Source organism: Allorhodopirellula solitaria, from assembly GCF_007859855.1.
GTDB classification, from domain to species: Bacteria; Planctomycetota; Planctomycetia; order Pirellulales; family Pirellulaceae; genus Rhodopirellula; species Rhodopirellula solitaria.
The window spans coordinates 287,664-518,349 of record NZ_SJPK01000001.1 but is presented as its reverse complement, the minus strand read 5'-3'; the positions used below and the strand labels follow the sequence as shown (position 1 = coordinate 518,349).

Annotated in this window: 169 protein-coding genes and 1 tRNA gene; 98 read left to right on the top strand and 72 right to left on the bottom strand. The window is 57.9% G+C overall.

The genetic code is table 11. The annotated features are described in order from the left end of the window. Positions 1-52 precede the first annotated feature (52 nt). The 5 genes from CA85_RS02000 (at position 53) to CA85_RS01980 (ending at position 3,237) form a co-directional block, all read left to right on the top strand. Entirely contained in the window at positions 53-928 is an 876-nt protein-coding gene (locus CA85_RS02000) for an SgcJ/EcaC family oxidoreductase (protein ID WP_146389603.1), read from the top strand. Positions 929-1,272: 344 nt separating this feature from the next. Beyond that, positions 1,273-1,503, top strand: a complete 231-nt coding sequence (locus CA85_RS01995; protein ID WP_146389602.1) for a VOC family protein — start codon at positions 1,273-1,275, stop codon at positions 1,501-1,503. After that, positions 1,500-2,240, top strand: a complete 741-nt coding sequence (locus CA85_RS01990; protein WP_146389601.1) for a YciI family protein — start codon at positions 1,500-1,502, stop codon at positions 2,238-2,240. Before CA85_RS01995 ends, CA85_RS01990 begins: the two co-directional genes overlap by 4 nt. A gap of 65 nt (positions 2,241-2,305) precedes the next feature. Then, complete coding sequence (locus CA85_RS01985) at positions 2,306-2,746, top strand: VOC family protein (protein WP_146389600.1); 441 nt, start codon at positions 2,306-2,308, stop codon at positions 2,744-2,746. 26 nt (positions 2,747-2,772) lie between these two features. Further along, positions 2,773-3,237, top strand: a complete 465-nt coding sequence (locus CA85_RS01980; RefSeq protein WP_146389599.1) for a VOC family protein — start codon at positions 2,773-2,775, stop codon at positions 3,235-3,237. A 129-nt stretch (positions 3,238-3,366) separates the two neighbouring features. Here CA85_RS01980 and CA85_RS01975 read toward each other — a convergent pair whose 3' ends face one another. Then, positions 3,367-4,614 (bottom strand): tagaturonate epimerase family protein, encoded by a 1,248-nt coding sequence (locus tag CA85_RS01975; RefSeq protein ID WP_146389598.1) that lies wholly within the window; start codon positions 4,612-4,614, stop codon positions 3,367-3,369. Between the two features lie 147 nt (positions 4,615-4,761). Between CA85_RS01975 and CA85_RS01970 the strand changes: the two genes are divergently transcribed. The 10 genes from CA85_RS01970 (at position 4,762) to CA85_RS01925 (ending at position 13,064) form a co-directional block, all read left to right on the top strand. After that, positions 4,762-5,934: a DUF1559 family PulG-like putative transporter gene (locus CA85_RS01970; RefSeq protein ID WP_146389597.1), complete on the top strand. Its 1,173-nt coding sequence runs from the start codon at positions 4,762-4,764 to the stop codon at positions 5,932-5,934. 269 nt (positions 5,935-6,203) lie between these two features. Further along, the gene (locus CA85_RS01965) at positions 6,204-6,464 is read left to right on the top strand and encodes a hypothetical protein (protein ID WP_146389596.1); all 261 of its coding nucleotides are present in this window, start codon (positions 6,204-6,206) and stop codon (positions 6,462-6,464) included. 41 nt (positions 6,465-6,505) lie between these two features. Further along, on the top strand, positions 6,506-6,865 hold the full coding sequence (locus CA85_RS01960; RefSeq protein ID WP_246112411.1) for a hypothetical protein: 360 nt from the start codon (positions 6,506-6,508) through the stop codon (positions 6,863-6,865). A 49-nt stretch (positions 6,866-6,914) separates the two neighbouring features. Further along, positions 6,915-6,998, top strand: a tRNA-Leu gene (locus tag CA85_RS01955). A gap of 276 nt (positions 6,999-7,274) precedes the next feature. Further along, positions 7,275-7,817: an acetolactate synthase small subunit gene (gene ilvN, locus CA85_RS01950; protein ID WP_146389595.1), complete on the top strand. Its 543-nt coding sequence runs from the start codon at positions 7,275-7,277 to the stop codon at positions 7,815-7,817. Between the two features lie 105 nt (positions 7,818-7,922). Next, positions 7,923-8,927 carry a ketol-acid reductoisomerase gene (gene ilvC / locus CA85_RS01945; protein ID WP_146389594.1) on the top strand — a complete coding sequence of 335 codons (1,005 nt, stop codon included), beginning with the start codon at positions 7,923-7,925 and terminating at the stop codon, positions 8,925-8,927. A gap of 4 nt (positions 8,928-8,931) precedes the next feature. Further along, positions 8,932-9,534, top strand: a complete 603-nt coding sequence (locus tag CA85_RS01940; protein ID WP_146389593.1) for a DUF4254 domain-containing protein — start codon at positions 8,932-8,934, stop codon at positions 9,532-9,534. Between the two features lie 111 nt (positions 9,535-9,645). Continuing rightward, positions 9,646-11,487, top strand: coding sequence for a SpoIIE family protein phosphatase (locus CA85_RS01935; protein ID WP_146389592.1), 1,842 nt, complete (start codon positions 9,646-9,648; stop codon positions 11,485-11,487). Next, complete coding sequence (locus CA85_RS01930; RefSeq protein ID WP_146389591.1) at positions 11,465-12,604, top strand: Gfo/Idh/MocA family protein; 1,140 nt, start codon at positions 11,465-11,467, stop codon at positions 12,602-12,604. Before CA85_RS01935 ends, CA85_RS01930 begins: the two co-directional genes overlap by 23 nt. 85 nt (positions 12,605-12,689) lie before the next feature. Next, a complete protein-coding gene (locus CA85_RS01925; protein ID WP_146389590.1) occupies positions 12,690-13,064 on the top strand; it encodes a DUF2237 family protein in 375 nt (124 codons plus the stop codon). Positions 13,065-13,129: 65 nt separating this feature from the next. On the opposite strand, the gene CA85_RS01920 is transcribed toward CA85_RS01925, so the two are convergent. From CA85_RS01920 to CA85_RS01900, 5 genes are all read right to left on the bottom strand, one after another. Further along, positions 13,130-13,657 (bottom strand): M41 family metallopeptidase, encoded by a 528-nt coding sequence (locus tag CA85_RS01920; RefSeq protein WP_146389589.1) that lies wholly within the window; start codon positions 13,655-13,657, stop codon positions 13,130-13,132. 2 nt (positions 13,658-13,659) lie between these two features. Further along, positions 13,660-14,601: an aldo/keto reductase gene (locus CA85_RS01915; RefSeq protein ID WP_146389588.1), complete on the bottom strand. Its 942-nt coding sequence runs from the start codon at positions 14,599-14,601 to the stop codon at positions 13,660-13,662. 246 nt (positions 14,602-14,847) lie between these two features. Beyond that, complete coding sequence (locus tag CA85_RS01910; protein WP_246112410.1) at positions 14,848-15,834, bottom strand: ABC transporter permease subunit; 987 nt, start codon at positions 15,832-15,834, stop codon at positions 14,848-14,850. Further along, positions 15,831-16,853: an ABC transporter ATP-binding protein gene (locus tag CA85_RS01905; RefSeq protein ID WP_246112409.1), complete on the bottom strand. Its 1,023-nt coding sequence runs from the start codon at positions 16,851-16,853 to the stop codon at positions 15,831-15,833. Before CA85_RS01905 ends, CA85_RS01910 begins: the two co-directional genes overlap by 4 nt. Before the next feature lie 45 nt (positions 16,854-16,898). Beyond that, entirely contained in the window at positions 16,899-18,368 is a 1,470-nt protein-coding gene (locus tag CA85_RS01900) for a sulfatase (RefSeq protein ID WP_246112408.1), read from the bottom strand. Positions 18,369-18,701: 333 nt separating this feature from the next. Here CA85_RS01900 and CA85_RS01895 point away from each other — a divergent pair, with 333 nt between their 5' ends. The 4 genes from CA85_RS01895 (at position 18,702) to CA85_RS25540 (ending at position 25,382) form a co-directional block, all read left to right on the top strand. Beyond that, the gene (locus tag CA85_RS01895; protein ID WP_146389587.1) at positions 18,702-22,154 is read left to right on the top strand and encodes a mechanosensitive ion channel domain-containing protein; all 3,453 of its coding nucleotides are present in this window, start codon (positions 18,702-18,704) and stop codon (positions 22,152-22,154) included. A 1,138-nt stretch (positions 22,155-23,292) separates the two neighbouring features. Beyond that, entirely contained in the window at positions 23,293-23,730 is a 438-nt protein-coding gene (locus tag CA85_RS25550) for a hypothetical protein (RefSeq protein WP_186774688.1), read from the top strand. Positions 23,731-24,301: 571 nt separating this feature from the next. Beyond that, complete coding sequence (locus CA85_RS25545) at positions 24,302-24,898, top strand: hypothetical protein (protein WP_246112407.1); 597 nt, start codon at positions 24,302-24,304, stop codon at positions 24,896-24,898. Then, complete coding sequence (locus tag CA85_RS25540; protein ID WP_246112406.1) at positions 24,873-25,382, top strand: hypothetical protein; 510 nt, start codon at positions 24,873-24,875, stop codon at positions 25,380-25,382. Before CA85_RS25545 ends, CA85_RS25540 begins: the two co-directional genes overlap by 26 nt. A 1,007-nt stretch (positions 25,383-26,389) precedes the next feature. Here CA85_RS25540 and CA85_RS01875 read toward each other — a convergent pair. The 5 genes from CA85_RS01875 to CA85_RS01855 all read right to left on the bottom strand — a co-directional run bounded on the left by CA85_RS01875 (position 26,390) and on the right by CA85_RS01855 (position 31,370). Next, the gene (locus CA85_RS01875) at positions 26,390-28,174 is read right to left on the bottom strand and encodes an RHS repeat-associated core domain-containing protein (protein ID WP_146389585.1); all 1,785 of its coding nucleotides are present in this window, start codon (positions 28,172-28,174) and stop codon (positions 26,390-26,392) included. A gap of 366 nt (positions 28,175-28,540) precedes the next feature. After that, the gene (locus tag CA85_RS01870) at positions 28,541-29,290 is read right to left on the bottom strand and encodes a transposase (protein WP_315852688.1); all 750 of its coding nucleotides are present in this window, start codon (positions 29,288-29,290) and stop codon (positions 28,541-28,543) included. Between the two features lie 233 nt (positions 29,291-29,523). Further along, entirely contained in the window at positions 29,524-30,168 is a 645-nt protein-coding gene (locus CA85_RS01865) for a hypothetical protein (protein WP_146389584.1), read from the bottom strand. A gap of 823 nt (positions 30,169-30,991) precedes the next feature. Continuing rightward, positions 30,992-31,207, bottom strand: a complete 216-nt coding sequence (locus CA85_RS25535; protein ID WP_246112405.1) for a transposase — start codon at positions 31,205-31,207, stop codon at positions 30,992-30,994. Continuing rightward, positions 31,185-31,370: a hypothetical protein gene (locus tag CA85_RS01855; protein ID WP_146389583.1), complete on the bottom strand. Its 186-nt coding sequence runs from the start codon at positions 31,368-31,370 to the stop codon at positions 31,185-31,187. The genes CA85_RS25535 and CA85_RS01855 overlap by 23 nt, the downstream gene beginning before the upstream one ends. A 3-nt stretch (positions 31,371-31,373) precedes the next feature. Here CA85_RS01855 and CA85_RS01850 point away from each other — a divergent pair, with 3 nt between their 5' ends. From CA85_RS01850 to CA85_RS01840, 3 genes are all read left to right on the top strand, one after another. Further along, positions 31,374-31,796 carry a hypothetical protein gene (locus CA85_RS01850; protein ID WP_146389582.1) on the top strand — a complete coding sequence of 141 codons (423 nt, stop codon included), beginning with the start codon at positions 31,374-31,376 and terminating at the stop codon, positions 31,794-31,796. 48 nt (positions 31,797-31,844) lie between these two features. Beyond that, positions 31,845-32,165 carry a hypothetical protein gene (locus CA85_RS01845; RefSeq protein WP_146389581.1) on the top strand — a complete coding sequence of 107 codons (321 nt, stop codon included), beginning with the start codon at positions 31,845-31,847 and terminating at the stop codon, positions 32,163-32,165. Positions 32,166-32,677: 512 nt separating this feature from the next. Continuing rightward, on the top strand, positions 32,678-33,178 hold the full coding sequence (locus tag CA85_RS01840) for a hypothetical protein (RefSeq protein WP_146389580.1): 501 nt from the start codon (positions 32,678-32,680) through the stop codon (positions 33,176-33,178). Between the two features lie 394 nt (positions 33,179-33,572). On the opposite strand, the gene CA85_RS01835 is transcribed toward CA85_RS01840, so the two are convergent. Beyond that, positions 33,573-34,091 (bottom strand): hypothetical protein, encoded by a 519-nt coding sequence (locus CA85_RS01835; protein ID WP_146389579.1) that lies wholly within the window; start codon positions 34,089-34,091, stop codon positions 33,573-33,575. A gap of 7 nt (positions 34,092-34,098) precedes the next feature. After that, on the bottom strand, positions 34,099-36,081 hold the full coding sequence (locus CA85_RS01830) for an RHS repeat-associated core domain-containing protein (protein WP_146389578.1): 1,983 nt from the start codon (positions 36,079-36,081) through the stop codon (positions 34,099-34,101). A gap of 495 nt (positions 36,082-36,576) precedes the next feature. Between CA85_RS01830 and corA the strand changes: the two genes are divergently transcribed. The 9 genes from corA to CA85_RS01785 all read left to right on the top strand — a co-directional run bounded on the left by corA (position 36,577) and on the right by CA85_RS01785 (position 47,584). After that, the gene (gene corA / locus CA85_RS01825) at positions 36,577-37,563 is read left to right on the top strand and encodes a magnesium/cobalt transporter CorA (RefSeq protein ID WP_146389577.1); all 987 of its coding nucleotides are present in this window, start codon (positions 36,577-36,579) and stop codon (positions 37,561-37,563) included. A 239-nt stretch (positions 37,564-37,802) separates the two neighbouring features. Beyond that, complete coding sequence (locus CA85_RS01820) at positions 37,803-38,810, top strand: AAA family ATPase (protein WP_146389576.1); 1,008 nt, start codon at positions 37,803-37,805, stop codon at positions 38,808-38,810. A 62-nt stretch (positions 38,811-38,872) separates the two neighbouring features. Next, positions 38,873-39,748 carry a DUF58 domain-containing protein gene (locus CA85_RS01815; RefSeq protein WP_146389575.1) on the top strand — a complete coding sequence of 292 codons (876 nt, stop codon included), beginning with the start codon at positions 38,873-38,875 and terminating at the stop codon, positions 39,746-39,748. Next, entirely contained in the window at positions 39,745-40,749 is a 1,005-nt protein-coding gene (locus CA85_RS01810; protein WP_146389574.1) for a hypothetical protein, read from the top strand. The genes CA85_RS01815 and CA85_RS01810 overlap by 4 nt, the downstream gene beginning before the upstream one ends. Positions 40,750-40,764: 15 nt before the next feature. Further along, the gene (locus tag CA85_RS01805) at positions 40,765-41,838 is read left to right on the top strand and encodes a vWA domain-containing protein (protein ID WP_146389573.1); all 1,074 of its coding nucleotides are present in this window, start codon (positions 40,765-40,767) and stop codon (positions 41,836-41,838) included. Between the two features lie 32 nt (positions 41,839-41,870). Beyond that, positions 41,871-42,938 carry a vWA domain-containing protein gene (locus tag CA85_RS01800; protein ID WP_146389572.1) on the top strand — a complete coding sequence of 356 codons (1,068 nt, stop codon included), beginning with the start codon at positions 41,871-41,873 and terminating at the stop codon, positions 42,936-42,938. 63 nt (positions 42,939-43,001) lie between these two features. Beyond that, positions 43,002-44,123: a hypothetical protein gene (locus tag CA85_RS24690; RefSeq protein ID WP_186774687.1), complete on the top strand. Its 1,122-nt coding sequence runs from the start codon at positions 43,002-43,004 to the stop codon at positions 44,121-44,123. 101 nt (positions 44,124-44,224) lie between these two features. Beyond that, on the top strand, positions 44,225-47,032 hold the full coding sequence (locus CA85_RS01790; RefSeq protein WP_146389571.1) for a BatD family protein: 2,808 nt from the start codon (positions 44,225-44,227) through the stop codon (positions 47,030-47,032). Positions 47,033-47,092: 60 nt separating this feature from the next. Next, positions 47,093-47,584 (top strand): hypothetical protein, encoded by a 492-nt coding sequence (locus CA85_RS01785; RefSeq protein WP_246112404.1) that lies wholly within the window; start codon positions 47,093-47,095, stop codon positions 47,582-47,584. 768 nt (positions 47,585-48,352) lie between these two features. Here the strand turns inward: CA85_RS01785 and CA85_RS01780 are convergent. The 3 genes from CA85_RS01780 to CA85_RS01770 all read right to left on the bottom strand — a co-directional run bounded on the left by CA85_RS01780 (position 48,353) and on the right by CA85_RS01770 (position 53,639). Next, on the bottom strand, positions 48,353-51,463 hold the full coding sequence (locus CA85_RS01780; RefSeq protein ID WP_146389570.1) for an efflux RND transporter permease subunit: 3,111 nt from the start codon (positions 51,461-51,463) through the stop codon (positions 48,353-48,355). Between the two features lie 2 nt (positions 51,464-51,465). Then, positions 51,466-52,938, bottom strand: coding sequence for an efflux RND transporter periplasmic adaptor subunit (locus CA85_RS01775; protein WP_146389569.1), 1,473 nt, complete (start codon positions 52,936-52,938; stop codon positions 51,466-51,468). A 191-nt stretch (positions 52,939-53,129) separates the two neighbouring features. Continuing rightward, the gene (locus CA85_RS01770) at positions 53,130-53,639 is read right to left on the bottom strand and encodes a hypothetical protein (protein ID WP_146389568.1); all 510 of its coding nucleotides are present in this window, start codon (positions 53,637-53,639) and stop codon (positions 53,130-53,132) included. A 266-nt stretch (positions 53,640-53,905) separates the two neighbouring features. On the opposite strand from CA85_RS01770, the gene CA85_RS01765 reads away from it, so the two are divergent. Both CA85_RS01765 and CA85_RS01760 read left to right on the top strand, forming a co-directional pair. After that, entirely contained in the window at positions 53,906-55,573 is a 1,668-nt protein-coding gene (locus CA85_RS01765; protein WP_246112403.1) for a TolC family protein, read from the top strand. A gap of 137 nt (positions 55,574-55,710) precedes the next feature. Beyond that, positions 55,711-57,873 (top strand): tetratricopeptide repeat protein, encoded by a 2,163-nt coding sequence (locus CA85_RS01760; protein WP_146389567.1) that lies wholly within the window; start codon positions 55,711-55,713, stop codon positions 57,871-57,873. 59 nt (positions 57,874-57,932) lie between these two features. Here CA85_RS01760 and lptE read toward each other — a convergent pair whose 3' ends face one another. Genes lptE through CA85_RS01740 form a run of 4 tightly spaced genes read right to left on the bottom strand, consistent with a single transcriptional unit; the run spans position 57,933 to position 61,009 of the window. Then, a complete protein-coding gene (gene lptE / locus CA85_RS01755) occupies positions 57,933-58,472 on the bottom strand; it encodes an LPS assembly lipoprotein LptE (protein ID WP_146389899.1) in 540 nt (179 codons plus the stop codon). A 47-nt stretch (positions 58,473-58,519) separates the two neighbouring features. Then, entirely contained in the window at positions 58,520-59,755 is a 1,236-nt protein-coding gene (locus CA85_RS01750; RefSeq protein WP_246112402.1) for a tetratricopeptide repeat protein, read from the bottom strand. 40 nt (positions 59,756-59,795) lie between these two features. Beyond that, the gene (recO, locus tag CA85_RS01745; RefSeq protein ID WP_146389566.1) at positions 59,796-60,647 is read right to left on the bottom strand and encodes a DNA repair protein RecO; all 852 of its coding nucleotides are present in this window, start codon (positions 60,645-60,647) and stop codon (positions 59,796-59,798) included. Further along, positions 60,644-61,009 carry a hypothetical protein gene (locus tag CA85_RS01740; RefSeq protein ID WP_246112401.1) on the bottom strand — a complete coding sequence of 122 codons (366 nt, stop codon included), beginning with the start codon at positions 61,007-61,009 and terminating at the stop codon, positions 60,644-60,646. The genes recO and CA85_RS01740 overlap by 4 nt, the downstream gene beginning before the upstream one ends. Before the next feature lie 173 nt (positions 61,010-61,182). Between CA85_RS01740 and CA85_RS01735 the strand changes: the two genes are divergently transcribed. The 5 genes from CA85_RS01735 to ruvC all read left to right on the top strand — a co-directional run bounded on the left by CA85_RS01735 (position 61,183) and on the right by ruvC (position 70,397). Continuing rightward, on the top strand, positions 61,183-64,224 hold the full coding sequence (locus CA85_RS01735; protein ID WP_146389564.1) for a COG1361 family protein: 3,042 nt from the start codon (positions 61,183-61,185) through the stop codon (positions 64,222-64,224). A 686-nt stretch (positions 64,225-64,910) separates the two neighbouring features. Further along, positions 64,911-66,344, top strand: a complete 1,434-nt coding sequence (locus tag CA85_RS01730) for a sulfatase family protein (protein ID WP_146389563.1) — start codon at positions 64,911-64,913, stop codon at positions 66,342-66,344. 191 nt (positions 66,345-66,535) lie between these two features. Then, a complete protein-coding gene (locus CA85_RS01725; RefSeq protein ID WP_146389562.1) occupies positions 66,536-68,062 on the top strand; it encodes a DUF58 domain-containing protein in 1,527 nt (508 codons plus the stop codon). 215 nt (positions 68,063-68,277) lie between these two features. After that, positions 68,278-69,888, top strand: coding sequence for a cysteine--tRNA ligase (gene cysS, locus CA85_RS01720; RefSeq protein WP_146389561.1), 1,611 nt, complete (start codon positions 68,278-68,280; stop codon positions 69,886-69,888). Beyond that, on the top strand, positions 69,870-70,397 hold the full coding sequence (ruvC, locus tag CA85_RS01715; RefSeq protein WP_146389560.1) for a crossover junction endodeoxyribonuclease RuvC: 528 nt from the start codon (positions 69,870-69,872) through the stop codon (positions 70,395-70,397). Before cysS ends, ruvC begins: the two co-directional genes overlap by 19 nt. On the opposite strand, the gene CA85_RS01710 is transcribed toward ruvC, so the two are convergent. Genes CA85_RS01710 through CA85_RS01700 form a run of 3 tightly spaced genes read right to left on the bottom strand, consistent with a single transcriptional unit; the run spans position 70,394 to position 75,852 of the window. Then, positions 70,394-71,155, bottom strand: coding sequence for an SGNH/GDSL hydrolase family protein (locus CA85_RS01710; protein WP_146389559.1), 762 nt, complete (start codon positions 71,153-71,155; stop codon positions 70,394-70,396). The genes ruvC and CA85_RS01710 overlap by 4 nt on opposite strands. 45 nt (positions 71,156-71,200) lie before the next feature. Then, positions 71,201-72,682, bottom strand: coding sequence for a serine/threonine protein kinase (locus tag CA85_RS01705; protein ID WP_146389558.1), 1,482 nt, complete (start codon positions 72,680-72,682; stop codon positions 71,201-71,203). Further along, positions 72,679-75,852, bottom strand: coding sequence for a hypothetical protein (locus tag CA85_RS01700; protein WP_146389557.1), 3,174 nt, complete (start codon positions 75,850-75,852; stop codon positions 72,679-72,681). The genes CA85_RS01705 and CA85_RS01700 overlap by 4 nt, the downstream gene beginning before the upstream one ends. A gap of 246 nt (positions 75,853-76,098) precedes the next feature. Here CA85_RS01700 and pilM point away from each other — a divergent pair, with 246 nt between their 5' ends. From pilM to CA85_RS01660, 6 genes are all read left to right on the top strand, one after another. Next, positions 76,099-78,327, top strand: coding sequence for a type IV pilus assembly protein PilM (gene pilM / locus CA85_RS01695; RefSeq protein WP_146389556.1), 2,229 nt, complete (start codon positions 76,099-76,101; stop codon positions 78,325-78,327). A gap of 70 nt (positions 78,328-78,397) precedes the next feature. Next, on the top strand, positions 78,398-80,179 hold the full coding sequence (locus CA85_RS01690) for a hypothetical protein (protein WP_146389555.1): 1,782 nt from the start codon (positions 78,398-78,400) through the stop codon (positions 80,177-80,179). Positions 80,180-80,245: 66 nt separating this feature from the next. Continuing rightward, the gene (locus CA85_RS01675; protein ID WP_186774686.1) at positions 80,246-82,345 is read left to right on the top strand and encodes a hypothetical protein; all 2,100 of its coding nucleotides are present in this window, start codon (positions 80,246-80,248) and stop codon (positions 82,343-82,345) included. A 5-nt stretch (positions 82,346-82,350) separates the two neighbouring features. Beyond that, positions 82,351-83,400 (top strand): DNA polymerase III subunit delta, encoded by a 1,050-nt coding sequence (gene holA, locus CA85_RS01670; RefSeq protein WP_146389552.1) that lies wholly within the window; start codon positions 82,351-82,353, stop codon positions 83,398-83,400. A gap of 33 nt (positions 83,401-83,433) precedes the next feature. Beyond that, positions 83,434-84,330, top strand: a complete 897-nt coding sequence (locus tag CA85_RS01665) for a metallophosphoesterase (protein WP_146389551.1) — start codon at positions 83,434-83,436, stop codon at positions 84,328-84,330. Positions 84,331-84,525: 195 nt separating this feature from the next. Continuing rightward, positions 84,526-85,650, top strand: a complete 1,125-nt coding sequence (locus CA85_RS01660) for a hypothetical protein (protein ID WP_146389550.1) — start codon at positions 84,526-84,528, stop codon at positions 85,648-85,650. Positions 85,651-85,656: 6 nt separating this feature from the next. Here CA85_RS01660 and CA85_RS01655 read toward each other — a convergent pair whose 3' ends face one another. Then, positions 85,657-85,962 carry a VF530 family protein gene (locus CA85_RS01655; protein WP_146389549.1) on the bottom strand — a complete coding sequence of 102 codons (306 nt, stop codon included), beginning with the start codon at positions 85,960-85,962 and terminating at the stop codon, positions 85,657-85,659. 795 nt (positions 85,963-86,757) lie between these two features. Here CA85_RS01655 and CA85_RS01645 point away from each other — a divergent pair. The 4 genes from CA85_RS01645 to CA85_RS01630 all read left to right on the top strand — a co-directional run bounded on the left by CA85_RS01645 (position 86,758) and on the right by CA85_RS01630 (position 93,182). Then, on the top strand, positions 86,758-86,970 hold the full coding sequence (locus CA85_RS01645; protein ID WP_146389547.1) for a c-type cytochrome domain-containing protein: 213 nt from the start codon (positions 86,758-86,760) through the stop codon (positions 86,968-86,970). Positions 86,971-87,373: 403 nt separating this feature from the next. Continuing rightward, complete coding sequence (locus CA85_RS01640; RefSeq protein WP_146389546.1) at positions 87,374-88,738, top strand: arylsulfatase; 1,365 nt, start codon at positions 87,374-87,376, stop codon at positions 88,736-88,738. 60 nt (positions 88,739-88,798) lie between these two features. Further along, complete coding sequence (locus CA85_RS01635; protein ID WP_146389545.1) at positions 88,799-90,361, top strand: arylsulfatase; 1,563 nt, start codon at positions 88,799-88,801, stop codon at positions 90,359-90,361. A gap of 331 nt (positions 90,362-90,692) precedes the next feature. Continuing rightward, positions 90,693-93,182, top strand: a complete 2,490-nt coding sequence (locus CA85_RS01630; RefSeq protein WP_186774685.1) for a right-handed parallel beta-helix repeat-containing protein — start codon at positions 90,693-90,695, stop codon at positions 93,180-93,182. A 115-nt stretch (positions 93,183-93,297) separates the two neighbouring features. Here the strand turns inward: CA85_RS01630 and CA85_RS01625 are convergent, their stop codons facing one another. Together CA85_RS01625 and CA85_RS01620 are read right to left on the bottom strand one after the other, a co-directional pair. Further along, entirely contained in the window at positions 93,298-94,188 is an 891-nt protein-coding gene (locus tag CA85_RS01625) for a hypothetical protein (protein ID WP_146389543.1), read from the bottom strand. 9 nt (positions 94,189-94,197) lie between these two features. Next, positions 94,198-94,419, bottom strand: a complete 222-nt coding sequence (locus CA85_RS01620) for a hypothetical protein (RefSeq protein WP_146389542.1) — start codon at positions 94,417-94,419, stop codon at positions 94,198-94,200. 35 nt (positions 94,420-94,454) lie between these two features. On the opposite strand from CA85_RS01620, the gene CA85_RS01615 reads away from it, so the two are divergent. Further along, on the top strand, positions 94,455-95,426 hold the full coding sequence (locus CA85_RS01615; protein ID WP_146389541.1) for a 3'-5' exoribonuclease YhaM family protein: 972 nt from the start codon (positions 94,455-94,457) through the stop codon (positions 95,424-95,426). After that, the gene (gene queC / locus CA85_RS01610) at positions 95,416-96,186 is read left to right on the top strand and encodes a 7-cyano-7-deazaguanine synthase QueC (protein WP_146389540.1); all 771 of its coding nucleotides are present in this window, start codon (positions 95,416-95,418) and stop codon (positions 96,184-96,186) included. Before CA85_RS01615 ends, queC begins: the two co-directional genes overlap by 11 nt. Before the next feature lie 84 nt (positions 96,187-96,270). Here queC and CA85_RS01605 read toward each other — a convergent pair whose 3' ends face one another. Continuing rightward, the gene (locus CA85_RS01605) at positions 96,271-98,259 is read right to left on the bottom strand and encodes a membrane or secreted protein (protein ID WP_146389897.1); all 1,989 of its coding nucleotides are present in this window, start codon (positions 98,257-98,259) and stop codon (positions 96,271-96,273) included. A 363-nt stretch (positions 98,260-98,622) separates the two neighbouring features. Beyond that, positions 98,623-100,023, bottom strand: coding sequence for an outer membrane beta-barrel protein (locus tag CA85_RS01600; protein ID WP_146389539.1), 1,401 nt, complete (start codon positions 100,021-100,023; stop codon positions 98,623-98,625). Between the two features lie 604 nt (positions 100,024-100,627). On the opposite strand from CA85_RS01600, the gene CA85_RS01595 reads away from it, so the two are divergent. Together CA85_RS01595 and CA85_RS01590 are read left to right on the top strand one after the other, a co-directional pair. Further along, positions 100,628-101,881: a mechanosensitive ion channel domain-containing protein gene (locus CA85_RS01595; RefSeq protein ID WP_146389538.1), complete on the top strand. Its 1,254-nt coding sequence runs from the start codon at positions 100,628-100,630 to the stop codon at positions 101,879-101,881. After that, on the top strand, positions 101,878-104,778 hold the full coding sequence (locus CA85_RS01590) for a hypothetical protein (protein ID WP_146389537.1): 2,901 nt from the start codon (positions 101,878-101,880) through the stop codon (positions 104,776-104,778). The genes CA85_RS01595 and CA85_RS01590 overlap by 4 nt, the downstream gene beginning before the upstream one ends. Positions 104,779-105,070: 292 nt before the next feature. On the opposite strand, the gene CA85_RS01585 is transcribed toward CA85_RS01590, so the two are convergent. Beyond that, positions 105,071-107,128 carry an alpha/beta hydrolase fold domain-containing protein gene (locus CA85_RS01585; protein WP_146389536.1) on the bottom strand — a complete coding sequence of 686 codons (2,058 nt, stop codon included), beginning with the start codon at positions 107,126-107,128 and terminating at the stop codon, positions 105,071-105,073. A gap of 389 nt (positions 107,129-107,517) precedes the next feature. Here CA85_RS01585 and CA85_RS01580 point away from each other — a divergent pair, with 389 nt between their 5' ends. The 3 genes from CA85_RS01580 to CA85_RS01570 all read left to right on the top strand — a co-directional run bounded on the left by CA85_RS01580 (position 107,518) and on the right by CA85_RS01570 (position 112,593). Continuing rightward, positions 107,518-110,178, top strand: a complete 2,661-nt coding sequence (locus tag CA85_RS01580; protein WP_146389535.1) for a right-handed parallel beta-helix repeat-containing protein — start codon at positions 107,518-107,520, stop codon at positions 110,176-110,178. A 403-nt stretch (positions 110,179-110,581) separates the two neighbouring features. Next, positions 110,582-111,145, top strand: coding sequence for a sigma-70 family RNA polymerase sigma factor (locus tag CA85_RS01575; RefSeq protein WP_146389896.1), 564 nt, complete (start codon positions 110,582-110,584; stop codon positions 111,143-111,145). Further along, positions 111,142-112,593, top strand: a complete 1,452-nt coding sequence (locus CA85_RS01570; RefSeq protein WP_146389534.1) for a FecR domain-containing protein — start codon at positions 111,142-111,144, stop codon at positions 112,591-112,593. The genes CA85_RS01575 and CA85_RS01570 overlap by 4 nt, the downstream gene beginning before the upstream one ends. A 45-nt stretch (positions 112,594-112,638) precedes the next feature. On the opposite strand, the gene CA85_RS24685 is transcribed toward CA85_RS01570, so the two are convergent. Further along, positions 112,639-112,806, bottom strand: a complete 168-nt coding sequence (locus tag CA85_RS24685; protein WP_186774684.1) for a hypothetical protein — start codon at positions 112,804-112,806, stop codon at positions 112,639-112,641. 50 nt (positions 112,807-112,856) lie between these two features. Here CA85_RS24685 and CA85_RS01565 point away from each other — a divergent pair, with 50 nt between their 5' ends. From CA85_RS01565 to CA85_RS01520, 10 genes are all read left to right on the top strand, one after another. Further along, positions 112,857-114,398: a sulfatase family protein gene (locus tag CA85_RS01565; RefSeq protein WP_186774720.1), complete on the top strand. Its 1,542-nt coding sequence runs from the start codon at positions 112,857-112,859 to the stop codon at positions 114,396-114,398. A 74-nt stretch (positions 114,399-114,472) separates the two neighbouring features. After that, positions 114,473-117,139 (top strand): DUF1592 domain-containing protein, encoded by a 2,667-nt coding sequence (locus CA85_RS01560; RefSeq protein WP_146389533.1) that lies wholly within the window; start codon positions 114,473-114,475, stop codon positions 117,137-117,139. Between the two features lie 63 nt (positions 117,140-117,202). Continuing rightward, a complete protein-coding gene (locus tag CA85_RS01555) occupies positions 117,203-118,492 on the top strand; it encodes a DUF1552 domain-containing protein (RefSeq protein ID WP_146389532.1) in 1,290 nt (429 codons plus the stop codon). Positions 118,493-118,690: 198 nt separating this feature from the next. Further along, complete coding sequence (locus tag CA85_RS01550) at positions 118,691-120,955, top strand: right-handed parallel beta-helix repeat-containing protein (RefSeq protein WP_246112400.1); 2,265 nt, start codon at positions 118,691-118,693, stop codon at positions 120,953-120,955. Between the two features lie 128 nt (positions 120,956-121,083). Beyond that, complete coding sequence (locus tag CA85_RS01545; RefSeq protein WP_146389531.1) at positions 121,084-121,275, top strand: hypothetical protein; 192 nt, start codon at positions 121,084-121,086, stop codon at positions 121,273-121,275. Positions 121,276-122,598: 1,323 nt separating this feature from the next. Continuing rightward, positions 122,599-123,138: a sigma-70 family RNA polymerase sigma factor gene (locus CA85_RS01540; protein ID WP_146389530.1), complete on the top strand. Its 540-nt coding sequence runs from the start codon at positions 122,599-122,601 to the stop codon at positions 123,136-123,138. Beyond that, the gene (locus CA85_RS01535; protein ID WP_146389529.1) at positions 123,135-124,856 is read left to right on the top strand and encodes a LamG-like jellyroll fold domain-containing protein; all 1,722 of its coding nucleotides are present in this window, start codon (positions 123,135-123,137) and stop codon (positions 124,854-124,856) included. Before CA85_RS01540 ends, CA85_RS01535 begins: the two co-directional genes overlap by 4 nt. Positions 124,857-125,273: 417 nt before the next feature. Then, a complete protein-coding gene (locus CA85_RS01530; RefSeq protein ID WP_246112399.1) occupies positions 125,274-126,872 on the top strand; it encodes a sulfatase in 1,599 nt (532 codons plus the stop codon). Continuing rightward, positions 126,869-129,613 (top strand): PSD1 and planctomycete cytochrome C domain-containing protein, encoded by a 2,745-nt coding sequence (locus CA85_RS01525; protein ID WP_146389528.1) that lies wholly within the window; start codon positions 126,869-126,871, stop codon positions 129,611-129,613. Before CA85_RS01530 ends, CA85_RS01525 begins: the two co-directional genes overlap by 4 nt. A gap of 53 nt (positions 129,614-129,666) precedes the next feature. After that, positions 129,667-131,154, top strand: a complete 1,488-nt coding sequence (locus CA85_RS01520; protein WP_146389526.1) for a DUF1501 domain-containing protein — start codon at positions 129,667-129,669, stop codon at positions 131,152-131,154. A gap of 58 nt (positions 131,155-131,212) precedes the next feature. On the opposite strand, the gene CA85_RS01515 is transcribed toward CA85_RS01520, so the two are convergent. Further along, positions 131,213-132,472, bottom strand: coding sequence for an alginate lyase family protein (locus CA85_RS01515; protein ID WP_146389524.1), 1,260 nt, complete (start codon positions 132,470-132,472; stop codon positions 131,213-131,215). A 467-nt stretch (positions 132,473-132,939) separates the two neighbouring features. Between CA85_RS01515 and CA85_RS01510 the strand changes: the two genes are divergently transcribed. Both CA85_RS01510 and CA85_RS01505 read left to right on the top strand, forming a co-directional pair. Further along, positions 132,940-135,129, top strand: a complete 2,190-nt coding sequence (locus CA85_RS01510) for an FdhF/YdeP family oxidoreductase (RefSeq protein WP_146389522.1) — start codon at positions 132,940-132,942, stop codon at positions 135,127-135,129. Next, complete coding sequence (locus tag CA85_RS01505; protein ID WP_146389520.1) at positions 135,126-136,394, top strand: adenosylmethionine--8-amino-7-oxononanoate transaminase; 1,269 nt, start codon at positions 135,126-135,128, stop codon at positions 136,392-136,394. The genes CA85_RS01510 and CA85_RS01505 overlap by 4 nt, the downstream gene beginning before the upstream one ends. A gap of 798 nt (positions 136,395-137,192) precedes the next feature. On the opposite strand, the gene lptB is transcribed toward CA85_RS01505, so the two are convergent. Further along, the gene (gene lptB / locus CA85_RS01500) at positions 137,193-138,101 is read right to left on the bottom strand and encodes an LPS export ABC transporter ATP-binding protein (protein WP_146389518.1); all 909 of its coding nucleotides are present in this window, start codon (positions 138,099-138,101) and stop codon (positions 137,193-137,195) included. A gap of 100 nt (positions 138,102-138,201) precedes the next feature. Further along, positions 138,202-140,247 carry a signal peptidase I gene (gene lepB, locus CA85_RS01495; RefSeq protein ID WP_146389515.1) on the bottom strand — a complete coding sequence of 682 codons (2,046 nt, stop codon included), beginning with the start codon at positions 140,245-140,247 and terminating at the stop codon, positions 138,202-138,204. 145 nt (positions 140,248-140,392) lie between these two features. On the opposite strand from lepB, the gene CA85_RS01490 reads away from it, so the two are divergent. After that, positions 140,393-141,223: an alpha/beta hydrolase gene (locus tag CA85_RS01490; protein WP_186774683.1), complete on the top strand. Its 831-nt coding sequence runs from the start codon at positions 140,393-140,395 to the stop codon at positions 141,221-141,223. Here the strand turns inward: CA85_RS01490 and CA85_RS01485 are convergent. The 9 genes from CA85_RS01485 to CA85_RS01445 form a co-directional block, all read right to left on the bottom strand. Further along, on the bottom strand, positions 141,190-142,008 hold the full coding sequence (locus CA85_RS01485) for a lipoate--protein ligase family protein (RefSeq protein WP_391564836.1): 819 nt from the start codon (positions 142,006-142,008) through the stop codon (positions 141,190-141,192). The two genes, CA85_RS01490 and CA85_RS01485, sit on opposite strands and share 34 nt — an antisense overlap. Beyond that, the gene (gene gcvPB / locus CA85_RS01480; RefSeq protein ID WP_146389510.1) at positions 142,005-143,507 is read right to left on the bottom strand and encodes an aminomethyl-transferring glycine dehydrogenase subunit GcvPB; all 1,503 of its coding nucleotides are present in this window, start codon (positions 143,505-143,507) and stop codon (positions 142,005-142,007) included. Before gcvPB ends, CA85_RS01485 begins: the two co-directional genes overlap by 4 nt. A 105-nt stretch (positions 143,508-143,612) precedes the next feature. Further along, the gene (gcvPA, locus tag CA85_RS01475; protein ID WP_146389508.1) at positions 143,613-145,010 is read right to left on the bottom strand and encodes an aminomethyl-transferring glycine dehydrogenase subunit GcvPA; all 1,398 of its coding nucleotides are present in this window, start codon (positions 145,008-145,010) and stop codon (positions 143,613-143,615) included. Between the two features lie 108 nt (positions 145,011-145,118). Further along, complete coding sequence (gene gcvH / locus CA85_RS01470) at positions 145,119-145,517, bottom strand: glycine cleavage system protein GcvH (protein WP_146389506.1); 399 nt, start codon at positions 145,515-145,517, stop codon at positions 145,119-145,121. Positions 145,518-145,593: 76 nt separating this feature from the next. Beyond that, complete coding sequence (gcvT, locus tag CA85_RS01465; RefSeq protein WP_146389504.1) at positions 145,594-146,754, bottom strand: glycine cleavage system aminomethyltransferase GcvT; 1,161 nt, start codon at positions 146,752-146,754, stop codon at positions 145,594-145,596. A 218-nt stretch (positions 146,755-146,972) separates the two neighbouring features. Further along, entirely contained in the window at positions 146,973-147,404 is a 432-nt protein-coding gene (locus CA85_RS01460; RefSeq protein ID WP_146389502.1) for a peptidylprolyl isomerase, read from the bottom strand. Between the two features lie 77 nt (positions 147,405-147,481). Next, on the bottom strand, positions 147,482-148,174 hold the full coding sequence (locus CA85_RS01455; RefSeq protein WP_146389500.1) for a hypothetical protein: 693 nt from the start codon (positions 148,172-148,174) through the stop codon (positions 147,482-147,484). 90 nt (positions 148,175-148,264) lie between these two features. Further along, the gene (locus CA85_RS01450; protein WP_246112398.1) at positions 148,265-149,608 is read right to left on the bottom strand and encodes a hypothetical protein; all 1,344 of its coding nucleotides are present in this window, start codon (positions 149,606-149,608) and stop codon (positions 148,265-148,267) included. Positions 149,609-149,829: 221 nt separating this feature from the next. Beyond that, positions 149,830-150,720: a cysteine hydrolase family protein gene (locus CA85_RS01445; RefSeq protein WP_146389498.1), complete on the bottom strand. Its 891-nt coding sequence runs from the start codon at positions 150,718-150,720 to the stop codon at positions 149,830-149,832. A 697-nt stretch (positions 150,721-151,417) separates the two neighbouring features. Between CA85_RS01445 and CA85_RS01440 the strand changes: the two genes are divergently transcribed. Continuing rightward, positions 151,418-152,983, top strand: a complete 1,566-nt coding sequence (locus tag CA85_RS01440) for an IS110 family transposase (RefSeq protein ID WP_146389496.1) — start codon at positions 151,418-151,420, stop codon at positions 152,981-152,983. 428 nt (positions 152,984-153,411) lie between these two features. Beyond that, positions 153,412-153,642 carry a hypothetical protein gene (locus CA85_RS01435; RefSeq protein ID WP_146389495.1) on the top strand — a complete coding sequence of 77 codons (231 nt, stop codon included), beginning with the start codon at positions 153,412-153,414 and terminating at the stop codon, positions 153,640-153,642. Positions 153,643-153,859: 217 nt separating this feature from the next. On the opposite strand, the gene CA85_RS01430 is transcribed toward CA85_RS01435, so the two are convergent. Together CA85_RS01430 and CA85_RS01425 are read right to left on the bottom strand one after the other, a co-directional pair. Further along, positions 153,860-154,039, bottom strand: coding sequence for a hypothetical protein (locus CA85_RS01430; RefSeq protein ID WP_146389493.1), 180 nt, complete (start codon positions 154,037-154,039; stop codon positions 153,860-153,862). Positions 154,040-154,191: 152 nt separating this feature from the next. Beyond that, on the bottom strand, positions 154,192-155,622 hold the full coding sequence (locus CA85_RS01425) for a DUF1598 domain-containing protein (protein WP_146389491.1): 1,431 nt from the start codon (positions 155,620-155,622) through the stop codon (positions 154,192-154,194). A gap of 75 nt (positions 155,623-155,697) precedes the next feature. Here CA85_RS01425 and CA85_RS01420 point away from each other — a divergent pair, with 75 nt between their 5' ends. The 3 genes from CA85_RS01420 to CA85_RS01410 all read left to right on the top strand — a co-directional run bounded on the left by CA85_RS01420 (position 155,698) and on the right by CA85_RS01410 (position 157,891). Next, complete coding sequence (locus CA85_RS01420) at positions 155,698-155,988, top strand: hypothetical protein (protein ID WP_146389489.1); 291 nt, start codon at positions 155,698-155,700, stop codon at positions 155,986-155,988. Further along, positions 155,958-156,641, top strand: a complete 684-nt coding sequence (locus CA85_RS01415) for a TraX family protein (protein WP_146389487.1) — start codon at positions 155,958-155,960, stop codon at positions 156,639-156,641. The genes CA85_RS01420 and CA85_RS01415 overlap by 31 nt, the downstream gene beginning before the upstream one ends. A gap of 185 nt (positions 156,642-156,826) precedes the next feature. Continuing rightward, complete coding sequence (locus CA85_RS01410; protein WP_146389485.1) at positions 156,827-157,891, top strand: hypothetical protein; 1,065 nt, start codon at positions 156,827-156,829, stop codon at positions 157,889-157,891. Positions 157,892-158,248: 357 nt separating this feature from the next. Here CA85_RS01410 and CA85_RS01405 read toward each other — a convergent pair whose 3' ends face one another. The 8 genes from CA85_RS01405 to CA85_RS01370 all read right to left on the bottom strand — a co-directional run bounded on the left by CA85_RS01405 (position 158,249) and on the right by CA85_RS01370 (position 169,038). Further along, positions 158,249-158,800, bottom strand: a complete 552-nt coding sequence (locus CA85_RS01405; RefSeq protein ID WP_146389483.1) for a DMP19 family protein — start codon at positions 158,798-158,800, stop codon at positions 158,249-158,251. 992 nt (positions 158,801-159,792) lie between these two features. Then, positions 159,793-161,127: a DUF1570 domain-containing protein gene (locus tag CA85_RS01400; protein ID WP_246112397.1), complete on the bottom strand. Its 1,335-nt coding sequence runs from the start codon at positions 161,125-161,127 to the stop codon at positions 159,793-159,795. 299 nt (positions 161,128-161,426) lie between these two features. Next, positions 161,427-162,434 (bottom strand): ABC transporter ATP-binding protein, encoded by a 1,008-nt coding sequence (locus tag CA85_RS01395; RefSeq protein WP_146389479.1) that lies wholly within the window; start codon positions 162,432-162,434, stop codon positions 161,427-161,429. After that, complete coding sequence (locus CA85_RS01390) at positions 162,431-163,501, bottom strand: ABC transporter ATP-binding protein (RefSeq protein WP_246112396.1); 1,071 nt, start codon at positions 163,499-163,501, stop codon at positions 162,431-162,433. The genes CA85_RS01395 and CA85_RS01390 overlap by 4 nt, the downstream gene beginning before the upstream one ends. After that, positions 163,498-164,772, bottom strand: coding sequence for an ABC transporter permease (locus CA85_RS01385; protein WP_146389477.1), 1,275 nt, complete (start codon positions 164,770-164,772; stop codon positions 163,498-163,500). The genes CA85_RS01390 and CA85_RS01385 overlap by 4 nt, the downstream gene beginning before the upstream one ends. Further along, positions 164,769-165,698, bottom strand: a complete 930-nt coding sequence (locus CA85_RS01380) for an ABC transporter permease (protein WP_146389475.1) — start codon at positions 165,696-165,698, stop codon at positions 164,769-164,771. Before CA85_RS01380 ends, CA85_RS01385 begins: the two co-directional genes overlap by 4 nt. Beyond that, complete coding sequence (locus CA85_RS01375) at positions 165,695-167,704, bottom strand: peptide ABC transporter substrate-binding protein (protein ID WP_146389473.1); 2,010 nt, start codon at positions 167,702-167,704, stop codon at positions 165,695-165,697. The genes CA85_RS01380 and CA85_RS01375 overlap by 4 nt, the downstream gene beginning before the upstream one ends. A 113-nt stretch (positions 167,705-167,817) precedes the next feature. Then, entirely contained in the window at positions 167,818-169,038 is a 1,221-nt protein-coding gene (locus CA85_RS01370; protein WP_146389471.1) for an amino acid aminotransferase, read from the bottom strand. 211 nt (positions 169,039-169,249) lie between these two features. Here CA85_RS01370 and CA85_RS01365 point away from each other — a divergent pair, with 211 nt between their 5' ends. Genes CA85_RS01365 through CA85_RS01350 form a run of 4 tightly spaced genes read left to right on the top strand, consistent with a single transcriptional unit; the run spans position 169,250 to position 173,612 of the window. After that, on the top strand, positions 169,250-170,341 hold the full coding sequence (locus CA85_RS01365; RefSeq protein ID WP_146389469.1) for a 4-(cytidine 5'-diphospho)-2-C-methyl-D-erythritol kinase: 1,092 nt from the start codon (positions 169,250-169,252) through the stop codon (positions 170,339-170,341). A 9-nt stretch (positions 170,342-170,350) separates the two neighbouring features. Continuing rightward, positions 170,351-171,295, top strand: a complete 945-nt coding sequence (locus CA85_RS01360) for a SpoVG family protein (protein ID WP_246112395.1) — start codon at positions 170,351-170,353, stop codon at positions 171,293-171,295. After that, positions 171,288-171,653: a hypothetical protein gene (locus CA85_RS01355; RefSeq protein WP_146389463.1), complete on the top strand. Its 366-nt coding sequence runs from the start codon at positions 171,288-171,290 to the stop codon at positions 171,651-171,653. Before CA85_RS01360 ends, CA85_RS01355 begins: the two co-directional genes overlap by 8 nt. A 30-nt stretch (positions 171,654-171,683) precedes the next feature. Beyond that, positions 171,684-173,612 carry a hypothetical protein gene (locus CA85_RS01350; protein ID WP_146389461.1) on the top strand — a complete coding sequence of 643 codons (1,929 nt, stop codon included), beginning with the start codon at positions 171,684-171,686 and terminating at the stop codon, positions 173,610-173,612. Between the two features lie 138 nt (positions 173,613-173,750). Here the strand turns inward: CA85_RS01350 and CA85_RS01345 are convergent, their stop codons facing one another. The 4 genes from CA85_RS01345 to CA85_RS01330 form a co-directional block, all read right to left on the bottom strand. Next, positions 173,751-175,199: a type II and III secretion system protein family protein gene (locus tag CA85_RS01345; RefSeq protein ID WP_186774682.1), complete on the bottom strand. Its 1,449-nt coding sequence runs from the start codon at positions 175,197-175,199 to the stop codon at positions 173,751-173,753. Between the two features lie 19 nt (positions 175,200-175,218). Then, a complete protein-coding gene (gene cpaB / locus CA85_RS01340) occupies positions 175,219-176,277 on the bottom strand; it encodes a Flp pilus assembly protein CpaB (RefSeq protein WP_146389457.1) in 1,059 nt (352 codons plus the stop codon). 158 nt (positions 176,278-176,435) lie between these two features. Continuing rightward, positions 176,436-176,993 carry an A24 family peptidase gene (locus CA85_RS01335; protein WP_146389455.1) on the bottom strand — a complete coding sequence of 186 codons (558 nt, stop codon included), beginning with the start codon at positions 176,991-176,993 and terminating at the stop codon, positions 176,436-176,438. 2 nt (positions 176,994-176,995) lie between these two features. Further along, positions 176,996-177,172, bottom strand: coding sequence for a Flp family type IVb pilin (locus CA85_RS01330; RefSeq protein WP_146389453.1), 177 nt, complete (start codon positions 177,170-177,172; stop codon positions 176,996-176,998). A 205-nt stretch (positions 177,173-177,377) separates the two neighbouring features. On the opposite strand from CA85_RS01330, the gene CA85_RS01325 reads away from it, so the two are divergent. The 5 genes from CA85_RS01325 (at position 177,378) to CA85_RS01305 (ending at position 182,409) form a co-directional block, all read left to right on the top strand. Beyond that, positions 177,378-177,719, top strand: coding sequence for a hypothetical protein (locus CA85_RS01325; protein ID WP_146389451.1), 342 nt, complete (start codon positions 177,378-177,380; stop codon positions 177,717-177,719). 102 nt (positions 177,720-177,821) lie between these two features. Beyond that, complete coding sequence (locus CA85_RS01320) at positions 177,822-178,376, top strand: transcription termination/antitermination NusG family protein (protein ID WP_146389449.1); 555 nt, start codon at positions 177,822-177,824, stop codon at positions 178,374-178,376. A 283-nt stretch (positions 178,377-178,659) separates the two neighbouring features. Next, on the top strand, positions 178,660-179,322 hold the full coding sequence (locus tag CA85_RS01315; protein ID WP_146389890.1) for an FKBP-type peptidyl-prolyl cis-trans isomerase: 663 nt from the start codon (positions 178,660-178,662) through the stop codon (positions 179,320-179,322). A gap of 57 nt (positions 179,323-179,379) precedes the next feature. Beyond that, complete coding sequence (locus CA85_RS01310) at positions 179,380-180,585, top strand: hypothetical protein (protein ID WP_246112394.1); 1,206 nt, start codon at positions 179,380-179,382, stop codon at positions 180,583-180,585. A 642-nt stretch (positions 180,586-181,227) separates the two neighbouring features. Then, complete coding sequence (locus CA85_RS01305; RefSeq protein WP_246112393.1) at positions 181,228-182,409, top strand: alpha/beta hydrolase; 1,182 nt, start codon at positions 181,228-181,230, stop codon at positions 182,407-182,409. Positions 182,410-182,546: 137 nt separating this feature from the next. Here the strand turns inward: CA85_RS01305 and CA85_RS01300 are convergent, their stop codons facing one another. After that, a complete protein-coding gene (locus CA85_RS01300; RefSeq protein ID WP_146389445.1) occupies positions 182,547-183,497 on the bottom strand; it encodes a phosphoribosylaminoimidazolesuccinocarboxamide synthase in 951 nt (316 codons plus the stop codon). Between the two features lie 174 nt (positions 183,498-183,671). Between CA85_RS01300 and CA85_RS01295 the strand changes: the two genes are divergently transcribed. Further along, entirely contained in the window at positions 183,672-185,450 is a 1,779-nt protein-coding gene (locus CA85_RS01295; RefSeq protein ID WP_146389443.1) for an endo-1,4-beta-xylanase, read from the top strand. A 280-nt stretch (positions 185,451-185,730) separates the two neighbouring features. Next, the gene (locus CA85_RS01290; protein WP_146389441.1) at positions 185,731-186,324 is read left to right on the top strand and encodes a hypothetical protein; all 594 of its coding nucleotides are present in this window, start codon (positions 185,731-185,733) and stop codon (positions 186,322-186,324) included. A 315-nt stretch (positions 186,325-186,639) separates the two neighbouring features. Here CA85_RS01290 and CA85_RS01285 read toward each other — a convergent pair whose 3' ends face one another. The 3 genes from CA85_RS01285 to surE all read right to left on the bottom strand — a co-directional run bounded on the left by CA85_RS01285 (position 186,640) and on the right by surE (position 193,394). Beyond that, a complete protein-coding gene (locus tag CA85_RS01285; RefSeq protein ID WP_146389888.1) occupies positions 186,640-187,737 on the bottom strand; it encodes a DUF1559 domain-containing protein in 1,098 nt (365 codons plus the stop codon). Between the two features lie 302 nt (positions 187,738-188,039). Beyond that, positions 188,040-192,176 (bottom strand): chemotaxis protein CheB, encoded by a 4,137-nt coding sequence (locus CA85_RS01280; RefSeq protein WP_146389439.1) that lies wholly within the window; start codon positions 192,174-192,176, stop codon positions 188,040-188,042. Between the two features lie 456 nt (positions 192,177-192,632). Next, positions 192,633-193,394: a 5'/3'-nucleotidase SurE gene (gene surE, locus CA85_RS01275; protein ID WP_146389437.1), complete on the bottom strand. Its 762-nt coding sequence runs from the start codon at positions 193,392-193,394 to the stop codon at positions 192,633-192,635. Positions 193,395-193,650: 256 nt separating this feature from the next. Between surE and CA85_RS01270 the strand changes: the two genes are divergently transcribed. From CA85_RS01270 to CA85_RS01260, 3 genes are all read left to right on the top strand, one after another. Further along, on the top strand, positions 193,651-194,949 hold the full coding sequence (locus CA85_RS01270) for a metallophosphoesterase family protein (protein WP_146389435.1): 1,299 nt from the start codon (positions 193,651-193,653) through the stop codon (positions 194,947-194,949). Continuing rightward, positions 194,946-198,863, top strand: a complete 3,918-nt coding sequence (locus CA85_RS01265; RefSeq protein ID WP_146389433.1) for an AAA family ATPase — start codon at positions 194,946-194,948, stop codon at positions 198,861-198,863. Before CA85_RS01270 ends, CA85_RS01265 begins: the two co-directional genes overlap by 4 nt. Before the next feature lie 130 nt (positions 198,864-198,993). Next, positions 198,994-199,599, top strand: coding sequence for a leucine-rich repeat domain-containing protein (locus CA85_RS01260; RefSeq protein ID WP_146389431.1), 606 nt, complete (start codon positions 198,994-198,996; stop codon positions 199,597-199,599). A gap of 899 nt (positions 199,600-200,498) precedes the next feature. Here the strand turns inward: CA85_RS01260 and CA85_RS24680 are convergent. Beyond that, the gene (locus tag CA85_RS24680; RefSeq protein ID WP_186774681.1) at positions 200,499-200,744 is read right to left on the bottom strand and encodes a hypothetical protein; all 246 of its coding nucleotides are present in this window, start codon (positions 200,742-200,744) and stop codon (positions 200,499-200,501) included. 757 nt (positions 200,745-201,501) lie between these two features. On the opposite strand from CA85_RS24680, the gene CA85_RS01250 reads away from it, so the two are divergent. Beyond that, a complete protein-coding gene (locus CA85_RS01250; protein ID WP_146389429.1) occupies positions 201,502-201,711 on the top strand; it encodes a hypothetical protein in 210 nt (69 codons plus the stop codon). Between the two features lie 95 nt (positions 201,712-201,806). On the opposite strand, the gene CA85_RS01245 is transcribed toward CA85_RS01250, so the two are convergent. Together CA85_RS01245 and CA85_RS01240 are read right to left on the bottom strand one after the other, a co-directional pair. Beyond that, complete coding sequence (locus tag CA85_RS01245) at positions 201,807-202,640, bottom strand: ParA family protein (RefSeq protein ID WP_146389427.1); 834 nt, start codon at positions 202,638-202,640, stop codon at positions 201,807-201,809. 68 nt (positions 202,641-202,708) lie between these two features. Continuing rightward, complete coding sequence (locus tag CA85_RS01240; protein WP_146389425.1) at positions 202,709-202,957, bottom strand: hypothetical protein; 249 nt, start codon at positions 202,955-202,957, stop codon at positions 202,709-202,711. Positions 202,958-203,334: 377 nt separating this feature from the next. On the opposite strand from CA85_RS01240, the gene CA85_RS01235 reads away from it, so the two are divergent. Further along, positions 203,335-205,665, top strand: a complete 2,331-nt coding sequence (locus tag CA85_RS01235; protein WP_186774680.1) for a hypothetical protein — start codon at positions 203,335-203,337, stop codon at positions 205,663-205,665. Positions 205,666-205,686: 21 nt separating this feature from the next. Here CA85_RS01235 and CA85_RS01230 read toward each other — a convergent pair whose 3' ends face one another. From CA85_RS01230 to murQ, 4 genes are all read right to left on the bottom strand, one after another. After that, a complete protein-coding gene (locus CA85_RS01230; protein WP_146389421.1) occupies positions 205,687-207,198 on the bottom strand; it encodes an HTTM domain-containing protein in 1,512 nt (503 codons plus the stop codon). 6 nt (positions 207,199-207,204) lie between these two features. Then, positions 207,205-207,372 (bottom strand): hypothetical protein, encoded by a 168-nt coding sequence (locus CA85_RS24675; RefSeq protein ID WP_186774678.1) that lies wholly within the window; start codon positions 207,370-207,372, stop codon positions 207,205-207,207. A 189-nt stretch (positions 207,373-207,561) separates the two neighbouring features. Beyond that, positions 207,562-208,491, bottom strand: coding sequence for an N-acetylglucosamine kinase (locus CA85_RS01225; RefSeq protein WP_186774677.1), 930 nt, complete (start codon positions 208,489-208,491; stop codon positions 207,562-207,564). Continuing rightward, the gene (gene murQ, locus CA85_RS01220) at positions 208,488-209,384 is read right to left on the bottom strand and encodes an N-acetylmuramic acid 6-phosphate etherase (protein ID WP_146389417.1); all 897 of its coding nucleotides are present in this window, start codon (positions 209,382-209,384) and stop codon (positions 208,488-208,490) included. The genes CA85_RS01225 and murQ overlap by 4 nt, the downstream gene beginning before the upstream one ends. A gap of 45 nt (positions 209,385-209,429) precedes the next feature. Here murQ and CA85_RS01215 point away from each other — a divergent pair, with 45 nt between their 5' ends. The 3 genes from CA85_RS01215 to uvrA all read left to right on the top strand — a co-directional run bounded on the left by CA85_RS01215 (position 209,430) and on the right by uvrA (position 215,687). Further along, a complete protein-coding gene (locus tag CA85_RS01215) occupies positions 209,430-210,977 on the top strand; it encodes a sodium:solute symporter family transporter (RefSeq protein WP_246112392.1) in 1,548 nt (515 codons plus the stop codon). Between the two features lie 257 nt (positions 210,978-211,234). Continuing rightward, the gene (locus tag CA85_RS01210; protein ID WP_146389415.1) at positions 211,235-212,989 is read left to right on the top strand and encodes an SHD1 domain-containing protein; all 1,755 of its coding nucleotides are present in this window, start codon (positions 211,235-211,237) and stop codon (positions 212,987-212,989) included. Positions 212,990-213,212: 223 nt separating this feature from the next. Beyond that, the gene (gene uvrA / locus CA85_RS01205) at positions 213,213-215,687 is read left to right on the top strand and encodes an excinuclease ABC subunit UvrA (protein WP_146389413.1); all 2,475 of its coding nucleotides are present in this window, start codon (positions 213,213-213,215) and stop codon (positions 215,685-215,687) included. Positions 215,688-215,836: 149 nt separating this feature from the next. Here uvrA and CA85_RS01200 read toward each other — a convergent pair whose 3' ends face one another. Both CA85_RS01200 and CA85_RS01195 read right to left on the bottom strand, forming a co-directional pair. Then, entirely contained in the window at positions 215,837-216,220 is a 384-nt protein-coding gene (locus CA85_RS01200; RefSeq protein WP_146389411.1) for a hypothetical protein, read from the bottom strand. Positions 216,221-216,264: 44 nt separating this feature from the next. Beyond that, entirely contained in the window at positions 216,265-216,861 is a 597-nt protein-coding gene (locus CA85_RS01195; RefSeq protein WP_146389409.1) for a hypothetical protein, read from the bottom strand. Positions 216,862-217,561: 700 nt separating this feature from the next. Here CA85_RS01195 and CA85_RS01190 point away from each other — a divergent pair. The 4 genes from CA85_RS01190 (at position 217,562) to gatB (ending at position 225,100) form a co-directional block, all read left to right on the top strand. Further along, positions 217,562-220,000: a DNA gyrase/topoisomerase IV subunit A gene (locus CA85_RS01190; RefSeq protein WP_146389407.1), complete on the top strand. Its 2,439-nt coding sequence runs from the start codon at positions 217,562-217,564 to the stop codon at positions 219,998-220,000. Positions 220,001-220,059: 59 nt separating this feature from the next. After that, complete coding sequence (locus CA85_RS01185; protein WP_146389405.1) at positions 220,060-221,979, top strand: DNA gyrase/topoisomerase IV subunit B; 1,920 nt, start codon at positions 220,060-220,062, stop codon at positions 221,977-221,979. Positions 221,980-222,158: 179 nt separating this feature from the next. Next, a complete protein-coding gene (locus tag CA85_RS01180; RefSeq protein ID WP_146389403.1) occupies positions 222,159-223,457 on the top strand; it encodes a Gfo/Idh/MocA family protein in 1,299 nt (432 codons plus the stop codon). Between the two features lie 146 nt (positions 223,458-223,603). Beyond that, positions 223,604-225,100, top strand: a complete 1,497-nt coding sequence (gene gatB / locus CA85_RS01175) for an Asp-tRNA(Asn)/Glu-tRNA(Gln) amidotransferase subunit GatB (protein ID WP_146389401.1) — start codon at positions 223,604-223,606, stop codon at positions 225,098-225,100. 24 nt (positions 225,101-225,124) lie between these two features. Here the strand turns inward: gatB and CA85_RS01170 are convergent, their stop codons facing one another. Then, positions 225,125-226,747: a sulfatase family protein gene (locus tag CA85_RS01170; protein ID WP_246112390.1), complete on the bottom strand. Its 1,623-nt coding sequence runs from the start codon at positions 226,745-226,747 to the stop codon at positions 225,125-225,127. Positions 226,748-226,828: 81 nt separating this feature from the next. On the opposite strand from CA85_RS01170, the gene CA85_RS01165 reads away from it, so the two are divergent. Continuing rightward, on the top strand, positions 226,829-229,138 hold the full coding sequence (locus tag CA85_RS01165; RefSeq protein WP_146389397.1) for an acetylxylan esterase: 2,310 nt from the start codon (positions 226,829-226,831) through the stop codon (positions 229,136-229,138). 403 nt (positions 229,139-229,541) lie between these two features. Beyond that, a complete protein-coding gene (locus CA85_RS26065; RefSeq protein ID WP_222435383.1) occupies positions 229,542-229,829 on the top strand; it encodes a transposase in 288 nt (95 codons plus the stop codon). Between the two features lie 20 nt (positions 229,830-229,849). Here the strand turns inward: CA85_RS26065 and CA85_RS01155 are convergent, their stop codons facing one another. Together CA85_RS01155 and CA85_RS01150 are read right to left on the bottom strand one after the other, a co-directional pair. Continuing rightward, positions 229,850-230,278, bottom strand: a complete 429-nt coding sequence (locus tag CA85_RS01155) for a hypothetical protein (protein ID WP_146389395.1) — start codon at positions 230,276-230,278, stop codon at positions 229,850-229,852. Positions 230,279-230,399: 121 nt separating this feature from the next. Next, positions 230,400-230,686: ISAs1 family transposase (locus CA85_RS01150; protein ID WP_146389886.1), on the bottom strand; the 287-nt coding region annotated here is incomplete at its 5' end.

Genomic DNA, 230,686 nt, shown 5'->3' with positions numbered 1-230,686 from the left:
CGACAACGATACGAACAACCGATCCGAACCACTTTTATGCAGGAATTTTCAAATGCGAGTGATGGTCATGATCAAGGCCTCCCCCAGCTCCGAGGCTGGGCAGATGCCCTCCGAACAATTGCTAACCGAGATGGGCAATTTCAATGAATCACTGGTCAAAGCGGGAATCATGCGGGGCGGAGAAGGCCTCAAACCGAGTGGGGAAGGCGTCCGCGTGCACTTCAGCGGCTCGAACCGGACAGTGATCGACGGGCCGTTTGCCGAAACCAAAGAAATCATCGCCGGCTACTGGATGTGGGAAGTCGATTCCATGGATCAGGCCATCGAGTGGGTGCGGCGTTGCCCGAATCCGATGGCAGAAGATTCCGACATCGAGATTCGGCCTGTTTTTGAAGCGGAGGATTTCGGCGATGAGTTCACTCCGGAACTGCAGGAGCAGGAAGACGCGGTCCGCGAGCTCGCGGGCGATCGCGACGAAGCCGAGATCCGCCGGCTGATCGCGAGGTGGTCGCGGGCTCTCGAAGCCAAAGATGTCGATGGTCTCACCGGCGACTACGCGCCCGACGCCGTGCTCTACGACGCCATCCCGCCTTACAAAGCCGAGGGGGTCGACAGCATTCGGAAATCGTGGGAGTGCTGCATGCCCTACCTTCCTGAGGTGCAGTCGGTTCATCGTGATCTGAAATTCCATATCGCCGGCGACATGGCCATGGTCCATGGCCTGCACAACTTCCAAACCGAAGGGGACCATCCCTGCAGTCAATCCTGGATTCGCGTCACGCTCTGCTATCGACGCATCGATGGTAAGTGGAAAGTCATTCACGAACACGTGTCGGTGCCTTTCAATCCTGTCGACAATCAGGCGTGGGAGATCAAGGACCCGGACTCGCTAGAGTCACCGGACTACGATCAGCCAGCGAACAAGTAGTCACGCAACCTCGGCGGCCAGGGATCGCTTATCCAGTTTGCCAAGCTGGTCGAAACGGAATATCCCGATAATGTCTGGTCTACCGATGAACCTAGAATCAACTGGAACGTTGTCCAAACGAGGAGATTCAAAATGTCAAAATATGATTTTCGTGAACTAAGCAACGCACGATCAATTTCGGTCGTAGAGGACGAGGCGACGAGTCCAAAGCCCCAGGGCTTGTCGCCTCGTCCACCACTAAAACCGACACGTATTCATCGTGTGTTGCTTGCCCGTTGCTGATGCATGATAAGTGGAAGTGTTTTGCCAGCTGTCCGATTCCACCAGCTACATCGAGTGAGGCCATGTTGTGTCTTTCATGCGACGATCAGGACGCCGTCGACAGAATGAGTGACATCGCATCACAGAATGGTGGGACAGTGGACATCAATCCAAAACAGGATCACGACTTCATGTACAGTCGCAGTCAGGCAGACTTCGACGGGCACGTTTGGGTAATGATGTGGATGTCCCCGAGTGCGATAGACGTCCCCGAGTGCGATGTTGTCACCAAAAGAACCGAGGAACTGAGATGAAATATATGCTGCTGATTTACGGAGCGGAAGATTGTTGGAGCGAGGAAGAACGCCAGGAGTGCATGATCGAGTCGATGAGGATTTGCGACCAACTCGACGCAGAAGGCAAGTGGATCGCCTCGGCGCCTTTGCATTGCGTCACCACGGCAACGTGTGTGCGTGTTCGTGAAGGCAAGCGACAAATCATGGACGGGCCCTTTGCCGAGACTACCGAGCAGCTTGGCGGCTATTACGTCGTCGACGTGGACAATCGGGATGAGGCGATCGCAATCGCCAGCAGATTGCCACCGGCCGCCAAGGGAACCGTCGAAATCCGGCCGCTCCTCCCGCTTCCCGATCCATTGTCGCTGCCTGATACGGGGGCCGCCGATGAGAACGCTATCGCGAGAGGCAGTGACTACATTGTGCTGTTGTATGCGGAGGAGGGCGTTTGGCCGCCCGACGAACATGCTCCTGCCTTGGCCGAATCTGTTGAGCTTTGTCATCAACTGCATGCCGATGGCCAGTTTCTCGCCGCAGCTCCGCTTGAGCCGCCCGAGCAGGCGACTTGTGTTCGCGTTCGCAATGGAGATCGCGCAGTGGTCGATGGCCCGTTTCCTGAAACGAAGGAGCAACTCGGCGGCTATTTCCTGATCCGCGTTGCCAACCTGGATGAAGCGATTGCCGTGGCGACCCGGATCCCCGGTTCACGCCGTGGAACCGCCGAGATTCGGCCCTTGTTTCCGCTGCCGGAATAATCATCCAATGAGAATGAAATCCCCCTTCGCCCCCACACGCAAGTTTCCGTAGGATGAACCAAATTATGTCTGTTTCCCAATCGAATTCACTCATTGAACCGTACCTATTCTTCGGCGGCCGCTGCGAAGAGGCACTCAATTTCTATCAACAGGCCATCGGGGCTGAGATCGAGATGGTCATGCGGTTTTGCGAAAGTCCCGAACCACCGCCGCCCGGAACGATACCTGAGGGATTTGAGAACAAGGTGATGCACGCATCGCTTCGCATCGGTCAATCTCGCGTGATGGCCTCTGACGGTTGTGGAGAGGTAGCCGGATTCCAAGGTTTCTCGCTCTCCGTCACTGTTGAGTCCGAAGCCGAGGCGGAACAGGTATTCCAGGCCTTGGCCGATCGCGGTGAAGTCACCATGCCGCTGGCCAAAACGTTTTGGTCACCCTGTTTCGGCATGCTCACCGATCGCTTCGGCGTGAGCTGGATCGTGACAATCGTGGCCGAGCAATCCTAGCTTCCCAATCCCGAGGAGATAAAACAATGCACTTTAAAAACAAGATCACCCCGTTTCTCGGTTTCCAATCCGAAGCCGAAGAAGCCGTTAACTTCTACGTCTCCGTGCTGCCTGATTCGCGGATTCTCAAAACAGTCCGGAACCCCGATTCAGGAGCCGTCATGACTGTTGAATTTGAGCTGGCGGGGATGACGTTTGTCGCGTTGAACTCTGGGCAGCGATGGGAGTTTACTGAGGCATTCTCACTAGCGATTGCCTGCGAATCCCAAGAGGAAATCGACGACCTGTGGGGCAAGTTGCTCGATGGTGGTGAAACGTTGGCCTGCGGATGGCTGAAGGACAAATTCGGTGTCCGTTGGCAGATCGTCCCGTCGACGATCGGCCAGATGATCGGCGACTCTGACCCGGTCCGTGCCAAGCGTGTCTTCGATGCCATGTGCGAAATGATCAAGTTGGACGTCGCGAAATTGCAGGACGCCTACGACGGCTGAGAGGCTCGGCACACTGCCCGATTAGCTGTGCTCGGGCAATCCCTCGCTGTGCCCGCTGTTTTCAACCGGTTCGAAGATTTCCTCAACGTCATTGAGATCGGTTGCAAAGACGGCTATCTAACGAAACCGCTAGCCAAGAAACAACGGCCGCATGTGCCGTTGATAGATATTCTCGGTAACCTGCTTGCCCACGATCTCTTCGTTAGCAACCAGCATGTCGGTATACCGATCGCCCGCCTTGGCAGCGACCTTGAACGACACGTGCAACAGTTGCCGCATGCTGGGGTTGAACAAGGGATTGGTGGGGATATGCCGGATTGCGGAGGCGAACTCGCCGCCGCTGTAACCCTGAACGGTCGCGAGATCAGGCAGTTTGCTGGCGTCGACATCGATCACGCTGGCGTAGGGAGCCGACAATTCGTCCACGTGATCGAGAGCGTAAAGGTAGATCTCTTTGGCGAGTTTCAAGCCATCGCCTCCCGCCTCCGCCAATCCGATCAGTTCTTCCAGCCAAGTTGTCCCAGCGGTCTTGATGTGCAATCCCGCACCGGTGCGTTGCAGCGATTCGCGGATGATGGGGTAAAGGCTGAATTTGTCGCTGCCGCTGTGCACGCTCAGTTTCAGCACCTCCGGCAATCCATATTGTTTGACCGCATGAGCGATCACGGCCAAGTCATCGTTGAACTCGCGTTCGAACTGGGCCAGGTCACCGACGTAGTCGACGCCCTTGTTAAACCTGCCGGTGAATTTGGGGGCGATGGTTTGCACTGGGATTTTCTCATCCGCCATGGCCGCCAAGATAATCAGCAGTTCCGGCGGAGTCTGCGGCGAGTCGGTTTCGTCCATCGACACCTCCGCAATCAGGTTATCGCTGCCCTTGACCGAAGCGATGTGTTGATAGATGACGGACGCTTCTTTGACCGCGAGCAGGTACTGCTGGGCGACGCGCCGCACATCGTCGCGAGAGATCTCCAGCGGCGCTGACAGGCCCGCGAGTTCGAGCGTACCGATCAGCTCGCTATGTCGATCGACGAAATCATTGATATCATTTTCCGATGCCGCTTTACCGATCCAATCGGCGACATCGATCGTGAAAAAATCGCTGCAAGGCAGAAACGGTTCTACCGTCGCGAGCTGAACATGGTCGGCATCAACATGCCACGGCTTCTCCCAGCCGAGTTTGTCGACAGCGACCTTCGCGGCGTCGAAGACGCTCTGGGGATCGGAACCCACGAAGGTGTGCTCCCGATTGGATTTATTCCATACCGGCGCAACATCCACCCCATCGTTGGCGATCATCTCAAAGGCCCGCAGCTGCGCAGCGGCTTGATGGGCAAAGCGATCACCCACTCCGAAGGAATATTTTTCGATGTTCAACGTAGATCCTCAAGTGTAGGTGGTGCAAAGAGCCTGTTTTCTAATCGATGGCAACGAAAGCAGCTACCCGGGCCCACAATGGACATTCGCTGTCCGTTAGGATGAAAAGTGGAAACTGACATTTGTCCCGCTCAGAGAACGACCGCTATGAAATCCCATCACAACCAACGGGCCTTCACGAAGCTCGAGGTCGTCGTCGTGATCGCCTGCGTCGTCATCCTGCTCGGGCTGCTGCTACCAAATATGGGTGGGAACGGCCGCATTTACGCGCGCCGCAACCAATGCTCCACGCAGCTCAAGAATCTGTCGCTCGCCGTGATTCAGCATGAAGTGACCAAGAAACGGATTCCCTCATGGGCGGAGGACTTCGGTACGTTTGGTCTCGATGGTGCGATGAGCGATCCGTCGGATTCGCAGGTCGCCCCCAGCAGCTTGGTCAAGCATCGCAAGATCGGAACCTGGGCCGTCGCCATCTTGCCATGGCTCGATGGCCAGCCGACCTATGAAGTTTGGAGTGAGGATCGCAACCCAGTCGTCAGCGGTGGAAGCCGAGAGAACCCGCTGTCGAGCGGCGTCAGCGGTGAAGGCTATTGTCACAATGCCGCGCCAAGCCTGGCAATCTTTCGTTGCCCCAGTACCGATAGGAGCGACATCGAGCACGGATTCAACAGCTACATCGCCAATACGGGCATGGCCTTCCCGATAAATGCGGATTCCAACCAAACCCGGTTGATGCACACGCCGGGTGGGCAATCGCAAAGCGTGTCCTTCGTCGATTCTCTCCTGCCGCGGTACGGAGTATTCAATAGCAGGCTCGACGCCCGCGTGCCCGGGGCAGTCGACGCGGCCAAACGCAGTCCCGTGGGGCCCGTCATCCGTCTCGATGATTTCACCGACGGGTATGGAAATACGGTGTTGTTCTCGGAATCACTCAGTGCCCTGCCCTGGCACCGTAGTGGGTTCACCGATCAATCGGATCTGGAATTTCAAGACGCCCCGAAAGAGGTCGCGTATCCCAAATTCAGCCGATTCACCAATGGTCTGGTTTGGCACAGTGTCGACTGGGAAAACGGCGGCAAAGATCGACCCGTTCACCGAATCAACGGTCCTCTCGTGGGCGTAAGCCTGAGTGCGAGAATGGTCACCTCCGCTAATGCAGCAAATCTCGCGCGGCCGTCTTCGAATCATCCCAGTGGTGTCAACGTGGCGTTTGCCGACGGTGGAACACGGTACATCAGTGACACGATCGACATGCAGGTTTGGCAGGCGTTGCTAACACCTGCCGGTGACGAGCCGATCGACGAAGACCGCGTGCCGTAGGTGCAGCGTTCGATCAGGCCCGCCGCATCTTGCTGTACACCGGAGGCGTCTCTCGAAGCGTCGTCGCTGTGACCCATCGAACGACAATGTTCTGGCCGCCTTCGATCGGCAAGCTAGCCGGCTACCCAGTGCGTGCAACGAGGTGTTGTTGTACGGGCTGTAGCGGTGATTGCGAGGCAGGTTGATCGGCAGGATTCGTCGGCCTGGAAACGACGATGTCAGTCTGTAGTGCAATAGGCGTGTGTTTGTGTTTTGGTAGGAGCGTAGCAATGTTGCGAAGTCTGTTTTTAGCCATCGGGATCATGCTCGTCGTGATCGGCGTGGAGTCGATGTTCATCGAATCCGCCAATCTGCACGCGGCAGCGAACACGCAGGCTGCGGATTTGATCAGTTCGGGCAACTCTGCCGCAGCGAGTCCCAAGGCGTGGAAGCCAGGCGAGATCTTTCCATTTGCGATGGTCGCGGGCGGCGCCATCGTGATGGTCTACTCGAACACATTGCCCAAACGTTTCGGCCGCGGCGAAGGCTGAAATCCTGCCGGATTCCCCCATTCATTTCTGAGGAGATCGAGATGACCCAAAAAAACACCTATCGAGTTGTTGCGCGCGGTCGAGACGGCGCGCTGCAAATGCGAGACTATCCGTCGGTCGACCCGCTCATGGATCATTACGAACAGATTGGCGTCGATGATTGCAGCACCGATTTGGCGCTGCGTGGCATGCCCGTCTTCCGCGGCCTGATCGGTCCAATGCCCGAAGGAAAAGACGTTGTCCGCTATGAGACCGCCGACGTCTTTGAAACGCTGACGAAGGAATGGGGAATGAGTAAGCCGAAAAAACGGCGTGTGCGAACCCGCAAACCCGAGCGTCCCAACGCTGCTCAGCCGGCCGCAGTAACCGGCCATGAAGAGGACGCTTCTATTTTAAGCTGATGGGGGTTTGCCGAAACTCGTCGGAGACGATATTTTGGCGTGCTCACGAGCCGAAGTGGCGGAATTGGCAGACGCGCTGGATTCAAAATCCAGTTCTCGCAAGGGAGTGAGGGTTCGAGTCCCTCCTTCGGTACTCAGGTAAATCTACAAAAGGTCTGGAGTGGATTCGTCCGCTCGAGGCCTTTTTTCGTTTCTCGTTGCAGCCCCGTGGTTGGTATGGAGTCGTCGCTCCCGGACGGATCCGTCGCTCATTCAGGAGTCACGCGAGTCGGTTGGCGAGAAATAGACCGGTCGGCCGGCCCATCTGCGCCGCCCTTGGCAGCGACCGGTCCCGAATTTATCATGCCGCACTTCGTCGTCGCGACCCACTTCCTCTTTAACACCCCTCGCGGGGGTGTATTTTTGCGTCATGACTCAATCGAACTACCGTCACCTGCTCTCGGCGCTCGTACAGAACGTGCCGGGAGTGCTGGCCCACATCTCTGGAATGCTTGCCTCACGCGGTTTCAACATCGATTCGCTGGCTGTCGGCGAAACCGAAGATCCGAAACTATCACGGATGACGGTCGTCGTTGTCGGCGATAACAGCGTCCTGGAACAGGTTCGCAAACAGCTAGAAAAGATCGTCACGGTAGTTCGCGTCTTTGACATCAGCTCGAACGATTTCGTGGAGCGGGACCTGTTGTTGGTCAAAATCAGCGCCCCGGCAGGCGGAGTCCGAACTGAGATTCGCGAGCTCGTGGATATCTTTCGCGGCAAAGTCGTCGATGTCGGTCCCGATGAGGTGATGATCGAGATCAGCGGCCGAGAGGGCAAAGTGCAGGCATTTATTGAGCGTGTGCGTCCCTATGGCATCCGCGAACTCGTCCGCACCGGGCGGATTGCGATGGTTCGCAGTGGAGAAATCAAAGGGGGATCGGACCGATTCGCCACGGATACTGCGACCGGCTAGCCGCCGAACGAAGATCGTGCGAGGCGACTCTGAGTTGCCTCGGAACTCATGGAACATTTAACAACTCAAAATTTTCACTCGAAACCTTGGAAGGCCCCCACACCGATGGCTGCAACGATTTACTACGACAACGACGCTGATCTTTCTCATTTGAAGGGCAAGACGGTCGCGATTTTGGGTTACGGATCCCAAGGTCATGCTCAGGCGCAAAACCTTCGTGACAGCGGCTGTGACGTCATCATCGGACAGCGTCCAGGGTCGGCGAACTACGACCTCGCTGTCGAGCACGGTTTCAAGCCAATGTCGATCGCCGAAGCGACCCAAGCCGCAGACGTGATCAACATTCTGCTTCCCGATGAGGTTCAAGGCGACATCTTCCGCGACCACATTCGCGACAACCTGTCTCCAGGCAACGTGCTGATGTGCTCGCACGGCTTCAACATCCACTTTGGCCAAATCGAGCCGCCCAAGGGCATCGACACGCTGCTGGTCGCCCCCAAGGGCCCCGGCCACCTCGTTCGTAGTGAATACGAAAAAGGTGGTGGCGTTCCGAGTTTGATCGCGTTGGGCGAGGGAGCCTCGGAGTCGACCAAGCAGATCGGTTTGGCGTACGCCAAGGGGATCGGTGGGACACGCGGCGGCGTCATCGAGACCACTTTTGCTGAGGAAACCGAAACGGACTTGTTCGGCGAACAAGTTGTTCTGTGTGGCGGCGTTAGCGAATTGGTCAAGGCTGGGTTCGAAACCCTCGTCGAAGCTGGCTACCAGCCCGAGATGGCGTACTTTGAGTGCATGCACGAACTGAAGTTGATCGTGGACCTGCTCTACCAAGGCGGCCTGAGCTACATGCGATACAGCATCAGCAATACTGCGGAGTATGGTGACTATGTCTCCGGTCCACGGATCATCACACCCGAAACGAAGTTGGAAATGAAGCGGGTGCTCGACGAGATCCAAAATGGCGAGTTCGCTCGGAAATGGATCAGCGAGAACCGAGCCGGTGCTCCGTTCTTCAAAGCCACACGCCGTCGCGAACGCCTCCATGAAGTCGAGCAAATCGGCATGGGACTGCGTCGCATGATGAGCTGGATCGACGAGAAAGAGGTTTAATCCAGTGAGTAACGTTCCTCCGGTTTCTGAAATCACGCAGTTGCAGATCGACTGCGTAGAAAGATGGCACAACGAGCCAATCGCCAATCCCTATGAAGGATTCCAGCAGCTCGTCTGTCGCCAGCATGAGTTCAACTATCGATTGTGGCACGAAGAAGATGTCGCCCGCAGTCCTGAGGCAGATGATGAACGCATCGCCGGAGTGAAACGGTCCATCGACAAACTGAACCAGCAGCGTAACGACATGATCGAGAAAATCGATGATGCGATCACGCTGCTGTTGGCCGAAGGAGGAGTCGGTGACACCTCATCGCTGCCGATCAATACCGAAACGGCCGGTAGCGCTATCGATCGCCTGTCGATCATGTCGCTGCGTCTGTACCACTATGCCGAACAGCGTGACCGTGCCGATGCCGATGACGAGCATCGTGCCAAGGTCGCCGCGCGGGTCGATCTCTGCCAGGTGCAGCATGCCGACTTGTCTCATAGCCTGCAGACGCTCATCGATGATTTGTTTGCTGGTCGAAAACAGCACAAAACCTACCGACAGATGAAGATGTATAATGACCCGTCGCTGAACCCGGAAATCTACGGGTCCAAAAAATAGTCTCCGGTAGCGGAAGGCCTCCATTCTTTCGCTATCCCAAGTTGACTGGAACTTTTGGTGAGTTCCAGTGCCTTCCTGTTTGGTTCTGCGATACGAAGCGAGGGATCTGTCATGGCCTATGTAACGTCTACGATCAACGGGAAGCCCTCGGATCGATTCGATCTCACGCAAGATGAGATGCAGGTGGGACGGCATCCCGAGTGCGATATTGTCGTCGATGCGGGGGCCGTCAGTCGCTACCATGCCAAATTGGTTCGGTCGGGATCTGATTGGGCGGTAGAAGACCTCGGCAGCCGCAATGGAACCTTCGTCAACGGCCAGTTGCTCAATCGCCCGCATGTGCTCGCAGAGGGGGATCGGATTCGGATCAGCGAGGTGGAATTGCAATTTCATCTCGATGATGTTCCCGAGTTCGCACGCGATGCCACCAACCAGATGACTTTTGATGGTGCCAATTTCGGCATTCAAATGGTTGAGGACTCCGATACCCACGTGGCGTCGGGATCGAAAGTTGAGTTTCGAAGTAGCGATCAAGGTCTGAAAATGACCGCGACGCCCGAGGCCAAATTGGGGGCGTTGATCGCGATCAATCGGAACCTCACCGGCGCGATCGCGCTCGACGATGTCTTGCCAAAGGTGCTCGCGAGTTTGTTCGAAGTCTTTCCCTCAGCCGATCGAGGTTTCGTTGTCATGGAGACGCCTGATGGCGCCCTCTTGCCCCGTTGGGTGAAGACACGATCGAAGGTCGACGAATCCGAGACGCTGCGGATTAGCCGCACGATCATCCGCAAGACGATGGAGAGTGGTGAGACGATTCTCTCACTCGATGCCATGGATGATAGCCGGTTCGATAGCAGTGAATCGATCGCTGATTTTTCAATCCGATCGATGATGTGTGCGCCGCTGCATGATGGCGATGGGAAAGCGATCGGAGCATTGCAGATGGACTCGACCCAAGGCCGCGGACAGTTCCGCGATGAAGACATCGATCTTCTTACCGGAGTCGCCGCCCAAGCAAGCGTCGTGATCAATAACGCTCGCCTGCATGAGCAATCATTGCGTCAACTGGAGGTCGAGACCGATCTGAAGCTCGCCACCGAGGTTCAGCAGGCGTTCTTGCCCGCCAAGGCGCCCGCGGTGCCGACCTATCGATTGGAGAGCTACTATCAAGCCGCCAATCACATCGGTGGTGACTATTTTGACTACATTGAGTTGCCCAAAGGACGGGTCGGGATCGTTGTCGCCGATGTCGTTGGACATGGTGTCGCGGCGGCCATGTACATGGCGAAACTCGCTGCGGAGACCCGCTTCTGTCTCGCTAGTGAACCGAACCTTGCTCGTGCAATCGAACGACTCAACGATTCGATGAGCGGACTCCATGTGGAGCGATTCGTTACCTACCTGCTCGTTGTTATCGACCCGCATGCCGAAACGATTTCCATCGTCAACGCCGGCCACATGCCCCCGATCATCCGCTCTGCCGCCGATGGATCGATCAGTGAACCCGGTGACGAGGATTCGGGGCTACCGATCGCGATTGACGAGGGTATGGATTACGCTGTCACCACCTATCCGTTCGCTCGCGGCGATCTCGCGGTGATGTACACCGACGGGATCAATGAAGCGATGGACATTGATGATGAAGAGTGGGGTACCGATCCGCTGCGAGAGCTCATTCGGTCCGCTGCGGTGACCCCGGCCAACGGTGAGCCGGCCGTGGCCGAGGTGAAATCGCAGATCATTAAGAGCGTTTTCGACCATATGGGCAACGCGGTTCAGTTTGACGACATGTGCATGGTGATCATCGAACGCACCGACGACCCGCTGGCGCCGGCCGCTGAAAACCAGGCCTCAGCAAGCACCGTGTCAACGGCCACGAACGACCGCGCTGACGACAAGGACATTCTCACCGACACTAACGAAGATCTTCATGACACAGACGCAAAATTCTAATCGTACCGTCCGTTGGGGTATCATTGGTGCTGCCCAAATCGCTCGCAAAAACTGGAAAGCGATTCGGATGAGCGGCAACAGTGTTGTCGCCGCGGTCGCGAGCCGGGATGTGACACGGGCTGAAGCGTTCATTCACGATTGCTCCATCGAGGTGCCACCGGTGGTCGTCGGTGAAGATGGCACAGCGACTCTGATGCGGCCTGAGGCACTCGGCGACTACCAAGAACTGCTTGATCGCGACGATATTGATGCCGTTTACATCGCTCTGCCAACCACCGTTCGCAAGCAATGGGTGATCGCCGCTGCGAAGGCGGGCAAGCATGTTCTCTGCGAAAAGCCAATCGCGGTGCATGCCGATGACGCCACCGAAATGATCGCCGCCTGTGACGAGGCCGGTGTGACATTCATGGACGGTGTGATGTTCGATCACTCGGCTCGTTTGCCAGCGATGAAACACTCACTCGCAGACACGCAGCAGTTTGGCAAGCTGCGACGCATTCAGAGCCATTTTTCATTCTGTGCCGACGATTCATTTGAATCAGGAAATATTCGCGCCAACGCGGACCTCGAACCTCACGGCTGTCTCGGTGATCTCGGGTGGTACTGCATCCGTTTGAGCTTGTGGGCCGCCGACGACCGGATGCCGGTTGCCGTCTCAGGACGTTCGATTTCTCAGTATGATGGCGGCAGTGTCCCCTCGGAGTTCCAGGCCGAACTGAAATTTGACGATGATCTGACGGCAGGATTCTTCTGCTCATTTCGCTGCGTCAATCAACAGACCGCGACGTTCAGCGGTGATCTTGGCTACATCACACTCGATGACTTCGTGTTGCCTTTCGTCGACGCGGAAGCAAAATGGCAATGCCACACGCACGATCTCCAGATCGACAACTGCCGCTGGAACTTCGGGCGTCACACCCAGGCTCAATCGGTATGGGAACACGCCGCTGGTGAACCGGATTCCCAGGAAGTTCAAATGATTCGAAGCTTCTCGGAATGCGTTCTGAACGGATCGCCTGACCGGCGCGCCAGCGAGATTGCGATGAAAACGCAGCGCGTGCTTGATGCTTTACGCCGTAGTGATGTCGAAGACGGAAAATGGACGTCCGTTTCCTAGCTGTTCGTGTACCGCCTGCCGCGATCGTCAACGTGGCATTCCATCAGTTCTCCGCCGTCGTCCTGTTTCCTATCGGGTAGCCATCATGCCTCACAGTCCCTCCGGTGCCAAGAACGTGTTGGGCACCGACCTCGAAGTATGCAGTACCGATCCCATGACGGGTTTCTATCGAGATGGGTGCTGCAATACCGGCGGCCAGGACGTGGGATTGCACGTCGTTTGTATCAAGGCGACCGCCGATTTTTTGGAATTCAGCCAAGCTCGCGGGAACGACCTCAGCACGCCCATGCCGATGTACCAGTTCCCTGGTCTTCAGCCCGGTGACCGATGGTGCCTCTGTGCGGCGAGATGGAAGGAAGCTTACGATGCGGGCAAAGCCCCTCAGGTCCATCTCGAGGCCACTCATATTTCGGCGCTGGAATTTGCCAGCCTCGAGGAACTGCAACAACACAGCTTGTAGGTCGCCTCGGCCACCATGGTGTGCTCAAGCGATCCGAAGGAGTATCGCGTAGCGATCGAGACGACTCAGTTTTGCCACCAGAACCTGACCAGTTCGTCAACGCGTTCGGCGCCGACCGGATCGCCGATCATCAATTCGTCCGCCAGGGCCGCCACGGCCGACCAGACGGGTTCCTCAGCAATGATTTTTTGTAGTCGGCCGACGACACTACGCAGCAATTGAGCCTGCTTGTCGCGGCCAGCAACCATCCCGGCGGCGCATTGCCTGGCATGGTCCCAATCCAGCGCCCAGCTTTCGGCATCGAGTTCCGAGGTATCGTTCCCTCGATAAACCCATTCGGCGACCGGACCGGCCAAGATCGTGAGCAGTTCTCGCTGTTGCTGCCAGGGATGTTGAGGATCCACCCGTCCCCAATCGACAACGCAGTCACCGAAGCGACGCGGCAGTGCATCGTCGAGGTCATCATAGGCCGAGGCCTGCGAGAGAGAAACCGAATCGACCTCTCCGCCCAACGCGCAGCCGATGATCGCGTGTCCGGCCTCGTGGTAGGCGGTGAAGGTCTCCTCGTCGTCGGAATCCCATTCCCAATCCATCGTTACGCCTCGGTCTCGACGAGAGCGTGATCGATACGGTGGAGGAGAGCCGGTTCGAGTGGTCGCGCCGAAGCCAAGTCGCGAATCTGATCCGGGCGCCGGGCTCCAACGAGTGCGGCCGTCACACCACTTTGGGAAAGCGCCCACGAAACGGCCAATTCAGCAACGCTGCGTTCGACCTCCGTGCTGATCCGCTTGAGTTCATCGATCAGCCGGTGGGCGCGGTCGCGCTGCTGGCCCTGGAAAACGGCGTAGCCCGGCCGACTATCGCCTGCTGGAAACACATGAACTGGGGAAATCTTTCCTGCCAGCAGGCCCTTCATCAACGTCCAGTACACCAGGACATCACAAGCGGCCTCGGACGCATCCGCGATCACGGTGCCAAGGTTTTCCTGCTGCAGCAGGTTCAATGGGCACTGGATCGCACGGCAGTCGCAGACCGCATCGAAACGCTTTCGCTGCGATTCGCTGGCGTTGCATAAACCGATCCGCCGCGCCAGCCCCGCGTCGCGCACCTGCAAGAGAGCCTCGGCACTGCGTTCAATCTCAACATCTTCATCGATGCTGTGCAGCATCAGTGTTCCGAAGCAGTCGATCCGGAGGCGTCGCAGCGACTCTTCGGCGTCCTTTCGTAGCGTCGCGGGACGGCTGTCGACGATGCGTTCGCCGTTGGAGAGATATCGTTGCCCCACTTTGCTGATCACATGAAAACGATCCGTATCGCCATTCATGGCAGACGCCAGGTATCGATCGGCCTCCCCTTCCATGCCGTAGCTGTACGCGGTGTCAAAGGTACGTATCCCACGCTCGATGGCCGTGGCAATCGTGGCTTCGGCGTCCTCGGCCGTCACACCCATCGTGGTCACACCAGAGATCGGCCACAAACCCAGGACGACTTCGGAGGCGAACAGCGGGGCGGGGGAGTTCGAAGCACAGTCAGGCATCTCAAGTCTTCTATGAGAGTGAATTTGGTTGCCAACACGCCAGGCAATCGCCGAATGGCACATACTCTAGTTTGCGAAGCCGCCTTGGTAACCCGACGCGTCAGCGAGGATCGTCTAGTGACCACGCAAAGCACTGGATTGTCCTCGCTGACGCATCGGGTTTCCTACGTCATTCTGTCCCCTCCGGAGGCCAAATGAGTACCAATCGGCGATCGCCCTGCCTGCCACCAGTGCGGCCAGGGCAGCCTACAGCGGTGCCGGCAAGTCACGGCGTTCGAACCGCACGACCGCGATGAGGTAACAAGCTGTCCCCAAGGCTAGCAGGAGCAGCGGGTAGTACAGTGGCGGGTACCATCCCGGCTCGATCGGCTGGCTGAAACTCCATGGTGAGCTGAGGCCTCCCTCCCGGACGAGCGTCGTCATCTTCTGCGGTTGATAACAACGGAAAAATGTCAGCGACTGCAGCCACGCTAAAGACTCAGCCGCTTTTCCAAGCCCAAACATCACCAGTTGGACCACATAGACGGTCATCACGGCTCCAATCGTACGCCAGCGGTATCGGTCGAAACTACTGATACAACTACTCAGTCCCAACAAGAAGTAGCCAAACGCAAAGAGATGAAATACCGAGGCGGTGTAGATCCCCGGCGCTACCCGCTCGCCCAACGAGAAGGATACCTCGGCGGGCGGATCGCTCGACAAAGGCAGTTCTAGACCGAGCAGCGGTACGCGAATCGAAGGGGGCGCAATCGTTTCGGTCACCGTCGTCGTCTCGATGCCAACAGTCATTCCAGCCCAGAGGAGCAAACACAACCCGAGCAGCCCCGCGGCACTGACGAAGGCGTGCGACATCAAAAACCGTGTGCGACTAATTGGTTGACTGAGCAACATTTCCAAAGTTCCTCGCCCCAATTCGCCACTGATAACATCGCTGCCGCGGGCCACGCACCAAATCACTGTGCAGAGAATGACGATCGGTTCATCGAATGTCATGCCGACGCGTCCGGCATAGGTGAATAGTGCGTCAAAGGGAACGGGCGCGAAGCGTTCGTAGTCACGGAATTGCTCGATCACATTTTGGAACTTGCCCATCTCGAGGAGCTTGACCACCCACACACGGACCCACCCAAAGGAGAACATCGCGATCCCAAGAAATAGGAATAGCAACGATGATTGGCCAATGTTCTTCCGGATCATCATCCGGTCCACACCCACATCTCGCAGCGGAATCATGTTGCCACCTCACTGACTGCGGCATCGGCATCCCGGGCTTGTCCGGGCTCGGGCTGCGTATCGGCTACGCCTAAATGGACGGCTCGGTAGACCGAATGCAATCCAAGCGGTTCGATCCGCATTTGCTCCAGAGGCAGTGACGCGAGCCAAGTGAGGGTCGGTGCGAGATCACCTGCAGTGTCGATCTGCACTCGCCGTCCATGCGGACCGGCCGGCAGTACGACCGAGCGCTCAATTCGTTCGCTCAGGTTATCTGGAATCTTGCCCAGCGCGCTGGAGTCATTATCAGGTGTGAGGCTCGCACTGGGACGCAGAATCGCGGTCACCCGGTGTCGTTGAAAGAGATCCTCCATCACGAGTTCTCTCGCCAACTCGCCTCTGCGAAGAAAAGCCACTCGGTCGCACGTCTGTTCAATCTCCGAGAGAACGTGAGAGGAAAACATGACAGTGCGGCCTGTATCTCTTTCCTTCTCGACCAAGCGGAGAACCTCAGCACGCACGCTGGGATCGAGGTTAGCGGTCGGTTCGTCGAGAATAAGGAGCGGGGTGCGGGGGCCGAAAACGACCGCCAATGCGAGCTTCTGTCTCATTCCGGTCGACATGAACGCCACCCGCCTTGAGAGATCCAGTTCGAGTCGTTCGGCCACGTCGAAAGACCGCGACGCATCGCCGCTGGGATGCATCTGGGAAAAGAATTCCAGCACACCGCGGCCCCGCATGTGACGTGGCAGACGCGCATCGCCTGGCAAATACGCCACCCGCCGGCGCACCTCGACACTGTCACTTTCCGGATCGAACCCCACGACTCGCGCCGCCCCCGAGGTCACGTGCAGATACCCCAGCAACAATCGGATCAGGGTGGTCTTCCCCGCCCCGTTGGGACCGAGCAGTCCAAAGATTTCGCCCGGTTGCACCGCCAGGCTGCAATCGTGCAAAGCTGTAAAACCGCCGTAGCGTTTCGTCAGATTCGTCGTCAGAACGATGCTATTGATGTCGTCAGGAATGATGAGTGAGCCCAATTAGTCGTGAGAAGGAATGTCCGGAGCGATTGATCTTGGCGTTCGTTACAAATCATTACGACGAACATCGGCGAGTTTGCGAGCCAACGCGGCCTCCAAACGTGCAACAACACTGGCATGCTGCGGCACGTCGGCAAGGTTATGATACTGTTGCGGATCAGCGTCCATGTCGTAAAGTTCTCGGCCACCCGCCGCGTCTTCACGATATTGAATGTATGCCCAGCGGGGTTCGCGGATTAAGAAGCCACGACGCGACGGTGCAACGCTGAAGGCGGCATCACGAACCTTCCAATTGCCGCCGTCAAGCAGCCCAGAAATGTCGATTCCCTGGATCTGCTCCGGCACTTCGAGACCACAAAGGCTGGCGGTGGTCGGGTAGAGATCGAGTAGCTCAACGATGCTCTCACAAACGGCCGGCGGTTTACCGGGGACGCAGACGATCAACGGCACCGCAGCGGATTCTTCATGCAGCGACACCTTTGCCCAGAAGTTATGTTCGCCGAGATGGTAACCATGGTCGCTTGTGAAAATCACGATCGTTTTTTCTTCGAGCCCCGCCCGTCGCAGAGCGTCGAGAACCTTGCCCACCTGTGCGTCCATGAACGCGACGGAAGCATAGTATCCGCCGAGCGCTTTTTTCTGGCGGCGGATATCCATTTGCATGTTGACGCTCGTTTTATAGTTAATGCCAGCTTGCGGGATATCGTCCCAGTCGCCGGCGAGTTGCCGGGGCAGAATATTATTTGCATACGGCTTGAACGCTCCAAAGTAGCGGCGTGGGGCTACGAAGGGGACGTGCGGCCGGACGAATCCCACGCCCAGCCAAAAGGGCTTGCCAGAGTGATCGCGAATCAATTCGCACGCCTTGTCCGCCGTCTTTCCATCGGAATGGACGCCTTCTGTACCGTCGGCTTCCACCACCACAAACGTATTGCCACCGACGACGGGTTGGGTCCCATTGGGATTGTTCTCGAGCGTCTCGCCATCGCCGGGTGCCTGCCATTCCGGCCCCGGACTGTTGAACCGCTGCGTCCACGAACGGGCGTCGTCAGCACCGTTGCCGCCGCCTTCGATGCCACCGGGGACACCCATGTGAAAAATCTTGCTCACCCGCGCCGAGTAATATCCGTTCTCTTTGAAGTACTGCGGCCACGTAGGGCGATCGCCGATCTGAGGTCGCGGGTTGCTGTATCCCAATACACCCGTGGCGTGCGGGTAATATCCCGACAGGAACGAAGCACGTGAGGGCCCGCAATAGGTGCCCTGGCAGTAGGCGCGGGTGAACCTCGTTCCACGCGCCGCCAGAGAATCGATATTCGGCGTCTGACACACGGGATTGCCGTAGCAGGAGAGTGCCGTTGCCGTGAGGTCGTCCGAAATAATGAACAGGACGTTGTACCTTTCAGCAGCCGAACTGACCAACGCGGGAAAACACGACAGAGCTATCAACACATACCATCTCATCTTGGCTACCGCCTGATCGTTGGGAGTGAAACTGGTTCGACGTGCCATCATAACCGCCAACCATACAGACTGACCAACGGCCCATCTTCGGTTTTCCTCGGAGGTTCGTACTACCAGCTTGCGCGCTCGCCAGTCCCCAAGGAATTGAGCCGATCGGCCGTGCGCACCGACCACTCCAGGGAGATGCCGGTGCAGATCCATTCGAACGTGATGTTTGTAGCCAGTTCAGTGCACGTGACCAACCCAGTGCAAGGCCAGCAGGACGAACGATCGCTCGACAACGCAACCTCCGAAGCAGTGGGGTGGTCGGAGCACTGCTACGGAGCGCAAAATGGGCCGCGTGTGGCCACCGACGGCCTGTGACTGACAACGACGGAATACGAAATGATGCCCTTGCGATTGACCGCCCTATTCTGCCTCGCTCTTTGGGGAGCCACCTGTATTGCCAGTCCCCAAGGCGATGAAGCCGGGGGTGCGGTGGACGCGGCGAGCGACAACGGAACCGATGCGGGGGAATCCAAGGAGAAATCGGAAGACGAGATTGCCACAGCGATCCGCAGTGGTCAGGCCGAGGTTGGCGCCGACTCCGCTCTCGATGAAACCCTCAAATCTTCCCTAGAGGAGGTCTATCAATCCGCCCAGCAGAGCCTGCAAGCGGCAGATACCAGTCATCGAAACACGAGTCGTTACAAGGCGATGACCCGTGACGCCGATCAGGATTTAGCGAAACTCAGCTCCGAATTGCAGGAGCCCGCTGGAGCGGCCCTGGAGATTCCGGCCGACGAGAAATCAGACACGATCTCACAGCGACTGGCCAAGGCCAAGGCAGACCTCGTCTCGGCAACCGACGCCGCGGAGTCTTTCGCGGGCGAGCCGCTGCGACGCCAGGAACGACTCGCCGAAATCCCTGGTGAAATGACTGCGGTGCAGCAGGAACTCACCGATGTTACCGAGCAGCTTGACCTGCCCGCCCCGGCGAATGAAGCCCCCTTCGAAACGCGAGCTCGCGTGACCTCGTTGCAAGCTCGTTTTCTCGCCGCGAATGCTCGCTTGGCAGAACTGCAGAACGAGCAGGCGGCCTACGCGGCGACCGTTGACGTGCTGCCGCTTCGCCGAAATCTCGCCGACGAGCGAGTGTCCGAGCTCCAAACTCAGATCGATGCACTCCAAGCGGCGCTCTTGAAGCGACAGCAAGCCGAGGTACAGAACACGACCGATGATCTGCGGGAGGACTTAGCGAAAGTCAGCGGCCCGCTCAAATCGCTTGCCGAACAGAATATCCGACTCAGTGAACTGCACCAACAGTTGATCGTCGAAGCCGGAGAGGCCTCGCAATCACTCGACGAGATTCGTCAAGCGACCCAGACCGCCGAAGCGGAACGCAAGACTTCGCAGGAACGCGTCAAAGCTGTGGGGCTGACCGATGCCCTCGGTCTGATGTTGAGAAACCGGCGCAGCGAATACAAACGTCTGCGCCAAAAATACCTACCCAGTGACGATCAGCAGGACCGAATTCAGACGCTTCAGGTGATGGCGTTTCAGCTCGACGACGAATTGCGAGATATCGATGACCAAATCGCTGCGGCGAGACCGGCCCACAAAGCCAGAGCGGCTAATTCATCATCTGCATCGACAGACACTTCGGCTGAGAATCAAGCGCCCGATCGATTCACGCTGCTGAAAAAACGGAAGAAACTGCTCAGTGCAACGCTGAAGAGTCAGAACTCTTTGTTGCAAGCTCTGGTCAATGGCGATACGCAGCGCCGACTGTTTTCGCAGGAGGCCGATCGCTACATCCACTATATTAACGAACAAGTGTTTTGGGTTCGCAGTGCCGAGTCTTTCTCGATGGTCGAATTGAGACACGCTTCGAAATCGCTGCACTGGCTCGTCGACCCAGCGAATTGGCGTGAAGTCGCTCAACATGCCAAGGCAACGCTGGGGCGGCATCCGCTCAACGGCGTGATCGGGCTGGTCATTGTGATCGCTCTCTTCCTGGCGCGGCCTCGTCTTCACCAGTTCATTGAGCACGCCTCCGTCGACGCCCGCCGCTACATGGCGACAATCCGTCCGACAGTCAAGACGCTGGTCGCGACGTGGTTGCTAGCCGCGGCTTGGCCGGCCGTTTTTCTATGGGGCGGCATCGTACTGGCGAGCCGAACGAGCGCGCATCCCTTTGTCAATGGTTTGGGGGCTGCCTTGATTGCTGCGGGTATCTTCATCGCCCCGCGCGCCTTGCTGTTGGAGACTTGCCGAAAGGATGGATTGGGCGACGCTCATTTGGGTTGGAATGCCGCGGTGCGAGCATTGCTGCGATTTCACCTACGGTGGTACCTCCTATTGGGCTGCGGGCTGAATTTCCTGCTGGTTCTCTGGCATGCGATTCCCGACAAGGAAGCACGCGCGATGACCGATCGGTGGCTTTCGGTGGCCATCTTCGCGATGTTCGCGGTCTTCAGTCATTTTATCTTCCGGCCACAGAGCGCACTCTTTATTCAGCTTCGTAATAATCGGCCCGACTCAGCGTCCTATCGGATCCGCTATGCGATCTGGGCGATCACCCTCGGGATGCCAGCGATCCTTATCTGCATGTCGTTGGCGGGATACCTCGACACCGCATTTCGACTGGGATACTCGTTCCAGTTCTCGCTGGCACTACTGGTGATGGTCGTCATTCTGGTCGCGCTGGTCTTTCGTTGGTTGACGCTCCGCTATCGTGACATCGCGATCAAGCAAGCTCGTGAGAAGCGAGAGAAGCAACGCGCGACGGCGGAAGCATCCAAGAGCGAGTTGTTGTCCGATGAGGTGGGCATCCAGCTCGTTGAAGAGGATTCCACTGACCTGCCCGCGCTCGATCGCCAAACGCGTCAAACGGTTTCCACCCTCGCCACGGTGCTGTCCCTCATCGGCCTGGCCTTCATTTGGAGTGATGTGCTGCCCGCTCTCGATGTTCTCGAACGCGTCCAGATAGGAAGTGTTGGCACGGGTTCGGAGATTCGCATCTTTACGCTCAAGGATGTCGTCGGCATCGCCATCGTCACCGCAGCGACAATCTACGCAGTGCAGACCTTTCCCGGGCTCTTGGAGATGATCATTCTACAGCGTTCGTCCATGGACAGCGGTGCGCGTTACGCCTGGACCACGATTCTTCGCTACCTCCTGATCGTTGCCGGAATACTGCTTGTGATGAACATGCTCAGTGTGCCGTACCAACAACTTGGTTGGCTCTTAGCTGCGGCATCGGTGGGACTCGGTTTCGGTATGCAGGAGATTTTTGCAAACTTCGTTTCCGGAATCATCCTGCTACTCGAACGTCCCGTCCGCGTCGGGGATGTGGTCACGATCGACGACACCACCGGTGTGGTCAGCCGGATCAAGATGCGCGCAACCACCGTGACGAGTTGGGATCGAAAGGAACTCGTCGTGCCCAACAAGGACTTGATTACTGAAAAACTCCTCAATTGGTCGCTGTCCAATGTCATCAACCGAATCACGATCGACGTCGGCGTTGAATATGGTGCCGATCCCGACGAGGTGCGCAAGCTCCTAGAACGCGTCGTCAGCATGCATCCCGATGTGATGGCCGATCCAGCCCCCTTGGTGAACCTCGAAGAGTTTGGTGACAACTCCCTCAACTACTCCGTACGCTTCTTCTTGGCAACGCTCGATCGTCGAGTCGGCGTGACGCATGAAATCAATGCTGCGGTGCTGCGAGCACTTCGCGAGGCGCAGATCAGTATTCCGTTTCCACAACGTGACCTGCATATCAAGGTGGAGGGCGATCCCCGAGACGCGTCTAAAAATTCGCCCGACCTTGATCAGGGTCAGTCTCCCTAGAGAACTTCCAGGCTATCGGTTTCATCGATACCGGCTGCGCAATAGTGAGCCAAGTGTGCCGCAAGGCACCGGGTAGCAACGCTCTACCCGGCCGCTCACGACGCGGGAGTAATCAATGTCGTCTATGACGAGGCAGGCGGGCTGTTGATTCCCCACAAAACCAGATCCCCTGTCAGCTTGTCTGACAGGCATCGCCGTTTTGAGGTTAGAACAATGGAGTGTTCACCCCGCTCCCATGGGGGCTTGCCCTGGGCTGTTCAATCTTTGGGGTTGCGACCCCTTTCGGTTGATTTTCATGGAGGTGATTTCTGTCCTGATTTCACCCTCCCGAGCGAAGCTGGGGAGGGTCGAGAAACGAGCCTTCAGCGAGTTTCTCGGGGAGGGCTCGGTCAGGGTTTTGCAGCGATTGAGGGGTTTTCCCAGTGCTGGGCCCCTCCCCGACGAGGCTTCGCCCGTCGACCCTCCCCAAACTTCGTTTGGAGAGGGTGAAGTCAAGAAATTGCGCAAGACCTATCGAGCGTCAACCCCAAAGATTGAACAGCCCAGGCTTGCCCCGCATGAGAGCAAAGTTTGTCGGCTTGGTTTCCTGTCAGACAAGCTGACAGGGGAACGCATGTCGATGACGCGGTTTTCTAATTTCAAAACGTCGCTTCGGCGTGTGGCAGGCACACGGGGGAGCCAACCTGTGGGTAATCCAAAAGCGGCACCACCTCACGTCGCCTCGTGTCAATTACCCACAAGTTTGCCCACGCCGAAGGCGTTTTAGACAATAGCCGGTGGTTTGAGCGCAAGCGAACACCACCGGATACAACGCGAAACGCAAGAGCCAACCCCGAATGGGGTGGAAGATCATTCATGACGAGGTCTGCGACCCACTTCGGGGTCGACGTTCGGTGACCAACGAATCACCGTAGGTGGCGCTGCGGCTATTCTCTCGAATCCCTAACGGGATACTTGTGGGTAACTGACAGCTCGTCGCCTCGTCCACGACAGAAAAGATCTCGCAAAAATTCGCGACTTATTCATCAAGCGATACTTGCGCGTCTCGGCTCAATCAATCGACAACCCGCAATCGAAGATGCTCGAAATCTTTCGGCAACGTCAGTTTTCTGCGCGCAATGGTATACCGCTTGCTAAAATGAATTTTCGTTTTGTGTTCAATACCCGGTTGATTGGAGAAGAGATCATGGTCCGCATTTTCGTCATCACGGCAGCTGCCGCACTGTTCACCTGGGCGGTTTCCGACAGTGCTGAGGCATTTCACGGGCATCGTCATGGATGTGGGTATCGGGCACCGGTGACCGCCTACTACGCGCCCGCGCCGAACGTGAATGTCTACCGCTCGGCAACGGTCTACTCGTCGGGCTACCGTGGCTATGTCGATCCGGGCTACGGCTATGGCTATGGACCGGGAGGGTACGGCTATGGACCCTATGGCGGGTCGGCCTACCGAGCCGGACGCGTTTCGGTCGGAGTCGGTTCGGGAGTCGGCTACGGAGGTTATGGATATCGGGGATACGGGTACCGGGGATACTCCGATGGATATCCCGGTTTCGGTTACCGCTACGGTTGGTGAACTTGGCCGCGGAGAGCGTGCATTGCGGTCCAGGGCGCGATGATCCACGTGAGTGTTCAACGCCCCCCGTAGGGCTGTAGAATAGGGGCATGTAGAATAGGGACAGGCAATGAATAGTTACCTTCGATGGCGGCTTGCATACCATAAGCCTGGGCTGTTCAATCTTTGGGGTTGCGACCCCTTTCGGTTGATTTTCATGGAGGTGATTTCTGTCCTGATTTCACCCTCCCGAGCGAAGCTGGGGAGGGTCGAGAAACGAGCCTTCAGCGAGTTTCTCGGGGAGGGCTCGGTCAGGGTTTTGCAGCGATTGAGGGGTTTTCCCAGTGCTGGGCCCCTCCCCGACGAGGCTTCGCCCGTCGACCCTCCCCAAACTTCGTTTGGAGAGGGTGAAGTCAAGAAATTGCGCAAGACCTATCGAGCGTCAACCCCAAAGATTGAACAGCCCACCATAAGCCAGAGGAGAGGGACACAGCACCTTGCTAGGGAGCGTGACTTGGCTTAGCAGAGGGGGCAGGTTGAATTTGACGCTTGCGGCAAATTTCCTGAGAATGCGAGGTGAGTGATGAGTCGGATGGCACGTTGTGAGGTCTTTGACCCCGAGGAAGTGGCGATCGCCCACGTTTACACCCGCGTCTGTCGCCGATGTTTCCTTCTCGGCGATGATCCGGTCTCTGGGAAGAACTTCGACCACCGGAAAGTCTGGATTGAAGAATATTTGCAGCAATTCGCAGCCTATTTTGGGATCGACCTGGTCGGCTTTGCGATTCTCTCAAATCACTTCCATTTAATCCTCCGATCGCGCCCGGACGTCGTGGCGACGTGGACGGATGAGGAAGTGGCGCGGCGATGGTTGATGTTGTGCCCCCATCGCCGCCAGGCGGATGGATCGCCCATGACTCCGACCCAACCTGAGATCCAGTCCATCGCAGGGTGTCCCATCAAACGCGAGGTAATCCGCAAACGGCTGAGTAGTTTCAGTTGGTGGATGCGGTTGCTGTGCCAGCGCGTGGCGATGCGAGCCAATCGCGAAGATGAGCAAACAGGTCGCTTTATCCAAGATCGATATCACGACGCGTTTAGCGGACGAAGCCTCGTTGCTGGCCTGTGCTGCCTACGTCGACCTGAATCCAATTCGGGCGGCGATGGCCGAAACCCTAGAGGGCAGTGATCATACGTCGGTACAAAGACGGATCGAGGGATTGGTCGATGAAGCCTGCGTATCGAACGATGTGGGCGGTGATGCAAACGACGGCGGTGGGGAGGCTCACGACGGGCGGAGCCATCGGTCGACAATTGTAGCCAGACGGCTCCGTCCGTCTGAGCTGATACGCGTTGGTTGCTTACGACGGGCCGAGCCCATTTGCGACAAAGGATTCTTGGCGATGCCGATTGAGGATTACTTGGAACTGCTGGATTGGACGGCCCGCCAGACCGCGTCTGGGAAGCGTGACCGCACGCCTGCGGAGATCCCACCGATACTGGTTCGGCTGGGACTGGACCGGGCGACTTGGTGTGAATTGGTGAGCGACTTTGGGCGACTGTTCTGCTGCGTGGCGGGACGTCCTGCATGTGTCGACGCGATGCGCTGTCATCGAACGCATCGTCGCTATCACCTTCGCCGCCGCGCCCGTGAACTGCTGACAGCCGATTAGCGACTCTCACCCTTCTTCGAATGCAGAAATTGGCGGTAGGGAACCGAAGATCGAGAAGGTGCGCGCTGAAGTAGGCAAGGCAAGTTGATCCGAGGGGCACTTGTTGCACTCGCAAGCTGACAAATCGTCGCCTCGGCCGCCAATGGCCATTAATCCAATCAAGCCAATATTGACTCGGTTGACAAAGTGCTATGTCCCTCTGGATTTCCTTCCTGAACGGCTGAATCAGCCAAAACTACCCCCGTCACCTTTTTCTTCCTCGTCACCTTTTTCTTCCTCATGCGGCGACTTCCATGTCGCCGTCGTTCAGCGATCTATCCACGCCTGGCGGCATCCAGCCGAAACAGCCGCGACGCACTTCGTGTGCGTCGCTTCGCTCCAGTGCGTTTCATGCTCGATCCAGTGCGGGCGGCTTCGTGCCGCAAGTATGGCGGACTTCGTGTCCGCCAATAAGAAAGGCCACCTTGCGGTGACCTGTAAAGGTGTCGTTTTACTCCGGTGCAGTAGGTGGATTACTCGTTATTGAGTCCTGACACCTTACTCTTCGTCGCTCGCGAAACTATTTTCCTCCCGTTTGATTACTCTCAACGCGGTTTGGCAACAGCTCTTCGAGCTGCCGTGTTCTTCCATGGGTGTACTCGCTTGCAAATTCACCAGCGCCAGCAATCTGGTTCCATACTTTACGAAGACCACCCCACGTCGGCGGGTTCTGCGTTAGTAGCGCTATGGAGTCCGCCAGTTCCTGGGCATTTGAGACCGTGATGGTTTCGTCGTTGTAACAGACGTTTCCGCTTCCATTGTAAACGATCAACCACGCAGCATCCCAGCGATGCGGGGCCACGTCGTGTGGTCCGACTCTCCAGCGATCGAGATTTTGCTGAATAGCTATTCTGTTTCTATCTATCGAATCTGGAGTCGTGACCAGGACGACACCCACGGTCAAAATGGTCCCAAGGCAGCATGCCACCAACAAAAGTATGGCTCTTCTTTTCATAGAATCCGACCGTTCAGTCCCGTCTTGACTGCTGCTTAGGAAGGGTCCCATCCTTGGTCGCAGTCTCACGTTCCGTGTTGAATACGTAACAGGTGCCATGGCGATCAGCCCACATTCCTGGCGAGTTGTAGAGCCCGCGAATCTTGATGCCTCGCGCTTTTAAGTCCGCTATAATCGCATCAATCAATGCAGGGCTACTCTCCGTCCGATCATCACCCCCAAAGATTATGCCTTCGCTGCCCGTCGGCAGGTCATGGAGATCAATTGAGTTGTTTGGGTGATCGTCTGCTTCGAAATGATAGACCCAAATATCACGCATTCCTCCACCCGGAGTTTTGTCACCCGGTGAAACGATAATGAGCCCCACGCACGGGCCAGCCCCCGTTGTGCCAACGTAGTGACCGAACGGGATGTTCGAGAAATGTGAGTTCTTGCCTTGAGGGACACCATGAGTGCGTCTATATCCGGGATACGGCACTACCTTTACCGGAGGAATACCTAAAGTCTGCTGAGCTTTTTTCTTGCCTCCCGGAGTTCCGGTATAGGGCCAGACATTGACGTCATCATTCTCTTGCTCGACTTCGTCAGGCTTCTTCGGTTTAGGAGGCTGTAACCCACTCGGATCAGTCTTCGTCGTAGGCCCATTCCCCACGTACCGATACAAGTTGGCATCCCCCGCAGCGAACCCTATCGGGTCATTGCTCAGCCAACGGCCTGTAGCTGGGTCGTACCAGCGGGCGCGGTTGTTCTGTAACCCCGCATCCGCGTCCCAGTCGCGGCCGGTGTAGCCGAATAGCTCGTCGATCGCATCGGCGTGGCTGCTGGAGATCGTACTTCCTGACGCGTCGTAGTCTTGCTCGACGATCCGGTTGCCAAAGCTGTCGTAGGCGACGTGCTGGCGAATCTCGCCGTTGTTGTCGACCAGGTCTCGCACACTGCCCAGATGGTCGGTCAGTGCCCAGTAAGTATCTCCCGCCGTTGCACTCGCGGTGGTCGCGGAAAAGTCAGGCCCCGTGCCGCCGTTGTACTGCTCGTCGGCCAGCAACTGGTCGACCATCTCGCCGTACAGGTACCGGCTGGCTAGCGTGAACGATTCCGTCGCCGCCTCACCATCGGAATCGGTCGCACGCAGCGCGGTTTGACCTTCCGTCCAGAGAAAAACTTCGTCGCGATCGAAATCGCCGTCCCCGTCACTGTCCAAGCGTTTGCCGACCCGTTGATCCAGCGCATCGTAGATGTACTCGATCTTTTGAGTCACGCTACCAACCGCCGAGGTCTTCTCGGTGATGGACTCCAGGCGATTGCGGTGGTCCCACTCATACAGGGTCACCGCACCGGTGGAGATCAGGATTCGGCTGAGCGTGTTGCCCTCATCGTCGTACGTGTAGTTGTACGTGCCATCGGTCTGCAACTGGTTGTGCGTGTTGGCAGCGGACTGGGACGCACCGCCGCTGGATTTTCGATTGCCTCCGGCATCGAAATCGTAGGACTCGGCGCTCGCCAAGCCGAAGGGTTGAGACAACCCACTGATCGCAGTGCTCGCAGCGGACGTCAACTGATCGCGTACGTCGTAGCCGTACGCGGTCGAGGTGCCATCACGATAAGTGGAAAACTGCGTCAAGCGATTGTCCGCGTCGTACTGATAAGTGTAAGCGGCTAGCAAGTCGGAATTGCCCAGGGAGGCGGGCAAGGTGGAAGTGCCGTTCCAATTTTCGCCGGAGGCAATTTCCGACGCTCCATGGGTGAGGCTGCTGAGCCGTCCGGCACCATCATAATCCATCCGCGTGTGGACTTGCAAATCCGAGGTGCTGGCGGCGGGTGTGGCCGGTGGGAACCGGCCCTACGTGCTCCAGCCCCAGTTGTGGATTTATGAAACCATGGTGAGCACCTCGTTGAGATTGGCAAATCGCTTCGGACGCGTCTCGATCGGAATCGGCTCGGGGGTCGGTTACGAGTTTGGGAACGAAGCCAAATGGGTCAGGCCTCTTTGATTTGATCTGGCTGGTCGATTCGAGCTTTTTGTCTTCCTCGAGGTCGCATGGTGGATTCCAGATTGAGCCTTATTGCGATCGTCTCCACCCACCCTTCTTCTCCGAACGGACGTCCGCGCTGGGCTGACAACTGGACGAAGCCAAATGGGTCAGGCCTCTTTGATTTGATCTGGCTAGTCGATTCGAGCTTTTTGTCTTCCTCGAGGTCGCATGGTGGATTCCAGATTGAGCCTTATTGCGATCGTCTCCACCCACCCTTCTTCTCCGAACGGACGTCCGCGCTGGGCTGACAACTGCACCGCTGCGAGTTCGTGCTGATCAAGAGGTTCGGTGACTCGCTGAACCCACCTCGGAAGTCTCGGTATGGGCCATGCCGAAAGTAATTGAGGGTTGGGTTCTGGGCTCTGCAAACATCGCCACAGTGATCCCCAGCGCCAGTTCTCGGCACGCTTGACCAAACCGGCTCGCAGTGCATTGCGCTCGACGTATCGACAGACAATGAAGAAGTGATCGTCATCTTGGATCGGAAAGCTCTTGTATCGTTGTTGGTACACATGCCCCAGACCGCTCGTGTGATAGTGAGCATGATACCGCATCGTATGAGTGCCGCCCACCCATCCCATGAATCGACTCATTTCCCCATCGATGAGCGGTCTCAGAACAAGATGATAGTGATTGTGCATCAGTTGGTAGCAAAAAAGCTCAACTTTGAATATCTCAAGCGCTTCATGCAGCACCATCTCAAATGCCGCAAAATCAGCATCCTTGTGGAAGATATTAGCCCGAAGGTTTCCACGATTCAGTGCGTGATAAAGTCCGCCAGCTACATCGGCGCGAGGTGGCCTGGGCATCTTTTGCTCCGTCCTTGGAAGAATACCACACCATACCAAGCCCGCACGCTGAATCAAAGAGGCCTGACCCATTTGGCTTCGTCTGGCACAGAGAATGCCGTCACACGTTGCGTGCTATTTGCTAGCACTACCTGTTGTGGCTCACCAGCGGCGTTCGACTACAGGTTGATCCAAGAGGCTAAAACACGCGGCATTCAGACCTGACCCATTTGATCGTTCTCACTGCGACGTCGGTTTTTTCGCAGAAAAACCAGGGTTTAACATGCGTTAGAGTCAGCGATTTTCAAGTTCGACCATGACAGTGCTTACTCTTGTTCGGACACCTTACTCTTGTTCCGCCTTCTGAAGTAGGCCCGCAACTGATTTAGCGGACGAATCAAAGTTCCGGGGTCTTTTGTATCTGGTTTTAAAATTGGTTTATCCTTATCTGAAAGGGCAAGCGTCTTTGAACCGACCAGTTCAAGACTATAACCATTGAAACTGTATTCAAATCGGTTCGATCGGACAATCCAGTTCGCCAGCGACCTCAACACTACTGATGTTCCGTCGTACTCAATTCTGGTTAATCCTGCAGATCCTGGTGCCACCATCTGCCAGTGTTCGATTTTTTCATCTTTCATAAAGATAGCGATCACGGGCATTTCAAAGTCTGTGAGTGGCAACGGTTGTGGTGAGTCAAGAAAAATCCATAAGCCACCATCAATACTTGCAGGAAAGCTGGCAACGAAACGCATAAGGTGGAATTTCCCAGATGTGAGTTCTGTCAACTTCTCTTTGCGATCGTATGTATCTGAAAATATATGTCGGAGTAAATTCTTCTCAGTGCTGCTCATGGCGGCGCTTGCCAAAAGCTCCACAAACGCATCAATCGATTGGTTGATCGATTCCTCTAGATGCTTGCTTGGTGACTCGGCAACACCATCTAGAGTCCAGAAAATTAAGATTGCCATAGCTGCACATTGACGATAACCTCGTCTGTCCGATTTCAATTGTACTCTCATTTGACTCGCGCTCGAATGATGTATATTTCTACGCTAATGCCACTTACCCTGACTTCAACTGGCCATGGGACACTGGTTATCATGCGTTGGTCATTTAGCAGTGCATTTATCGTGTCTTGGGCTTGCTGGCCAGAAGTCGTTCCTAGGGCGACTGTTAAAGTGCCGCCTGATCGCAGAACTCGTACAATTTCATCGATTGACGAAGAAAAAGGACGAAGAAAAGGTGTCCGTTACCTTATGCGTCATTCAAACGCATCGTAATCCTCTGTTTCATGGAAGAATAGTATCTCTTAGCCTCACGCGATTCAGCACGTGGTAGCAATGCCCTGCAGCATCAGCACGTTTCGGTCGGCCCATCATCTTCAGCTTCAGGAGAAGCGTCAATTCTCTCGCAAGCCTAGCCTATACTCGACTCGACGTCAAAAGAAACGGTACCGGACACCTTGCTCTTATCCGTGAGCGCTGCATTAACACGCTTGAGCCAGTCTCGTAAACGCGGAATCGCCCACGGCGAGAGGATCTTAGGAGTTGGCTCAGGACGTGTGCACCAACGGTGGAGTGATCCATGTCGCCAGTCCTCTGCCTTATCGACCAGACACGCACGTAGAGGGTTTCGCTCGACGTACCGGCAGACCACGTAAAAATGCTCATCGCTCTGAACTAGAAAGCTCTTGAACCTCGACTGGTAAAGGTGACCGTATCCGTGACGGTGGTAATTTCCATGATAACGCAAAGTGTGAGTCGCTGAGACCCAACGCAGCAATCGTCCCATTTATCCGTCTTTCCTTGGTCGCAGAACAAGGTGCCAATGATTGGGCATCAGACTGAATGAGAACAATTCGACGGGGTACTTCTGCAATCCTTCATCGACGATGCGAATGAACGCATCGTAGTCCTCAGGCTTCTTGAAAATTTCATTCCGATCATTTCCACGATTCAGGGCATGGTAAATGATCCCCGCTTCGTCAGATCGCTTTTGCCGGGGCATGGCTCGCCTCAAGGATGATTGCGTAGAAAGGCTCATTCTGAACGGCTGAATCAGCCAAAACTACCCCCGTCACCTTTTTCTTCCCCGTCACCTTTTTCTTCCCCACCTTTTTCTTCCCAATCGCAGCGGCAAGATGCTCGTCACGGTGATCGACGATGCCCATCTAATGGCAATGGACAACCTCCGCAAACTGCGGCTACTCCTGGAGGATTTCCCAAAGAACCACAACCTGATTCTGGTCGGCCAGCCGGTGCTGCTCGCCGATTTGGATCTAGCAGTGAACTTGGATCTCAAAAGCCGCGTGACCTATTCGGTGATCACCAAACGCCTGCACGATGACGCGATGCGAGCGTTCATCGAGCGAGAACTCGATACCCTCGGCCTTCCCCATAGCACGTTCACCCCCGGTGCAACCGAGTTGATCGTCCGCTCGGCCGATGGCGTCTTGCGCAAGTGCCGAAATCTGTGCCTCGCGTCGATGCTCGAAACGGTTCGAACGACTGCGGGAACGACGATCGATATCGACTTGGTCAATCGCGTGCTCCTTCAACCGCACTGGCAAAACGAAGTCGACCTGACTGATTTTTAGACCTCAGAAAAACACACCCACCCCTACCTCCAACGCAAGACTCCAGTTATGAAGATCACCCAAGACTCACTGCGCGCGATCCGCAACGATTTACCGATGAAACTGACGATCGTTCGGCTCGGTGAGCATGGTCCGATAGCGAAACAAAGCGATGGCTATTTCTGCTTTGCGTGTCCATCGTGCAAAGAACTTCGCGCGACAGTGAACCCCAAGAACAATCTCGCTCATTGTTTTAGCTGCGGGGAGAACTACAACAACATTGACCTGATGATGATGCAGGGTCACGACTTCTTGCCAGCATTCGACATCCTGAGCAATTGGCTAGAGCAATACCAACGCGACCTCGGTGAAAGGAAGTCCTCGGCGTAATCGGCCAATCGCATCGAACGCTCACCGACAATCTCCATCAGTGCGCCCGTTTCGTCGAAGCGGTCGCACTTTTTTAATGCGCTGAGCGCTCAGCCGCGAATCCCAATTGCACCCCGCCTCGACTCGGCCTCTCCCATCGCATTGGCCAGAAACACGCTCTCCAAAATTCTCAATAATTCGGCAAAAGGGCCATTTCGGGTCTCAAATCCGTACAGTCATAATTCGGCAAAAAGTGCGACCGCAATTCGGTCGGTAACAACGAGCATCGGTTCAGCATTATCGAATTGGAACCCACGTCCATGCGATCGTTCGCTCAGAACGATCGCATTTTTGCTGCGCAGTTAGCCTTTTGCTGCGCAGTTGGCATTGATCGTTCCCTAGCGATCGCAATCGGATTTCGATCAAGAGTCCGAATCGCCGAGCAGATCAATCGGCGCCATCCATCCTTCACGACTTCGGTCCCGGATCATCCAACTCTCCGACACCAAATCGGCCAAGAAGAGCGGCGCGAGATGCTTCTCCAAAATTCGCACCAGTTCGGCCAACACGCCAAAATCACCGCCAAATCCCTACAGTCTCAATTCGGCCAAAAATGCGACATCAAAAAGGCCGGTAACAGCTACGCATCCGCTTCGCTCACGACGCCCGGTCTCCGCTCGGTCACTACGGTGCGGACTTCGTTCGTCGAAAAGCCTCCTCACTGCGCCTTCCCTGCGCTGCCGTCGCTCCGACCCGGCGGTGCCGACGTCGGCCTCGCTTCGCTGGCCTTCCGTGTCGGCACCGCCGGGCGGCATCCTGCCACCGGGCTTAGTCATGCGGCGACATCCTTGTCGCCGTCGTTCAGCGATCTATCCAGGATGGCGGCATCCAGCCGAAACAGCCGCGACGCACTTCGTGTGCGTCGCTTGTTCGCTTCGCTCACGAAGAACCAATGCCTGGGCGGCTTCGTGCCGCAGAAAATGGCGGACTTCCTTTCCGCCAACAAGAAAGGCCACCTTGCGGTTGCCTGTTAAAGCGTCGTCTATCTCCGGTGCAGATCGTGGTTTACTCGTTATTGAGTCCTGACACCTTACTCTTCTCCTGACACCTTACTCTTCTCTCGCCGAGTGGCATCCTGCCACCGGGCTTAGTCATGCGGCGACGTCCTGTCGCCGTCGTTTCAGCGATCTATCCAGGGTGGCGGCATCGTGCCGAAGATTGCGACGACATCCTGTCGTCGCTTAGGTCGCTTCGCTCCGGTGCGTGCAAGTGTTGCTATCCCAACAATGAGAAAAGCCACCTTGTGGTGGCCTTGTCGGGCGTCGCTTTACTCCGGTGCAAACTATGGGACTTCGCTTTATCGGCACCGGACACCTTATATTTCTCCTGTACTCTAGCGCACCCGGTGGTTAATCGGTACCGGACACCTTATCGGTCTCCCACGGACACCTTATCGGTCTCCCATTTATTCATTTCTTGATCTTGCTCTGGTATCAATACTTTGAAAACATCATGTCTCAACTGCACTGGACCAACTCCCGGAAGGCGATATTCAAAAAATCCATCAGAATCTATGTCAGTAAGATAATGCGGATTCGGCTCAAATACCGCACCAGATCTGTGGTGAACCATGTCGAAAGAGGCTGTTGCGAAGAGCATTACGAGCTCGTCAACATCCAAGTTGTCGAGATCGAGACCTCTTGCTTGAATCTGGCTCTGAAGTCGGCGTCCGGTGGCAGTTTGTTTCAGAAATTTAGTGCAACTAACTAGCGTTCCAGCATTCGGAGTTTGACCATTGCGGTGGCGGAAATCCTGCAAGGAACGCTCTAGATTGAATAAGTCTGTCATTGCGAACGTGTTGACATGCACGCCGTCCGACGTTTCACAGCCGGGCACACAAAAATAGCTAGCTATCGCAAACACGTACCAGACTCGAGTAAGTGTCATGCAGCCATTATTCATACCACGCCTTTTTTTCAAAATGCCGACGCTGATGTTCCGCAAAGGCGTCATCCGATGGGACCGGAAGCCAAATATTCCTGCCTTGTGATTGAGCAGCATATGAATAAAAATTGGCAAACCTAATCCAATCGATGCGGATGCCAAAATTTTCGGTGGCGCACTGCATGTCTTGGTTGGTGCCTTTGCGATTTCCTTCGCCAGGAACGGATACGAAATAGTTACTTGGAGATGAATGGCTCTTCCAGAGCAGGAACCAATCTCTTGTCACATCGTAATCCGAAGCATTTGACCGCAGCGTTTGCTCGAATTCCCCAAGACTACTTGCCAGAGAGTTTTTCTCTCCGGCAATGGCGGTTGTCACGTATGCCAGACCTTCACCACGATCCAATGAAGATTGTTCCGACCACCATGGATAATCACCCAAGATTGCAGAAGGACGGAAATTAATGTTGGCGATGTCATCGACCGCATGAATTCCCTCATGGATCGCTGTGTCCGCACCATGATTGGAATTCAAATATATCGTATTAGTAAAGCGGCTGTACTCCCCATCAGGAGTGCCAGCTGGGCTGAAATTTACGCAGCCTGCGGCGTCCTTGAGTCGCTCGAAAAGAGACCCAAGATTAAGCAAGTCGTAGTATGCGAATTGTTGGTGTTGTTTTTGAGTATTGGAAATCAGGTTTAGATACTGATTTTTTAAACGAGCCGATTCAGCATTTCGAATCTGCCTCGCCCGGTTCGCCAAAATTGCATGGCCCATCCCCGGTGATGAAGGTGGTATGGCGAATGTTGGATTTGGCGGCTCCAACCCACTTGGATCCGTCTTCGTCGTCGGCCCATTCCCAACATACCGATACAGGTTCGCATCGCCCGCAGCGAACCCAATCGGGTCATTGCTGAGCCAACGGCCCGTGGCCGGGTCGTACCAGCGAGCGCGGTTGTTCTGTAAGCCTGCGTCGGCGTCCCAGTCGCGACCGGTATAGCCGAAGAGTTCGTCGATGGCGTCGGCGTGGCTGCTGGAGATCGCGGTTCCTGAGGCGTCGTAGTCTTGCTCGACGATCCGGTTGCCAAAGCTGTCGTAGGCGACGTGCTGGCGAATCACGCCGCTGTTGTCGACCATGTCTCGCACACTGCCCAGGTGATCGGTCAGTGCCCAATAAGTATCACCCGCCGTTGCACTCGCGGTGGTCGCTGAAACGTCTGGCCCCGTGCCGCCGCTGTACTGCTCGTCGGCCAGCAACTGGTCGACCATGTCGCCGTACAGGTACCGGCTGGCAAGCGTGAACGTTTCTGTCGCTGCCTCACCGTCCGAATCGGTCGCACGCAGCACGGTTTGGCCTTCCGTCCATATGAAAACTTCGTCGCGATCGAAATCGCCGTCCCCATCACTGTCCAAGCGTTTGCCGACCCGTTGATCCAATGCATCGTAGATGTACTGGATCTTCTGCGTCACGCTGCCGACAGCCGAGGTCTTCTCGGTGATCGACTCCAGGCGATTGCGGTGGTCCCACTCGTACAGAGTCACCGCACCGGTGGAGATCAGGATTCGGCTGAGCGTGTTGCCCTCATCGTCATACGTGTAGTTGTACGTGCCATCGGTCTGCAACTGGTTGTGCGTGTTGGCTGCGGACTGGGACGCTCCGCCGCTGGATTTCCGATTGCCTCCGGCATCGAAATCGTACGACTCGGCGCTCGCCAAGCCGAAGGGTTGAGACAACCTGCTGATCGCGGTGGTCGCAGCGGACGTCAACTGATCGCGTACGTCATGGCCGTACGCGGTCGAGGTGCCATCACGATAAGTAGAAAACTGCGTCAAGCGATTGTCCGCGTGGTACTGATAAGTGTAGGCGGCCAGCAAGTCGGAACTGCCCAGGGATGCGGGCAAGGTGGAAGTGCCGTTCCAATTTTCACCGGAGGCAATTTGCGAGGCTCCATGGGTCAGGCTGCTGAGTCGTCCGGCACCATCATAATTCATCCGCGTGTGGACTTGCAAATCCGACGTGCTGGCGGTGGGTGTGGCCGGTGGGAACCGGCCCTACGTGCTCCAGTTCACCCGCCCCAGTTGTGGATTTATGAAACCACGGTGAGCACCTCGTTGAGATTGGCAAGCCTGAAGAGTGAGACACACAGGGATCCGGCGGCTACGGATACACCCCCTAACGGCGGATTGGCAGGTCGCTTCGGACGCGTCTCGATCGGAATCGGTTCGGGGGTCGGTTACGAGTTTGGGTAATCAGGATACCGTAATCCAAGCCATGCATATCGCGAGTTCACGGATGGTTATCCTGGGTTTGGCGATCGTTACAGCTCGCTCGATCACTCGCGGTGTGTTCTGAGAGACGCAGTGATTGGCCATTGCTTCACCTGCGACGTCAGTACGTAACTTGAACTTCGATTGGGGTGTGTGCGGTAGGATTCCCTTCCGTACAATGGAGATTCATGGCCCCTCCGACGATCACAAGTTCTTAGAATGCCCCACCGAAGCGTAATCAACTCTGCGGCCTACCACGATGGTGTCCGCGTTGCCGACGTGCCCGTGGGGGACCTGGGCGATGCTTGGAATCACTCGGACCGATTCATTTGGGTTGGTCTCTACGAGCCTAGCGAGCAGGTACTGTCTCATGTTCAAGAAGCGTTCGGGTTGCATGATCTTGCCGTGGAAGACGCCCACCACGCGCACCAACGTCCGAAGTTGGAAGTCTATGATCACTCGATGTTCATCGTGATGCGAACGGCGAAGCTGTCCGAAAGCACGGATCAGAGAATCGAGTTCGGCGAAACCCATGTGTTCATGGGACCGCGTTACGTGATCACGGTCCGGCACGGCTCGATGCTCAGCCACGCGGGCGTTCGCGCACGCTGCGAATCCACCCCGAAACTGTTGGCCAAAGGCGAAGGGTTCGTCGTTCACTCGGTGATGGACTTTATCGTCGATCAGTATTTTCCGATCATCGATGCTCTGCAGTCCGAACTCGATGAACTCGAGGAGCATATTTTCAGCGGTGAATCCCAACGCAATGTGACCGCTCGGATCTATCACTTGCGCCGCGACCTCCTCGCGATCATGCAGGCGGTTTCTCCCCTGATTGACGTATCGGCTCGGCTGACTCGAACGAACTCCAACCTCATTTCGGCCGACGCACGACCGTATTTTCAGGATATCCACGATCACGTGATCTGTATCGCGGGGCTGCTCGATGGGTTGCAACAACTCTCTCAGACGGCGTTGGATAGTAACCTGGCGCTGATCTCTGTTTCTCAGAACGATGACACCAAACGTCTCGCTGCTTGGGCGGCCATCCTGGCGGTGCCCACGTTGATCGCGGGGTTGTATGGGATGAACTTCGAATACATGCCTGAAACGAATTGGGCGTGGGGGTATCCAGTTTCCCTCGGCATGATGATCCTCGCTTGCATCGTGCTTTACAAGCAATTCCGCAGAGTGGATTGGCTCTAGAGCCAGGTCCCGCTTGAATTTCAGCCGTCGCTGCCGATCGAACGTAGCATCGGCGATCGAGGGGCCAATGGCTGCCCGTAATTTTGCGACGTCGACGCGTGAACATTGGACCACACATCTCCGTATTTCAGGAGGTTTTCACGATGGATTCACGCCCATGGCCTTGGCGGTCTGACCGTGTGAATTTCAGTTTGTGACATCCTCCATCCATCCGCTCTCAAACGGCATCAGGCACTTCTATGCTCGAATCATCGACGACGAACGAACAGGTTACCGAACTCACGCAGGAAATCGAGAAACAGAATGCTCCGTTTCGCAACATCGCCGAGCAGGTCAGTCACGTTCTCGTCGGTCAAGAACGCCTCGTCCATCGGATGCTGATCGGACTGCTCGCTAACGGTCACCTGTTGATCGAAGGCGTGCCCGGGTTAGCCAAGACAACGGCCGTCGCCAGCCTCGCCAAAGCAGTCGATGTCGATTTCCAGCGGTTGCAGTTCACACCTGACCTGTTGCCAGCCGACCTCATCGGTACTCAGGTCTACCGGCCGCAGGATCAAACCTTCGTCGTCCAAAAGGGACCAATCTTTTCCAACCTGATTCTGGCCGATGAGATCAACCGAGCCCCCGCAAAGGTGCAAAGCGCCCTGCTCGAAGCGATGCAGGAGCGGCAGGTGACGATCGGCGGTGAAACGTTTCCACTCGATGATCCATTCTTGGTGATGGCAACGCAGAACCCAGTCGAGCAAGAGGGCACCTATCAACTGCCTGAGGCGCAGACGGATCGATTCATGCTGAAAGTGCTCGTGGACTATCCCAACCGCGAAGAGGAGCTGCGCATTCTACAGCGAATGGGTAAGACATCGGCGAAATTTGAGGTCGAGGCAGTGACGTCACCCGATCAGATTGCTGAAGCCCGCAGACTGATTGACGCAATCTACGTTGACTCGAAGGTGCAGAACTATATCGTCGATCTCGTCATGGCGACGCGGACCCCGGAAGCGTACGGGTTGGAGTTAAGCGACTTGATCCAGTTCGGTGGTTCACCTCGAGCAACCATCAACTTGACGCTGGCGGCCAAGGCAAATGCTTTCTTAGCAGGGCGCGGCTACGTCACGCCAGCAGACGTGAAGGAAATCGCACTCGACGTCCTGCGGCACCGCGTGATTGTTACCTATGAAGCGGAAGCCGAAGAACGGACCAGCGAATCGATTGTATCGGAGATCCTGAGCCATATCGCGATTCCTTGATACGGCTCTGAGCCACTTTCGTTCCTAACACCCAACGCTCGCTCCCACGCTCAATTGACATCATGATCCCCCACGAAATCTTGCAGAAAGTTCGTCGTGTGCAAATTCGCACGTCGCACCAAGTCAACGAAATGTTGGCGGGTAATTGGCACTCCGCCTTCAAGGGTCACGGCATCGAGTTCGAAGAGGTTCGCCCGTATCAAATTGGCGACGATGTCAGAGCGATCGACTGGAACGTCTCCGCTCGTAGCGACCAGCCGTTCGTCAAGCTTTTTCGTGAAGAACGCGAACTCTCGGTGCATCTGTTGGTTGATCTGAGTGCTTCACAAAAGCTCGGTACCACGACGCAGACGAAGCGAGAGCTCGTGGCCGAACTCGGTGCCCTGTTGTCGATGTCGGCGATCAAGAATAACGATCGAGTTGGATTAACCTTGTTTACCGACGATATTGAGAAAACCATCCCTGCACGCAAAGGATCGCGGCATGTACTCCGCATGATTCGTGAGCTCTTGTACTGCGACCCGATTGGTACGGGCACCGATATTCGCTCGGCACTGGATCATCTCAACCGGGTTTGCAAGCGTCGGACGGTGGTGTTCTTAATCAGCGACTTCCAGGACCAGGACTACGAGCAGGCATTGAAGGTGGCCGCTAGAAAACACGACATCATCCCCGTGGTGGTGACTGATCCGCGAGAGCATGAGATGCCCAACGTTGGATTGGTCCGGCTCCAGGATGAAGAGACCGGCGAGGTGGTGACGGTCGACACCGCGAGCCGTTGGAACCGGCGGAAGTATAGCGATTTGTTCCGCGCCCAAAGCGATGCCCGCGATCATCTGTTTCGGCGACTGCGTCTGATGCCCATCCATCTGGAGACCGGCTCGGACATCGTCGATCCGCTGCACAAGTACTTTCATCAGCGGGAGACACGCTCATGAGTCCGCTGCCACCTACCACATTCTCGCCAACCCGCCGCTCGGTGTGGAAGATGCACGTTTTCGTCTCGCTCGGCTTTTGCTGGCTGTTCATGGCCGGAAATTTTCCAGCGTTTGCGTCCTCGCCCACCATCACTGTAAAGTCTTCTGCTGAGTCCGTGCGTGTGGCGGAGCCTTTCACCGTGCAGTGGACGGTGCTCGCTCCGAGCGGAGCAACTGTGAGCTTCCCGGAAGTGGGGCAACAGTTTGGCGACTTCGACCTGATTCGCAGTGCGGATCTGTTTGACGTTCCTCTCGCAGGATCAGCTGAGATGAGGTCGTGGACCCGGAAAGTTGTCCTGGAGACGCTCTACACAGGCGACCAGCAAATTCCCGCATGGGAGATTCGTGTCCGGCCCTCCTCCGCATCGGGTGCGGGAGCCTCGCCGGACAACGCGGAAGTCGTGCTCCGCTCCAAACCGCTCACCATCCACGTCAGTAGTGTCTTGGAGGACCGGGGAGACCCAACCCAGTTCCGGGATATCGAGTCGGTTGTTGACGTGGAGATTCCCGCCGAGCCGACGAACAGTTCGCTCCCATGGCTGCTTGGAGGACTCGGTGTTGTCGCGTTGATAGCGTCTGCAGGCGTGCTGGTCGCCTGGCGTCGCCGTGGGGTGAGGCCCACTCGATGGGCGCGGCAGGAAATCGATGTACTCAAAGCGTCCACGGAGACGGCTGATTTTGATCGCAACGAAGCAGCCTACCGTTTGTCAAAGATCCTAGGAGAGTTCGTGCAGATGCAATACGGCATCGATGAATCTGGGCACACCGCCGAAGAGGTGCTCCATCGACTCGAGACGCAGCAAACGATCGACAGCGAGATCGCCATGGAAATGGCTCAGGTCCATGAGTTGGCCGATGGTGCCAAATATGCTGGCAGGGATGTCTCTAAGAGCGACCTTGATCAAGCCTTCGAGCGTGCTAGTCGCGTCGTGAAATTGTTATCCGATACAGACCGTCGATAGGAAACGAAAAAGCGAATGTTTTACTCTCCCTGGTATCTCCTCCTGTTGGGTGTCGTGCCGCTGCTAGCGTGGCGGCTGTTTGCTCCTCGGCGCCGCAGTTCGGTGCCGTTCAGCAGTCTGCGGGTCGCACAACAAATGACCCCCACGCTCCGCCAGCGGCTGACGTGGTTGCCAGGGGCGCTGACGCTCGCGGCGATGATTTTCATGATCCTCGGAGTCGCCCGACCGCGTGAGGGGCGAGAGCAGGCGATTGCCCAGAGCGAAGGGATCGCGATCGAGATGGTGGTCGATCGGAGCGGTAGTATGCGGGCGATGGACTTTCGCATCGATGGCGAGCCCGTCGATCGATTGACCGCGATCAAAAAGGTGGCAGGAGAGTTCGTCGAGGGAGACGAATCACAGGAGCTGGCGGGGCGGTTGAGTGACCTCGTCGGACTGATCACTTTCGCAGGCTATGCCGACAGCGAAACACCACCCACGCTCGATCATTCGTTTCTCACCGCTCAGTTGAATCATGCCAGCATCGTGGGGCAGCGTCGTGAGGATGGGACTGCGATTGGCGATGCGATTTCGCTGGCTGTCGAGAAACTCAACGCTCTCGATGATCAACACGATAGCAAGATCCAGAGCAAGGTCATCATTCTTTTGACCGACGGAGAGAACAACGCTGGTCAACTCGAGCCGATCCAGGCTGCGGAGTTGGCGGCGACGATGGGAATCAAGGTGTATACCATTGGCGTGGGCACGAAAGGCAAAGCTCCCGTGCCGGTAACGGATCCCTTCGGTCGATCGACGATGCAGTGGATGGACGTCAATATCGACGAGGCGACGCTGACAGAGGTCGCCAACGTGACCGGCGGAAAGTACTTCCGTGCCACCGACACGGACTCTCTGACCCAAATCTATTCGGAGATTGATCAACTCGAGAAAACCGAGGTCGAGGCGCAACACTTTGTGGACTATCGCGAGCTTGCGGTTCAATCGTACTCGGGAGCGTATTCTTTTCCGCCGCTGCTCATGATCGCATTTGTCTTGTTGGGCCTACGCCTGTTGCTGCAACAAACATGGTTGCGTGAGATGACCGCTTAAGCCCTGCTGGCCCCCCTTTGAGGAACGTTTTCATGGATATTCAATTCGGAAGCCCAGGTCGTTTGTACCTGCTACTTGTCGTTGCTGCTGGGTTGGCACTGACCCTGTGGGCGATCGGTGCGCGGTCGCGAGCGTTCCAGCAGTTTGCTACTGACCAGCTGGGCCGTCGCCTTCTGCCACGAGGATCGAAGACGCGGCATTGGCTGTCGGGATTGCTCGTTGCGGCCAGCCTGACGCTACTCGTTCTCGCACTGACTGATCTGCGTTGGGGCAAGACATGGCGTGAGGTCCCACAGAAGGGGATTGAGGTCATTTTTGTTTTAGATGTTTCGCGTAGCATGCTGGCCGAGGACGCGGCTCCCAATCGGCTGGTCCGCGCCAAAGAACAGATCAAGGATATGCTTGACACGATGCAAGGCGATCGCGTCGGTCTGGTCACCTTCGCGGGGGAGTCACGCCAATCCGTACCGCTGACGAGTCACTACGAAGACTTCAAACAGACGCTCGATTCGGTTGGACCGCACAGCGTCCGCAGTGGTGGATCCCGATTGGGCGATGCGCTCACGGTCGCCGCCAACGGTTTTCTAAGCGAGCTGCATGATCACAAGGCGATTGTGGTTTTCACCGACGGGGAAGACCAAGAGAGCAATCCCGTGGATGTGGCAGCCAATCTTTTTACCGATCAGGGCATCCGCATTTTTACCGTGGGGCTCGGCGACATCGACCAAGGTGCTCGCGTGCCCGAGTCCGAGGACGGGCGTGACGGATACGTCCAGTACCAGGGCGAACAGGTATGGTCGAAGTTGAATGGTCAAGTGCTCGCGGAGATCGCTGAGAAAGCCAACGGAGCCTATATCCCTGCAGGCACACGACGAGTCAACATGGCTGACGTCTACCACCGGTTCGTCGGCAACGTCCCTGAAACAAGCTTTGAATCGGCAAAGATTAACGCCTATATCGCTCGCTACCAATGGTTCGCTGTCCCCGCCCTGGTTTTGCTGATGCTCGAGGTCATCCTCAGTACGCGGTCGATCCGATCGCGAAGGCAGTCGGCGAGTGATACCCAGCGGCCCACCCGTACAGTCAAGCAAGCCGCATAGAATGCCGGACAAAGTGAACACACGCCACATGTGGGAAGTACAGACACCATGAAACCAATAGCCATGAATATCTCGCATCTGCAACGCATCTTGATCGTCGTGATGGCATTCGCGTTCGCCGGCCCCGCGAATGCGGATACCGCCGAGCAACTCAATGCGGCGAACAAACTTGTTCGCGATGGGGAGTTTGAGAACGCGATCGAAAAATACCGTGAGATTGACTCCACCGGGAATGCCCGCAGTGAGCTGACCTACAACTTAGGTGTCGCCCAGTACCGCCAAGGTGATCTGGACGCCGCGAAGTCGCTCTTCCGCGAAGTCTCCACCTGGACGAATGGGTCCCTCGCGGCAGCAGCACGGTACAACCTCGGCAACTGTTTCTATTCCTCCGCCATCACAGTGGCAAAATCCGACGGTCCCGCTGCGATCGATTCGCTCACCCAAGCGATTTCACACTATCGCGCCGCACTGCATGCAGACCCTCACCACGTCGACGCGCGAGCCAATATCGAATTGGCGGTCGAACTGCGAAAGCAACTCCAGCAAGAACAGGAACAGCAGGAGCAAGAACAGCAAGAACAAGAACAGGAGCAGCAGGAACAGGAACAGCAAGAACAGGAACAGGAACAAGAGGAGGACGGCGACGAGCAGTCCGAGGATGGTGAGGACTCCGAATCAGAGGGCGACTCTTCGGAACAGAGTGACAGTTCCGTATCGCAGGACGAGCCGCAACAACCAAGCGATTCATCCGAAGACGGCGATTCGGAACAGTCCGATGAATCATCCGATAGCCAGCAGTCTGACCAGGAGCAGAGGGACCAGGAGCAGACCGAGCAGGAAAATCAGTCCGCGGAGCAAGCCGCTGATTCCGATCAGCAACCGGCCGAAGATTCATCCCAGCAGGCCGAGCAGCCACCCTCTGGCGAAGAACCCTCGGGCGGTGATCCCGATCAACAGGAAAGCCAGGCGGCACCCGAAGGCGAACTGGCAGCCGAAAATGAACAAGAGCCGTCCGATGGACAACCGAACGCTGGTGCGGTCGTCGACCCGAGCAACGCCGGACTGATGACGAAAGAAGAAGCCCTGAAGATGCTGCAGGCCGTCCGCGACCGCGACATGCTCCGCCGAATGCGGCACGAGCAACTCGAACGTCAACGACACGTACCAACTGAGCGAGATTGGTAGCCCGTCGAGTCCTCCTGGTTTCGAGCAATCCATCAACCGAGATGCTGTCTTAGAAACAATTTCATTCCTCACATGTTCGGTACCATTCGAGAGAAGTCGACATGAAGCCCCTATTCAACGCCATTTTGCTGGTGATCTTCATCACGGCCGTAGCAGACGCTGCTGAAATTGAAACGCGGATCTCAACACGCGAGGCCTATGTTGGCAGTCCAATCGTGTTACAGGTTGCCATTTCAAACTCGTCGAGTCTTGAACAGCCTTCGCTACCAACAATCGATGGTTGCGATATCCGATCGGCTGGGTCGCCACGTACCAGTTCCCAGATCACGATCATCAATGGTCGACAAAGCTCGCAGAGAAGCGTGACGATGCAGTATCTGATCACTCCACGTCGCGAAGGTACCTTCACGGTTCCGTCGATGCCGTTTAAAGCTGATGACGAGACGCTCAAGTCGGATCCGATGCAGTTTATTGCTACTAGGAGCCAGACCGGCGACTTGATGTTCGTGGAAATCGAAGGCAGCAAAGAAAGCGTTTTCGTTGGAGAACCACTGGACCTGACACTCAAAATCTGGATCAAACCGTTTCATGATCCCGAGACCGGCTTGACCTTAGGCGAAGGTGAAACGTGGACAACCATTTCTGCTTCGACATCGTGGGGTGGTTTCTCCGATCGCATGGAAGAACTGTCCGGTCGAGGCCAGCGGCCCGGTGGCGAGGAGGTTCTCCGCGAAGACAGCGGCGGACAACAACGAAGCTATTATCTCTACCGTATCGAAGCGACTGTCTATCCCAAACGCGTCGGCAGAATCGACGCCGACGACGTTCAGATCGTGGTGAACTATCCGACCCAGGTCGGTCGCGCTCGCTCCCCATTTTCCGGGTTCTTTGACAATAGCTTCTTCAACGGCCCGTTTGGCAGTCGATTGGCGATCACTCACTCCAGACCAATCGTCAGCGAAGCGAGTGTGGACGCGACGGAAGTCCTTCCCATTCCGCAGCAGAATCGTCCGAATGACTACCGTGGCGCAGTCGGTACCTATCGCATCCTAACCGACGCGTCACCGACGAGCGTTGATGCAGGCGATCCGATTTCTCTACGAATTGCGATCGTGGGCACAGGACCGATGGAACTGATCCAATCACCTCCGCTGGCCGAGATGAAGAAATTGACCAAGGACTTCAAGGTGCCCGCTGAACCGCTGGCCGGATACGCCCGCGATGACACTAAATTTTTCTCGACAACGATTCGGCCCCGTCACGCCGATATCGATGAGATCCCACCCATTGGGTTTAGCTTTTTCGATCCGGATACCAAGCAGTTCGAAACGGTCTTCAGTGAACCAATTGCCATCTCCGTTGACGAAGCTGAGATGTTGGCCCTGGACTCGATCGTCGCTGGTGGCGGCAGGACCTCACCCGAAACGGAAGAGGCGACCGTCGCGGCGAATCTGCCCGACTATACCAATCAATGCGGAACCGCGGTGTTGGCGAGGCGGCAGTCGAGCGCGCCGGCGAACTGGTGGTGGGCATTTGTCATTCTCCCCCCGATCGTCTTCGCCGGCGTGGCGATCTCGAAACATCGAAAGACCATCGGTGCGTGGGGGCGGCGGATCTTACCTGCCAAGAAGGCATGCTTGAGAGCGATCGACAGAGCTCGAGACGAGAACGAGATCAAGCATGCGTTGGCCGAGTTCATCCAGCGGCGATGCCGACGGCGTAGTGACGCTCCTGCTACGGGGGCTCAAAGCCGTTCCCAAGATCCACTCGTGTCAGCCGTCGGCTCTCTGCGTTTGGCAGGAATGTATAAAGTCGCCGCAGATGTCGAGACATTCCTATTGCCAAATCATTCGATGCGAACGGAATCGCTTGCGTCGGTTGCCGACACTGCGCGCGAACTCGTCGACCGCGTCGATGTGGCTACTGCGTCGCAGCCAACTCGACGAATTCGGCGAAACAAGTCCCCTCACCGAGCCTCACCCCAACCGCTGAACACTCCCCTGAACCGGGGCGTGGGGATGTTCCTGTTCGTTGTCGTATTCGCTGGCGGGGCGGGAAGATTGATGGCCGCAGCCCCCGATGACCAAGTCTTCCAAGCATCGCACGATATAGCGGCTTCGCCGGCTCCACAGGAATTGCACTCCTCATCACTGACGCTCTCAGAGGACCAGCAAGCGACGCTACTCGACGAAGCCAGCGACGCCTACGAGCAGGTCACCTCCGATGCCGATGCCGCTGATGCGAAGGAATCTTTGACGACTGCAAAGAACAAATATCGATTGCTGGTCCAAAGCGGTATCCACAATCCCGGATTGTATGTCAATCTAGCAAACGCCGAAATGCAAACGGGGGAACTCGGATACGCTATCGCAAACTACGAGAATGCCCTTCGGCTCGATCCTGAGCATCAACAGGCACGGCGTAACCTGGCCTACGCGGACCGGCAGAGGCAAGGAGCGACAGATCCGCCTACCTCGGAGGTCACGATCGGCTCATTGTGGGAGAGGCTGATCGGCCTGGTCAGCCGCCAAGCCCTGATCGGGATTCTCGTGCTATCATCACTCACCTTTTGGGGATTACTGACGGTACGAATCGTTTCTCAACCGTTTCCTGTGTTTGCCTATGCCGCTGTGCCATTGGCGCTGCTGCTTCTCTCGCTGGGAATGCTGGTAGTCTCCGACTCGTCCCCATCGCGACCCTATTCCGCTGTCATTGTCGCCGACGAGGTGAGTCTGCGTGCGGGCGACGGCGACGACTACGAGCCGATCGCTGCACTCAGTGCAGCGGCAGGACAGCGTGTCGAGACAATCGCCCAGCGGGGACAGTGGACCTGCATCCGCACCGAATCGGGCGACCAGGGCTGGGTGCTCGATCGTGACTTGGCCATACTCACTACCGCTGACGAGTAAACGGCAACGGCAGCTTTTCTCGACAGAGATTTTTCGCCCCGAGATTGGTTGCACCGATTGATGAAACGAGTCATTCACTTTGTTTTGCTGCTCGCAGCCGCTTGGATCGTGATGACCCTCACGCACGAGAGCGGGCACATCATCGGCGGGATGGTTTGCGGCGCGACTCTGACCGATTTTCAGTTGGCTCCATGGCGGTTGCCGTATAGCGTGCACTCACCTGATCCTCATCCACTGATCACGCTTTGGGCCGGTCCGCTCTTCGGTGTCGTGGCGCCGTTGACTCTCGCCGCATTGATTCGCAAACGTTGGGCGTGGTTGATTGCCGATTTTTGCCTAGTCGCTAACGGCGGCTACCTCGCACTCGCATGGATTTCGGGAGACCGGTTTCTCGACACACCCCGCTTGCTTGACGCCGGCGCCAATCCCGCCACGATCGTGCTCTACTGCATCGTCACGATCGTGGCGGGGTATGTATGGTTTCGGTCCGACTGCATTCATTTCCTCACTCCATCACCGCCTGACGAGAAGCAAGACTCACCTGCCGATTAACAGCAGCGGTTGAGTTGAGACATGCGTAGAATTCCGTTTCAACAGAGCTTGTCACGGCACTATCGTTAGGAACTGGGGAGGAATAAGTGTCGTATTGGACCAATCAACGAGCTGTTCAATATCCAGAAATATCCCGTCAGGGATGATAGAAAATAGGGATCATCCGACTGAATCGTGCGCCCGGGGTTTTCAAGGCATGGCTCCCGTATCCAAGGATTTATTTGTGGGATGTGATTATCAATGTTAGACTGGCACTGGCGGGAGAAACGGAGCCGAGCTCTGCAGAGGTGCTGGCTTGGCAAGGGATATCTCGGTCGCCAGCGTTTCCCTGCAAAAGCGGTACGCCAATGGTGTTGTCGGTCCCTGGCGAGCGTTTGTTCGTCAGGGACGCATTTTTGAACGATCATTGGATACGAGAGCCATGCCTCAAAAAACCTTCCGCTGTGCTCTGCGTACGCTTCCGTCGGATGAACCCGGTTTTAGTAGTGGACGAGGCGACGAGTCCTGCGGCGTTGGACTCGTCGCCTCGTCCACTACGACAGAAATTGATCGTACGTTGCTTAGCTGGTTCGAGGCGACCGGCAACCCGGTCAAATGCGTGTCGGGAGGTTCGCCCCGCTTCACCACAACGATCGACCCGGACGGAAGATCGCCTCGGCCGGGTCTGAAAACAGCGGTGGCACGGCTTTGACTTGTTCGGCCACGATCTCTGCCAGCAGCGAAACAGTCCTGGTTTCCCAGCTAACCTACAAACACTGAAACGGGCTGTCACGGTGACGGGATCGGTACATCTCCATCCGGCTGACTCGGTTCAAACCAACGATAGATGGCTGGCAGCACCAGCAGCGTCAGCGCAGTGGAAGTGATCAGACCGCCGATGACGACGGTGGCGAGTGGGCGCTGCACCTCGGCTCCGGAACTGGCTGAGATAGCCATCGGAATAAAACCCAAGGCACCGCAACAGGCGGTCATTAGCACCGGTCGCAATCGATCGATCGCTCCCTGGATCACAGCATGTCGCTGGGAGTGGCCTTGGTGCCTGAGGTGCCGCACGTGTTCAATCAGCACGACGCCATTCATCACCGCAATGCCAAAGAGCGCGATGAATCCGACACCTGCGGAAATCGAGAATGGCATCTCTCGTGCCCACAACGCCAGTACGCCGCCGGTCGCCGCAATTGGCACGTTGAGGTAGATCAGCATCGCTAGCTTGACCGAGTTGAAGGTGATATACAGCAATGCAAAGATCAGCAGCAGTGCGACGGGGACAGCGATGGACAATCGTTGGGTCGCTTGCTGCAAGTTTTCAAACTGACCGCCCCAGCGGAGCATATAGCCGGCGGGTAGTTCCACCTCTTGATCAACGACCTGCTGAGCTTCTGCGACAAACCCGGCGAGGTCGCGGTCGCGTACATTGCACTGCACGAGGATTCGGCGTCGAACGGAATCGCGACTGATCTCAACGGGGCCGTCTTCCGTCACGATGTCAGCGACCTGCGAGATTGGAATGGGCCTACCTTGCGAATCGTCAATCTTTAGGTTCAGTAGCTGCTGGGTGTCCTCTCTCGATTCAGGTTGCAGGCGGACTTGTAGTGGGAATCGTCGCTGGCCTTCGAACACCTGGCCGATCGTCATGCCGCCCACCGTACTGACGGCGTCGAGGACGTCACGGGTGTTGATGCCGTAGCGTGCCAAGTCGCCACGCCGCACCTTGATACGAAAGTAGGACAGCCCAGCGACCTGTTGGGCCTGCACGTCCGCTGCCCCAGGCACTTGGTTGAGTGCTCGCGCGAGTTCGTCGCCCTTGGTTTTGAGCAGGTCGAGATCATCCCCATAGAGACTCAGCCCAATATCCGAACGAACCCCCGCAACGAGTTCCTGAACTCGCAGTTGGATCGGCTGGGTAAAGCTGTACGAATTGCCGGGCACCTCTCGAAGCAGGGCCGCTTTCATTTTCTTGATGAGGTCCGGCTTTGACTCTCCAGGAGGATACTCTCCATCCGGATCGAGTCGAATGATCATATCGGTTTGGTAGACACCCATTGGGTCATTGGCGATTTCGGGGCGTCCCGTCTTCGAAACGACTGTCTCGACTTGAGGGAATTTCAGCAGCGTCCGTTCCATTGCCTTGGTCATCTCGATTGAGGTCTCCAGCGACACGCTGGGCAACCGCGTGGCTTGGATCGCAATATCACCCTCGTCGAGGGTGGGAACAAACTCGACTCCGAATCGACTCGCGACGAACATGCTGCCGACAAAGAGAACTGCCGAGCTAGCGAGCATTGCCCAGGGGCGGTCCATGGCGAACATCAGCATCGGTCGATAGGTCTGCTTGAGCGAGCGAACAATGAAGGTTTCCTTTTGCTTGACGCGGCGGGCGAGGAACAACGACGCCAGCACGGGCATGACGGTTACCGAGAGGATCAAGGCGGACGTCAGCGCCGTCATGAAAGTGAATGCCATCGGGCGAAACATTTTACCTTCCATGCCTTGCAAGCTCAGGATAGGCAAAAAGACGATGATCACAATCAAACCAGCAAACAGAATCGGTTTGCCAACTTCCTTGGCTGATTCACGGAAGACACTCTCGGGAACTCGTTCGCCGTCGTGGTCTTTCTGATACTGCATGGCACGCCGTACGCAATTCTCGACCATCACCACAGCACCGTCGACGATGACTCCAAAGTCGATCGCCCCGAGACTCATCAGATTGGCTGAGACGCCTGCGTACCGCATGGCAATGAGAGCGCACATCGCCGACAGCGGGATCGCAGCGGCGACGATCAACCCTGCGCGGATGTCGCCTAATAGAATGAATAGGGTCAGGACCACCAACAGCACGCCCAGACCGATGTTTTCGCCGACGGTATGGATTGTTTTGGCTACCAACTCGGTGCGGTCATAGAACGTGTCGATGGAGACGCCAGCAGGCAGAGTCTTTTCAATCTCGGCGATCTTGGCTTTGACGTCGCCTACAACCTGCCGGGAGTTGCCTCCCATGATCATCATCACCATGCCCACGACCGCCTCTCGATCACCATCGCGTGTGACGGCTCCCTGTCGCAGCATCGGGGCAAAAGCAACCTTGGCGACGTCAGCAATTCGAATCGGTGTTCCGTCCCGGTTATCAACGACGATGGTGCGAATGTCGTCGAGAGATCCAATCAAACCCTCGCCACGGATCAGTCGCTGTTCCGCGTTATGGGCGATGTATCCGCCACCCGCGTTCCCGTTGTTCTGGTCGAGCGCGTCGGTGATCTGGGTTAATGAGATGTCATAGTTCTGCATCTTGTTCGGATCGATCTGTACCTCGTAGGTCTTCAATGCGCCGCCGAAGGTGTTGACTTCGATGACACCTGGAACGCTGCGCAGTTGAAAGGCGATCTGCCAATCGAGGATCGTTCGGAGGTCGGTCAGTGAGTGCTCGTAGCCTGGATCGGCCCGCACCTCGAACTGGTAGATCTCGCTCATCCCAGTCGCGATCGGCCCCAGTTCCGGTGTGCCCATCCCAGGTGGAATCGCTTCGCGAGCTTTGAGCAGGCGTTCACTGATAAGATTGCGCGCCCAATAGATGTCAGTGCCGTCTTCAAAGGCGACCGTCACCGCCGACAAACCAAACCGACTGATGGATCGAATCTCGTCCACCTTAGGAATGCCGCTCATCGCATTCTCGATCGGGAAGGTAATGAACTGCTCCACCTCAACGGGGCCGAGCGACGGAGAATTCGTCAGTACTTGGACCTGAACGTTGGTCAGATCAGGCACCGCATCGAGCGGGATCGTCGACGCGGCAAACACGCCCATCCCCAAGATGGCCAGTGACAGGAGGACGACGATGAATCGATTGTTCAGAGAGAAGTCGATTAGAAATTTAACCATGGCTATTCTTCTCCCATCAGCTCAGCGAGCAACTGTGACTTCAGAATGAATCCGCCTTGCGTGACGACCGGAGTTTCCTCCTGCAATCCCGCTTCGACGATGACCGATTTCTCGTCCGACATTCCGAGTTCGACATCACGACGGAGGAACTCGTCCTGTCCACTGAGAACAAATACAAAAGTTCTTCCCTCGTGTTCCTGCACCGCCGACGACGGGATGAGGACTGACTTCGTTTCCCGAGAGATCGGTACATCGATGTTCACGAACATGCCTGGCTTGAGATGGCCACCGTCATTGTCGGCAACCGCTCGCAGTGAGATCGTGCGGGTGGCTTCGTCCATGACGTCGCCGGTATAGAAAACCTTGGCCCTGAAATCGCTTTCCGGCAGGGCATCATTCTGCAGCGTAACGATCTGGTTTTGGAGAGAATCGAGCAGCGGCAGATGTTCTTCGTAGACGTTCACCGTCACCCAAACCGTCGACAGGTCCGCGATACTGAACAACAGAACGTCCGGCCGGATCTGCTCACTGAGCACCACATCTTTGGTGAGCACCGTGCCATCGAACGGAGCCCGGATTGCGTAGTGTGACAGGGTTTCGCCATGGTGGACCGGATCGATATCATCGATCTCCGCAGCGGGAACATTGAGGATTCGCAAACTCGTGGCTGAGACGAGAGCTTTCGCTTCGGCCATCTTGACCGCTTGGGAGGAGATCAGCGTCGAGGTGTGCAGTTCGTGCTGAATCTGTTCAATGCGTGATTGAAAGGTTGCTTGGTCAGCATTGCGATTGGCTCGTGCTGTTAACAATTGCTTTCCCGATACCGCGCCTGTCTGAGCGATACCGTCCAAGCGAATCACATCCGCTTCGGACTTCAAGAAGGCCGCGTAGGACGCGAGGACTCGTTCGCGAAAGTCTCCCATCGGCCGATCACGAAATCGTCGCTCGATCTCTTCGATGCTCGTGTCATTTCGGAGTGCAGAGAGTAACTCCTTCGCGTTGGCCGCGATTCGAGTCTGCATCTCGTCCTGGATATCCGCCAATTCGACTTGCAACCGATCCTGGTAGAGTTGCAGCTTGGCCTCGCCCACCTCGCGACTGTGAATAATCGCCAACAAATCGCCCGCCTCGACGCGTTGGCCCAAGCTCACTGGAACATCACTGACGGTCCCTTCGACCATCGAGAAAATGTGTGCCAGCCGGTCTTGATTGAGCGTTATCTTGCCCGTCAACCGAATGTTCGTCTCCAAAGCTCGGCGTCGAGCTGGCTCGATTTGGATTCCCGCGGAGCCCCACTGCTCCTTCGGGAAGGCAACGACAGCGTCATTCGCATCGGCGAGAACGGCCGGGTCGTCTGATGGCGATTGAGCGGTCGCTGGCGAGATTGAATTAAGAATGCCGAGGGCGATCAGCGAGAACGATCGCGTCGGTCTCGCGAAACCGCATCGGACGATGGCAGGGCAGGTTGGGGGCATCGAGCAGTACTCCGACTGACTGTTGTTGAAGATGGGACACACGTAGAGGCTGAAATCAAAGCGGCGAGAAAGGGTGAGCTCAAGCAAACACCAGCGCGCACGACTGCCTGCATTCTCAAAAGGCACGGCTCGGCCTTTGGTGACCGGCAGCAGCGAACAGCTAGTTCACAAAAGAAGACTCACCCAGCCGACTAGCAGCGGATGACGCCCAACAGTTCGGGCAGAGATTGCCGACAGTGCAGGACCGCAGCGCTTTGAAAGCTCAGCTGGCGCTGCGGCGGCAGCGAGGGACGATCAAGCGTACGCCAATCCTTGGACGTCAGGCAATCCAAAGAGGAAATGCCGGGTGACGCCAAGGGAGCATCCAGACGCCCCGTCACGACCGGAGCCACGCACTGCGGGACGTCGCCAACCTCGAGATTGGCGTAGTGGTCCGCCGGGTAAACCCAATGCCAATGCCAATCGCTTGAGCGGTCTCCAGCCTCGGCACAACCACCGTGATAACAATGGAGATGCCAGGCCAGCTGCGTGTCCGAGACTCGCGACGAGTAATCGCTGTGGCGATGTCCCACTGGGATCGGCGCAGGCCAAGCCATCAACACGAGAAGCACAATCTCGGTCAACAGAGGGGCAGACGAGCGAACGAACTTCGGCAACATGGGTACCACATGAAGAAAGAAGAAAGCATTTTTTGCTTTCATCGAAATCAGTGTAGTTTCGGGCCGGTACCTGTCAACACAACGGCATCCTCAGTGCGAAGAAGTAAGCTGCGTCTACGAAACACATGAAAGATTGCACGCCCGCCTGGATCGAGGGGATTCGTATCGTCGTCCGGACAATCCTCACAACCGGTACCCCGTATTGTGCGGACTCAATGCATTGCACCGATTCGTCTTATTATGAGGTGTTCACTACGTCGATGCGGAGAACAGGCTGGTCAATTTCCATCCACAGGAAGGTGCATCGGGTGAACATATCAACAATGACTGGCGTTTCGGTTTCCAGGCGGCAGCACAAGCGACTGCTATTGTTAGCGGTCTTAGGGACAACGACCATGGGCCTGGCGACTGGTTGCCAATCGTTGCGACCGCGCAGTCTATTTTCGGACCCCGCTCCGCTGCACGCGGCTCCCCGGATCGCGGAGACGCCCCCCCAGACAGAGAGGGGCGATCAGAAAGCGACAGAGGGAGACGTTTCTGCACCGGCTACGCCCGGAGATACGCCCGGAGATACGCCCGCTCAGGCGGATGTGGTCAATCCGGTGGGCTACACCGACGAGGTGGATCCGATCGACGCGGCTACTTCGCCCAGCGACACACTGACCTCGTTTACGGATCTGATCTCGCAGAACGAGAACCTGCAGACGATCGGTTCAGGCAACACCTCGGGCAGTTACCCAAGTAGTTCGATAGAACCATCCGGTGGCATCACCCTCGATGTGATCGAGTCGATTGCGCTGTCGAACAATCCGACAATCGCCGAACTGGTCGCGACGACTCAAAAGGCAGCCGGCTTTAAAACCCAGGTCGGGCTGCGTGCCAATCCGACGGTCGGTTACAACGCCAACCAATTGGCCGACGCCAACACCGACCAGCACACGGTATATATTTCTCAGACGATCATTACAGCGGACAAGCTAGCTCTCAACCGCAATGTGCTCAACGAGGCACTGCGTGCCCAGCTCTTCCAGCTCGAAGCGCAAAAATACCGAGTCGCTACTGATATTCGAACCACTTTCTACGCCGCCCTTGCTGCCCAACGACGAGTCAGCTTGATCAGTGACTTCCAATCGGTTGCCGACAAGGGGTTGGAATTGGCGGAGTTGCGGAAAAAGGGGCAGGAGGGCTCGCAACTGGACGTCGTACAAGCGGAGGTCCAAAAGAACGAAATCGATCTGTTGCTGCAGCAGGCTGAGATCCAATTTCAGGCTGCATGGCGGGAAATGGCGGCCCTCGCAGGGAATCCCGGGATGCAACCAGAGCCCCTGATCGGAGAGCTACCGGCCGCTGCGAGTGATTTGGATTGGCAGGACGTGGCGGCGACCATGGTCACATCGAGCCCTGAATATCAGGCCGCCCGGGCTCGGGTCACTCAAGCCAGGGCCAACGTCAGTCGTCAGGAGATTCAGAAGATCCCGAACCTCAACGTGAACTTGGGTGCTGGGTCGGACCGGGCAACGGGAGAGGGCCTGATCAATTTCTCCATCGGCGCTCCCATTCCGGTCTTCAACAAGAACCAGGGCAATATCTCGGCGGCACTCGCGGAGTACATTCGAGCCTGCCGTGAGGTGGAACGGGTCGAGAATTCGATTCGTGCTCGGTTGGCGGAGGTCTCCAACGACTACGGATCATCGCGCGTCGCGGTAGAGCGTTACTCGCACCTCATCTTGCCCAATGCAGCGGAGTCGCTCGAGCTGGCCGAAATCGCCTATAAGGCTGGTGAAACGAGCTTCGTGCAGGTACTCGTCGCCCGGCGAACATACTTCGACACCAATTTGAGGTTTGTTGCTGCCCAAAGACTGCTGGCTCAATCCCGAGCCCGCGTTGATGGCTATGTGCTCACCGGAGCCTTGAATGCAGTGATCGACGGCAGCGGCAGTGCGAGTCTGCGGGGGCAAACGCTTAGTCAGCAGTAGGCAGCGATGCCGGCCCGTCGATCGCGATCGAGCGGCATGAAAGCCTTGCCAGGGAATTCCATCCTGGCTTGGGGGGCTGCCATCATCGTGGTAAGTTGCTTTGGCAAACGATTTCACGTTCTCTCCAAAGTGACCCTATGTCGATCGACACCTACGCCATCTGCCCCTGCGGCAGCGGCAAAAAAATCAAATTCTGCAAGTGCAAGGACTCCGTGCATGAACTCGATCAGGTGAGTACCATGATCGAGGGTGGACAGCTCGTGCCGGCTTTGGATCGGCTGGCCTCGATCCTCGACCAGCATCCCGACGCCGCCTGGGCGTTGGCGATTCGCGGACGCTTGCTAATGGACCTGCGCGAGTATGGCGCCCTGACAGAGAATGCAGAGCGATTTTCACGGCTGCAGCCCGCCAACCCGCTGGCCCTGACGCAGAGCGCCGCAGCGGCAATGTTCTCTCAGGATCTCGGCAGGGCGACCGAGTTGATGCTGGAAGCACTCACCGAGAGCGCCCAGAATGTCGACTCATTCGTACTCGATGTGGCTTCCCTGTTGGCGTACGGTTTGGCGGGCAATGGCATCCTGCTGACCGCGCGAATCTACGCCACCTTGGCGTTCGTGTCCGAAGGCTACGAAGGCGCCAACATGGCCGCCAACGTGCTGCAACAGATCAATCGCGACCCATCGGTCAATCTACTGGCGAAGGTGTTGCCGCAGATGCAGTCACGTCCCGACGACGTTGACTGGGCCGAGCGGTTCGATGAGGCCAGCCTACTGTTGGCCAATAACAAAATTGCGTTGGCAGAGAACAAGCTCGAATCACTGCAGCGTATCGCTCCTTCGCAACCCGCGGTCCTGTCGGGATTGTTGACCTGTGCTCTCTGGCGCGGCGACTACGAGAAACAGATCAGTCTGCTGACGAAGCTTTCCGAGTGCGAGGACTTGTCGGCAGACGAAAGGGCTCGTTACCTGGCAACCTCATTTGTGGTCGGCCCAGACAGCGAACCGATTTCGGTCGAGAAACGCTCGTTGACGGCTGAGGTCGAGTCGCTCGATGAAACCACGTTGTCCCTCTCATCGCACTCGCGTTTCGCCGACCTGCCCCCCGAATTCCTGCAGCAGCTCAAGGGCGAGAGCGAAATTGGACCGCGAGCCGCATTCCAACTGCTCGACCGCGAACCGCCGACTACCGATGGGGTGCCGAGCGATCTCGATCAGGTCCCCGAGTCAATTGGCCTGGTCACCCTCTACGGCCGCGAGACCGATCGCGCTGCCCGAGTGGAAGTTGTCGGTGTGACGGCAGCAAACGAACAGACAGCCCGAGAACAGCTCGGACTCGCCCTGCCCGGACTGCATTTTAACTCCGAGCGGGAAGGCGCTCTGCCGCTGCACTACGAAGCGATGATCCAACCGGGCGGGCTGAAGATTACCGATGCTCAGGCGTTCGATACCCTGCAACAGGACCTTTTCCTGTCGCGATCGGTGGCGAAACTCTCTGAAACCGCCATTCCGCTGCTCAACAATCAATCGCTCAAAGACACCGCCGGGGACGATTCCAGCTGGCTGGCCCGGGCGGCAGTCATCCGCTATCTCGAGGGAGAAGATTCGCTCATTGCACGGGATGAGAGATTTGTCGAGCAACTCTGTGAAATCGGCAACCGCCCGGCCCCCGAAGCGATCCGGCCCGAGGGCGATGATGTCGAAAGCATCCCCTCCTACGACCTCAACCGTATCGATCCCTCGGGCATCGATGCGGAGAACCTCATCTATCTCGTGCAACGAGCCCAACAGGTCTCGGCGACCAAAATTGGACGGCAAGCCTCACGCAAATTGCTACAGATGGACTTGTCCAACCAAGGCGAAATCGCTGGTGCCAAACTGGTCGCATACTCGTACCTGATGCAAGCAGCTACCAGTACCGCCGAGGCCATCGAGAACCTCGAGGCCGCCAAAGAGTATGCCAAAACACAGGCGATCTCGAACGCCTCGTTGTTGCTGGCCGAGGTCCCCTTGCGATTGCGATCCGGAGATAGCGAGAAGTTCCAGGAGTGCGTCCAAACCATCGCTCGAGAGCATGGGCAAGACCCTGAAGTGATGGGGCGATTGCAACAACTTCTCATGCAGTTCGGCCTTATCCGTCCCGATGGATCCCCTGCTCAGGCACCACGCGGGCCGGCCGCGGATTCTGGCGGAGGCGGATTATGGACCCCTGGCGGAGGCGAAGCTCCCGCCGCACCTCCGGCTGGCGGTGGTGCCCAACCATCCGCTGGGTCGAGCAAACTATGGGTTCCTGGGATGGATTGAGTCCAACTCTGGGGCCTCGCGTTCTCGGAAGCCCACGGGCTTCCGAGTTGGGCCTTCACCTACCAGCGGGTCTCCATCTGACTCACAATCCGTCCGGCGAGGTCCTCAATGGCCTGCTGCATCGCCGTGTCGACGGATTGCCCAGCCTCCGGAACGAGACGTTCGTCTTGGGTGAAGATAATCGCTAGATCGTCGGTAGGGATGACGGAGTTATTGAACAGCAGGCGACCCTGACGATCCGACCACGAAGCGCGGACTTGCACTCCTCCGTCGAGCGCACGCGGATAATCCTCATTCGTTTCGCTAAGCACCGTCTTGCTCTCGCTGATCATCTCGCACTTCAGGATCGTGTCCGCTGATGGGTCAGCGGTGACTTTGTACGGCGTCCGCAATTCGATCTCACGAATCAAGGCTTCCGTCAGCTGCAAGCCAATGTTGTGACGCACGGTGGCGTTGCGGACGACGGGCACATGAACGGTCCGAATCCCCGTGGGAAACAACGCCGCGTTTCCTAAGCGATACGGGGCGCACCCGACGACTGCGACGAGCGATATCGCGACGCAGATCGTCAGGCGAATGGATCGACAATCACGCGTCATTTGCAAAGCTCGCAAGCGATCGTTTCGGTTGTAGTGTTCCATGTTGATCACCGCAGCATGGTCTCATCGTCATCGCTTTCGGGTGATTCAAACTTCGTGATCAATGGGGTCGATTTCTGACTATCGGGAAACACTGCCTTCAACCACGTCAGCCGCTCAGGTGGGACGGGAGGCAATCCTGATATCGCTTCGAGCCGCTCCCGCGACTTGTCAGCGAGCGGAGTACTCGGATAATTGTCGAGAATGTTTTGGTAGTACTTCGCCGCAGCGCGGTTCTCGCTTCGCTTCTCACGATACTGAGCGCGTTCGAAGAGATGTTCCGCTCGGCGATAGGCGACTTCGGCCGCGGCACGGGCAATCATGTCCGCCGTCTCCTGTTCCTGCATTTTGTCGGGGAATCTCTGTCGCGTTTGCTCAATCAGTTTCTCAGCTTCTTCGAGCATCAATCCGCTATACCGAGGCCCACCGTAGATCTCGAGCTTGGCTCGGATCCCGAGCAAGTGAGCGATGAAGAAGTGCTCGCTGTCGGGGAACGTATCACGCAAATCCGTCAGGAACTCATTTGCCATTTCATAGTTGCCCTGGCGAATGTACTCAGCGGCGGCGGCCATCGTCGCGTCATCGGCAAGCCGACCGGTGGGATCGTCATAACGGATCTGGTCGAGCACTCGAATCGCATGCCCATCGACGTCGAGACGAGGGCGAGTCGGATCGAAGAGATTGAGCGACCACCAGCTGCCAGCACGGGCCTTCTCGGTATCGATCCAATACTGAGTGATCTCAAACAGTCGCGAGGCCACCCGATCGCTATGGCGATTGCGAGGAAAGTCCTTTTGGAGCTTTTGATAGGCCTCGGCAGCGTCGGGCAACTGATCGGCAAAAAACAGGCTCTCGCCTTGCATAAAAAGGGCGTCTTGGGAAAGCGCGGAGTCCGGCTCCGCTTCGGCTGCGCGATGGAACAGCTTCGCAGCCTTTTCAAACTTTGACTTTTCTTGCCCCTCGCTGTCTCCGTCGCGGGCCGTCGCGGTGGCCTCATGCGCGGCGGTGCGGAATAGCGAGTCAGCCTCTTGGTAGAGTTCGCGCGCCCGGTTCGGGTCAGATTGTTCGCGACCGGTAACGAAGCGTGCAACTCGGTCGGCATTGCGTTTGGACGATTCCCAAACCGATCCCTCGGTCTCTTGGGCGACCAATGAACAGGGAAGGTTGAAAATCGTCGCCGACAAAACGAGAGCCAGCATGAGTGGCCGCCGTGCCGGGATGCGTGTGCGCTTCTGATTGAGCATCAATATTCCATCATGATTGTCAGGGCTTCGGAGTGGCCTGTCAGCTCCGCGAGCGAATCGTCGTCGGTAAGTACGGCTGCATGCGAAGCATTCGCCCCATCAGCGATTGCATGTATCGAGTGACGAAACCACGTAACGCGGGATACGAAGTTTCACCCACCCGTGGCAACAGCGAACTGAGCGGAAAAACACCATCCTGTTCACTTAACGCCACCTGCCGACTCGTATCGTCCGTCTCGCCGAGCGGCTGGAGCAGTTCCTCGAGCGTTTGCACCGCTGAGTGGCTCAGCATCACCAAAGACGCTTGGCGGGGGCGACAGGCTGCACAAACCACACCGCCACCATCGACGGAAAAGGCGACGTTGTGCGATGTTTCTCGCTCGCCGTGCTCGATCTTCATGCCGCAGATGCAGCACGACCGCGTCGTGGGAGCGTGCCCGAGCAGTCGCAGACACTGACAATCGAACGCCAGCACGGTTTCAGCAACAGGCCCCCGACCATCGATTAACGCCAGGGCAGCCAAAGTGAGGTCAAAGATAGCCTCATGTCGCTCCGAATCGTCCAGCCACCACCTTAGCGTCTCGGCAATGTAATAGCCTGCATAGGTACGTCCGAGCGATCTCTCGCCTCCGCGAAAGCGGCGACGGAGCTTTGACTCGGTCAACAGATCAAGAGTATCACCAGACTTGGCGATTAAAGTGATCCGGCATACCGATAGCAGATCCAACGACCCTTCGAACGGGCCCTTGAGGCGTCGGGCGCCCTTGGCCAGTGCCGAAATGCGCCCCCGGTCTCGTGTCAGTAGCGTGACGACGAGGCTCGTTTCACTAAAATCCACCAGACGCAGGACGATTGCTGTCGTGGAATGATGGCGGCTGGTGTCCGTGCTCAAAGATCGTCGTCGTCGAGTGAGCCATCCGAGCCGGACTCTCCCAACGCGCCCAGCGAAGCGAGCAATTCGCTCATCTCAGCAGCCGCATGGGAATCGCCCTGGCGCCGCGCCTCGTCGATCCCATCACGCAAGAGCGTACGGGCCTCACTGATGCGGTTCAAATCCACCAATTGCTGAGCCGCCATGAAGAACGCGGGAACGTAAGGCGTTGCATCTCGGGTCAGTTCCCCAAGTCGCTGCAAACTGTTTGCCGAATCCCCTTCGCTGCGGTACTCCATCGCTAAGGAATATCGCAAAAACGTGTCAGTGGGGTCTTCCTGAAGCATCGCTTCAATTTTTTCGCGCCGGGACATAAATGCCATGTGATCGAGGGAGGGATGGGCTCAAGAGCGACATTTATCGTCACTTTCGGGTGCTCTCACAACCACGATTTCCCGAGAAATCGTCACAAGCCGCAAAATTGACTCAAAATGACTCGGCCGCCTGACCGATACCACGATGGAACCACCCTTTTGTGCCTCCAGGCGAGAATCCAATGACCCGGTACACCCCTTTCTTCCGATTGAATCCGCAGCGGCGTTCGAGCGGTTTCGCAGCACTTTTCGCTGCCGCCGCCGTTTCGAGTTCCTGCGCGCTGACCAGCGGCCAAATGGCTTCTGCTCAGTCTCACGATGGTTCTCAGGAAATCCGGCAGGTCGCCGGCAACGGTTTGTTGGGTGGCCTGTTCGGTCGCGATTCGGACGAGAGTGAAGAACCGTATCGCAAAGCGACGCCGGTACCAAGCGATCGTGAAGTCAACTGGAGCGGCATCCCGTTTCACAATCCGCAGGATGGACAGACGGCGGGCAACTCCAAAGCCCCGATTCGCGACCCTGGAGCTAACTACCGCGCAGCTCGCTCGGCGCCAGCTCCACGTTCGGTACCGAGCCGGACGCGTTCAGCTGTTCCAACGCCGCCACCAATTGCTTCCTCGACGCCTCGCAAGCTGACCGACAGCCGCGACTCGGGAACGAGCACAACGCTCAGCAGCAGTGGCCGCCCCACCCCGCTGTCGGTAACCCAAAGCAGCCGCCGGGCGCCCAGCCTGCAACCCAAAGCCGTTGTCAGACGCCTCGAGAGCAACCCGCCGGTCCCCGCCGCCGCACCATCGCGGAGCGCCGTGGCCGTTGACGTCCGCCCCGTCGAGCTGGTCCCGAAGGTCAGCCGCAAGGTCATCAAGAGCGTCCCCCGATCACCATCCGCCGTCGTTGCGAAACTCGCAGATAAACCTGCCAACGAAGACATCGCCAAGAAAGTCGATGAGTCAGCAGTCCATGGCGGAACGCTAACGGACGACGAGCCAAGCCAGAAAGTTGCCGCTCAATCGGACGCACCTCGTGTTGCTCAGCAGAGCGTCGCCAAGCCGACGCCTGCGGCACCGGCAGCAACGCCGGCGCCAGTCAATGAGGCTTCCACGGCGACCAAAGTGGCCGCTGCCGAGCCCGCCCAGGATCCGACCCCCGCCAAGCAACCTGCAGCGACGCCCGCTGAATCTACTCAGGTCGCCAAGAGCTCGCCCGCTCCGGCACCCACGCCCGCCTCACCAGAAGTCGCCTCACCCGAGGTCGATGCTCAGCCTCAAACCGAGCAAGTAGCCAAGAGCAGCGTAGCGTCGCTAGGAACACCGACCTTGGCTCTGCCTGCGGACGATACAGAAACAAAGTCTGCCAGCGTGCCACGCATGACCACGTTCGGGAACAGCCACGATGGTGATCGAGCATCCAGTTCGCTGACCGCGTCCGCGCAATCCGGAATCGCCTTGCAACCCATTAGCGATCGGCTGCCGGTCGATGGCATGGAGGCTCCAACCACTCCGCAGAACGGACTGCCTGAATCACATCTCGCTGGCTCCAGCGACTCGTTTGCCCCTCGCGCTCAGACCGCCGCAGGGATGACGACACCGAACTATCACCCCACCGGGTATGGCCTCAACGGCATGCCACCGATCAGCGAGACCAACCTGGCGAACAACTCCCGTGGCGAGACGACCGGCCCACGCAGTTCAGCCCCACGCAGTTCGCAGAATCCTCAGTCGGCACCTCATGCCCAGCCTGCAACGACGCCGCAGGTCAATGGTCAATCGAACTCGGCAGTCAACGTGACCGCCAACTCCAATGCCTCAGCGACAGAACTGCCTGGGATCCGAGTGATCACATCGGGACCACGCCAAGTCATGATTCGGCAAACCCATTCCTACGAAATCCGTGTCGAGAATCGCGGATCGATCGATGCGAAGGGCCTGACGGTCCGCGCTCATATTCCCGACTGGGCTGATGTTGTTGGTCAGCAAGCCTCGCACGGTGACGTCGCCGCGGCGACGGAGGAGCAAGTCCGCAACCTGAACTGGAAGATCGATCACCTCAATGCGGGTCAAAGCGAAACCCTGAACGTACGTCTCAAAGCCGCCCGTTCGGGAACCCACGACCTCGATGTGGACTGGACGCTCGCACCCCAGAAACGTGTCGTGCGGGTCACCGTCCAGGAACCTGAACTCGCCCTGACGATCGACGGTCCCGATGAAGTCGTCTTCGGTGAATCGAAGACCTACCAAATCCGCGTTTTGAACGCCGGCGACGGGATCGCGCCCGACGTCGTCTTCACACTCAGCCCGGACTCAAACTCACCTCAGAGCCAACGGATTGGTGACATTCCCGCCGGAAAAGAGGCTCAGTTTGAAGTCGAGCTGACTGCTCAGGATCTAGGCGAATTGAAGATCCACGGAATCGCAGTGGGCGACCTCGAACTCAAAGCGGCCGCTGACAAGACCGTGCGTGTCCTCGCCGCGGAACTCGAAGCTGTCCTGGCCGGCCCGGAAGTGAAGTACCAAGACACCGAAGCGGTGTATCAATTGGAACTCGCTAATCGTGGCAAGACCGCTAGCGAAAACGTCGTCGCGACTCTGCAACTGCCCGTCGGTGTGACCTACCAAGGCGGCATGGAAGGAGCGACCATGATCGACAACCAATTGCGTTGGAAGATCGCGTCCCTGCCCGCTGGTGCTGTTCGCAACTACCAGTTCCATTGCAACATGGACACGACCGGAAAGCATCAGTTCGCTTTCCAGTGCGAAGGCAGTGCCGCGGGCAAGACAAGCGTGAACATCGACACGAATGTCGAAGCGATTGCCGACCTGGTACTCTCGGTTGTCGATCCCACCGCACCGGCACCTGTTGGGGAAGAAGTGGCCTACGAAGTCGTGATTCGCAATCGCGGCAGCAAGCCAGCAATGGATGTGCAAGCGGTTGCCCAATTCAGCAGCGGAATCGAGCCTAAAACGATCAGCGGACTCGCAGGCAAGGTCGTCACGGGACAAGTCCTCGTGGACCCCATCGCCCGGATCGACGCCGGTGAAGAAGTTCGCATGACCATCGTCGCGAAAGCCGAGAGTGGTGGCCATCATCGCTTCCGAACCGAAGTCCGCAGCGGTGACACGGTGCTCGTCGCCGAGGAGGCGACTCACTACCTCGCTCCCAAGACCCAGCGGATCACACGCCGCAGCGGTCCCCAAGCGGAGCAGGCCGACCAGCCAGTGCGTTGAATCGGTGGGACATAGTCGACCGACGGCTCCGCCCGTCGCGAGCTCAAGCACTCTCTCCCAGCTCAAACAACCGGAGTCGTTTGCTACATAGTCGACCGACGGCTCCGCCCGTCGCGAGCCCAAGCACTCTCTCCCAGCCCAAACAACCGGAGTCGTTTGGCGACATAGTCGACCGACGGCTCCGCCCGTCGCGAGCCCAAGCACTCTCTCCCAGCTCAAACAACCGGAGTCGTTTGGCGACATAGTCGACCGACGGCTCCGCCCGTCGCGAGCCCAAGCACTCTCTCCCAGCTCAAACAGCCGGAGTCGTTTGCGACATAGTCGACCGACGGCTCCGCCCGTCGCGAGCCCAAGCACTCTCTCCCAGCTCAAACAGCCGGAGTCGTTTGCGACATAGTCGACCGACGGCTCCGCCCGTCGCGAGCTCAAGCACTCCCTCCCAGCTCAAACAACCGGAGTCGTTTGCGACATAGTCGACCGACGGCTCCGCCCGTCGCGAGCCCGAGCACTCCCGCCCAAGCTCAAACAATCGGAGTCGTTTGGCGACATAGTCGCAGCCATCAATCCAAACAGCCCACTTCCTCTCGCTGGTCGGCATAAAAACCGGTGCAAGCAAGGTGTGCCAGAGACGTGTATGATGGCGGGTCATCGACTCACCCCACCCACCAGCGTCTCCGGAGTACTCAATGCGACTCGCAGCAACCCTGCTATGCCTCACGGTTTGTTTGAACTCGACGGCCACAGCCGACGATCGTCCGCCGAACGTGGTGGTCATCTTCATCGATGACATGGGCTACGAAGACATCGGCCCGTTTGGCGCCGAGGGGATTGAGACTCCGCACCTCGACAAGATGGCGGAGAACGGACGTCGGTTCACGGATTTCGTTGTTTCCTCTGCCGTTTGCTCGGCTTCTCGAGCCGCCTTGATGACGGGGTGCTACCATCGGCGCGTCGGGATCTCCGGTGCTTTGGGGCCCCATGCCCGGACCGGTATCAATCCGGACGAAGTCACCTTGGCGGAGCTGTGCAAGCAAAAGGGCTATGCGACAGCGATCTTTGGAAAATGGCACCTCGGCCTCCAAAAGAAGTTCTTGCCACTCCAGCATGGATTCGACGAGTACCTCGGACTGCCCTACAGCAACGACATGTGGCCCTACCATCCCAATGTCATGCATCTTCCGATGAAAGAACGGCTGAAGCGTTGGCCTGATCTACCATTGATCGAGGGCAACGAGATCATCAATCCGAAAGTGACCCCGAAGGACCAGGAACAACTCACCACTGAGTACACCGAACACGCAGTCGATTTCATTCACCGCAACAAAGAGAACCCGTTCTTTTTGTACGTGCCTCACAGCATGGTGCATGTGCCGCTGTACGTCTCGGAGAAGTTCAAAGGCAAGAGTTCACGCGGACTCTTTGGGGATGTGGTGATGGAGGTCGATTGGTCGGTCGGACAGATCAACGCCGCGCTGCAAGAGGAGGGGTTGGACGACAATACCTTGGTCATCTTTACCTCTGACAATGGTCCGTGGCTCAGCTATGGCGATCACGCCGGAACGACGCAGTTGCGAGAGGGCAAAGGGACGATGTTCGAGGGCGGGTACCGCGAGCCGACCCTCATGCAGTGGACTGGAAAGATCCCGGCGGGCACATCCTGCGACCAGCTCGCGTCGACGATCGACATCCTGCCCACTGTGGCTGCATTGATCGGCGCCGACCTCCCCGAGCATCCTATCGACGGCAAGGACATTCGCCCTCTGATCTTTGGCGACCCGGGAGCGAAGTCCCCTCACGAAGCATTTTATTGCTACTACGGTGGTGGGGAACTGCGAGCGATTCGAAATGATCGTTGGAAATTGCACTTCCCTCATTCCTATCGGACTCTCGCGGGCCGGGAGGGTGGCAGCGGTGGTACGCCTTCCCGCTATGAGCAGGCGAAGATCGGTCGCGCTCTTTTCGATCTCGACAACGACGTGAACGAAACCAACAATGTGATCGATGATCATCCCGAAATCGTGGAACTGCTCGAGAAGCACGCCGAGGCGGCCCGCGCCGACCTGGGCGACCGACTGACGAAACGGAAAGGTTCCGGAATCCGCCCGGCGGGCAAAATGTAGTCGGGGCAATCCATTGCCACCGCGATCTCGCTCGAATCGACAACTGCGAGTCAGCGTGAGGATACCAGTGAGTATCGGCGCACTCGCAGCACGGGACTCGGACCGGCGTCGCCGAATTTGACTCAGCTCCGGTCAGAGCCGCTCAGTGTGTCACGGCTTTTTCACCCGTCTATCACCCCGCCCGCACCGCCATGCTCTCCATCCTGGCCCAATTCGAATCTGCGACGAACCTGGATGGTCAGCTGTCCTGGCTGAGCCAGTTGCCATGGTTGTTGCTGATTTTGTTGAGCCTGCCGTTGGTGATCGCAGCGCTAGCAACACGCGTTTTCCCAACCCGGTTCTGGGCCGGTTCACTCGCGATCCCGATCGCGTGTAGCGTGCTGGTCGTCGTCTCACCCGATTGGCTGGTGATCGTGGCACTCGTCGATGCAATGATTCTCATTGTCTCGGCAGTCGACTACGGATTGCTGTGGCGAGGCAGTGGCGGACGCCGATGCGTGGGCATCGAGGTCGAACGGGAGATTCCACGCACCGGATCGCTCGGCGTCGCAATGGACAGTATTCTCCGGATCCGCAACCGCACCTCGATGCGGTTGATCGGTGAGTTCTGCGACGATTTGCCCGAACACTTCTCAGCCGAACCGAGTTCGCACTCGCTCGATCTGCGAACCGGCATGGAAACGGCAGCGATCGGCCATCTAACCGCTCATCGACGTGGGGCTTTTAAGCTGCAGTGGTGCTACTTGAGGATCAACAGTCCACTGCGACTTTGGCAGCGGCAGATCAGGATCGCCGTCCGCGACCGGGTGAACATCTACCCCGACATGAAACAGCTCGCCGACTATGCGATGCTGGCCCGCACGAATCGGCTCAGCCTGATTGGGGTGCGGCGAACACGCCGGATCGGCCAGGACAGCGACTTCGAGCGGCTCCGCGATTACACACGCGATGATCACTATCGACATATTGATTGGCGCAGCACCGCGAGACGGAACAAACTCACAGTTCGTCAATTTCAAAGTGACCAGAGCCAACGGCTGATCTTCATGCTCGATTGCGGGCGAATGATGACCAATCACCGAGACGGTTACTCGCTGTTGGATCACGCACTCAATTCAGCATTGATGATGGCCTATGTGGCGTTGCAACAAGGCGACGCGGTCGGAATGATCTGTTTCAGCGACCGGGTGCATGCCTACATTCCGCCCCGGGGCGGCGCCAGTCAAATGAATCGATTGCTGCAGGCTGGGTTTGATCAGTTTCCTCGGATGGTGGAGTCACGGTATGACCTCGCATTCCTACACCTCAGTTCACGCTGCAAACGCCGTTCGCTGGTGACGTTGATGACCAACGTGATCGACGAAGTCAACGCAGAGGTGGTTGTGGATTACCTCTCGAATCTAGGCGGGACGCACCTCCCGTTGGCGGTCTTGCTGCGTGATCGTGAGATGTTTGACGCGGCCGACGCGCCTCATCACGCGGCCTCGGTCGCTCGGGCCGCGACGCCCGCAGGCGAGGCCCCACCGCGTGATATCGACACCGTGGATGAGTTCACCATGTACCGCGCCGCAGCGGCGGCGGACATTTTGGTGTGGCGTGAGGAGGTTTTGACGGGCCTGCGGCATCGTGGCGTGCTCGTCGTCGACGCCTTCCCCGATGAACTCACCGCCCCCCTGGTCAATCAGTACCTCGAGGTCAAAGCCAAGCACTTGCTGTGAAGTGCATCTGCTCGCAGGCCGCCGCCCGCTGGCGGAAGGAGACAATTCCCCAGTAAAACGGCCGCTTGGGACCGCTCGGGTGGCGCCCCAGAAGATGGACTCGCCCCGGGATGCCAATCTCGCCTATACTCCCCAGAGGGAGCCTTGTGGCATGTCTGCCATCACCCCTGGAAATTCCTCTGACACCCGTCCCCTCCATTTTCGCTCGTGAATTGATGAGTTCGACCGCCACCTCACCCGTGCCCGCTGACGCCGCTTGCGATTCTCGCCCTTCGATCAGGGTTTACAACACGCTCAGCAAGACGAAAGAGCCTTTCTTGCCGCTCCGCCCGCCACGGGTAGGCATGTATCTGTGTGGCCCAACGGTCTACGCCGAATCGCACATCGGGCATATGGTTGGCCCGGTGATTTTTGACACGATCAAGCGGTTCCTGACGTACTGCGGCTACGACGTCACGTTCGTCGTCAATATCACCGATGTGGATGACAAGCTCATCAACAAGAGTGTCGAACGCGGCATCCCGATGAGTCAGATCGCTGTCGAGATGACAGCGGACTATCTCGCTAACCTAAAAGAACTCGGCGTCAACCAGATCAACCATCTGCCTCGCGCCACCGACCACATGGACCAAATCATTGCGTTCATCGGTTCCCTCGAGGAGAAGGGCTTCGCCTACGCGGTCGAGGGCGATGTCTTTTTCGACGTCACCAAAGACGCCGGTTATGGGCAGTTGTCCAATCGCAGTGTCGATGCCCAACAGGGCGAGGGTGGCGGCGCGGCGGCCAAGAAACGCAACCCAGGCGACTTCGCGTTATGGAAGTCCGCCCGTTCGGGTGAGCCGAGTTGGGAGAGCCCGTGGGGCGATGGCCGACCGGGATGGCACATTGAGTGTTCCGCGATGAGCCACGAGATCCTGGGCGAAACATTCGACATTCACGGCGGCGGGCTCGACCTGATGTTCCCGCACCACGAGAACGAACGGGCCCAAAGCACCTGTTGCCACGATGCACCGATGGTGAAATACTGGATGCACAACGGCCTGATGCGAGCGGGCGAAAAAGGCAAGATCGGCGGCAAGAGCGACCGCGAAGAACCGACGCCCGAAACGGTAGAGGATGCAGCATCGGGAAAAATCAGCCGTAGCAAGGGCGCCGGCGGCTTGGCCGAACTGATCCGCACCCAGACCGGCGAACGCATCCGCTTCTTCCTGCTGCGAACACACTACCGCAGCACCATTATTTACAATGACGAGACGCTCGCCGAAGCCGGCACTTCGCTCGAAGCGTTCTACCGATTCTTCGATCGGTTCGCCGAGATCTCTGATCAGTCGTTCTACGCACTCGAGGCGCCTCGGCGGCGCAGTGAGGGCGACTTCGACCCAGGCCAAGACTCGCTGATCCAAGAAATTCACACCATCCGGACGAAATTCCTCGCCGCGATGGATGACGATTTCAACACGGGGCTCGCCATCAGCGTGCTGTTCGATTCCCTGCGATCGCTCAATCGCTACATCGATGCTGAGAAGCTCAATGCGACCAGTGACCCGGCCTCGCCTGCGGTTGTCCGCTTGGTGCGTGCCACCACCGTGATCGCGGAACTTGCTCGCGTGCTCGGTTTGTTCGTCCGTCCGCCGATCGCTGCGGGTGGCGATGAGTCGGCCAGTGAATTGCTCGATGGCGTCGTGCGTCTGTTGATCGAGCTGCGGAAGGAAGCCCGCGAGCGGAAAGACTATGCAACCGGTGATGCGATTCGTGATCGTCTCTCGGCGCTCGGTGTCGCACTACTGGACAAGAAAGAGGGAACGTCTTGGGAACGCAGCTCGTAGCCGATCGGCCTGACGCCTTTCAGTGCATCCTCGGTATCGACCCCGGCCTAAACACGACAGGGTACGCTGTCGTCAGTCGCGATGGGGGCAATCTGCGTCTGGTCGAGGCGGGCATCGTCCGCAGCCGAGCCCGCGATACGCTGCCAATGCGTTTGAAGGAGCTCAGCGATGGGATTCGCGAAGTCATTGCAGCCCATCCGATCGACGCCATGGCGCTCGAACAGCTTTTTTCACACTATGAACGGCCGCGCACAGCGATTCTGATGGGGCATGCCCGAGGGGTGATCTGTCTCGCCGCCGGGGAGGCGAATCTCGAGATTTGTCACTATGAGCCGACCCGCGTCAAGAAAGTCATGACGGGCAACGGACGAGCCTCAAAATCACAGATGCAGCTCGCGGTGAAGCTGCAGCTCGGACTCGAATCTGTCCCTGAACCCAACGACGTCGCCGATGCCATGGCGATCGCGCTAACCGGGCACTACCTCGCCGGCAATCCGCTGGCGGCTTAGATTCCCGTTGTCTGACGCCAAGTTTGGGCCATCAATGAGTGGCCAGCGAGCGTGGGGTGGACGCCATCGGCTGCCCAGTACTCGGGCGCGGTGACTTTGCTCGCCTCGTCAAACATCTCTTGAAATGGCACCCATTCGAGCGATCGTTCGCTGGCGACTCGGCGAGCGGCTTCACGGCGCTGCGTGAACTCGGGGAACCACTCGTCATTCACCGCTCCGCAACGCAGTACGAAGGGTTCGCAGATGACAATCCTGGTGTCGGGAAGCTTCGACTGTGTTTCCTCCAGAAGGGCTTTAAAACCGGACTCATAGTCAGCCACGGTGCCATCGTATTTTCCGCTGAGTTTGTGCCAGATATCATTGACTCCGATCAGAATACTCAGCACGGCTGGCTTCAGATCGAGGCAATCGGCTTGCCAGCGGGCGGCGAGATCGGGGACTTTGTTGCCGCTGATCCCGCGGTTGTAGACTTTCAGTTGTTCGTCGGCATGGTCCCGTAACAACTCGGTGGCGAGCAGCATCGGATAGCCATTGCCGAGTGCTCGTGCATCGTTGGCGACGTCGCGTGGGCGAGCGCGGCCTGCATCGGTGATCGAGTCACCTTGAAAGAGTATCGTCGCGCCTTGCGGGAGGACCGACTCGGACGAATCGGTGTCGGCCAGCGGTGCGGCTGCCGCATAGGGGCTGGCGGCGACGCCCGCTACAATCGACGCGGCGGTGGCTTGGAACAGGACTCGACGATCGATGGAGTGCGTCATGGATACTCGTTGTAAGAAAGAGGGCAACGGACGAGAGGGCGTCTATCATACATTCAAATAGACTGCGAGTGCGAAACCTGCCGCCCCGCTGATCAAGATCGCGAGGAGAACAGTCAACCATAGTGTGGAGCGTGACACCGAGCCGCGGCGGCGCTCCGTCGGTGGCGGAGGAATTGGCGGCGCGGAGCGGTTGGGGAAATGAAGGTCAAGGTTGCCGCTCTGGTCGGGCAACGGCGGTGGCGGATCACTCGTGATGCTCGACAGGCCGCCCGATGAAACCGGCGGTTCGTCGAGGATCACTTCGGAATTGCTCACGCCAACTCCTCCCGAATCCAGCGACGCTGTCTTCCACGAAAGATCGTCTCCATCGCCATCTGCTTGCATTCCAAATGCGCTCGGTCGCTGGGTCCGAGCGGGTTCCTCACGCAGCTCGATGCCTCGTTCGGCGAGCCATGATTCGCCTTCATCGGGATGCATCGATGCCCAGGGGCTGAGCCGACGGACGACTTCGTTGGCCGATTCAATTCGCTGATCGACGTCCTTCTCCATCATGTCGGCAATGATCTCGACAAATTCGTCGGATAGCTCAGGGGCAAAGCGACGGGGATCCCAGGGTGCCTGGGTGAGGTGACGTTTGCACTTGCTTCGCGAATCGCCACCGGGGAAGGGCACCTTGCCCGTGATGGCATAGTACAAAGTGCAGCCCAGCGAATAGACATCGCATTGTGGTCCCACCGCATCGGGAGTCCGGATTTGCTCGGGTGAAAGATAGTCGGCCGTGCCTACCACCTTGCCCGCTCTCGGATCGTCATCGGGCGTAGAGATCAACGCCGCCAAACCGACGTCGGCGACCTTGGCGTGCCCTTGGGGCGTGACGAGAATATTGGCGGGCTTGATATCACGGTGAATCAGCCCCGATTCGTGAGCGTAGGCCAGGCCCGCGGCAGCCTGGGCCACGATCGACGCCGCCTGCTGAACGGACAACCGCCCACTCTCCTTAACGAGGCGACGCAGGTCCGTGCCGGGGACGTACTCGGTAACCAAGAAGTGCACGCTGCCCTCCCGTCCGGCATCAAAGGCGCGGACGAGATAGGGACAATCCAACGACGCCTGCAAGCGAATCTCGCGGTGGAAACTCTCGCGGGCTAACTCATCCGACTTGTCGAGCGGCAGGACCTTGATCGCACAGCGGCGGCCCATGATCTCGTGGACGCCCCCGAAAACCTGCCCCATCCCACCCTTGCCGATAAACTCGGTGACGAGGTACGGCCCGAGTGTGAGCTTGGTACGCCCTGCCCGTAGCTGGGTAGCCTGATACGGGGTGATGACATCGTCACGGACCAAGATCGCAGCGATATCGTCACAGAGCGTCTTCCGCTCCGCATCAGACTCGACCTTGGCCGTGCCCGTCTTCTTGCGATCTTGCTTGACCTCCCTGACAGCGGCGCGCCACTGCGACTCGCTGACGAGTTCGCTCAACAATGCCGCTTCACGGAAGACTAAATCGGCCGGTAGCGGTGGACTCATGTAGGCTCGCCCAGTGGGAATAGGACGATCAGATGAACGATTCCATGGCTGCGCTGCGACCAACTGATCCGGTCTCCCTGCGCAGAGATCGATTCAGGGTTTGAAATCTCCGTGAGCCTTGACAGGGATAGCACGCCGGGCGACGGATTGCTCTCAAGAGGTCGTGATAGCGGCGATATCTCGTAGGCCGAATGCACGTCGCGGCAAAAACGCAGGCTCGCAGAGACGCTCCGGCCAGCGGTCTGAATCACACGGAGATGGATCGCCATGCAGTCCGGTTGATCATCGTCGCGTGTTGCCCTGCCGACACTGACGACCTGCACCTCGAGAGAGGCCGGTGAGGGATGGATCAGCCAGCCTCGTTGCGGCGTTGCGGCGGCCGCAGATGTTCCTGACATCTTGACGGGGACCGAGCAGAGTTGATCGCCTTGCGCGAACGATTTTGCCGAGCCAACCGGTTGGCGGATGTCAAATCCGAGGCAATACGATTGCCAGCTCGACCAACCGTCCGATCCAAGCGATTCGGCCGCGACAATCGTGTCGAAGAACCGATCTCCAGGACGACGATGGACGGAGGCGCCCGGACAGGCAATGAGGGTGCTGCGAGTTTCTTCGTCGATGACGAATCCGAGCGATGAGGAAAACGACCGGGCGCTCGTCCGGGCGAGCTTCTCACGCGAAATGGATCGGACTACCGGTGACGACTCCGCCATCGCCATCCGGAGAACTGGGCTGGATCTCCAGGCCTCGGCGACCTGGGTCTCAGCGTCGGAGGCCGCGTCGACACGGATTCGGTAGAGCAGCCGCCGGCTACCGCGTTGAAGCGAATACTGAACCTGCCACTTGGTCGGTTTCGCAGCGCCCGAACCAGTGAGTTCGGCCTCGCCAGGAGGAGTGTCCGGGTTCGGCTGGAACTCACCGGTCAGCTCTAGCACGGCTCGATGCTGCGTGTTCTCGATCGTCTCAAACCGCGTACACACTGTCAGCCACGGGGTTGCCGTCGCGTCCGTTTTGCTCTCGGCGCTGATCGATGATTGCGGAGAAAGCATCAGCCGCAGCGAAAAACGGTTGCCTCGGCCGGGGCCACTGTGGACGGCATCAACCCCACCATGAACCCGGTCAATGGTGACCTCCATGAACTCGTTGCTGAATTGATTGTCATCGAGCATTTTGCCGGGACCGCCTGAAAACCAACGCATCGCCTTTTGCAGTGGTGAAAGCGCATTGGCATCGCTGCCGGCTTGCTTCGTTGCCGCCGTTCCCACCAATGCGAACCCCCAAGCGGGCACATCGGCGATCACTCGGGTGACGGCATCGGCGGTTTCCGCATGGAAAATAGAGCCGCTTTTCGCAGTCACTTTGCCTGCGATGGGCAACCCCAGGCGGGCCGCCGGATGGGTCGGGTGCAGCAAGAGCACGTTCGCTGCGGCAGCGTTCGAGCCGATCGCGGCGGTATCGACAGCGTAGCCGAGCGACGCGGCAATCCGCTGTGGCAAACCGGCTGCGTCGTCTGCAATCTCCGGTGAAGTGGCTGGATCCGAAGCCGGCGGCAGAAATTGGGCGGGGTCCAGCAGGGCGGCGAAGCCGCGCAGATTGGCATCACGCTGCGTTTGCAAGTCGATCGCCGACTGCGTGCGACGTTCGTAGAGATCACCGACCGTCTGCATCGCAGCGGGAGTCGCTCCTGGCGCGGTACCATGGTGAAACGGTCGCTCCCCATCGGTGAAGTAATCATCGATCCGCCAGAACTTGCCGAGACACAACGACCAGGAGGCTGCTCGCCGCACATCATGGAAGCTGTCGCAGCCGCCACCGGGCCAGTGAACAAGTAGGGCCGTGGCGATCTCGCCGCGATCGATGGCCTCGCCCAGCTGCGCGGCCAGGTTGAGGAAGGCTGTCTCGTCGTCGGCATCGATCGGCTTGGCCGTTAACGCCTCGATCTCGTAGTCACCTTCGCCGAGCAAAACTTTGGATTCATCGTCGAAGCCTCGACCGCCGAGAAAGTCCAGCGGGACGATACCGTCAAAACCCGCTGCGGCGATCGACGAGATCCATTCGCCAGCGACACCCCCGCCAAGTCGAGCGTAGACCGTCAATGGCGCCGAGCCGCTTTCCCGTACGGTTCGGATCGCCTCGGCAAGACGCTCTTCGCCTGTCGCGATGGAGTGGGCGTCCATGGAAAAGTCACTCGCAGGCCCACCGCCACACCAACCCACGGCGTCCGGCTGCGGATCGCCCGCTTCCTGGCTGAGTTCCTGCTCGGAACGCTTTAAAGAGGCCCGGAATTGTTCGCGACGATCCGCGTCGCCCTGGAGAATCGCTGTGGCAACGGATTCGTCGACCAAGATATTCTCGGGGGTCGCCAATCCGGTTTGCCTCGCCGCCCGGACTTCTGCTGGATCGGAGGACGTGGGCCGGGTCCGAGCGTCGAGCCATCGCTGGAGCGTGCCGGGGGTCAACAGCGTTAAGTCAATGATCGCGGGATCGGATGAAAAATAGTGATCGCGCTCCTCCGCCAAGGCATCGAAACAATCATGCAGCGCATCGGTGGCCGCCGTGATCTCGCCAGCGAGGAAGTGATCCGCGGCGGCAACGAGCCGCGACTCAAAATAGATTTGATCGAGATTGCTCGTGTAACGCAGGCGGCGGGTGAGAATCTGTGTCTGCCACCACATATAACCGAGTGCGAAGAAGTCCTGCACATCAAGGCTACCCTCGGCCGCACCATCTCTCGCCCCGGACAGCTCTGGCACTACCGCGGCCAATTTCTCCAGTGCGTCCGGTCGGCTCGAGACTCGCACTCGCACCTCGCACGCCGATTCATACCCAGGGTCCTCTGGGGGCAACAGTTCTTCGCGGGAGACAGCATCGCGGTCGACACTGTCACGAAGGTCCCCCGTCAGGGTCGAGATACAGACCTCGGGAATGATCAGCAATCGCCGTAGCGTCTGGGCCGTCGACGCGTTGTCCGCTGTCGATTTTCCGGTCTCGGCCGATGCAGCGGATTCCGCCGGCTCACCGCTCTCGGCCGGATCGGCGGTCTCGGCGTTGGCAGGGTCGGCAACCGGGACGCGGATCGGAGGCGGTGACTCGTCGCTGCGATGCCAGCTCGGTGTCCGCCGCGTCGCCGCGAGCAGACAGGGGTGCCAGGCAACCGTGAGGCCGCCCAAAAGGCTTTGCGCACCGGCAGAATCGAGTCGGGATGGAAAATCTTCGATCGTGCTGCACGGAATTATGACGCAGCACTCAGCAAAAGGCGGCATGAGCGACTAAAATTTGACGTTGAAGGAGGAAAATGTGATACTAATCGGAATTCCTCCCCGCTGGCACCTCCCTGGCAGCGGAAACCATTCGCAATTTTCAAACGTAAACACTGCGTTTCCTTTTCTCCACTCCACTTCTCTCGAAAGACAACCATGGCAGGCTCCGCCGGCGTTTGGGGAATCGAAATCGGTCAAAGTGCCCTGAAAGCACTTCATTGCATCAAAAAAGGCGACGAAATTGTCGCTGACCAATTCGATTTGATCGAATATCCAAAAATTCTTAGTCAACCGGACGCTGATCCCGATGAGTTGATCGCCGATGCGCTCGTCGAACTTCTCGAGCGGCACGAAACCGCCCGCGATCACATCTGCATGAGCGTCCCGGGCCAAAGCGGATTGTCGAAATTTTTCAAACCGCCTCCGGTGGACGTGAAAAAGATCGCTGACATCGTCCGTTACGAAGCCAAACAGCAGATTCCGTTTGAGCTCTCCGACGTGATCTGGGATTACCAGATGATGCCGGGGGCGCAGGTCGAAGAAGGCTACGCCCTGGAGAGTGAAGTCGGGCTGTTCGCGATGAAGCGCGAACAGGCCTACCGGCAGCTCGCACCGTTTGACGAAGCCGACATGCAAGTCGATCTCGTCCAGCTCGCCCCGATCGCGATCTACAACGCAATCGCGTATGATCGCATGAGTGAGCGGTTGGAGACCGAAGAGTTCGATATCGATGAGCCACCGAGCTCGACAGTGATCCTGTCGATCGGTACCGACTCGAGTGATTTGATCATCACCAACGGCTTTCGGATTTGGCAGCGGAGCATGCCGATCGGTGGCAACCACTTCACACGCCAGCTCACGAAAGATCTGAAACTGACGTTTGCCAAGGCCGAGCATCTCAAACGCAACGCGCGTGAGGCGGTCGATCCCAAACTGATTTTTCAAACCATGCGTCCGGTCTTCAACGACCTCGTCACCGAGGTGCAACGATCGATCGGATTCTTCCGCGGGATCGATAAAAAGGCCAACATCACCGAACTGTTGGTGACCGGCAATACCGTCAAAATGCCGGGGTTGGCAGCGTATCTCGGGAAAAACTTGGGCTACGAGGTCCATATTCTCGATCGCTTCAACCGGCTTACCGGCGACGACGTGCTCTCGATGCCGACTTTCCGCGACAACGCTCCGACGTTCGCCGTCTGCTACGGACTCTGTCTGCAAGGGCTCGAGTTGTCTCAGGTCCACACCTCGCTCGTGCCGCGGGAGATTCTGACCCAGCGGATGATTCGGGCCAAGAAGCCGTGGGCACTGTTAGGGTTGAGCGCGTTGCTGATCGGTGCGACTGTGCAGTACATGTTCACCCAGCGGTCGTGGGCGACGACGACCGATGACGTTTGGAAGAACGCGACCAGCGCCGTGTCGCAAATGTCGAGCTACAGTTCGGCCGAAAAGTCCACCGACGCCGACTTGGAAAGTCGTTTGATGTTCCTCAATGAACTCGGTAAGGAAGTCACCGGCAATAACGACGAACGGTTGCTGTGGCTGGAGGTGCTCGAGGCGATCAACCTGATGATCCCACGGGAAGATTATCCCGACGGTGAGATTCCTTCGCCCCGAGAAATGCCGCTGCAGGATCGCAAAGACATCTATATCACCTCGATCGAGAGCAAGCATTTCGAAGACCTCGCGGAATGGTTCACCGAAGATATCGCGACGCGCTACCAAGAGGAGATGGCGAGTTGGTACCGCCAAATGGACCGCTTGCCCCCTGGGGCGATGCCAGAGGATGATAGCCTTGCGGGTGCGGACGCTGACACGGCGGCGAGCAGTTACAGCAGTGCGGATTCGGGCGCGCTCGACGAGGGACCCATCGAAGCCGGTTGGGTGATCCAGCTCAAGGGGTATCACTACTACAACAGTCCGGAACGGATGGGTTTTGAGGGTGCCAACCACGTTCGCCGTCAACTGACGACGAATTTCCTCGAGAAAGAAATCACAATGACCTCGCCCAGTGGTGAGGAACTGACGTTCACGCCGCAGCAAATGGGTTTCAGCTATCCGCTGCAACTCAACGAAAACGAGCCGAAACTCGTTCGTGTGAAGAACCCAGAATACGATCCCACGAGCGTGGCCGCGCAGATCAAACCGCCGCTTGATACCGAGCCTGGAGACGAATTGACGGGGCCGGACGGAGAAAAGGTGATCTACGAGCCGCCAACTCTCGAAGAGCAGCGGTTGGATTTCATCTTCCAAGTCGTTTGGAAACCCGTCCCGCTGCTGGAGCGGATCGAAGCCAAGAAAGCCGCTGAGGAAGCTGCGGCTGCCGCGGCCGAAGCGGAGGCGGAAGCTGCCGCTTTCAACGATGACGTCGCGATGAACCCTTAGTCCCCCCCGACCAGCCCCCTTCTCCTGTCCTCTTTTCTTCTCCACACCACTTCTGCCCACTGGCGCTACCATGGACCAGCTCAAACCCGCGATCGAATTCTTTCAGAAGCATGGCTTTTGGATTGCCGTCGGCCTGATTCTGTTGGGATCGGCTGGTATTTGGTTCAAAGTCACCGGTGACCTGGTCGCCGAGAGTGAGTCCCGCGCATCAGCGATCCGCGGTGATATCTCAAAGGTGAACAGTGTGCGGGGCGAGCTGGACGAGCATCCCAATCCGCTCTCGCACGCGAAGATGGAGGAGATGATCGCGACTCGGGAGGACCAAGTTCTCGAAGCCTGGACGGACGTCTATGAGAAGCAGAAGGATATTTTGGTTTGGCCGGAGAACTTGACTGACGAACTCAAAGACGAATACCGCACGAAAATTCCAATCGAGCAGTATGTGGAATTTCCCGTTCCCGACGAGATGAAGCTGCAGACCTTTCTGTTGAATCAGTACAAGATGTATATCGATAGGACGTTGCCGAAAATCGCCAAGATCGCCGATGCGGAATGGACAGCAAAGTTTGACTCGCAGGCGTCCGGTGGCGGTGGCATGATGGGCATGGGCGGCATGGATTCCGGTGGCGGAATGTACGGTATGGAGTCCGGGATGGGTGATTCTGGAATGGGAATGGGTATGGGGACACGTGACATCGGGATCACGGGTGTCAAGAAAGGCCCACTCGTTCGCTGGTCGGCCACCGCTCAGCAGAATCTGATTTCAGAATTGTTCCCCTGGCAAGGCCGAAGCCCCAATACCCTGGAAGTCTATTACTCGCAGGAAAGTTTGTGGATCCTGAGACAGCTGCTGGCCATCGTCGCCGAAGTCAACGGCAACGCGAAACAGCCTTTCCAAGCCAAGATTCGCGAGATCAAACAACTATCGATGGGTCGCAAGGTCCGGTTCACTGAAGGAGTTTTGGCGACACCATCGAGTCCCGGCGGAATGGGGATGGGCATGGAAATGGATATGGGCATGGGAATGGACAGCGAAATGGATATGGGGATGGGCATGGACATGGGGATGGGCATGGACGGCGGGATGGGGATGGGCATGGATTTTGACCTCATCGATCCTGCTGATAATCGCTACGTCACCCCCGATCACGAACCGATCACGGGAGCTGACCTGCGTGCGGCACTGGAGAGCGATGTTCCCGAAGACGCTCCCCTCAAAGTTGCCAAACGCGTTCCAGTGATGATGTCGGTGCGAATTGACCAACGTGCCGTCGCCGACCTGTTGGCCGCCTGTGGCAGTGCACCGTTGATGGTCGAAGTCGTCCAGACCCGGATTTTCGGCAGCGGTGATGCCCCTGCGGCATCAACGAGCGGCGGGATGGGAATGGACAGCGGGATGGGCATGGGCATGGATAGCGGTATGGGCGGTGGAGGTATGGACAGCGGGATGGGCATGGGGATGGATAGCGGCATGGGTGGTGGCGGTGGCGGCTATGGCGTCCAGGGCCAAGACCAGTTCCCACTCGATGTCAACGTCGAGGTCTACGGTCTCATTCACGTTTACAATCCACCCCGCAAGGACAAACTCGGCGTCGAGCAAGTGACGGCGGAAACCGTGATTGATGGCGAGACCATGGCGGAGAAAGTCGAAGGTGAGAAAGCCGCCGCTGAAACGCCTCAGGCACCGCCTGCTGCAGCCGCGCCTGCCCCGGCAGCAACGCCAACGGAAGATGTGCCAGCTGAGCCGATGGCAGCGCCGCCGGCGGCGGAAGCTCCAGAAAATCCTGGTGCGGCGGCTCCCGATCCGGTACAACCTAATGCTGAGGGCGCCGCGCAACCGGCCGCCTCGTAACCTCTTCGCCTCTCTCTTCTTCTCTCCTCTCGCTTTTCACAGCCAATCTGTCCCACGGTGATGCTCATGGACACTGACAAAATCAAAGACTTCTTCATCCACCACGCCGAGAAAATGGTCGTTGGTGTGGTGATCGCCGCTTCGGTGTGGATGATCTACAGCGGATTGGATTTGCCCGACATGACCGACGAGAAGAACCCTGATACGCTCGCCAGCGATGCCAAACAGGTGCGAGCGAGTATCGACGAAGACCACTCCGATAAGATCCTGCCGCCGCGCCAGCCGACCTTCGATATCGCAGCGGAACTGAAGAAGAAGAACGAGCCGATCCCCTTTGAGGAGTACGTGCCCGAACACCTTTGGGTGCCGCAGAACATCAGCGATACGGTTCGGCGACAAGATCCCGTGCTCTTGGCTCCACGCGCCTTGATGACCAGCGGACATATCGAGTCCTATGCAGTCCTCTCGTCCAGTGGCAACTATGCCGCCAGCACGCTCGAACCTGCGGAAAAGCTAGAAAAGATCGAGCAACAGCCCGTACGACGTCCACCCACGCGGGGACGACGAGGACGAGGCCGCAATGCCATGATGGAAGGAATGGACGGCATGGGCATGGGGATGGACAGTGGCATGATGGGCATGGACGGTATGGGCATGGGCATGGACAGCGGCATGATGGGCATGGACGGCATGGGCATGGATAGCGGCATGATGGGCATGGACAGCGGTATGATGGGTGCCTCAGGGATGACTGGCGCCGGACGTGCCTTCGCTCCAGAAAACAACTTTGGCTACTCCGCCTCCGCAACGAGTTACTCCCAGGGATCGACTAGCAAGAAACCTGTGCCTCAAAGCGCCTGGTTCATCGCAGGTACCGCGGTCATTCCGCACAAGGAGATCGCCGAATCCTATCAAGCGGCCCTGGCGGCCTCAGAGGGCTTCCAACCCCAACGCGATCAACCGTTGTACTTCAATTACGAAATTCAACGAGCGGACGTTACCGATAAAGCGGTCGACGCCTTGGTCGACGGGGACTGGATCAAAATCGGCGACCGGGAAAGTGATCTGAAACGCGCCGCTTTTGTCTGGGCCGGTTTCGCACCCGAACTCGTCCCGTCAGATTACCGGGACCTGAACGTGACCGGATACATTCCCCCGATTCTGCTGAGCGATTATTCGAAGTGGGCGCTGCACCCTCTGATTCCTCTCGTCTCCCGCGATGAGATCGAACGCGAGCGATTTGCTGAGGAACAAGTCACCGCCAAGGAAGTGAGCGCCGAGGACATGGAACTCGCGAATCCAGGAAATCTCGGTGGTGGCGGCATGGGCGGCCAAATGGGGATGTACGAATCGATGGGCTATTCATCGATGGGGATGGACTCGGATATGGGAATGCAGATGGGAATGGGTGTCGCCTATGGTTTGACCACGGTGGACCCAAATCCAGTCGAATACAAAATCATGCGGTTCTTTGATTTCGCCCGTGGTGGTTCCAAGATCAGCCCGATGCCGGGTCACCAGTACGTGTACCGAATTCGCTACGCCGTTCAAGACCCGAACTTCCCTGCCAACCCCAGTCACCAGCCCAAGAGTTCGACGCTCTCGGCAGATGTTTATGCTCGCGTGCAAAATCTGATGACGAAAGCGGAAACGACCGACAAACGTGACTTCCAACTTTGGAGTGACTGGAGTGAGCCGAGCCCGCCAGCCTCACTGCCTAGTTTCAACAAAGTTTATGCTGGAGAAATCAAGAACTCGAAAGGTCGCGAGTTCAAAATCGAAGGCAAGACAGTCGAGTACCACAAGGCGCCACCGACGGCCAATATCGTCAACGAGAATCACAACATTCAGTTCGCTTCTCCGATGCCAGTATGGCTCAATAACGCCACGGAAGGCTCGACCATGAGCTACACGGGCGAAGCGGATTTGATTGACCCGATCAATCTGCAGATCAAGAAGGTAGAAGATGCCAAAGTGCTCTCGGGGACGACCATCATCGATCTCGCCGGAGGACGTCCCTTGGTTGTCGTCGGTGAAGACGCCGAGCTAATGGAGCCTGGCATCGTGTTGATGTTCGACGAAAATGGTGGACTGAGCGTCAAGAGTGAAGTCCAGGACCAGCAGAAGTACCGGATCTACTCCTTCGCCGAAGAGCGTGGTTTGTAATCGGGATGTCCAAACAACACGCCTTCGAGTACTTGGCCGGCACGACACCTACCCAGGCTGGCGATTCGCTAGCCATTATTTACGGCAATGATGCAACGCTCCGTCGTTGGGCAATCGAAAAGCTTGTTGGCGATGGAGATTGGACCCAGTTCGATGGGGATGCTACCCGCTGGTCGGATCTGCGAGATGACCTCGCGACTGCTTCTCTGTTCGACTTTGACGCAGGTGATAAACGCACAGTAGCGGTGCGTTCGGCGGACAAGTTTGTGTCCAATCACCGCAATGAACTCGAGAAATATGTTGCTGCTCCAGGCGACAGTACTCGCTTCGTGATCGAACTGGATTCTCTGGCGAGCAATACGAGGTTGTACAAAGCGGCCGATAAAAACCACCTGCTTGTCGCCTGTGGAAACGCCACCGATACGAAACAGGGCGTCACCGCAGCAACGCGGAGAACGTTCCTGACCGGTTACCTCGCCTCACGGCATCGAGTGAAACTGGCAGCGGGTGCGGCCGACGCATTGATCGAGATGCTCGGTGAAGAGATCGGGATGCTCGATACCGAGATTGCCAAACTCGCATTGTACGTTGATGAAGGCGGCAAGATTGACGAGCCGTTGGTCCGCGATATCGTGGCGGGATGGCAAGGCAAGACGGTCTGGCAGATTACCGATGCAATCGCCAGTGGCGACGCCGCCGAAGCACTGCGGCAACTCGATAAGCTGTTCACGGGTGGGCAAAAAGCAATCGCTCTGTTGCCCCAAATCTCTTGGTCGCTGCGTCGGCTGGGAATGGCGACGACGCTGATCGAGCAGCGCGAACGCAGTGGACGCCCGTGGCAGTTTGAAGACATTCTCTCGACCGCCGGTATTCGTCGTCCGAGTGAGATTCAATCCGCTAAGCAGCAGCTCAAAACGATGGGCCGGCCGCGAGCCCTCCAGCTCCTTGGTTGGCTGCTCGATGCCGATTTGCGGCTCAAAGGCACCCATAGCGCTGATGGCCGAGACCGGTTTATGCTCGAACAACTCGTGCTCCGACTCGCCCGTACCGTTTGAGGCCTCATTATCCATCCACCACGCAGGCAACTGATGCCCATCAACCCACAACGCCTCGACTCACAACGTCTCGGGCGCCGAGCACTCCTGGAAAACAGTACCCTGTTGCTCACTGCGGCATCGATGGCTCCTGCCACCGTGTTTGCGGACGACGTTCCCTCGCCTTTCAAGATCGGCTTGGTGACGGACTTGCACTATGCCGACAAACCGGTGGCGGGAAATCGATACTATCGCGAAACCCTGGCGAAGCTCGAACAGGCCGCCCTGCAATTCGAACAGGCCGATCCCGCCTTCATCGTCGAACTTGGCGATTTGATCGACGCCGCGGACTCAGTCCAGACCGAGCAGAGATATCTCAAAACCATTAACCGTGAATTTGCGACAATTTGCTCGGAGCGACACTACGTCCTCGGGAATCACTGCGTCGACACACTGAGGAAGGAAGAATTTCTAGGCGGTGTCGGCCAAGAGAAATCGTATTATTCGTTTAATCAGGGTGGCTTTCACTTCATCGTGCTCGACGCTTGTTTCCGGAGCGATGGCCAGCCCTATGGACGCAAGAATTCGGTGTGGACCGACGCCAACATCCCACCTGCGGAGCTTGATTGGCTGCAGGCAGACCTGAAATCAAACCAGAGTCCAGTGATCGTGTTCGCTCATCAGCGGCTCGATGTCAGCAACAGTCACGGGGTGAAGAACAATGCGGATGTTCGCAGAGTGCTCGAGGAATCAGGCAATGTGAGAGTGGTCTTCCAAGGCCATAGTCACCAGAACGATCTCAAAGACATCGGTGGGATTCACTACTGCACGTTGGTCGCTATGGTCGAAGGCTCCGGAACCGACAACAACGGCTACTCGACTCTCAACCTTTATCGGGACGGGACGATCGCCGTCGACGGATTCCGCAAACAGGCCGATTACCGCTGGTGAGCGAAACGGATCACTAACCGGGCAAGCATGGACTGAGAACCGCTCAGCAGATGCGAGGAAGTCCCCTGGTATCGTCTGATCAGCAACTGACCATTTTTCAAGTGGCAGTCATCCAGGAGGCAGGATTCTCAAGGCACCGGCATCGAAAGTGTTTAGAATCGCCGCATCAACCCATCCAATCTGGAGAGCCAACCCATGACGTGGTTTCAGCGACTCACCGGGACCGGCGAAGATTCCCCTACACAGATTCGCGCCGAGTTGTCCGTTCGTGATGATTGCCTCGTCTGCCCAGGTGGCCAGCGGATTGCGTTTGGTCGCTTGGAAACACCGCGATTATCGGAACTGCGAGACCGCGTCTCGAAACTGACGACGGAACCGATTTGCTCCACGATCCAGGAAGTCGTTGCTGACGTCCGCCGATTGCATGCCGACCAGGACAACGCGGGAGCCGTGTTTCAAGTTGCTTCGCAATTCAACTTACTCGAAATGACCGGCCCGAGTGTCACGCCCGAACGAGGTGTTGGCATCTACGAAAACGATCCCACCCAAGGACCAGCCTGCGCGATTGCTTGTGGGGCCGGTACGATCTATCGCAACTACTTCGCTCCTGTGGTGGACTCTACGGTTGTTCGGCGAGCAGCGGGCGAATCTTCGGAATTACCAGGCGGGGCGAGCACGTCTGATTTTTCCGAGTGCGTCCTGGGTCAAACCGCCAATCATCAGATCGACTGCTCCGCCGACCTCGGTTCCGAACTCGGTAACACGGATCAGCGACTTTGGACGATGCAGAATGGCTACCTCTTTCCGACCGACGACGGCCTGGCTGAGATCGCTCAAACAATCCGATCGGCTAGCCCACCAGGACGAGAATCACTGCTCGGCTTGCTACGAATCGGATTGCAAATCGATGCTGAAGTCACCATTGCGGATGGTCGGGACCAAGTCTCTGGGCAGCCCGCGTCTGGGCAGCGGGCGTCTGGGCATCGCGTCTCCCAGGCGTACTGCTCGGCGCTACCGGTCGCATACGGCAGGCAGCCGACCGAACAATGGGCCGACTTTGCAAAGCTCATTCTCGATGCGGCCTACGAGGCAACGTTGGCCGCCGCCGTCCTCAACGCAATCCACTCCGGCAACCGCGTGGTCTATCTCACGCTGCTCGGCGGAGGTGTCTTCGGCAATCGAGACCAATGGATCATCGATGCGATCGAGCGAGCGTTCGGGAAACACGTCGACCACAATCTCGACGTCCGCATCGTTTCCTACGGTCATTCCAAACCGGCCGTTGCAGAGCTCGTACGGCGTCTGCAGAACAGCGGCTGATCGTTGCTATTGCTTACGTGCCCGATCCCAAACGCTGCCCATCTCCGTGGGTGGAACATCGCCGGATACTCCGGTTCTGCCTTTCCGCTCGTCATAGCTGATCGAATCTGAATACAGACGCTCGACCTTCGCACGCGCCCACTGCGTCTTGCGAAGAAATTTTAGGCTACTGTTGATACTCGGTTCGTGGCGAAACGAATTGATCTGGATCCGATCGCTTAAACGCTCCCAACCATACTCAGCGACCAAGTACTCGAGCATCGCTTTAAGGGTGACGCCGTGGAGCGGATTGTTCGGCTGGGATCGATTCATCGACAACGTTCAATGTAATGTGCAGTTTGGAAAGATCGCGATTTCGGTTCGGCCAATACACCCCAACCGCATTGGTTGCAATTGCCGGTTCGAAGACTGGCGTTTATAACTGTGCATGGCCTCCTGAACCAGCACGGCAATCGTGAGCGAACGAGGCAAGGGGAGAGCGGGGCAATCTGACTCAGACCTCTCGTGGTCTGCTGCCCCCCATGGTTTTTTTACCATGACACATTTCAAACGATTGAGGCGATGGAACAGTGGAGCAATTAAAAGGGCTATGGCGTGACACGTGGTGGCTATGGTGCCTATTTGGCGTTATTTCAGTCGTTCTGGCAGCCTCGACGAGTTGGGTCGTGTTGGTTGTTTTACCTTGTCTCTCGGTGAGTTTCTGCTATTTCGCGTACATCCGCTACGATGAAAATGGCAATGAAAAAGGCGATTATTGAGAGTCGTGGCGAGTCACCGCATCTTGGTTTCATCCCATCTTCGCTAAGGTCAACGACCGCTCGTGGACACGCAGCCAGCGGGTTCGAGTGAGCTGGATCTCGCCGCAGCGCATCTGACTGAGTCCGGTCAGGATAGTGGCTCGGAACACACTGACGATAGCGTGCTGCGAAACAACCGGGAGGCAACGCGATACGCTAGAATGCAAGCCGAAACCCAAGGTGAACCAACGATCTGACCTCAATCCGCGATCGCATTATACGGGCCGCTTTCTGCATTCTCGGGCTTGTCGTTCTCCCTTCCGCCAACGCCGCTGTCCCACCGCAATCGGAGCGGACGTTTAGCGAGGACATGGTCCCGCTACTGCAGCAGCATTGTTATGCCTGTCACGGTCCTGACGAGCAGAGTGATGAGTTGCGTTTGGACCGGCTGACTGCCGACTTTGCATTGCGAGAGAACGCCGCAACTTGGGTCGAAGTCCGTGACAAAATCAATCGGGGCGAGATGCCGCCGGCAGGGGAACCACCGTTGCCCAGTGAACAGATTCAAAGCATCTCTCGCTGACGATGCGACTGACGTTCGCATCGGCGGTACGGACATTCATCCGGCCAAGTACGTTACGCTGGAGAGAACCCACATTCATTACTGCGGAAGTGCTGCGGTGACGGCGAATTATCCCGGCGTCATCGTTTAGGGAATTGACGGACGCCAGCCAAAACCGGATCGAGCACCATATCATCTGGAACACCGGCGACCACGGCATTCAACCGGCAGTGGAGGCGATTATTTGCGACAACTCCATCCGAATCGCTTCCCACGATCCGTACTCGGGACCTATCCGAATCGCAGGCAACCAACACTCAGGGCAGCTTCGCCCTCACAACATCAATCACGCGACACGGTACAGCACAACGATTGCCCAGTAGCAGTAGCTTCCACACAGACAAGAACGAGAGGAAACAACAACATGAACCGCTCCCCACACTCCCTGACCCAATTTGCGATTTTCATTTTCGCTCTGTCGGTTCCCCCGCTTTGCGCCCACGCCGACGATCCTCCCAACATCATCGTCGTGATGGCGGATGATATGGGCTACGGCGACCTGGGTTGCTACGGACAAAGCCAGATCCGGACACCTCACATCGATGCCTTGTCCGAGCAAGGGATGCGATTCTCTAATGTTTACGCTGGGTCAACCGTGTGTGCTCCATCGCGGAGCGTGCTGATGACTGGCCAGCACACTGGACATACGACGGTGCGTGGCAACGTTGGCAAAGGCGGCGTCAAAGGACTCGCTGGCCGTGATGGTCGGGTGCCACTGAAAGCGAGCGACGTCACCGTTGCCGAAGTGCTGCAACAGGCAGGCTACGTCACTGCGATGACGGGCAAGTGGGGGTTGGGAGAACCGGGGACTACCGGTGAGCCCAACCAGCAAGGCTTTGACCAATGGTTTGGATTCCTCAATCAAAAACGCGCCCACGACTACTACCCCGAATACTTGTGGCTCAACGGCCGAAAGCATCCGCTGCCGGGAAACGCGTCCCCCAAACCAACCCAGTACGCGCACGATTTGTTCAGTGACTTCGCGGTTGACTTCATCGATAAAAACGCTGACAGCGAGCAGCCGTTTTTTCTATATCTGCCGTACACCGTGCCCCATAACAAGTATCAGATTCCTTCGACTGATCCCTATTCCGGCACCGATTGGACACCAAACGAAAAGGTCTACGCGGCGATGATCACCCGCATGGACCGGGACATGGGCCGTATCTTGTCTACCCTCGCTCAGCACGAAATCGCCGACGATACGATCGTGTTCTTCTGTTCGGACAACGGTGCCGCAGAGCGTTGGGAAGGGCGGTTCGACAGTAGTGGTGCATTGCGGGGGCGAAAACGTGCTCTCTACGAGGGCGGTATCCGCACACCGATGATCGTCCGCTGGCCCGGCAAAGTCCCTGCGAAAAAGGTCAGCGACGCGGCTTGGTATTTCGCGGACGTGATGCCAACGCTCGCGGAGATTGCCGGGGCGGGTTCGCCCGAGCCGATCGATGGTATCAGCGTCCTGCCCACGCTGCTCGGTAGGGTCCAACGCGAACTCGACGAGCGCATCTTGTATTGGGAATTTTTTGAGCGGGGATTTCAGCAGGCGGCTCGACGCGGCAAATGGAAGGCCGTGCGACTCGGGCCAGAAAGACCGCTCGAACTCTATGACCTGTCACAGGATGCATCCGAGCAACATAACATCGCAGCGGCAAACCCAGCGATTGTCCAGGAGTTTGAGACGATTTTGCAAACCGCGAGAACGCAATCGCAGCACTGGCCGGTGAAGTAAGCATGCTAAGATTGCTGCCATTGCTCAACTCATCATTCCATCCTTTTGCCCAGGCCTCTCATGAACAATTGGAAAGCGTTTTCGCTCCTGCTTGCCACGTCCGCACTGCTGAGTCTTGCCCCCGTCACTGCCGCAGAAAAACCGCCAAACATCGTCATCATCATGGTCGATGACATGGGCTTCAGTGATATCGGATGTTATGGATCCGAAATCGAAACGCCCCATCTCGATGCGTTGGCGGGCGGCGGTATGCGATTCTCCCAGTTCTACAATACCGGGCGTTGCTGCCCCACGCGGGCAGCCTTGCTGACGGGGTTGTACCAGCACCAAGCGGGCATTGGACACATGACGGGTGATCAGGGGCGGCCAGCCTACCAGGGCTATCTCAATGACCGCTGTCTGACGATAGGTGAAGCATTGAAACCGGCTGGATACTTCACCGCCGTCAGCGGCAAATGGCATGTTGGATCCGCACCGGAGCACTGGCCCCGGCAACGGGGCTTCGATCGGTTCTACGGGATCCCTCAAGGTGGCGGGCATCACCACCGCATGCTGCCGGGCCGCACCCTTGTCTCCGACGACGCGCCCATCGACGTTCCCTCCGATTGGTATTCGACGACAGCCTTCACCGACCATGCTGTCGAGTTGATCGAGGAAGGCTTCAAAGCCGACAAGCCGGTGTTTCTATACTTGGCATACACCGCTCCGCACTGGCCACTGCAGGCACCGGAGGAAGTGACAGAGCGGTTCATTGGCCGCTACAGCGAGGGCTGGCAGCCCCATCGCCAGGCGCGGTTCCGACGTCAAATGGAGATGGGAATGTTCCCTCTGGGGACGAAGCTCGCGCCACTGGACCCCAAAACGCTGAAATGGGATGCCGCGGAAGACAAGGTGGAGCTGGATCGCCGGATGGCGATTCACGCAGCCATGGTTCACCTCATCGATGAGGGTGTGGGGCAGGTTGTCACGAAGCTGAGAGAACAGGGCGAACTCGACAACACACTGATCCTCTTCCTCAGCGATAACGGTGCCAGTGCCGAGGGCGGAGCGACTGGGTTCGTGAAAGCCAATCGTGGTGATCCGAACGCCAAGACAGGCACGCCGGAATCCTATGTCAGCTTTGGAACTGCCGGAGCGAATATGTGCGACACGCCCTTCCGCAAGTACAAGATGTACATGCATGAAGGCGGCATCGCCACACCCTTGATCGCGCATTGGCCGAGTGGAATTCCCACCAACCTCAACGGTACCTGGACGCAGGAAATAGGACACGTCATTGACTTGCTGCCAACCTGCCTCGCAGCAGCAGACTCGGAGTACCCAACGAAACGCCGGGAAAAAGAGCTGATCCCACTTGCCGGATGCAGTCTTGTGCCCGCGTTACAAGGGAACGCCCTGCCCGAGCGTGAACTCTATTTCGAGCATCAAGGCAACGCCGCCGTCCGGGATGGGAAATGGAAACTCGTTCGCCAGAGCAAACAACCGTGGGAACTCTACGATCTCGAGGCGGATCGAGCCGAGGGGACTGACCTGTCCGTTCAAAACCCGGAACAGGTGACGGAGCTACGCGCCAAGTGGGTGAACTGGGCCAACGAGGTCGGCGTGCACCCCGTTCGTCCCTGATTTCGAGCGAATCACCGAAGATAACGATTTTGCGGAAAACAACGATAAAAACTTGATCGCCTTCACGCAAAGGGGTACATTCCTCCCCAACACGGGTGTACAGAGGCGGTTTGTCGCGTCGCTCCCATCATTCTCGTTAGCAACACACGATGAATGAGTGTCGGTTTTTGTAGTGGACGAGGCGCCGAGTCCTGCGGCTTTGGCCTCGTCGCCTCGTCCACTACGACAAAAATCGATCGTGCGTTGCTTATCTTCTCAATTAAGGCGGTTTGAAATGGCGTTTTCCAAAAACAAGCGGGTACGAAGAGTTTCTAAGCGTTCGCGACGACGGATGCTGACAGCTGAATCGCTCGAAACCCGAGCCCTGCTGACGACGTTCTATGTGGCAGGGGGCGCCGGCGGCAACGTCCCTGGTGATGGTTCGATCCATTCACCGTTCATGACGATCAATGCGGGCGTCGCCGCGGCCATGCAAAACTCAGAGGCCGATGAGATTGTCATTGCGTCTCACGCGAACGGAGCAGCCTATCACGAAACGGTAACATTTTTAGACAAAGGCGCTGATCGATCAGCTATCACGATTCGAGGTGCTAGCGGAGATCGAGCGGACGTCGTGCTAACACCTTTTAGCGGGCCCGGCATCTTCGCCGACGCCCCGATCGAGTTGACGATCGCCGACCTGAGCGTCGACAACCCCTACAGCGCAGGCATTCGCGTCATCGATGGGGACGTGACCGTGGAGAACGTGCATGTCACGGGCTCGATGACCAACAGTGGTATCGTTCACCAACAAGGTGATCTAACCGTCCGCGACAGTTTACTGGAAAACAACTACCAAGGCCTTTGGTCGGCGGAACTGCGAGACGACTTCAATAATCAGATTGGATTGCCGGGAGATCTTACCGTGGAAAACACGGTCACTCGCAACAACAACGCGCAGGGCATCTACATGCGCAATGCAACGGGTGCGGTTACTCTTCGTGATGTAGACTCCTATGAGAATCGGCTCAACGGATTTGTCGCATTTAACGAGCAATCCCTACGAATCGAGGGCGGGAACTTTCATGACAATGGGGAATCGGGTGCGGCCGTTGTGGAAAGCTCCGGAGTCGCGATTGTCGATGCCGAGTTCACCGACAACGATCATTCTGGAGTATGGACCCGCGCGAGCGATTCGCTGAACTTCGAAGGGGGATTGTTCGAGGGCAATACCCGCCGCGGTCTGTTCCTCGTTGACTCGGCCGCTGCCTCGATTTCCAACGTAACCGTGTCGGGCAATGCCTATGGTGGTATCCATATCGAGGGCGCCGACGGGGTTTCGATTGATCAAGCGATCGTGACCGGCAACGGCGACATCGTAGACAATATCTCGATCGGCGGCGGTGGGATTCATATCCAACCGAGCACGGCCGCCCCGATTGCCATCTCCAATTCACGCGTCAACGACAATGCGACTCGCGGCAATGGTGGCGGAATCGAAGTCTGGGCATACAACTATTCGGTCAACAGCAACTTCCTTACGAACGTGACGATTTCTGATACGGAGGTCACGGGGAACCAGATTGCACCGGATGTTGCCCGAAACGGTGGAGGGATCGCGTTGTTCGGCCCCATCGATGCGATCCTGGAAGACGTCGAGGTCCGCGGGAACACCGCGCGGGGCACCGCGGGACTGCACGCCTTTACTGCGTTTCCATCCATTGATGGTTTCGGCAGCATGAGCGTCTCTGATTCGACGATCGCTGACAACGTCGCCTGGCGTGAGGGCCCAGGCATCGGAGCCGGATCCGCTGGGGTTTTCCATGGCGGAGGTGACATTCACATGAAAGGAACTACCATCTCGGGCAATGACGGGGGCAACGCCGGCGGCGTCTACCTGCGTTCCTTGAGCGGAGATATCACCAACACCACGATCTCGGGCAACAACGGCGACCTGACAGGTGGCTTGGTATCGAACGTCGGTCACTCCCCTCTCGTCCTTCGCCACGTCACGATCGTAGACAATTACGGTGGGAATACCGGGGGCATTACTTCGCTAACACCGCAACTGCAGGTTGGCAACTCGGTGGTCGCTCGCAATACGTCGGGTGTCGTCAATGAAGGGCCCAACGCGGTACCGCCTCAGAACATGTCCGGGTGGCTGACTTCTCTCGGCGGCAACTTCTTTGCTGAAGCAGTCGGTGCGACCATCGCTGGCAACCAGACTGATCAAGTCGGCACCCGAGACCAACCCCTCGATCCTTTGTTGGGTAGCCTTGAAGACAACGGCGGTCCCACCTTGACCCATGCTCCGCTTCCATCGAGTCCGTTGGTAGATGCAGGAAACGCGAATGTTACCGATACCCTCGCGGAGGATCAGCGTGGAGCCGATCGCATTCAAGGGGCTGGAGTCGATATTGGGGCGGTCGAGCAAACTGTCTATGTCGCCGAAACCGAGCCACTCAAGAACCGCTTGAATCTGAATTCTGCAGACAAAGGTAACAAGTCGGTTAGTTTGGTCCTGCACTCCACCGATGACTTGGACGCGACCCTAGTCGATGTTTCGACAATTGTGTGGGCATCGACGGTGGTCACGAAGGACTCGCTTCGTGACGTCGACGGCGACGGAGATCTCGACCTGATCTTAGAATTCCGACTGCGAGAAACCGATTTGGTTGACCGCTATCGGGACGCCTTGATCGACGATCCCGACAACAACGAGCAGACCGTTGCCGTACCACTGGCGGCGAAGACCATCGGTGGGGCACGCGTTCAGAGCAGCGCTGACGTTGACTTGGTGATGACCGGCAAGGCACTGCGAGAAATCTTGCAATCGATCTAGGCCGCGGGCGGATCGAGTAGCCGGCGCTAGGAACGGGCTTCTTGGCCGTGGGCGGGTTATCCGTCCGCGGCCACGCTCGGCAAGCGAGCGAAATCATGGGGCTCGCCGAGTTGACTTAGGTTTCGACTTTCACGCCCATGAATGCCTTGCTGAGCCCAAGCGATTTGATCTCAGCTTCGATCAAATCCGGTTGGGGTACCTCCAGCGTCTGGGCGACCTCGTCCGCCACGTATTGAGCGAATCGAATCCGCGCCAACTCCAATTGCGTGACCACCTCGTCGGGACTAGCGCGCCTGTCACCGAGGGGAGAAAGCCGACCTGCCCAGCCTTTCGGGTTGTCCTTGGGATGTGCCATCGCGATCTGCAGCACATCGTGGATGTAGTCTTCTCGGAGTGGCTCACCTTCGATGGATTCCGTAGGTGCGGCTTGCTCATACCGGCGAGCGTGTTGGTAGCGTTCGAGAGACCTCCAACTCCGCTGCAGGATTCCGTCACGCCAGTAGCCGAGCCATTTCGGCGACTCCAGTTTGGCTCGATCGATTTTGGGTGGAACGGGCGCCTCGGCAGTGGAACTTTCCAGTTCGGCGGTTTCATTCTGTTGAACCGATTCGTCGAATCGTGCTTTTGCCGCCGAGCGGATCCCACGCACGAGAAAGTCTCGCAGGCGGCCTCGATCGTGACCGCTAAATCCAGCCCGAACCAGGTGAGTCACGAGGATTGCCAACGCGCGGTCAGCCTCCTTCTCGCCCCCAGTAACATCCACCATCAACCGCCGCATGGGGGTGAGGTACCTCAGTACGTATCCGGCTGCGCTGCCGGCTCCCGTCCAGGTCTGCTGGGATCTGCCCAAGTGCACACTGCTGGAAATTTTCAGCCACTGGCTATTCGATAGGGATCCCCGTGAACCACCCCCCGATCCGCGCGAACTCAGCCCGCCAGCGGTGGAGCCGCCGGAACTTGATGCGGTGTCGGAATTCTTGACAGAGGACGCGGACGCTTCATTCATGCGACTATTCTAACCCTCGGCGGCGGCGGTTGTGGCCTCTAACACTGCTGCAATCCAAAATTTGTACATTTGTTCTACTTTGAAACGACCGAACGCACGAGTTCGCTCGATCAGGTAGGCGGTGCGGCCGACCAGCCCAGGGGGGACTTCGCATCCATCCAGTGCGGTCTGCACCGGGTGTTGGCTATCTTCACTGCGAGGCAGGTTGCCTGGTACGCTCTTGGCGTGCACGTTTCTTCTCCACACCCTCTCACCCCCTGACTTCCGTGCGTATTCCAATCAATGAACTCGGTGATGCGATGACGCTGGGCCAAGCGTTTCAAGCTGCCGACAAGCAGCTCCGCGTGAACCGGCAAGGCGGCAAGTACATACTGCTAAAACTTTCTGATCGCAGTGGTACGATCGCCGGGATGATGTGGAACGCTGACGAGGCCGTCTTCGATCGTTTCGATCGCGGCGACTACATCTTCTGCCATGGACGGACGCAAATCCACAATGGTGCGTTGCAGGTCATCGTGACGCAAATCGAGCGGATGGACGCTCACGAAGTCGCGGTGGATGAATTCGAGCGTTTCGACGCCGCCCAGGCCGATCAGCGGATGGATCGCGTCAGGGAGTTGCTCGCGACTTTGGCGCAGCCATTTCTGCAGCGTTTGGCAGCGTGCTACTTGGATGACGCTGACTTCGTCGAGCGATTTCGGATCGCCGCAGCCGCAGTAGCCCACCATCACGCCTATCCCGGTGGATTGCTGCATCACACGCTCAATATGATGGAATTGGCCCGCTTGATCGGCCCCCGCTATGACCAGCTCGATACCGATCTACTGATGATGGGCGTGTTCCTGCATGACCTGGGCAAAATTGACGAGCTCAAATCGGGTGGAGAGATCAGCTACACCGATCGCGGCCAATTGTTAGGTCACATCGTGATCGGTGTCCAACAGCTCGACGAACGGATCCGACAGGTTGAGAGCGAGAGCGGCGAGTCCTTCCCACTCCAACTCCGTCAGCAGCTCGAGCATCTCATCGTCAGCCACCACGGCAGCCAGGAGTACGGCAGCCCAAAGATCCCGGTCACGCTCGAAGCGATTGCCCTCCATCAGATCGACAACCTCGACGCGAAGCTCGCGACGTTCACGACTGTCATCGAACAGGACGTTGCCGCCGACGGCAATTGGACGAACTACACGCCGATGATCGGACGCAAACTTTGGAAGGGTGGCTACCATGGCAAATGACCTATCAGAACGAACCGATCAGCCGGAATCGGCCGTCGTCTTGCTCTCCGGCGGACTCGACAGCGCCACGTGCTTGGCCATCGCTCGCCAGCAGGGCTTTCGTGTCCACGCAATCAGTTTTCGGTACGGCCAGCGCAACGTGGACGAGCTCAAACGTGCCCAGGTTCTCGCCGACACGATGGGGGCGGCATCGCATCGCATCATCGACATTGACTTGGCGCAGCTCGGTGGATCGGCTTTGGTCGATGCCAACATCGCAGTGCCGAAGTCGGAGCATGTCGAGGACATCGGTGATGAAATCCCCGTGACCTACGTCCCCGCCCGCAATACAATTTTTCTATCCTACGCGTTGGCGGTTGCAGAGACCTGTCAGTCGACGGATATCTTTATCGGTGTCAATGCACTCGACTTCAGCGGATATCCTGACTGTCGCCCTGAGTTCATTGCCGCCTTCGAAGCGATGGCTCGATTGGCTACCAAGGCGGGAGTGGGCGCTGAAAGCAAATCAGGACCTCGCTCGGAGACCACCAAGCGTCTGAAAATTCATACCCCCCTGATCGATTTGACCAAAGCACAGATTATCGCTGCGGGGCTGCGACTGGGCGTCGACTATTCACAGACGCTCTCGTGCTACGATCCGATCGGAATCGACGAGATTGAATCACGCCCCTGTGGTCACTGTGATGCCTGCCTGCTGCGTGCGAAAGGCTTTGCTGCCAACGACATGGCTGACCCGGCGGTCGTAACGCGACGCGATTGATCGCTGATGCTGTTTTCATACAGCGTGGTCAATCCACGGCCCGCCGGTTCTGCGGGCCGGCGCCCGCCCGCGAGTTCAGCTCAACTATTCATGCAACAGGAATGAATTCAGGTTCCAGCCTGAGTCGGTCGTCTCGACAAAGCTCGATGCGTTGCGGAAGAACTCTTTCACCTCTTCATAGGGAGGCCACATGTCCGTATTTGGCCGTTCGAGTTCCTCGTGCTCCTCGTCTCGGAACATTCTCCGGATGATCGCTGATAGCACGGAATCGTTGTCCTGAAGCTCACCGCGGCGAAGCAGTTCGTATTTGGTCTGGAGAGATTCGCCGAGCCGAACAATTCGCTGGATCGCCACCTGGTCAGCCCCGGCCGCCTGCGTCTCTTCAAACAATGACTTCACATCGGGCTGATCAGCCAACCCATCCTGGGCTCCGGACTGGATCCTCTGAGCCGCTTCGACCAACAGGTCCACGTGGCTGGCGAACATCAGATAGGAGGTGTCCGCACCAGGCCCTTTCTCGACCATCGCAATCGCCCAGGTATCGAGCAGGGGCGGCTGTTTCTCCTCGGGCTCGTCGAAGTCAGCAAAGTCGTCAAAGAAAAGATCTTCTTCCATGTCCTCGTCGGCAGGCTCGACTTTCCAAATGTCCACACCGGCGACGGCATCGATCAACAAGACATCGGGTTCAACTTCCATCGCCTTCGCAACAGCCTCTCGGATCGCGGCCTCATCCTTCACCTCGATCGCGACAAGCATCCGCTCGGAATCGACTGACGCGGGCTTCGTATTATCGGTCAGCAAAATAACTTGCTCGCCGAGCCCGGGCAAAACGTTCTGTTCGAGATCAATCTGAGGACCCTCTTCATCATCTCGAATTCCCGCGATGGTTGGGCGGAATATCTTGTCAGCGAAGGCTTCATCGACCAGCGTCTCGAGTGCCCAGAACCCCTCTTCAATCTTCCAATTGATCTGCGTCGCAGTGGCAACGGTATTCGGAATCCAGCTTGGCAAAGGCCGCAGCGCGGTGTTCGGAAACTGGAGCATGCGGGCGGCGAGGCGATAACGATCAGGCTGATCAGTCTGCGCCGGTGCGTGAATGTAGCCCCGATGCAATAGATCGTACGGGCCTTCTGCCACAACGACCGTACCTCCCATCGCTTCAACGGCATCGAAACCTTGGTTCTCGAGCAAGTTCAAGATTTTCACTTTGTTGCCTCGATCCACCTTGGCGACTTCTCGAACGATCCGTCCCATGGCGATCGGACGGACGAACCACTGCACAGTACTGCCCGGAGTAGAAACCTCGGTCCGCTGATCGACCTGCTCGAAAACAGTTTGGTAGAGAGTTGCCTCGGCGACGGAGGACTCCAATCCGCCAGTCGAGATTGCCGAGAGCATGTCGAAGACGACTGAGTCACGGTTGGCAGCCAGCATCCGGTCCTCGGTCACAACGACGACCACCTGTTCGATCTTGAGCTGCCCCGGGCGGGTCTTGGGCTGATAAATACGAACTGTCTCGCCATGCTTTTCGACGTCACTGCGGGTCGCCCCATCTGCTTTCAATTCTCGATCAATCCGTTGGGCAACGTTCAGAGCTTCGTCGTGGTTGCCGCGAATATCGGCTACGATCGCCAGACACGATGGCCGACGACGATCGTTTTCGAAGGGCAACCACGCGGCCACCACTTCGCCCGATGCGATTTCCAAGAGATCTTGAGGTCGCACACCGATTTTCTCGCCGGCATTGTTCCAAACGGTCCCGTTGGCGCCGAAATTGGCTTCGAGCAGCGGGCCCATGACGTCGTCTTGCCCGATCTGATGCAGCGTCGTCTGCTGCCATACCTCGCACAGCGTGGGCATGTCCGCGACACGCACCACACCGGCCGCATCGGACGGAAACAGCCGCAATCCTGTAATGAAGTCGTCGGCCGCCGACCGCTGAGAACAACAGATCAGCAGAGCCAGCGAGATGTTCAGTGTCAACGCGAGCAAAGCAGCCGGGCGTCCGCAGAAGACGCGGGTCTGGTCGCGAAATTGGATTGAAGAACGGTGGGTCACGTCGAGTTCCGCCATGGTTTGTTCGGAGCAATAGAAGCGGGCATGATATCGCACACCATTTAGCTGTGTAATGGTGCCTACAAACGATGCAAATCGCACGCCGAAGCGTCCCTGGAGAGGGGATGCAATCAAGTCAGCCGCCCCCCTGCATCGCTACCCGATTTTACCGAATCCCTCTATTCGAACCAGCCATTGGCCACGGAGATTTCACCCGAGGGCCAGTGGACGTACGAACAGGAAAAAGATGCACGAGCCAGTGCATGGTTGCGATTCCGCCGCTCGATCCGGACGCGAAGTGAGCGATTCAGTAGCGACTGACGTTAACCCATCGCATGGCGTCCCTTCAACCAGCCCACTTTCTGCACGTGCGGCGACGTCCTAGAACAGGAAGATCGAATCGATGCCGAACGTCGTCTGCTGATCCGCATTGTCAGCGAGGATCCCAGTAGCATCACCATCGACCCAGTCCCAGCGAATTTCCGGACGGATCAAGATGTTGGCATGGGGAGCGATATTCGCCCCCAAGGTGCAGTCGTAGACGTCCACATCGTTAGCGAAGATACCCTCTGCGTCGTACCACTCGAACCGAGCCCCGAGTGCCAAACAATCGGCGACGGTATAGATCAGGTAGTTGTTGATGCTGAACGTGTCCCGAGCCGAGTTGCCCGCCGCATCTTCAGTCTGCAGGACTTCGTATTGGCTGATGTATTCGATGCGATCGGTAACCGTGATATCTGAGACCACCGAGTGCAAAAAGCCGCGTTCGCTATCAGCCCCGTTCGGATAAGCTTTACTAAAACGACCGTCGGTCGTGGAGTAGGTCAGCAGAAAGTTATCGGTGACTGCCCAGGAGATTCCGCCGAGAAACGCGTCACCATTGTCTTCAAATCCGCTGTTTTGGCCCATGGTGTAGCCACCATAGAACGTCCAGTCGCTGTTGGCGTTGTATTTCGCCAAGGCACCGCTATGGGTACGAGGTTCGCTATGGTACATCGTGTACGTATGGCTGTAGAAGAAGTTGTCCGGGGCGGCAACTGCTTCATAACCAATCATGCTAAAGAAGTGGCCGACCTTGACGGACCAATCGCCGTATCCGACTTCGCCGTAGGCCTGCGGTAGCGCTTGTCCGTAACCGCTGTTGTCGGGGCCGTTGTCCCAGCCGTTGTCGTAGGAATCGTTGTTGTTTCCAAACGCCTGTGTATCGGGACCATCGGTGCCGTAGACGTAGTCGACGCGTCCACCGAAATCCAGTCCACCCGACGTGTCCAGCCGTTTTTCGGCGTATACCCACATCTGCTGAGCTTGCAAATCGTTGGGACGGTTATTGAACAACGGGAGAGCCGCATCGTGGTACCCCATCTGGACCCAACCGCCAACGTTGTAGCCGTTGGCTTGGCCAAAGAGCGAGAAGGGCTCACGAAAATCATGGCCACATCCGTTGACGAGAATGCCACCCGCTTCGTCTTCGGCACACGCATAGCCTCCGTCAGCGTAACCCCCTTCGATGTAACCCCCTTCGACGTACTCCCCGCCTGGGTATTGGCTGCCGACGTACTCGGTGTCATAGCCGATGACTTCGTCACTAACGACATGTTCATTGAGGCGCTCGAACTCCACCGGCTCGACCTGACGCCCCCCATTCGGGTCCTGCTGAAACGCAGCGTCAGAGACAAACGTGTCCTGAGCTGACAGCAGCGAGGCCGAAGGGCCAACGGCACCCCAAGTCGCCGCGGTCGTTCCGCCAATTGCCAACCATAATGCAAATCGTTTTGTCAACATCTTAAGTGGATCCTTCCCCCGATGGCTCCCTTGATCCACTGAAACTGGTACTCCGCCCATTCACTCCGCACGGTCATCAAAGACAGCCACGGTCAAAATCTGCAGCTGCTTGGTCAAGCAGGCAACGGGCGACACAAGCCTCGAAATCAAGGATTAACGTCTCAACCATCGTATCGGCCCGGATAATCGGAAAAATTGAGACGATCGACAGGAAAAGACCAATCCCACCGGCTAGCGGGGCTGGGAATGTCAAGATATACCGGTTAGGAGTTCGGGGTACCGAACTGCGTCATGGTGGGGGTACAAATTGTGAGTCGGGAATGCTCTCGGCCTGGCCCAGCCATCACCGCACAACCATCACCGCGTGACACCGCCCACCCGGCCGCGAACCGCGCCTCGGCTCGGCTCGCTCGATCGAAAGCGCGTCACCGGAGCAACGATGCCAAAATCGATTTGGCTGCTGGTTGCGGCGGTGGCCGGTAGATCGACTTCCGCCTATCATTCGCCACCAACTCTCAACTCTCGCATCCCTGCTCGCTGGGGCACGCCGAAAGACTTTTTTCAACCATTATCTACCGAGAGAATTACCAAGGAATCCACCGTCATGAGCACTCGCCGCATCCTTCTGGCGATTCTCTGGGTTGCCCTGCTCACCATGGGTGCCCGTCCGGCAGCTTCGCAGGAGTCGGCAGCCGCGACGGTCCCTGACGAGCCAGCACCACCGACAGTGCGACTCGATAATGTCGCTTCGGATGCCAAGATTACCCAGCGACTTAGCGATATTTACGCGGCATCGGACAGGTTCACCGATCTCGAAGTCACCTGCGAAAGTGGGATCGTGACGCTGCGGGGAACCGCGGATACCGGTGAAAACCGAGAATGGGCGACGCGAGTCGCCCGGGGCATCACAGATACGATTGCGGTTATCAACAATCTCGAAGTCGAATCCACCGTTGATATTGCATCAAGTCGCGAACTGGTGCAAGAAAGCCTTGGGGTGTTGTGGAGTGCATTCCTGGTTCGCTCGCCGCTACTCGTCGCGGCTGGCATTATCCTCTTGCTCACGATCGTGCTCGCCAAGTTCGTTGGCTGGCTGATCGTGAAGGTGCTCAGTAATCGCGGTATGCGTCTGAGCCTGCAGGATCTCATCCACCAGCTCAGTGCGATCGCGATCTGGGTCGTCGGTCTGCTGACCGCCACAGTGGTGGCCTTCCCAGGGATGACGCCATCGAAAGCTCTCACTGTGCTGGGTTTGGGGTCGGTCGCGATCGGATTTGCGTTCAAAGACATCTTCGAAAACTTTTTTGCGGGGATGCTGATTCTCTGGAAGTATCCGTTTGACCGCGGTGACTTCATTACCTGCGAAGGTCTCATTGGGAAGGTAGAGCGGATCACGATTCGCAATACGATGATCCGTGGGCTCGATGGTGAATTGTCGGTCGTCCCCAACGCGACGCTCTTCAAAAACAACGTGAATGTCCTGACCAGCCAACCGCAACGACGCGTCCGCATCATCTGTGGGGTGGCCTATGGCGAAGATGTCGATGCGTCGCGGGAAGTGATCCGCGAGGCGGTTCAGTCCTGCGAATCCATTTTGGGAGTACGCACCGTCGAAGTCTTCGCTCAGGAGTTTGCCAGCTCGAGCATCAATTTCGAAGTGGCTTGGTGGACCGGATCGAAACCGACCGATATTCGCCGCAGCCGTGACGAAGTTGTCGCTGCGATCAAACGCGCCCTCGACGTGGCGGGTATCGAGATCCCGTTCCCGTATCGAACATTGACGTTTCAAGATGCCTCGATCGGCTCAGCGATTGCCAACCAGGTTGGCGATCGCGATGGTTCCGCGCCGAACTCGTGAAGGTCGCGAAGCAAACTGCCTCACCGATCGAGCGTCCAGGACGCGAGTCCTGGGCGATCCCACCGAGCCGGGTGGCACCTTGGATCGGCCCCCTACTGCTGCTCACCCTATTCGCTGGGGTTCTCAGTGGCCGCGATCGGCTTGCGTTTCGCGATGTAGGCTATTTCTACACGCCTCTCTATGAGTACGTCGCCCAGCAATGCCAGGCGCAGCACTGGGGGGCATGGGGAGATGCGATCTGGAACGAATCCGATCAAACCGGCATGCCGCTGGCCGGTGAAACCACGACGGCAGTCTTCTACCCGCTGCGGATGCTCGTTTACGCGCCGGCCTGGTCGGCTGAAACAGCCATGGGTGTCTATGTGGTGCTGCATCTCATCCTCGCCTCATTGACGGCCTATGCTCTCGCCCGCCGATTGCGATGCAGTCCATGGTCGGCCGCCATCGCCGGCGTGGGCTACCCGCTCTCAGGAATGGTGCTCTTCTTAGCGACCAATCCGCCCTTCCTCGTCGGTGCCGCCTGGTTGCCCCTGCTGATGGCACCCTGGATCGATGGACGAGCGGCGATTCGCTGGATGGAATCCAGTTGGGGCATTCGCCTCCCCAATCGCCAAACCGGCATTGATTGGGCGAAGGCAATCTGCATCCCCGCCATCGCCATGGCAATGATCATCCTCGGCGGAGACCCGCCCACGGCGCTCCATGCGATGCTGGTCGCCGTCGTCATTGGGGCAATCCGGTGGGCAATTCTCTGCTCGCGTCGATCCGACCCTCGGCCGGCCCCGGGGCCGACCGGCCAATGCCAGCTATCTCTCCCCCGTTCGGGTCATCATCACGATGGTAACCCGACGCGTCAGCGAGGAATATGCAGTGTTTTGCGTGGCGAACAAGTGATCCTCGCTGACGCGTCGGGTTACCAAGACCGCTTCGCGGTCGAAAGTAGATGGCATTGGCCGACCGGCCTTGCGATCATCGGCCAAATGTCCGCGATCGTGGTGCTGGCGTCGATCTTGGCGGCGCCGCAGATCGCCGCCTCGCTGGCCTGGTCAGCCCGAAGTGACCGTGTGCAAGATCCCGGTGCGCCGGAGATTTCCAAGATTCATGATCAGGCTTTGGCCTTCTCTGTACCGCCGTGGCGATGGATGGAGCTGGTCGTTCCCAATCTTTACGGTTCCCCGTGGCCGATCAACTCGCGCTGGGACCGAATCCTGTTCGATGGCGGGAGAACACGACCTGAAACCGCGTTGTGGACCCCGTCACTCTACGGCGGCCTACTGTTGCCGGTGCTGATTGTGTTCGGCGGCATTCGATGGTGGAAATCACCAGCCCGTTGCCGACGCTACGCTGGCTGGCCGCTATGGGTATTGTTCTTGCTGCCGGCGGCCGCGGCACTGGGAGGGTACTTTCCCGTGTACCCATGGTTGCATCGGTTTCTGCCCGGCTACGACTCACTGCGGTATCCTGCTAAGTGGCTGCCCTTTGTTGCCTTGGCGATCACGGTCGCGGCCGCCCGGTCGATGCACGTTCAAATCGTCATGCAGCGTTGGCGGACGCGCGCCGTGCGGCCCAGTGCGGTTCCTCAAGGCGGCGTGGCGTCCCAACGATCAGGCTCGATCGCGTGGGTCAGCGGCAGCGTCGTTGCTGGGCTGATTCTCCTGGGGATCGGTGTGTTGGTCGCGAACCTGGAAGGGCGGCTCAGCGACCCGTTTTGGGGACCATTCGTTCCCGACGTGGCAGTCGCTCAGTACACTTTTTCGGTAGCCTGCGTATTCCTGGTCCTCCTCGCCATCGGCATCTTGCGAGACCCGCGGTGGTGGTTGATCTGTCTAGCGGTGGACCTCGTCGTTGCTCACCATCAGCTCGTCCCGACGGTCGACCGCGCAGCCGAGTCGAGGTTACTCGCCGTTGCGCACGACGATCAGCCGTCCCGCCGCTGGATGCGGATCAATTCAGATGGTGGGTTTCCTGCGGAATGGTCAGAGCAATCCGATCCCGACCGCATATTGACGGTCGAGGCCAGCCTCCGGCTCGCTCGTTTTGGACGCTGGCATTTGGAGCATGGCGACGCGGTCGTCAACAATTTGGTCTCGATCGGTTCCCGCGAGATGGCTGAGTTCTGGCACTTTGCTAAGACGATCGATCGCAGTGCGTCTGACCTGCCCGCGAACCATTGGCGAGGCTGGTGCCGACTGCTCGGCGTCGAGGGTCTACTCCGCTGCCGAGGGGGACAGGTTACGACGCCGCAAACGCGAGCTCAGCAGGCGATGCCTGTGGTTACGCGTGAACTCTTCAAGACTCCCCGCCTGGAAGCCTTCTCGGACGGTGCTCTGCACGAGGAAACTACCAGCCGATATTCCAGCGATCCTCGTGATGGCTCGCTCACCGAGTCCGCGTCTGGGCTGTCCGCGACGAGTCTCTCGGTCCGAACGAAATTTGAACCGCTGACTCCCGATCGAGCCGGTGCATGGCGAGAACTCCTGCTGGACTACGCCTATGAGTCGCGGGCCAGCCCGGCGAGAATCCCTCCACGAATTGCAAACCAGATCACGCGGCAAGCAGGCGACGGTGCCCCGCGAGTCATCCTATCGCGGCCCGTCTATCAGGATGGCTATTGGCAGGCGGTCCTGACCCCACGCGATTCAGGCCGAGCAAGCGATGAAGAGCATCCAGTGGCCGGCGTGACCAGCTCACGTCTCGCGGAAGTCTTTCAGGTGGATTTCCTCTCACAGGGAGTGCTCTGCCCGCCAGGGAAATGGCGAATCGCTTTTCAGTACGCCCCATGGTGGCACCGCCCCATGCTGACCCTCGCCTCATTGGGATGGGGGGTGGTCGCTTGGGTGCTGGCGGCTCGACATCGAGAAGCAAGCCGAGAGAAGTTGTTGCGAAAAACCCTTTGAAGCCGACGATGCAGGCCGCCCGTAGCGGCGGAGATCCGCTGCTACCGCCCTGTCCTGTGCTCTCAAGTCTCGACCCTCCCATTGTTCTACACCGCAGGCCTCTTCAGCATCACGTGATCAATAAGTAGCGAATTTTGCGACAGCTTTTCGGTCGTGGACCACGCGACGAGCTGTTGATTGCCCCCAAGTTTTCCTACGCCGAAGGTGTTGAAGAAAATAGCCGGTGGTTTCAGCGTCGTGAACTTCGCCGCATCCGACAGGCATTGTGTCCTCGACCTCCGATTCTCGATCGCTACTGATTCACCGCGATTTTCAAGATTCGGACAGCATGTCCCGTACTGGCTTTGTTCTTCGTTGGTGCGACTCGAATCTTGATTCGGTGTTCACCTCGCTTGAGCTCCGGATCGAGCATCACAGTGCGTGGGTAGTGCAGCCCTTTGCTGTAGCGATGATAGAGATCGAGTTGCCGCGTCTCGCCGCCATCGATCGAGTACTCGACGACGCCAGCATCCGGTCCGGCGAGCACGAACAAACCGATTGCTGTTCCGGAGAAATCGAGTGAACACTCCGAGCCAATCTCGGTGCTGCACAGCAATTCCATCTCGCTAAAACGGCCACGTTTCGAACCGGGCAAACTCGACCAATCTGGACGGTGAACGTCCCAACCCTCGCCGAGTGTCACTGTCGAGGGAGAGAGCATTCTCCCACGGACATAGCTACGCTTATCAATCTGTTTCGCCGAGCGTTGTGACTCATTGCGAGCTTGCCCCGCAATGGGATCCGACCAAGCTACATCGAGCAGATCGGTGATCATATCTGCTGCAATCCGGTTGCCGGGCGTCTTGGGATGAGTGCCTCCATATTCTTCCCAAGTCAGTGTGCCCGCCGTGATCCGCTCGGCCACCTCACGTGCCAAATCGATCGTTGATACTCCATGGTGTGCCGCCACGCGTTCATGCGAACCAATGCTCGTGGGCGTCTCTCCTCGTTGCAGTTGCTCGAGCATCGGCGGGTTCACAAAGTGGGTGACCACCATGTCGAGGTTTGGCAGCGCCGTTCGCGCATGCTTCAGGATGCCTTCCATCCCGCGAATGCAATCACGCTGGGGATGGGCGGCATCTTGATCGTCGTTTACCGCGAACTCGACGAATAGTAGGTCGGGCTCAGCGGACAAGACGTCTTCGGCCAACCGAAACGCGCCCGTCGTGGAACAGGTAGAACTGATTCCAGCGTTGATGAACGTGAATTGGGTTTCCGGGAAACGGGTTTCCAAGTCCTTTTGGACCATCACCCGGTAGCCGTCCATCTCAGTGATCGACCCGCCAATAAACGCCACGGTGCCTTTCTTGTCTGCCTGAAAAGCGTGCTGGGAATGATCGAGATGACTTCGATAGTGAACGTTCTCAGAATCGGGCGTGGAAATGGCAGGAGGGTTTTCTAAGTAGCCCAGCGTTTTCAAAAACGTGTGCAGGCGCGAAACGGTCAGCGGGTAGAATTTGCCGGGCTCACCACCTCGGCCATAATTGAAGAAACCATGACTGGCATCTGGATAGCCGATCAACTCGCAGCGATTGCCCGCTTGAGTTGCGAGTTCCGAATAGCGTTTTGCCGTGACAAACGGAACGGTCGAATCGGCTTCGCCATGAAAGATGATTGTTGGCGGTAGCCCCGAATGAATGTGGTGGATCGGGGAGATCCGTCTCGCAGGGACACCGGTTCGGGTGGTGATGTCTTTGAACTTCTCGACCCCTTCGCTGTTTTTGCCGAGCCGGATGTCCTCGAATGGAGCCAAAACCAGGGCGGGATTGAACAATGCCAGGGCATTGGGAACGCTACTGGTACGCTTCGCTTCCAACCCCTCGACAGTCGACCCGCTCAGTGGCGGAACGACCCCGAGGCACGCTGCGAGGTGACCCCCGGCAGAGCCTCCGCCCGCTACAATGCGAAAGGGATCGATCCCCAATCGCTTTGCGTTGTCGCGAATCCAGCGAACGGCAGATTCAGCGTCTTCCACCGACTTATTTGCCAAAGTGTGGTGCCGTGAGCTAACACGGTAGTCCGCTGTGATCGCAACCATCCCCTGTGACGCCAGGTACCGGCAATGCTGTTCGAATTGCGTCGGGTTGCCCGCTCGCCAGCCCCCGCCAAAGAAGAACACGATCGCAGGCCGCGACTCGCCCGACTCGTGGCGGGGAGGATCAAACACCCACAGCTTCAAGTCGACATCGTCGACCGTCTTGTAGGTTTCCTGCCGAGCATCATCGAAGCTCGGGGGATAACCCGCATTCCGCTGGGCAAAAGCAGACGAGGAGAGCAGCGTCATTGCGAGCAGAAGATAGGTTCGATACATGAATCGTCATCCGTGGGGAAAAATGAAAAAGATGAATCACGAAACGCACCCGAAAACGATCCGGCCGGTTTCGAACACAGGTGGCATGGAAGCCAGTCAGGTAGTCTCGGTACCGCAGAAGATGCGCCGCAATGGACGCGCCCTCCATTCCCCGACGCCAGCTCCATTCTGGTAAGCTTGTCCGCTGCCCCACCATGAACATAGATCGTAGCAAAGCTCAGCCTGCTCAGCCTGATTCCTGAACACGATTTGGCCGTCTTGCCACAATCTATCGCCGGGATTGGGCGGCGAGCTGTTCGCCCAGTGCCGACAACACCCGATACAACCGAACCGGTGAAGACGTGATGCTCCGTTTTTGGTTGTCACCTTGTATTTAGGGAGTAGCCGAGATGCGACGAAGCGGTCTTTTTTACATTCCCAGTGAGTCGCCGATCTCATTTTGTTTGCTTGCGGTGTTCCTGTCGCTAGGCAACACGGCCGTGGCGGAACGGGTGCTGAACGTTTCGCCTGACGGGCCACTTCGCTCCATCGCGGAAGCACGTGATGCGATTCGTCGTCTCCCGGGTGACGAGGCCGTGCGGGTGGTGGTTGCGGAGGGGGTCTATCCGATCACAGTTCCGATCGTGTTCACTCCGGAGGACTCCGGGAAAGCTGGGGCGCCAGTGACCTACGAAGCAGCTTCGGGAGCGCAACCCGTGGTCTCGGGCGGGAAGGCGATCGACGGTTTTGCCGCGCAGCCGGATGGAACGTGGACGGCGAGTGTCGATCCGAAATGGCGGTTTGAACAGCTTTGGGTGAACGGTCGGCGTGCCGTGCGGGCTCGTGAGCCGGATGCGTTTTTCTATTATCTGCGGAAAGCGAAGGAAACGATGGGTGAAACCTTGGGGGCCAATCCCCAACCCATCGCCCGGCAAACGCTCTACGCGGATCCTCGCGATCTTGCGACGCTACGTGACCTCTCCGCGGCCGAGAATCATCAGGCTCAGATTCTGCTATTCCACAAGTGGGACAATACGCGGAAGTTTCTCGATGGGATCGATGTCGACGCGTGCAAGCTGTTGACGTCGGGAAAACAGATGAAATCCTGGAACCCACTGACCCGAGATACCGCCTATGTGCTCGAGAACTATCGTGCGGCAATGGACGAGCCAGGCGAGTGGTTCCTCGATGACGACGGTACGCTGCACTATCTACCGAGGCCAGGGGAAACGCCGAACTCGACGATTGCCATCGCTCCTGTCGCGGACAAGTTGATCGAAATTGTCGGTGATCCGGCGGCGGGGAAATTCGTCGAACATCTCAACTTTCGTGGCATCGCCTTTCAACACACTGGTTGGCAAACACCGCCACGTGGGTTCGAGCCGACGCAGGCGGCGGCATCGATCGAGGCGGCGGTACAGATCGACGGTGCCCGCTCGGTCACGTTCCACGATTGCGAGATCGGCCGCGTCGCTACCTACGGTTTGTGGCTGCGCAAGGGTTGTCGCGATAGCCAAGTAACACATTGCGATCTGCACGATCTCGGCGCCGGGGGAATTCGGATCGGCGACATGGGTATCTCCGAGAACAAGGAAGAGCGCACGAGTAACATCACGATCGACAATAACTTCATTCGCCATGGCGGTCGCGTTTTTCCCTGCGCCGTCGGAGTCTGGATCGGTCAGTCCGGTAACAATACCGTGACCCATAACGAGATCGCGGATCTTTACTACACCGGCATCTCGGTCGGTTGGCGGTGGGGATACTCGGACAGCCTGGCAGTGAACAACCGCATCGAGTTCAACCATATCCATCATCTCGGCTGGGGATGGCTCAGCGACATGGGTGGCGTTTACACACTCGGCCCATCCGCTGGCACGAGCATCAGTAACAACGTGATCCATGATATCTTGGCGTGGGGCTACGGCGGCTGGGGGCTCTACAACGACGAGGGCAGCACCGGCATCTTGATGGAAAACAACCTCGTCTACCGGACCAAGTCGGGCGGTTATCACCAGCACTATGGTCGCGACAATCTGATCCGCAACAATATCTTTGCCTACTCGCGTGAGTACCAACTCAAACGCAGCCGTGTCGAAGATCACCTGTCCTTCACGCTCGAGAGAAACGTGATCGAGTGGGATTCAGGGCGACTGTTCAACGGATCGTGGTCCGACGACAACGTCAAACTTGATCATAATCTTTACTGGCGCAGTGACGGCAAGCCGATTGACTTCGCCGGGATGACCTTTGCCCAGTGGCAGGCAAGCGGCAAGGACACAGGCTCAATCGTGGCCGATCCCCTCTTCGCCGACACTGCAAACGATGACTTTCGACTCCAGGACGACGCGCCTGCGTCCAAGATTGGTTTCATCCCCTTCGATACATCGAAAGCGGGCGTGTATGGCGATTCACAATGGGTTGCCAAATCGAAAAACCTGACGTTCCCCAGAATGAAGCAGCCACCCCCAACCCCCGTGCTGGCCGTTCGCGAGGACTTCGAGGCTGGCGAATTGCCCGTCGCAACGTCCGTTAGCCAGGACGCCAACCGCCCGGGTATCGAGGTGGTGGAAACCGAGGCGGCGCATTCCGGGCGGCACGCTTTGCGGATGACCGATGCATCGGACCTGTCACACCGCTACTACCCCATGTTCGTCGTCGCACCGGAGCATGAGGAAGGCGTCAGCCGCTGCGATTTCGCGATCAAGCTGGGAGAGGGCGCCGTGTTTCAACACGAGTGGCGAGACCGCTCCCAACCCTACCGCATCGGGCCTTCACTTTGGATCGAGAACCATCAACTTCGTGTGGGCACTGGCGAGTTACTCACGCTGCCAGAGAGCGAGTGGTTCAAGATCCAGATCACCGCTCCGCTTGGCGAGGACGCGGGAACGTGGGATCTCGTCGTGACCCTGCCCGATGGCCAGACGCAGCGATTCGAGAAGCTTCCCAACAAAAGCCAGGATTGGCGGACACTTCAGTGGCTCGGTTTCGTCAGTCAAGCGGACGCCGATTCGGTTGTCTGGATCGATGATCTCGAACTCAGTACGAACCTACCCCATCCAAGTCCATGAATGTCCCAGTTGATTCTCCACAAAACTAGATCCCCTGTCAGCTTGTCTGACAGGAATCTCCGTTTTGTGATTAGAAGAATGGAGCGTTTAGCCCGTAGTGGGTCGCAGACCTCGTCGTGAATGATCTTCAACCCCATTTGGGGTTGGCACGCGTGTTTCGCGGCGTTTCCGGTGGTATTCGCTTGCGCTCGACCACCGGCTATTTTCTTCAACGCCTTCGGCGTAGGAAAACTTGTGGGGAAAGGACAGCTCGTCGCCTCGTCCACTCCAGAAAAGATCTCGCAAAATTCGCCACTCATTGATCGTGCGGTACGAAATGGCTGGGTAAGCGGCGTTTGCCGCACAATTTGAGATAATCTCAGGATTGTGCGGCAGGTACGTGATTTTCGAGGCATTGGTGAGCATGACAAAGCAGGATTCCGAACCAGAGACGTTGACCGAGATGCAGTTCATGCGGCTGTTTGTGCAGCATGAGCCGGTGCTGCGCTGTGTTGCCCGGTCGATGCTTTCGGACTGGATGGCGGTCGATGACGTGTTGCAGGAGGCGGGCGTGACCATGTGGGAGAAAATTGCCCAGCTCGACAGCGCCGACGGATTCCTGCCCTGGGCCAGAGTCATTGTCCGCCTGAAATGCCATTCAGCGATCAATTCAACTCGTCGGCGTCGGTTGGTGTTATCCGACCAAGCGATCAAGTTGCTCTCGGTGGAGATTGATACTGTCGACCGCGAGCGATACGAAACGAGTTTGAACGCGCTGCAGGATTGCCTTCAAAAGTTGTCACCGCAGCAGCGAGATATCGTGCTGGCTCCTTACCGTGACGGAATCGAAGTCCAGGACATCGCGACGAGAATCGGCAAGTCGGCCAACGCTCTCTACAAGCAACTTGGCCGGCTTCGCGAGAAGGTATTCGCATGCGTGGAGCTGGCGCTGAAGATTGACACATCCGAAGGAGGACTCGCGCCATGAATGATCGAGCGCTGATCCAGCAATACTTGCTCGGCAACCTTGACGACGACGACATGGGACGTCTGAACGAGCGACTCTGTGCTGATGCTAAGTTCCGAAGGACCTTCGCAGACCAATTGATTCTCGACTGTAATTTGCGGGACATCGCCAGTCTCCAGCAGTTGGATGGAGCGGACTCAAGGATCGTTCCTGAGTCGACAACGCAAACCCCGGGACCAGGCGAGGAGAATGCCGGTATGCACACGCCCGTGGCGAGCGCCGTCGGCTCAAGGATCCGTATTGGTTGGGTATTGATCCTAACTGTCGCCGCGTCGCTGTTGCTCGTCGTGGGGTCGAGTTGGTTCTTCTCGTCACCTGATCGCGTTGCGACGTTGGTCAGCAGCGAAGAAGCAGCCTGGGTGAGTGACCTACCGACGTCAGTCGGCTCGCAGCTTCCCCCGGGCCAGCTACTGCTGGTTAGCGGGATCGCAACGCTGCGTTTCGATTCCGGGGCAACCATGATTCTCGAATCCCCAGCTCGTCTAGAACTGCAGACAGATATGCGAGCATTTCTGCACGATGGTGCAGCGATACTCGACGTTCCCGAAACAGCAATTGGCTTTGTCGTCGCGACTCCGTCCGGCGAAGCGACTGATTTGGGAACGAGCTTCGCGGTGAACGTCGACGGTGCCAACGCAATATCGGAATTTGAGGTCCTCAAAGGCAGCATTTCGGTGGGCTTGCCAGAACGTGACCAGCACGTCCTCTTGAACGACGACGAGGCGGTGGTCGTCGATCGTTCGGGTATCTCAGAGTCTTCGACAGCAGAGGGTTTGGATACGTACCTTGTTAGTGCAGGGCCAACGAACCCCACTCGACGGATCGGAACCGGTGGCAAGGAAGCGACGTTCGTTCGCGGCGGTACAAACGCCGGACCAGCAAAACTGCTGATGGTGAAATCGAGTTGGAAAGATTTTCTATACGATCGCAAAGCCGTCTTCTCGTTTGATGCTTCTGATGTCGACGTTGAAGCAGCTGTCGCCGTCCGCTTGCGGTTGAATCAAGTCAAAAGTGAGAAGGGCTTTGCCAATCGGCTTCCCCCGCTCAACGTGTTCCGAGTCTATGGGGTAGCGAACGTTTCTTATGGGGCAGACAGCCGTGGGGCTGGGGCCGATCGATCATGGGATCGTGGATCGAGCTGGGAGGACGCACCATCGCCGAAAGACGGCGTATTCGTCGGCGAGTTTCAGATCCCGCGAAGTCGCCAGTCAGGCGAGTGTGTGGTGGAAACAGAGCAGTTGACAGATTTCGTTCGCAATCATGCGGATGGGCCACTGACGTTCGTCGTCGTTCGAGAGCAGAGCGATCAACGCGGTGAACGCCGCGTGCTGGTTCACACGTTTGCGTCACATTCTCATCCATCGTCCGTCGGACCCACGCTCGAATTTGAAGTGCGTGAGGACCTATAGCATGAAACAGATAGTACCGCGTCTTCGTGAGGCCGAAAGATCGGGTCATACGCTGGAAAGCGGAAGGCCACCCCAGACGAATTCACGCGATCGACGAATTCGCCGGGCATTTTGGAAGAGTTTGAGGATGCCAAGAAAGAACGCATCGTTCGTGCCGAGCCGAACATCGACCTGTTCCTGAATCATCACGCCTTCCAAGTAAAGTTTTGACAATTGAGACCGACTCCCATGAAATCAACAAATCTGGAGAGACCAAAGAGATGATGACCCGCATTCAATATCTGCTGTTTGCAATGTGGTTGGGATGCGTCCCGGCAGTCGCTGCCGAACGGCCCAATATCCTCTGGATCACAATCGAAGATTGGTCGCCCGACCTATCGTGCTATGGCACGAAGGGCGTTCACACTCCCAACGTGGACAAGCTTGCCTCAGAGGGAGTTCGCTACGAACGGGCCTTCACGACCTCGCCCGTTTGCTCGACGTCTCGATCAGCAATGATGACCGGCTTTCACCAGAACTACATCGGGGCGCACCAACACCGAACCGACGATAAAAAGCCGCTCCCGGATGGCATCCGACCAATCCCGCATCTGCTCGCCGACGCGGGCTACTACACCGTCCTGATGAGCTCGAAAACGGACTGCAACTTCCTTCCCGACAAAAAGGAAGAGCTGTTCATGGATCTGAAGGACTGGAATAACCGCGATCCCGATCAACCGTTCTTCGCTCGCATCACGTTCGGTGGCACACATCGATCATGGAATCGCGATCCCGAGCGTCCGATCGATATCAAAGACGTTGAACTACCACCCTACTACCCCGACACACCCTTCATTCGCCGGGACTGGGCGAATGGGCTCGAGCAGATGCAACTCGTCGACCGGGAAGTCGGAGCCATTCTCAACCGACTTGATGATGAAGACCTAGCAGACAACACGATCGTGTTCTTTATCGGTGACCACGGGCGTTGCCATATCCGAGGGAAGCAGTTCCTTTACGACGAGGGGACACGCATTCCCATGATCATGCGTTGGCCTGGCAAAGTTCAGCCGGGGCAAGTCAATGGCGACATGGTGATGTCGATCGACATCTGCGCGACGGTCCTCGAAGCGGCTGGAATTTCCCCCTCGGTGCCAATTCACGGAATGAGCCTACTGAGCGACGAGGTGAAGAATCGGCAGTACACCTTTGCCGCCCGTGACAAAATGGGCACGACTCACGATGCGATGCGCAGCATCCGATCGAAGGATCACAAACTCATTTTGAATCTCATGCCGGAGCGGGCTTACTGCCAGTTCAGTTTCTACAAAGAGGGTTCCTATCCGCCGCTGGCCGAACTGAACGTGTTGAACCTGGAAGGCAAGCTCACGCCGGAACAAACCGCCTTCATGTCCGCCGAGAAACCGCCGATCGAGCTATTCGATCTACGAGTCGATCCGCACGAGGTCCATAACGTTGCCGATGACCCAGCCTACGCTGACGTGAAGTCAGAATTGCTGGCGGAGCTCAATCGTTGGCGAGAGGAAGTAATCGACGACCAGGGAGTTTCCGACACGTTCCGCGCCAAGGATGTCTTTCCGTCAGAGCGCCCCGCTGGGCGAACGGTTGGTCAGTGGGCTGTCGAGCATGCAGACGAATTCAATTTTAAAGAAAATGGAGTTCCCGATTGGTACCCAACACGCACCCTTGAGCAGTGGCGGGAGGTACGGAAGATTTGGGAACCCTGGGTCTTCCGCGATGCCGACAGCGAGATGAAACGTCCCGTTATTCCGTTCACAAGGAAACCAAAGTACAAGGGAAAGTGAGCCGACAGTTCAACCTTGGATACGAGCAGTTCCTGTCAATCAATACCGCAACACATCTAATTGCGTGGTCAACCATGAGACTATTTTTATCACTGCTGCTTTTCGCATTGCCGCTTTGCTGCAGCGTCATTGCCGACGAACTGCCGTCAGAGCAGCAGGCTGTTATGCCCGCGAAACATCGGGCGATCTTCGAACGGTACTGCTTCGACTGCCACGACTCCGCATCGAAGGAAGGGCAGCTTGATCTTGAGTCGCTCTCGCTGGAGATCAGCCGCGATATTCCCACTGCGGAGTGGTGGTCGAAGGTTCTGGCAGCTTTGAATGCCGGCGAAATGCCGCCAACGGATGCCGAGCAGATTACGGATGAAGAAAAGGCAGCGTTGCTGCACGATCTGTCCATTGAGATGGTGAAGGCTCGTAACATTCTCAGCGACAGCGGCGGTGAGATCGCGCTCAGACGGCTGAATCGACGGGAGTACCAGAACACGCTCGCAGCGTTGCTCGGTTTTCGTCCGGACGTTTCCAACCTGCCAGCCGACGACAGTACCGGCGGATTTGATACGGCAGGAGCGTCTCTGTTTTTCTCCGCGGACCAGTTCGAGCAATATCGCGCAACAGCGACGACCGCATTGATAACTGCGTTGTCCGATCGCAAGAAACCAAGCTCGCAGATACATCGCGTTGAACCTGAGGACACGCATTCGAAAGAGTACTTTGATCGTCAGGAGCAGTTGCTTGACACGATCAAGAGGGCTGATGCGTTCCTGGCCCAGGAGACGAGCCCTCCTCAGGACTTTGGTTTTCGCGATGTCGCCCACGCTGAGAAACAAGCACAGAGGTCGAGAGTGCATTTGAAGCAGATGCAGGACTACACACGTCGTCCTCAGGCCAAAGAGGGTGCGTTTTTGCTACGCGACAAAGGCCATAGTCGACCGTCGATCAGGACACCGAAAGTTAGCACGGCTGGCGGTCGTTACCTCTTGCGAATCCGCGCCGGGGCTTACGACGATTCACCTCAGCGGCAGCGATACGTGGAATATGCCATTGGCAATCCGAAAGATTATCAGGTTCTCGGCCAGGTAAAGATCTCGGGAACGGTTTCCAAACCGAACGTTGTCGAAATCCCCATCGACCTGGAACCCGGGAGATCAGGCGCGTTTCAAATCCTGTGGCGCGACTACAAGGAACAGGCCTCCCGCTACGTGACTCACCGCATTGAGGCGCAGAAAAACGGTATTGGGCAACTGCCGGTCGTATGGGTGGACTGGGTCGAAGTGGAAGGCCCGTTCTTCGATGAGTGGCCCAATACCGCGAAGATGGATCTGATCGCACCGCGACGCAGCCACGAGGATAACGCCACCTACGCTCGACGTTTGATTCAATCGTTTGCCACGCGGGCCTTTCGCGACCAGACGCCTGCCGATGAGTATGTCGATAAGCTCGTGCAGAGGTATCTGCAGAAACGCAAGAGCGGGAAGGGTCATGTCGCGTCGATCATCGATGCCTACGCTTTGATCCTGTCTTCTCCTAGCTTCCTGTATATGCTTGAGCACGGTGAGCCAACGGCACTAGCCGCAGATCCGACTGGTGCGAGTTCAGACGATAATGGGCCCCAGACTAGCTCACTGGATTCCAACCTCAGCCGACTGACCGATCGCGAACTCGCGGTCCGCCTAGCGTATTTTCTCTGGAGCGCGCCGCCGGACGCGGAACTCTATTCTGCTGCAGACGAGGGAACACTTTCACGCGACGACGTGCTGCGTGCTCAGACGGATCGCTTGCTCAATGACCCGCGATCAGACGAATTCATCAGTAGCTTTACGCATCAGTGGCTGGACATGGTGCGGCTGGACATGTTCGACTTCGATGCCCGTTTTCATCCCGAGTTTGACCAGGCGGTTCGACGCAGTGCCCGCCAGGAAGTCTATTCCACCATCCGCCACGTGCTGGACCAGCGACTGCCGCTAGGGACTTTGTTGAAGACCGACTTCGTGATGGTCAACGATGTACTCGCGGACTTTTACGGAATCAATGGGCCGACGGACCTGCCCGTTCAAGGTTCGCACTTCCGCAAGGTCACACTACCGCCCACATCGCCTCGTGGCGGCCTGCTTGGAACGGCCGCGATTCACGTCATGGGTGCCGACGGAACACGATCCGTGCCGGCGATTCGTGGGGCATGGGTTCTGAAGCATCTGCTGCACGATCCACCGCCGCCTCCTCCTGCCAATATTCCTCAGCTGAGTCGTTTGTCAGGTAAGCCCCGCAGCGGTCGCGAACTGCAAACACTTCATCAAGAGGCACCGCAGTGTGCTCAATGCCACCGCAAGATCGACCCGATCGGATTCGGCTTGGAGAACTTTACTGCCGCCGGTCTTTGGCGAGACGCAGAAACCGTATCTATCAATCCTGCCAGTGCTAAAAAGTTCCAACTTCCCAAATCAAAATCGTTCGATATCGATTCTTCGGGAACACTCCACCACGGGGAATCATTCGGCAACTACTTCGAGCTTCGCGATGCGATCGCGGCCCACGAAGACGCCTTCGCTCGTGGATTCGCCGAGTACCTGATTGCGTATGCGCTCGGGCGTCCCTACCAAATCTCGGACCACCGTCTTGCTTCCGACGTCACACGGCAGGCGTCCCAAAAAGGTAATCGCATTGACGCTTTCGTCCATGCCCTCGTTCAATCCGAAACCTTCCAAACCAAGTGGGCCGAACGCCCTCGCGTTGGACCCTAACCGCCAGAACGTCAACTCGAATGAGGCCCGTGGCTAACGCCATCGTCACACTAGGAAAATACCATGAAGACTCCCACCCGTCGTGCGTTTCTCGCCAGTAGCAGTGCCTTCATCGCCCTGCCCTTTCTCGAGTCGTTCGGCTACCGACGATTCGCCACTGCGGCCGCAGCGACGACCTCCGCTCCCAAACGGATGATCTTTTTGGGAATGGGGTATGGCGTCACCTCGGAGAGCTGGTATCCGAATCTCGAAACGCCGGGCTATGATTATGAACTGCCCGAGTCGCTCAAGCCGCTCGCCAGGTACAAGCAAGACATCACGGTCTTTCAAAATCTCGAGCATGCCCATTCCAGGGATGGTCACTCAGGATCCACCTTCTGGCTAACCGGTGCTGACCGCTACGCGATTCCTGGGCAAAGCTTCCACAACTCGATTTCGGCCGATCAGGTGGCCGCAGCCCAGTTCGGCAACGAGACCCGATTCACTTCCCTGCATTTGAACGGCGGGAACGACAACGGCCATGGTCCCGGATCAATTTCGTGGAACAACCAGGGCAAGCCAATCGCCGGGATGCCCCATCCCGTGGCGATGTATCACAAGTTATTCTCGTCCGACAATATGCCCCTGGCCGAGCGGCAAGCGCTGCTGGCCGACGACCGCTCGGCGTTGGACACGGTCTTGTCCGATGCCCGCTCGGTTACCAAGGGGCTGACGAAGACCGACAAAGACAAGATCGATGAGTACTTCCAGTCGATTCGAGAAATCGAAATCCGGATCGCCAAGGATGAACAATGGCTCTCCGTTCCAAAGAAGCAACCGGCCAGCCCGATCAAAGAACCGTCGGAAACCCTTGAGGGGATTCCTGAAGTCGAAATGGCTTACGAGCTGATGCTAGCCGCCATGCAGACCGATGCCTCGCGAGTCTTTACCTACCGCATGCCCGGTGACAGTTTCGTGAGCAGTCTCGGCTCGAGCTACTCCGCACACAACCTGAGCCACCATCCCGGTTCGCCTGAGCGCACGCGTGACTCGATCCTTCGCGACCAGAAAAATGCTGAGTTGCTGGCCGGTTTCATTCGAAAGCTAAAGGCATCGAAGGAACCCGATGGCTCCTCGCTGTACGACAACGTGTCGCTCGCGTTCGGTAGCAATTTGCGAACGGTTCACAGCCTAGACAACTGCCCGACGCTGGTCACCGGTGGCGGTGCAGGGTTCCAGCATGGTCGTCACCTCGTGATGGAAGCGAAGACCCCGCTGTGCAATCTCTGGCTCAGCATGCTCCGAGGCAGTGGAGTCAACGTGCCATCTTTTGGCGATGCCAACGGCATCATCGATGAGCTGTTTCAGGCCTGAGAGAACGGGCGTTGCAGTCTCTCAACGCACGTCCTTCGGATCAGCCCGTTCACGTGATCGCATGTCTGAATTTGCCTGATGGCAGCCGGAACATGCAGGTGCGTAAGAGCGATGATATAATCTGCGACTCACTGTACCGAGCCATCGAGGTTCCCGTGTTGGCAAACGATCTGCTCAGAATTCGAAAACGAGAACGAGATGAAAATTCACCAGACGTTGGTTCTATCTCGAGCGATCCTTCCCTGGTTGCTAATAGTGACTGTAACCTTGGTTGTCCATCGAGAGAGTTTCGCTACAGACATCTTTGTATCCGTCGATGGCCATGCTCAGGCCGATGGTAGTATCGAGAGCCCATACGAATCCATTCCGGATGCGGTGACTGCCGTGCGGGCCATGCGTGCAGCAGGCAACGTTGATCCCGTCGTCATCTACCTGCGTGAAGGACGCCATCAACTCGACGAGACTCTGGTGCTCGGGATGCAGGACGGGAATCCCAACACCACGACGGGACGTCTGGAAAAACACGGTGCCGGTCAAGTGACACGGCCCGCCTATCTAACATTCGCAGCCTACCCAGGGGAACAGCCCGTTGTCAGTGCGGGCGTGCCAGTAACCGGCTGGAAACGCCTGGAACCTCCACCGTCTGAACTGCCTGGCGGCGCGGTGGGTAAAGTTTGGGTGGCCGATCTGCCTACAGAACTGGGGAGGTTTCACTGTCTATTTGATGCCCATGGACGACTCAGCCGTGCCCGGGATGCTGGCTTTGCGGTGACCAAGCCGGGAGATCAGCAAACGCTCCACTTTCCAGAAGACGCCTTGAAGTCCTGGGAAAACATGGAAGACGTCGAGATCCAGGTGCGGCCTTTTCGGCCTTGGGTGATCAACATGCTGCCACTGGCCTCAGTCGATGAAGCTTCGGGAGTTGCGAAAACGCGAGTGTCGGCGACCTATGCCATGAGCGCTTTGCCGGGTTGGGTTCACAATCCGTCGGGGGCGAACGTATGGGTTGAGAATGTCTTGGAAGCGCTGGACGAACCCGGTGAATGGGTCGTGAACACAAAGACTCGGAAAGTTTATCTATGGCCTTCCCATCCGGATTCGAATGGGGCACCCCAAGGAATCTTGGCGCCAAGTACCAGCGAACTGATTCGCGTCGAAGGAACGATCGACTACGACGCTCCAATGGATACTCCCGTTCGAGGTATCGCATTCTCTGGGCTGACCCTTACCCATGCGGATCGATTGGCCTGGACAAGCGATGAGGCACGTGTTGGCTGGGGGATGCAACACGACTGGGATATGTTCGACAAGTCCACCGCGACGCTCCGTTTCCGCGGAGCCGAAGAGTGCAGCGTCACGGGCTGTCGCTTTCTCGATTCCGGCGGCAGTGGGCTGCGCATGGACCTTCATGCCCAGCACATTCGAATCGAAGACTGTGAATTCTCGCACCTCGGCGAGGCCGGGATCCTGCTGGCAGGCTACGGCCCCGGCACCAAAGATGTCAACCATCACAATGACATCGTCAATAATCACATTCATCACTTTAGTGAGATCACCTGGCACTCTCCCGGGGTCTGGGCTTGGCAGAGTGGGCACAATCGGATTTCGCACAACGATATTCACGATAGTGGCTATGCGGCGGTGCTGATCACCACGAGAGTCAACCCGTACAGGAACCGAGGCAGCCTAACGGGTGAGGGAGCCAGGACGATACGCCGCGATGAGATTGCGCCAGAAACGAAGGAAGCGCGGACGGGCTATGAGGCATGGCAGAATCGTGAGAAGTATCTTCACTCGCGGCACAACCTGCTGGAATACAACGATATCAGTCATGCAGTGCAGTTGCTGTCCGACGGCAACGGTATCTATGTCTCCGGAGCGGGTACGGGCAATATGGTGCGTTACAATTTCCTTCACGACAATCAGGCTCATTCTCTCCCGGCCGCGATCCGATGCGACGATGATCAGCATGACACGCTCATCTATGGAAACGTTCTCTACAAGAACCGTGGGTTTTCTGCGGGAATAGCCTCCAAAGGCGTGAATGACATCATCAACAATTTTATCGTCGCGCCCGTCGCTGTCCCGAAATGGGGCTACCTGAGTTTTGAATGGGTCCCCGTGACAGGATCAAAGGTCCGTCACAACATCATCATTTCTCATCCGGAAGGTGGGAATGCCTATGCCGCGAGACCCAAAGGTAATCGAAAACCTGGAGATCGAGGTCCAGACCTCAAGCAACTCGACATGGATTCCAATCTCTATTTTCATCCCACAGATTCGCACTGGATGGACGAGAAACTGAGAAAAATGCGTGAGCTTGGCAAAGAGAAATCAAGTCTTTTCGGCGATCCCCTGTTTGCCGATCCAGCTGCTGGCGACTTCAGCTTCCGAACAGGCAGTCCTGCGTTAAAACTCGGTATCGAGCCGCTCGATGTATCGAAGATGGGCCGGCAGAAATAGATGTTTGCCAAAAAGCACTCCACGACGTTTCATAACGACGAAGCACTGTAGCGGGACATCGAGGTTCTGTTGCCAGCCTCCGAGTTTGGAAGTCTTTCTGCTACTAAGAAAAACGGTTCATCCAACGGATGAGCCGTTTGTTGGCGTGTGCGGCCTACGTTGATCTCAACCCAGTTCGCGCCGCCATGGCGGAAACGCCTGAATCGAGCGAGTACACCGGAGCCAAGGATCGGCTTGACGACTTGACTCAATACTCCAATCGAACCCGCAAGAACACTCAGGACTGGGAGCGAACCCGCGATCGCCAGCAAGTAACGTAGGGCCGGTTCCACCGGCCATATGCGCCAGTTCGTTGTCCCACTCAACGGCAGATATCGCCGAGCCGCGCGATCGCTCTTCTGTCGATGCGCACCCAGGGGACGGCCGGTGGAACCGGCCCTACACGCTGCTCGAATTGGCCAAACGAGCCAACGAGCCGATCGACCTGCGTGCTCTGCGCGTTTGTCATTCGCCGTTGCTTTCTACGATACGGCAAATGACAAGTACTCCGAGCACTTCACCAGCCAAAAAATATGAACGGAGCAGTAGAGCCGGTTCCACCGGCCGTATGCGCCGGATTATCGACTCACTCACGGGGCCAATACCGCAGAGCCGCCCGGTCGCTCTTATGTCGATGCACACCCAGGGGATGGCCGGTGGAACCGGCCCTACACGTTGCCCGAATCGCCCTAACGAGCCAACGAGGCGATCGATCTGCGTGCTCTGCGCGTTTGTCATTCGCCGTTGCTTTCTACGAAACGGCGAATGACAAGTACTGCAAGGATTTTACCAGCCAAAAAACATGAAAGGAACGTGCAGACGTTGGCTGAGGGGCAGAGACCGCCCCGGCCAAAGGCGTTCCCGTTGTTAGCTATCCTAGCCAGTCTCCCCATCGGCTTGCGATAATCCGACACTCACCGCGAGAGCAGCAAGAAAGGCGGGCTCATCCGACGGAAGCGTGCGCCCGAGGTTTTCAAGGCATGGCTCCCGTATCCAAGGATTTATCTGTGGGATGTGATTATCAATGTTAGACTGGCACTGCCGGGAGAAGCGGAGCCGAGCTCTGCAGAGGTGCGACTTGGCAAGGGATATCTCGGTCGCCAGCGTTTCCCTGCAAAAGCGGTACGCCATTGGTGTTGTCGGTCCCTGGCGAGCGTTTGTTCGTCTGGGACACATTTTTGAACGATCATTGGATACGAGAGCCATGCCTCAGAAAACCTTCCGCTGTGCTCGGCGCACGCTTCCGTCGGATGAACCCCGTTTTTTCCGGCATCTACAAATGCATCGGTGTCGTCCCTGAAATGCAAAGTTACTGGACGCAGGAGCCCATGCCTGGAAAAGACGCCACGCTGTGTTTTGTTGATATCGCAAGCCCATGCAGACGTCTCCGATTCGAGCGTGGCGTTATCACCGGAGCAAGAAAAAGGAAAAGGAAAAGGAGCAAGACAAGTGGAAGGGGACATTTTGATTGACAACGGGGGATTTTGATCGATCCAGGCGATGCAGTTCTACATTTCAATGCAGGGAAAGGCCATGGTCCGATTTTAACAATAAAATTCTGATTTTCGTGTTATCTTCTGCAGATATCGACTATTCACTAAGCAATGTACGATTCCGAAGTTCCACAGCCGCCGCTCCCGCACGACGATCTCGCGGTTGAAATCGCCACGATGCAGCCACGTCTGTACGGTTTCATCCTGAAACGGTTGGCCGATCGTGAGCAAACACTCGAGGTGCTTCAGCGAACCAACTTGGTGCTCTGTCGAAAAGCAGATCAGTTCGCGCGAGGCTCCAGCTTCGCTGCTTGGGCATTCACAATTGCCAAGTTTCAGGTTCTGGCGTGGCGGAAATCGGACGGTTCCGAGCGGTTGGTGTTCACCGACGAGGTCAGTGCATTGGTCGATCGCTCTGTGGACGACGAGGCCGAGTCCGTGGACGATCGAGTTCCCCTGCTGCGTCAGTGTTTGGAAACTCTCCGAAGTCGGGACCGGGAGTTAATCCAACAGCGATATCGAGATGGCAAGCCGGTCGCCCGAATCGCTGAAAACATGTCGAAGTCAGTCGATGCCATTGCAATGCAGTTGTCTCGCGTTCGTCGACAATTAGGCGAGTGCGTGCGGATGAAACTGGAGAACTCAACATGAATGTCGAATCTCACGAAGACGTCGGAGTTCTTGTCGACGTGATGCTCGATGGCACACTAACCGACACGCAGAAAGCGGAACTCAATCGGCTTTTGAAAACTTCGCCGCGGGCGCTCACTCGCTACCACGAATTACTCGACAACCATGAGGCTTTGTGCGCGATTTACCCGGGCGATGTTTATGCCGAATCGATCGACGATGAATCACTCTCGTCCGCCTCGCAAAATTCGCCGGCAGGGCTGACTTGGTGGATGGGTCTGTTGAATGCGTCGCGGGGATCACAATTTGCGGTACTGGCAACCGCAGCGTCGTTATTGGTAGCGGTAGGCTTGGCTGGTTACTTTGCCGGTGCGGATCGTAGAGAACTGCGATTGGGTGAGTTGTCGACCGTTGCCTTCGAGCCGGAGACGACCTTGGAAGGGCATGCTATCTTGCGTCGCTCGCTGTCTCTCCGGTGGACCGAGGGAGAGCCCGGGTTTCGCAGCGGCGATATCCTGCCGGCTGGGCGGTTGAAAATTGAATCAGGAATCGCTGAGATTGATTTCTTTTGCGGGGCGACGCTCACCGTGGAGGGTCCTGCATCCCTGGTCGTCCAATCGGACTGGGGCGTGAGGGTCGATTCGGGGCGTTTGCGCGCCAGCGTGCCACCGGCGGCTCGAGGATTTGTCATTGAAACGGCGGACGCTGAGGTCGTTGATCTCGGTACCGAGTTTGCGCTGGACGTCGATTCCGAAGGTGCGTTTGTTGACGTGATCGAAGGCGAGGTCGCCCTGCGAGGCGGCAGACACGACGGCGTTCATCTGGTGACGGGTCAGCAAAGTTGGTTGGGGGGTCTCGAAACCAAGTCCCTGGCAGCCACATCCCAGCGCAATGCCGTCAGTAGCGTGGCGGACGTCGAACGCCGCCGGGAGGCGGCCCTGGCTGAGCGGTTTGCCCAGTGGCAGTCGTTCTCGAAAAGTCGTGAGCAAGATGAACGTTTGATTGCTCACTACCGAATCGCTGATATGCCGTCGAGCCGAACGATTCCCGATTCCGCGTCGACTGGTAAAGATCAGGATGCGGCCTTGATCGGTCCTGTTGATCGGACGGTCGGACGATTCGGTCCGCTGTCCAGTGGTCTCGAGTTTGACCGAGTCGGCGCTCGGGCGCGCACGCGAATCGAAGGAGAGTTCGAGGCGTTTACGTTCGCCACATGGGTTCGCATCGACAGCCTCGATCAGGTTTACAACGCCTTGTTCATGAGCGATGGATACGAGAATGGCGAACTTCACTGGCAGATTCGCGATGACGGGGTGATGATGTTCTCTGTCATGGTGGACGACACCCAGAAACGGAAACACTTCAGCGATCGCGATGGCACGATCGTCAGTTCCGCGGGCTTGCATCGCGTCTACTACACCGAACCCATCTGGGACATCGCTCAGAGTGGCCGATGGTTTCATCTGTCCGCCGTTTACGATCCGGCGGAGCGTCGGGTGACGCAGTACGTCAACGGCCAGCAGGTCAGCAGCGAACCGATCCAGGAAAAGTTCTTCGTCGATCGCCTTCGGATCGGCCCGGCCGAGATTGGGAATTGGGGACAACCTTTCCGCAAGACACCGTGGTTCTCGGTACGCAACCTGAATGGAACGATCGACGAACTCGTGATCTACAATGCCGCGCTCAGCGAAGAGGAGATCCAGTCTCTCTACGAAAAAGGAAAACCTCTTGGTTACTAAGCAGGTATGGGTAATTCTTTCGGTGTAACTCAATTAGCCGGTGGGCGCTAGCCCCGGTTTTCTCGCGTTAAACGCGAAGCGTCAATGGAACCGGGGCTAGCGCCCACCGGCTAATATACTGAACAATTTGTTCATACCTGCTTCGAAACTCACATGTCCGTCGATTGCGTGCGCGTGTGGCGGCGGGGTGATATCGCGACCAACGATGCCCCTGAGAACAAGGCGACCACTCGTGTCGATTGGACGAAGGCTCAGTACATCGCGAAGGAAAAGAGAAATGGGCTGCCAACGGTTGGCCATGAGATGAAGCAAAGGTGGCATCGAACTTCACTGAGATTGATTTCACTGGTGAGGGGATGGCATCCGGTTTGGGACGTGAACTTTGGTACAACAACAGAGAATAGAGGAATGAGGAACATGCGTTTTGCAACCCTGATGGCTTTGACGTGCTTGAGCGTTCTCGCGCATGCGGATGACCGCCCCAACGTACTGTTCATTGCCATCGACGACCTGCGTCCTGAACTGGGATGCTACGGTTCGCCGATCGCCGTGACGCCGAATCTCGACGCGTTGGCATCGGACGGATTGTTGTTCAATCGGGCTTACTGTCAACAAGCGATCTGTCGGCCGTCGCGTGCTAGCTTGATGACTGGCGCGCGACCGGAGACGACGGGATTGTTCCACAATTACGTTGCTCTGCGTGAGTTACAGCCCGACATCGTCACCTTGCCTCAACACTTTGTGGCCGGCGGGTACGAAACCGTCTACTGCGGAAAGGTTTTCCATCAAGGCGATACCGACGAGGGCGTATCGTGGAGTCGCGAACCGGTAGAGGCGATTCGCGGCGTGCAGAAACCATCTGGTCCGTTTCGGCTGGCGGAAAATCAACGCATTCGAAACAGCGATCGACACGCAATGATCGCCAAATATGGTGAAGCGGCCAAACGCGGCCTCGCCAGTGGGCCGGCCTATGAAAAGGCTGACGTCGCCGACACGGCGTACGTCGATGGCTACAACACACAACTAGCAATCGCCACGTTGAAAGAATTGGTGGGCAACGATCGCAAGCCGTTCTTTCTGGCGATGGGGTACAAGCTACCGCATCTCAATTGGTGCGCGCCCGCGAAGTACTGGGATCTATACGATCCCGCTGACATCCCAATGGCCGAGGTGACCGATGCCCCCCGAGGCGGTGCTGCGATGGGCCTACACGCATCGTTTGAACTGCGCACTCGCTCCGGAATCCCCAAGTCCGGCCCGCTGGGGGCGGACCTGTCGCGAAAGCTGAAGTACGCCTACTTGGCCAGCACCAGCTACGTCGACGCCCAGATCGGAAAGTTGATCGGAGCCCTTGAAGATGCGGGTGTCCGAGATGACACGATCATCGTTGTTTGGAGCGATCATGGCTGGCATCTTGGCGACATGGGCGTGTGGGGCAAAGCAACCAACTACGAAATTGCGACGCGGGTTCCCCTGATGATCTGGACTCCCGACATGAAGTCACGCGGTGCCCAGACCGACGCGCTGGTCGAACTGGTCGACATCTATCCAACGCTTTGCGAGTTGGCTGGCCAGCCTCTGCCCGAACACCTGGAAGGACTGAGTTTCGTGCCGCTATTGAATGATCCCGATCAGCCCTGGAAGACCGCTGCGTTCAGTCAGTATCCCAACCCGGCGCTACGTGAATGGGCAGCCAATCCGCTCTCACCCGCGATGCGAGAAACTTGGTTCGGTCCTTTGATCGGAAAAGTCGAAGAACGTATTCAGTCTCAGCAGGGTGAGGCATGGGATCGGGAGTTGTTCGAGCAGCACCTCACCGGTTTTACGATGCGAACGGCTCGCTATCGATTGGTGCTGTGGAAAGACCGTCGCAACATGGACGACGAGCCCTTGTTTGTTGAGTTGTACGACCACGAAAACGATTCGAGCGAAACCAAGAACATCGCTGACGAGCAGCCTGAATTGGTCCGTGAACTCATTGCACAACATTCTGCTGGCTGGGAGGCGGCACGATGAATCGATCTCTCTTAACCTTGACGTTTGTACTTTTTGCTTTCTGCCCATCGCCGCTTCCCGGTGATGAGATCAACTTTGAAGACGATGTTCTCCCGATTCTCGAAAACAACTGTCTCTATTGCCATGGCGAAGATGAGCAAGAATCAGGATTGCGTTTAGACCGTCGGGGCATGATGCTCCGTGGTGGCGATTCTGGTTTGGCTGCTGTCGTTCCTGGGCATCCGGAGAAAAGCTATTTGGTGCAGGCCATCAATCATGTTGACGAAGGCATGTCGATGCCGCCCGATGAGGATAAGATTCCTGCCGAGGAGATCGAACTGATCACCCGTTGGATTCAGGAGGGCGCCCAGTGGCCCGGGCAGATGGACGATGTCGTCGAGGAAGAGATTGAACACTGGGCCTTCTTGCCACGCAAACGCGAATTTGATCACGACACGATCGATGGATTTCTGCATCAGCGATTGGCGGACGCCGGACTCGATTTTTCCCCGTCTGCGGATCCACGTTCATTGATCCGGCGGGCTGCGATCGTATTGACCGGCCTCGCTCCCACGCCCGAGCGAACACGAGCCTTCATCACGGATTTCGAGAACGATGGTGATGCGGCCTACGAATCGCTAGTCGACGAGTTGCTCGCGTCGCCGCACTTTGGCCAGCGGTGGGCGCAGCATTGGTTGGATGTCATCCGGTGGGCTGAAACCAATGGCAGCGAAAGCAACCTGTACCGCAAGAACGCTTGGATGTATCGCGACTACGTCGTCAGCGCATTCAATGACGACAAACCGTACGATCAATTCATTCGCGAACAGCTCGCCGGTGACAAGTGGGACATCGGTCAGGCAACCGGATTTCTGGTGGCTGGCCCCCACGTCCCATCGGCGACCGTCGGTTCGGAGCCATCGGCCCGGCGACAGGCACGTGCGGACCGTTTGGATGAAGTCTTGCAGACCGTCGGCGCCTCGATGATGGGCATGACGATCGGCTGTGCACGTTGTCACAACCACAAGTTCGATCCGTTGTCGATCCAAGACTACTATTCGCTGACGGCTGTTTTCCAAGATGTTGAATTCGGAAGCCGTTATCCGGAGCGTGCCGACGATGATCCGCGAGTGCAGCTCGAGAGAGAATTGCGGGGCAAGCTCGCCGACCTGCGTCGCGAGATGCTAGCTCGTGGTTACGCCTGGACGGAAGACTGGAAGGCTTACCAAGAAGTTCATTTTCCCCAACGCAGCGTCGATCGGCTCCGGATCTCCTTCTTGGGCCGTTTTGTATTGATGGACGAAGTCGAAATTCTGCAGAAAGACCCCGATGCACCACGCGGCGTTCGCAATATCGCGTTGCCATCGCTGGGGCTGCAGGTCGAGGAGAATCCGGCGACGAAGAATGAAGGCATGACCGCCGAAAACTTGGTCAACCAGAGCTATGGAGCAAAGGAATTCAAGGCGACATCGCCCAAGGGTTCGGCCGAGCGGCCATGGGTGAATTTTGGTTTCGCCAAAGCGGAGCCGATCAGTCGCATTCGGCTGAGCTCGGATCGCGAGGACTTCTTGGAAACGGATTACATCAAAGGCCTGATGAAGATCAAATACGGCGACTTTCAGTTGGAAGTTGCTGATGAATCGAAGGCTGGCGCAGAGGCTTGGAAACCGTTTTGCACGTCGGCTGGGATGAAGAGGCGGGCGATGGAAGACACAGAGTACAATGCGATTCAGACTCAGATCAACAACGTCATTTCACAGTTGATCGACAACGGACCACAGCCAGCGTTCGTTGCCCGATTCGTCGACCCCGTTGAGACCTTTGTATTGGCACGCGGCAGCCCGGAAAGCCCGTATGATCGGGTTTACGCATCTGCTCCCGCCCGCTTCGATGGCGATCTGGGGATTCCTCTCGATGGCCCAGGTCCACAGCGTCGTGCTGCTTTTGCCAAATGGTTAGTGGATCCCGAAAACCCGCTCACCGCGCGGGTGATGGTCAATCGGCTGTGGCATCATATTTTCGGTTCCGGAATCGTTGCGACCCCCAGTGACTTTGGTCGCGCGGGGGCAATGCCGACCCATCCGGAGCTGCTCGACTGGATGGCGGCGCGATTCATTGATTCGGAGTACTCAATGAAGGCGATGATCCGTTCGATGGTAATGTCGCGAGCCTTTCGCCAGTCCAGTCAGCCCAACGCAGCAGCGTTGGAGAAAGATGCGACTGCACAGCTTCTATGGAGATTCCCACCGCGCCGCGTCGAGGCTGAGGTCATTCGCGATAGTGTACTGCTGGCATCCGGCCGGCTCGACGACTCACTCGGTGGTCTCAGCTACCGCATTCACAACGAGAAAAAACGCTACGCCCAATGGAAAGTCGTCGATAACTATGGCGAGGAAACTTGGCGACGGATGCTCTATCAAGAACGCATGCGTCGCGTCGACGATCGCATGTTCACAGCATTTGACTTTCCAGATTGTGGCCAGATTCGGGCGAAGCGTCCGGTGTCGACCACGCCTCTGCAAGCGTTGAATTTGATGAACAGCGATTTCATTGTCACGCAAGCCAGGTTGATCGCGCAGCGGGCTCGCCAAAAGGCTGGCGACAACCTGCGTGAGCAAGTCGGCTGGTGTTTTCAGCTACTACTCACTCGCGAACCATCCGATGACGAACGCAACGCTGCTGTCGAATTTGTCCAGTCCGAATCACTGGAACTGCTCTGTCGCACGCTGGTGAATACTAATGAATTTGCCTTTCTGCCTTGATTGAACTAAACTCGCGCCCGCGGCTCGCACCGTCGGCTCCGTGGAATACGACTATGAACCCTGAAAACATCTCCTCGGTCGGACGATCGCTTCTCAATCGCCGTGGCTTCCTTGGCCAGTCGGGCATGGCGCTGGGAGGGATCGCCCTGTCCCAACTCCTCGCTCAAGATCAGCTATTGGGTTCCGATGCGTCCGGCGGCCCGATCCGTCCGCAATTTGACGACGAGAATCCCTATTCGCCTCGGGCGCCGCATTTCGAAACGCCCGCCAAGCAGGTGCTGGTCATCTATTGTCCTGGCGCGGTCAGCCATGTCGACACATTCGACTACAAACCTGCTCTGTATAAGCTGCATGGGCAGAAGCCACCGGGCATCCCTCAAGTGACGTTCGAAGGTCCGACGGGGAACATTGCCAAACCGTTCTGGGATTTCAAACCTCGTGGCGAATCCGGCAAGATGGTTTCGGATCTGCTACCAAACCTGGCCGGCATGGTGGATGACTTTTGCTTCATGCATTCGTTGACGACACAAACCAGCGCTCACCCACAGGGCGAAAACTTCATGAATACCGGCTTCACGATGGAAGGTTTTCCATCCTTCGGCGCTTGGGTAACCTATGCGCTCGGTTGTGAAACGGATGAGTTGCCGGCGTTCGTCGCGATCAACGACCCGCGTGGCTTGGCGCGTAGCGGTAAGAACAACTTTGGCAGCGGTTTCCTTCCCGCTGCGTTTCAGGGTACCGATTTCACCGCCGCCAATCCGCCAGCCAATCTCGGACGACCGAACGCGTACACCAGGAACTCGGACCGCGCCAGCGTATCGCTTTTGCAAAAACTGAACGCGGAACACCTGCAGCGTTATCCGGGCGACGCGGACCTCGCCGCCCGCATCGCCAGCTATGAGTTGGCTGGACGAATGCAGACGTCCGTTCCTGACGTGATGGATATCGCCAACGAGCCCGCTCACGTCCACGCCAGCTACGGAACCGATAGCGGGACAGAGTTGAAAAAGGCATACGCACACAACTGCATTCTCGCCCGCCGGTTGTTAGAAAAGGGCGTGCGCGTCGTCCAGCTTTTCAACGGCAGCGATCCGTCGGGTGGTAACGGCATTACGAATTGGGATTCGCACAGCGACATCAAGAAAACGCACGCCATGCAGGCCGAGATCATGGACCAACCGACCGCCGCCTTGATCGCCGACCTCAAACAACGCGGTATGCTACAGCACACGCTGGTGGTGTGGTGCACTGAATTCGGACGCATGCCATTTCTGCAAGCCAACGGAACCGGCCGGGATCACAACCCGGACGCGTTTACCTGCTTCCTCGCCGGCGCGGGCGTGAACAAGGGCTTCAGTTATGGTGAAAGCGATGAGTTCGGATTCAAATCAACCGTGAACCCAACCACCGTGTACGATTTCAATGCCACGCTGTTGCACTTGATGGGCCTCGATCATGAACGCCTGAGCTACTATCACAACGGTATCGAACGGAGACTGACCAACGTCCACGGCCATGTGGTGAAAGACGTCCTCGCGTGAATGGAACCCTTCCGGCGTAGGTTCTATTCCCTGTAGATCGGCCTCGTGCGAGTTAACTTCAGTCGGACACGTTCGCTTGGGTGGCGTACATCAGCGTATCCCAGGGCAATGAGCCGCTGGGACGCCTTCGTCGCCGGCGGGAATCGCGATCACCGCGACCGCGGTTCGGTGTATCTGAATCGATCGCTCTCTGACGCAGCTTCAGCATCGCTTGCTGCGAATACTTGGCGTCGAGTCCTTGGCGGTGGACATAGTGACTGACGACTTTCTCGTACATCGGACGCAACCGACCGCGGGAATCGTCGGAGATTTTTTTGTAGAAGTATCTACCTTCGAAACTGCGGTAGGGCTCGTAGGGAACATCCATTCCCAGATTGTATTTCGCGGTGTACTCGAACCCTTTCAACAAACGATTGTCTAGCTCGCCATAGAGGTCGAGGCCTTGGTGCCATGCCGTCTCACACGTGGTCGCCAAGTAGTCCAGCCCCATCTGCGTATGGGCTTGATCTCGTCCCGATTCCTGGCATTCGCCAAACTCGTTGAAGTAGTTACCGATCGCTCCGTTACCTTTGCCGTTTCGGTAGTACTGGACGGCACGATCGAACATCTCTCGATCGTCTAAGTAGACGCCCATCGCAATCATTGTTTGCAACATCGATGCATCCCAATTTCCGTTGGCGGAGGGATAAAAGTCTTCAATGATCGGATACCAGATATCGCGGACCATTTTCTCGAAGGCTTCTTGATTCGGTCTCGGCCAACCGTCCCACGTGTGACGAAGCAGTTCGGCGGCATTGAGATATTCCTGGCCGTCCATTCCCACGAGCAACCTGGCGTCGTGGTTGCTAATCGATTGCAAAGTTCCCGACCAAGCATCTAGGATTTCGGCGGACTTGCGAGCATGTGCGGGGTTGCGGTCAATGGCCCACACGAGTGCATGGGTATATGCGGCAGCAGCATCGTTGCTAAACTCCGATGATCCGACGTCTGGGTTATTGCTGGCACCTCGCTGAACGTTGGCAACCGGTTCAGCCTCCCACTGAAGACTTGCGAACCGCGATTGTTTCGTCGTGTTCCAAGCATCGATCCACGGCGACTCGCTGTCGTCTATTTTCTGACGGATCGAATCGAGGTCCGCTTGCGAGTGGGCGATTCCAGGATGGACGAATCCATCGGACGCGGGAGATTGTGGCTCTTCGGCGGAAAGCAATGCCGTCAGCACTACTGAGACAACTGCGACCGCTAGCGGCCGTGGAACTTGGCGCAGGTGAGCTGGGGTCTCGCGGACCAGCGTGGAAAAAGTAGATACGTGAGTCATTTCGTTGGCCTATGAATTAGATGTTCTTTGCTCGTCTGAGCATGCAATTAGCGTCGGGTAGCGGGCAACGTCCCTCGCTAGCGTTCGAGTTGCTTTAGCAGGGCTGCCACCCCGCCTACCGAGCCCGACGCCTGGGACTCGATGCCCGGTTGTGCCAACCCGCAGGTCAGCAACTCGAGACGATGACGGTTTCACTGGTCGATTAGCATGTTGCGGCGGTGCACCAGAGCGGAATTTCACGTCCACCCCGGCAGTTGGCTCCGCTATTTTACCGCTTTCGCTGCGCTGCCGCACTATCCGGGGTGATTTCCGAACGAGACACCGAAGATCCGCTCTTCTGTTCAACGTCTCTGCGTTTTCTGTACGAAGCTGAAAGATCACGCCAGCAGGTCTGGCACTGCGGTTTTGCCCGGGATCGGTTAAACTGCTTAGATCAGTCTTCACGAGATCCCAGAGGCGACCCCAAAATGAAAGTTCGCAGCGGCGGCGGTTACCGAGCTATTCTCTACTCCTTCAAGAAAGGCCGAGAGGCGGGTGGGTACTGGAAGTTCTTCAAGGCCATGCGGACTCGAAATACGTGTAAAACTTGCGCTCTCGGTATGGGCGGCCAGCAGGGCGGGATGGTTAACGAGGCTGGATCGTTTCCTGAAGTCTGCAAGAAAAGCATGCAGGCCATGGCGTCGGACATGCAGCCGGGGATCGACCCAACGTTCTGGAAAAAACACTCGGTCGAGGAGTTGCAGAAACTCTCCCCACGACAACTCGAGTACTTGGGGCGTTTACTGCATCCGGTTCGATATCGAGCTGGTAGTTCGCACTTCGAAACGATTACCTGGGACGAAGCTTTTTCGAGCATTGCCGACAAATTCGCCTCGCTCACACCCGACGAAACGTTTTGGTACTTCAGCGGCCGCAGTAGCAACGAAGCCGGGTTTCTGCTCCAGCTAATCGCTCGGATCTATGGTACCAACAACGTCAACAATTGCAGTTACTACTGCCACCAGGCCAGTGGCGTGGGATTGCAAAGCAGCGTCGGCAGTGGCACGGCGACGATCGACCTCGAAGACCTGGAAAAAGCCGACCTGGTGTTCTTGATCGGCGGAAATCCCGCGAGCAACCATCCGCGATTGATGACCAGCCTGATGCATGTGCGTCGCCACGGCGGCAAGGTCGTGGTGATCAACCCCGTGCGCGAAACCGGCTTGGTCAAGTTCCGCATCCCCTCCTCGCCGCTCTCGCTGCTGACGGGCACCAAGATCGCGTCGCACTACACAATGCCACACATCGGTGGCGATTTGGCGCTGCTGTGGGGGATTGCCAAGGTGCTCCGCAGCCGAGATCAGATCCAACTCGATTTTCTGAAGGAGCACTGCCGCGACGATGAAGCCTTTCTCGAACGCGTCGATTCATTGGAATGGGACGAGATCGTCAGTAAGTCGGGCGTGGAGCGAGCAGAAATTGAAACGATCGCTGAGATCTATGCTGCGTCGGAGCGGACTGTGTTCGCTTGGACGATGGGCATTACTCATCACGCGCATGGCGTCGACAATGTGCAGGCGATTGCGAACCTCGCGATGTGCCGTGGGATGGTTGGGCGTCCGGGCGCGGGACTGATGCCGATCCGCGGCCACTCCAACGTCCAGGGGATCGGCAGTGTGGGGGTGACCCCCAAGCTGAAACAGCAGATCTTCGATGCCCTCGAGTCGAAGTACCAGATCAAGCTACCGCTGAGCCCGGGTCTCGACACGCTCGGTTGCATGGAGGCAGCGGCAGAGGGACGCGTCAAAGCCGCCCTGTGTTTGGGCGGCAACCTGTATGGTTCGAACCCCGATGCGAATTTCGCTGCCGATGCCCTATCGAAGCTCGACCTGAATGTGATGTTGAGCACAACGATGAACACGGGACATGTGCACGGCTTGGCCCAAGAAACGATTATCCTTCCGGTCTTGGCCCGCGATGAAGAACCCGAGCCGACGACCCAAGAGTCCATGTTCAACTTCGTTCGGCTCAGTGATGGCGGCCCCCGCCGTCTGCCGGGGCCACGCAGCGAAGTGGAGATCATCTCCACCCTCGGTCAACGCCTGCTCGGCGACGACGCTGGGATCGATTGGGAGCAAATGCAGCACACCGAGACGATCCGCCAATGGATTGGTGAGGTGGTTCCGGGTTATGAAGCAATCCAATCGATCGGCGAGTCCAAGAAAGAGTTCCACATTGGTGGCCGCATCCTTCATCAGCCCACCTTTGGGACCGAGGATGGCCGCGCCGTGATGCACTGTCACGACCTGCCACCACTCAAGGGCACCGCCGACGACGAGTTGCGATTGATGACGGTGCGCAGTGAAGGGCAATTCAACACGGTCGTTTACGAAGAAGAGGACTTGTACCGCAACCAAGACCGCCGGGACATCATCTTGATGCACCCCGACGACCTGCAACGGCTCGGGCTCCAACACGATGAGCGAGTGCGCGTCGAGAACGAGACCGGGCACATGGATTCCATTCTCGCTCGCGGTTATGAAGACATCCGGCCGGGCAATGCATTGATGTACTATCCAGAAAGCAACGTGTTGGTCTCCCGTTATTCAGACCCACACAGTAAAACACCCGCGTTTAAAGGCGTCGTCGTGAAAATCCGGTCGATGCAGACAACATGAACTCCTCGAATTCGAGACAAAGTATCTGGCGTCCGTACTGCCAAATGAAAACGGCGCCATCGCCGCTGGAGATTGTGTCGGCTGACGGTTTTGAGCTCACCACTGCAGACGGCCGCAAGCTAATCGATGGCATGGCCTCGTGGTGGTCGGTTTGCCACGGCTACGCTCACCCGCACGTCGTGGAGTCCACCTTGGAGCAGTTGTCGCGGCTGCCGCATGTGATGTTCGGCGGGATTACGCATGAGCCTGCCGAGCGATTGGCCGCGCGGCTCGCAGCCATATTGCCGGCTGATCTCGATCACGTCTTCTTTGCCGACAGCGGGTCAGTCGCGGTCGAAGTCGCGATGAAGATGGCGGTCGGTTATTGGCGGCGGCGCGGCCAGCCTCAGCGGCAGCGGTTCCTTTCCTTCACTCATGCGTATCACGGCGACACCACCGGTGCGATGTCGCTCTGCGACCCGGACCGCAGCATGCACGCCGATTACGGCGACGCGATCTTGTCCCAGCACCACAGCGTCCTGCCCGTCGATGACGCTAGCGAAGCGGCATGTCATGAATTGCTAGCCCGACACAAAGAGAACATAGCTGCGGTCTTTGTCGAACCGTTGGTCCAGGGCGCTGGCGGAATGCGGTTCCACGATGCCGAGACCGTGACACGGATCCGCCGGCTCTGTGACGAGCATGACGTCCTCATGATCGCTGATGAGATCGCGACAGGTTTCGGCCGGACGGGAACGATGTTTGCCGTCGAAGCGTGTGATGTGGTGCCGGACATTATCTGCCTCGGCAAGGCGCTGACCGCTGGGACGATGACCATGGCCGTCACTGTCGCAAACAGCCGCGTCTTCGATGCGTTTTGGACCGATCGAACCGCAGACGCGCTCATGCATGGCCCCACGTTCATGGCCAATCCCTTGGCTTGTGCCGCTGCCAACGCGTCGCTCGACCTCTTCGATCGTGAACCCCGGGTCGAGCAAGCTCGGCGGATGGAGCCGAAACTGCAAGCTGGTCTGGCGCCCGCTCGTGAACTGCCCGGCGTAGTGGATGTTCGCAGCCGCGGCGCGATCGGCGTGATCCAAGTCGAGTCGCTGGCGGATGTGGAAGACCTTCGCACTCGATTTGTGGATGCGGGCCTGTGGCTACGCCCCTTTGGTGACTGCGTCTACGTCACGCCACCGCTGAATCTCCCCGACGATCTGATCGACAGGGTTTGCTCGACGATGGTGGAAGTGATGAGCAGCCGGGATGCAGGGATCTTGATTTAGGAGATGGCTAGGTGTCTGGTACACCTTGATTTTAGGGTGGTGGACGAGGCGACGAGCTGTTGATTAACCGCAAGTATTCCTACGCCGAAGGCGTTGAAGAAAATAGCCGGTGGTTTGAGCGTAAGCGAACACCACCGGATAGATCGCCAAACGCCAACCCCGAATGGGGTTGAAGATCTTTCACGACGAGGTCTGCGACCGACTTCGGGGTCGACGCTCCATCGTCAACGAACCACCGTGGGACGTCGATTCAATTACTGACGCTTTTCCACCGGACGTGTCCATTGCATGTCGGCATGGGCTTGCCAGCCATTGTGTATAGTCCCGATAGGGACGGCAGCACTCTGCCGGGGACGTCAGTCCCCGGTCCAGCCTGCAGTTTCCGACTCAGCCCCGGTAGGGGCGACAGCAGCGGCAAGATAGCACGCCCATTTCGGTTTGGCTGTCGTCCCTTCGGGACTTTGGCTCGTTGTTCTCCTGTATTCCGGGGACTTGCGTCCCCGGCAGAGTGCTTCCGTCCCTTTCGGGACTCAGGACACGTGGCTCGGCCCCGAGAAATTGCCTACAAATTATGCAATAATTAAATCGACGTCCCTAGGTGGCGCTACGGCTATTGTCTATCATCCCTTTCGGGATACTTGTGGGTATTCGACTGCTCGATGCTTCGTCCAATACGACACTTATTACTCCCGCGTTCCTTAAGAAAATAGCCGGTGGTCGAGCGTAAGCTTGCAGGGAACGGACAGATGTCTAGGCAAGGGCATGTTGAGGAGCCCGGCCAAGGCATCGTCAAAGCGATCACACGTCGGTAACGCGGCGGGGGCGATGACGGGGGGCGGCGGGTTTGACGCGGATCGATTCGTGGGCTGGGTCGATGCGTTGAAATGACCCGGGATCACTCGGTGGGTTTTGGGTGCCAGCGGCAGCATCGAGGTCACCGAGGTATTCTTCGCGTACCTTGGGATGTCGTTTGACCTCGTCGGGCGTGCCATCGATCAGCACCTGGCCTTGATAGATCACGTAACATCGGTCGACGGTCGTCAAAATCTCACGGGCGGCATGGTCAGTGATCAGGACGCTAATCCCCGAGTCGCGCAGCTGCGTGATCACACCTTGGATGGACTGGACCGTTACTGGGTCAATCCCGGCAAAGGGTTCATCGAGCATCACAATTTTTGGATCGGAGACGAGGCAGCGTGCGATCTCGAGCCGTCTCCGCTCGCCGCCGCTCAATCCCGCCGCGGGGCTTTTGCGAATGTGCGTGATATTGAATTCTTCGAGCAGTTCGTTGGTTCGCTCTTTCCGCCTTTTGCGGTCGAATCCGAGTAGTTCCAGCAACGCCGAGATATTCTGTTCGACCGAGAGTTTCTTAAAAACGCTGGGCTCCTGGGGCAGATACCCCATGTTCCCATCACGGGCACGGCGGAACATGGGCCAATCCGTGACGTCCTGGCCCGCCAAATAAACGCGGCCTCGGTCAGGCTGGACGAGCCCGCAAATCATCCGGAAACTCGTTGATTTACCGGCACCGTTGGGTCCGAGCAGGCCTACGATCTCCGCTTCATCAACGCTCAGGTTGACGCCATCGACAACGGGGCGTCTACCATAGGTCTTCTGCAACCCCACCGCTTCGAGGATGGGTTCGCGTTCGACGAATTCATCGTGGTCGGAATGAGGAAGCGTAGCTGAATCGAATCCGGCGGACATGGCAGCGGCCCGGCATCACAAGGGAGGATGGAGTGGGAAGGGACACTGCCCACCATCGCAAAACTCCCTCGCCAGCACAATCTCGACTCGCAGGCACCGCCTATTTTATTAACCGCATTCGCTCGAAATTGGGCGTGAAGGGAACAGGGGTTGGCCAGGGGTGGGGCCAAAAGATTGCCAGAGCCTTGCCCACCAGTAAATCCCGAGGAACGAAGGCGGCATCGGCAAAGAGATAGGAGTCTGGATCGACGCTGCGGTCCCGGCCATATCGCGTCTTCGTACCTGCCCAACACCTCGCGTCGAGGCTCTCCGGGCTATTATCACCCATCGGAAAGAACTGATCTTCTCCGATCGGAAAAGAAACCCGCCGGCGACTCGCCCATCCAGGAAAGTCTTTCCACACCTTGGGCTCGGCCATGACCGCTTGAATCTCCTCAACACGTACCGTGGCATCCGCGAACTCGTTGATCGCCGACATGTCGTAATCGAGCATCTGATTGCCGTTCTGCGTTGCGATGTAGTACTTATCGCGGTCGATGGTCATGCGATGAAGGGTTGCCTCACCACCTCGGACAGCGATACCGACGGGCGATGCGTCTCTCGGGTCACCCGGGCCGTTGTAGACTGGGCGGACTTGTTCCGGCTTCAAGAACTGCGAGACGTCAAAGGTTGCCGGGGTCTCAAAAGCAACGACCTCATCATCCACCCACAACACCAACTCATCGTCGCAGTTACTAAAACGGAGTTTGTGCCGACTGCCGGCCCGTACGTCAGTCTCCGCAATCGGATTGAGGTTTTGAGAGCCCGCGACAGCATCAAAACTGCGGGGCTGGCCATCGTTGATCGACAAGCTCGCCTGGCCAGTCTTCAAATCAAAATTGCAGCGGTACTGCACACCGGCTTCCACAATCTCCATCGTCAGAACTTGAGTGCCGGCCGCAGTCTCCACATCGGCCTCGACGATGAGATCGCCAACCCAATGGGCACCGTCGCCAGCATAGCCCGACGTGCCATACTGCAAATGGTTTCGAAACTGATCCAAGTTACCGCCCGAATCATAGCTGGGACGAAAAACACCTCCGCCTCGGGAGTTCCCCAGCAATCGTTGCAACGGCGACACACCGCTGGGCGACGGCTTGATATCGTAAACCCGGTCCGCATCGACAAACAGATACGCATCGTAGGCATAGAAATCGGTGATCAGTCTGCCTAGGTAAGGATCCACGCCGGCCAACGAAAGACTATTGTCGGCATCGTCCCATTGCTCAGAGGTCGGCCAATGGTGGTAGTACCTCAGCCACTGTGGCGTCTCGGCACTGGCTTCGACGCGAGCGAGCAATCCATCGGCAGAGCGTTCGACGGTCCACGAGTCACTCGGCGGACTTGAAACGCCTGGACGCCAAGGCTGCAGTCGAGCGGGGTACCCCGCTTCGACCAAGGCGCTGGGTTGATGGTTGCTGTCGTAGACCATGCTCTTCATCGCCAACAGCTTTTCAGGCGGCTTACGCAAAATTTCGCCGATCGGGTCGCCAGTGCGACTCACCATCGGCTCCGCGTCCTCACCGGGGGTGCCCGGTAATGCGTAAACGTCACCGTGCATCAGGGTCAAGGTTTCGTTGGGGAGTCCGACGAGGCGTTTGATGTAGTTTTGCTTGGGATTGATCGGCACTTTGAAGACGATCACATCCCATCGTTCGGGATCGCTCAGGGCGTAGGCAAACTTACTGACGAGGATCCGGTCACCGCTGAAGGTCGCATCTTCGGGATTGTTCTCGAGGTCGAGCGGGTAGACGTGTCGGCAGTTCGGACAGACACCGCCAACGACCACGTTCTCGATCGCCGCACTTCGATTCTCGAGACTCGCACCGATCGGGAATTCTTGACCGCATTCAGGACAGAACACATCTTTATGGGCGCCCATCAAGGCTGGCGCCATCGACCCCGTGGGAATCACGAACGCTTCAGCAATAAACGTCCGGAACAGCAGTGCGAGCACGAAGGCGACCACGAAAGCCTCCGCTGTCTCACGGAGCCCCTGGACCCGAAACACGGCGGCCCGTTGCTGCAGCAGTGACATCGCGTCCCAGGCCTCCTGAGGCGAGGAGGCCGAGTTCGCTGTCGTCGCGGATGCAGTGGTTTCTGGCATATCGAATCAAAACACAAAAGGGCATAAACATCTCGGTAACCCGCTGTCGCCAACGAGGCTCCGCGGAGTGTAGCGATTCTAACCGCTTGGGCAGTACCTCGAAATGCTGGGTAGCCTTGCCGATCGGGCAGCTCCGTGGATCTCCATGCCGCTCGCAATTCAAGGCCGCGGCTTAACGAGCCAGGCCCAGGCGGCGGTCGCGAAGGCTCCTTGTGACGCTACCGATTTTGCAAAGTATTCTGATTATTACGCCGATAAGGAGGCAATGGTTGCCTCCTTTTCTATCGTGCCGCCGAGTTCGCCTGCCCGGGAAATCGTCGTCACCGTGCCCGGTCTACTTGCCGGCAGAAACAGCATGCGACAATTGGATGGATGTTTGCGATCAGCCGGCTATCACAGCGAGCATTGGCCCTACCCCAGCCTGAGGGGATCGATCACGCGTCATGCCGCTCGGCTCAGCGACGATCTAAGCGCCGTCGCCCGTTCGAACGAGTATCGCCGCATTCACTTGATCACACATAGCATGGGCAGCGTGATCGCTCGAGCCGCCATTCTCCAATCTCGCCTGGAGACTCGCTGGCCCGCATTGATCGGCCGCATCGTGATGTTGGCGCCCCCCAACGGCGGCTCACGCCTCACTCGAATCCCCCTCGGTCCCTTTGCTTCCTCGTTCCCTCAGCTCTGCGAGCTCTCGGAGTCACCCGATAGCTACGTTCGCCGCCTGCCACCCCTTGAGCAAATGCCCGTCGGTGTGATTGCGGCTACCAAGGATTTCGTCGTTGCTCAGCCATCGACTCACTTGGTCAACCAACGCGATCATGCAGTCCTGCCGACAACGCACCAGCGATTGATATCGCATCCAGACGCCATTGCGATGTCGATTCGGTTTCTACAGACCGAACGGTTTGCAGATGCACCGATCGATGGCTCACACCGAGACGATCAGCGGCGGCGCGTCCAGTCGGCGGCGGCATAACGGTTCGCGCGAATCGAGACGCTGTGATCGCGTTCGGCTGCGCTCAATTCACCACTTTGCCAGTCCAAAGTCATCGTCTCAGCGATCCCATCTGCGATCGATTGAGATATCGCAATCGGATCGATTTCGATCTCAGCTAAGTCGGCTACCCCGGGCAAAACATCCGCATGGCAAGAAACCTGCAGCAGCAAACTGCCATGCTGTAGCACACCGCCACGCACGCGGCGCTGGGCGCTGCCGAGAATCTTGTAGCCGCTACAGATGAGGTCTTCGTCGGTACGCCGCTGGAAACACAAAAAGGGTTCTCGAGGCTGCTTTCGGCTCGGCAGCAAACCATCCGACGGTGCGCGGCTCTCTTTCGATGGGATCACCGTTTCTGAACGAAAAGCCCGCGCCGGAACGTCGCTGTACGCGGCGGCGGTCACGCCCAATCCTTTGAGAGTATCGATCACACAGGCGTGGACGCTGCGATAGACCGCTTGGCGCGCCCCCGGTCCGGTATCGGCCAGCGGCAGAGAGAGCGAATAGGTGAGTTCGCGGTGGTGCATGATCGCACCGCCACCCGTCGAACGGCGGACGAGATCAACAGGTTCGCCCGCCCAGTCTCCAGCTTCATCGGCAGCTTGAAAGTAACCCAACGACAGCGTTGGACGACTCCAGCCATAGAACCGCAGTGTGGGCGGCACGGCGTTGCCTGCGACGGCGGACACAATCGCTTCGTCGATTGCCATATTCGTCGCGCCGTCGTGATACGCAAAGGGGATGAGACGACCGCTGCTACTCACGACTGGTCGTCGGGCGTCTCAGGTTGGCTCCAGTGCAGCACGGGGCGGCGGGCGGCCCCCACGTCATCCGGGCGACTGATTCGTGTTGAGTGTGGCGCTTCATGGACGGTGTCACCGGATTCGTCAGTAATCCGGAACAAGGCTTCGACAAACGCATCGAGTGTTTGCTTGCTCTCGGTTTCAGTAGGCTCGACCATCACGGCTTCATCGACGACCAACGGGAAATACACCGTGGGGGCATGGAACCCATAATCGAGGATTCGCTTGGCCAGATCCATCGCCGAGATCTTCTTGTCCTTCTTCAGCCGCGAGGCCGAGGCGACAAATTCGTGCATGCAGCGATCGCCGTGGGGTACATCCAAGAAATGCTTGACTTGGCTGAGCAGGTAGTTCGCGCTGAGCACCGCGTCTTCGCTGACCCGCCTGATCCCATCGCCACCATAGGTGCGCAGATAGATGTAGGCACGCGCCAGAACGCCGGTGTTGCCAAAGAAACTACGGACGCGTCCAATCGAATGCTCGGTCGGCTCAGAGAGATCATAGTACCACTCGGTTTGCCCCTCGGCGGTCTCAATCTCGCGGCGGGTGACGATGGGAGCGGGGAGAAACTTGGTCAGGAAATCGCGGACACAAATCGGACCTGCACCTGGTCCACCACCACCGTGTGGACCGGAGAAAGTTTTGTGAGGGTTGTAGTGCATCAGATCAGCGCCAAAATCGCCCGGTCGACTGATCCCCAAGATCGCGTTCATGTTCGCGCCGTCGAGGTAGATCAGCGCGCCCGCATCGTGAACCATTTTGTTCATCTGCTCGATGTTGCGATCGAATAACCCTAGTGTGTTGGGGTTGGTCAACATGAATACGGCAGTATTCTCATCGAGTTTGGCGGCGAGGTCGTCCAGATCGACGAGGCCGTCTGCGTTGCTCTTGACGGTTTTGGTTTGAAAACCCGCCATCTGAGCGCTGGCGGGGTTCGTGCCATGGGCCGAGTCGGCGGTGAGGACGATATTGCGGCTGCTGCCGATACTGCGAAAGTAAGCTTCGGCGACCAGCAAGGCAGTGAGCTCGCCGTGGGCGCCCGCGGCGGGTTGGAGCGAAACGCCATGCAGCCCGCTGATTTCCGCGAACATCTCCTGCAGCTCATAGAGCATCTCGAGCAGTCCCTGCAGGTGCGAGGGGTCCTGCATCGGATGAACGTCAGCTAAGCCGGGCAACGACGCGATGCGTTCGTTCCGCTTCGGGTTGTACTTCATCGTACACGAACCCAGCGGGTAGAAATGGGTATCGACGCTCATGTTGAGCGTCGACAGCCCAACGAAGTGCCGCACGACATCGCCCTCGGCAAGCTCTGGCAAAGGCGGTGGATCGCTGGCCAGAAAACGGTCGTCAAATCCCGACAATGCATCGGTGGTTGGAACACCGGGCTCGCCGAGCCGATGGGCACGCCGTCCGGGGCGACTGAGTTCAAAGAGGAGCTGAGCGGATTGCTGGTTTCGCATAATAGAAATGCAGTGAAAGACGTGGATGGTTCGTAGCTGCCATTGATTAGGCAGCCCCAGCCGCACCCCGACGAGTGCAGCAACAGGGAAAAAAGAATCGCTAAACTAGCAAGCGGCTGTTTGGGGGGCGTGGCAGAGGATCTCCGCCCACTGGTCGATCTCCGCACGGGTGCGCTTCTCCGTGACAGCGACGAGGAAGCAATCACGATATCGATCGGGTAACCCGGTCAAGGTGCCTTCGCATTGCAGGCCAACCATCGGACCGAGGTCGATACCGGCGAGCAACGCGTGGTTGCGAGCGTACTCCAATAGCTCGGCAACATCCCCATTGCGATCGCGGACGACGAACTCTTTGAGCGAGGGACCTTCTCCAACGATCTCAAAGCGTTCCGTTGCGACAATGACCTGTTTGGCGTACTCGGTTTTGGCGATGCAGTGGTCGCTCGTTTCCCGCAGTCCCTCCGGACCGAGCAGGCTCAAGTGCACGGTGGCGCGGAGGGCCAGCAGCGTTTGGTTACTGCAGATATTGCTGGTCGCTTTTTCGCGGCGAATGTGTTGCTCTCGCGTTTGCAGGGTCAGCACCCAACAGCGTTTGCCGCGGCGGTCGGTGGTTTGTCCAGCAATCCGGCCAGGCAGGCGGCGGACGAGATCCTCACGACATGCCATGATGCCCAGGTACGGGCCGCCGTAAGCCAACGGGTTACCGAGCCCCTGTCCTTCGGCGACGGCGATGTCGACACCCATGTCACCAGGGCGACGCAGACGGCCGAGACTAACCGGATCGAAGGATTCAATCGTCAGTGCACCAGCGGCTTTCGCGGCCGCAGCGATGGCGGCGACATCCTCGAGACCGCCAATAAAATTCGGGTGCTGAACGAGCACACAAGCGGTTTGGTCGTCGATCGCATCGATGATGCCTGCTGAGCAACCGTTCTCGTCCGCTGCTACCACCACGATCTCAGCATCGATATTGCGGAGGTAAGCGGCCAGAATCTCGCGGTACTGCGGGTGCACGACATCACTGGTGATCACCTTGTTGCGACCACGCTGGGTGGCCAGGGCCATCAACACGGCTTCGGTTGCCGCCGATCCGCCGTCGTAAAGGCTCGCGTTGCTCACGCCGAGGCCCGTCAACTGGGTGATCAAGGTCTCGTACTCAAACATCACCTGCAGGTTGCCCTGGCTGACTTCGGCCTGGTACGGCGTGTAGGAGGTGTAGTACTCGCCGCGGGAAGCAATCTCGTCAACGACCGCGGGAATGAAGTGATCGTAGGCACCACCGCCGAGGAAGCACACGTGCGAGTTCGCGTTGGCGTTTCGATCTGCCAATCGGGTCAGTTCCGCGGTCAATTCCATCTCGTGGATTGCGGGCGGCAATTCCAATTGCCGCTGGAGCTGGACCGATTGCGGGACTTGATCGTTAATGATCTCGTCGATGCTTGAAGCACCGATGGCCGCGAGCATCTCACGGCGATCATCGTCGGTATGAAATAAGTACGACATCTACTTGGGAACCTATCTGAAAAGAGGCCTGACCCTTTTCGGTAACGAATGTGACAGTGCTCGATATGCTCGGCATGGAAAGGGCCAGGCCCCTCTGCGGCAGACGTCTTAGCCTGCTTGAGCGCATTGTTTCTCGTAAGTGGCATGATCCATCAGCGTTTCGGCTGGTTCACCATCGAGTTTGACCTTGAGGATCCAACCGAATTCGTAGGGATCTTCGTTGAGTCCCTCGAGGTTATCGGGCAACTCGGTGTGCACCGCGACGACTTCGCCGGCGACGGGGCTGTACAACGGGCTGACGGCTTTGACGGACTCGACTTCCCCAAACTCATCTCCAATGGCCAGCTTTCGACCGACTTCGGGAAGATCCATGTAAACGAGGTCATTGAGGGCCTCGATCGCAAACTTGGAAATCCCGATGGTGGCGATTCGTTCGCCGTTTTCTTCGGCGACGTCGACCCACTCATGGGTTTCGGCGTAACGCAGTTGTTTGCTGTCGCGGGACATGGAAGCTTCCTTCGCAGAGAGAGAAAGTAGGGGAACGAAATGGGTTGTTCGATGGAGTCGCGTGTCGCGAGATCCGCTACGAGACAGGACGTCGATAAAACGGCAGTTTTGTCGGGCGGGCCACAACGCTGCGACCACGGATGTCAATTTGATATTCCGAATCGCTGCCGCGTTCGCGGTCGACCAGGGCCATCGCGATGGGAACACCGAGGGTTGGCGAAGGCCCACCACTGGTGACGGTGCCGATCTTCGTACCGTTGGAATCGAGCACATCGCTGCCTTCGCGTGCCGGACGCTTGCCCTCGGGAAGCAATCCGATCCGAGTCTTTTGCGGCCCGTCTGCTTTGATCTTTCGCAGTGCAGCGTCGCCTACGAACGAACGGTCAGCGAGGTTGACGGCGAACTTCAGCCCTACCGTCAATGGGTCCACCGTCTCACTCAGCTCATGACCATAGAGTGGCATGCCCGCCTCCATTCGCAGCGTGTCGCGAGCGCCGAGGCCGGCCGCAATGAAGCCGGAGTCGCGTCCCGCCAACAGGATGTTTTCCCACACCCGATTAGCTTCTTCGGCACGGACGATCAACTCCAATCCGTCTTCGCCGGTGTAACCTGTGCGACTGACGATCACCGGTTTCGCAAACTGGTCGGTGATGCGGGCTTGATAGTTCTTCAACCGTGCAGGATCGAAACTCAATAACTTCTTGCAGGTCTCGATCGCGAGCGGCCCTTGCACAGCGATCATCGCGGTCAGTTCCGTCCGATCGGACATGGTGACTGTAGGGAATTCAGCTAACAAAGGTGTCAGCCACTGAATAATCTTGGCGCGATTCGATGCGTTGACGACCAGCAAGTGGAAACGCCGCTCCGACGGGGTCTCCAAGTGCGAGACGAGTACATCATCGAGGATACCTCCGTCGGCATTGCAGACCATCGAGTAGCGGACGCCTCCGACCCCGAGGTCACTAACCCGGCGGGTTAAGACATGGTCCAAAAACTCTGCGGCCCCGTCTCCGTCAAACCGCAATCGCCCCATGTGAGAGACATCAAACAATGCCGCCCGGTTTCGACACGCCTGGTGTTCGGCAACGATCCCATCGCCGTACTGAATCGGCATTTCGTAACCGGCAAAGGGGACCATCTTCGCACCGGCATCTCGGTGCCATTGATCCAGCGGAGTTTGAGAAAGTCCGTTCGGTGCGGACGATTCGTGCGATGCAGGGGCGGATGATTGCGTCATGAGCGGATGCGTAGGCACGGAGTTTCCCCGCGGCGTCATCCTGAATGTCATCAGAGCAGCGCTGAAGGGCTTTTGAGTTGAAAAAGATCATAGGCAGCGAACGGAGTCGCTGCTCTCGAGTTTAACTATCCTCGGCCGAGGTACCAGCCCCCGCGACCGGGATTCCAGCCTCATCAAATCACCGCGCTGGGCAGTCGGCTGGGCGGGTCGGCTTTCACCTATTCTTCGGTGACGCGGACCGTGGTCATCTCGTCGCCTTGCTTGATCGAATCGACCACGTCTTGCCCTTCGATCACTTTGCCGAAGACGCTGTGGCGTCCATCGAGGTGTGGAGTCGCGCCGTGCGTGATGAAGAACTGTGACCCGTTGGTGTTCGGACCGGCGTTGGCCATCGAGAGCACGCCGGGGCCGTCGTGTCGAAGTTCAGGGTCGAACTCATCCTCGAATTGATAACCGGGGCCGCCCGTACCTGTGCCTTCAGGGCAGCCGCCTTGGATCATGAAGTCGGGGATGACGCGGTGGAACTTCAAACCGTCGTAAAACTTCTTCTCGCAAAGAGACTCAAAATTTCCGACAGTCTTCGGGGTCTTGTCGCCAAAAAGTTCGAGTTTGATCGTGCCGCGATTGGTTTCGAAGGTTGCCACTTTCATCGTGATGTTTCGTTCTTCCAAAGGAATGGGGCGAGTTGGTCTGAGACGTGGGACCATAGCGTACCGGCCGGGAAGGATCAATGAGCGGCGACAGCGACTGCACTCTGCAGCCCCAAATTCTTCCCTGAGCTTTCTGCGGAGTCGTCACGTCCCACTTCCGTGGTTCCCTCGGCCCCCTTGGACGCCGCGTCGCCAGCACTTTCCTGGCCCGCGTCAGATTCCTCGTCCGCGTCAGATGCCTCGTCCGCATCTGTTTTCTTGCCCGCGTCAGATTTCTCGTCGGCGCCCGTTTCCTGGTCTGCGTCCACTGCCGGTGGATCGATCCGCTTGCTGATGTCGATCGGGTTGCGACTGCCATCGGGCATGACAACGAACACCTTCTCCAGATCACCTTCCTTGGTCATCCGCACGGAGACCTGAAAGGGCCCCTGATCGGCCTGGCCATCGAGCATTGCGAACTCGGGGTTCGCTTTCGCCTCCTCCACAGTCGCCGACACATTCAAGTTGAGCGATTCGATCTCGCCGACCTGCTCCCGCAACTCAGCCATTTCATTCATCTCGTCGCGCATGGGATCGAAAACGAACGACCCATAATTCTCGATCCAGTACAGCCCTGCGCCGCAGCACACGAGGACAGTCAAAAAGCCGCCACTCAGCAACATCGCGAAGATCCACAGCCATTTGCGGCGTTTTCGAGCAGGCGGCGCCTGGTTTTCGCCAGGTGCGAAGGCGGGTTCATTCGTGTCGCGTTGAAAAGGGTCCTGGGACATGGGGCCCGGCAATCCGTGGTGGAGGTTGGAAAGGGAATCAGCTATTTCCCTCGGAGTCTATCTCATCGCCCAACAAACGCCAGTCGCCCACTACCGCCACACGCCACCATTGGGGCCAGTGCCTCTGCCCTGGTCCCGGCGGGAATCGAGCACGCCCGTGTTCGGCCGCATCGAGCCCATTGTTTCTGCCTGGGGCGTGGCAGCGGAGTAGCGACCGCTGGAGATAACCGACGGGGGTGCCCAGAGCGGGGTAGCAGGATCTTGCGTGCGATTAGTGGAACTTGCTCGCATGCCGGCGGTGTCAGCGACCTGACCACTCGGTGGCATCGGCGTGGAGGTCACGCCCATTTGGCCCGACGCAGACGCGTCGGTCGACTTCGCCCCGGACTGGCCGGCGGCACGGCGATGGTACCATCCACCCTCGGAATCAGATTCAGCGAGCCGCCCCCGGTCATTGGCAGCGACCATGCTGCTCGTTGCCTCGTCGTGGAGACTCTCTTGCGAAAGGTCGCTTGGAACGGATGCGGAAGCCAATGCCATGTCGCCGCCGGAGCCTTGCTGAGTTGAACCAGGGCCCGGTTGCCGCGATGCGATGGACGCATCGGGTGCAGAGGCCGCACGTGGATCAGCTTTGACGTATTGCTCCACTGGACCGCTGCCCGCTTCGACCCATTTGAGCCAGTATTCCTGGAGCTCTGCCAGCGAATCGTAGCCATAGTGCTTTTGCACATTCGCGGTCCAGGAGGGACGCTGCATGTAGTCCTCGAGGAAACCGATAAACGTCTGAGGCCCTTGCTGCTCGATCAGAAACCGGCAGACCGAGTAACCCTGAGCGTACATCGGCAACACGTCTTGAGGATACTCCGTCAGCAGGAACAGGCGATTCATGGCGATGCCGCGGCGCGAGGCCAAGAACTCGCGAAGCTTGGCCTCGTGCTTGGCTCGCTCGGACGCATGCTCCACCGTGGTACAGATGCCTTCGTCGGCCCAGCGTGGCAGGGGGCGTCCGAAATGGGTCGCCAGGACCGTGTGAGTGACTTCATGGGGCAGCACGCTGTCCAGAATCCGCTCGGGTGTTCCGATAACCTCCATTTGGAAGTCGCGAACGGGAGCTGGGTTGTAGGTAGTCACACCTTGGGCGGCGAGGTTGTCGCCGGCAATGACCCGGATCGGGCAGGGAGTCGGCCAAGGCGGAAGAGCGGAACCGGTCCAATAAGTCGCTAGCTCGTGTCGGAACTTCTCCGCCTGCTCGCCGACCTCACGGGCTAACTCGGAAGTCGGAGCCTCGACGAGAAAATTGCGTGTGCGAAAGTTGGCCGCGTGCGCCGTCGCCGTGTTCAGGACCAACAAAAACAACGCCGAGCTGAACAAACACCTTCCAGCAAGAGACTTCCGAGCGCGGTCTGTGTGCGTGCGATGAGTCGTGGCATCCATGCCATGGTTCTCCGTCGTTGCGTTGGGTCAGCCGGGCGAGTGAATCGTTCACCCCAGGCGGCGCGAGCAGGCAGTTTAGGCAGATCACCACTCACGCCGATACCCAGAAATCGACGCTGCAAATAACGAAAGAACAGGACCGTCAGTGAACAAGCGTTTCCATGTCCCCACTCCGTTCGGCACCTGTTGGCTGCCGAATCAATCGACAAGCCCGCCAGCGACTACCTGGCCCTGTCGTCGGCGGCAAACACGAATGCCCGATGCCCTGTAATATCGCTGCTCGTGAACGTTGGGCACCAATACTTCTCAACGTGCTCGACCACCAAATCGGTTCCGGCAAAGTGATCGACGCCCGGCGGTCGTTCCGGGTTGTACATGGTGTCGGTGAGATCCCGTATCAGCGCCACGTTCTTACCGAGCCGAACCATCTGGCGGATGCCGAAAGGGCGGCCCAAGACGCACATGTTCAGGTGCACGCCGCATAGAATGACGTTGTCGATTCCGCGTTGCTCCAACAAATTAAAAGTTTCCTGGCCATCATCGGTGAGGGCATCCTCGGGCGCGATTTCAATCAGCTTGTTCTGCCGGCTCCACGCCTCGCGAATCTCGCATTTCTCACCGGAGCAACTGCAACCCATATCCGAATCATCGATGGGCAGCACTCCCTCTCGCTGGGCATCGGGCCAACACCAGGTCGTCCCCCAACGCGGTGATGTCGAGAGTGGGACGGGCGGTTTTGCTAACGGTGCGGCACTCGCCAACTCACGTTGAGGACTGCCGCGGTAGAACTTCACCACGCTACTGGGAGCATGGATGATGAGAACACCCTGCTGCCGCGCAGCCGCGACGGTGGCGTTGAGAGCCGGGGCCAACTGATCGACTCGCCTTGCCGCGGACTTGCACCAGTGATCGTCCCACATGTCACAAATGACCAACGCGGTGTTCTCTGCCTTCCAAGTGGCCTCTTCCAGTCTCGGCTCACGATCGCCTACCGTTCGCGTGCGGAGATTCAACATCAAATCGTCACCGAACAAATCGTCACCGAACAAGTCAGTGCCGATCAGGAGGGGGAGCAACAGCCCCAGAACAAAGGTTCTTTTGGTGGTATTCATATCTCGAGAATAGCCACTGGCACTTTCTCCGGCAAGCAAATGGCGAGCGTGGGTCACCAGTGACGCTCAGCCCGCCTATCGATTACCCACACGTATCCCGAAAGAGATGAAAGAAAATAGCCGTTGGTAAGCGCAGCGCCACCTTCGGTTGTTCGTTGAAGATGGGACGTCGACCCCGAAGTGGGTCGCAGACCTCGTCGTGAATGATCTTCCACCCCATTCGGGGTTGGCACGCGTGTTTCGCGGAGTTTCCGGTGGTGTTCGCTTGCGCTCAAACCACCGGCTATTTTCTAAAACGCCTTCGGCGTGGGCAAACTTGGGTTCATCCGACGGAAGCGTGCGCAGAGCACAGCGGAAGGTTTTTTGAGGCATGGCTCTCGTATCCAATGATCGTTCAAAAATGCGTCCCTGACGAACAAACGCTCCCCAGGGACCGACAACACCATTGGCGTACCGCTTTTGCAGGGAAACGCTGGCGACCGAGATATCCCTTGCCAAGCCAGCACCTCCGCAGAGCTCGGCTCCGTTTCTCCCGGCAGTGCCAGTCTAACATTGATAATCACATCCCACAAATAAATCCTTCGATACTGGAGCCATGCCTGGTATGTCCCCAAGTTAGCCTAAAAAACTACCAGGGGCGCATTCTGAGTGCTTTCATTGAAGGAATTCACTTTCCCTTCAATCAAGGAACTCCGATATGGCAATCGCCACCAAGAAACGTTCGTCAAAATCCAATCAGGCCCGTTACATCGGCAAGCCAGCTGGGGTGATTCAGCAGCGAGTCGAGGCGGTCGGTCCCTCTCACTTTGGTGTCGTTTCGGTCGACTGCGCCAAACGCAGATCCAAGTGGATGCTGTGCGACTTCTATGGCAAGGTTCTCGTTGAACCGACCGACGTCGAGCATAACGCTGGATCGTTCGCAGCGATGGTTCAGGTGATTCAAAGTGCGTTCAAAGAATTCGCTATCAAAGACTCGATCGCGGCCGTGGAGATGACCGGCATCTATCATCGGCCTGTTCAAGCGACGCTACGCAAAGCCGGCATGGATACGCGAACGGTTCATCCGTTTGCCTCGAAGCATTACCGTCGACCGCTGCACCCGGATCTGAAAACCGATGACAACGACCTCGAAGCTATCTTTCACGCGGCGATCAATGGTTATGGACTAGCAAGCTTGCCAGTGGATGAAAATCACCGGTCTCTTCAATCGCTCATTCGGCATCGCGGAAACCTCGTCAAGCAACGTGCCAAGTTGCAGGTTCAGATACGCGGCATGATGCACCAAAGCATGCCTGGATATGACGAGCTGTTCCCACTACACAAGTTTTTCAAGGAGTCCGTCGCCATCCCGGTTGCCAAGAAATTCCCTTCGGCGGTAGCGATCAAACGCGCTAACGTCGATGGTTTGGCAGAGCATTTGAAACAAAAGAAAATCCGCTGCCGCCGGACAACTCTTGAGCGTATTGTGGCTTGGTCACGCGTCGCCAGCGAACCAGCAGAGTTGTCTGAAATGTTGACCGAAAATTGGCTTGGGCTCATNGAGTTGTNGGAACTGATAAGCGAACAANTCAACTCGACNGANCGGAAAATGGCGTCTTTTTTGGTCAAAACGCCTTACGTGCTTCTGCTGAGCGTCAAAGGCATCAACGTTGTTTCGGCCGCCGGACTAGCCGGGGAGGCAGGGCCAATTGAACACTACGCGACCGCTCGGGCGCTCAACGGACGGGCCGGGTTGTATCCGTCTCGTTACCAAAGTGACACAGTGGATCTCCAGGGTGGAGTGGCCCGCACTTGCAATCGCCGGCTACGTGGCGCCGCGATGATGGTCGCCAAGAATTTGATCAAGTGCCATCCGTACTACCGAAGTTTTTCGGCGTTCCTGGAGAAACAGAAGGTGGACCCTCGGGATCGTCATTGCCGGATCGCTAACCGGGCGATGCGAATGGTATACCAGCTCGTCGGCGGTCGACAGGTCTGGCGAGGCAAAGGTGTTGATCGCGAGGCGATCCTATGGAAACTGCGCCAGTTCCATCGTGAACACCAGACTGATTTAAGCCACACGATCGTCGACATGAACGAGGCTTTCCAATGGCTTCCCAAAAGCGTTTATGCCAGCGAGGCAGAACCGTTGCAGCTTCTCGCTGGCAAGAAGCGTCGAGGCCCTCAATCGATCGGCGACTTGCTGATCGGCTTACTAATTCGTCTTGGAGTGAACCAGGAAAACACTGTAGAATCGAAACCGTCCGAAGCTCTGAAGTCTTAGGCTGAATTGTCGTGCTGCCAAGCACACTAACAACGTCGTCGCATGCCGAGGGTATCGGTGGAGCGTAGCTCTGCTGAGCAAGCCCGTGCTAGAGTGAGATGCTCTGTTAGCGGTTCAAACGCCGGATGAGACAGTGTGGGGCTCTCAGAGCTTCGGATATCTACCAGGGTGGCGAGACTGAACCACCAAAGCTAACCGAGCCGTGCTGGCTGGCCGACAAACAGTGGACTTTGAGTGTCGAAAAAGCTACCCTATTGGTGGTGCCGCTGAGCGTACGCGCGCACTGCAAATTTTCGTTCTGGATATGACAGTACTCAAAAAACCTTCCGCTGTGCTCTGCGCACGCTTCCGTCGGATGAACCAAAAAAAAGCGGTTAGCTTGCCGTGATCGAGCTGTAGACAACCCGTTTTACACGCAAGGAAACCGCTTGCTATCAAAATTACCGATTCTCTGCATCGACGCAACCCCGACCCCACCACCGATCGGCGCAGCGGCGGGCTGGAGTAACTCAGATTCGACCCGCGACTATCGCTCGCGCGAGTGCCGGTCGATTCAGCTCCAAGGTTCCCTCGCCTCCAGCAGTTCACCGTGGCGAGACTATGGCGTGCCTGGCGATTCCCGAGCCAGTTCGATTCTAGCCGACCGGCAGTGGTGCTAGAAAAACGTGACCCGCCCCCGTAGGCTGGCCTGGCCGTTCGAATAGATGACGGGGGTTGAATCTCCGCGTCGGGGGCAGTCGTCATCGCCCATACGCTGGCAATCCCGACGCGACAGGCCGACTCGTGCAGTCGGATCTGCAGCGGCGTGTCAGTCAATCGAATGATGTGCGATATCCGGGACGATCACAGCGGGGTGCTGGAGACCGTCCCGTTTCTTTACTTGGTCGCGAGCGAGCGAAGTTCGTCAAGTTCGACGGTCAAGCGGTGACGTAGGGGGCTTTCGTCACGCAGTTCCGTCTCCAGCAGGTCTTCCGCTCGGTCAAACGTTTCCTCAGTGGGATTCGGCGCTGAGACAATTTCCCGAAACATGCTTTCAACGGTGGATTCAGTTAACACGACACAACCTTCATACGCGAGGACGTTAGATATAGATGAGTAAGCAAGTGGCGGCTGCGTCAAATTATCTCATCAAGCGCCGCCAACCTTCCCATCATAGGGTGAGATTGAGCGGCGACAAGTCCCAACGGCGAGCGGAAGCGCAAGGTGGCTCAGTCCCACCACCATTGGCCCGGTTGCAGGTTTTTCGGCCCTGCAATGTTCTTGATTTCGTCATTCTCACCCTTGGTGTCGACGCTCAAGTGGTCGCTGTTGAGGGCGAGTCGGGGCTGGACATTCACGCCACCGCCGAGTGGTGTCATGAGAGTGTTGCCTCGCCAGATCGCGTTGACAGCCGTTTCGACTTGCTCGGGTGCCGTATAGGTCTCAACAGGCAGTTCGGATTCGTTTCCGAGAACGGGCATCGTCCACTTGGCTTGCGAGTAAAAATCCTGCTCCTGGATATAGGCCGCCGCGATCGCGAGATCAATCAATTGCTGCAGTTCGGCATAGACTCGCACGCGGCTGGCGATCAGTGGGTACTTGTCAGTGAACTCTTTCGTGAACGCTTGGCTGGCCCGATTCGTTCGGCCGGCTGCCACTCGTTTGCCATTGCCCATGACTCGTTCGCCCTCACCGACGAGTTCCACGCCGCGCTCATTGATTCGCATGGCCAGGTTGTCTTCACTCACCGAAACGCCGTCATAGTTAGGCTGGAAGTACCATCGCTCCATGGCGTTGGCGGCAACCGTTTGCGGGTTTGTCCGCGAGACGTAGCTGCGAACAGGAACGGGCAATTGCTCGAGGCCGATTCCGATCAATTTCATCCGATAGTCGGCTTCCACGAGAACGCGGGCAAAGTGTGTTGCTGCAGGAATGCCTTCAATCGTCACCGTTTGCAATCCGAGGTTTTGCTTGAGTCCGTGGACCAATCGCATGGTATCGCCCGGATTGGCTTGACCACCGACGGCTCGCAAGAACTTCTGCATGCGGGCGAGTCCTTCTGGCGTGGGGTCAATGGAGACAGAGATCACGCGGGTCGGTGGTGCCGAGGGAGGGAACGCTCGGAGCGCGGTCGCGACATCTTCGAGCAACAGGGTGGGACGTCCCGTGTGGATCCCGACAAAGCGGTCGGTGGGATCGGCGACGAAACCCTCCGCAGGACCCGCGATGACGATATCTTTCGTATCCGGATAGAAAAATACGTACTCGACGCTGGTCAATCCAGCGACCGCGAGGATGTCGTCACCCAATGGCAAGTCGGCTTCGGCCCGCTCGGCAATGACTTCTTCGAGGCGGTTGAGAGAGACCTTTCGCAGTTCGCTGCGTTGCATCACGTCCTCAATCTTCGCCGCACGCAGGGCCTGCACCAGACGCGCCCGGGCCAAGCGTGGGTCGACGACCCGCATCTTCAAAACGCCACTGGGATCAACATCGACACCGGCGATGGGCGGCCCGAAGTTGATGTCGCCGCCATCATTGCCGCCGTCACCACCGCCGTCGTTATTCGCAGTGGCGATGGTGGCACAGCCTAACGTTAGCGCCACCGAGAGCAGCAGCGGCATCGAAATGCGAAGTCGAGAAAGGTCACGAAGGAATCGCATCAGTGGACTCTTTGCAGAAAAGTGAAATGCTTTGGAAGGAAGAAAAGGCGCAGGTTTGTCCAGCGACCCCGTGCTATGTTAGTTAGTATCGGCGGCAAACTCAACGGAAATTCAGACGCCGCAACCGTTTCTCGATCCGTTAGCTGGCTGTGCCTCGACGTCCCCATCCACGCACCTGTTCCCGTCCCCGACCGTCATCTCGATCGCAGCGGCTACCCCAGCGTGCCGGTGGTGAGGTTCAGGCGAATAAGAGGGAATGTGACGGCGACAAAGAAAAGCATCGAGGCCGCGGTTCACGGCAGGGAAGCGGTGGCGACCGTCCGCGAAATGAAGCCATGGACACACTGCGTGGTCTGGCGATTTTGATGATGGTCATCGACCACGTCTTCGGCCTGCTATTGGGACAATCGATCTCGGACTCCCCCGTGCGCGTGCTGATGCGACTGAGCATGCCGCTGTTTTGTGTCCTGATGGGCTATTTCCTGCCCAGAGCCGGGAGATGGCGTGGTCGCCGGTTTGCCGAGATCGCTGTCGCCGCGTTGCTGGTGAATCTGGTCTTTTACCCTGCCTACGGCTGTGTCGAGATCCTGTGCAGTCTGTTGGTCGCAGGGGTGATCGGTGTCGCCTGCGGGCGTTACTTCCCCATTTTGATCCTGGCGGCGTTGTTCTATCCGGTCGATCCCAGCGATGGGTGGCCCAGCGGCGGCCCGATGGATTTTCCGCTTTCGATCGTGCTCAGTTTCGTCGCACTGGGCAATTTACATGCTCGCTATGGTGGCAAAGCGGCCTGCCTCGCAGCGTTTGGATTGACGGCATGCTACTTCCCCGCCGCTTCACTGACACCCGGCAGCGTCTCACCGCTGCTGTTCCTGTTCGTCTTGCCCGCCACGGTCCTGCTCTGCTGGGCAGAACGCTATCGGTCGGTCTCCGTTGCTGGGTTGGATTGGCTGGGAAAGAACCCGCTGAAGTCCTATGTGGTCCAGTATTATGTGATTTTTGGGCTGTCTTTGGCGATTTGAAGCTCTGCGAGACGTGACTCAGACATTTTTCCCACACCGCACGGCTTACCCGGCTGGCGCGATTGGTTCCCCAGGCGGTTAAGAATTGACGAAATAGGCAGGGGAATCTTCACGGACCGTACCTCGAGACGGTAGCGTATGCGTCTTTGACACGGAGACCATTTTTCCCTCGCAAGCAGAAGCCCATGACACCTGAAGAGATTGACGCCTCCGCCCCCGAAACCACTCATCCACGATTTGATGCCGCGGATGTTTACGAGGACGTGCCCGACGAGGAAATGGAGTCTCCTGCAATGTCAGAGGACTCCGCCGACGGCAATCCCGTCGGAGAAGCGGAGGAATCCGCCTCTGCCGAAGTTACCGTGGAAGACACTGTGACCGCGGACTCGCTCGAGAGCGAGTCGTTGCCCGCCGAAGGGTTCCAGCCTGTGGGCAGCGACGAAGAGCTCGTTGAACTGCAGCAGCCCTTTGTCGGTCAATGGAATTCATTGGTCAGTACAACGAATTGGGAAAAGGGACGCATCATCAGTCAATGGCGGGCAGCGCTGATCGAAGCCGGGGCGCCGGTCACGGATTACTCCGATGAGGCCTGGGCATCGAGCGTCGGTGGTGTCACCTCACCCCACGTCGGTCGCCTGCGACGCGTTCATGATCGCTTCAGCGAGCAAGCCGAGACGTATCCCGCATTGTACTGGAGCCATTTCTTGGCGGCGCTCGATTGGGACGATGCCGCATTGTGGCTGCAAGGCGCCGTGGAAGAGAAATGGTCGGTATCGGCCATGCGTGAGCAGCGTTGGAAAGCGAACGGGGCTGTCGAATCGGATCGCCCCGGCAGTAGCCAGATCGTTGACGTCGATCTCGATGAGGACACACCGGACCTGGGGACCGCACCGGCCCAGGGTGGCAGTTCCACACGCGACTACGATGGCGACACCGACGGCGTGGCATCGGGTCCGGCCTACGAGGCGCCCGACTTCGGCGAGGAATCCGAACTCGCAGCTCTGCCAGAAGGCAACCACATGAACGACGCCAACGGTGGCGAGGGTGGTTCCATGGCAGTCGCTGACGATGCGGCTCCCTCTCCGATGCAACCCTTCGCGGGATTGCCGGCGCTGCCCGATGACCTTGCCGACGTCGTCGAATCGCTCAAGCTATCGATCCTACGGCATAAAACGACGGGGTTTGAGGACGTCAGCGCTGACGTGATCCGCCGCTACCTCGACGCCGTCGCCCTGTTGCTCGAATCCTGATCGTCACCGGCCAGCGCGATCGTCGTGCTGGATCGGTTGGGACCGAGTGTCTGTTTGGCATGCAGTGTCAATGAGAACGCAAGGGCGCCAAGTCGCAGAGTCGCAACGCACCTCCAGGCTCTTTGCGCCGTGGCGTCGCGGCGACTTTGCGTTTGTCTCCGCCTCCTTCCGGCGAGCAATCGCCCGCGCCGCTCTGAGTCGATCGATCGTGCAGGCGAACCGGTCATAGGGAGCCGCCCGTCGGAACCGCTTTCGCCAGCAATTTGCCGCCCTGGAAGTAAACTTTAAGAGAGACCAACCCCGAGGCGGCGACGTCGCTCCGGTGCACGTTATCGTGCACAGCGATTTATATCGCAACTAGCTGATCCGCCCCCGTAGATGGCCGAGTCTTTTAACATTCCGACGCACGTACGCGGCAATCTGCCTTTCCGGCGTTCCAGCATCACCCCGGTATAGCGAATTGATGTTGTTTTGCTGACCGCTTGGCAACTCGAGGAATGTATCACTCCTGCTGTCACGAGAGGGTGAATCAGCAACAGCGTTCAACGCCAATCGAAACGCCTCGAACTGCGAGTCGCATCCAAGCTGACGATGCGCCTCCATCGTCAGCTCATAGTCGGGGTCGCCTGGCCATTCCGCCTCGAAAAGATATGCAAAGCCACCGTTGCCGATAATGCCATTGGCATGCCACGTGAGCATGATCGGCTGTTCTATGGGCCGAAAAAATGTCGCATTGAACTCTCCGTGGTGCGGACCATCGATGAGCCCAAAGAAACCATTGGCGACGTTAAAGTCATTCGGGTCAGCTGCAAGTTCAGAAAAAGTTCGCCCCATCCCCATTCCGGCTAAGCGGCGTGGATCGCTCGGATCGGGTCGGTTGAGCAATTCGAGAATGCGTCGGAAAACCATGAGCGGTTGCGAAGCTCGACATGTTGGGGAACTTAGAGGTCACCGGCTAACGTGACACCGCAGCGGAGGCGGTAAAAAATGGTTCATCCGACGGAAGCGTGCGCGGAGCACAGGGGAAGGTTTTTCCAGGCATGGCTCCAGTATCCAATACTCTTACTAAAATGCTTCCCCGGCGAACGAATGTTTGCCAGGGACCGGCAACACCATTGGCGTACCATCGGCCGGGATATCCCTTGCCAGGCCAGCACCTCTGCAAAGCTCGGCTCGAATGGCGTGGACTTAAGCAGCTTTACTCGAGTTTCACGGGCATCTGTTTTCGCTTCCGTCCGGCTTGTCCGGGCGGAGTGGCAACTGCAAGCTACCTGTAAAACGCCCTCGCCAGATCGATCTCCGCTCCGGGCTTGTCCCGGCGGAATCAGCGAATCTAGTCGTGTAACCGCCGGGACAAGCCCGAGACGGAGCACCGTTTCTACTTCGCATTTTTTCGGTAGCTGCCAGTTGATTCCTCCGCCGAGACAAGCTCGACGGAAGGATGTCTCACAGGCGGCAATCGCTTAAGTCCACGCCATTCGAGCTCGGCTCCGTTTCTCCCGGCAGTGCCAGTCTAACATTGATAATCACATCCCACAAATAAATCCTTCGATACGGGAGCCATGCCTTGAAAACCTCGGGCCCACGCTTCCGGCGGATGAGCCAAAAGTATCCTGTCAGGGATGATAGAAGATAGCCGGTGGTTTGAGCGCAAACGAACACCACCGGATACGACTTGCGGGGCTCGACAGTTCGTCGCTTCGTCCACCACAGAATAGCTTTCGCTGAGTTGGTCTCTTGTTGATCACGCGTTGCTAAATTGAGCGTGTGGCGCGTGTGGCCGGTGGGAACCGGCCCTACTGTTACTCTGGCGTAGGGAGACTTGCGTGGCTCAACAGTTCGTCGCTTCGTCCACCACGGAATAGCTTTCGCTGAGTTCGTCTCTTGTTGATCACGCGTTGCTAACGGGTGATCGCTTGCATCGCCCGCATCGCTGACGTGCGGTTGGGGAATCGCTGCACACGGAAGGTCTGCAGCGGTCGCGTCGATCGTTGCAGCTGTTGAACCGTTTCAGGCGATGAGGTCAATGTGACCCGGCTGCCTGAAATGACGAGGTAGTGAATTTGGTTTTCGACAGGATCGGTCCAACGCAGCGACGACAAGTGCGACGAGAGGTCCTGTTCGAGGTCCGCATAGTCGCCGCCGAGCTGTGTTTCGAACAGCGGCACGGAATCCATATCGTCGTCTTGCGAACTGGTGAGATACTCCAACGGCTGTCGCTTCGATGCCTCGCGGATGCAGGCAAATAGCTCGTCACGGTGCTTTCTCGCCATCCAGTGGACGACCCCCCATGAGTACGCGTACTCCTTGGAGTCGAATTCATCGAGTTGGACGAGCCGCTCCAGGTGCCTGCCACTGCCCAGACGCTGGCCGCCCTTGACGTCTTCCACGATCTCTTTCATCCGCAAATCGTTCGGGGCGCCGAGCCCCTTCCATTTCGCTCCCGGCCCCGTCGACGTGGGCGCGAAGAACTCGGGGAGCCCTTCGCTGAGCCACATCGGCCAGCGTGACAATCGCTGCTGCACGCCAATATTATGCAGAATCTGGTGGACGCCTTCATGGGCGACCGTCGAGATGGAATTCATGATCGCGACTTGGGGTGCGACGCGGTTGAGCCGCGATTGCTCGTACATCGAGATGCTGTTCAAAGTACTGTCGTAGTATGCCACGACTCCGTCGGGCATCCGTTTGAACTCTTGGTACTGGTCGTCGGTGGCGAACGCGATCACGACGAGCGGGAACTCCGGTTCATGTGTTGGAATCTTGGTGCGTTGAAAATACTTTCGGACAGCCGGGTACATCGTCTCGAGAATCGTGCGAGTTGCTCGGATGAAGGGCTCACTCGTGTTGTACAGGAATAGAAATCGTTGGCTCTGGATAGATTTCATGCCGAGTTTCGACAGCCGCTCATCCGCCAGCCAGCGGTCGCGGACCTCGTCCATTGACATCGGCTCGAAGGGATCGTCGGTGGGTGTGGTGAGCTGGCCCTCGTAGGCTTTCAGCCGCCCATCGGGCATCATGACCACGCGGGAATCACCACTGCCGACGAGATACTTCGCGACGACACGATTGCCGTCATCGTCGCGAACGGCGAGTCGTACGTTTTCGGGATGTTTGAGGTCTCCCATGCGAACTAACAGTCCGCTGGGGTCGGCCGGGCGATTCGGCTGCGAGGCGGCGGGCTGCGGCGGTTCAGGCGGCTCGCTCCCGCCTCGCATGCCAGGCGGTATGCTCAACGGTGGCATCGCGAGGGGAGGTAGCAGTTCTATGGTCTCTGGGCCGATGTCTGGGCCGATGTCTGGGCCGGCGGTCGTTCGTGGTGGACGAAACGTGTCCGGCTCACCCGCAATCGGTGATCTGGGAATCGGTTGTTGGCCCATCCCCTGCCGACCGACGAAGCTCGCAAGACAACCGCAGAGGACAATTCCAGTCAATGATGGCCGCATTCTTAATTAACTCATGATCCGGGTGCAGTCTCGCCCTCGGGTGATCCCGAAGGTCCTTTTTAGTGTACCCGCTGCAGATTGCGCGGTGCTTATGAAAGCGATTGCTCACGCACCCAGCAGGCTGCGGCATGCGCTTGATCGGGTAGCGGCGGGCGGTCACTGACACAGCGATCGATCTTCACCGGGCATCGCTCGGCAAAGGCGCAGCCGGGGTAAAAATTATCCGGCGACGGGACTTCTCCCGAGAGCACGATCCGCTGTCGCGATGCGGCCACGGCCGGGTCCGGGACAGGAACTGCCGAAAGCAACGCCTCGGTATAAGGATGTTTGGGCCCCGCGTACAATTCCTCGGCAGACGCGAGCTCGACCATCCGGCCGAGATACATCACGCCGACCCGGGTGGCGATGTGCCGGACCACGGCCAGGTCATGGGCGATGAATAGGTAGGACAGCCCCAGCTTCTGTTGCAGGTCCATCAACAAATTGATGATCTGAGCTTGGATGGAAACGTCGAGCGCGGAGACGGGTTCGTCACAGAGAATGAGATCGGGCTGCACGGCAAGGGCCCGGGCGATGCCAATCCGCTGGCGTTGCCCTCCGCTGAATTCGTGGGGATAGCGATTCAAGAACCGAGGATTCAGCCCCACCAACTCCATCAACCGCAGAACTTCGAGTTTGCGGTCGCGTCCCCGGGCCAAGGAATGAACAACGAGCGGTTCGCCGATAATTCCCCCCACGGTCATGCGTGGATTCAGCGACGCGAAGGGATCTTGGAACACCATTTGAACTCGGCGGCGATAGGGCTTCATCGCGGCATCGGACATACCTGCGATCGGCACACCATCGATCCGTACATCGCCCCCGGTCGGGTGTACCAGGTTGATGATCGCTCGCGCGGTGGTTGATTTTCCGCAACCGGATTCGCCGACCAAGCCCAGGGTCTCGCCGCGAGCGATGTCGAACGAGATGCCATCGACCGCACGGATCACGCCTTTCTGAGCGCCCAGCAGCGAGCCGCGCCGAAACGGAAAGTGAACCTTCAGGTCCTGCACGCTCAGCAGCGGCGGTGTTGAGACGGGAGGGGAGGAATCATTCATCGCGGCTCGTTCTCCGTTCCTACGTCCACAGCATGACATGCCGCCATGTGCATGCTCGAGTCCTCCGCTCCATCCTCCAAGGCGTCGCGCCTTGGCGTCAGGACCGGGTCATCGCTCTGGCAGCGATCGAAGCGATATTCGCAGCGGTCTCGAAAAGCGCAGCCGGCGATCGGCACCGACATGTCCGGCGGTTGACCAGGAATTGCCTTGAGCGTTTCGTCGCGATTGGACTCCAGGTTCGGTAGCGAGCCGAGCAGGCCGAGCGTGTAGGGATGTCGGGGCATCGCAAAGAGTGATGAGACGTCCGCCTTTTCAATGATCCGCCCGGCGTACATCACGAGCACGCGATCGGCCACTCCTGCGACCACGCCGAGATCGTGTGTGATCAAAACAATCGCCGTCCCTTTGCGAGCCTGCAGATCGGCCAGCAGTTCCATGATCTGGGCCTGGATCGTCACATCGAGTGCCGTCGTGGGCTCATCAGCGATCAACAGTTCCGGTTCGCAGGAGAGTGCCATGGCCACCATCACACGCTGCCGCATCCCGCCGCTAAATTGATGCGGGTAGTCACGCAGTCGCTTTTCCGGGGCGGTGATGCCAACGAGGCCGAGCATCTCGATGGCGTGGGCGCGGGCTTCGTGGCGGGTGAAGTTGAGGTGCAATCGTGTCATCTCGGTGAGCTGTTGCTCGATCGTCATCAGCGGGTTGAGCGCCGTCATGGGATCTTGGAAGATCATAGCGATGTGACGACCGCGAATATCCTGCAGTCGTCGCTGCGACAGGGTCAACAAATTCTGCCCTGCAAACATCGCCGTACCACCGTCAATGTTTCCGGGCGGTTTCGGGACGAGGCCCATCATCGCCAAATTCGTGACGCTCTTGCCGCTGCCGCTCTCGCCGACGATGGCCACGGTTTCTCCCGGATGGACATCGAAGGAGACCCCGCGGACGGCCCGCACCATGCCTTCGTCGGTTTTAAAACTGACCCGCAGGTCATTGACGCTCAGCAGGGGGGAATCCTGCTGCGCCACACCGGAATCGGCCTGCTTCGTGTTGGCTTGCATCATGAGCGATTCTTCATTTTGGGGTCCAGGGCATCACGCAAACCATCGCCCAGGAAATTGAGTGCGAAGAGCGTCATCGCCAATGCCGCACCGGGGAACACCACCACCCACCAAAACAGCTTGATAATGGACAGTGCTTCGACGCCATCGTTAAGCAACAGTCCCAAAGACACGTCCGGTGGTGCAACGCCGAGCCCCAAGAACGATAGAAATGCTTCAAAGAGCATCACCGAAGGGATCGTCAGCGTGAGATAGACAATCACCACCCCGAGCGTGTTGGGGACGATATGCCGGAAAACGATTCGCATCGGCGAAGCACCGATCGTGCGGGCCGCTTCAATGAACTGCTCGGTCCGTAGCGAGAGCACCTGCCCACGCACGACTCGCGCCATCGTCAGCCAATAGATCGCGCCGATGATGATGTAAAAGATCGTAATCTGGTGGATGCCGTAATTCTCTAGGATCGCCTTCACGCTGTCTTCGCTCAAAAACGTAACGAGAAAGATGACGACAAAGATAAACGGAATCGAATACAGCATGTCGACAATCCGCATCATGATGGCATCGGTCAGGCCACCGAAGTAGCCAGCGATCGCGCCGTAACTGACACCGATGACAAGACTGACGATCGTGGCGACGATGCCAACGACCAACGAGACCCGTGAACCCCAGAAAACTCTCGCCAATAAATCGCGTCCGAGCTTGTCCGTTCCGAAAAGCGAGGGGATGGTCCAGTCACCAAAAATCGCGACGCGAATGCGACACATCGTGAAGGCGACCGGGCCGAGGTTATTCCATAGCTGCTGGAACGGATGTTCGATCCGGGTGCGGGCATCGAATTCGGCGAGTTGTTTGTCCCGCTCGCCCGCGTCTGCGATCGCGAGAATCTCGGCGCGTTGCTCGGCTGCATCGCTGGTGTACTTAGCGAGCTGGGAGGTCAATCGCCCGTCCTCAAACTTCAATCCAGCCCGGCCACCGAGCACGACAGGCTGCAGGTTCGGAGCGAGGAAGCGACGGTTATTGAGATCCTTATCGATCGGGCTTTGTAGCGGCAGCAGCGGTGTGAAGATCGCCGCCAACATGAGGACGATGAGGAAGATCAGCGAGCACATCGCAGAACGGTTGCGGCGGAGTCGCCGCCAAGCGTCCTGCCACAACGACACACCACGGATTTCACGCGACTCCCGCAGGATCTTCTCCAGGGCAGCTTGATCGGGGGTGGCTTGGTGGGCCGGACTGGTTTGCCCATCGGGCTGAGGTGAGACACCACTCATTGCAATTTCACCCGTGGATCGATGACCGCGTAGGAGATGTCGACGAGCGAATTCATCACGAACAGAAGCACCGTGTAGGTCAGTACCATGCCCATCGCGAGCGTGTAGTCTCGCTGCGTCGCGGCGTAGATAAAGTGGCTCCCAATTCCGGGCAAGGCAAAGATCTTTTCCAAGACCAGCGACCCTGTCAGCACACTCGCCGTGGCGGGACCGAGATAGGAGACCACCGGCAGTAGCGCGCCCGGCAAGACGTGTTTGAGGATCACCGTCCGTTTGGGAAGGCCCTTGGCGAAGGCGGTTCGCACGTGCTCGCGGCCGAGCACCTCGAGCATCCCCGCTCGGGTCAACCTCGCGATATAGGCGGCGACGGGAGCTCCGAGGCAAAGGGCAGGCAGGATGACTTGACGCAGCGTTCCCCATCCGGCTGCAGGAAACAGCGGGATCCAAAAGACGAATAGCAAGATGGCGAGGGATGCCAAGACGAAATTGGGAATCGCGATCCCCAAGACCGCCGTGCCCATCAATGCCAAGTCGCCCGCTGTGCCCCGGTACACCGCGGACACCACGCCCGCGGTCACCCCGAGCGTGATCGCAAAAACGAGTGCGAGAATCGCCAGTGATGCGGAAACCGGAAAACCTTCTGCGAGGACCTCGTTGACGGTGTAGTCCTCCAATTTGATCGACACACCGAGATCACCGCGGGTCACGATCCCCACGAGGTAATCGGTGTACTGCTGGAGTGGTGGTGCGTCGAGATTGAACCGGGCTCGCAGTTGCCGCTCGATCGCCGGCGGCACATTCCGCTCGCTGCTGAACGGGTTGCCGGGAACCGAACGCATCAAAATGAACGAGAACGTGTACACCGCCCACACCGTGAGCAGCATCCACCCCAAACGGCGGATCAGGTAGCTGAATAAGTCCGTCACGGTGTTGGGCTCGCTGGTGATTTGATACGGAGCAGGTGCAGCGGGTGCAAATCCTGCGGACTGGGGAAGAATCCCTCGATGCGGGGTTTGACCATATTGACGCTAACATAAAAGTAGAGCGGAATTACAGGCATTTCTTCGATCCAAATCGCTTCGGCATCGGCGAGCAATTGCATGCGTTTTCCCGGATCGCTCTCGGCAGCCGCCTCTTGCAGCAAACGATCATAGTCGGGGTTGGACCATCCCGTGCTGTTCTGCGCCCCATCGGTCACCCACATATCCAAAAACGTATTGGGGTCCGCGTAATCGCCGATCCAAGCCGAACGGGCGATGTCGTAGTCCAGCTGCGAAATCTTATCCAGAAACGTCCCCCACTCCATGTTCTGAAGCTCGACCTTGACGTTCAAATTGTTCTGCAGCTGCTGTTGAATCACTTCCGCGATCGCCCGGTGAGCTTCGCTCGTATTGTAAAGCACGCTGACCTTGGGCAGTCCACGCCCGCCAGGGTACCCGGCCTCGACGAGCAGTTGTTTCGCTTTGGCGATGTCAGGTTGGAATCCGGACGGAGACTCATATCCCGCGATCCCGGGTGGCACGAGCGTGAAGGCGGGTACCTGGCCAGCCTTGGTGACTTGGTCGACGATTTGTTGGCGGTCGATGGCAAGAGCGAGGGCCCTCCGCACGCGAGGATCGTCGAGCGGCTTGCGCGTGGTGTTGAGCCGATAGAAATATACCGACAGCATCGGTGCGGAGTAGAAATCGTCCCGCTCCTTGAGCGTCTCCATCAATGCAACAGGAGGATCAGTGACCCAATCGATCTGGCCGGTCACGTACATGTTCAGCGCCGTGTTCTGGCCTTCGGTTGAGAGACAATCAATCGTCTCGATTGAAGTCTGGTCCGCGTCAAACCAATTGGGGTTTTTCTCGAGCCGAACGCGATCTCGGAGCCGCCGCAGTTTAACTTGGTAGGCGCCATTGGAAACGATGTTCTCAGCCTTCGTCCACATCGGCATCCCATGTTCCTCGATACAGTGACGCGGCACAGGAAAGAGGGGGTAGTACGCCGTCAGGCTCGGGAAATACGGCAGCGGGTCTTTGAGTTGGACGACGAAGGTATGCGGGTCGGGTGCTTCGATACCACCGAGTTGATCGAAGGCAACGAGCACCGCATGCATGCGTTGGGTCTCCGGGGCAGCTTGGGGAGAATCCAGGTTGACCGTGAACGACTGCGTCGTCGTGGGTCCGTCCCAATCGATTTGCCCCGGCTCGGCTTGGTTTAAGATGTCGAGCACGTAGACCCAAGTCTCTTGCCAGTTCAGGATCGCTTGTTCGCGTTCCTTCTCGTCGAGCTGTTTTCCTGCCTCGTCGTCAAAAGTCGGTTCGGGTGGTTTGCGAATCTCTTTCAACGTTCCGTAGAGCATGGTGCCGCGAGGGAAAGCCTGAAAACTCGCTTGGCCGGTATCCGCTTCGGTGGTGCCGTCGGGGTTGGGGCGATCAAACAGCTCTACTTCACAGCGGTCGCCAATCTCGACCAGCCCCGAGTTGAACTCTTGAGCATAGGGGACGCTGAAAAGTTGGAAGTTGTATTCGCAGGCCGTGGCTGGATGGAGCATCCGCGTCCACGACCACATGAAGTCCGCCGACGTGATCGGCACACCATCGGACCAAACGGCGTCGGGGCGCAAGTGAAACGTGTAGGTTTTCTTGTCGTCGGAGACCTCCCACGATTCCGCGACCGCGGGCTGGGGCGACATCGGCTGCAGCCCCGTGACAGGGTCGGGTTCGCCGTCGGGCAGCATTTGCAGCAGCCCGGAGAAGATGCCGAAAAGGATTCGGCTTTCCGGTTGCCCCGTCGCCCGGTGAGGGTCGAGCGTTTTGGGATCGGTGCCGTTCTGGATACTGAAGTCCGCAGGCGGCATGGAATCAAACTGCGTCGCCCAAAGGACTGCAATGCCCATCACCAGCAGTGCCGAGATGACAAAGATACGTCGCAGTTCGGGAGGCATGTCGCAAATCCTTGGAAGCGATGGGCTGCGAGTGACTGGGCTCTCAGCCGGGGAGTCTGGGTCGATCTGCGAGGGATCGTCGTGATCGAAGCACCGATTGGATTGTTGGAAACTTACATCACATCGGCGACGGCTTGGCAGAGCCAGTCCATTTTTTCTTCGTTCATGCCAGCGACGTTGATGCGTCCGCTGCCGACGACGTACACACCATGCTTGGTACGAAGCTCGTCGACTTGCATGGCGCTCAGTCCGCTGAACGAGAACATGCCTTTCTGCTGGAGCAGAAACGAAAAATCGGGTGCACCGGGTTGTTGCTTCATGCCAGCGACGAACTGCTCCCGTAACTGTTTAATCCGCAGTCGCTTGCCTTCGAGTTCCGTCTTCCAGATTTTGGTCAGCTCGGGGTCCGCCAGCACCGTGGCGACGATGGCACCGCCGTGACGCGGTGGGTTGCTGTAGTTGGCACGAACGACGATTTTGAGTTGGCTCAGTGACGCTGCCGTGGCTGACGGTGTGGCAGCAATCAGCGTGGCGGCACCGACCCGTTCACTGTAGAGACCAAAGTTCTTGCTGTAGGACGAGCATGCGATTGCTTCGTCGCAGTGCTGCAGGACCGTTCGCAGACCAGCGGCGTCTTCTTCGAGCCCATCGCCGAATCCTTGGTAAGCGAAATCGAGCAAGGGGATCAGACCGCGACTGGCGAGCAGTTTGGCGATCTCCTGCCACTGGTCGGTCGTCGGGTCGACGCCGGTGGGATTGTGGCAGCAGGCGTGCAGGAGGACCGCGTCACCAGGCCGCGTGTTCTCGGTCAGGTCATCGACCATCGCTTGAAAATCAAGGCTATGTCGATCACTGCCGAGATATCGGTAGGTTTCCACGGGCAGTCCCGCAGCACGCATGATCGCAGTATGGTTGGCCCAGGTGGGATTGGGGACGAACACGCGGGTGGGCGAGCACTGGGTGGCTAGAAACTCCGCAGCAACGCGGAGAGCCCCCGTACCCCCGGGGGTCTGCAGGACCGCAACCCGGTCGGCGGGAACTTGATCGCCCAGCAGCATCTCACGGACGGCATTGCGATAATCGGGTAGGCCGTCGATCGGGAGGTAGCTCTTGGTCGTCTCGGACTCCAAGATCTTCTGCTCGGCGGCTTTGACGCACTGCATGATCGGCGTCGTTCCCGCAGCATCTTTGTAAACGCCAACCGAGAGGTTCATTTTCTCCGACCGCGGGTCAGCCGCAAAGGCTTCCCCAATCCCCAAAATCGCATCCGGGGCGGCCATGGCAATGGAATCGAAACGATGGGCAGCGGCGGTGGCCGATTCGGACGCGGTCATGCGGGAATTCACACGGCGAGAATGGAAAGTGACAAAACGGACATCGTGCCTATCCTAGCGAACCGACGATGGCGCGACTATCCGATACGCTGGCTATCCTTCGTGGGATGGATTTTGGAGACGAATTCCGCCCACATGCATATGATTAACATTAAAAAATGCTTCACAGCGTTAGGCTTACGGTCTCACTTTGGAAACGGACACGCACACGATGAGCGACTCGCCCCGAACCCAGTACCGCACCTCTCCGCCCGCTAAACTCAATCTCTTTCTGGAGATACTGGGGCGGCGGGATGACGGGTTCCACGAACTTGACACTGTGATGGTCGCAATCGATTGGCGTGATGAGTTGCAGTTGGAAATGACAGCCACGCCCGGCATTTCGCTGGCGGTGCAGTGGCTGCCCAGCCGCTCGGAGGTGGCCAGCGATCTCGGTGTCGAGCCGGACGACCCGTTATTGGACGTGCCGACGGACGGCTCAAACCTCGTCCACCGCGCACTCGAGCTGATCAACGACGCGGCCGGGTACAGCGGTGGATGGTTGGTGCGATTAGGCAAACGAATCCCCAGCGGCGCGGGGATGGGCGGTGCCAGCAGCGATGCCGCGGCGACGCTCCGGCTGGCCGCTGCGGCGTTGGCGAGCGAGGACGACGGTTGCCTGGCAACGCTCACTGGCGACAGGTTGGTTGAGTTGGCTGAGCAGCTCGGCAGCGATGTGCCGTTCTTTCTGGGTGACGTGCAGTCGGTCGAGCCAACCGTGGCGAATGATCTGCTGCGGGGAAACCCTGGAACGCTGGCCCGCGCCTTGGGGCGTGGGGAGCGATTGACTTTCTACGACCTGCCCCACCCCCACCGCTTCGGCGTGGTTTACCCTGCCATCGCTCTATCGACCGCCCAGGTCTACCGACACGCGAGCGTCACGGAGCAGCCGCGTTCGGGGCTCGATGCGGTCAATGCCTTTCTTCGGCCGCATGACAACACGGACACTGAGATCCTCTATAATGCGCTCACGCGACCGGCTTGCGGGCTTTCACCTCCCATCGGGGAGGCGATACAATGCCTGCGGGAACTAGGGCAACCTAACGCGTCGCTAGGGAGGCACCGATCCCATTGCCAGATGACTGGCAGTGGTTCGGCTTGTTTCATTTGGTTGACACCTGATGGCGAGTCCATTCAAGAGCAACGTCAATCGAATGATGTCAACGAGGCATGGCTCGCGACGATTCGTGAGCGGTTGCCGGGGGGTGCGCTGGTGCAAACTGTCGCGACGTGTCCGGCAGCGCCGGAGATTCATATCGCATAGGGGATGGTGATGGAGATTACGGAGATCCGCATCAAGTTGATGGAAGGTTCGGAGGATCGTTTGCGCGCGTTTTGTTCGATCACGATCGACCAGAGCTTCGTCGTTCGCGACCTCAAGATCATTGATGGCAGCCATGGCCCGTTTGTCGCCATGCCTTCGCGTAAGTTGACTGGGCACTGCAATCGCTGTGGCAGCAAGAATCATTTGCGGGCGACGTTCTGCAACCAGTGCGGTGCCAAATTGCAGCAGGGCAACGGATCGGATGGACCCCAAAAACTCTATGCCGATGTCGCGCACCCCATCAATAGCGAGTGCCGCGAAAAGATCCAGAACGCCGTCGTTGACGAGTTTCAGGCTGAACTGCAACGCGCCGCCCAGCCGGACTATCGCAGTCGGTACGACGACGATTTCGATGCGGGCGATTATGACGAAGCAGACTACTCCGATGCCGCCACACTCGAGCCACACAAGGCCGCTTCATCACCGACCTCGCGATCCGATGCAGGCGTGCCGAAACCGCAGGCGACGAAACCGCAGGCGACGGTGTCGCGAGCGATGGCCCGCCGCCAACCGCCGCAGCGCGAGCCCCAGCGACCCGAGCCGCCTACCCAATCGCCTGCGGACGCGTTCGGCGCAGGACTCTTCGATGAGCCGCTTGCCGAAGAACCTCGCGTCGATAGCGGGGCAAGTCCCGATCGTTCGCAACCCGATCATTCGCAACCCGATGCGATTGTCGTTCGGGGCGAGAGCGGCGCGCCCAATCCACTCCCCAAACCCCATTTTCGCGACCGCCCCGGTGGATCTGGCCGGCCCCTCGTCCCCAGCAATCCGCCGCCACGCCAGCGCAGCCTGACTAGCTCGAACGAGGCCGAGTCGGTCGATCAGGGTGTGCCGGCGGACGAACAAGACGTGTCGGAATCCGCCGGTTTCGGTGCCGGGATCCTCGATGACTGACTCCGCCACCGAGACGATGCCGCGCGCGGTGCCGACCCCTGCGGGGACCGAGCGAGCCGGACCGGCAGCTAGCGAGAAGCGACCGCCGCCAGCCAGCCCGCCGTTGCAGATCGGAATCGCCTCGCTGCTGGTCATGGTGATCGTCGCCGCGGTCATTTCCGCCGGACTCGTCTATGCCGCCCGCATCCCCGAGGTCCAAGAGGAGTGGTCGGTGTTATTCGGCACCCCCGTCACGGCAGACCGGAGCCGCCGGGGGCCACAGATCTTATTCATCCTGTTCACGGTCACCTCGCCTCTTTTGATCGCAGTGACATTGTCGTTGGCGACGTCATGCTGGGCGTACGTGTCCAAAAGGTGAGGTCAACGAAGAAAATCGGAGGATTGACCCATGGTCGTTCGAGAACGGGAGACCGTTGCGAGTCTTGTTGCTCGACTCGGTGAACCGCCCCCCGATATTGCAGCGCGATGGAGCAGTGATGCTCGCCGCTGCCTGTCTATCGAAGACGTGCCTCCCCTCGAGGCAAACTCCCGCTTCTGGCAACTGTTTGAAGTCAGCGAAGAAGGCAGCGTCTTCTTTTCTGGGGATCTGTCTGGAGCTCCGACAGGGGCTTCTATTGGGGCTTCTACAGGGGATCCAATCTCGAGGACCGGCCTGACGCCTCTGCCCCCTGACCCAGCGGAACTGTTGGACGGGAAAACGCCAGCTCCGCTGTCGACTCCTCCCGCCACTTCTCCACTGCCGCCTTTGGAGCTTCAAACACACGCGAGTGAGGATAAGAGTGACGCCCCCAAACGGTCCGCAAGCAAGCGTCGGTCTCGTCTTCTCCCCATCGCCGTGGGCGGCGCTGTCGCTGTGATCGCACTGATCTCGATCGTCGTGGCACTGCGATCACCCGACTCCAGCGAGGAAAGCATGCAGCCGGGTGCCGTCGCCGACTCCACGCAGAGCCGCGATCCCTTCTCCCCGCAGCCCTGGCGTGAGTCGCCTTCATCTGTGTCATCCAAAGATGAAAAGCATCGCGGCATGCCGACCCCGGAACTTGAAACGTTATTCGATGTCCCCCGCGAAACGGATGATAACGCGGTGGCGGTTGGCTCTGTCGATCCCGGCGATGAGGAGGCAACTTTCGCGGAAGGCATCTCGGCAAGCGGAACATCGGACTTCTCACTCAGTGCTTACCTTCCGGCTGAAGGAACGCGGAGCGAGGGCGAATCGCGAGATGGCTCACTGTCCGATCGCATTGCAGCGATTGACATCACTCAAGTGGAGGACGAGGACAACACCATTGCCGAGGCCGTGCCTCAATCGACCGAGCCCAGCGAGCCGCTCCAACCGCAGACCACAGCAGTGTCGTTGCCGAGTCCGCCTGGTTCGCAGGACGCTGAACTGCCACCCGCGGTATCATTGACGTCGTTGGCTCGGCCACCGGAACAGCTGCAGCTGCAATTCCCTGCTAAGGCGCCGCTCCGTCTACAGGCCGACGGAGATCGTTGGTGGGTAAACGCCGCCGAGCTCGAAGCCGCGGTCGCGGTGGTCGAACTGCATCGAGGTACCGAGGGGGAATCGACGCTACAGTTTCGCTGGCTCCCAGCAGCTGCGGAGACGTCGCAGGCCGGGTCGCTGATGCACGCCCGGCTGCGCACAGGTGACGGGGAAATCGTCTACCTGCGCCGCCAATACCATGCTGATCCCATCGCGGCTGAATTGCTGCAGCGCGACCAGAAATTGAAATGGAGTATAGGCGGAAGCATCCTCTATCCGGTCACTCGTGTGCGGGTTCAGTGGCAACTGCCCGACGACGTCGCGGTCGAGTGGGTCGAGTCACCCAGCGAAAGTTCTCCGGCGCGGACGCGGGGTATTGCGTTGCTGACTCTCCAAGACGCGGCCGACGGTAGTGCCTTGGCCGTGAGAATCGACATTCAGACATCCGCTTCGTTATCGATGCGGCTGCGGTACGGCGCGCGGCTCGGCCCAGCGATGCCCTGGCAATGGACCGACGCGCCCTCGATCCGATCAGCTCTCGATACCACAACGAGGCAGCTACAGCTTGCCGACAATCAGTTGCTGCAGATCGAGGCTGCGATTTCGCGAGCCAAGAAATTTCGCGAACGGCGGCAAGAAGCGGTGCTGGAGATACAACGCGACAATATCGAGGAGGCCGCCCGCCGCGGCACCGCTCTGGCGAAACGGTTGGCGGAGCTGGACCAACTCGTGTCTCTTCTCGCCGTCGACGGCCGCATGGAATTCACCCTGGACGTGCAGTGGCCCGACGGCGGTGTGCAGACTTTGTTGGCGGCGCAGAGCCCACCGGAGTGAATATGTCGGTACGAGAATTCTTACCAGATTGCCCGAGCAACGAGGGGGTGATATCTGACGTGCGGGGTTCAACAGTTCGTCGCCTCGTCCACCACCGAATAGCTTTCGCTAAATTCGCCACCTATTGGTGACGCGTTGCTAACGCCACTGCCGGTTGCTAGGGAGCGACGCGGTTGCGTGAGTGCGAGCCGTGGGCGAGCGGGGATCGACCGGTTGGGCGGCGTGTTCCTGATGGATCATGCCCTTGTCGAGGGCGTCGGACGTGCTGGTCGCGATGGAGGTGTTTGCTCGATCGTTTGCCTCCACCAATTCGACGGTGACTGTGACCAGCATCTCCATCTCGTCGGTGTCGCGGGGAGCGTCTCGGAATAGCGTCCCGGTGCTGGTACTGCTACTGCTATTGAGCTCGGGTTGCTGCGAGAGGACGCGCCGCACCGCAGCCCGCGACAATCCCCCTAGCACGAATGTTTGTCCAGCACGCAGTGTGACGATGGTCTCGACGCCGCGTGTTTGAAATGCGGGATATTGCGCCGACCCTGACGTTACCGCACGATCGGGATCCAACTCGCAGACCTCGGGACGCACTTGCAGTTGAATTTGGTCAGCGTCGACCTCGAGCGGATTGAATTCAATGCTCGTGCCGTAGGCTTCGTACGCAATGTCCACTCGCCCGTGTTCATCCAGCACGTTGGGAATGCGTCCACCGATCTTGAATCGGGCCGGACGACCTTGAGTGGTCACCAGAGTGGGAGACGCCAACACCGTCAAGAGCTGCTGCTGTTCGAGGGCCTGGAAGAGGGATTGGAGAGCGGTGGGGGATTCGAAACAGAGTTTCGATTTAGCTGGATTCAGGGCCGGTTCGGACCAGGGCGTGGTCAAGCCGAGACGTCGCAGCTTGGCACGGTTGACCTCCATCACCCGCGTGTGCAGCAACACCTGCGTGACGCCAGCGACCCGGATATTGTTGATCGCCAATGGATGAAATTGTTCCACGATGGCCAACGCTCGCTGGATATCCTGCTCACGGGTGACGTACCCCGACACGATCGCATTGTCTCGTATCGGCGTCACCTGCAATGACGCCCGCGGCAGTTGGGTGCGAAGGATTTCTGCCACCGAGGGTGTTTCGTCGACGACAGTGATAACGATCGTTTGGATTTGATTTTCTGTGTTCCATACCTTGAGCTGCGCCGTGCCAGGTTTCTGGGCCGTGATCTCAATCACCCGGTCGCTGACCGGATCGGCGGCCACGACTTCTTCATTGTCGATTTCAAATCGGGGAATGCGAGTGTTCATCGAGAGTGAACGGCTCGTGTCGACGCTTAGCTGCATCTGTTCGACGGGGCGCTCGATCCGATGGTCGGACGTATCCCGTGTCGAGAGTGTGGGTTGCTCAGCAAATACGGGCTGCGAGACCAGCAGCGTTGTTTGCCCGAAAATGCTTAGCAGACAAACCGCAGTGAACAACCGAATCGAATGGTGCGAATGAAATGGTCGCATCGTGGACAGCCTTTCGCTTGATAGGGTGCGCCGAATCGCGTCTGCCATCGTGTCGTCAGGGCGTGATGTCGAGAGTGAGTGATCCATCGTGTTCGAGGCACTCGGTTCAGTTCGTAGCGTGACCGGCATCGTGCCTGGTCACTGGTGATGGGGTGTCCTCTTCGAACCAATATTCCGTTTCGACTCCTCCGGACACCTTGAGCATCTTGAAGCCAGGTTGGGACGCTTCGGTCGACGCTTCGACAGGTCGGGGCTGGGCGATCGGTTGAGGCTGCCCGATTGATTCGTCCGGCGCGATTGATTCGGGCTGCGTGATTGGCTGGGGGGAGGCTGTGGGTGTCGGTAGTGCGATTGGGGCGGGGACGGACACGAGAGTGGGTGCTGAGGACATCGCGGCCGTCTGCAGCAGTTCGGACTGACGAAATTTCGGCGCGGGTTGGTGCTGAGACAACCAGGCGAGGAAATCGGCTGCAGATCGACTGGCTAGCTCTTCGTCAGATTCTTCTTCGAATTCCGTGGGACTGGCCAGGGCCAAACGGATCGTGCCCAGTTCGGTGGCGCAGGTCCATGCGGGAGCGTCGGAGCGTTGGATCAAAAGCGAGATCGATCCCAGCGGATTGACTGGAGCGCCGAGCGACCGATCCGGATCCACGGGGCTGGCATCGATTGCGAACACCTGGACACCCGTCAGTACCGTTTTGGCGATTGGCTCGACAAACCGTTCACTCTTATCGAAGTAGGCAACGACATCCACCCGATCGCCGGCCCGCAGTGGGTTGGGGGCCCCATGGCGGCCGTCGTCAGGCATCGAGACCACTCGGAAACCGCGTGGGATCGCTTGAGCGGTATCCGTGGCGGCGTCCATGAGCTTGGCAGCCATGATCGGTTCGCCTTCGTAGAACCGCTGGCGAGCAAATTTCCCTTCAAAGTTCGCGAGCTGGCCACCCACCCCTTTCGGAATCCGATCAATCGGCCATTTCTCCAGCCGGACTTTGTCAGGCGTGATCGCTTCGGCGACATCGATCGTGCGCACCGATACGAAAATCTCAACGGTTTGAACGGATGCAACCTCTGTCGAGGGAGCCAGCATCGAGCGGCTGACACCGACGGCGGCCAGAACGCCGACGACGCTAGCGATGAGGAGCGGAACGGTCTTGTTTCTCATGACAGCTTTCACTCGGGGACACCGACGAGGACCGATTGAGCCGCCGCTCACGTGCCGATGTGACACGCCGGTCGTCTCTCTGTCATCATCGGAGCGAGATCGCGTTCGGCTCGAACCGATGCACCCCGCATGAAAGAAACTGCCTAATCGTTTTATCTTTACATCAACATGTCGGCGTAGCCGAAGTATGCAATCGTGCCGATCGCCATCGGGATCGCATAGGGCAGCAACAGCATCGTCGGCTTGCGTTGCCGGGCAATCGCAGCGAGTTTTTTTCGATCGCGAATCGTTCGCCACTCCTGGAGAATCGTCAGGGTCTGAGCGTAATGTCTTAACCAATCGCCGGACATCCAGATCATCGCTGCGGCCATGATGCCGCCGACAATCGCGGTCGCGACGAACGCCTGGAAGGTGACCACGATCCCGCACCACGCACCGATTCCGGCAAGCAATTTGACGTCTCCGGCACCCATCCCCCCGACGTTGCGGAGAGGGAGCAGCAACATCATGCTCGCCATGCTAGCGACGACGCTCGATCCGAAACCGATCGCTCCTGTAGCGTAGGCCCCATAGACCCACCCGCTGACGATGAACGGGAGCGTCAGCCAATTGGGGACCTTCAGCGTCAAGCCGTCGATCACCGCTGCAATGATCAAGACAACGGTGACGAACCAGATGATCCCGTTTTCGGAGATGGCTGATGCGAACAGCGACATGTTTACCCACCGAGCTGCGAGGTGAGGTCGTTGGCATCGCTCACGGTATTCATGTCGGTGCCTCGGAGGATCGCCAGACATGTTGCGCCCATCAACGCGATCATCACGGCATACTCCACCGCGGTGGGCCCGTCTTCCTCTTTGAGAAAGTCCATGACATGTTCCGCAAACTTCTTCACAGGCATCTCCATTATGCTCCCGTTTTTCATGGCTAAGATTCTTGCCACCGAAAAATACCTCTGGAATGCGACAAGTCAAAGAATCAGTGGTGACGAGAGATCCTTTGAGTAGGAAAGCTGTCGATGCCGGATTGGTTATGTTGGTTAGCGAGACATTGCCAGTGAGACGAAAAAATCCAATCGAGACCGTCCAGGAGTGAATGAGATGGCGAAGTGTGACCAGGGGTATATGTGTGAGGTTTGCGGAGCGGAAGTCTCATCGATTGTGCAGAGCGATTTGTACCTGCGATATGTGCTCGGGCAACTCGATGCCGAAAAGCTGCATCTGTCGCCCGAGCGGCACCTCCGCTGCAATCCGGTGCTGACGCAGTACATTGACGATGACAGGTTTCCGCCTGTCGAGTTGGATGATGCCTTCGACAAACGCGGGCTCGATGCCGGTTTCGTTGCCGAGCAAACCGAGCGGGTCAGCAGTGCGTATCGGCGGCTGTGGGAAATTGCTTCGGCAGAGCAACCGATCAGTTTGTTGGATTACCCGCGTTTCTAATCATTAGGCTCAACAGGTTGGCCGGTCGGTCTATCCGCGGTAGTCTCTGAGCGAGTCCCAATCCATTCACACAGGAGCGCAGAGCTCACTGCCAGAACGCCGATGCCGATTCTACCTCCCGAGCCCGATTGCTTTCCCGACAACCTGTTCGCTCAACCCGAGTCATCGCAGTCGCGGTGGTGGTTGCTCTACACCCGCACGCGTCAAGAAAAGATGGTCATGCGGCGGTTGCGAGAAGTGGAGGTCGGCCACTACGGCCCGATGATCCCGAATCGAACACGTTCGCCCGCCGGTCGGATTCGCACATCCTATGTCCCGTTGTTCTCGACCTACGTGTTTTTACGGGGAGGTGAGGAGGAACGGCATGCCGCGATCTGTACCGGGTGTGTGCTCAAGGCCGCGGAAATTCTCGATGTGGAGCAATTGCTGGCGGACTTAGAGCAAGTCCAGTCGTTGATCGAACTCGGTGTTCCGTTGACCGTCGAGAGCCGTCTGCAGGCGGGGACCAAGGTGCGTGTCCGCAACGGATCGTTCCAAGGTTACGAAGGAACCGTCATTCGCCGCGAAAACGAAACCCGTCTGCTCGTCGCGGTCCAGTTTATGGAACAGGGCGTCAGCGTCAAACTCGAAGATTGTCAGCTCGAAACAATCGGTTGAGCTGTCCCATCGTATCGGCCGGCGGGGGGGCGGGACCGGCAGAATCGACCGTTTCGCACACCGCTCAGGTCAGGGGGAGTACAGAGGCCGCCTATCGTGGTATCCTGAGCCCCTGCTTGGAGCCGCCCCGTTGGATAATCTCCGCGAGGCTGATTGGAGGGCGGCGATAGGCGACCTACCGGGAACTCATTCGGGTTTCCACGTCCCACCTTCTACCTTCCACGAAGACACTCTCATGCTGCGACTGACGCTCCTTCCCCTTTCCCTATTGGCAACCCTGGCCATGGCAACCTCACTCCCCGGACAAGACACTCCCGCTACGGTCGATGACACGGTCGGCTACTTCCTCGGTTTCTCAGTGGGGCAATCTCTCTCCCAACAGGGATTCCAAGCGACGGACTTCACCAACGCTGGACTGCAACAAGGTTTGGCTGATTCGCTTTCTGGAAACGACCCTGCACTCACCGACGAACAGCTCGCTGAGGCTCAAGGCAAGATCCAAGCCATGCTGCAGAAGCGGCAAGCGGCGCGAAATGCTGAGATGCAGGAAGCAGCCGTCGCGAACTTGGGCAAGAGCAAAGCATGGATGGCTGAAAACGCAAAAGCCGAAGGCGTCCAACAGCTCGACAAGGGCATCCAGTTCAAAGTGCTCCAAGAAGGCACCGGTGGATCGCCTGCTCCCACCGATACCGTCCGTGTCCACTACACCGGCAAACTGACCAACGGCGAAGTATTTGACAGCAGCGTCCAACGGGGCGAGCCAGCTGAGTTTCCCGTCAACGGCGTCATCCAAGGATGGCAATTGGCACTTCAGAAAATGAAGGTCGGTTCGAAATGGATGCTCTTCATCCCCCCAGAGATGGCATACGGCGAACGCGGATCGCAGCCTAAGATCGGACCCAACGAAGTCTTGGTTTTTGAAGTCGAGCTGCTCGAGATCCTGTAGGCTCCCGTGTCCCCCCTACCGCCGGCTCCGGGCGGGCGAATTATGCGCCACGATCCGTTGTCCCATTCACTTGCTGCGGCCAGCTTTGGTCGCGGCGTGAGGTGGTTGTTCTGTTCGGTCGAACCACTGCAGTGGTCGATCGCTGTCTCTCTGCCGCTAGGAGTTCTAGCGGCCGCTTTCATTGTCGCAGTTCCTTCGCTGCTGGACGGCTCCAGGGCAGTGGACTGGTCCGCTTGGGCACCGCTGCTCGGGGCGTGGCTGGTTGGACTGGTGATCCAGGTCGTTGTGACGCAGGTGTTGTTCTCGATCCCAAAGCGATCGCGATTCGGCGGCGACCCAGTGCGTGATGACAGTGGCGATGATTCGCTGATGTACCGCACGGTGCTCACCATCGGTGGCGTCTGGATGGCGATCCCCGATATCGCAATCAATCGCAATCAACCCAGTTGGCTAGAAACCTTCGCGGGTGCCAGTCGTGTGCTGGCGCTATGGTCGCTGTTGCTGCTTTCGCTCGGTGCCGCGTGTTTGGGCTGCTTGCTCGTCGATACGTTGCTTGCGTCCGCCCCCGATTCGGCGGCGTCCTCGACGGCAACCACCGCAGCGGTCGCTGCCATGGATCGCCCCTGGGTTATCGCGAGTTGGATGTTTTGCTTGCAAGGGTTTTGGCAGCTACTGCCGATCCCGCAAGCCCTTGGCCGTGTCGGCTGGTCGGCTGCCATTGGTCTATTTGCGAGGCATCCCGACCCCCATGCCAATGATCGCAGCGAGGCGATCTTCGCGGTGCGGCGGGTGCAATGGTGGATTGTCGCGATCGCCCTGAGCACGCTGTTGGGTGGAGTGATGGCGATCCAGCTCAGTGGGATTAGCAGTCAAGCCGGAGGCCGCGTTTGGCCCGCCCTGAGCGGCGTGACCTTGCTCGCCCTCTGGTTGTTCATCTCCGCTCGGGGCCAAGACCTACTGGCGTCGCAAATGATATTGGCCGCTAATGGAGAAACCGGTGTGCTGCATTCCCGGATCGGAATCGGCCCGGCCTACCGACGATGGCAAGCGGAAAGGCAACAACGAGCGCGAACTCGAAAACTGTTGGAGGTGGCCAAACGCGAACGAGACGAGGCCAACGACGCCGCTCAAGTCGACGAGATTCTGCAACGATTGCACACTGGCGGGCCAGACTCTTTGAGCGACGAAGAACACGCAATTCTCAGCCGCGTCAGCGAGGCAATCCGCCAAACCCGAGCCCGCGACCAAAACCCCAAGCCATGAGCCGTCCGCGTTATCCGTGGCAACTACTCGCGGCGCGGGTGCTACCGACCATTGTCGCCCGAACGCTCTGCCGGCCGGTCCCAATCGAAGTGCGCTTCGCACAAGACGTCCGCGGCCATTCGAGAAACAAGCGGCGCGAGACCAGCCGAGATCGGGAAACCTCCAGCACACGATCTATTCGGATGAGTCTCTCTGCACAAGGATAACCTTCCGTACTGGTAGCCAAACTAAAGTTCTCCCTTTGGAAGCGCGACGGTATCCGTCATTCATCGCGATAGTTTCAGGACGTAGAAGTTGTCTCGGTCCCGCCCTGATCAACAGCGTTGCCTGGAGCCTCGGTGAAGCAGGGACCCTCTTTTCGTTTGCTTGAAAATCCCGCCTCCCGGATGGCTGCAACTCAGTTCCAAGCAGAACCCACGAATGAAAGATCAATCGCCAGTCTAGGTGTTGGCTCCCAATAGCTGATCTATAGTGGGGCCCAACGCAGTGTCCCGAGGCCAGGACAAGCCTAGCGACCGACTAAGCAACCCTCGTCCACTACGAAAACCGACACTTATTCATCGTGGGTTGCTAAACGAACACGGGTGAGATTGCGGAAGTTTTAACACGATACCCTTGGCCGTTTTAGATTGGAGCAGCGTGATGACAATCAGGTTGATGATAGCGATTATCGGCGGACTGTTGGCGACCTCGCCTCTGTCGGCGCAAAGCGACGTGGAGCGATTTGTAAATCGGATGAAGAACGATGACAAGAACGGTGACGGCAAGCTAACACTGGCTGAGTTTACCGGCCCTGATCCGTTGTTCAAACGATTAGATCGGGATGGTGATGGAGTGTTAGTGCTCGAGGATGCGGCAGCGAAGCTGAAGGAGGTTCGGGAACGAGCCAGCAGGTTCTGGGGCGAGAGGACACGTCCTGGAAGCGATTCACGGCGGAATCAGGGCATGCGTGCTAGGGAAACGCTAAAAGCACGGCCAGATCATAAAGACGTGCGGTACGGTGAGCACGAGCGCAATGTTCTCGACGTCTACCAGTCCGAAAGCGACGGCGAAGAACTTTCGCCGTGCATGATTTGGATCCATGGCGGAGGGTTCCGAAGAGGAGACAAATCAGAAGGGAGCTTGTTTGCAGCCAACTTTACGAAGAATGGAATTCACTTCGTGACCCTAAACTATCGCTTAAGCCAACACGCGGTTGCGCCAGCGAGCTTTCATGACTGTGCGCGAGCGCTGCAGTTCATACGACGAAATGCAGAAAAATGGAATATCGACAAGACGCGAATCGCGGTGGGCGGCGGTTCGGCCGGCACAGGTTTAGCGCAATGGCTGGCCTACAAAAATGACCTGGCAGACCCCACGGCCCACGACCCCGTCCTGCGTGAATCGACCCAGGTTTCCGCCCTGATTTTGCTCAACGCACAAACCTCATACGATTTCCGCTGGATCAAGGAACACATCCCTGGCGACGCCTGGCAAGGCGAAGCATTGCAGCAGCTATTCGGGTATACGATCGAAACCGCTGGCGAGATTGACTCTGAAAAATTTCGCGTGATCGAAGAGTGCTCGCCCATTAACCACTTTAGCAGCAACGCCCCTCCGACCCTGTTTTTTTACCGGCGTTCGAGAGACCCAATGGTTGCGGAACAGAACGCGATGGATGGTATCCATCATCCGATATTCGGTTTCGAATTGAAGAAGCTTGCGGATGAGAATGGCGTTGAATGCGAAGTCTATACCGTGGAGAACGAGAAGGATCGTGCATTTTACAATCGTCGGTGGGACCACGCGGTCCGATTCCTAAGAAAGCGTTTCCATCTGCAATAGCTGGAATGCCGAGGGTTTCCAATGCGTCCAATCGCACCTCCGCGTTAGGCTCAGTAGGCAGAAACCAGCGCCCGGGCCAATTCGTGGGTGAACAGAGCGGGTGGCCTCACCTCCGGTGCCTGACTGATGTCAGGTTCTCAAGCAGTTCCGGCTTGCAGACGCTCGGCGCCTTCGCGGTAGCGGGCGGCGGTTTTGGCCACGATGTCCTCGGGCAGCGGGGGTGGTGGGCTGTTGCGATCCCATTGGGAATTTTGTAACCACTCGCGAACGAACTGTTTGTCAAAGGATCGCTGGGCACGCCCCGGTTCGTACTCGTCGGCGGCCCAGAACCGGGAGCTATCGGGCGTCAAGACTTCGTCGATTAAAATCAGTTTCCCATCGCAGACACCGAACTCGAATTTAGTGTCGGCGATCAAGACGCCTTGGCGGGCCGCGATCTGAGCGGCGTCTTCGTAAACGATGAGGCTCGTCGAGCGGAGCTGCTCGGCGGTCTCGAGCCCGAGCTGTTCGATCATGACATCGATGGGTACGTTTTCATCGTGCCCTTCTTCGGCTTTGGTCGCGGGGGTGAAGATCGGCGAGGCGAGCTGTTCGCATTGCTGCAATCCCGGTGGGAGAGCAACGCCGCAGATCTCGCCGGAATCCTGGTACGCCTGCCACCCACTGCCTTCCAGATACCCTCGCACGACACATTCAAACGGCACCACTTCCGCCTTCCGCACGACCATGATCCGGCCTTCCAACGGCTCGGTGTCCACGCGGTCGGCGACCCGTTTGGGGACATCGGTGCTGATCAGGTGATGTTGTAGCGGTGTCCCCGCAGTGGCCAAGCGACCCCCGATCTCGCCGCGGTCGACGGCATCAAACCAAAACTGGCTCATCGTGGTGAGCAAGGCGCCTTTGCCGGGAATACCGGAAGGTAGGATATAGTCGAAGGCGCTGATTCGGTCGGTACTGACGATCAGCAAACAGTCGCCGAGATCGTAGACATCGCGGACTTTCCCTTGGCGACGGGGAAAGGGCAGACTCGTTTGCAGGAGTGAGCCAGCGGAATCGAACCGATAGACTTCTTGAGATGGTGTGTTCATTCCTCAAATTTCGCATAGCCGATCCCGTTTGAACAGATAGGTTCCCAATGCGGAAGAATCGACCTATCTCGCGATACCGGGCCGGACCGACTAGGATAGAGGGAGGTCGCCCCCACGGAGGCGGCAATTCCGATCTTTCCATCCCTGCACACGGCACCGAGAAATTTGACAGCTATGGGTCAGATGCACTTTCATGTCCCAGATGCCGCGGCCGGTTTCTTTCACGCAAGCCGCTGGGAAGACGCCTACTTGTGTGGCATGGAAGGGGTTCCCTGGCAGACTCGCAACGTGTTCCGCCCGCACGAATCCGCGGGGCTGGGTCCGGTTAGCTCGGCCGCCGACTTGCCAGCGGCGTTTCGTCGGGCAGCCGATTCCGGTGGGCGATTGACGCTCACACGCAGCGTCGACAATTCGGCGAAACTGCTGATCACGTGCCCGATCGACCGTGTGGGCTACCGAGTCCTGACCACCTGCTCACTCCGCTGCGTCGAGGCGTCTCACTCACTGGTGACTGAACTGGCACGGGGCAGCTGCCATCGCGTGCGAACGCAGGCCGATATCTGGCAGCGCGGCGGGCTCTGTCTGAGCGATGAGTTCGATGAATTGGTCACCCGGGGTACCGAGCGTTTTCTGGATGCACTGCAACCTCGCGCAGCTGAGCAGACTGGCCAGTCGTCACCGGGCCGCGCGTTCGCCATTTGCGAATCGGAGATTCAATCCACCCGCGCCGCCCTCGAGTCGATCTCACTACTCGAACAAGCTGCGGCGGAACTGAGCGATCTTTTTGCCGCCCAGTCGATGGCGTTCCGCCGGACTCGAGAGCCACGATTGAGCACGATGATGGCTGCTGGAGTGCTGCCGAGCGACCAATCTATCTCGCAGTCGGCGAGTTCAAATGCAGCGACCTCGAACGCCGCGAACCCGTCGCGAGCATCCGGTTCCCACCGCACCCCGGCGACGCAATCTTCGGCGAACTTACCCGGCAGGGAAGCATGGAGTGGGCTCGATGATGGCGCCGATACGATTTTCAACGAGATCGCTCAGGCCTTCAATGCGGTCGCTGTGCGGATCAGTTGGGGAGAGATCGAGAACGCCTCAGGGACACCCGACTTCACCACCGCCAATCGCATTCTCGATCAGTGCGCCAAAATTGGGATGCGTGTGATCGGTGGTCCCGTGATCGACCACCGGGCTGGGATGCTGCCGGATTGGCTAACGCTGATGGACAACCATTTCGATCAGCTGATGTCAGGGATGACCAAATTTGTCGAAGCGACAGTGACGGAATTCCGAGGCCGCGTCCATCTTTGGAACGCCGCTTCGGGCCTGAATGTTCGCGGCCCGTTGGGGCTCAATGATGAGCAGGTCATGCGGTTTTCGATCGGGGTGCTGCAAACCATCCGCCGCTGTGATCCTCACACGCCTGTGGTGATGTCGATCGACCAGCCCTGTGGGGAGTATCTGGCCCAGCACTCTGACGGGATCTCGCCGATTCATTTCGCCGACGCACTGCTGCGCAGCGGATTAGGCTTGGCTGGTATCGGGCTGAACTTCCGGTTTGGTTACGACAAAGGAAACACGCATCCTCGCACGGCGCTCGAGTTTTCTCAGCAGATCGATCGTTGGGGGACGCTCGGTTCGCCGTTGCTCGTGCAGCTATCCGTCCCGGCGGCTCCCGGTATCGACCCCGCCGCGCGGATCAAGACTTCGCCCGTGTCGTTGGCTCCTGAGATGAACGGCCAAGTCGACGCTTGGGCGCGCCAACAGCGTGACTTCGCTCGTCCGCTGATCGACACGTTGCTGGCCAAGCAGATCGTCCACGCGGTCGTGTGGGACGGCGCCTCCGATCAGCTTCCTCACGTGATGCCGCACACCGGCGTGATCGACAGCGATGGTGCTCCCCGCCCCATGCTCGATTATCTCACCGGCTTGCGTGAAGAATTGTTGATGTGATGCAGCGGGCCAACGTGTGTGTCACCACACCGTTGCTATTGAGCCTAACCAATCCGATGGCGGCTACGCATCTCGCTATTTTTTGAGCATGTGATCCCTTCCGTATCGCCGATCGGCGGTGCCATCTCGCGCCTTGGCAATGAGGGGCCTGCGTCCAGTGCAAAGCTCTTTGCTCTGAGTGATATATTTGCTTCATCTTTGCACGGTTCCCATCTGGGCGACGCGGCTGTCGCGTTGGCGTTGGCGGCGCAACATGTTTCACAATCACAGAGGTCGAGATATGCAGAAGACAAACCGAACTTGGGCTGGCGCGGTTGCAATCGCGCTGACGCTGACATTTTCTTTCACGGGATGCGGTGACTCGCGGCCCGAGGGGATGCCAGAAACCTACCCCACTACTTTGGCGCTCACGCAGGCTGGCGAGCCGCTGGCCGATGCGACGGTCGTGCTCTATCCGGAAGACTCAACGCTGACCCGTTGGCCTGTCGGTGGCGTCACCGATGAGCAGGGCGAGGCAACACTAATGACATCCACCCAGTACCCAGGCGCACCGGCTGGAACTTTTAAAGTGATCGTCACGAAAAGCGTCACCGAAGGCGACCCGCTGCCCAAGCATCCGGGACAAGGAGCGACGCGCGAGCAGATCAATGAATACGACCGCGCTATGAAAACGGGGAAGTTTGAGGTATTCAAAGTCATCGCCAAGGAATACCGCACGGCCGGGACAACTCCACTGACGGTGGAAGTCGTCAGCTCGGGCGAAAACACGTTCAGCGAAGACTTGGGCGCCGCCGTCAAAGAGATTGACAAACAGGCCAGTGCCACGGCGGGCGGTGACGAGGATTACGTCCCCATGGGTGGTAACCCCGAATGAGATTCGAGCCAAGCGGTGGTTCGAAGCTTGCCCGTGACGGGCTGTCTCTGCACTGAGCAGTGCTGATACTGGTGACAGCTTCGCGAACGGCAAAAAGAATACCCGGCGGGGAGGCACAGACCATCGAGCTAAGATGCTGTGCCTCCCGTCCGCCGGGTCTTGCCGTCGCCTTTCCGGGCTGTCGATTCCTTGAGCCGAGACGCGTACGCGGCCGGGTGGGCGACGCTACCCCGGGGCCTTACGGCCCTCGGCCCACCACTGCGGCGTCAACGCCGGTTCAATCGACAGCCCATTTCACTGGTGGCCGTCGGTGTCCTAGTAATCAGTAGGCGTCTCGGCACCGCGATGCGTTCCGAGTGCACCCCAGATACCGTAGGGGCTCTCTCCCGATAATGGCTGAGACTGGGTCAAGTCCCCACTGTCGATGGAATCGGTGATGAAACGCACCGAACCGTCCATAAGCGCCCCTTGGACGCCGCCGGTGTGATGGCTATTGGGCGTGAAGATCGCTGCCCAGTATCCAGTGGGACTATCCCAGCAACTCGGACCGTTGGGCGGGACGACTGTATGAAAGCCATTCCACGGTGTCCCTGTTTGGAAAAAGTTTCCACGCCATGAATCGCAGGGATTCAGATAGAGATTTCGATTCTCTGGATCGACGACGCTGGTAACACACACATCGGGATGGATCACCGGTTGCGCGCCGTCGGGATCGAGCAAAGCCCCGTTGTAACCCGAGCTTCCTTTGACCTCCAAAGACCAGTTGCCAGTCGCGGAACTTGCTGATTCACTGAATGCCAAAGTGTGACTCGTTCCATCGAGAATGTCCCGGAACTTAATCCACGATTCCAGATGGAATGGGCCTCGATGTCGAGCTTGAACGTATTGGTTATTGACATAGTTGGGGTGGTGCCACGCGGCGTCGAGCTTCAGCATGCCGTCGCCCATGTTGAACATGTAGTTGATCCGAGCATTATTGGCATAGGTCGACGGCTGCGACGAGTTGGGAGATGACGGGCACAGCACTCCCGGCAAGATCGATTCATACTCCGGTCCGTTAAACATCCGAGAGAATGCAGAGGTCGACGCAGCAAGTCGGACCTGGATAGTCTCATACCGAGCCTGCTGCTCGATGTACGGCAGCAACGCCACCGTCACGCCAGGGTAGTAACGCGCGACATTTTGTCCTTTGGGTAGGACCCCTGCCGAAGGAAACGTGTTGAAACTGGAGTGGTAATTGTGAAGTGCCAGACTCATCTGCTTGAGTCGATTGCTGCACTGCATTCGTCTGGCTGCTTCCCGTGCGGATTGCACAGCGGGCAAGAGCAGCCCCACGAGAACACCAATGATCGCGATGACAACCAGTAGTTCCACCAGAGTGAATCCACGGGAACGCTTGAACCTAAATTCCATCTTTGCTTTCTTTCTTTTCTAGACAATGTGAAACCAAAAATGCCGTGTGGGGGTTGGCACGAAACCAAACCATACCACAGGATGGAAGTAGCCTGGCGCAGGGTTCTTATCTAAGCCCCAAAGGCGTTTTTGGAGCGGCCGACGTTACATTACGCGATTGTGGCATGATCAGAATTGCGCAAGCGGCGCACCGAACCGAATTTGTCTGCCTCGCGTTCGCTACACATCTTGCGCTCCGGTCGCTCTCCACTACGCCAGAATCGGCGGGCGAAAGCCGCCTCGGATTCGGCTGGGTCTCGAGTCTATGACGTCGGATCGCGACCATCATCCGCACTGGCCTCGGCTCCAGCACGCTGCAGCATGTCGGCGATCAGATTCGTCAGCAGCAGGCCATCGATCGGCTTCGGGAAATACTCGTCGCACCCCATTTCGATGCATGCCTCACGCTCACCATCCATGGCATCCGCGGTCAGAGCGATAACCGGCGTCGCATGCCCGAGGTCACGCAATTTCGCAACGGCTTGCCGCCCATCGAGAACAGGCATCTGCATGTCCATCAGAATCAACTCGAATGGGGCGTCCTCTTTTGCAGCGGACTCGATCATCTCCACTGCTTGCTGGCCGTTTTCAGCGATCTTCACCTGGGCTCCGCACTTTTCCAGGAAGTGTTTACCGACGAGCCACACATCGCGGCGATCATCGGCGAGCAAGATTTTGGCACGAAGCTGGGGAAACTCCGACGGCCGTTTGGACTGTTCGAAAGCGTCGAGCTCGGCTTCCCCAATCAACTTTTGGGACTGCTCGGCGGTAACCGGTAGGATCAAGGTGAAGCGACTTCCCTTGCCGAGTTCGCTCTCCACTTCGATCGCTCCATTCATCCCCTCGGCCAGGCGTTTGCTGATACTGAGTCCGAGTCCTGTACCTCCAGCATGGCGGGTGGTTTGGACGTGTGCTTGATTGAATGGCGTGAAAAGCTCAGTGAGCTGGGTTTCTGAGATCCCAATTCCGGTATCCACGACAGAAATCTCCAGCTGGGATGCCGTTTCGCCCTCAGGCACTTTGCTCATCTTCGCCTCGATGACAACCTCCCCGTCTTCAGTGAACTTGATCGCGTTGCTGATGAGATTGACGAGGATCTGTCGCACGCGGACTTCGTCGGCCGTCACAGCGACAGGCAGGGGTTGGCGAAGGTCGAAACGGAGCGGCACGTCGGCTTCCCCGGCACGAACCTGCAACAGAATCTCGACCTCTTTCAGCACAGCCCGGACGTCGATGCTCTCCCTACCGAAGGACAGCTTGCCCGCTTCGATTTTAGACAAATCGAGAATGTCGTTGAGCAAGGCGAGCAAGTAAGCCCCGTTGCGGCGAATCGTGTCGATCTTTTCGAGATACTCTGGATCATCCGACTCGTTACGGAGAATGTCGGCGAATCCGAGGACCGCAGTCAGGGGTGTCCGCAGTTCATGGGACATCGTCGCCAGGAAAGAGCTTTTCGCATCGCTGGCTTGTTCGGCGGCCCGATTCGCGTCTTCGAGTCGTTGCTGCGCTTCCACCTGGGCTGTCACATCGTGCTGGACCCCCACAAAATTGACAATCTCGCCTGCTTGGTTCCGCACCGGAGTGATGCTGAGATCGTTCCAAAATGACGAGCCATCTTTGCGGTGATTGAGAATGGCCACCCGTGCAGCGACACCTTCGTCCATCGATGAGCGAATTCGGGATACCGCATCGCGATTGGTATCTTCGCACTGTAAGAAGCGGCAATTGCGGCCGAGCACCTCGTTACGTTCGTAACCGGTGAGATCGAGGAACCCTTGATTGGCATAAACGATGGGGTCATCGTTCTGGTGAGGATCGGTGATTACGATTCCATTGACCGCAGATTCGATAGCCAGCTTCTGCAGGTGAATTTCAGCCGCTGCTGCTTCGAGTGAATTGATGTCGATCAGTGTTAGCACGAGGCCTTCGGTCGTGTCACCGCTGCGATATGGCAGAACACGGAGCAGGAAGTAAGTGCCGTAGCGATCGGTCACTTTCACCTCCATCTCCTCTTGGGTCTCGAGCACTTTACGGAGCTCATCGACGAGATCAGGATGATTCAAGGCGTGCGCAAAATGCTCCATCGATCGCCCAGTATCCTCGCTGGACAATTGAAAGACCTTCGAGATTTCTGGCGTGAACCTTCGAATGTATAAGTCCTTGTCGAGGAAAATCACACCGACCCGCGTGGTGGCAAGCAGATTCTCCATATCGTCATTGGCGGTCGCGAGTTCCTCCACCCGGCGCTGATGTTCGGCGTTGACGGTGTACAGTTCCTCGTTGACGCTGTGCAGTTCTTCGTTCGTGCTCTGCAGTTCTTCATTCGAAGCGATCAGTTCTTGATTGCTAGCCTGCAATTCCTCGTTGGACGACTCCATCTCTTCGAGGGCGGATTGTAGGTTCTCCTGAGAGACTTGCAGATCGCTCTCGAGGCTCTCGACGCGCGTGCGGTGCATTTCGCGATGGCTAGCGTCAATCGGATCGGGGTGCGTCGTTTCCTTCCCGGTTACTTCGATCGCAATCAGAAAATTATTGGGACCGGTGTCGCCGTCGGACATCGGCGTGACGGTGATGCGGACATCTTCGTTGCCGTTGCCGCTTTCAAATGTGGTCGAGCTATCGCGTACGGCAGACTCCTTCTTCATCGCGTGATGCCAAGCTACCGAGACTGACGTCCGCAGCGAATCGTCAATCACCTCGAGCAAATGATTGGAAGGGCGGCCGCCGCGATTTTGCATGAAACGCTCAGCGCCGCCGAACACATGGAGAACATCGCCGGTCTCACTGGTAAGGATACTGCATGGCATCATCCGCGCGAGGACTTGATCGTACGTCTTGATCAACTCCGGATCGACTCGATTGCTGCGAGGGGCCGCTGTGGGAAGTGTGACCCGAGGGAGTTTCTCAGAACTCCGCTTGCGCGACGATCGCACACCCATCGCCAAGCGGACATCTCGACGCTTAGTGTAAAACCGCCATTTGCTGTCGATCGTTTTGAACTCGCCCGAGAGTTCGCCGGGCGATTCGCTCGGGCCGAGAAACAGAGTGCCCTTGGCTTTTAAAGCAAAGTGAAACATGCCCAGCGCTTGCCGTTGTGCGGCCGGTTGCAAATAGATCAGCATATTTCGGCACGAGACGAGATCCATCTGTGTGAACGGAGCGTCATCGATAATGTTGTGAGCAGCGAAGACCACGTAATTTCGAAGCGATCGGTTGACATGGTAGCCGTCACTGGCGCGGGTGAAGTATTGAGACACTCGCTCGTCACTCAGTTCGCTCAACGCCTCGGTGGAGTACACGCCCTTGGCCGCGATTTGAAGGGACCCCTGATGGGCATCGGTCGCGAAAATCTTGACTTCCACCTCGTGGTCCAATTTTCGCAACTCCTCATCGACCACAATCGCAATCGAGTACGCTTCTTCGCCCGACGCACATGCAGCTACCCAGATTCGGACGGGTTCGTCGACCGCGTCCCGCAATAGCTTGGCAATGACCTGACGCTTGAGTATTGCGTACGCCTCGGGATCGCGGAAGAATTTCGTCACGCCGATCAGAAGATCTTCGTACAGATTGTTGAGTTCGGTATCATCCGTTCTTAGGAGGGAAATGTAGTCCTCGATGGATTCGCAGCCCGTCAGTGTCGCGCGGCGTTGGACGCGTCGACCTACCGTGCCCGATTTGTACTGTGAGAAGTCGAGGCCGTATCGTTGGTTGAGCAAGGCCGCGATTCGTTCAATGCCTTCGACGCTGCTCGATTCGAGAACGTGGGTTTCCAACTGCTCCTTGGTGAGGCCCTCCTGCGCGTAGGCAACGAGGGATTCAGCGATCGCTGCCGGTGGCAACACGAGATCGACCTTGCCCGTCGCATTGGCACTCATGGGCATGCCATCGAACTTGGCGGAATGTTCGTCTTGGGCCAGCACCAGGCCACCGGCATGGCTGACGTCGGCGATGCCGCGTGACCCGTCGCTGCCTGTACCCGACAGAATGACAGCGAGTCCACGGTCACCTTGATCGGCGGCCAGCGAAGTGAGGAACTGATCGATGGGGTGGATCTGGGAACGGTCACTACTTCGCTCAGTCAACCGCAACCTACTGTCGCTGATCACCATCTCTTTGTTCGGCGGTATCAGATAGATGGTGTTTGCCTGAACGCTCGCACCGTCCTCGGCACGGTGGACGGGAATGCTTGTTTGCCGGCTCAGCAACTCCTCCATGTGACTTTTGAAATCGGGCGACAGATGCTGGATCACGACAAATGCCATGCCTGAATCGGCAGGCATCGCATGAAAAAAAGACTCCAGTGCTTCGAGCCCGCCCGCGGAAGCGCCGACCCCCACGATATGAAGTTTGCCGTCGGTTTCGCCATCCTGGCTGCTTTCGAGGGCGTCGTCTTCCATTTCTAATCACTCTCCGCTTGGCGACGATCAACACGCGACCGCTGGGGAGGGGTGTTGGTGGCCGGCTAGGTATTTTAACAGGGCTGTGCTTACAGGTTATCCGAAAAGGTGCCTGACCCTTTCCGCCGAGACCGCTAGGTACCGGGAGAACGAACAGTGGCGTGAGCCTCCAGCTTGCCGTCAGCAGGAATCGCAAGCTGAAGGCTGAAGCCACTTCGAGAACTCATCAGTCGTCATTCACCCGATGCATAAGCTGCCATGTCACGTCGCTCGCCCCCGAAAGGGCAGCTCCTTTTCAATATAGGCTTTTAGTATACAGCAAGTCGTGTGCCGAAGGCGAACGTGAGATCAGTGAGTGTCGCGGTGGACGAGTCAGCGAGCGATGGATTCCCCGAGCGTTTGCTCTTTTGGGTGCTCGTCCACTACTAAAACCGACACTTATTCATCGTGTGTTGCTTAGCCTCGGATCGCCCAGTCTTGCATCTGGTCCAGGAGTTCGTGACGGGTGAGGTTGAAGTGCAGGGGAGTGAGGGTCGTGTTCCCCTTGCGGAGTTGGATGAGATCGGTCATTTCCTCGGGGGCGTTATCCGGTTCCGTCCACAGTGCCCAGTAGTAGTCACGCCCGCCTGGGTCCTGGCGTTTTTCGTAGCGGCGTCCGTACTGGGCCAGCCCCATCGGGACGATTTTCACTTCGTTGGTGGAGGAAGTCGCTGCGGTGGGGATGTTGAGGTTGAACAAGCCGCCGGCAGTCTCTTCATGCTCGACCAATTGGCCGATCACCTTGCGGGCGGTCACGGCTGCGGCATCGAAGTCCGCATCCTCATCACGCTCGAGGGAAACCGCAACACTGGTGACACCGAAAAAGGCTCCTTCGATCGCGGCGGCCACGGTGCCCGAGTACAGGACGTTGATGCCCGCGTTAAGACCGCTGTTGATCCCACTGACGACGAGGTCAATTGGCTCGTCGATGAAAAGCTCGGACAAGGCAAGCTTCACGCAGTCAGCTGGCGAACCCTCGACCGCCCAGGCCCAGTGTCTGCCCTCGCGGTGAATGGATTTGGGGACCAGTGGTGTCAGGTAGGTGATCGAGTGCCCCACGCCGCTTTGTTCGGTAGCTGGGGCGACGACAATCACCTCGCCCAAATGCCGCAGCTGTTGCCCGAGAGCTGCAAGTCCCGGGGCATAGACGCCATCATCATTGGTCAACAGTATACGCATGGTCTTGGAGTTCAGCCTGCCTGGGTATCGGGTGAGAAAGCGATAATCTCGCAGAAACGGGCGGGTTTGCCTAACCCGGAACCCGAGCGGAAACATCTTCGGGCGGCAGGCCTACCCAGCGTCCGTAGCAAAACTTCTGCGAGTTTCCCGGCAAATTGATTTTGCGGAATATTGGGAAACTCGTTAAAGTTTCACGGCATGATGCCATTTTGACGCGGCGGGCTCGCCGCGCAGCGACGTTTTCAGGGAGGAAACGATGTCGGGAGAATCTTTTCGCTTTATCCACGCTAGCGACTTTCATTTGGAAACGCCGCTGGGCGATCTGGATGCCTTGCCACCGAATCTGCACGACGCTCTGGCGACGGCTCCCCGGGATGCGGCCGAGGCGATCTTCGAAGCCGCGCTGGCCACGAACATTGATTTCCTCGTCCTGAGCGGCGATTTGCTACACCCCGTTGCTGCGGGGCCGCACGGCATGTCATTGCTGTTGGATAACTTTGAGAAGCTGCACGCGGCAAAGAAGCCAGTTTACTGGGCCGCGGGTGTTGCCGATGACCCCAAACATTGGCCCGAAGCGGTCCCCTTGCCACCCAATGTGACGTTGTTTCCGCGTGATAAACCGCTCTCGATTACGTATGAGCGGGCGGGGCGGACGATTTGCACCCTGGTGGGCCGTTCCAGTGAGGGGCGTTCATCGCTGCACGTGCCGGGGTTCCAGACCGAGACGATCGACGACTTCACAATCGGTGTCGGTTACGGAGCGTCCGATGCCAACGCACTCTCGGCCGGCCGAATGGACTACTGGGCACTTGGTGGTGCCCACAACTACAGGGAGATTGAAGGCGGGGCACCGGCCGGTGCGGTCCAGCCTGGTTCCCCCCAAGGTCGCGGACTCGACGAGAGCGGGCCGCACGGTTACTGCGTCGTTGATGTGGACGCCGAACAGACCGCTCGTGTCCACCGCGTCGAGTCGGACTGCTTTCGGTACTGTCATGAAACGATTGACGCCGACGAGATTCGCTCGGTCGGCAGCCTGCGTAACCTGCTCGGTCAAAAGATTTCCACGCTCGCCAACGAGAACGGCGGTCGCCACCTGCTGATCGCCTGGGATGTCAACCTCACCGATCCCGAGATGATCGCGTCGATTGGTGACCCCAATGAGCTGTTGAGGCAAATTCGTCGCGATCACGGCAATGGTAACCCTTCCGCCTGGACAACCCGTTTGACGGTCCGGCCGCCGCGGACCTACCCCAAATCATGGCGTGAGGAAGACACGATTCTGGGTGACTTCTTACGCGCCAGTGACAAGTTTCGCAAATCCGGCTCACCGGCGGGGACGTCGTCTCCGTCGGGTTCTGCCGCTGGATCGGCCGGTGATTCACGACTGATCAATCTGATGCCCTTCACCGAAGAGCACGCGGAGCTCTCCAGTACCGCGACAACTCTGCTCGGTGACCTTCCCGCCCAACATCGCGACGAAACGCTCGATGAAGCAACGCTGCTAGGCGTTGAACTGCTTCGTGGCGGCAAACCCACATGGGGACGTAAATCATGAAGATTCAAGATATCCAAATCGATGGTTTCGGTGTCTGGACCGGCCTCAGCGTCGACTCGCTGAGTGAGGGCATGACGCTGTTCTACGGTCCCAACGAAGCGGGCAAGACGACTTTGATGCAGTTTCTGCGGGCGATGCTCTACGGTTTCACGCCGGAGCGTCGTTCTCGCTATCTGCCACCGATCTATGGTGGCACGCCCGGTGGTGCGATTCGAGTAACCGGGCCAGGCGGCGGCTACGAGATCCGGCGTCACAGCCAATTGACCGATGCGGATACGGCCGGCCGGCTGAGCGTTACCGGTACGGATGGTCTGAGCCAAGGCCAGCATCGCTTGAGCATGCTGCTAGGCCAGATCGATGAGCCGATCTTCACCAATGTCTTTGCCATCGGTATTCGCGAACTCCAAGAGCTCAGTACGCTCGACGATACTTCCGCTGCCGATGAACTGTACAAGCTCAGCAGTGGTCTCGACCGTGTCTCTCTCGTCGATGTGCTGCGCAGCCTGCGGGCCGGACGCGGCGAACTGGTGGGAAACAACTCGCCGTCGAACGCGGAGGAGGACGCGGCGGCGAACCGACTCAGCGGCATGATCAGTCGCCGTGAAAAACTTCGTGACGAAATTCAAAAGCTCAGCGGCCAGACCCGCCGCTGGAGTGAGTTGGCTACCCAGCGTCGGACTCAGAGTGAAGAGATTGAATCGCTCCGCGGGCGGATGGTCGCGTGGGAGCGGGAAGCACGCTGTGTCGAGATCGCAACAAGCGTCTTCGATCCATGGCAAGAGCGCGCCAAGATCGAAGTGAGGATTGCCGACATCGAAGGCGAAGTCAATCTTCCCGAAGATGCTCCTTCGCACTTGGTCCAGATCGAAGCGTCGATCGAAGAACGCAAAGCCAAGGTCGAAGATATCCGCAGTCGCCGCCGCACGCTGCGCGACAAAGCCGATCAGCTGCCCGTCAATAAACGTTTGTTTGACCTCCAGGGGCGAATTGAAGCGGCGACCCAGCAGGCGACGTGGGTGGAAGCTCTCGAGGAACAGATCGATCGGCTCGATATCCAGATCGAGAAAGCACGCAAGCTCGTCGCTGCCGACGCGGATCGACTTGGCTTGGACGAGCATGAGCGAACGCAGGTTGCCGAAGGTGATCTCGCTGCACTGCCGGACTTGTCCCGGCAAACGCTCTCAGCCTTGTCTGGCCCCGCCAAAGAGGTCAAAGAACAGTCCTTCCTGCTCAAACAAACTCGCACCGAAGCAAAGTCGCATAAAGATCGCGCCGACAAATTCGGTGGAAAATTGCAAGATATTTTGCAGCGTGCACACGCCAGCGACTTGCAACAAGCGATTCGCCGGGAGAACGATAATATCTCGTCGCTACGGCATCGGATCCAGCTCGGCACCCATCTCGATAAGCTTACCCGGCACTACCGCGATCTCGAACGCGAATCCATCGAGCTGACGACCGACGAGGCTCTGCCGATGGATCGGCTGTTCCTACTTGGATTGCCGTTCATCTTCGGCGGGATGGCGGTTACCTATGGCTTGTTCAACGTTTTCCAGATCGATCTTTTCGTCGCAAACCCCAACCCAACACAGGGGATGCTGTGGGTCCTCTTTGGTGCGATGGCTTTGTTTTTGTACTACCTCAGTCGTGAGAAAGGACAGCGAAGTACCGAAGCGGACCTAGAGGATTGCGAACGGCAGATTGAGAGTCTTCGGCGGCAGATCCGAGAGATTGAATCCGAACGCGAAGACGCCACGACGCACATGCCCGCTAGCAACGAGTCGCTCGAAGCGCGGCTGCGTGAATCGGAGTCGTTGCTCGCTGAACTCGAAGAATCCCTGCCGATCTATCATTCGCACGAAGCCGCCCTGCAAGCTTACAAAGCTTCCTACGCTCGCGCCACTCGGGCCGCTGAGGACCTGAAGGCCGCGCGCCGCGAGTGGACCGATACCCTCGATCGACTCGGCCTGTCCACCACGCTTTCGCCGCGAAGCGTTCGCTCGCTCGGCGACGGTTACGAAACCCTGCAGACAAGCCTGCGTCGGGTCCACGATCTCAGCGAAGAACGCGATCAGCGCCGCCGCGAGCGGCAAACGATTGCCAAGCGTATCGAATCGCTCTACATCGAGGCGCTCGATGCCTCCGAGGATGCCGCGACGGCCGCTCACGATGCCAATCCTCAGGGCAACGCCGATGCGCGTGGCGACGGGGATTCCCGCTTGATGAAACGGGTCTCTGTCGAGAACGGCGACCGCGTTAGCGGATCATTGAAATCGCGTGCCAATCCGCTCGATCAACTCAACCACCTGCACGAAGAACTCGCCCGCCAGCAACACTGGATCAAACAACGCCGCGACCTCAAATCGCAGGACCAACAGTACAAGAAACAGCATTCCGTTCACGCCAGTGCCATCGAGCGTGCCGAGCAACAGCGACGCGCCCTCTGGGCCAAGTGCGGCGTGGCGACTGGTGAGCAGTTCTACGAGATCGTTGACCGCCGCTCGACCCTCGCCCAGTTGCAGGACGAAAGAGCGGAGCTCGATAAGCAAATTCGTGCGATGGTCGGCAATTCGATTCAGTACGAGGATGTCGCTCGCGAGATCGAAGGCGTGAAATCGACAGATCTCGAACGGCGCTGGGATTCACTGACGACGCGAATGACCGAGACGGAAGCACGAATCGCCACGCTCCAGACCGCTCAAGGCGAACTCGCCGCCAGCATGAAGCAGCTCGGTGACGATGACCGCTTGATGACGGCGCGACTCGAGCTCGGTTGCGTCGAACGCAAGCTCGATCAACTCTCCCGTCGCTGGCAGACCCTGGCCATGGCCAGCAGTCTGTTGGAGGATGTTTGTGGCACGTTTGAGCGGGAACGGCAGCCCGAGACGCTTCGTGAAGCCTCGTCGTTCCTGAATCAATTGACCGATGGCAAGTACACGCGGATTTGGACGCCGCTGGGCACGAATCAACTGAAGATCGACGACAGCGAAGGCGGCTCCCTGCCACTCGAAGTGCTCAGTCGTGGTACTGGCGAGGCCGTCTTCATCGCACTGCGACTGTCCCTCGCGGCTGCCTACTCGCGTCGTGGCGTGATGCTGCCATTGGTGCTCGACGATGTTCTGGTGAACTTTGACGGTGAGCGTGCCGAGCACGCTGCACGCACTCTGCAAACGTTTGCCGAACTCGGACATCAAGTCATGATGTTCACCTGTCACGCTCACATTGTCGAGATCTTTCATCAGATCGGAGCCGAGGTGCGTGAGATGCCCGCTCAGGGAACTCCCGGGCGAGCTCATATCCTGCCGCCTCCTGAAGAGGTGATGGAGGAGGAGTACGAAGAGGTGGAGGAATTAGTCGAAGAGCCAGAAGAGGAACTCGTTGAGCAGCCCGAACTAGAGCCGGCCCCGGTCGCTGAGGTGGAGCCAGAACCCGTCGTCGTGCCTCCGCCGGCCCCGCTACCCGTGATCCGGCCCGCTTCCCTCGTTTTGGAAAACCGGGTTTCCAAACCTGCATTGCCGAAGACACCCAAGTCACGCTACCAGTTTGGCTTTGAACGTTTGCACCGCCAACATCGACGCCGAGTCGCGCCATCGATCAAGCTCCAACGCATCCAACCGGTCGCTCCCGAACCGACGCCGCCGGTGCGAGTTGTCGAAAAACGCAAGCCCAAACCCGAACCGATCGTCGAGAGTCGCGTGCCTGAAGATTCCATTGGTTGGGCGTGGTTCGAACGCGAGCCCGCCGATGGCCAGATCGACGCCGAGGAAGCGGCCGCGCAAGCAGCCCGCAACCAATGGCTCGCCGAGGAAGATCGGGTGTACGAAACGGAAGTCGCCGACGAACCGCAGCGGACCCCCACCGCGAATGAAGTCGACAGCGATGAGAATTCATGGTGGCGAGCCGAGGCGAAGTAGTCATCTATTTGCATAACTGACAGGGAGATGCCCTGGGCTTTCCGAGGGCCACCCCCGCTTGCTCGACCTTGCGAACCATTTGTTTCATCGGAAGAGCAGCGCCACCCCCAGAGTCTTCACTATCTATCGAATGTCACCACGCGATGCCGCTGCCCGAATCGCTGAGCTTGGATCGTTCGTCGATCCAGTTGACTTCTCGAAAGTAGAGCATTTGCACATTTGCGAGCGAGAGATTCCGGCAAATTTCGCCGACATGGTTGCGGGCATGGCTCCTGAGACAGTTACTCTCAACGGGGCGCTGATGACTGCAAGCGACATTGCGGCGCTATTGCATTTTCCATCACTTCGAGGGATCGTCGCCCATCACATGGATTTCGCGAGCACGCTGTTACCTGCCATCGTCAAGTCTTCGGACCTGCGGTCAATCGCGATGTCACACACGTCAATTACGGATACCGATGTCACTGTACTCGCGAATCGTTCCGGCCTCACGTCAATCCACTTCGCAGGCACACGACTTACTGACATCGCAATGACTACTTTCGGTACGCTACCGGATCTCGAATTGCTTGATGTAAGCGATACTCACGTGACCAACGACGGGCTGCACCAACTACGTGACCTACGAAATCTGTTCACAATTAACGCCAGGGGCACGTCAGTGACCGCTGACGGCGCGAACGGATTCCGTCGGTTGGTTGCAAATTCCCTTCCCGATGTTGAGGTTCTCGTTTAGGAACGGGAAAGTAATAAGTGTTGAATTGGGCGAAGCAACGAGCTGTTCAATTCCCAGAAATATCTCGTCAGGCACGATAGAAAATGGCCGGTGATTTGAACGCAAGCGAACACCACGTGCGTTGGGCAACGCGTCGTAGGGCCGGTTCCACCGGCCATATGCGCCGGTTCGTGGACTCACTTGGCTGGCAACGGCAACAAGTAGATTGGCGGTTCGTCGCCCCGTTCTCGCCCAGGGGATGGCCGGTGGAACCGGCCCGACATGCTGCTCGAATCGGCGTAGCGAGCGTGCGAGGCGATTGACACAAACTCTGAGCACTTCACTAGCCAAAACACATGAATGAAGCATGCAGACGTTGGCTGATGGGCCGAGACTGCCCCGGCCAAGCCGCTCCCGTTGGTCGCTATCCTAGCCAGTCTCCCCATCGGCTTGCGAGAATTCTACATTCACCGCGAGCGTCTTTTTGCGAAGGTGGGTGAAATGCTCGACCCCACGTAGGGCCGGTTCCACCGGCCATATGCGCCGGTTCGTCGACTCACGTGGCTGGCAACGGCAACAATTAGATTGGTGGTTCGTCGGCTGGTTCTCGCCCAGGGGGCGGCCGGTGGGAACCGGCCCTACTTATTGGGTCACCCTCTGAGCTGGTCGGTTCGCTGCCCCCATTCCCCCGACGCCACCGGCAGAGATTCTGACGACCTGGGGCCTAGCTCGACGTTTATCGCGACTCAATCGAATGCGTCGCATCGTCGTTCACGATCGCCAAAGACCTGAGCCGTTGCCATCGCCGTGCGGGCAACAAATGGCTGCGTGCGGCCCCCATCGATTCCGCTGAACTCTGCGGAAGCATTTGAAACTGCAGCCCGAAGGATCGAAGCCCTATTTTGGACATCGATCGTGGCTCAGCGCTGGAATGTGCCGTGATCCAACACAACCTTACAACGACTGACGGGCGGGAAGATGATTGTCACGGCGAACTGAATCGAACGCTGAATTGAATTGTATCCATGCTGCCCCGCCTGATCGCACGCGCGGGTGGTGTTGGCGAGCCCGACGTCGAGTAGAATGCGGCGATCGAGTACGAGTACCGCGATGCTGAGTACGAGTACGAAGGAGGCAGGAAGCCAGAGCGATGCCGTGCACCTCATGGCGGCTGACGCGGTTTTGCAATCTGAGAATCAATCGACTGTACCTGTTGGTGGCCATTGTTATGCCACTTGCTGAAGCCCGTCGCGCAACTCCCGAAACAACCAGACGTACAATGGCGATCTATCAATCTGAGATGCTCGAATTTGGATACGACGCGACACTTCACATTCATCATCCGAGCATGGCGATGGATGGCGTCGGACCGAGCCTTGGACTTGTCCCCAAGACAGTCCATGCTGCCGGGGACGCGCGAACTGCTTCGCAGTATTGCTGATTCGGATGGTGAAGTTTGCGTGTTCATTGGCGTCGGCAGTTCCCGTTGCTGCGCCCACCAGTTTGACCGGCAATTGCTACAGGATCTTGCATCATTGGGACTTGATTTGCGACTCGACTTTTATGGGACGGAGCTACCGCAGCGCAACCTTCACCCAAATGCAAGACGCACGGCATAGCAATCCGTGGTGCACGGAACTGCTGGCCGTCCAGCAACTGAAATTAAGGTCATTCGCCGCGCCCTGTTGCCGTTCTGGCATCCAAGAATATCGTGCTCGTGCTCGTGCTCGTGCTCAGTCGCGCTAGCGACGGTGCTCGTGCTCGAAACCAGCCCGGATGTCCTCGCTAACATTCGGCCATGAGCGGCTCGATGTTCACCGTCTCTCGATCGACTACGTTGCTCGGTCTTTCGAGATATCGCTATCGCTCAGTGGTTGATACCGTCACGGCGAACTGAATCGAACGCTGAATCGAATTGTATCGATGTTGATCCGGCTGATCGCACGCTCGGATGGTGTTGGCGAGCTCAACGTCGAGTTCAATGCGGAGTACAAGTACGAGCACCGCGATGCTGAGCACGAGCACGAGCACGAGCACGAGCACGAGTACGAAAGAGTGGACAAGGCGATGCACCGGAACGCGATGAGTGCGTTCTTCCACCTGCCCAGCGGGCAGGGAAATGCGGTCTCGTGACTGGCGAGCTCGTCGTCCTCGTTCACCCGGCTAGGTACGAACATCATGTTGCCGTCGAAGAAGCTCGTGATGTTGCCAGCGGAGGGTTGCTGTGCTTAGGCGGCGACGCGGGCTGCCTCGGCTTCGGTCTCGGCGCGGATAGCTTCTTGAGCGATCACTTCTTCGGCTAGCGATTGGTAGTCAACGGCGCCGTTGCTCTCGCGCGAGTAGTCAAAGATCGATTTGCCGAAACTTGGTGCTTCGGCCAAGCGGATGTTGCGACGGATTCGTGTATCGAAGAACTTGGCATCGCGGAAGAATTCACGCGAGTCCTTCGACGTCGTGAAGAATTCATCGATGTCTGTGCTGACTTCCGCTGCCAGGCGTGTGTTCGAGTCGTACATGCACAGCACCACACCGGATAGCCGCAAGCGGTTGTTCATTCTTCGCGAGACGACTTCGATCGTCCGCAACAGTTTGCTGAGACCGTGCAGGGCGAGGAAGTGTGGCTGCAGGGGGAGGAAAACCTCCGAGACCGCGACGAGGGCATTGATCGTGAGGACGCCCAGGCTCGGCGGGCAGTCGAGAATCAAGTAATCGAAATCCTCGTTATCGTCGGCGAGTTTGTCGCTGAGGATCATCTCACGGCCGACTTCGCAGGCCAGTTCCATCTCCGCAGCAGCGAGGTCGAGATTCGACGGCACGACGAAGAGATTCTCATCAACCTGTTGTCTCGCATCGGCGAGTGTTGCTTCTCCGCAGAGGACTTCGTACATGGTCGCTTCACCATCAATGGCGGTGATTCCGAGGTGCAGCGACGCGTGAGCTTGGGGGTCCAAATCCATCACGCAAACACGGCGTCCGGCGCGGGCCAGAGCGGCGGCCAAGTTCACGCTGCTGGTTGTTTTCCCAACGCCGCCTTTTTGGTTGATGACTGCGATCGAACGCATAACAGATTTCCTTTGAGAGGGCTGAGCACACTGAGGACCCGGCGACGGAACCGTCCGCCGCTGATTCGCTATCGCGACGATCCGCGGAGCGATTGGTAGGCCAACAAAACTTCATACAGATCAGCATCAATTTTGACACAGTCGTCTGCAAAGTCTCGTAGCCATGTGCGGTTGGACTGGTGGGCATCCATCAGCAATTGGCTGATCTGCGCCAACGGGATGGAGACCGATTTTGCTTTCCCCAATCCTGACACACGGTCCAGTTCCAGTTCGCGTACAAAACTGTGTTTCTTCAATCGAGTGCAAGGCGGTATCACGGCAGTTCAATCTTTCGGCTAGAAACGAGTCGACGCAGGTGGGTGTAACAAGGCACGGCGATCCATCGCCAGAGCGTCCTGCCATCTAAGTGTCGACTTTAACGATTGGGGAGCTTGATCCGATTTTTCAGGTTCTACCGAATCGATGCGAATTTTCCGTTCTCCCACAGAGGCGGCTCAGCGGGGCGGAATGTCGCCACACGCCAATCGGTGCCAATTCCGACTGGATTTGGCACTAGAAATGGGTTATTGAGCCGTCATGATTGCCAGTTGCCGCGCCCTGAGAGTCGAGGAATGGAGCCAATCTGGGTAGGCAAAAATTATTCCGACCCCCGCCCGCATGGGGTGCGTACAATGGAACGCGCCTAGACCGATTTATGTATCCCAACCCCGTATGTACCAACAGCTCGCCGCCGATGGATCTGCCCGATCGCGTTCCGCCGTTTCAGCGCGCGATGCCCGATAGTGGAGTCGCGGGCGATCGTTCTGTCGCCGAGGAGGCGGACGGACGCTCGGCGATGGCAGAGATCAGCGTCGATGAGATGGTTCGTGACCTGGACCTCGACCTGGAAAATGAATCGCTCGGCGAGCCACAGACGCGTGGGGCCGCCGAGGCCGCGCCTGCGGACAGTCAGGGTGCCAGTGAGGCGGATTTTGCCACCATCGGCGTTCGGAATCTCGAATGGCGTTTGCCGATCATCCGCAGTGCCGCTCACCGCAGCGCCGACGCGATCGCATTGAGCCAGATCGTTGATCCCTCACCGGCGCAGGAAGACCAACTCACCCAGATCGTCATGTCGACCTACCGGTTGATCGATCCCCGTTTTCGCGGCAGCTATTTTCAGCAAGTGCGGGTGGGCCGCATGTTGCCGATGGTGTTGCAGCACGCCTCGGAGATCGATGGTACTCCGGTGGTCTTGCAGCCCACGCATGGGAACGACCAACAGGGCAGCATTCGCCTGTTTGGCCACGCCATTCCCGTCACGGCAGCTAGTGGAGGCGTCACACCCGCAGCGACGCCGCAGGTGCGAGGCGGATTGGTGGCGAAGCAGGCCACGAGAAAACAACTCCGTCGGCTTCATGACTCCCCGACTTATCGAGCCGAGGCCATCGAGGTACTCGCCGAACTGCAGGCTCGATCGAAACCAACGAGGTGGCAGCGTTGGCTTCGCGAGCCGCGCCTGATCGTCGGCCTGGCTGGGGGCGTGGTCTTGCTGATCCTGTCTATTGCCGTCTACCGAAACGCTGCTCCCCCAGAGCCACTCGCTGGAACTGAGGAGCCAGTTACCCGCCTCGCTCCGGAGCCAGCGATCCCAGCCGACCAGCTAACGGATCGATCGACTGTCAGCCCTTCGTTACCCGATTCGCCTGTTCCCGCAACGACCATCCCTCAGCCGGCCGGCCCCGAGCCCACGGCTGCTGAAACGCCTCTGCCTCATTCGCCCCGCGCCCAACCGATCGATCTCGAGTCGGTCAACGAGTCGCCGGCAACAGTACCCGATATGTCTCAGCATCAACTCACCACGGAGGAGTTGATGGCGGCGCTCGCCAACGTTGCTGAATTACCTGAAATTGATTTGCCGATGACCGAGGAGCCAGCCACCACTGGGCCCGCCACCACTGGGCCAGCATCGTCGGGGGCTGACTCGCTCGACCGTGTGCCTGAGCCGATGAACCCAACGCCCGCAGAGATTTTGTCGATTGGCAACGATCGATCGGCTGGGCCAACGCCCGCCGCGCCGGCCCCCAGCTCGACCGAAGCCCGAGTGTTTGACGAGTCCGCGATCACATCAGCGGTGTCGACGCTGTGGTCCGAAACTGACTCAGCGGAAGAACTGTTTACCGATTCCGCCGCCAGCGATTTGATTGATCAATGGGACCTCATCGCAGAGCTCGCCGGTTCCGGATCGCTCGAGAGTGTGGCGGCATCGCGACTCAAATGCCAAGCCTCGTGGTTGGTCATGCCATTCTCAGAGATTGTTTCCCAGCTACGCCAAGCTCCCGATTATGGGGTGAGTATGCCAGCGGGAGCGAGCGCTAGCGAACTCGCTAACTCCTCGAATTTGAATGCGAAAGAGATTTACGCGTTACTTGAGTCCTGGCGCGCCGCCCGCAAGCGAGTGGTGAGGACCAGCGACCTTGACCAGATGCTGCGACAAGCCAACGTGCTAATCGACCGGATCGTGGTGAGTGAGCGATTGTCCGCTCGAGATCGCAGCGACAGCTTGGCAGCATTCCGGATTGACGTCGAGCAGCTTGCTCGCATCTGTAGTGATGAGGAGAGTGTCTCCGAGTTGAACAATTTGTTCGCTGCGATCGACACACTGCCTTCCCCGAGCGAATGGGAACGGCTCGAGTCCGCCGAGCATCCTTCGGGCTTGATGGCCAGTATTTTCTGTCTGCAACAGCGGCGCTGGAACAAGGGGATCGCATGGCTCGGCCAAACGAGCAATCTGTCTGTCGCGGCGGCCGCGAAAGCGGAGTGGAAGGTGATCCAGTCCATGCAGGTTTCCGCTGGCCCTACCGCTAGCAACCAAGACGCACTCGCTGATCTCGCTAGCCGGTGGAGCAAGATCGCCGATCGACTCGGGCCACGCGAAGCGTCGGCGGTGCGCCTGCACGCGATTGATCTATACGGCGATGAACCGGAATCCTCAGCCCAGCGCAGCGAACTGCAGGCTCAATTGCCGCTCTACCTGCAACCCTAGCGATCTGGGACGGACCGGCCGCTAGGCCTCGTTGAGTTCGAGGGTGTATAAAAATCGTTGCATGTACGCATCGGGATCCTCGGGGTCATTGAGTTCCTGCATGTACTGCAATTCAATCGCTTCGATCCGTTCTTGAGCACCATGCTCTCGTTTCCACTGGAACGCCAAATATCGACAGAGCGGTTCGCGGAAGGCGTAGTAGTGGTCCCTGACAAGATTGCTGTAGAACTTTCGCCAGCGATGGTCGGGAAAGCGGCGATAGGGAAAGGCTGGCCGAGAAAATGTCTCTCTGTCAGCTGGAACGCCATCACGAAGCAAATCGGCATACCGATAGTCCGGCTGGCGCGCCAGCACGATGAACCAACCGTCTCGATTGGATGCGTAGTCGAATAGACGCCAGCTCTGCTGCAGCGAGAGCAGTTCACCCACTCTCCGCGCCGCAGGCGGGATCACGTCGTAGCCGATGACGCGTCGCGCGGCCAGGTTCCATGTGATGACGTACAGCAGCGAAAACAGAACCACCCCTGCCGCGACAGCACGGCTGAGACCGCCGATGCGAAATGGGGCGGGTTGCACACCGGTCGCGATATCCGCATTGTAGGCCTCGGTGGACTCCGATTTGCCTCGACGGATTGCCCATCGACGCCCCATCCGTTTCTCGAACGCGTCCCAGAACCCAGTGGGAAGGAAGAGTAGCAACGCCGTCCAGCAAACGAAGGAGAATAGTCCGACGGTGAGTGTCAACTCGACGCCGACGTGCATGAGAGCGAGCGCTGCGACGACGGCACACCGCGCACGCCAATATCGCGGTGGTATCCAGAGCAGAAACGCTAGCAGGTGTTCGGCGACAACAACCGCGGTACCGGAGATCGAGGTGAGGTTGGGGTAAGATTGAAGTGCATAGGCGAGTGGACGCGCGTATCCACCATCGCAGAATATTCGGTGCAGCTCGTTGCCGTGCAGCCAATCACCAGTCAACTTCCAGGAGCCTGCCATGAAGTACATCAGCGAGACCTGTAGCAGGAGCGCAGCCGAAGCAATCGAGCTCGTCCGGTAGCGAATGAGAGCCGTCCCCAGCTTGAAGCGTCCATTCGACGGCAATGGCAGAAACATGGCCCAGAACAGCAGCATTCGCAACAGATCATCGCCACCGTTCTGCAGCAACGGTGTCCGGCATTGTACCGACGCCCACAAAACCCAACAGGCAATCGTGGCAATCGGGGCGCAGAACCCGATCGTCAAACAGACTGCTGCGATTCCAGATACCATGAAGAGCAGGTAGGCAAACCCCAGGGAGCCACTCCACAGGTGCAGAGACCAACGCCAGGTGCCTTCGTAGTTGCCGCCAACCAAAGTCGAGGGCATGACACCGATGTCGGTGTAGTGCGCCTCGAGCGACGTCGCTCGAATGATTAAGTCGACCAGCAGCACGATTCCGATCGCTATCCGAAACGCGGTGAGGGATCGCGGATCGATCTCGACGAACTTCCGTGCTCGCCTCCGGAAAGACGATTGCTTTTCTATCGCCGTCATCAGTGCCTACTTGCTACGCGCGATCGCCTGCGCAATCACGCCAGAGGCAAAGACGATTGCTCCAGCAATGGCCAAGGCTCCGTCGTTGGATGATATCCGCAGGAACAGTCCCACCACACCTACCAAGCAAATCAAAGCGCCAACGAACTGGGTCGCAGTGCAGTTTACGGACATGCCATGATTCCGTTTCCAGAGAAAGTACGAGGCGGGGAGACGCATTGCAATTCAGTCTGCGTCGACTCGCGTATGTCGCGATCGCCCTGTTGCAATGAGAGCCCGGCAAAGGGCACATGTTACCGACACGACAAATACGACGCAAGCAATTTCAGCCGTCCAGTGCTCGAGAATGATTTAGGAACAAGTTTATCCCACACAAGCTTTCCAGGCGAGCTCGAGGGCTCCCTCGGCGGGATTGCCGATCCAACGCACTTCGCGCGGTTCCACCTCCAATTGACGCAGCCGGGATTCCAGCAGTTCCCGGTAGATCGGCTGATTCAACAAGACGCTTCCGGCGCAGGCAAGTGTATACGATCGGGCGGCGAATCTGAGCTGATGGGACACTGCCGCGACCAGGTCTGCGAGGGCGTGAGCACCGGCATGAACGATTTCCTGCGCAACCGCGTCATGGCCATACTCCTCAAAGACCAGTGGCGCGAGCGACGCAATGCGTTGTCGTGCGTCGGTACCGTCGTAGCACCAGGCGATGATGTGATCGGGTGAGGCGAGATCGAGATACGCGAGGACAGGGGGCACGAGGCTGGTCGTGCTTTGGCGGGCATCGGCGGACATGCAGCAGTGTCGGAGGATCTCTTTTCCCAGCCAGAAACCGCTGCCTTCATCATCGAGCAGGTAGCCACAACCTCCCGCTCGTGTCGTCTGTCCGCGATGGCTGCATCCCCACGCCATCGATCCGGTACCCGCAATCAAGGCAACGCCAACTGAATCACTGGCGGCGAGTAAACATTCGGCATCGCTGACAACGGCTGGATGGACGGCAAGTTTCGATGCCACGCACCAATCGAGGATCCGCTGTTGCTCTTCTTGGCGGCCTGCGCCGGCGATGCAAAGACACGCATGCGAAACTGTCGTAGGTTTGATGCTAGCCGCCTGGAAGGCGCGTTGGACGGTTTCTCCAATTTCGCCGAGGGCGCGCTCGAACCCTACCGACCGAGGATTGCCGGCCCCGCCGACCGCGGTTGTGATACCGTGCAACTGCCCGTCGGTGACTCGGCCGAGCGACACGCGGGTTTTGGAACCGCCGGCATCGACGCCGAGAACGTATGCACTGTTCACGCTTTCAACGCTTCGCGTAATTGACCATCGCTCTGCTGCAAACGCTCCCGAGCCTCCGCCGCATCGACACCACGAACGTGCGAGACGATTGCTGTCTTGAGATCTCCATCGCAGCGGCCGAGAAGTCCTGCGGCGGCATCTGCGGACAGTCCCGTCAGTTCGCCGACGATGCGGATACTGCGGCGGCGGAGCTTGTCGTTGGAGGCACGGAGGTCGACCATCCAGTTTCCATAGGTCTTGCCGATTCGAACCATCGCACCGGTCGTCAACATATTCAGGACCATTTTCGTTGCGGTGCCCGCTTTAAGCCGTGTCGATCCGCTGAGGATTTCTGGCCCGACGACGGGAGCGATGATGGTATCGGCGTGTCGGTGCAGACGTGAGTTGGCATTGCAGGTCAAGCCCACGGTGGCCGCTCCGGTCTGACGAGCGTAATCGAGTCCACCGATCACGTAAGGCGTGCCGCCGCTCGATGCGATCCCCACGAGCGTGTCGTTCGCGTTGAAGTTGTGCTTGGCCAAGTCCTCCGCGGCGAGCGTCACGGAATCTTCTGCGCCCTCGATCGCTTGTCGCAGGGCGGTATCGCCTCCTGCGATGATCCCGATCACCATTTCCGGTGGCGTATTGAACGTGGGTGGACACTCCGATGCATCGAGCACGCCGAGACGCCCCGAAGTGCCAGCGCCGATGTAGAATAGCCGGCCACCGGATTGGAAACTGTTCACCACAACGTCGATCGCTTCAGCAATCGCCTCGGATTCTTTCGCCACAGCCGCCGCCAACGTGGCGTCCTCGGCGTTCATGAGCTGAACGATTTCGGGCGCTGTCATCAAATCGAGATGATCTGAACGTTCATTTCGGGCCTCGGTGGTCAGTTCGTGAGATGGATCCATACGCCCGGTCACTCCCAGATGAGTGTATGTCCCTGAGTCGGAGAATTGATTTTGCTTCACATTGGTCATATCGACGCCATGGTCCTCTTCGTCTCGGTCGCCGCGGCGATCGCGATCGGGCTGCGATTGAGTGGTAAAAATGATTCCGTCGAGGCGTTCTTGGTTGGCAATCGTGATCTTCCGTGGTGGGCCATTTTAGGGTCGATCGTGGCCACGGAAACCAGTACCGCGACGGTGCTCAGCGTCCCGGGGGCCGGCTACGGCCCGGTCGGCATGCGTTTCTTGCAGATCACGTTCGGTTTTCTGATCGGACGGACCATTGTGGTGCAGTTGCTTCTGCCGCTGTTCTTCCAGGGCAAACTGATGAGCGCCTACGAGGTGCTCAATAAACGTTTCGGTGGTGCTGTTGAAAAATTTGCTTCGCTACTGTTTCTCGTCACTCGGAATCTCGGCGATGGGCTGCGTCTGTTTCTCGCCGCGGTGGTCCTGCACAAACTCGCCGGCTGGGATTTGGCCACCAGTGCGATTGCCATCGGCGCTATCACGATCTTCTACACCTACTTCGGTGGCATGAAAAGTGTCATTTGGAATGATTGTATCCAGTTCGTGGTCTACATGCTCGGGGCCGTGGCGACCGTGTTCGTGATTTCAAACCAGATTTCGGGAGGCTGGCCCACTTTTTGGGAATTTGCGACAACGCACGATAAGCTAACCGTGTTTCAGTTGACGCCGCCCGCAGGATTTTCCTCGTCGACGTGGCTGTGGGTGTTGTCCGAACCGTTTAACTTCTATGCCGCTGTGATCGGTGGTGCCGTGCTGTCACTGGGGACTCATGGCACTGATCAGATGATGGTGCAGCGATACCTCAGTGCACGGAGTGAGCGTGATGCTGCCCGCGCCATCCTGCTCAGCGCCGTTGTGGTTTCGATCCAGTTTGCATTGTTTCTGTTCATTGGCGTGCTGCTGGCGTGTTACTACGCACAGAACCCAGGCACGCAGTTCACCACATCCGATGAAGTCTACGCTGATTTCATTGTCAATCACTTCCCACGCAACACCGGGCTCGTGGGGCTGATGCTCGCCGCGATTCTCGCCGCCGCCATGTCGACTCTATCCAGTTCGCTCAATGCATCTGCGTCGGCTGTGTTGAACGATTTTTATCTGCCGCTAACGAGCACGGTACCATCACCCGGTCGGCTTCTATCGATCACCCGCAGGCTCGCCATCGCCTTTGGTGCCATCCAGGTCATGATTGGCATCTGGGCGATTTCATTGGATGCATCCGTCGTCAGCAATTCGTTGACAATCGCTGGGTACTCCGCAGGACTGTTACTCGGCTTGTTCCTTCTCGGTGTCCTGACCACTGGAGTGCGCACTGCCGACGCCTTGATCGGCGCACTCTGCGGTCTCGCGGTACTGCTGTGCGTGCAGTTCCTGCTTCCCAGCCTCACCCGATCTGCTGACCTGGAGTCAGGGATACGTGTCGCCTGGCCGTGGTTCGCACTGATTGGATCGAGTGTGACGTTTTTCGTCGGAGTTGGGTTGGCTCGACTCCGGTCACACACCGGGGATGAGCGTGGTGGTGACGTCTAAGCATCGCGTGATCAATAAGTGGCGATGTTTTGCGACGGTTCTTCTTGGAATTTAGTGGCATGGAAGTCGCGGTTGAACCGATCGATTCTCGGATCCTACGTGGACATAGCCCCCGTGCAGGAAAGCCAACGAGACACGTCTCGTGCATCCATTTGAGATCGAAAGACTTGCAGTGCTGCGGTGCGGTTCCAGCTGCATTATGGTAATCTGGGCCAATCCCTCCCCCCTCCCCACCCTCGAAGTCCCCAGAGGTCATCATGTTTCGATTCATTGCCTTCGGTTGTCTATTCGGCTTGCTCCTGCCCAGCGTCCCCTGCGTGTCAGCAGAGACGTGGACCGATACCACGGGCAAATTTGCGATCGAGGCCGAATTCCAAGGCGTGGAGGGAAAAAGCATCATTTTGCTTAGGGCCAACGGGCAAAAGATCACAGTGCCCATCGCCAAGCTGAGCCCGGAGAGTCGAGCTCAAGCCAAAGCACTCTACCAGGCGATGATGCGGGCGGCCGATGAGGCGGCCGAATCGGATCCCGGTTCTTCGGCCGGTGCGACAGCTCCACTGCACGCGACACGCTCTCTGAACTTTCAGGCGCCGACTCCTCCCGCTATTTCTGCGATGCCATCGTTTCCCGACGGTATGTCGGTCGAACAAACGCTGGCGTTTGTCCAAAAGCAAGTCTTTGCGGGGCATCCGGGTGTCTTTTGGTACGCCTTGCCGAAGGACATGCGAAAGACGTTTGACGATCCACGGCTTCGCAAAGCCGTCAATCCGTTTGTCAATGAACAGCAAACGATGATCACCGAGTTGGAGACGCTTGTCTTCAAGAGCATCGAAGTCCTGGTCACGAAAAAAGACTTTGTCCTCGGATCGAAGATGCTTGAGGACCTTCCGCCGCCAATTCAACCGCTCTTCCAAAAGGGTTACGACCCCGCGGTGGGTGTCGCGTATGAAGTGGCGGATTTCGGATTTTCATTTGATCCCACCCAACACAGTGTTACTGAGATGGTGGACTATCACTTTCCGAGAATTGGCGCGCACCTGAAATCGCTGTTGGCAATGGTTCCCGACGACTCGAGAGCCAAGATTCTCGAGGGTGTGTCGGTAGAACAGATCGACGCGGACCACGCGATAGTCCATCTTCCACCGCCCCCGGCCACAGCGACACCTGGGGTCGCCGGACCGTCCGCCACAATGATCCCCGAATCTCTTGAGATGGTGCGCGTGGATCAGCGATGGGTGCCGAAAAAAGTTGTCGATAGTTGGCGGGATCTGCAAAGCCAACTGGATAGCGGCACGATCGAGGAGAAGATCAATCAGGTGCAAGCGGAGAATGTGAACCAAACGCAAGGTGCCAGCATGATGTTGGGCATGTTCAAAGGGATGATTGAAAGTGCCCTCGACTCCATGCTCGCGGCGAAAACACAGGAAGAGTTCGATGCTGCCTTCGAGCAGCAAGCGGCGATGCCGGGCGGCGAATTTGGTGAAATGGGATTTTCCGATGGCGGCGAAGTCGAATTTCACATGGGCGCCGACGGCATGGAAGAGGACAAACCGCTCCCGCCGGCCTCGGGGAGTGTGCCCGAAGGCTGGGCTCTCGAACTGGATTCCATCACGATCCCCGAGACCCCGGCAGTGGCTTATTTCAGTGGCGAGGAAGCTCCGATTGTTGACGCTGTTCTGCAGAATGGAATCCTGGAACTGTGGGATGCCGATGAGCAGGGGCACTTCAACGACAGCGGTTTTGTCATCTTCCTATTTCTCGATGAAGGCGAAAGCGTCGGTGGAAAAACTTTCTCTGTGAGTCCAAAATCTGGGTTTGGGTCGCCCCATGTGCACCGAAAACTGCGTGCCGACAACATGAGCGATACGGAGATGATGATGAACGGCTACGCGATGGAGTTGGAGTTTGGCGAAGTGGCTGGTGGCAAAGTAACAGGCAAAATCTACCTGTGCCTGCCCGATGAAGAACGCAGTATGGTGAGTGGGACGTTTGCCGCGGATGTTAGTGAGTAACGGTACGGCAATGTACCCCCGAGGTTGACGTCTTCGACGGAGCTGGAGCCATGCCTTGAAAACCTCGGGCGCATGCTTCCGTCGGATGATCCGGAAAATTTCGCGGATTTGTTAGGATCCGGCTGACGAGATTTCTGTTTCCATATTCGCTCCAGGTGGAGTTCCTCCCATCGTTTCATCCCAAGCCAAGGCAGCCTCGAGGGTTCTCGAGCATAGCATTCAGGTGCGTGGTGCCCGTGTGCACAACCTCAAGAACGTCGACGTGGATCTGCCCCGCAATTCTCTTGTCGTGTTCACGGGGGTCTCCGGTTCGGGCAAGTCGTCGCTGGCGTTCGGGACCTTGTTCGCGGAATCCCAGCGTCGATATCTCGATTCGGTATCGCCGTACGCGCGGCGGTTGATCGACCAAGTCGGCGAACCCGATGTGGATTCGATTGACGGATTGCCGCCTGCGGTCGCCTTACAGCAGCAGCGGGGAACGCCATCGGCACGCTCCTCGGTGGGCAGTGTGACGACGATCTCCAATGGGCTGCGGATGCTCTACTCGCGCGCAGGCACCTATCCTCGCGGTCAATCGATCCTCTACGCAGACGCCTTCTCGCCCAACACACCCGAGGGTGCCTGCCCACGCTGCCACGGAATCGGCCGCGTTTTTGACGTGACCGAGAAACTGCTCGTTCCCGATGACCGGCTGACGATTCGCGAGGGAGCGATCGCCGCCTGGCCGCCTGCGTGGCAGGGTAAGAATTTGCGAGGCATTCTCATCACTCTCGGCCATGATGTCGACAAACCATGGAAGAAATTGCCGCAGAAAACTCGCGATTGGATTCTCTACACCGACGAGACCCCCGAAGTGCCTGTCTATCCCGGGCTGGATCGTGATCAGGTTCGTGATGCCATCGAACGTGGGGATTCCCCGAGTTACATGGGCACCTACTCCAGTGCCCGCCGCTATGTCTTGAATTCGTTTGCCACCACCCAGAGTCAACGGACCAAGAAACGCGTCTCGCAGTACATGCAGATCTCAGAGTGCCCGGACTGCCAAGGCAAAATGTTGAAGCGCGAATCGCTCGCAGTCAAGTTTGCGGGGCTCGATATCGGTGAACTGTCCCAGTTGTCGTTGACCGAACTCGCCGAGAAGCTGCGAGCCGTCATCGAGGCGAAACCCACCGCGAAAGACTTGCACCGTGAACGAACAATCGTTGCCGAGCGAATTGCAACGGATATTCTGGCCCGTGTCGAAACGCTGACCACTTTGGGGCTGGGGTACCTTTCGCTACAACGCAGCACACCGACGCTCTCACCGGGTGAACTCCAACGACTGCGTCTCGCGACCCAGCTCCGTTCGAAGCTCTTCGGCGTCGTTTATGTGCTCGACGAGCCTTCGGCCGGTTTGCACCCCGCCGACACCCAGGCCCTCCTCGGCGCACTCGATGAACTGAAGGAAACCGGAAATTCCCTGTTCGTCGTCGAGCATGAAGTGAGCGTTATTGAGCACGCGGACTGGATCGTCGACATCGGCCCCGACGCGGGCCAGCACGGCGGCGAGGTCGTTTACAGCGGTCCCATTGCGGGTTTGCGAGACGTTCCCCACTCGCACACCGCGGAGCATCTCTATCAGGGGGGCGAACCGAAGCGGCCTCTGTCAGCTGGACAGACGCGTCAATCTGAGAATTGGTTGGAGCTGGTGGAGATTGAACGAAACAATCTGCAGGGTTTGGATGTTAAATTTCCCCTCGGGGTGATGACCACGGTGACGGGCGTATCGGGATCGGGGAAATCGAGTATGGTCAGCCAGGCCCTCGTGGAGCTGGTGCGAGACTCACTCGGACAGAAACCGGCCGTCGATGCGCCCGCTAGCGAAGTGGATCTGTTGGAGCAGGCCGGGGAAACCCCGACGGGCGGCAAGATCGCTGGCGGGGCGAATCATGTGCGGCGTTTGGTGAGCGTGGACCAGAAACCGATCGGCCGTACCCCCCGGTCCAATCTCGCCACGTACACCGGTTTGTTTGATCACGTTCGCAAGCTATTCGCGGCAACAAAGAAGGCAAAATCTCGGCGCTACGACGTGGGGCGGTTTTCGTTCAATGTCGCCAAGGGGCGCTGTGCGAACTGCGAAGGGGCCGGGTTCGTGAGCGTGGAGTTGCTCTTTCTCCCCAGTGTGTACACCCCTTGTCCAGTCTGCCAGGGCCAGCGTTACAACGGCGAGACTCTGGAGGTGATCTACCGCGGCAAGAACATCGCGGAGGTACTCGACCTGACGGTCGAGCAAGCAAATGAGTTTTTTGGCGATGAGCCTCCCATCCAGCGGGCGCTGGAGGCACTCCTGCAGGTCGGGTTGGGTTACCTAAGGCTGGGACAACCTGCCACAGAACTGTCGGGAGGTGAGGCGCAACGGATCAAACTCGCCACCGAGCTACAACGCGCCCAACGCGGCGATACCCTCTACGTTCTCGACGAACCGACCACGGGGCTGCATCCCGCCGATGTCGATATGTTGATGTCGCAGTTGAACGGGTTGGTCGATGCCGGCAACACCGTCATCTTGGTCGAACACGATATGCAGGTAGCTCGCCAGAGCGACTGGATCATCGATGTCGGTCCGGGGGCGGGAGATCAAGGCGGCCGCATCGTCGCCCAGGGACCACCGGCAAAAGTGGCCCGGTCGCGAAAGAGCCGTACGGCCGCGTTCTTGTAACGTCGGTGGCTGAGACAACGAGTCCAAAGCCGCAGGACTCGTCGCCTCGTCCACTACTAAAACACATATTCATCGTGTGTTGCTTAGCTCCACCTACGGTGGATCGACGACAATGGGTACGCGTCACGCGGCCCGTGCCCGCCGGTTGACTACCAAGGCCCGCGGACGTAGTAAATTCCATACTGGTCGGTGTGGCTGGGCCAATTCGGTGTGGGCCGGAATTGGCCTGGCGCGGCCGCTCCAGGGGAAGATGCGTTTCGCCCGAATTGGTGGTGGACCGGATACATCAGGTTCTGACTGACTCCCCATGAGTACGTCTGCCGCATGCTGACCGTTGGCGGTACGACCAATGCGGTCGGTTGACCGTAGGGGGCATAGTAATAGTTGCCATGCCACGGCCGGGTGTTGGCATAGTTAAGGTTCCAGACGTGCGTCATTCCGTAGATATCGCTAGCCTCGGCCTTCGGGGCTGCTGGCGATCCGCCGCAGACGCCGGCGACAACCGCCAGTGAGAGTAAAGTCTTTCGAATCATGTCAGATTTCCTGATCGTTGATGGTGTTGAGCCAACTTCGTCCTCTAGCGAGGAATCCGCAGCACGTTCCAGTAGAAGTTGCTGAGCCCCGTCCGAACGGGCGGGTAGTAGTACGAGACATGCGTCCGATTCATCCCGCGTCCACCGTCATAATAGTTGTGGAACCGATCATGGTGCTTATAAAGCATCTCATGAGGATAAAAAGGTTGATACGTCAGGTAGGTTTGTCCGACATGCCGCGGGACAGGGACTGGTGCGGCGTACATCTGCGCGTTGGCCGAGTTGGCAGCACCCTGGGTGTAGAAGTTGTAGAACAGGTCCGGTTGGCCGTACTCGCGGCCTTGGATCCCGCCAGCCCCGTAGCCACCGCCGCCGCAATTTCCTGAGGCGCAGTCGCCGCCTGTCGATTGGACTTCGCCGCCGGAGTCGACACCGCTGGCGGATTCACCGACGACGGTGTCGCTGACGACTCGAGAACTGACGACGCGCTCGCCACCGTGATAGCCGTGGCCACCAAAGGCGTGTGCATCCGGGGCGTTGGATACCAGCGACGCGGAAGCCGCTAAGGCGACCAGGACCGATTGGTAACGACGTTTGGCTGTTCGGGCCGTCGACACGGGTTGTTTCATTTTACGCTTCATGTGCGCGTTCCTCCTGAACGACGACCTAGTTGAGATGTTTACTTGGAGTGGTTTCGGTCGCCAACTGCAGCGAAAGCCAGCACTTTGTCGCTGCTCGCTAGGACCGCGAGTTTAGGGCGAATCGATCTATCCGTCAGAAACCGATCAGCCGCTCGAAGCGGCCTTGGTAATCCGACGCGTCAGCGAGGATCACTTGTTCGCCACGCAAAACACTGCGTTTTCCTCGCTGACGCGTCGGGTTGCCATCGTGATGATGCCCCGCACGGGGGCAAAATAGATGGCATTGGCCTTACAGCCCTCGGCTCACCATCGCGGAGCCAACATCGAATCAATCGACAGGCCGGAAAACCACCGGATCCACGATTTACTTCACTTTCCCGGCGAAGCTGGGAGGGTCGGAAGACGAGCCTTTCGCGAGTGTTCCGGGGAGGGTCGACGCAACGGAAAGCTCCAAACCAGCGTGATTCTCCCTCCCCGTCCTCGCATCGCTCCTGGCGCTGGTCCAAATCGGGGAATTGAGAATTGGCTTCAGTTTGTCGCGATTCAGTCCGATCCCTTAGTCGGGACAGCCGCTAGGGTTTCACTACTAGGCACAGGGTAGCTATAACCCCCAGAACCCCAGTCCCCACTTTCGGCTTCCGCCCATCGGGCCTCCGGCCATCGACTCAATCGCAAACCAATACGACAGGAACCACCAGGCGTGGCAAAACGGCGTTCATCCTCCTCCAACGGCTCGAAAAGTAGAAAACCCAAACGCGGGGGTGTTCCGGATGAGTCCATGTTCCAGGACATTGAAAACATCCCGCTGCGGATGGCTGCTCAAGACCGCTATCTGAACTACTCGCTCTCGGTGATCACGTCGCGGGCGCTGCCCGACGTGCGGGACGGCTTGAAACCGGTCCAGCGGCGGATTCTCTACACGATGTTTCAGCAGCGGCTCGATTCGACGGCAAAGCATCGCAAGTGTGCCAAAGTGGTTGGCGACGTGATGGGTAACTACCACCCGCACGGTGACAGCTCGATCTACGAAGCGTTGGTGCGGATGAGCCAATCGTTTTCGCTGCGGATGCCGATGATCGACGGCAGCGGTAATTTCGGCAGTATCGATGGCGATAATGCCGCCGCGATGCGGTATACCGAGTGCCGGATGATGCCCATTGCCACGGAGGTACTCGCTGACCTCGCCACACGCACTGTCGCCTTCAAGCCGAGCTACGATGGCACGCGGGAAGAACCGGTTGTGCTGCCTTCGCGTGTTCCCAACATGCTCGTCAACGGTGCCACCGGCATCGCCGTGGGGATGGCCACAAACATCCCACCGCACAACCTAAAGGAAGTCTGCAACGCGCTGCTGAAGTTGTTACGTGATCCCGAGATCAAGGACTACCAACTCGTCGCGGGCGACGCGATCGCTGGCCCCGATTTCCCGACCGGTGGGTTGATCGTCAACACGAAAGAGGAACTGCGTGAAATCTATTCAACAGGCTCCGGGACGATCAAGCTGCGCGGGGTCGGCGAAGTCGCTGAATCATCCAAATCTGGCGACGTTCTCCGCATCACGGAAATCCCATTTGGCGTCAACAAGGCTCAAATGGTCGAGCGGATCACCGAGCTCGTCTATGCCAACAAGCTGCCGCTCGTCGAGGAAGTACGCGATCTGTCGAGCGAAGACATTCGCGTCGATCTATTGCTGAAGAAAAATGCGGACCCCGAGAAGGTGCTCGCCTATCTCTACAAGCACACGCCACTGCAGACGAATTTCAATGTCAACTTGACCTGCCTGACGCCGACGGAAAATCCAGAGGTCGGATCACCGCGGCGGTTATCGCTCAAAGAAATTCTATGGTACTTTCTCAAGTTCCGCTTCGACGTGCTGACAGCGCGTTTGACCAATGAACTGAACTCGCTGCTGCGTCGCATCCACATCCTCGAGGGATTCGCGATCGTCTTCGACGCCCTCGACACGATCATCAAGATCATCCGTGGCAGCGATGGCAAGTCGGACGCGGCGGCGAAGATCATGAAGCGATTCCCCGCCGAGAAAGGGGGCCTCGATGCGGAACAAACCGACGCGATTCTCGAACTGAAGCTCTATCGTCTGGCGCGTTTGGAAATCAACGTGATTCTCGACGAGCTGAAAGCGAAACGAAAACGCGTCAAGGAAATCGAGAAGCTGCTCGCCGATGACCACGAGGACTTCGCCTCTTCAGGACGTTGGAACATCATTCGTGACGAACTCAATGAACTCGTTACCCAGTATGGCAAGAGCGAGGCGGGGCGACGACGCAGCAAAATTACGGTGCCCACCGAAGAGGTCGAGTACACCGAAGAAGACTTCATCATCGCCGAGAACTGTCACGTGATGGTGACTGTCGATGGCTGGATCAAACGGCAGAAACTGATCGCGGACCCCACCAAGAGTCGACTGCGTCAGGGCGACCAAGTTCTCGCCTGCGTCGCCGGGAATACACGAGAAACCATCGCGTTGTTCAGTTCACTCGGTGTCTGCTACACCGCCCGCATGCAAGACATCCCCGCCTCGACCGGTTTCGGTGAACCGATCCAGAAACTATTCAAGTTCAAGGACGGTGAACGTATTGTCGCGGCCGTGTCACTCGACCCGCGAGTCATCGGCAATATCACCGAAGACCCCAAAGGCGTCTACTATCCCGAAACGCACGCCCTTGCCGTCTCGAGTGACGGGTACGCTCTCCGCTTTGGCCTGCAGTCCTTTGCCGAACCGTCCACCCGTGCCGGTCGCCGGTTTGCGCGTGTCAAACCAGGTGCCTCGATCGTGAACGTCGTTACGATCCATGGAACGGAAACGGTGTTGGCTGTCTCGGCTGATGCCCGGGCGATGGTTTGTCCGGTCGATGAGGTCAACTACCTCTCAGGTGCAGGAAAGGGCGTGTTGCTGATCAAACTCGCGGCAACGGATCGAATGCTTGGTTTCAAGCCGTCGACTGGGGATCGTGATCTGTTAACTGTCGTCACTAATCGGGGTGCCAAGAAAACGATCTCAACGGCGAAATACCGCACAACCTCCCGCGGCGGGCGAGGGATCGAACTGCAGAAGAACGGTAAGATCGCTGAGATCGTTCCATTACCCATCGAACCGCCGACGAACTTTGACGAATAGCCGACGACCGCGCGCTGCCCCTTCTCCCATACTCGTTTCTTATCCGCTGATTCTCAACCATGTCGACTGCTACTTCACCGAAATCGTACAACGCAAAAGACATCGTCGCGCTGGAAGGACTCGATCCGGTTCGCAAGCGTCCAGGGATGTACATTGGCGGTGTCAACTCGGCCGGGCTGCATCACTTGATCTGGGAAATCGTCGACAACTCGGTCGACGAAGCCATGAACGGGCATGCCAGCGAAATCACAGTGACGCTCCACAAAGATGAGCAAACGATCACCGTCAGCGACAATGGCCGCGGCATTCCTGTCGACAAACACCCGAAAACGAAAAAGCCTGCTCTCGAGATGGTGCTGACGGTGCTCCATGCGGGCGGCAAGTTTGAAGGTGCCAACTACAAGACATCCGGCGGATTGCACGGTGTGGGAGCGTCTGTTGTCAACGCGCTCAGCAAAGAAATGACCGCAGTCGTCAAACGCGATGGCGCGCAGTACCGGATGTCTTTTGCACGAGGGGTGCCGACGACCAAGTTGCAAAAGCTCAAGGGCGCCGTCCGCGGTACCGGGACGACGATCACGTTCAAACCCGACCCCACGATTTTCCCCAAGACAACCTTCAATAGTGAGACCATCGCGGCGCGGCTCGAGACGGCATCGTTCCTTCATCGCGGCGTCAAAGTCAACTACATCGACGAAGCCGCGGGGACTAAGGTCACCTACCTGCATGAAAACGGCATCGTTGATTATCTCGCCAAAGTGATCAAGGAACGTGGCGCGCGAGCGATCCATGACACGCCGTTCACTTACCGGATCGATGAAAACGAACGTCTCGAGGTCGCGTTGCGGTGGACGGAGTCGACCGATGAACATGTCCGCTCGTACGTCAACGGCATCCCCACTGCCAACGGGGGTTCGCACGAGAACGGTTTCCGCGGCGGGCTCGTCAAAGCGGTACGCAACTACATCGATACGCATGACCTGACGCCGCGCGGTGTCAAAATCACCCACGAGGATATCCGTGAGGGATTGATTGCGATCGTGTCGCTCTTCATCGCGGAACCTCAGTTCCAGGGCCAGACCAAAGATCGATTGAACAACCCGGAGGCTCAAGGGTTTGTCGAGTCCAACGTCCGTGGCGCGATGGAACAGTGGCTCAATAACAATCCCAGTATCGCCGACGGCGTGATCGCACGTGTGATTGCCGCCGCCCGTGCCCGGGCCGCCTCGCGAGCGGCCAGCGAAGCGGTCTCGCGAAAAGGGGGCTCGAAACGCGTGATGTTGCCGAGCAAACTCGGCGACTGTGTATCGGGAGGCAAGGGCCAATCGGAACTGTTTATCGTCGAAGGCGATTCGGCAGGTGGCAGTGCCAAGCAAGGACGTGACCGCAACTACCAAGCAATCTTGCCGCTGCGAGGAAAGGTGCTCAACACCGAGTCCGCAACGCTGAAGAAAATTCTGGATAACAAGGAGATCCAGGACCTGATCGCCACGCTCGGTTGCGGGATCGGAGCACACGTGAATCTGGCCGACCTGCGATACAACCGGGTGATCTTGCTCGCTGATGCCGATTCCGACGGCCATCACATTACGACCCTCTTGCTCACGTTCTTCTACCGCCACATGCCCGCTTTGATCGCCGACGGTCGGTTGTACATTGCCGTTCCGCCGCTCTACCGCGTCGACATCGGCAAGGAAACTTACTGGGCCGCTGACGAGCCGGCACGTGACGAGATCGTCAGCGAACATGGCGGTCGCTCGGAACCCAAGATCACACGTTTTAAAGGTCTCGGCGAAATGGATCCGAAGGTTCTTTGGAATACCACGCTCGATCCCAGCAAACGACGATTGCTAAAAGTAGACATCGACGATCACTTGGAGACGGATCGGGCGATCAGTGATCTGATGGGCCGTGACGCGTCGGCCCGGTTCCGGTTCATCATGGAGCGTGCCGAAGACGCAAGCGAAATCGACGTGTAGGCAACACACCGTCTCCATCCACTCCCGTTCTCAAGGAACACGAGAACAATGAGTGGCACAAGCTTCCAGCTTGCGGTGGGCAAAAATCGCAAACTGGAAGCTTACAGCACTTTTAAACTCGCCACTTATTATTTCGACGTTCCTAAATTTCAACCATTCACCGCGAGGCACCGTTAACGATGACTATCCAACATTCTCGACGCGATATTTTGAAATCCTCCGCTGCTTCCGCGGCTGGGGTGGCTTTCTATCACGGCGCGTCGGCGCGCCGACTCTCGGCAGCCGAGAGTCCTAATGAAAAGCTCAAGATCGCCTGCATCGGTATCGGTGGACGTGGGGCGGCGAACGTCAACGGCGTCAAAAGCCAAGATATCATTGCATTGGTCGATGTTGACCAAAAGCGGGCTGGCGGCACGTTCGAGAAGTTTCCCAACGTCACCCGGTACACCGACTACCGGAAGATGTTTGACAAGCTGGGCGGGGAACTCGATGCCGTCGTGATCAGTACGCCTGACCACACCCACTTTCATCCCGCCAATATCGCGATGCAGCACGACTTGCACCTGTATCTTGAGAAACCGTTGGCTCACAACGTCTTCGAGACACGGACCCTCTGCGATCTCGCGAAGAAGAAGAAGCTCGCTACTCAGCTCGGTAATCAACGCCACGCAATGTCCAACATGCACCGGGTGGTGGAATCCATCCAATCAGGTGCGATCGGGAAGGTGGAGGAAGTTCATTGCTGGGTCGGTGGCGATCGGGGCATGCCCAAGATGCCGACCGACAGACCGCCCGTTCCCGGGACGCTCGACTATGATCTGTGGATCGGTCCCGCGCAGTTCTACCCGTACCAACCATCGATCACGCCCTATGGATGGCGGTTCTGGTGGGAATTCGGCACGGGCGAAACGGGGAACTGGGGCTGTCACATTTTGGACATCCCGTACTGGTCGCTCGGGCTCCGCCATCCCGATCGCGTCGAGGCAGCCGGCCCTCCCGTCGACGCGTTGCGAACGCCCAAGTCGATGCACGTGACTTATCGCTTCCCCGAATCCAACCAGGGTTCACCGATCGATTTGCACTGGTACCACGGAACCCCCAACGAGTTATTGCAAAAACACGGAATCTCGGCCAAGGGAATGAACACCGTGTTCCTGGGCAGCGAGGGAATCCTGGCATGCGGTTTCGGTTCGCGAAAACTGTACCCCGAAGAGCAATTCGCAGACTATCGTGCCCCGGATCCGTTCATTGCCGATTCGCCGGGTTTCTACAATGAGTGGATTGCCGCCTGCAAAGGGGGAGAACCAGCGACCTGCCAATTCGACTACACCGGACCGATGGCTGAATCAGTGCTGTTGGGCAACGTGGCCTATCGGACGGGTGGCTTTGACTGGGACTCGGCGAACCTGTCGACCGGTGACAATGTCAACGCGCAGGCATTGATCCGCACCCCTTACCGTAAAGGCTGGGAAATCTAACTTCATCGGTCGATGGTACGAATCTGCTCGCGGTATCGCTGGGAGGCGATTGCGATACAATGGCATCCGTCGCGGGTGCCGTTGCTGATTCGTACAACGCAGGCTTTTTGGGCTCGCCTTTTTCTCTCTCCTTCACTCCTATCGACATGCCGACATCCACTCGCCTCGCGTCCGATCGCTACCCCGTGACCGTCATCATTGGGTTGGAGGTTCACGCCCAGCTCAAGACGCAGACCAAACTATTTTGCGGTTGCGCGACTCAGTTCGGGATGCCTGCCAACACTCAGGTTTGCCCGGTTTGTTTGGGCATGCCCGGGGCGCTTCCAGTGATCAACCGCGAAGCGATTGAGTTGTCGGTGCGTACAGGGTTGGCACTGAACTGCTCGATCCCCCCGCTGACGAAATGGGATCGCAAGCAGTATTTCTATCCCGATTTGCCCAAGGGGTATCAGATCAGCCAGTTTGATCTGCCGATCTGCGCTGACGGTTATCTCGACATCACCGATCCTGCCGACCCCGATTCGACTCGCCACATCGGCATCGTTCGCGCCCACCTCGAGGAGGATGCGGGCAAGAGCATGCACGACGAATCCGCTGGCGTTTCGGATACGAAGATCGATCTGAATCGTTGTGGTACGCCGCTGCTCGAAATTGTCAGCCAACCGGATCTGCGTTCGGCTGCCGAAGCAAAGGAGTACCTCAGCGAACTGAAGTTGCTGCTGACGCACCTTGCAGTGTCCGACTGCGAGATGCAGGAGGGCAGTCTCCGCGCCGATGCCAACGTGAACCTGCACCTCGACGTTGATGGCAAGAAAGTGGCAACACCGATTGTGGAGGTCAAGAATCTCAATAGCTTCCGCAACGTCCAGCGTGCGATCGATTATGAAGTCGAGCGTCAGTTAGTCGCCTGGGAGGATTCGGGCGAAACGATCAACGACGCGCCCAAACGTACCTTTGGATGGGACGACGCCAGCGAGCGAACTTTTCCGCAGAGAGAAAAAGAAGAGTCCGCCGACTATCGCTACTTCCCCGATCCCGATTTGTTGCCGGTCCGGTTGCCGCGCGACATGATCGACGAAATACGAAGTTCACTCGGCGAACTGCCCGCCGTAACCCGGACTCGCTTGCAAAATCAGTACGGCCTGAAGTTCTACGACGCCGATGTGATCGTCAATCAGGGCCCAGCGATGATCGACTACTTTGAAACCGCAGCCTCTCATAGCGGTGATCCGAAAAAGACGTCTTCTTGGATCATGCAAGAGGTCATGCGGACGATCAAAGAACGCGATGTTGAGATCCAATCATTCCCGGTGCCACCGAATCGGCTTGGTGAACTGGTGCACAAAATCGTCGACGGCAAGCTCGATAACGCCCGGGCGCGGGACGTGTTTGAATATCTGCTCGATCACGACGAGAACGTCGATACGGCTCTCGCCGCCCTCGGCATCGAAGCGGTCGGCGAAGACGATCTGCTCGAACTCTGTCGAGAACTGCTGGCTGCCAACCCTCAAGTCGTCGAGGACGTTCAAGGCGGAAAGCAGCAAGCAGTCGGCGCCTTGATCGGGAAAGCCAGAGCGAAGAATCCCAACGCGAATCCGAAAGCGGTCCGGCAAACCCTGCTCGACTTGATCGCTCAAGCCTAATCGCCGGTCGGGAAAACACCGATGCTAGACACCTTCCGCGTTCACCCGCTCGGCATTGCGATCGTGGCCCGGTGGTGGCATCTGATTCTTTGCTCGTATTTTCTTGCCGAGTTTCAGCGAGACGCCCGTCTCCCGGTCAAAGCCGTCGCCGGTGATCTGATCGGGAGTCGAGTCACCTGTTTCCTGCCGCCATTTCAGCAGAGCCGCTGCCAAGCGGTCGCGGGTCGATGCATGCTCGGGCTGATTCACTAGGTTGTGGGTTTGAAATGGGTCGGCCTGACGATCGTAGAGTTCCTGGGCTGGCCGTGGCGCGCGTAATACGTCGGCTTGAGCATCGCTGAGCTTCTCGCCTCTCTCGTTGGCGGCGCGAAGGTCCTGATGGGTGGGGCTGCGGACGGAATCTGCGGGACCTTGAGAGGCAAATTCGGGTCGATCGTTCTGGACATAGAGGTACTGTTTGTCGCGGACCGCACGGCCGAGAGCTTCATAATCGTGCCAATTATGCTCCGAGAACGCATAGGGACGGATCGTCGCTTGCGAGTCTGAATACAGCGGGACCAGCGACCGCCCCTGAAAGGTTTCTGGCCGCTCGATACCGGCGAGCTCGAGAATTGTTGGTGCGATATCAATGACATTGGCCAACGAATCGCTGGCCGTTCCCGCTGAGCTCACGCTCGGGCCCGAAAGAAACAGGAACGTTTGCATTCCATCATCGTTGAGCCGCGTTTTGCCCCTCGGAAACGGACGCCCATTGTCCGCCAACACAAACAAGTACGTGTTGTCCCAGATCTTCTCTTGCTTCAATTCGTCAATTACTTCTCCAACATAATGGTCGAAGCGGGTGACCTCGTTGAGATACGATGCGAAGTCTTCGCGAGTTTGTACTGTGTCGACGAATGCCGGTGGCAATTGCAAGTCGTCACCACGATGCTGTGGGCCGTACTTGGCCACGTCCCATTGACCGTCGGCATCCCAATTACGATGAGCGTCATAGCTCGCCAACCATAAAAAGAAGGGCTGGTCAGCGGGGCGATCTTGCAATGTTTTCACCCAGTTTGCGTGCCCCCCCGTGTTCTTGGGGGTCGCCTTTTTATTGACGCCTCTGTCAATTTTATCGAAGGCCTCGGGGGGCACCACGACATCTTGCGGCGGCTGCGACCATGACATGTGGTTCTTGCCTGAGAGTGCGGTGTAGTATCCCTGTTCACGGAGGATTCCCGTCACCGAAGGCAGGTGCCAGGGAATGGGCTGGTGCAGTTCGCAGGCGGGACCATTGTTATGTGGATAGCGTCCCGTGATGATCGATGCCCGCGATGGACTGCAACTGCTCGTGGTCAGGAAAGCATTGGTCAGCCGTAAACTCTCACCTGCGAGTGCGTCCAGCCGCGGCGTCCGTGCATTTGCACTGCCGTAGCAGCCCAGATCTCGAAAGCCGATATCGTCGGCGATGATCAAGACGAAGTTCGGCTGCTCGCTGGTACTCGCTTCGACAGACTCAGCTCGGACCGCTGAGCGAGCTTGTGTCGACAGCAACACGATGGTCGTCGCAAGCAATGTGGGAAGGATTGTCCGCATCAAAATGTCACCTTGGGAGAGTGGGAAGAACGGGAGGGTGCTTAAACACGGCACGAGACATCGATCGCTCATCGTAACCCGTCACGCCCCCGCTGGGGCAGAACGGGTACAATGACGACCATATTATCTCGACACTCTTTCTGATGAACCCCCATGCGATCACGTTTTCCGACCCTTCGATGCGCCACCATGGCTGGCGTGTTTCTTCTCACCGCAGCGATCGCAATCGGTCAGGATGCGTCCGTTCTGAGCGTGATGCCCGCTGGTCAGTCTCCCCCCGACGCTAGGCTTGGCGAACTGAAAACGCTCAACGGTCATTTTCCGTTTCGTGTGCCCGAGACGAAGGCCGCGTGGCAGGCTCGCGCCGATCAATTGCGGCAGACGATCCTCGTGTCGACGGGTTTGTCGCCCCTCCCCAAGCGAACACCGCTCAACGCGGTGATCCATGGCAAGCTGCAGCGAGATGGCTTTACGATCGAGAGAGTTTATTTCGAGAGTCTTCCCGGTCACTTCGTCACTGGGTTGCTGTTCCGCCCCGACGGCGACAGCACCGAGAACGGCAATCCCACCGATGGAAAATACCCGGCAATTCTCTCTCCGCACGGTCATGGGGGCCGGATGCAGCGATACTCCGATGGGGAGATTCAGCAGAAGATCGAAGCTGGCGCCGAACGCTTTGTCGATTCAGGCCAAACCCCGAAACTCGCTCGTTGTGTCCAGCTCGCGAGAATGGGCTGCGTGACGTTTATTTTTGACATGCTCGGTTACGGCGACTCGCTGCAGATCTCTCGCGAGACGGTCCACCGCCATGCCGAACTGCGCCGCGAAGACAAACGACCCACCGATGGTTCTCTTCCGACCTCCTGGCCGCTATTCAGTATCGATGCCGACTTGCGACTGCAATCCGTGATGGGCCTGCAGACTTGGAATGCGATCCGATCGCTTGACTTCCTCGCGAGTCTGCCCGACGTCGACCCACAGCGACTCGGTATGACAGGCGGCAGTGGGGGCGGTACTCAAGCCATCCTGCTCGGAGCGATTGATCCGCGTGTGAAAGTCAGTTTTCCCAACGGCATGGTGTCCACCTCGATGCAGGGTGGCTGCTACTGCGAGAACTGTTCTCTGCTGCGTGTCGATACGGGCAATGTTGAGTTAGCGGCACTGATGGCTCCACGCCCGATGGCGTGTACCGCAGCGGACGATTGGACCCGCGACATGCTGCACGATGGCTATCCACAATTGCGGACCCTGTATGGCTTGTTCGGGAAAACCGATCACGTGCAGTGTTCCGATCTTCTCCAATTCCCGCACAACTTCAACTATGTGACGCGCAGCGTGATGTATCCGTGGATGAACCAGCACCTTGGGTTGGGGGCGGACGCACCGATCGTGGAGGCTGACTTTGCCGTGATTACTGATGACGACGGTCTGGTCTGGGGAGAGGAACACCCGCAGCCGACGCAAGTTGGAGTCGAACACGAGAAAGCTGTTTGCCAGTGGATGGATGCTCAGGCAGCGGCTGGGCTCGAGTCGTGGTGGCCGAACTCCGAGGACGATTCGGGCGATGGTTCCACCAAGCTTCGGCAAGCTTGGCGGACGATTCTCTCGCTCGCCGATTCTTCGCTGTCCGCTCTAGAGACGGCTCAGTTGAAACGACATAGCGATAAGCTGGGGATAGATGGTGTCGAGGTCCAAACCGGATTGATCCGCAACGCGGAGCGTGGAGCGGCGATTCCGTTTGCTTCTCTGCGGGCCGATGACGCAGCGAACTCTCCCGCCGCTGTCGTCGTCTGGTTCCGCCCCGGGGGCAAAGCGTCACTCGACTCAATGACGCAGGAAGAACGGGATCTGGTTCGACAACTGCTCGTTTCCGAACGCGAAATTTTGGTTCCCGATCTATTCGGTCAGGGCGAGTTGTCTGTGGGTGGCGAGGCAGACCGGCAGCGGGTGATCGCGGACGACCGTCCGTTTGCCGCTTTCACTTTCGGTTACAACCGCACTCGCATGGCCGAACAAGTTGCCGATGCGATCGATGTGATTCGTTATGCAGATTCACGCAGCGACAGTTCCGTCTCGATCCTGGGAACCGGCGACGCCGCCCCGGCATCGCTCGCAGCGATCGCTCTGAGCGACACGGATGTCGAGGCCGCAGCGGTCCTGTTGGACGGTTTTCGGTTCGTTCACGCGGACACCTACCGATCGCCTGGATTCGTGCCTGGCTCGGTCAAGTATGGGGATGTCGATGCCCTCGTTGCGCTGGTCTCGCCGCATCCGCTCATGCTCCGCGATAACGCAGCCCGATCAGCTTCCTCATCCACCATCGAAGCACTGCCGGATGATCTCGCAGGGCTGCAGCGCCTCGATCCTGCCGGCGACGAATTGCCAGTCAAACAGCTGGTCGCGTTTCTAAGCACATCTCGCGGCCAAGAGCTGCCGCACTCCGACGGGGCTGTTCAGAAGTAACCATCCGTTGCGCTGAATCACTCGCGAAGCCAACCGAGGGGGGGCTTTCGGGAGTTCAGTGGCTGGATCGCTTGAAACGCATTGAATCTGTATTTTGTTGGGATGAAAGATCTCAACCAACACTACCGACTACTTCTTGGGCTCAGCGACGAATGGAAAGTCGTCGACGTTGACCTCGATCTCAACGCCAACCGAGTCATCGTCGACCTGGAACATTCCGGTGACAAGCTCTGCTGTCTTGAGTGCTTTGGATCTTGTTCACGAAGCGATACTGCTGCGAAACGAACGTGGCGCCATCTCGATACGATGCAATTCGCGACCGAGATTCGAGCAGCGGTTCCGCGAAGCAAGTGCCTTGCAACGAAAACCAGCGAAATGACGTCGAATCCGTCTCGATGGACATGTGGACGGCGTTCATGACAAATTTCACGTCAGCAAGTATCTCGGCGAAGCGGTCGACAAGGTGCGCCGTCGAGAACAGCGAGAACTGATACTGGAGCCATGCCTTGAAAACCTCGGGCGCACGCTTCCGTCGAATGAGCCTTCTTTTGCGGCAAGCTCGAACTCAATCCATTCATTCCTAGCCACTAAATTCCTTGAAGAACCAAATAATGATTGCAATCACGTGGTCGCGACGAGCGATTCTCAATTGTCAAAACGCCCAGCTTCGCGACGCGAGTGCATTGCATGATTATCCGCCGTTCTGCCGTGTCACCGTGCGGCACCAATAATCCATATTGTGAATAAGGTAAACCCAACGAGGAGGGCAGAGTAGATACCTGACATGAGGAACCCCTTGGGTATGCCGATCGGTTTTGTCTTGAGTTTTTGATTAAATAGGGTGTATTCCTCGACAGCGTGAGAATAAACAAGGCCACCGGTAAAGAAGAACGACGTTACTGCGAATGCGTAAGTCGCCCAGGGAGATCCGATGGTCCAATGAGCAATTGACGCTACGGTATTCGTAGCGCAAATTACGATTGCCATTGATCGCATCGCAGAATTCATTGAAAGTTCACGATCAACGATCATTGTCGAAATTAGCGTCAATGCCGCGCCGGTGAGGAAGGTCACGGCGTAAAGAAAAATGAGTGGGCCAACGAAGTAAATCGCAAGTTTGAGGGAGAAAACGTCGGTCAAGGCTCTGTTCGCAGATTGCGAGTTCGGGAAACTACTGGCGACAGTGCGCGCAATTAGATTTGAGTCGAATAACTCCCAAGGTCACCGGGTAACGTGGCACCGCAGCCACGGCAAACGCACACTATAGCACGGGAATTCCCAGTACTTTAGCGAGATAGTCCAGGTTCCAACCAGCGACTCGTCGCCTCATCGCAACGCTGTACTTGTCGTCTTGCTGCTTGAGCATGCTCAGACCAAAGCGTTTCAGCCACGCCATATTGTTCGCAGTGTTTCGCTCGCGCACTCGATTTTCATCCTCGCGGAATGTCACATCGAGGCACCAATGAAGCGTGTTCTCGATCGCCCAGTGACCGCGTACGTAGCGAGCAAACTTCTTTACTCCCGGTACAATCGAAGCGATGAAGAATC

What these genes read in the sequence shown, in the direction of transcription:
- cpaB (WP_146389457.1), bottom strand. Translation starts at nt 176,277, where the DNA reads ATGAGAAACAAGACCGTTCCGCTCCTCATCGCTAGCGTCGTCGGCGTT.
- CA85_RS01385 (WP_146389477.1), bottom strand. Translation starts at nt 164,772, where the DNA reads ATGAGTGGTGTCTCACCTCAGCCCGATGGGCAAACCAGTCCGGCCCAC.
- gcvPB (WP_146389510.1), bottom strand. Translation starts at nt 143,507, where the DNA reads ATGCGAAACCAGCAATCCGCTCAGCTCCTCTTTGAACTCAGTCGCCCC.
- CA85_RS01195 (WP_146389409.1), bottom strand. Translation starts at nt 216,861, where the DNA reads ATGAAGCGTAAAATGAAACAACCCGTGTCGACGGCCCGAACAGCCAAA.
- CA85_RS24690 (WP_186774687.1), top strand. Translation starts at nt 43,002, where the DNA reads ATGAATATCTCGCATCTGCAACGCATCTTGATCGTCGTGATGGCATTC.
- CA85_RS01365 (WP_146389469.1), top strand. Translation starts at nt 169,250, where the DNA reads ATGAGCGACTCGCCCCGAACCCAGTACCGCACCTCTCCGCCCGCTAAA.
- CA85_RS01675 (WP_186774686.1), top strand. Translation starts at nt 80,246, where the DNA reads ATGGACACTGACAAAATCAAAGACTTCTTCATCCACCACGCCGAGAAA.
- CA85_RS01455 (WP_146389500.1), bottom strand. Translation starts at nt 148,174, where the DNA reads ATGTCCCAGGACCCTTTTCAACGCGACACGAATGAACCCGCCTTCGCA.
- CA85_RS01970 (WP_146389597.1), top strand. Translation starts at nt 4,762, where the DNA reads ATGAAATCCCATCACAACCAACGGGCCTTCACGAAGCTCGAGGTCGTC.
- CA85_RS01805 (WP_146389573.1), top strand. Translation starts at nt 40,765, where the DNA reads ATGTTTTACTCTCCCTGGTATCTCCTCCTGTTGGGTGTCGTGCCGCTG.
- CA85_RS01560 (WP_146389533.1), top strand. Translation starts at nt 114,473, where the DNA reads ATGAGACTATTTTTATCACTGCTGCTTTTCGCATTGCCGCTTTGCTGC.
- CA85_RS01690 (WP_146389555.1), top strand. Translation starts at nt 78,398, where the DNA reads ATGGACCAGCTCAAACCCGCGATCGAATTCTTTCAGAAGCATGGCTTT.
- CA85_RS01710 (WP_146389559.1), bottom strand. Translation starts at nt 71,155, where the DNA reads ATGACGCACTCCATCGATCGTCGAGTCCTGTTCCAAGCCACCGCCGCG.
- CA85_RS01335 (WP_146389455.1), bottom strand. Translation starts at nt 176,993, where the DNA reads ATGTCGCTGTTCGCATCAGCCATCTCCGAAAACGGGATCATCTGGTTC.
- CA85_RS01530 (WP_246112399.1), top strand. Translation starts at nt 125,274, where the DNA reads ATGCGTTTTGCAACCCTGATGGCTTTGACGTGCTTGAGCGTTCTCGCG.
- CA85_RS01925 (WP_146389590.1), top strand. Translation starts at nt 12,690, where the DNA reads ATGCCTCACAGTCCCTCCGGTGCCAAGAACGTGTTGGGCACCGACCTC.
- CA85_RS01660 (WP_146389550.1), top strand. Translation starts at nt 84,526, where the DNA reads ATGACGTGGTTTCAGCGACTCACCGGGACCGGCGAAGATTCCCCTACA.
- CA85_RS01585 (WP_146389536.1), bottom strand. Translation starts at nt 107,128, where the DNA reads ATGTATCGAACCTATCTTCTGCTCGCAATGACGCTGCTCTCCTCGTCT.
- CA85_RS01835 (WP_146389579.1), bottom strand. Translation starts at nt 34,091, where the DNA reads ATGACACTTACTCGAGTCTGGTACGTGTTTGCGATAGCTAGCTATTTT.
- CA85_RS01605 (WP_146389897.1), bottom strand. Translation starts at nt 98,259, where the DNA reads ATGGCGGAACTCGACGTGACCCACCGTTCTTCAATCCAATTTCGCGAC.
- CA85_RS01580 (WP_146389535.1), top strand. Translation starts at nt 107,518, where the DNA reads ATGCGACGAAGCGGTCTTTTTTACATTCCCAGTGAGTCGCCGATCTCA.
- CA85_RS01200 (WP_146389411.1), bottom strand. Translation starts at nt 216,220, where the DNA reads ATGATTCGAAAGACTTTACTCTCACTGGCGGTTGTCGCCGGCGTCTGC.
- CA85_RS24680 (WP_186774681.1), bottom strand. Translation starts at nt 200,744, where the DNA reads ATGAGGTGCACGGCATCGCTCTGGCTTCCTGCCTCCTTCGTACTCGTA.
- CA85_RS01505 (WP_146389520.1), top strand. Translation starts at nt 135,126, where the DNA reads ATGAACTCCTCGAATTCGAGACAAAGTATCTGGCGTCCGTACTGCCAA.
- CA85_RS01750 (WP_246112402.1), bottom strand. Translation starts at nt 59,755, where the DNA reads ATGCTCAATCAGAAGCGCACACGCATCCCGGCACGGCGGCCACTCATG.
- CA85_RS01270 (WP_146389435.1), top strand. Translation starts at nt 193,651, where the DNA reads ATGTCGGGAGAATCTTTTCGCTTTATCCACGCTAGCGACTTTCATTTG.
- CA85_RS01915 (WP_146389588.1), bottom strand. Translation starts at nt 14,601, where the DNA reads ATGCCTGACTGTGCTTCGAACTCCCCCGCCCCGCTGTTCGCCTCCGAA.
- CA85_RS01355 (WP_146389463.1), top strand. Translation starts at nt 171,288, where the DNA reads ATGACTGACTCCGCCACCGAGACGATGCCGCGCGCGGTGCCGACCCCT.
- CA85_RS01460 (WP_146389502.1), bottom strand. Translation starts at nt 147,404, where the DNA reads ATGAAAGTGGCAACCTTCGAAACCAATCGCGGCACGATCAAACTCGAA.
- ilvN (WP_146389595.1), top strand. Translation starts at nt 7,275, where the DNA reads ATGACTCAATCGAACTACCGTCACCTGCTCTCGGCGCTCGTACAGAAC.
- CA85_RS01850 (WP_146389582.1), top strand. Translation starts at nt 31,374, where the DNA reads ATGGCAATGGACAACCTCCGCAAACTGCGGCTACTCCTGGAGGATTTC.
- CA85_RS25545 (WP_246112407.1), top strand. Translation starts at nt 24,302, where the DNA reads ATGGCACGTTGTGAGGTCTTTGACCCCGAGGAAGTGGCGATCGCCCAC.
- CA85_RS01800 (WP_146389572.1), top strand. Translation starts at nt 41,871, where the DNA reads ATGGATATTCAATTCGGAAGCCCAGGTCGTTTGTACCTGCTACTTGTC.
- CA85_RS01550 (WP_246112400.1), top strand. Translation starts at nt 118,691, where the DNA reads ATGAAAATTCACCAGACGTTGGTTCTATCTCGAGCGATCCTTCCCTGG.
- CA85_RS01655 (WP_146389549.1), bottom strand. Translation starts at nt 85,962, where the DNA reads ATGAATCGATCCCAGCCGAACAATCCGCTCCACGGCGTCACCCTTAAA.
- CA85_RS01640 (WP_146389546.1), top strand. Translation starts at nt 87,374, where the DNA reads ATGAACCGCTCCCCACACTCCCTGACCCAATTTGCGATTTTCATTTTC.
- CA85_RS01305 (WP_246112393.1), top strand. Translation starts at nt 181,228, where the DNA reads ATGACAATCAGGTTGATGATAGCGATTATCGGCGGACTGTTGGCGACC.
- lptE (WP_146389899.1), bottom strand. Translation starts at nt 58,472, where the DNA reads ATGACGCGTGATTGTCGATCCATTCGCCTGACGATCTGCGTCGCGATA.
- CA85_RS01995 (WP_146389602.1), top strand. Translation starts at nt 1,273, where the DNA reads ATGTTGTGTCTTTCATGCGACGATCAGGACGCCGTCGACAGAATGAGT.
- CA85_RS25540 (WP_246112406.1), top strand. Translation starts at nt 24,873, where the DNA reads ATGGCCGAAACCCTAGAGGGCAGTGATCATACGTCGGTACAAAGACGG.
- CA85_RS01405 (WP_146389483.1), bottom strand. Translation starts at nt 158,800, where the DNA reads ATGGTTTTCCGACGCATTCTCGAATTGCTCAACCGACCCGATCCGAGC.
- CA85_RS01630 (WP_186774685.1), top strand. Translation starts at nt 90,693, where the DNA reads ATGCTGACAGCTGAATCGCTCGAAACCCGAGCCCTGCTGACGACGTTC.
- CA85_RS01170 (WP_246112390.1), bottom strand. Translation starts at nt 226,747, where the DNA reads ATGAGCGATCGATGTCTCGTGCCGTGTTTAAGCACCCTCCCGTTCTTC.
- CA85_RS01265 (WP_146389433.1), top strand. Translation starts at nt 194,946, where the DNA reads ATGAAGATTCAAGATATCCAAATCGATGGTTTCGGTGTCTGGACCGGC.
- CA85_RS01315 (WP_146389890.1), top strand. Translation starts at nt 178,660, where the DNA reads ATGGCAACCTCACTCCCCGGACAAGACACTCCCGCTACGGTCGATGAC.
- CA85_RS01510 (WP_146389522.1), top strand. Translation starts at nt 132,940, where the DNA reads ATGAAAGTTCGCAGCGGCGGCGGTTACCGAGCTATTCTCTACTCCTTC.
- CA85_RS25550 (WP_186774688.1), top strand. Translation starts at nt 23,293, where the DNA reads ATGAATTTTCGTTTTGTGTTCAATACCCGGTTGATTGGAGAAGAGATC.
- CA85_RS01570 (WP_146389534.1), top strand. Translation starts at nt 111,142, where the DNA reads ATGAATGATCGAGCGCTGATCCAGCAATACTTGCTCGGCAACCTTGAC.
- CA85_RS01395 (WP_146389479.1), bottom strand. Translation starts at nt 162,434, where the DNA reads ATGAATGATTCCTCCCCTCCCGTCTCAACACCGCCGCTGCTGAGCGTG.
- CA85_RS01420 (WP_146389489.1), top strand. Translation starts at nt 155,698, where the DNA reads ATGTTAGTTAGTATCGGCGGCAAACTCAACGGAAATTCAGACGCCGCA.
- CA85_RS01865 (WP_146389584.1), bottom strand. Translation starts at nt 30,168, where the DNA reads ATGGCAATCTTAATTTTCTGGACTCTAGATGGTGTTGCCGAGTCACCA.
- CA85_RS01625 (WP_146389543.1), bottom strand. Translation starts at nt 94,188, where the DNA reads ATGAATGAAGCGTCCGCGTCCTCTGTCAAGAATTCCGACACCGCATCA.
- CA85_RS01185 (WP_146389405.1), top strand. Translation starts at nt 220,060, where the DNA reads ATGTCGACTGCTACTTCACCGAAATCGTACAACGCAAAAGACATCGTC.
- CA85_RS01280 (WP_146389439.1), bottom strand. Translation starts at nt 192,176, where the DNA reads ATGGAAGACGACGCCCTCGAAAGCAGCCAGGATGGCGAAACCGACGGC.
- murQ (WP_146389417.1), bottom strand. Translation starts at nt 209,384, where the DNA reads ATGGATCCATCTCACGAACTGACCACCGAGGCCCGAAATGAACGTTCA.
- CA85_RS01960 (WP_246112411.1), top strand. Translation starts at nt 6,506, where the DNA reads ATGACCCAAAAAAACACCTATCGAGTTGTTGCGCGCGGTCGAGACGGC.
- CA85_RS01540 (WP_146389530.1), top strand. Translation starts at nt 122,599, where the DNA reads ATGTACGATTCCGAAGTTCCACAGCCGCCGCTCCCGCACGACGATCTC.
- CA85_RS01870 (WP_315852688.1), bottom strand. Translation starts at nt 29,290, where the DNA reads ATGGGTCAGGCCTCTTTGATTCAGCGTGCGGGCTTGGTATGGTGTGGT.
- CA85_RS01990 (WP_146389601.1), top strand. Translation starts at nt 1,500, where the DNA reads ATGAAATATATGCTGCTGATTTACGGAGCGGAAGATTGTTGGAGCGAG.
- CA85_RS01935 (WP_146389592.1), top strand. Translation starts at nt 9,646, where the DNA reads ATGGCCTATGTAACGTCTACGATCAACGGGAAGCCCTCGGATCGATTC.
- gcvT (WP_146389504.1), bottom strand. Translation starts at nt 146,754, where the DNA reads ATGACGCAATCATCCGCCCCTGCATCGCACGAATCGTCCGCACCGAAC.
- CA85_RS01985 (WP_146389600.1), top strand. Translation starts at nt 2,306, where the DNA reads ATGTCTGTTTCCCAATCGAATTCACTCATTGAACCGTACCTATTCTTC.
- CA85_RS01920 (WP_146389589.1), bottom strand. Translation starts at nt 13,657, where the DNA reads ATGGATTGGGAATGGGATTCCGACGACGAGGAGACCTTCACCGCCTAC.
- CA85_RS01445 (WP_146389498.1), bottom strand. Translation starts at nt 150,720, where the DNA reads ATGAATACCACCAAAAGAACCTTTGTTCTGGGGCTGTTGCTCCCCCTC.
- CA85_RS01490 (WP_186774683.1), top strand. Translation starts at nt 140,393, where the DNA reads ATGCCGCTCGCAATTCAAGGCCGCGGCTTAACGAGCCAGGCCCAGGCG.
- lptB (WP_146389518.1), bottom strand. Translation starts at nt 138,101, where the DNA reads ATGTCCGCCGGATTCGATTCAGCTACGCTTCCTCATTCCGACCACGAT.
- CA85_RS01545 (WP_146389531.1), top strand. Translation starts at nt 121,084, where the DNA reads ATGAGCCGTTTGTTGGCGTGTGCGGCCTACGTTGATCTCAACCCAGTT.
- CA85_RS01705 (WP_146389558.1), bottom strand. Translation starts at nt 72,682, where the DNA reads ATGAGTCCACCGCTACCGGCCGATTTAGTCTTCCGTGAAGCGGCATTG.
- CA85_RS01965 (WP_146389596.1), top strand. Translation starts at nt 6,204, where the DNA reads ATGTTGCGAAGTCTGTTTTTAGCCATCGGGATCATGCTCGTCGTGATC.
- gatB (WP_146389401.1), top strand. Translation starts at nt 223,604, where the DNA reads ATGCCGACATCCACTCGCCTCGCGTCCGATCGCTACCCCGTGACCGTC.
- CA85_RS01930 (WP_146389591.1), top strand. Translation starts at nt 11,465, where the DNA reads ATGACACAGACGCAAAATTCTAATCGTACCGTCCGTTGGGGTATCATT.
- CA85_RS01840 (WP_146389580.1), top strand. Translation starts at nt 32,678, where the DNA reads ATGCTTCTCCAAAATTCGCACCAGTTCGGCCAACACGCCAAAATCACC.
- CA85_RS01300 (WP_146389445.1), bottom strand. Translation starts at nt 183,497, where the DNA reads ATGAACACACCATCTCAAGAAGTCTATCGGTTCGATTCCGCTGGCTCA.
- CA85_RS01350 (WP_146389461.1), top strand. Translation starts at nt 171,684, where the DNA reads ATGGTCGTTCGAGAACGGGAGACCGTTGCGAGTCTTGTTGCTCGACTC.
- CA85_RS01780 (WP_146389570.1), bottom strand. Translation starts at nt 51,463, where the DNA reads ATGGTTAAATTTCTAATCGACTTCTCTCTGAACAATCGATTCATCGTC.
- CA85_RS01900 (WP_246112408.1), bottom strand. Translation starts at nt 18,368, where the DNA reads ATGATGGCACGTCGAACCAGTTTCACTCCCAACGATCAGGCGGTAGCC.
- pilM (WP_146389556.1), top strand. Translation starts at nt 76,099, where the DNA reads ATGGCAGGCTCCGCCGGCGTTTGGGGAATCGAAATCGGTCAAAGTGCC.
- gcvH (WP_146389506.1), bottom strand. Translation starts at nt 145,517, where the DNA reads ATGTCCCGCGACAGCAAACAACTGCGTTACGCCGAAACCCATGAGTGG.
- queC (WP_146389540.1), top strand. Translation starts at nt 95,416, where the DNA reads ATGGCAAATGACCTATCAGAACGAACCGATCAGCCGGAATCGGCCGTC.
- CA85_RS01245 (WP_146389427.1), bottom strand. Translation starts at nt 202,640, where the DNA reads ATGCGTTCGATCGCAGTCATCAACCAAAAAGGCGGCGTTGGGAAAACA.
- CA85_RS01180 (WP_146389403.1), top strand. Translation starts at nt 222,159, where the DNA reads ATGACTATCCAACATTCTCGACGCGATATTTTGAAATCCTCCGCTGCT.
- CA85_RS01345 (WP_186774682.1), bottom strand. Translation starts at nt 175,199, where the DNA reads ATGGATCACTCACTCTCGACATCACGCCCTGACGACACGATGGCAGAC.
- CA85_RS01980 (WP_146389599.1), top strand. Translation starts at nt 2,773, where the DNA reads ATGCACTTTAAAAACAAGATCACCCCGTTTCTCGGTTTCCAATCCGAA.
- CA85_RS01370 (WP_146389471.1), bottom strand. Translation starts at nt 169,038, where the DNA reads ATGACCGCGTCCGAATCGGCCACCGCCGCTGCCCATCGTTTCGATTCC.
- CA85_RS01415 (WP_146389487.1), top strand. Translation starts at nt 155,958, where the DNA reads ATGGACACACTGCGTGGTCTGGCGATTTTGATGATGGTCATCGACCAC.
- CA85_RS01520 (WP_146389526.1), top strand. Translation starts at nt 129,667, where the DNA reads ATGAACCCTGAAAACATCTCCTCGGTCGGACGATCGCTTCTCAATCGC.
- CA85_RS01740 (WP_246112401.1), bottom strand. Translation starts at nt 61,009, where the DNA reads ATGGCATTTATGTCCCGGCGCGAAAAAATTGAAGCGATGCTTCAGGAA.
- CA85_RS01895 (WP_146389587.1), top strand. Translation starts at nt 18,702, where the DNA reads ATGATGCCCTTGCGATTGACCGCCCTATTCTGCCTCGCTCTTTGGGGA.
- CA85_RS01725 (WP_146389562.1), top strand. Translation starts at nt 66,536, where the DNA reads ATGCTCTCCATCCTGGCCCAATTCGAATCTGCGACGAACCTGGATGGT.
- lepB (WP_146389515.1), bottom strand. Translation starts at nt 140,247, where the DNA reads ATGCCAGAAACCACTGCATCCGCGACGACAGCGAACTCGGCCTCCTCG.
- CA85_RS01730 (WP_146389563.1), top strand. Translation starts at nt 64,911, where the DNA reads ATGCGACTCGCAGCAACCCTGCTATGCCTCACGGTTTGTTTGAACTCG.
- CA85_RS01790 (WP_146389571.1), top strand. Translation starts at nt 44,225, where the DNA reads ATGAAGCCCCTATTCAACGCCATTTTGCTGGTGATCTTCATCACGGCC.
- cysS (WP_146389561.1), top strand. Translation starts at nt 68,278, where the DNA reads ATGAGTTCGACCGCCACCTCACCCGTGCCCGCTGACGCCGCTTGCGAT.
- CA85_RS01325 (WP_146389451.1), top strand. Translation starts at nt 177,378, where the DNA reads ATGGCGAAGTGTGACCAGGGGTATATGTGTGAGGTTTGCGGAGCGGAA.
- CA85_RS01810 (WP_146389574.1), top strand. Translation starts at nt 39,745, where the DNA reads ATGAGTCCGCTGCCACCTACCACATTCTCGCCAACCCGCCGCTCGGTG.
- CA85_RS02000 (WP_146389603.1), top strand. Translation starts at nt 53, where the DNA reads ATGCGAGTGATGGTCATGATCAAGGCCTCCCCCAGCTCCGAGGCTGGG.
- CA85_RS01815 (WP_146389575.1), top strand. Translation starts at nt 38,873, where the DNA reads ATGATCCCCCACGAAATCTTGCAGAAAGTTCGTCGTGTGCAAATTCGC.
- CA85_RS01635 (WP_146389545.1), top strand. Translation starts at nt 88,799, where the DNA reads ATGAACAATTGGAAAGCGTTTTCGCTCCTGCTTGCCACGTCCGCACTG.
- CA85_RS01230 (WP_146389421.1), bottom strand. Translation starts at nt 207,198, where the DNA reads ATGACGGCGATAGAAAAGCAATCGTCTTTCCGGAGGCGAGCACGGAAG.
- CA85_RS01320 (WP_146389449.1), top strand. Translation starts at nt 177,822, where the DNA reads ATGCCGATTCTACCTCCCGAGCCCGATTGCTTTCCCGACAACCTGTTC.
- CA85_RS01665 (WP_146389551.1), top strand. Translation starts at nt 83,434, where the DNA reads ATGCCCATCAACCCACAACGCCTCGACTCACAACGTCTCGGGCGCCGA.
- CA85_RS01390 (WP_246112396.1), bottom strand. Translation starts at nt 163,501, where the DNA reads ATGATGCAAGCCAACACGAAGCAGGCCGATTCCGGTGTGGCGCAGCAG.
- CA85_RS01525 (WP_146389528.1), top strand. Translation starts at nt 126,869, where the DNA reads ATGAATCGATCTCTCTTAACCTTGACGTTTGTACTTTTTGCTTTCTGC.
- CA85_RS01165 (WP_146389397.1), top strand. Translation starts at nt 226,829, where the DNA reads ATGCGATCACGTTTTCCGACCCTTCGATGCGCCACCATGGCTGGCGTG.
- holA (WP_146389552.1), top strand. Translation starts at nt 82,351, where the DNA reads ATGTCCAAACAACACGCCTTCGAGTACTTGGCCGGCACGACACCTACC.
- gcvPA (WP_146389508.1), bottom strand. Translation starts at nt 145,010, where the DNA reads ATGTCGTACTTATTTCATACCGACGATGATCGCCGTGAGATGCTCGCG.
- CA85_RS01290 (WP_146389441.1), top strand. Translation starts at nt 185,731, where the DNA reads ATGCAGAAGACAAACCGAACTTGGGCTGGCGCGGTTGCAATCGCGCTG.
- CA85_RS01770 (WP_146389568.1), bottom strand. Translation starts at nt 53,639, where the DNA reads ATGAAAGCAAAAAATGCTTTCTTCTTTCTTCATGTGGTACCCATGTTG.
- CA85_RS01295 (WP_146389443.1), top strand. Translation starts at nt 183,672, where the DNA reads ATGGGTCAGATGCACTTTCATGTCCCAGATGCCGCGGCCGGTTTCTTT.
- CA85_RS01450 (WP_246112398.1), bottom strand. Translation starts at nt 149,608, where the DNA reads ATGGATGCCACGACTCATCGCACGCACACAGACCGCGCTCGGAAGTCT.
- CA85_RS01555 (WP_146389532.1), top strand. Translation starts at nt 117,203, where the DNA reads ATGAAGACTCCCACCCGTCGTGCGTTTCTCGCCAGTAGCAGTGCCTTC.
- CA85_RS01910 (WP_246112410.1), bottom strand. Translation starts at nt 15,834, where the DNA reads ATGATTCCGCTGCGAGATGTGGGTGTGGACCGGATGATGATCCGGAAG.
- CA85_RS01375 (WP_146389473.1), bottom strand. Translation starts at nt 167,704, where the DNA reads ATGCCTCCCGAACTGCGACGTATCTTTGTCATCTCGGCACTGCTGGTG.
- CA85_RS01535 (WP_146389529.1), top strand. Translation starts at nt 123,135, where the DNA reads ATGAATGTCGAATCTCACGAAGACGTCGGAGTTCTTGTCGACGTGATG.
- CA85_RS01600 (WP_146389539.1), bottom strand. Translation starts at nt 100,023, where the DNA reads ATGTTGACAAAACGATTTGCATTATGGTTGGCAATTGGCGGAACGACC.
- CA85_RS01235 (WP_186774680.1), top strand. Translation starts at nt 203,335, where the DNA reads ATGTATCCCAACCCCGTATGTACCAACAGCTCGCCGCCGATGGATCTG.
- CA85_RS01820 (WP_146389576.1), top strand. Translation starts at nt 37,803, where the DNA reads ATGCTCGAATCATCGACGACGAACGAACAGGTTACCGAACTCACGCAG.
- CA85_RS01425 (WP_146389491.1), bottom strand. Translation starts at nt 155,622, where the DNA reads ATGCGATTCCTTCGTGACCTTTCTCGACTTCGCATTTCGATGCCGCTG.
- CA85_RS01575 (WP_146389896.1), top strand. Translation starts at nt 110,582, where the DNA reads ATGACAAAGCAGGATTCCGAACCAGAGACGTTGACCGAGATGCAGTTC.
- CA85_RS01565 (WP_186774720.1), top strand. Translation starts at nt 112,857, where the DNA reads ATGACCCGCATTCAATATCTGCTGTTTGCAATGTGGTTGGGATGCGTC.
- CA85_RS01775 (WP_146389569.1), bottom strand. Translation starts at nt 52,938, where the DNA reads ATGCCCCCAACCTGCCCTGCCATCGTCCGATGCGGTTTCGCGAGACCG.
- CA85_RS01210 (WP_146389415.1), top strand. Translation starts at nt 211,235, where the DNA reads ATGTTTCGATTCATTGCCTTCGGTTGTCTATTCGGCTTGCTCCTGCCC.
- CA85_RS24675 (WP_186774678.1), bottom strand. Translation starts at nt 207,372, where the DNA reads ATGTCCGTAAACTGCACTGCGACCCAGTTCGTTGGCGCTTTGATTTGC.
- CA85_RS01845 (WP_146389581.1), top strand. Translation starts at nt 31,845, where the DNA reads ATGAAGATCACCCAAGACTCACTGCGCGCGATCCGCAACGATTTACCG.
- CA85_RS01250 (WP_146389429.1), top strand. Translation starts at nt 201,502, where the DNA reads ATGTTGATCCGGCTGATCGCACGCTCGGATGGTGTTGGCGAGCTCAAC.
- CA85_RS01360 (WP_246112395.1), top strand. Translation starts at nt 170,351, where the DNA reads ATGGAGATTACGGAGATCCGCATCAAGTTGATGGAAGGTTCGGAGGAT.
- CA85_RS01830 (WP_146389578.1), bottom strand. Translation starts at nt 36,081, where the DNA reads ATGAATTATGATGGTGCCGGACGACTCAGCAGCCTGACCCATGGAGCC.
- CA85_RS01410 (WP_146389485.1), top strand. Translation starts at nt 156,827, where the DNA reads ATGACACCTGAAGAGATTGACGCCTCCGCCCCCGAAACCACTCATCCA.
- CA85_RS01735 (WP_146389564.1), top strand. Translation starts at nt 61,183, where the DNA reads ATGACCCGGTACACCCCTTTCTTCCGATTGAATCCGCAGCGGCGTTCG.
- CA85_RS01785 (WP_246112404.1), top strand. Translation starts at nt 47,093, where the DNA reads ATGAAACGAGTCATTCACTTTGTTTTGCTGCTCGCAGCCGCTTGGATC.
- CA85_RS01645 (WP_146389547.1), top strand. Translation starts at nt 86,758, where the DNA reads ATGGTCCCGCTACTGCAGCAGCATTGTTATGCCTGTCACGGTCCTGAC.
- CA85_RS01855 (WP_146389583.1), bottom strand. Translation starts at nt 31,370, where the DNA reads ATGGGCATCGTCGATCACCGTGACGAGCATCTTGCCGCTGCGATTGGG.
- CA85_RS25535 (WP_246112405.1), bottom strand. Translation starts at nt 31,207, where the DNA reads ATGCCCCGGCAAAAGCGATCTGACGAAGCGGGGATCATTTACCATGCC.
- corA (WP_146389577.1), top strand. Translation starts at nt 36,577, where the DNA reads ATGCCCCACCGAAGCGTAATCAACTCTGCGGCCTACCACGATGGTGTC.
- CA85_RS01595 (WP_146389538.1), top strand. Translation starts at nt 100,628, where the DNA reads ATGAGCACTCGCCGCATCCTTCTGGCGATTCTCTGGGTTGCCCTGCTC.
- ilvC (WP_146389594.1), top strand. Translation starts at nt 7,923, where the DNA reads ATGGCTGCAACGATTTACTACGACAACGACGCTGATCTTTCTCATTTG.
- surE (WP_146389437.1), bottom strand. Translation starts at nt 193,394, where the DNA reads ATGCGTATACTGTTGACCAATGATGATGGCGTCTATGCCCCGGGACTT.
- CA85_RS01515 (WP_146389524.1), bottom strand. Translation starts at nt 132,472, where the DNA reads ATGACTCACGTATCTACTTTTTCCACGCTGGTCCGCGAGACCCCAGCT.
- CA85_RS01760 (WP_146389567.1), top strand. Translation starts at nt 55,711, where the DNA reads ATGTCGATCGACACCTACGCCATCTGCCCCTGCGGCAGCGGCAAAAAA.
- CA85_RS01285 (WP_146389888.1), bottom strand. Translation starts at nt 187,737, where the DNA reads ATGGAATTTAGGTTCAAGCGTTCCCGTGGATTCACTCTGGTGGAACTA.
- CA85_RS01260 (WP_146389431.1), top strand. Translation starts at nt 198,994, where the DNA reads ATGTCACCACGCGATGCCGCTGCCCGAATCGCTGAGCTTGGATCGTTC.